Annotated in this window: 192 protein-coding genes and 5 pseudogenes (2 of these 197 running past the window's edge); 105 read left to right on the forward strand and 92 right to left on the reverse strand. The window is 64.3% G+C overall.

The annotated features are described in order from the left end of the window. From WS64_RS25500 to WS64_RS25560, 13 genes are all read left to right on the forward strand, one after another. A protein-coding gene (locus WS64_RS25500; protein ID WP_060968099.1) for an MFS transporter crosses the window boundary here: on the forward strand, positions 1 to 459 show its 3' end. The gene continues 834 nt to the left of window position 1, outside the view; the window shows 459 of its 1,293 coding nt (coding positions 835–1,293); its start codon lies beyond the left edge, outside the window; its stop codon occupies positions 457 to 459. A gap of 43 nt (positions 460 to 502) precedes the next feature. Next, complete coding sequence (locus tag WS64_RS25505) at positions 503 to 1,450, forward strand: YncE family protein (protein ID WP_060968100.1); 948 nt, start codon at positions 503 to 505, stop codon at positions 1,448 to 1,450. Between the two features lies 1 nt (position 1,451). Then, complete coding sequence (locus tag WS64_RS25510; RefSeq protein WP_060968101.1) at positions 1,452 to 2,411, forward strand: amidohydrolase family protein; 960 nt, start codon at positions 1,452 to 1,454, stop codon at positions 2,409 to 2,411. 211 nt (positions 2,412 to 2,622) lie between these two features. Next, complete coding sequence (locus WS64_RS25515) at positions 2,623 to 3,888, forward strand: ABC transporter substrate-binding protein (protein ID WP_416046087.1); 1,266 nt, start codon at positions 2,623 to 2,625, stop codon at positions 3,886 to 3,888. A 46-nt stretch (positions 3,889 to 3,934) separates the two neighbouring features. Then, positions 3,935 to 4,831, forward strand: a complete 897-nt coding sequence (locus WS64_RS25520) for a carbohydrate ABC transporter permease (RefSeq protein WP_059645127.1) — start codon at positions 3,935 to 3,937, stop codon at positions 4,829 to 4,831. Further along, positions 4,819 to 5,649 carry a carbohydrate ABC transporter permease gene (locus WS64_RS25525; protein ID WP_060968102.1) on the forward strand — a complete coding sequence of 277 codons (831 nt, stop codon included), beginning with the start codon at positions 4,819 to 4,821 and terminating at the stop codon, positions 5,647 to 5,649. Before WS64_RS25520 ends, WS64_RS25525 begins: the two co-directional genes overlap by 13 nt. A 10-nt stretch (positions 5,650 to 5,659) precedes the next feature. Next, a complete protein-coding gene (locus WS64_RS25530) occupies positions 5,660 to 6,694 on the forward strand; it encodes an NAD(P)-dependent alcohol dehydrogenase (RefSeq protein WP_060968103.1) in 1,035 nt (344 codons plus the stop codon). 3 nt (positions 6,695 to 6,697) lie between these two features. Next, entirely contained in the window at positions 6,698 to 7,891 is a 1,194-nt protein-coding gene (locus WS64_RS25535; protein ID WP_060968104.1) for an ABC transporter ATP-binding protein, read from the forward strand. Between the two features lie 29 nt (positions 7,892 to 7,920). After that, complete coding sequence (locus WS64_RS25540; protein WP_060968105.1) at positions 7,921 to 8,856, forward strand: AraC family transcriptional regulator; 936 nt, start codon at positions 7,921 to 7,923, stop codon at positions 8,854 to 8,856. Further along, entirely contained in the window at positions 8,853 to 10,319 is a 1,467-nt protein-coding gene (gene xylB, locus WS64_RS25545) for a xylulokinase (RefSeq protein WP_060968106.1), read from the forward strand. The genes WS64_RS25540 and xylB overlap by 4 nt, the downstream gene beginning before the upstream one ends. A gap of 82 nt (positions 10,320 to 10,401) precedes the next feature. Next, positions 10,402 to 11,436: a MerR family transcriptional regulator gene (locus WS64_RS25550; protein WP_060968107.1), complete on the forward strand. Its 1,035-nt coding sequence runs from the start codon at positions 10,402 to 10,404 to the stop codon at positions 11,434 to 11,436. Positions 11,437 to 11,579: 143 nt separating this feature from the next. Continuing rightward, on the forward strand, positions 11,580 to 12,371 hold the full coding sequence (locus WS64_RS25555; protein WP_244166654.1) for an LAPAL motif-containing putative phage structural protein: 792 nt from the start codon (positions 11,580 to 11,582) through the stop codon (positions 12,369 to 12,371). A gap of 42 nt (positions 12,372 to 12,413) precedes the next feature. Further along, positions 12,414 to 12,851 carry a GNAT family N-acetyltransferase gene (locus tag WS64_RS25560; RefSeq protein WP_060968108.1) on the forward strand — a complete coding sequence of 146 codons (438 nt, stop codon included), beginning with the start codon at positions 12,414 to 12,416 and terminating at the stop codon, positions 12,849 to 12,851. A 31-nt stretch (positions 12,852 to 12,882) separates the two neighbouring features. On the opposite strand, the gene WS64_RS25565 is transcribed toward WS64_RS25560, so the two are convergent. From WS64_RS25565 to WS64_RS25575, 3 genes are all read right to left on the reverse strand, one after another. After that, positions 12,883 to 13,725, reverse strand: a complete 843-nt coding sequence (locus WS64_RS25565; protein WP_081059333.1) for a peptidylprolyl isomerase — start codon at positions 13,723 to 13,725, stop codon at positions 12,883 to 12,885. A 342-nt stretch (positions 13,726 to 14,067) separates the two neighbouring features. Continuing rightward, a complete protein-coding gene (locus WS64_RS25570; protein ID WP_060968109.1) occupies positions 14,068 to 16,002 on the reverse strand; it encodes an SMP-30/gluconolactonase/LRE family protein in 1,935 nt (644 codons plus the stop codon). Positions 16,003 to 16,458: 456 nt separating this feature from the next. After that, positions 16,459 to 17,757 (reverse strand): dicarboxylate/amino acid:cation symporter, encoded by a 1,299-nt coding sequence (locus WS64_RS25575; protein WP_059645106.1) that lies wholly within the window; start codon positions 17,755 to 17,757, stop codon positions 16,459 to 16,461. A 494-nt stretch (positions 17,758 to 18,251) separates the two neighbouring features. Here WS64_RS25575 and WS64_RS25580 point away from each other — a divergent pair, with 494 nt between their 5' ends. The 3 genes from WS64_RS25580 to WS64_RS25590 are packed head-to-tail and all read left to right on the forward strand — an operon-like array spanning position 18,252 to position 20,721. Then, positions 18,252 to 19,406, forward strand: coding sequence for a glycosyltransferase (locus WS64_RS25580; RefSeq protein WP_060968110.1), 1,155 nt, complete (start codon positions 18,252 to 18,254; stop codon positions 19,404 to 19,406). Beyond that, entirely contained in the window at positions 19,403 to 19,963 is a 561-nt protein-coding gene (locus tag WS64_RS25585; protein WP_059645100.1) for a hypothetical protein, read from the forward strand. The genes WS64_RS25580 and WS64_RS25585 overlap by 4 nt, the downstream gene beginning before the upstream one ends. A 23-nt stretch (positions 19,964 to 19,986) precedes the next feature. Next, on the forward strand, positions 19,987 to 20,721 hold the full coding sequence (locus tag WS64_RS25590; protein ID WP_060968111.1) for a polysaccharide deacetylase family protein: 735 nt from the start codon (positions 19,987 to 19,989) through the stop codon (positions 20,719 to 20,721). 131 nt (positions 20,722 to 20,852) lie between these two features. Here WS64_RS25590 and WS64_RS25595 read toward each other — a convergent pair whose 3' ends face one another. From WS64_RS25595 to WS64_RS25625, 7 genes are all read right to left on the reverse strand, one after another. After that, positions 20,853 to 22,088 carry a DUF3443 domain-containing protein gene (locus WS64_RS25595; RefSeq protein WP_059645289.1) on the reverse strand — a complete coding sequence of 412 codons (1,236 nt, stop codon included), beginning with the start codon at positions 22,086 to 22,088 and terminating at the stop codon, positions 20,853 to 20,855. A 17-nt stretch (positions 22,089 to 22,105) separates the two neighbouring features. Next, positions 22,106 to 22,597, reverse strand: a complete 492-nt coding sequence (locus tag WS64_RS25600; RefSeq protein ID WP_059645094.1) for a DUF2844 domain-containing protein — start codon at positions 22,595 to 22,597, stop codon at positions 22,106 to 22,108. A gap of 429 nt (positions 22,598 to 23,026) precedes the next feature. Next, a complete protein-coding gene (locus WS64_RS25605; RefSeq protein ID WP_006480084.1) occupies positions 23,027 to 23,752 on the reverse strand; it encodes an OmpW/AlkL family protein in 726 nt (241 codons plus the stop codon). A gap of 101 nt (positions 23,753 to 23,853) precedes the next feature. Then, on the reverse strand, positions 23,854 to 25,815 hold the full coding sequence (locus WS64_RS25610; protein ID WP_060968112.1) for an acyl-CoA synthetase: 1,962 nt from the start codon (positions 25,813 to 25,815) through the stop codon (positions 23,854 to 23,856). After that, positions 25,812 to 26,768, reverse strand: a complete 957-nt coding sequence (locus tag WS64_RS25615) for a fumarylacetoacetate hydrolase family protein (RefSeq protein ID WP_060968113.1) — start codon at positions 26,766 to 26,768, stop codon at positions 25,812 to 25,814. The genes WS64_RS25610 and WS64_RS25615 overlap by 4 nt, the downstream gene beginning before the upstream one ends. A gap of 36 nt (positions 26,769 to 26,804) precedes the next feature. Next, a complete protein-coding gene (locus WS64_RS25620) occupies positions 26,805 to 27,875 on the reverse strand; it encodes a VOC family protein (protein WP_059645086.1) in 1,071 nt (356 codons plus the stop codon). Positions 27,876 to 27,882: 7 nt separating this feature from the next. Beyond that, entirely contained in the window at positions 27,883 to 29,595 is a 1,713-nt protein-coding gene (locus WS64_RS25625; RefSeq protein WP_059645083.1) for a bifunctional 3-(3-hydroxy-phenyl)propionate/3-hydroxycinnamic acid hydroxylase, read from the reverse strand. Positions 29,596 to 29,695: 100 nt separating this feature from the next. On the opposite strand from WS64_RS25625, the gene WS64_RS25630 reads away from it, so the two are divergent. Then, positions 29,696 to 30,475, forward strand: a complete 780-nt coding sequence (locus WS64_RS25630; protein ID WP_081059331.1) for a TetR/AcrR family transcriptional regulator — start codon at positions 29,696 to 29,698, stop codon at positions 30,473 to 30,475. A gap of 231 nt (positions 30,476 to 30,706) precedes the next feature. Here the strand turns inward: WS64_RS25630 and WS64_RS25635 are convergent, their stop codons facing one another. From WS64_RS25635 to WS64_RS25650, 4 genes are read right to left on the reverse strand one after another with little or no spacing between them, the layout of a single operon-like run. Beyond that, positions 30,707 to 31,966, reverse strand: coding sequence for an MFS transporter (locus WS64_RS25635; RefSeq protein ID WP_059645080.1), 1,260 nt, complete (start codon positions 31,964 to 31,966; stop codon positions 30,707 to 30,709). Between the two features lie 6 nt (positions 31,967 to 31,972). Then, positions 31,973 to 32,677: a 2OG-Fe dioxygenase family protein gene (locus WS64_RS25640; RefSeq protein ID WP_230943883.1), complete on the reverse strand. Its 705-nt coding sequence runs from the start codon at positions 32,675 to 32,677 to the stop codon at positions 31,973 to 31,975. Between the two features lie 28 nt (positions 32,678 to 32,705). Further along, positions 32,706 to 34,067: an ATP-grasp domain-containing protein gene (locus tag WS64_RS25645; RefSeq protein ID WP_060968114.1), complete on the reverse strand. Its 1,362-nt coding sequence runs from the start codon at positions 34,065 to 34,067 to the stop codon at positions 32,706 to 32,708. 47 nt (positions 34,068 to 34,114) lie between these two features. Further along, positions 34,115 to 35,080 (reverse strand): KamA family radical SAM protein, encoded by a 966-nt coding sequence (locus WS64_RS25650; RefSeq protein ID WP_230943882.1) that lies wholly within the window; start codon positions 35,078 to 35,080, stop codon positions 34,115 to 34,117. Between the two features lie 1,462 nt (positions 35,081 to 36,542). Here WS64_RS25650 and WS64_RS25655 point away from each other — a divergent pair. Further along, positions 36,543 to 36,947, forward strand: a complete 405-nt coding sequence (locus tag WS64_RS25655; RefSeq protein ID WP_060968591.1) for a hypothetical protein — start codon at positions 36,543 to 36,545, stop codon at positions 36,945 to 36,947. A gap of 6 nt (positions 36,948 to 36,953) precedes the next feature. Beyond that, positions 36,954 to 37,146, forward strand: a pseudogene (locus WS64_RS35675) (DUF2384 domain-containing protein); the annotation flags it as partial. Positions 37,147 to 37,409: 263 nt separating this feature from the next. On the opposite strand, the gene WS64_RS34580 reads toward WS64_RS35675, so the two are convergent. From WS64_RS34580 to WS64_RS34590, 7 genes are all read right to left on the reverse strand, one after another. Beyond that, the gene (locus WS64_RS34580) at positions 37,410 to 38,015 is read right to left on the reverse strand and encodes a hypothetical protein (protein ID WP_155720473.1); all 606 of its coding nucleotides are present in this window, start codon (positions 38,013 to 38,015) and stop codon (positions 37,410 to 37,412) included. A gap of 129 nt (positions 38,016 to 38,144) precedes the next feature. Then, positions 38,145 to 39,557, reverse strand: coding sequence for an RNA-binding domain-containing protein (locus tag WS64_RS33555; protein ID WP_063807593.1), 1,413 nt, complete (start codon positions 39,555 to 39,557; stop codon positions 38,145 to 38,147). A 53-nt stretch (positions 39,558 to 39,610) separates the two neighbouring features. Next, entirely contained in the window at positions 39,611 to 40,591 is a 981-nt protein-coding gene (locus tag WS64_RS25665; protein WP_060968116.1) for an HNH endonuclease signature motif containing protein, read from the reverse strand. A gap of 501 nt (positions 40,592 to 41,092) precedes the next feature. Then, a complete protein-coding gene (locus tag WS64_RS34585; protein WP_155720474.1) occupies positions 41,093 to 41,968 on the reverse strand; it encodes a hypothetical protein in 876 nt (291 codons plus the stop codon). Positions 41,969 to 41,977: 9 nt separating this feature from the next. Beyond that, complete coding sequence (locus tag WS64_RS33560) at positions 41,978 to 44,377, reverse strand: S8 family peptidase (RefSeq protein WP_167351644.1); 2,400 nt, start codon at positions 44,375 to 44,377, stop codon at positions 41,978 to 41,980. 112 nt (positions 44,378 to 44,489) lie between these two features. Then, positions 44,490 to 45,530: an AAA family ATPase gene (locus WS64_RS33565; protein WP_230961166.1), complete on the reverse strand. Its 1,041-nt coding sequence runs from the start codon at positions 45,528 to 45,530 to the stop codon at positions 44,490 to 44,492. Positions 45,531 to 45,543: 13 nt separating this feature from the next. Continuing rightward, a complete protein-coding gene (locus WS64_RS34590) occupies positions 45,544 to 45,945 on the reverse strand; it encodes a hypothetical protein (RefSeq protein ID WP_155720475.1) in 402 nt (133 codons plus the stop codon). A 681-nt stretch (positions 45,946 to 46,626) separates the two neighbouring features. On the opposite strand from WS64_RS34590, the pseudogene WS64_RS33575 reads away from it, so the two are divergent. From WS64_RS33575 to WS64_RS25705, 6 genes and pseudogenes are all read left to right on the forward strand, one after another. Continuing rightward, positions 46,627 to 47,126: pseudogene (locus tag WS64_RS33575) on the forward strand (transposase); the annotation flags it as partial. A gap of 39 nt (positions 47,127 to 47,165) precedes the next feature. Beyond that, positions 47,166 to 48,179, forward strand: a complete 1,014-nt coding sequence (locus tag WS64_RS33580) for an IS110 family RNA-guided transposase (protein WP_081103920.1) — start codon at positions 47,166 to 47,168, stop codon at positions 48,177 to 48,179. Between the two features lie 235 nt (positions 48,180 to 48,414). Then, positions 48,415 to 49,044 (forward strand): annotated as a pseudogene (locus WS64_RS25690) (IS3-like element IS407 family transposase); the annotation flags it as partial. A 416-nt stretch (positions 49,045 to 49,460) separates the two neighbouring features. Continuing rightward, on the forward strand, positions 49,461 to 50,423 hold the full coding sequence (locus WS64_RS25695) for a patatin-like phospholipase family protein (RefSeq protein WP_060968121.1): 963 nt from the start codon (positions 49,461 to 49,463) through the stop codon (positions 50,421 to 50,423). Positions 50,424 to 50,435: 12 nt separating this feature from the next. Beyond that, positions 50,436 to 51,329 (forward strand): nucleotidyltransferase domain-containing protein, encoded by an 894-nt coding sequence (locus WS64_RS25700; protein WP_060968122.1) that lies wholly within the window; start codon positions 50,436 to 50,438, stop codon positions 51,327 to 51,329. 89 nt (positions 51,330 to 51,418) lie between these two features. Next, a complete protein-coding gene (locus tag WS64_RS25705; protein ID WP_347876644.1) occupies positions 51,419 to 53,140 on the forward strand; it encodes a hypothetical protein in 1,722 nt (573 codons plus the stop codon). Between the two features lie 1,163 nt (positions 53,141 to 54,303). Here the strand turns inward: WS64_RS25705 and WS64_RS25710 are convergent. The 9 genes from WS64_RS25710 to WS64_RS33595 form a co-directional block, all read right to left on the reverse strand. Further along, positions 54,304 to 54,618, reverse strand: coding sequence for a hypothetical protein (locus WS64_RS25710; RefSeq protein WP_060968124.1), 315 nt, complete (start codon positions 54,616 to 54,618; stop codon positions 54,304 to 54,306). A gap of 104 nt (positions 54,619 to 54,722) precedes the next feature. Next, a complete protein-coding gene (locus WS64_RS25715) occupies positions 54,723 to 55,019 on the reverse strand; it encodes an H-NS histone family protein (protein ID WP_208606872.1) in 297 nt (98 codons plus the stop codon). A 518-nt stretch (positions 55,020 to 55,537) separates the two neighbouring features. Next, the gene (locus tag WS64_RS35680; protein ID WP_081103921.1) at positions 55,538 to 56,308 is read right to left on the reverse strand and encodes a TniQ family protein; all 771 of its coding nucleotides are present in this window, start codon (positions 56,306 to 56,308) and stop codon (positions 55,538 to 55,540) included. A 31-nt stretch (positions 56,309 to 56,339) separates the two neighbouring features. Beyond that, on the reverse strand, positions 56,340 to 56,615 hold the full coding sequence (locus WS64_RS33590) for an antitoxin Xre/MbcA/ParS toxin-binding domain-containing protein (RefSeq protein WP_347876645.1): 276 nt from the start codon (positions 56,613 to 56,615) through the stop codon (positions 56,340 to 56,342). A gap of 92 nt (positions 56,616 to 56,707) precedes the next feature. Continuing rightward, on the reverse strand, positions 56,708 to 57,676 hold the full coding sequence (locus tag WS64_RS25720; RefSeq protein WP_081103923.1) for a TniQ family protein: 969 nt from the start codon (positions 57,674 to 57,676) through the stop codon (positions 56,708 to 56,710). Continuing rightward, complete coding sequence (locus WS64_RS25725; protein ID WP_060968126.1) at positions 57,673 to 58,581, reverse strand: TniB family NTP-binding protein; 909 nt, start codon at positions 58,579 to 58,581, stop codon at positions 57,673 to 57,675. Before WS64_RS25725 ends, WS64_RS25720 begins: the two co-directional genes overlap by 4 nt. A gap of 10 nt (positions 58,582 to 58,591) precedes the next feature. Continuing rightward, a complete protein-coding gene (locus WS64_RS25730) occupies positions 58,592 to 60,541 on the reverse strand; it encodes a DDE-type integrase/transposase/recombinase (protein ID WP_060968127.1) in 1,950 nt (649 codons plus the stop codon). Then, complete coding sequence (locus WS64_RS35385; RefSeq protein WP_244166656.1) at positions 60,522 to 61,157, reverse strand: hypothetical protein; 636 nt, start codon at positions 61,155 to 61,157, stop codon at positions 60,522 to 60,524. The genes WS64_RS25730 and WS64_RS35385 overlap by 20 nt, the downstream gene beginning before the upstream one ends. 286 nt (positions 61,158 to 61,443) lie before the next feature. Next, complete coding sequence (locus tag WS64_RS33595) at positions 61,444 to 61,800, reverse strand: helix-turn-helix domain-containing protein (protein WP_081103924.1); 357 nt, start codon at positions 61,798 to 61,800, stop codon at positions 61,444 to 61,446. Between the two features lie 402 nt (positions 61,801 to 62,202). Here WS64_RS33595 and WS64_RS34595 point away from each other — a divergent pair, with 402 nt between their 5' ends. The 3 genes from WS64_RS34595 (at position 62,203) to WS64_RS25750 (ending at position 63,833) form a co-directional block, all read left to right on the forward strand. Continuing rightward, the gene (locus WS64_RS34595) at positions 62,203 to 62,433 is read left to right on the forward strand and encodes a hypothetical protein (RefSeq protein ID WP_155720476.1); all 231 of its coding nucleotides are present in this window, start codon (positions 62,203 to 62,205) and stop codon (positions 62,431 to 62,433) included. 423 nt (positions 62,434 to 62,856) lie between these two features. Then, positions 62,857 to 63,474 carry a LysE family translocator gene (locus tag WS64_RS25745; protein ID WP_059581272.1) on the forward strand — a complete coding sequence of 206 codons (618 nt, stop codon included), beginning with the start codon at positions 62,857 to 62,859 and terminating at the stop codon, positions 63,472 to 63,474. 110 nt (positions 63,475 to 63,584) lie between these two features. Then, the gene (locus tag WS64_RS25750) at positions 63,585 to 63,833 is read left to right on the forward strand and encodes a hypothetical protein (RefSeq protein ID WP_060968129.1); all 249 of its coding nucleotides are present in this window, start codon (positions 63,585 to 63,587) and stop codon (positions 63,831 to 63,833) included. A gap of 57 nt (positions 63,834 to 63,890) precedes the next feature. Here the strand turns inward: WS64_RS25750 and WS64_RS25755 are convergent, their stop codons facing one another. The 7 genes from WS64_RS25755 to pobA all read right to left on the reverse strand — a co-directional run bounded on the left by WS64_RS25755 (position 63,891) and on the right by pobA (position 70,885). Next, positions 63,891 to 65,249: an MFS transporter gene (locus tag WS64_RS25755; protein WP_060968130.1), complete on the reverse strand. Its 1,359-nt coding sequence runs from the start codon at positions 65,247 to 65,249 to the stop codon at positions 63,891 to 63,893. Between the two features lie 222 nt (positions 65,250 to 65,471). Beyond that, on the reverse strand, positions 65,472 to 65,858 hold the full coding sequence (gene pcaC, locus WS64_RS25760) for a 4-carboxymuconolactone decarboxylase (RefSeq protein ID WP_060968131.1): 387 nt from the start codon (positions 65,856 to 65,858) through the stop codon (positions 65,472 to 65,474). Positions 65,859 to 65,867: 9 nt separating this feature from the next. Beyond that, positions 65,868 to 66,653: a 3-oxoadipate enol-lactonase gene (pcaD, locus tag WS64_RS25765; RefSeq protein ID WP_060968132.1), complete on the reverse strand. Its 786-nt coding sequence runs from the start codon at positions 66,651 to 66,653 to the stop codon at positions 65,868 to 65,870. Further along, positions 66,653 to 68,026: a 3-carboxy-cis,cis-muconate cycloisomerase gene (locus tag WS64_RS25770; RefSeq protein ID WP_060968133.1), complete on the reverse strand. Its 1,374-nt coding sequence runs from the start codon at positions 68,024 to 68,026 to the stop codon at positions 66,653 to 66,655. Before WS64_RS25770 ends, pcaD begins: the two co-directional genes overlap by 1 nt. Positions 68,027 to 68,114: 88 nt before the next feature. After that, the gene (locus WS64_RS25775; protein ID WP_059581289.1) at positions 68,115 to 68,771 is read right to left on the reverse strand and encodes a CoA transferase subunit B; all 657 of its coding nucleotides are present in this window, start codon (positions 68,769 to 68,771) and stop codon (positions 68,115 to 68,117) included. A gap of 20 nt (positions 68,772 to 68,791) precedes the next feature. Then, positions 68,792 to 69,508, reverse strand: a complete 717-nt coding sequence (locus WS64_RS25780) for a 3-oxoacid CoA-transferase subunit A (RefSeq protein WP_034205770.1) — start codon at positions 69,506 to 69,508, stop codon at positions 68,792 to 68,794. Between the two features lie 144 nt (positions 69,509 to 69,652). After that, a complete protein-coding gene (gene pobA / locus WS64_RS25785; RefSeq protein WP_060968134.1) occupies positions 69,653 to 70,885 on the reverse strand; it encodes a 4-hydroxybenzoate 3-monooxygenase in 1,233 nt (410 codons plus the stop codon). A gap of 116 nt (positions 70,886 to 71,001) precedes the next feature. Here pobA and WS64_RS25790 point away from each other — a divergent pair, with 116 nt between their 5' ends. The 3 genes from WS64_RS25790 (at position 71,002) to WS64_RS25800 (ending at position 73,463) form a co-directional block, all read left to right on the forward strand. Continuing rightward, complete coding sequence (locus tag WS64_RS25790; protein ID WP_006482291.1) at positions 71,002 to 71,928, forward strand: LysR family transcriptional regulator; 927 nt, start codon at positions 71,002 to 71,004, stop codon at positions 71,926 to 71,928. 96 nt (positions 71,929 to 72,024) lie between these two features. After that, positions 72,025 to 72,660: a GTP cyclohydrolase I FolE gene (gene folE, locus WS64_RS25795; protein WP_059645050.1), complete on the forward strand. Its 636-nt coding sequence runs from the start codon at positions 72,025 to 72,027 to the stop codon at positions 72,658 to 72,660. Then, complete coding sequence (locus WS64_RS25800) at positions 72,660 to 73,463, forward strand: SDR family oxidoreductase (RefSeq protein ID WP_034203083.1); 804 nt, start codon at positions 72,660 to 72,662, stop codon at positions 73,461 to 73,463. Before folE ends, WS64_RS25800 begins: the two co-directional genes overlap by 1 nt. Positions 73,464 to 73,508: 45 nt before the next feature. Here the strand turns inward: WS64_RS25800 and epsC are convergent, their stop codons facing one another. Together epsC and WS64_RS25810 are read right to left on the reverse strand one after the other, a co-directional pair. Further along, complete coding sequence (gene epsC, locus WS64_RS25805) at positions 73,509 to 74,429, reverse strand: serine O-acetyltransferase EpsC (RefSeq protein WP_059581299.1); 921 nt, start codon at positions 74,427 to 74,429, stop codon at positions 73,509 to 73,511. Positions 74,430 to 74,566: 137 nt separating this feature from the next. Beyond that, positions 74,567 to 74,800 (reverse strand): hypothetical protein, encoded by a 234-nt coding sequence (locus tag WS64_RS25810; protein WP_006480138.1) that lies wholly within the window; start codon positions 74,798 to 74,800, stop codon positions 74,567 to 74,569. 278 nt (positions 74,801 to 75,078) lie between these two features. On the opposite strand from WS64_RS25810, the gene WS64_RS25815 reads away from it, so the two are divergent. From WS64_RS25815 to fnr, 3 genes are all read left to right on the forward strand, one after another. Further along, positions 75,079 to 75,486: a DUF3005 domain-containing protein gene (locus WS64_RS25815; RefSeq protein WP_060968135.1), complete on the forward strand. Its 408-nt coding sequence runs from the start codon at positions 75,079 to 75,081 to the stop codon at positions 75,484 to 75,486. Positions 75,487 to 75,962: 476 nt separating this feature from the next. Further along, positions 75,963 to 76,430 (forward strand): universal stress protein, encoded by a 468-nt coding sequence (locus WS64_RS25820; protein ID WP_059645047.1) that lies wholly within the window; start codon positions 75,963 to 75,965, stop codon positions 76,428 to 76,430. Positions 76,431 to 76,533: 103 nt separating this feature from the next. Beyond that, positions 76,534 to 77,280 carry a fumarate/nitrate reduction transcriptional regulator Fnr gene (gene fnr / locus WS64_RS25825; RefSeq protein ID WP_060968136.1) on the forward strand — a complete coding sequence of 249 codons (747 nt, stop codon included), beginning with the start codon at positions 76,534 to 76,536 and terminating at the stop codon, positions 77,278 to 77,280. Between the two features lie 60 nt (positions 77,281 to 77,340). Here the strand turns inward: fnr and WS64_RS25830 are convergent, their stop codons facing one another. Then, a complete protein-coding gene (locus WS64_RS25830) occupies positions 77,341 to 78,234 on the reverse strand; it encodes a LysR family transcriptional regulator ArgP (protein ID WP_060968137.1) in 894 nt (297 codons plus the stop codon). Positions 78,235 to 78,346: 112 nt separating this feature from the next. Between WS64_RS25830 and WS64_RS25835 the strand changes: the two genes are divergently transcribed. Together WS64_RS25835 and WS64_RS25840 are read left to right on the forward strand one after the other, a co-directional pair. Further along, entirely contained in the window at positions 78,347 to 78,967 is a 621-nt protein-coding gene (locus WS64_RS25835) for a LysE/ArgO family amino acid transporter (RefSeq protein ID WP_059581314.1), read from the forward strand. Between the two features lie 348 nt (positions 78,968 to 79,315). Further along, on the forward strand, positions 79,316 to 80,263 hold the full coding sequence (locus tag WS64_RS25840) for an aldo/keto reductase (protein ID WP_060968138.1): 948 nt from the start codon (positions 79,316 to 79,318) through the stop codon (positions 80,261 to 80,263). A 186-nt stretch (positions 80,264 to 80,449) separates the two neighbouring features. Here WS64_RS25840 and WS64_RS25845 read toward each other — a convergent pair whose 3' ends face one another. Further along, complete coding sequence (locus WS64_RS25845) at positions 80,450 to 84,499, reverse strand: TOMM system kinase/cyclase fusion protein (protein WP_060968594.1); 4,050 nt, start codon at positions 84,497 to 84,499, stop codon at positions 80,450 to 80,452. Continuing rightward, positions 84,496 to 85,497, reverse strand: a complete 1,002-nt coding sequence (locus WS64_RS25850) for an FHA domain-containing protein (RefSeq protein WP_060968139.1) — start codon at positions 85,495 to 85,497, stop codon at positions 84,496 to 84,498. The genes WS64_RS25845 and WS64_RS25850 overlap by 4 nt, the downstream gene beginning before the upstream one ends. A gap of 725 nt (positions 85,498 to 86,222) precedes the next feature. On the opposite strand from WS64_RS25850, the gene WS64_RS25855 reads away from it, so the two are divergent. The 3 genes from WS64_RS25855 to WS64_RS25865 all read left to right on the forward strand — a co-directional run bounded on the left by WS64_RS25855 (position 86,223) and on the right by WS64_RS25865 (position 89,153). Next, positions 86,223 to 86,771, forward strand: coding sequence for a TetR/AcrR family transcriptional regulator (locus tag WS64_RS25855; RefSeq protein ID WP_059645036.1), 549 nt, complete (start codon positions 86,223 to 86,225; stop codon positions 86,769 to 86,771). A 140-nt stretch (positions 86,772 to 86,911) separates the two neighbouring features. Continuing rightward, positions 86,912 to 87,772 (forward strand): N-acyl homoserine lactonase family protein, encoded by an 861-nt coding sequence (locus WS64_RS25860; RefSeq protein ID WP_060968140.1) that lies wholly within the window; start codon positions 86,912 to 86,914, stop codon positions 87,770 to 87,772. 175 nt (positions 87,773 to 87,947) lie between these two features. Further along, complete coding sequence (locus WS64_RS25865) at positions 87,948 to 89,153, forward strand: MFS transporter (RefSeq protein WP_060968141.1); 1,206 nt, start codon at positions 87,948 to 87,950, stop codon at positions 89,151 to 89,153. Positions 89,154 to 89,365: 212 nt separating this feature from the next. On the opposite strand, the gene WS64_RS25870 is transcribed toward WS64_RS25865, so the two are convergent. The 4 genes from WS64_RS25870 to WS64_RS25885 all read right to left on the reverse strand — a co-directional run bounded on the left by WS64_RS25870 (position 89,366) and on the right by WS64_RS25885 (position 92,691). After that, the gene (locus tag WS64_RS25870; protein WP_060968595.1) at positions 89,366 to 89,653 is read right to left on the reverse strand and encodes a putative quinol monooxygenase; all 288 of its coding nucleotides are present in this window, start codon (positions 89,651 to 89,653) and stop codon (positions 89,366 to 89,368) included. Positions 89,654 to 89,878: 225 nt separating this feature from the next. After that, positions 89,879 to 90,415, reverse strand: coding sequence for a carboxymuconolactone decarboxylase family protein (locus WS64_RS25875; RefSeq protein WP_060968142.1), 537 nt, complete (start codon positions 90,413 to 90,415; stop codon positions 89,879 to 89,881). Positions 90,416 to 90,920: 505 nt separating this feature from the next. Then, complete coding sequence (locus WS64_RS25880; RefSeq protein ID WP_060968143.1) at positions 90,921 to 91,289, reverse strand: BON domain-containing protein; 369 nt, start codon at positions 91,287 to 91,289, stop codon at positions 90,921 to 90,923. Positions 91,290 to 91,758: 469 nt separating this feature from the next. Next, complete coding sequence (locus WS64_RS25885; RefSeq protein WP_060968596.1) at positions 91,759 to 92,691, reverse strand: LysR family transcriptional regulator; 933 nt, start codon at positions 92,689 to 92,691, stop codon at positions 91,759 to 91,761. Positions 92,692 to 92,831: 140 nt separating this feature from the next. Between WS64_RS25885 and WS64_RS25890 the strand changes: the two genes are divergently transcribed. The 10 genes from WS64_RS25890 (at position 92,832) to WS64_RS25935 (ending at position 104,339) form a co-directional block, all read left to right on the forward strand. Next, positions 92,832 to 93,839, forward strand: coding sequence for a zinc-binding alcohol dehydrogenase family protein (locus WS64_RS25890; RefSeq protein ID WP_060317606.1), 1,008 nt, complete (start codon positions 92,832 to 92,834; stop codon positions 93,837 to 93,839). 62 nt (positions 93,840 to 93,901) lie between these two features. Continuing rightward, positions 93,902 to 95,125: an L-dopachrome tautomerase-related protein gene (locus WS64_RS25895; protein WP_060968144.1), complete on the forward strand. Its 1,224-nt coding sequence runs from the start codon at positions 93,902 to 93,904 to the stop codon at positions 95,123 to 95,125. Positions 95,126 to 95,161: 36 nt separating this feature from the next. Next, positions 95,162 to 95,815 (forward strand): oxygen-insensitive NAD(P)H nitroreductase, encoded by a 654-nt coding sequence (gene nfsB, locus WS64_RS25900; RefSeq protein ID WP_059581384.1) that lies wholly within the window; start codon positions 95,162 to 95,164, stop codon positions 95,813 to 95,815. Positions 95,816 to 95,905: 90 nt separating this feature from the next. Continuing rightward, a complete protein-coding gene (locus WS64_RS25905; protein WP_060968145.1) occupies positions 95,906 to 96,829 on the forward strand; it encodes a DMT family transporter in 924 nt (307 codons plus the stop codon). 28 nt (positions 96,830 to 96,857) lie between these two features. Continuing rightward, complete coding sequence (locus tag WS64_RS25910) at positions 96,858 to 97,619, forward strand: glycine betaine ABC transporter substrate-binding protein (protein WP_060968146.1); 762 nt, start codon at positions 96,858 to 96,860, stop codon at positions 97,617 to 97,619. Between the two features lie 295 nt (positions 97,620 to 97,914). Beyond that, positions 97,915 to 98,715 (forward strand): SDR family NAD(P)-dependent oxidoreductase, encoded by an 801-nt coding sequence (locus WS64_RS25915; RefSeq protein WP_060968147.1) that lies wholly within the window; start codon positions 97,915 to 97,917, stop codon positions 98,713 to 98,715. A 56-nt stretch (positions 98,716 to 98,771) separates the two neighbouring features. Next, the gene (locus WS64_RS25920) at positions 98,772 to 99,533 is read left to right on the forward strand and encodes an SDR family oxidoreductase (protein ID WP_050012423.1); all 762 of its coding nucleotides are present in this window, start codon (positions 98,772 to 98,774) and stop codon (positions 99,531 to 99,533) included. 103 nt (positions 99,534 to 99,636) lie between these two features. Next, complete coding sequence (locus tag WS64_RS25925) at positions 99,637 to 101,070, forward strand: catalase (protein ID WP_060968148.1); 1,434 nt, start codon at positions 99,637 to 99,639, stop codon at positions 101,068 to 101,070. Between the two features lie 76 nt (positions 101,071 to 101,146). Then, positions 101,147 to 102,511: an FAD-dependent oxidoreductase gene (locus tag WS64_RS25930; protein ID WP_060968149.1), complete on the forward strand. Its 1,365-nt coding sequence runs from the start codon at positions 101,147 to 101,149 to the stop codon at positions 102,509 to 102,511. Positions 102,512 to 103,010: 499 nt separating this feature from the next. Next, the gene (locus WS64_RS25935) at positions 103,011 to 104,339 is read left to right on the forward strand and encodes an MFS transporter (protein ID WP_060968150.1); all 1,329 of its coding nucleotides are present in this window, start codon (positions 103,011 to 103,013) and stop codon (positions 104,337 to 104,339) included. A 120-nt stretch (positions 104,340 to 104,459) separates the two neighbouring features. Here WS64_RS25935 and WS64_RS25940 read toward each other — a convergent pair whose 3' ends face one another. The 10 genes and pseudogenes from WS64_RS25940 to WS64_RS34605 all read right to left on the reverse strand — a co-directional run bounded on the left by WS64_RS25940 (position 104,460) and on the right by WS64_RS34605 (position 118,810). Further along, positions 104,460 to 105,104: a response regulator transcription factor gene (locus WS64_RS25940; RefSeq protein WP_059644999.1), complete on the reverse strand. Its 645-nt coding sequence runs from the start codon at positions 105,102 to 105,104 to the stop codon at positions 104,460 to 104,462. After that, a complete protein-coding gene (locus WS64_RS25945) occupies positions 105,101 to 106,999 on the reverse strand; it encodes a sensor histidine kinase (protein ID WP_060968151.1) in 1,899 nt (632 codons plus the stop codon). Before WS64_RS25945 ends, WS64_RS25940 begins: the two co-directional genes overlap by 4 nt. A 30-nt stretch (positions 107,000 to 107,029) precedes the next feature. Next, positions 107,030 to 107,410, reverse strand: coding sequence for a response regulator transcription factor (locus WS64_RS25950; protein ID WP_059581410.1), 381 nt, complete (start codon positions 107,408 to 107,410; stop codon positions 107,030 to 107,032). Positions 107,411 to 107,570: 160 nt separating this feature from the next. Then, entirely contained in the window at positions 107,571 to 108,605 is a 1,035-nt protein-coding gene (locus WS64_RS25955; protein WP_060968152.1) for a LysR family transcriptional regulator, read from the reverse strand. Between the two features lie 459 nt (positions 108,606 to 109,064). Continuing rightward, positions 109,065 to 110,097 (reverse strand): annotated as a pseudogene (locus tag WS64_RS25960) (IS3 family transposase); the annotation flags it as partial. Positions 110,098 to 110,457: 360 nt separating this feature from the next. Next, a complete protein-coding gene (locus WS64_RS25970; protein WP_060968153.1) occupies positions 110,458 to 111,927 on the reverse strand; it encodes a TolC family protein in 1,470 nt (489 codons plus the stop codon). Then, positions 111,917 to 113,335, reverse strand: a complete 1,419-nt coding sequence (locus tag WS64_RS25975) for an HlyD family type I secretion periplasmic adaptor subunit (RefSeq protein WP_060968154.1) — start codon at positions 113,333 to 113,335, stop codon at positions 111,917 to 111,919. The genes WS64_RS25970 and WS64_RS25975 overlap by 11 nt, the downstream gene beginning before the upstream one ends. Before the next feature lie 8 nt (positions 113,336 to 113,343). Then, positions 113,344 to 115,473 (reverse strand): type I secretion system permease/ATPase, encoded by a 2,130-nt coding sequence (locus tag WS64_RS25980; protein WP_060968155.1) that lies wholly within the window; start codon positions 115,471 to 115,473, stop codon positions 113,344 to 113,346. 72 nt (positions 115,474 to 115,545) lie between these two features. Next, positions 115,546 to 118,227 carry a toxin-antitoxin system YwqK family antitoxin gene (locus WS64_RS34600; RefSeq protein ID WP_155720477.1) on the reverse strand — a complete coding sequence of 894 codons (2,682 nt, stop codon included), beginning with the start codon at positions 118,225 to 118,227 and terminating at the stop codon, positions 115,546 to 115,548. 16 nt (positions 118,228 to 118,243) lie between these two features. Further along, positions 118,244 to 118,810: a hypothetical protein gene (locus WS64_RS34605; protein ID WP_155720478.1), complete on the reverse strand. Its 567-nt coding sequence runs from the start codon at positions 118,808 to 118,810 to the stop codon at positions 118,244 to 118,246. A gap of 1,026 nt (positions 118,811 to 119,836) precedes the next feature. Between WS64_RS34605 and WS64_RS25985 the strand changes: the two genes are divergently transcribed. The 3 genes from WS64_RS25985 to WS64_RS25995 all read left to right on the forward strand — a co-directional run bounded on the left by WS64_RS25985 (position 119,837) and on the right by WS64_RS25995 (position 121,789). Next, complete coding sequence (locus tag WS64_RS25985) at positions 119,837 to 120,547, forward strand: PadR family transcriptional regulator (RefSeq protein ID WP_060968156.1); 711 nt, start codon at positions 119,837 to 119,839, stop codon at positions 120,545 to 120,547. Between the two features lie 38 nt (positions 120,548 to 120,585). Then, entirely contained in the window at positions 120,586 to 121,407 is an 822-nt protein-coding gene (locus tag WS64_RS25990) for a siderophore-interacting protein (RefSeq protein ID WP_059581418.1), read from the forward strand. 148 nt (positions 121,408 to 121,555) lie between these two features. Next, positions 121,556 to 121,789 (forward strand): hypothetical protein, encoded by a 234-nt coding sequence (locus WS64_RS25995; RefSeq protein ID WP_060317637.1) that lies wholly within the window; start codon positions 121,556 to 121,558, stop codon positions 121,787 to 121,789. Between the two features lie 25 nt (positions 121,790 to 121,814). Here the strand turns inward: WS64_RS25995 and WS64_RS26000 are convergent, their stop codons facing one another. After that, a complete protein-coding gene (locus WS64_RS26000; RefSeq protein WP_060968157.1) occupies positions 121,815 to 122,396 on the reverse strand; it encodes a phosphatase PAP2 family protein in 582 nt (193 codons plus the stop codon). A 435-nt stretch (positions 122,397 to 122,831) separates the two neighbouring features. Here WS64_RS26000 and WS64_RS26005 point away from each other — a divergent pair, with 435 nt between their 5' ends. The 4 genes from WS64_RS26005 to WS64_RS26020 are packed head-to-tail and all read left to right on the forward strand — an operon-like array spanning position 122,832 to position 126,149. Then, positions 122,832 to 123,572 (forward strand): acetoacetate decarboxylase, encoded by a 741-nt coding sequence (locus WS64_RS26005; RefSeq protein ID WP_059581426.1) that lies wholly within the window; start codon positions 122,832 to 122,834, stop codon positions 123,570 to 123,572. Positions 123,573 to 123,624: 52 nt separating this feature from the next. Next, complete coding sequence (locus WS64_RS26010; protein ID WP_060968158.1) at positions 123,625 to 124,410, forward strand: 3-hydroxybutyrate dehydrogenase; 786 nt, start codon at positions 123,625 to 123,627, stop codon at positions 124,408 to 124,410. Continuing rightward, complete coding sequence (locus WS64_RS26015; protein WP_059644582.1) at positions 124,407 to 125,624, forward strand: patatin-like phospholipase family protein; 1,218 nt, start codon at positions 124,407 to 124,409, stop codon at positions 125,622 to 125,624. Before WS64_RS26010 ends, WS64_RS26015 begins: the two co-directional genes overlap by 4 nt. A gap of 60 nt (positions 125,625 to 125,684) precedes the next feature. Further along, positions 125,685 to 126,149 carry a hypothetical protein gene (locus WS64_RS26020; RefSeq protein ID WP_059644579.1) on the forward strand — a complete coding sequence of 155 codons (465 nt, stop codon included), beginning with the start codon at positions 125,685 to 125,687 and terminating at the stop codon, positions 126,147 to 126,149. 48 nt (positions 126,150 to 126,197) lie between these two features. Here the strand turns inward: WS64_RS26020 and WS64_RS26025 are convergent, their stop codons facing one another. Next, positions 126,198 to 127,082 (reverse strand): LysR family transcriptional regulator, encoded by an 885-nt coding sequence (locus WS64_RS26025; protein WP_059581438.1) that lies wholly within the window; start codon positions 127,080 to 127,082, stop codon positions 126,198 to 126,200. Positions 127,083 to 127,203: 121 nt separating this feature from the next. Between WS64_RS26025 and argC the strand changes: the two genes are divergently transcribed. Beyond that, the gene (gene argC / locus WS64_RS26030; protein ID WP_060968159.1) at positions 127,204 to 128,145 is read left to right on the forward strand and encodes an N-acetyl-gamma-glutamyl-phosphate reductase; all 942 of its coding nucleotides are present in this window, start codon (positions 127,204 to 127,206) and stop codon (positions 128,143 to 128,145) included. Between the two features lie 66 nt (positions 128,146 to 128,211). On the opposite strand, the gene WS64_RS26035 is transcribed toward argC, so the two are convergent. Further along, positions 128,212 to 129,135 (reverse strand): LysR substrate-binding domain-containing protein, encoded by a 924-nt coding sequence (locus WS64_RS26035; RefSeq protein WP_060968160.1) that lies wholly within the window; start codon positions 129,133 to 129,135, stop codon positions 128,212 to 128,214. 115 nt (positions 129,136 to 129,250) lie between these two features. On the opposite strand from WS64_RS26035, the gene WS64_RS26040 reads away from it, so the two are divergent. Continuing rightward, positions 129,251 to 130,336, forward strand: coding sequence for a tartrate dehydrogenase (locus WS64_RS26040; RefSeq protein ID WP_059581446.1), 1,086 nt, complete (start codon positions 129,251 to 129,253; stop codon positions 130,334 to 130,336). 465 nt (positions 130,337 to 130,801) lie between these two features. Here the strand turns inward: WS64_RS26040 and WS64_RS26045 are convergent, their stop codons facing one another. The 4 genes from WS64_RS26045 to WS64_RS26060 all read right to left on the reverse strand — a co-directional run bounded on the left by WS64_RS26045 (position 130,802) and on the right by WS64_RS26060 (position 134,740). Further along, positions 130,802 to 131,281 (reverse strand): nuclear transport factor 2 family protein, encoded by a 480-nt coding sequence (locus tag WS64_RS26045; protein ID WP_059581450.1) that lies wholly within the window; start codon positions 131,279 to 131,281, stop codon positions 130,802 to 130,804. A gap of 64 nt (positions 131,282 to 131,345) precedes the next feature. Further along, on the reverse strand, positions 131,346 to 131,951 hold the full coding sequence (locus WS64_RS26050; protein ID WP_060968161.1) for a TetR/AcrR family transcriptional regulator: 606 nt from the start codon (positions 131,949 to 131,951) through the stop codon (positions 131,346 to 131,348). 547 nt (positions 131,952 to 132,498) lie between these two features. Next, complete coding sequence (tdh, locus tag WS64_RS26055; protein WP_060317659.1) at positions 132,499 to 133,527, reverse strand: L-threonine 3-dehydrogenase; 1,029 nt, start codon at positions 133,525 to 133,527, stop codon at positions 132,499 to 132,501. A 13-nt stretch (positions 133,528 to 133,540) separates the two neighbouring features. Beyond that, on the reverse strand, positions 133,541 to 134,740 hold the full coding sequence (locus WS64_RS26060) for a glycine C-acetyltransferase (RefSeq protein WP_060968162.1): 1,200 nt from the start codon (positions 134,738 to 134,740) through the stop codon (positions 133,541 to 133,543). 158 nt (positions 134,741 to 134,898) lie between these two features. Here WS64_RS26060 and WS64_RS26065 point away from each other — a divergent pair, with 158 nt between their 5' ends. The 3 genes from WS64_RS26065 to WS64_RS26075 all read left to right on the forward strand — a co-directional run bounded on the left by WS64_RS26065 (position 134,899) and on the right by WS64_RS26075 (position 137,151). Next, on the forward strand, positions 134,899 to 135,510 hold the full coding sequence (locus tag WS64_RS26065; RefSeq protein ID WP_059644571.1) for a helix-turn-helix domain-containing protein: 612 nt from the start codon (positions 134,899 to 134,901) through the stop codon (positions 135,508 to 135,510). 141 nt (positions 135,511 to 135,651) lie between these two features. Beyond that, on the forward strand, positions 135,652 to 136,029 hold the full coding sequence (locus WS64_RS26070; protein WP_059581462.1) for a DUF2471 family protein: 378 nt from the start codon (positions 135,652 to 135,654) through the stop codon (positions 136,027 to 136,029). Between the two features lie 102 nt (positions 136,030 to 136,131). Next, positions 136,132 to 137,151: a tyrosine-type recombinase/integrase gene (locus tag WS64_RS26075; protein WP_060968163.1), complete on the forward strand. Its 1,020-nt coding sequence runs from the start codon at positions 136,132 to 136,134 to the stop codon at positions 137,149 to 137,151. A gap of 136 nt (positions 137,152 to 137,287) precedes the next feature. On the opposite strand, the gene WS64_RS26080 is transcribed toward WS64_RS26075, so the two are convergent. Next, on the reverse strand, positions 137,288 to 138,469 hold the full coding sequence (locus tag WS64_RS26080; RefSeq protein ID WP_059581468.1) for a DNA-binding protein: 1,182 nt from the start codon (positions 138,467 to 138,469) through the stop codon (positions 137,288 to 137,290). Positions 138,470 to 140,290: 1,821 nt separating this feature from the next. On the opposite strand from WS64_RS26080, the gene WS64_RS26085 reads away from it, so the two are divergent. Next, positions 140,291 to 141,658, forward strand: a complete 1,368-nt coding sequence (locus tag WS64_RS26085; protein WP_006480193.1) for a replication initiation protein — start codon at positions 140,291 to 140,293, stop codon at positions 141,656 to 141,658. 92 nt (positions 141,659 to 141,750) lie between these two features. Here WS64_RS26085 and WS64_RS26090 read toward each other — a convergent pair whose 3' ends face one another. Beyond that, entirely contained in the window at positions 141,751 to 142,812 is a 1,062-nt protein-coding gene (locus WS64_RS26090) for a ParB/RepB/Spo0J family partition protein (protein WP_060968164.1), read from the reverse strand. A gap of 23 nt (positions 142,813 to 142,835) precedes the next feature. After that, positions 142,836 to 143,498, reverse strand: coding sequence for a ParA family partition ATPase (parA, locus tag WS64_RS26095; RefSeq protein WP_060968165.1), 663 nt, complete (start codon positions 143,496 to 143,498; stop codon positions 142,836 to 142,838). Between the two features lie 1,099 nt (positions 143,499 to 144,597). On the opposite strand from parA, the gene arsC reads away from it, so the two are divergent. Further along, positions 144,598 to 144,954 carry an arsenate reductase (glutaredoxin) gene (gene arsC / locus WS64_RS26100; protein ID WP_059644600.1) on the forward strand — a complete coding sequence of 119 codons (357 nt, stop codon included), beginning with the start codon at positions 144,598 to 144,600 and terminating at the stop codon, positions 144,952 to 144,954. 153 nt (positions 144,955 to 145,107) lie between these two features. Here the strand turns inward: arsC and WS64_RS33620 are convergent, their stop codons facing one another. Both WS64_RS33620 and WS64_RS26105 read right to left on the reverse strand, forming a co-directional pair. After that, positions 145,108 to 145,323 carry a zf-HC2 domain-containing protein gene (locus WS64_RS33620; RefSeq protein WP_081103926.1) on the reverse strand — a complete coding sequence of 72 codons (216 nt, stop codon included), beginning with the start codon at positions 145,321 to 145,323 and terminating at the stop codon, positions 145,108 to 145,110. Beyond that, positions 145,301 to 145,900, reverse strand: a complete 600-nt coding sequence (locus tag WS64_RS26105; RefSeq protein ID WP_059581479.1) for an RNA polymerase factor sigma-70 — start codon at positions 145,898 to 145,900, stop codon at positions 145,301 to 145,303. Before WS64_RS26105 ends, WS64_RS33620 begins: the two co-directional genes overlap by 23 nt. Before the next feature lie 369 nt (positions 145,901 to 146,269). Between WS64_RS26105 and WS64_RS26110 the strand changes: the two genes are divergently transcribed. Further along, positions 146,270 to 146,824 carry an NADPH-dependent FMN reductase gene (locus tag WS64_RS26110; protein ID WP_059581481.1) on the forward strand — a complete coding sequence of 185 codons (555 nt, stop codon included), beginning with the start codon at positions 146,270 to 146,272 and terminating at the stop codon, positions 146,822 to 146,824. 68 nt (positions 146,825 to 146,892) lie between these two features. On the opposite strand, the gene WS64_RS26115 is transcribed toward WS64_RS26110, so the two are convergent. Then, a complete protein-coding gene (locus tag WS64_RS26115) occupies positions 146,893 to 149,142 on the reverse strand; it encodes a hybrid sensor histidine kinase/response regulator (RefSeq protein WP_059581483.1) in 2,250 nt (749 codons plus the stop codon). Between the two features lie 473 nt (positions 149,143 to 149,615). Here WS64_RS26115 and WS64_RS26120 point away from each other — a divergent pair, with 473 nt between their 5' ends. From WS64_RS26120 to WS64_RS26130, 3 genes are read left to right on the forward strand one after another with little or no spacing between them, the layout of a single operon-like run. After that, positions 149,616 to 149,984, forward strand: a complete 369-nt coding sequence (locus WS64_RS26120) for a response regulator (RefSeq protein ID WP_011548759.1) — start codon at positions 149,616 to 149,618, stop codon at positions 149,982 to 149,984. After that, positions 149,977 to 150,603, forward strand: a complete 627-nt coding sequence (locus tag WS64_RS26125; protein WP_059581485.1) for a chemotaxis protein CheC — start codon at positions 149,977 to 149,979, stop codon at positions 150,601 to 150,603. Before WS64_RS26120 ends, WS64_RS26125 begins: the two co-directional genes overlap by 8 nt. After that, positions 150,600 to 151,541 (forward strand): GGDEF domain-containing protein, encoded by a 942-nt coding sequence (locus tag WS64_RS26130; protein WP_059581488.1) that lies wholly within the window; start codon positions 150,600 to 150,602, stop codon positions 151,539 to 151,541. Before WS64_RS26125 ends, WS64_RS26130 begins: the two co-directional genes overlap by 4 nt. 15 nt (positions 151,542 to 151,556) lie before the next feature. Here the strand turns inward: WS64_RS26130 and WS64_RS26135 are convergent, their stop codons facing one another. Continuing rightward, on the reverse strand, positions 151,557 to 152,441 hold the full coding sequence (locus WS64_RS26135; RefSeq protein ID WP_060968166.1) for an alpha/beta fold hydrolase: 885 nt from the start codon (positions 152,439 to 152,441) through the stop codon (positions 151,557 to 151,559). Positions 152,442 to 152,646: 205 nt separating this feature from the next. Between WS64_RS26135 and WS64_RS26140 the strand changes: the two genes are divergently transcribed. From WS64_RS26140 to WS64_RS33630, 7 genes are all read left to right on the forward strand, one after another. Further along, positions 152,647 to 152,979: a hypothetical protein gene (locus WS64_RS26140; RefSeq protein WP_059581495.1), complete on the forward strand. Its 333-nt coding sequence runs from the start codon at positions 152,647 to 152,649 to the stop codon at positions 152,977 to 152,979. A gap of 258 nt (positions 152,980 to 153,237) precedes the next feature. Then, positions 153,238 to 154,086 carry a presqualene diphosphate synthase HpnD gene (hpnD, locus tag WS64_RS26145; protein ID WP_060968167.1) on the forward strand — a complete coding sequence of 283 codons (849 nt, stop codon included), beginning with the start codon at positions 153,238 to 153,240 and terminating at the stop codon, positions 154,084 to 154,086. A 13-nt stretch (positions 154,087 to 154,099) separates the two neighbouring features. Then, on the forward strand, positions 154,100 to 155,353 hold the full coding sequence (gene hpnE / locus WS64_RS26150) for a hydroxysqualene dehydroxylase HpnE (protein WP_060968168.1): 1,254 nt from the start codon (positions 154,100 to 154,102) through the stop codon (positions 155,351 to 155,353). 12 nt (positions 155,354 to 155,365) lie between these two features. Further along, positions 155,366 to 157,339, forward strand: coding sequence for a squalene--hopene cyclase (shc, locus tag WS64_RS26155; RefSeq protein WP_060968169.1), 1,974 nt, complete (start codon positions 155,366 to 155,368; stop codon positions 157,337 to 157,339). A 54-nt stretch (positions 157,340 to 157,393) separates the two neighbouring features. Next, entirely contained in the window at positions 157,394 to 158,050 is a 657-nt protein-coding gene (locus WS64_RS26160; protein ID WP_059581508.1) for a phosphorylase, read from the forward strand. Positions 158,051 to 158,546: 496 nt separating this feature from the next. Then, positions 158,547 to 159,029 (forward strand): Hcp family type VI secretion system effector, encoded by a 483-nt coding sequence (locus WS64_RS26165; RefSeq protein WP_059581512.1) that lies wholly within the window; start codon positions 158,547 to 158,549, stop codon positions 159,027 to 159,029. A 14-nt stretch (positions 159,030 to 159,043) separates the two neighbouring features. Further along, on the forward strand, positions 159,044 to 159,637 hold the full coding sequence (locus tag WS64_RS33630; protein ID WP_155720479.1) for a peptidoglycan recognition protein family protein: 594 nt from the start codon (positions 159,044 to 159,046) through the stop codon (positions 159,635 to 159,637). Between the two features lie 482 nt (positions 159,638 to 160,119). Here WS64_RS33630 and WS64_RS26170 read toward each other — a convergent pair whose 3' ends face one another. Together WS64_RS26170 and WS64_RS26175 are read right to left on the reverse strand one after the other, a co-directional pair. Next, on the reverse strand, positions 160,120 to 161,124 hold the full coding sequence (locus WS64_RS26170) for an MlaA family lipoprotein (protein ID WP_059644551.1): 1,005 nt from the start codon (positions 161,122 to 161,124) through the stop codon (positions 160,120 to 160,122). After that, on the reverse strand, positions 161,117 to 163,750 hold the full coding sequence (locus WS64_RS26175; protein ID WP_060968170.1) for a hopanoid transporter HpnN: 2,634 nt from the start codon (positions 163,748 to 163,750) through the stop codon (positions 161,117 to 161,119). The genes WS64_RS26170 and WS64_RS26175 overlap by 8 nt, the downstream gene beginning before the upstream one ends. A gap of 327 nt (positions 163,751 to 164,077) precedes the next feature. Between WS64_RS26175 and WS64_RS26180 the strand changes: the two genes are divergently transcribed. After that, the gene (locus tag WS64_RS26180) at positions 164,078 to 164,674 is read left to right on the forward strand and encodes an MlaC/ttg2D family ABC transporter substrate-binding protein (protein ID WP_060968171.1); all 597 of its coding nucleotides are present in this window, start codon (positions 164,078 to 164,080) and stop codon (positions 164,672 to 164,674) included. 253 nt (positions 164,675 to 164,927) lie between these two features. On the opposite strand, the gene WS64_RS33635 is transcribed toward WS64_RS26180, so the two are convergent. From WS64_RS33635 to WS64_RS33640, 7 genes and pseudogenes are all read right to left on the reverse strand, one after another. Further along, entirely contained in the window at positions 164,928 to 165,146 is a 219-nt protein-coding gene (locus WS64_RS33635; RefSeq protein WP_081075343.1) for a hypothetical protein, read from the reverse strand. A 346-nt stretch (positions 165,147 to 165,492) separates the two neighbouring features. Then, on the reverse strand, positions 165,493 to 166,137 hold the full coding sequence (locus WS64_RS26185; RefSeq protein WP_059581523.1) for a response regulator: 645 nt from the start codon (positions 166,135 to 166,137) through the stop codon (positions 165,493 to 165,495). Positions 166,138 to 166,168: 31 nt separating this feature from the next. Further along, positions 166,169 to 167,554, reverse strand: coding sequence for a cache domain-containing protein (locus tag WS64_RS26190; RefSeq protein ID WP_060968172.1), 1,386 nt, complete (start codon positions 167,552 to 167,554; stop codon positions 166,169 to 166,171). A gap of 179 nt (positions 167,555 to 167,733) precedes the next feature. Then, positions 167,734 to 169,302: a sensor domain-containing diguanylate cyclase gene (locus tag WS64_RS26195; RefSeq protein ID WP_060968173.1), complete on the reverse strand. Its 1,569-nt coding sequence runs from the start codon at positions 169,300 to 169,302 to the stop codon at positions 167,734 to 167,736. 565 nt (positions 169,303 to 169,867) lie between these two features. Continuing rightward, positions 169,868 to 172,042: a malate synthase G gene (locus tag WS64_RS26200; protein WP_060968174.1), complete on the reverse strand. Its 2,175-nt coding sequence runs from the start codon at positions 172,040 to 172,042 to the stop codon at positions 169,868 to 169,870. A 39-nt stretch (positions 172,043 to 172,081) separates the two neighbouring features. Then, positions 172,082 to 172,486, reverse strand: coding sequence for a GlcG/HbpS family heme-binding protein (locus WS64_RS26205; protein ID WP_060968175.1), 405 nt, complete (start codon positions 172,484 to 172,486; stop codon positions 172,082 to 172,084). A gap of 22 nt (positions 172,487 to 172,508) precedes the next feature. Beyond that, a pseudogene (locus WS64_RS33640) lies at positions 172,509 to 172,814 on the reverse strand (hypothetical protein); the annotation flags it as partial. Positions 172,815 to 172,865: 51 nt separating this feature from the next. Between WS64_RS33640 and WS64_RS26210 the strand changes: the two are divergent. After that, positions 172,866 to 174,317 (forward strand): DEAD/DEAH box helicase, encoded by a 1,452-nt coding sequence (locus WS64_RS26210; RefSeq protein ID WP_060968176.1) that lies wholly within the window; start codon positions 172,866 to 172,868, stop codon positions 174,315 to 174,317. Positions 174,318 to 174,489: 172 nt separating this feature from the next. Then, positions 174,490 to 174,873, forward strand: coding sequence for a hypothetical protein (locus WS64_RS26215; protein ID WP_060968177.1), 384 nt, complete (start codon positions 174,490 to 174,492; stop codon positions 174,871 to 174,873). Positions 174,874 to 175,119: 246 nt separating this feature from the next. Here the strand turns inward: WS64_RS26215 and WS64_RS26220 are convergent, their stop codons facing one another. From WS64_RS26220 to WS64_RS26240, 5 genes are all read right to left on the reverse strand, one after another. Beyond that, entirely contained in the window at positions 175,120 to 175,971 is an 852-nt protein-coding gene (locus WS64_RS26220; RefSeq protein WP_006482683.1) for a carbohydrate ABC transporter permease, read from the reverse strand. Between the two features lie 21 nt (positions 175,972 to 175,992). Next, the gene (locus tag WS64_RS26225) at positions 175,993 to 176,937 is read right to left on the reverse strand and encodes a carbohydrate ABC transporter permease (protein ID WP_060968178.1); all 945 of its coding nucleotides are present in this window, start codon (positions 176,935 to 176,937) and stop codon (positions 175,993 to 175,995) included. A gap of 54 nt (positions 176,938 to 176,991) precedes the next feature. Further along, a complete protein-coding gene (locus tag WS64_RS26230; protein ID WP_060968179.1) occupies positions 176,992 to 178,251 on the reverse strand; it encodes an ABC transporter substrate-binding protein in 1,260 nt (419 codons plus the stop codon). Positions 178,252 to 178,317: 66 nt separating this feature from the next. Beyond that, the gene (locus tag WS64_RS26235; RefSeq protein WP_060968180.1) at positions 178,318 to 180,309 is read right to left on the reverse strand and encodes a beta-galactosidase; all 1,992 of its coding nucleotides are present in this window, start codon (positions 180,307 to 180,309) and stop codon (positions 178,318 to 178,320) included. Between the two features lie 8 nt (positions 180,310 to 180,317). Next, positions 180,318 to 181,475: an ABC transporter ATP-binding protein gene (locus WS64_RS26240; protein ID WP_060968181.1), complete on the reverse strand. Its 1,158-nt coding sequence runs from the start codon at positions 181,473 to 181,475 to the stop codon at positions 180,318 to 180,320. 188 nt (positions 181,476 to 181,663) lie between these two features. Here WS64_RS26240 and WS64_RS26245 point away from each other — a divergent pair, with 188 nt between their 5' ends. After that, complete coding sequence (locus tag WS64_RS26245; protein ID WP_059581555.1) at positions 181,664 to 182,689, forward strand: LacI family DNA-binding transcriptional regulator; 1,026 nt, start codon at positions 181,664 to 181,666, stop codon at positions 182,687 to 182,689. Positions 182,690 to 182,715: 26 nt separating this feature from the next. Here the strand turns inward: WS64_RS26245 and WS64_RS26250 are convergent, their stop codons facing one another. After that, complete coding sequence (locus tag WS64_RS26250; protein ID WP_059581559.1) at positions 182,716 to 183,357, reverse strand: GntR family transcriptional regulator; 642 nt, start codon at positions 183,355 to 183,357, stop codon at positions 182,716 to 182,718. 130 nt (positions 183,358 to 183,487) lie between these two features. On the opposite strand from WS64_RS26250, the gene WS64_RS26255 reads away from it, so the two are divergent. The 4 genes from WS64_RS26255 (at position 183,488) to WS64_RS26265 (ending at position 195,715) form a co-directional block, all read left to right on the forward strand. Beyond that, positions 183,488 to 183,964: an OsmC family protein gene (locus WS64_RS26255; protein WP_060968182.1), complete on the forward strand. Its 477-nt coding sequence runs from the start codon at positions 183,488 to 183,490 to the stop codon at positions 183,962 to 183,964. Between the two features lie 438 nt (positions 183,965 to 184,402). Further along, positions 184,403 to 193,582, forward strand: a complete 9,180-nt coding sequence (locus WS64_RS26260) for a hemagglutinin repeat-containing protein (protein WP_155720480.1) — start codon at positions 184,403 to 184,405, stop codon at positions 193,580 to 193,582. Beyond that, positions 193,579 to 193,836: a hypothetical protein gene (locus WS64_RS33645; protein WP_081103927.1), complete on the forward strand. Its 258-nt coding sequence runs from the start codon at positions 193,579 to 193,581 to the stop codon at positions 193,834 to 193,836. The genes WS64_RS26260 and WS64_RS33645 overlap by 4 nt, the downstream gene beginning before the upstream one ends. A 142-nt stretch (positions 193,837 to 193,978) precedes the next feature. Next, on the forward strand, positions 193,979 to 195,715 hold the full coding sequence (locus WS64_RS26265) for a ShlB/FhaC/HecB family hemolysin secretion/activation protein (RefSeq protein ID WP_060968183.1): 1,737 nt from the start codon (positions 193,979 to 193,981) through the stop codon (positions 195,713 to 195,715). 168 nt (positions 195,716 to 195,883) lie between these two features. On the opposite strand, the gene WS64_RS26270 is transcribed toward WS64_RS26265, so the two are convergent. Beyond that, positions 195,884 to 196,834, reverse strand: a complete 951-nt coding sequence (locus tag WS64_RS26270; protein ID WP_059581569.1) for a LysR family transcriptional regulator — start codon at positions 196,832 to 196,834, stop codon at positions 195,884 to 195,886. A 114-nt stretch (positions 196,835 to 196,948) separates the two neighbouring features. On the opposite strand from WS64_RS26270, the gene WS64_RS26275 reads away from it, so the two are divergent. The 8 genes from WS64_RS26275 to WS64_RS26310 all read left to right on the forward strand — a co-directional run bounded on the left by WS64_RS26275 (position 196,949) and on the right by WS64_RS26310 (position 206,809). Next, complete coding sequence (locus WS64_RS26275) at positions 196,949 to 198,700, forward strand: IlvD/Edd family dehydratase (RefSeq protein WP_060968184.1); 1,752 nt, start codon at positions 196,949 to 196,951, stop codon at positions 198,698 to 198,700. Positions 198,701 to 198,831: 131 nt separating this feature from the next. Beyond that, entirely contained in the window at positions 198,832 to 200,190 is a 1,359-nt protein-coding gene (locus tag WS64_RS26280; protein WP_059644504.1) for an MFS transporter, read from the forward strand. A gap of 49 nt (positions 200,191 to 200,239) precedes the next feature. Further along, positions 200,240 to 201,169: a dihydrodipicolinate synthase family protein gene (locus WS64_RS26285; RefSeq protein ID WP_060968185.1), complete on the forward strand. Its 930-nt coding sequence runs from the start codon at positions 200,240 to 200,242 to the stop codon at positions 201,167 to 201,169. A 25-nt stretch (positions 201,170 to 201,194) separates the two neighbouring features. Further along, positions 201,195 to 202,124: a Gfo/Idh/MocA family protein gene (locus WS64_RS26290; protein ID WP_060968186.1), complete on the forward strand. Its 930-nt coding sequence runs from the start codon at positions 201,195 to 201,197 to the stop codon at positions 202,122 to 202,124. Between the two features lie 91 nt (positions 202,125 to 202,215). Beyond that, positions 202,216 to 203,229, forward strand: coding sequence for an arabinose ABC transporter substrate-binding protein (locus tag WS64_RS26295; protein WP_059581581.1), 1,014 nt, complete (start codon positions 202,216 to 202,218; stop codon positions 203,227 to 203,229). 20 nt (positions 203,230 to 203,249) lie between these two features. Next, positions 203,250 to 204,800 (forward strand): L-arabinose ABC transporter ATP-binding protein AraG, encoded by a 1,551-nt coding sequence (araG, locus tag WS64_RS26300; protein ID WP_059581583.1) that lies wholly within the window; start codon positions 203,250 to 203,252, stop codon positions 204,798 to 204,800. Positions 204,801 to 204,830: 30 nt separating this feature from the next. Then, positions 204,831 to 205,856 (forward strand): L-arabinose ABC transporter permease AraH, encoded by a 1,026-nt coding sequence (araH, locus tag WS64_RS26305; RefSeq protein ID WP_059581586.1) that lies wholly within the window; start codon positions 204,831 to 204,833, stop codon positions 205,854 to 205,856. Between the two features lie 50 nt (positions 205,857 to 205,906). Next, positions 205,907 to 206,809, forward strand: a complete 903-nt coding sequence (locus WS64_RS26310; RefSeq protein WP_060317729.1) for an SMP-30/gluconolactonase/LRE family protein — start codon at positions 205,907 to 205,909, stop codon at positions 206,807 to 206,809. Between the two features lie 73 nt (positions 206,810 to 206,882). Here the strand turns inward: WS64_RS26310 and WS64_RS34610 are convergent, their stop codons facing one another. Then, positions 206,883 to 207,245, reverse strand: coding sequence for a hypothetical protein (locus WS64_RS34610; protein WP_155720481.1), 363 nt, complete (start codon positions 207,243 to 207,245; stop codon positions 206,883 to 206,885). A gap of 320 nt (positions 207,246 to 207,565) precedes the next feature. Here WS64_RS34610 and WS64_RS26315 point away from each other — a divergent pair, with 320 nt between their 5' ends. From WS64_RS26315 to WS64_RS26345, 7 genes are all read left to right on the forward strand, one after another. Beyond that, positions 207,566 to 208,105 (forward strand): MarR family winged helix-turn-helix transcriptional regulator, encoded by a 540-nt coding sequence (locus WS64_RS26315; RefSeq protein ID WP_081103928.1) that lies wholly within the window; start codon positions 207,566 to 207,568, stop codon positions 208,103 to 208,105. Positions 208,106 to 208,343: 238 nt separating this feature from the next. After that, complete coding sequence (locus WS64_RS26320) at positions 208,344 to 209,174, forward strand: p-hydroxycinnamoyl CoA hydratase/lyase (RefSeq protein WP_050013424.1); 831 nt, start codon at positions 208,344 to 208,346, stop codon at positions 209,172 to 209,174. Positions 209,175 to 209,244: 70 nt separating this feature from the next. Next, entirely contained in the window at positions 209,245 to 210,693 is a 1,449-nt protein-coding gene (locus WS64_RS26325; RefSeq protein WP_060968187.1) for an aldehyde dehydrogenase, read from the forward strand. After that, complete coding sequence (locus tag WS64_RS26330; RefSeq protein ID WP_060968188.1) at positions 210,690 to 212,597, forward strand: feruloyl-CoA synthase; 1,908 nt, start codon at positions 210,690 to 210,692, stop codon at positions 212,595 to 212,597. The genes WS64_RS26325 and WS64_RS26330 overlap by 4 nt, the downstream gene beginning before the upstream one ends. 215 nt (positions 212,598 to 212,812) lie before the next feature. Next, positions 212,813 to 214,018 (forward strand): 3-(3-hydroxy-phenyl)propionate transporter MhpT, encoded by a 1,206-nt coding sequence (gene mhpT, locus WS64_RS26335; RefSeq protein WP_060011188.1) that lies wholly within the window; start codon positions 212,813 to 212,815, stop codon positions 214,016 to 214,018. Positions 214,019 to 214,086: 68 nt separating this feature from the next. After that, entirely contained in the window at positions 214,087 to 215,226 is a 1,140-nt protein-coding gene (locus tag WS64_RS26340; RefSeq protein WP_060968189.1) for a porin, read from the forward strand. Between the two features lie 33 nt (positions 215,227 to 215,259). Beyond that, positions 215,260 to 216,981 carry a tannase/feruloyl esterase family alpha/beta hydrolase gene (locus tag WS64_RS26345; RefSeq protein ID WP_060968190.1) on the forward strand — a complete coding sequence of 574 codons (1,722 nt, stop codon included), beginning with the start codon at positions 215,260 to 215,262 and terminating at the stop codon, positions 216,979 to 216,981. A 63-nt stretch (positions 216,982 to 217,044) separates the two neighbouring features. On the opposite strand, the gene WS64_RS26350 is transcribed toward WS64_RS26345, so the two are convergent. After that, complete coding sequence (locus tag WS64_RS26350) at positions 217,045 to 217,521, reverse strand: Lrp/AsnC family transcriptional regulator (protein WP_059581607.1); 477 nt, start codon at positions 217,519 to 217,521, stop codon at positions 217,045 to 217,047. A gap of 179 nt (positions 217,522 to 217,700) precedes the next feature. On the opposite strand from WS64_RS26350, the gene WS64_RS26355 reads away from it, so the two are divergent. After that, positions 217,701 to 218,933: a diaminopropionate ammonia-lyase gene (locus WS64_RS26355; protein WP_060968191.1), complete on the forward strand. Its 1,233-nt coding sequence runs from the start codon at positions 217,701 to 217,703 to the stop codon at positions 218,931 to 218,933. Between the two features lie 29 nt (positions 218,934 to 218,962). Continuing rightward, positions 218,963 to 220,147 (forward strand): M20 aminoacylase family protein, encoded by a 1,185-nt coding sequence (locus tag WS64_RS26360; RefSeq protein ID WP_059644595.1) that lies wholly within the window; start codon positions 218,963 to 218,965, stop codon positions 220,145 to 220,147. 129 nt (positions 220,148 to 220,276) lie between these two features. On the opposite strand, the gene WS64_RS26365 is transcribed toward WS64_RS26360, so the two are convergent. Next, positions 220,277 to 221,638, reverse strand: coding sequence for an aspartate aminotransferase family protein (locus WS64_RS26365; protein ID WP_059581612.1), 1,362 nt, complete (start codon positions 221,636 to 221,638; stop codon positions 220,277 to 220,279). A gap of 361 nt (positions 221,639 to 221,999) precedes the next feature. Here WS64_RS26365 and WS64_RS35390 point away from each other — a divergent pair, with 361 nt between their 5' ends. From WS64_RS35390 to WS64_RS26375, 3 genes are all read left to right on the forward strand, one after another. Continuing rightward, on the forward strand, positions 222,000 to 222,239 hold the full coding sequence (locus tag WS64_RS35390; protein ID WP_244166657.1) for a hypothetical protein: 240 nt from the start codon (positions 222,000 to 222,002) through the stop codon (positions 222,237 to 222,239). A gap of 30 nt (positions 222,240 to 222,269) precedes the next feature. After that, positions 222,270 to 222,545, forward strand: coding sequence for a hypothetical protein (locus WS64_RS35395; protein WP_244166658.1), 276 nt, complete (start codon positions 222,270 to 222,272; stop codon positions 222,543 to 222,545). Positions 222,546 to 222,806: 261 nt separating this feature from the next. Then, positions 222,807 to 224,804: a glycoside hydrolase family 28 protein gene (locus WS64_RS26375; protein WP_060968192.1), complete on the forward strand. Its 1,998-nt coding sequence runs from the start codon at positions 222,807 to 222,809 to the stop codon at positions 224,802 to 224,804. A 64-nt stretch (positions 224,805 to 224,868) separates the two neighbouring features. Here the strand turns inward: WS64_RS26375 and WS64_RS26380 are convergent, their stop codons facing one another. Both WS64_RS26380 and WS64_RS26385 read right to left on the reverse strand, forming a co-directional pair. Next, entirely contained in the window at positions 224,869 to 225,378 is a 510-nt protein-coding gene (locus tag WS64_RS26380; protein WP_060968193.1) for a GNAT family N-acetyltransferase, read from the reverse strand. Between the two features lie 269 nt (positions 225,379 to 225,647). After that, positions 225,648 to 226,295: an outer membrane lipoprotein gene (locus WS64_RS26385; protein ID WP_059581620.1), complete on the reverse strand. Its 648-nt coding sequence runs from the start codon at positions 226,293 to 226,295 to the stop codon at positions 225,648 to 225,650. 464 nt (positions 226,296 to 226,759) lie between these two features. Between WS64_RS26385 and WS64_RS26390 the strand changes: the two genes are divergently transcribed. From WS64_RS26390 to WS64_RS26400, 3 genes are all read left to right on the forward strand, one after another. After that, the gene (locus WS64_RS26390) at positions 226,760 to 227,959 is read left to right on the forward strand and encodes an amidohydrolase family protein (RefSeq protein WP_060968194.1); all 1,200 of its coding nucleotides are present in this window, start codon (positions 226,760 to 226,762) and stop codon (positions 227,957 to 227,959) included. Between the two features lie 67 nt (positions 227,960 to 228,026). Beyond that, a complete protein-coding gene (locus WS64_RS26395; protein WP_060968195.1) occupies positions 228,027 to 229,211 on the forward strand; it encodes an amidohydrolase family protein in 1,185 nt (394 codons plus the stop codon). Between the two features lie 54 nt (positions 229,212 to 229,265). Beyond that, the gene (locus WS64_RS26400; RefSeq protein WP_060968598.1) at positions 229,266 to 229,739 is read left to right on the forward strand and encodes a nuclear transport factor 2 family protein; all 474 of its coding nucleotides are present in this window, start codon (positions 229,266 to 229,268) and stop codon (positions 229,737 to 229,739) included. Between the two features lie 218 nt (positions 229,740 to 229,957). On the opposite strand, the gene WS64_RS26405 is transcribed toward WS64_RS26400, so the two are convergent. Continuing rightward, a protein-coding gene (locus WS64_RS26405; protein ID WP_059581630.1) for a LysR family transcriptional regulator crosses the window boundary here: on the reverse strand, positions 229,958 to 230,686 show its 3' portion. The gene runs 135 nt beyond the window's last position; the window shows 729 of its 864 coding nt (coding positions 136–864); its start codon lies off the right edge, out of view; it ends in the stop codon at positions 229,958 to 229,960.

Here is a 230,686-nt window from a genome sequence, read left to right on the forward strand (position 1 = left end):
CACGGCGGGATGGGCCGGGTCGGCCTGCTCGCGATGCTGCCGTACGTCGCGATGGTGATCGGGATGCTCGCCACGTCGTATTTGTCTGACCGGACCGGCAAGCGGCGCCTGTTCGTGCTGCTGCCGCTCGTCGCGTTCGCCGCCTGCCTTGCGCTGTCGGTGCTCACGCATGCGTCGATGGCCGTGTCGTTCGCGTTCCTGATCGGATGCGGCTTCTTCCTGCAGGCGGCGGCCGGCGTGTTCTGGGCGATTCCGCCGAAGCTCTGCAGCGTCGAGGCAGCCGGCAGCGCACGCGGCCTGATCAACGCGCTCGGCAATCTCGGCGGCTTCTGCGGCCCGTATGCGGTCGGCGTGCTGACGCAGCACGTGAGCGCGGCGGCCGGCGTCTACAGCCTCGCGGCCACGCTCGCGGTGGCCGGCCTGCTCGCGCTGACGCTGCCGAAGCGCTGCGAGGGCTGACCACGACGACACGAGACAGCGAACGACACACCGGAGACCCACCATGAACGACATCCTGCTGCTGGTGCAGAAATGCGCGCACACTTTCAGCTTCTACGACCTCGACACGAAAGCGCCGCTCAAGCACATCGTGCTGCCGAACTTCCCGCATGAATTCACCGTCGACGTGAACGACCGATACGCGTACGTCGGCATTTTCGGGATCGAGACCGCATGGTCGCGCGGCCATGAAGGCGATCACCGGATCGCCGAGATCGATCTCGTCGAGCGCGCCCATACGCGCATGCTCGACCTGTGGCCGTACTACCGGCCGCACGGGATGGCGAGCGACCGCGACGGTCGGCTGTATGCGATGAGCGAGGCGCACGACATGCTGCTCGTATTCGACGAGCCGACCCGGCAGACGGTACCGAACATGGCCGTGCCGTCCGGCGGCGTGAAGACGCACCTCGTGACGCTGACGCGCGACGCGAGCCGCGCGTACGGCGTGCATCTGCTGTCGAACACGGTCACGCAATTCCATCCGCGCGACGCAACGGTCGCGCCGCGCGCGGTGATGCCCGGCCCGCGCCCTGAAGGCAATGCGCTGTCGAGCGACGAGCGCACGCTGTTCGTCGCGAACCGCGGCGACGATACGCTGGTCGAGATCGACACGGAAACGATGACCTGTGGCCGTCGCGTGAAGACGCGCAGCGATCCGAATCGCATCTACCGCACCAGCACGCGGGACGGCCGCGACCTGCTGCTGCTGACCAATTCGGGCGAGCGGTCGATTTCCGTATTCGATGCGCGGCAGCTCGAGGAGATCGAGCGCATCGCGCTGCCCGCGAACCCGACCGCGCTGTCGTTCCATCCATCGAGGCGCGTCGCGTACGTGTCGTTCCAGGACGACCATGTGCGCGAACTCGACCTCGACGGGTGGCGTTTCGTCGGTGCGCTCGCGACGCTGCGCGAACCCGATGCGTCGTACGTGCTCGCCGGCGCGCTCTGACATGCGCGACGAAGGGCCGCCCGGCGGCATGCCCGATGCGCTCGTCGATGCGCATCACCATCTGTGGCGGCTCGATGCGGGCGCGCACTATCCGTGGCTGCAGACGCACTACGATCCGGCGCGCTTCATGTTCGGCGACTACGCGGCGCTGTGCCGCAACTTCGACGTCGACGATTTCCGGCGTGCGGCGCAATGCGCGCCGCTCGTCGCCAGCGTGCATGTCGAGGCCGAACGCGCGCGCGACGAGGCGCTCGCGGAAACGCGCTGGCTGCACGAGGTCGCGGCCACGCACGGGCTGCCCTCGGCGATCGTCGCGTGGGTCGACCTGCTGGCTCGCGATGCGGACGAACGGCTCGCCGAGCAGGCCGCGTGGCCCCGCGTGCGCGGCGTGCGGTTCAAGCCGCGCACCGCGGCGGCGCCGGACGCATCGATCGGCGGGCCGGGCACGCTGCGTGATCCGCGCTGGCCGGCCGCACTCGACCGCCTTGCCGCGCACGGCCTGAGTTGGGATCTGCGCGTGCCGTTCTGGCATCTCGGCGACGCGGCCGCGATGCTGACCGATGCGCCCGACGTCGACGTGGTGCTCGAACATGCGGGGCTGCCGTGGGACCGGTCCGAAGCCGGGCTCGCGCGCTGGCGCGGCGGGATGGCGGCGCTCGCCGAGTTGCCGCGCGTGACCGTGAAAATCTCCGAGCTCGGCCTGCGCGATGCGGGGTGGAACGACGCGGACAACGCGCGGATCATCCGCGACACGATCGCGATCTTCGGCTGGCAGCGCTGCCTGTTCGCGAGCAATTTCCCGGTGGCCGGGCTGCGCGTGTCCTATCCCGCGCTGCTGCGCACGTTCGCCGGCGCGATCGCGCACCTCGACGGCCCCGCGCGCCGCGCGATCTGGCATGACAACGCGCTGCGGGTGTACCGGATCGCACTCGACGCGCCGCATCAACCGGCGCGCGGGTAGCGCCGGTTTCCCGCCGTTCCGCCTCGTCGGGCCGGCACCGCGCTGCTCCCCCACCACCACATTTTGTGCATCGCACGACCCACCCTGAGCAAAAAGTATCGGTTCACGAATCCTTTTGATGTGGTGATCGCATCGCCCGCGTCACACCATTGTTCCTGCCGTCATCGGCGGCATTCGAACAAGCAGAATCAAGGAGACACGGGTGAACAAGATGCGAATCGTCGCAGCCGGCCTGCTGCTCGGCGCCTGTCTGCCGGGCGTCGCGGCCGCGCAAACCTGCAAGGTGCCGACCCTTCGGGTGCTCGCGCAGAAGAGCCTCGGCCTGTCGGTGATGGAGAAATCGCTGGCCGACTACGAGAAGAAGAGCGGCACCAAGGTCGAGATCAGCTATTTCGGCGAGAACGATCGCCGCGCGAAATCGCGGCTCGACGCGTCGACCGGCGCGGGTTCCTACCAGATCTACTACGTCGATGAAGCGAACGTCGCCGAATTCGCGTCGGCCAACTGGATCGTGCCGCTCCTCAAGTACTACCCGAAGGACTACGACTACGACGACTTCCTGCCCGGCCGCCGCGCGGTCGCGAGCTACAACGGCGTCGCGTACTTCGCGCCGCTGATCGGCGGCGGCGACTTCCTGTTCTACCGCCGCGACCTGCTCGACGCCGCGCACATCCCGGTGCCGAAGACGCTCGACCAGCTCGTCGCCGCGATCAAGAAGCTGAACGCGCCGCCGAAGGTGTACGGCTGGGTCGCGCGCGGCCAGCGCGGCTCGGGAATGAACGTGTGGCGCTGGTCGCCGTTCATGCTCGGCATGGGCGGCACGTGGACCGACAAGAGCGGCCAGCCCGCATTCGACTCGCCGGCCGCTGTGAAGGCCACGCAACTCTACAGCGACCTGTTCAAGTACGCGCCGCCCGGCTCGGCGACCTACGACTGGAGCAACGCGCTCGAAGCGTTCCGCTCGGGCAAGGTCGCGTTCATGATCGAATCGACGCCGTTCGCCGACTGGATGGAAGATGCGAGCAAGTCGAGCGTGGCCGGCAAGGTCGGCTACACGCGCCCGCCCGCGCCGCTGCCGTCGGCCGCATACGGCCACGGCTTCGCGATCTCGGCGGTCGGCGCGAAGGACGATTGCACGCGGACGGCCGCCGGCCGCTTCATCGCATGGGCGACCAGCAAGGACCAGGAACAGGCGCGGCTGCGCAACGGCGTGTTCAGCGACTACAACCGTTCGAGCACGATCGGCAGCCCGTACTTCAAGCAGCACGTCGCGCCGCAGATCCAGGCCGGACTGAACGACACGAACCCCGTCACGCAGGTGACGATCTGGCGCACGCCGCAGTGGCCGGATATCGGCGACAACCTCGGCATCGCGCTCGAACAGGTGTTCACCGGCACGCAGACGGATATCCGCGGCACGCTCGACGATGCGGACCAGTACGCGAAGGACGCGCTCGAACATGGCGCTCGCAAATGACGGCGCCGGCGGACGCGCGCTCGGCGTCCGCCCGGCCCCTTCCGCAATGTCGGCCCGGCGCGGCCGCGCGCGCCGCGACCGCACGAGCCTGCCGTGGGTGTTCCTCGCGCCGACGCTCGCGCTGCTCGCGGTCCTGAGCCTCGTCCCGACGATCGCCGCGATCAACCTCGCGCTGCGCAACCGCGTGCTGCGCTACCCGGACAGCGAATACGTCGGCCTGCGCAACTTCATCCGGCTCGCGTCGGACCGGCGCTTCCTGAACGCGATCGAGGTGTCGGTGCTGTGGGAAGTCGTCACGGTCGCCGGCGCGGTGCTCGTCGGCATCGCGCTCGCGGTGTTCCTGTTCGAGCGCGTGCACGGCCGCTGGCGCCGCTTCGCGTCGCTGGTGCTGATCATGCCGGTGCTGCTGCCGCGCGTGTCGGCCGCGTTCATCTGGAAGTTCATGTACGCGCCGCTCACCGGCATCCTGAGCTGGCTGCTCGGCACGCTCGGCGTCGAGCACACCGCGTTCCTCGCCGATCCGCATCTCGCGCTGTACGCGGTCGCACTCGTCGACGTGTGGCAATGGGGGCTGTTCTTCGCGGTCGTGATCCTGAAGCTGCTCGAGACGCTGCCGCCCGAGCCGCTCGAAGCCGCGCGGCTCGACTACGCGACGACGTGGCAGGTGCACGCGTACATCGCGCTGCCGATGCTGAAGGCGCCGCTCGTGAGCCTCGTGTTCATCAAGATGGTCGAGTCGCTGCGCTCGTTCGACCTGATCTACGTGATGACCAAGGGCGGCCCGGGCATCGCGACCGAAACGCTCGATCTCTACGCGTACCAGCAGGGCATCGGCCTCGCCGGCAAGGTGTCGTATGCGTCGGGCATGGCCGTGCTGATGATGGTCGCGACCACGCTGGTCTTCACGCTCATCTGGAAGAGGGTCAACAAATGGGACGACTGATGGCCCGCCGCGGCCCCGCCGCCACCGTGTCCACCGCCGTAATCGCCGGCGCGATCCTGCTCGTCGCCGCGTTCCCGCTGTTCTGGGCCGTGCTCAATTCGCTCAAGCACCTGCTCGACATCGTCACGCCCGCGCCGCGCTTCTTCTTCACGCCGACGCTCGCGAACTACGAACAGGTGCTGTCGAGCCCCGAAGTGCTGATCGGCCTCGGCAACAGCATCGCGATCGTCGGCGCGGCCGTGCTGATCGGTGCGGTGCTCGGCGTGCCGGCCGCGTATGCGATCGCGCGCTACCCGGTGCGCGGCAAGCGCGACATCCAGTTCTTCCTGCTGTCGCTGCGCTTTTTGCCGCCCGTCGCGGTCGCGCTGCCGCTGATCGCGATCTGGGTCGATCTCGGGCTGTACGACACCAAGCTGTCGATGATCGTCACGTACCTGCTCGTCACGCTGTCGACCATCACGTGGCTCTCGATCCCCGTGTTCCGCCGGCTGCCGCGCGAGATCGAGGAAGCCGCCGCGCTCGACGGCTACGGCCCGTACGCGGTGTTCTGGCATATCGCGTTGCCGGTGTGCGCGAGCACGCTGCTCGGCGGCATCGTGTTCAGCTTCGTGCTGGTGTGGAACGAACTGATGATCGCGCTCGCGCTCACGTCGTCGCGCAGCGCGACGCTGCCGGTGGTCGCGTCCGCGTTCACGTCGCTCGGCCAGGAAGTGCCGTGGGGCGTGATCAACGCATCGACGGTGCTGCTCGCGCTGCCGCCGCTCGTCTTCGTCGGCATGCTGAGCCGGCTGCTCAATTCGATCGTCAAGGGAAAATGAGGAGAACACGTTGAAAGCACTCGTACTCGAACGCACGCGCGAGCTCGCGCTGCGCGACATCGACCTGCCGCAACAGGTCGGCCCCGGCGACGTCCGGATCAAGGTCCATACGGTCGGCGTCTGCGGCAGCGACGTGCATTACTACGTGCACGGCGGGATCGGCCCGTTTCGCGTCGACGCGCCGATGGTGCTCGGCCACGAGGCGTCCGGCACGGTCGTCGAAACCGGCAGCGACGTCACGCACCTGCGCGTCGGCGACCGCGTGTGCATGGAGCCCGGCGTGCCTCGCTTCGATTCGCCCGCGACGCTGCGCGGGCTCTACAACCTCGATCCCGACGTGCGCTTCTGGGCGACGCCGCCCATCCACGGCTGCCTGACGCCGTTCGTCGTGCATCCGGCCGCGTTCACGTACCGGCTGCCCGACAACGTGTCGTTCGCCGAAGGCGCGATCGTCGAGCCGCTGTCGATCGGCCTGCAGGCCGCGAAGAAGGCGGCGATGAAGCCGGGCGACCTCGCGGTCGTGATCGGCGCCGGCACGATCGGCGCGATGACGGCGCTCGCCGCGCTCGCCGGCGGCGCCGCGCGCGTGATCCTCGCCGACGTCGTGCCGGAGAAGCTCGCGCTGTTCGCCGCCAACCCGGCCGTCACGACCGTCGACGTGCGCACGCGGCCGCTGGCCGACGCGGTGGCCGACGCCTCCGGCGGCTGGGGCGCGGACGTCGTGTTCGAGGCGAGCGGCAGCGCGAATGCGTATGCGGGGCTCATCGACCTGATGTGCCCGGGCGGCTGCGCGGTGCTGATCGGGATGCCGGTCGCGCCGGTGCCGCTCGACGTGGTCGCGCTGCAGGCGAAGGAAGGCCGCATCGAATCGGTGTTCCGCTACGCGAACATCTTCCCGCGCGCGCTCGCGCTGATCGCGTCCGGCGCGATCGACGTGAAGCCGTTCATCTCGCGCACGTTCCCGTTCTCCGAAGGCGTGCGCGCGTTCGAGGAAGCGGCGAGCGGGCAGCCGCGCGACGTCAAGATTCAGATCGAAATGGATTGAGCCATGGCCCAGATCACCTGCAAGGCTTTGTCGAAGCACTACGACGGCGGCCCCGCCGTGCTGCATCCGCTCGACCTCGAGATCGCCGACGGCGAATTCATCGTGCTGCTCGGCCCGTCCGGCTGCGGCAAGTCCACGATGCTGCGGATGATCGCGGGCCTCGAGGCGATCACCGGCGGCGAGCTCGTGATCGGCGATGCGGTCGTCAACGATCTGCCGTCGCGCGAGCGGAACGTCGCGATGGTGTTCCAGAACTACGCGCTGTACCCGCACATGACGGTGTACGACAACATCGCGTTCGGCCTGCGGCGGCTGAAGGTGCCCGCCGACGAGATCGACCGCCGCGTGCGCGACGTCGCGCGCATCCTGAGCCTCGATGCATTGCTCGAGCGCCGCCCGCGTGCGATGTCGGGCGGCCAGCAGCAACGCGCGGCGATCGCGCGCGCGATGATCAAGACGCCCGCCGTGTTCCTGTTCGACGAGCCGCTGTCGAACCTCGACGCGAAGCTGCGCACGCAGTTGCGCGGCGACATCAAGCGGCTGCACCGGCAACTGAAGACGACCACGCTGTACGTCACGCACGATCAGCTCGAAGCGATGACGCTCGCCGACCGCGTCGTGCTGATGCGCGGCGGCCACATCGAACAGATCGGCACGCCGGCCGAGCTGTACGGCCAGCCGCATACGGTATTCGCGGCGGGGTTCGTCGGCACGCCCGCGATGAACTTCGCGGACGGCACCATCGAGCGCGTCGGCGCGACCGTGCTGCTCGACTGCAACGGCGCGCGCTGGCCGCTCGCGTCTTCACGCTTCGCGCGGCTGCAGGACGGCCACAAGGTGAAGGCGGCGATTCGCCCGAACCACCTGCGGCTCGCCGCCGAAGGCGATCCGACCCCGGGCACGCTGTCGCTCACCGGCACGGTCGAGCTCGTCGAGCTGCTCGGCGCGGAGGCGCTCGTCACGCTGGACTGGCGCGGCCAGCCGTGCGCGGCCCTCGTGCCGGCCCCGATGGCCCCGGCGCCGGGCGCCGTGGTAGCGTTTCGCTTCGACGAAGAAGCCCTGCATCTGTTCGACGCCGGCACCGAGCGCAACGTCACGCTGCCGGACGCGAACCCGATCGCGCACGCGGCGCCGCCGGCGGCCGCGACGCGCACCACGCCGCCTGCCGCGACGGGCTGGTCGATGTCCCGCCCGTAGCACGCCGGCACGCCCCGACGGAGCACACGATGAACCCGGATCTCGAGATCGTTCCCACCCACCGCGACGAATCGTTCCGCGCGTGGGTCCACGACTATCCGCATTCGGTCGCGAAGTGGCACTTTCATCCCGAGTACGAGATTCACCTGATCCAGGCGTCGCGCGGCAAGGTGTTCGTCGGCGACCACATCGGCGATTTCGGCCCCGGCAACCTGATCGTCACCGGGCCGAACCTGCCGCACAACTGGGTCAGCGAGCTCGCCGACGGCGAACGCGTGCCGTCGCGCGACGTCGTGCTGCAGTTCTCGCGCGATGCGATCGAGAAGATGGTCGACGCGTTCAGCGAGCTGCAGCCGGTGATCGAGCTGATCGACGACGCGGCGCGCGGCGTGCAGTTTCCCGATCGCGTCGGCATCGAGGTCGCGCCGCTGATGCTCGAACTCGCGAACGCGCACGGCTGCCGGCGCGTCGAGATCCTGATGTCGCTGTTCGACCGGCTGTCGTCGTGCCGCGAGCGGCGCGTGCTCGCGGGCCCCGGCTACCGCAGCGACGCGCAGCACTACATGTCGTCGACCATCAACCAGGTGCTGTCGTACCTGCAGCAGAACCTGCCCGGCATGCTGCGCGAAGCCGACGTCGCCGCGTTCGCCGGCATGAGCGTGAGCACCTTCACGCGGTTTTTCCGGCGCCACACCGGCTCGTCGTTCGTGCGCTACCTGAACCGGCTGCGCATCAACGAGGCGTGCGAGCTGCTGATGTTTTCCGACCTGACGGTGACCGACATCTGCTACCGGGTTGGGTTCAACAACCTGTCGAACTTCAACCGTCAGTTTCTCGCGATGAAGCAGGTGCCGCCGTCGAAGTTCCGCGCGCTGCACCGGCTCAACGAACCGCACGGCCGAGACGACGCGCCGCCCCCGCGACGCGCGCCGCCGCGCGCCCCAGACAGGACGCTTCATACGTGACATATCTCGGCATCGATCTCGGCACGTCCGAGGTCAAGGTTCTGCTCACCGACTCCCGCTCGGTCCCGCTCGCGACCGGCTCGGCCACGCTGTCGATCAGCCGTCCGCATCCGCACTGGTCCGAACAAAGCCCGCAGGCGTGGTGGCACGCAATGCTCGACGCGATCGCGTCGGTGCGGGCCGCGCACCCGGCCGGCTTCGCCGCGCTGCGCGGCATCGCGCTGTCCGGGCAAATGCACGGCGCGACGCTGATCGACCGCGCGGACCAGGTACTGCGCCCCGCGATCCTGTGGAACGACACGCGCGCCGGTACCGAATGCGTCGAGCTCGAGGCGCTGGTGCCGGAATCGCGCGCGATCACCGGCAACATGGCGATGCCCGGCTTCACCGCGCCGAAGCTGCTGTGGCTCGCCAAATACGAGCCGGCCGTGTTTCGCGCAGTCCACAAGGTGCTGCTGCCGAAGGACTACCTGATCTGGCGGCTGTCCGGCGAATTCGTGTCCGACATGTCCGACGCGTCGGGCACGCTATGGCTCGACTGCGCGCGCCGCGACTGGTCCGACCGGATGCTCGCCGCGACCGAGCTGTCGCGCGCGCAGATGCCGCGCCTCGTCGAAGGCAACGCGGGCGCCGCGCAACTGCGCGACACGCTGCGGCGCGAATGGGGCATCGCCGGGCCCGTGACGATCGCCGGCGGTGCCGGCGACAATGCGGCGTCCGCGATCGGCATGGGCGTCACGGGCGCCGGCAGCGGCTTCCTGTCGCTCGGCACGTCGGGTGTGCTGTTCACCGGCACCGACCGCTTCGCGCCGAATCCGGACGCCGCCGTGCACGCGTTCTGCCACTGCGTCGAAGGGCGCTGGCACCAGATGAGCGTGATCCTGTCGGCCGCCGCGAGCCTCGACTGGCTCGCGCGCGCGTACGGCACGACGGCCGGCGCGCTCGCCCCGCGTGCGGAACGCGCCGATCCGGCCCGCGCGCCGCTGTTCCTGCCGTATCTCGGCGGCGAGCGCACGCCGCACAACGATGCACATGCGCGTGGCGTGTTCTTCGGGCTGTCGAACGAACACGGTGCGGACGACCTCGCGTATGCGGTGATGGAAGGCGTCGCGTTCGCGATGGCCGACGGCTACGATGCGCTACGCGCGGCCGGCACGACGCTCGACGCGGTGTCGTTCATCGGCGGCGGCTCGAAGAGCGCGTTCTGGGCGCGGCTGTGCGCGAATGCGACCGGGCTCGCGATGCAGCGCCACGCGGACGGCGCGGTCGGCGCGGCACTCGGCGCGGCGCGGCTCGCGCGGCTGGCTGCGACGAACGACACCCTCGCGGAAGTCTGTGTCGCGCCGCCCGTCACGGAAGCGGTCGCGCCCGATGCCGCGTCGGTCGATCTGCTGGCGGGGCGGCTTGCACGGTATCGGCGGCTGTATCGCGCGCTGCGGGACGAGTTCGCGGCCGCCGATTGAGCGTTAGAGCGATCGCGCTTGACCCGGCCCTTGGGATCGCCTTTATGCTGACCGCAACGAATCGACAGCAAAGAGGTGACGGATGGGTTCGTCCACGCCCCGTTTGAACGCATCGGCCGCCGCCGCGCGGCTCGGCGTCTCGATCAAGGCGCTGCGGCTGTACGAGCGGCACGGCCTCGTCACGCCCGAGCGCACGCCGGCCGGATACCGTGCGTACGGCCCGGACGACCTCGCGCGCGCCGCCGACATCGCGGCGCTGCGCAAGCTCGGCCTCGGTCTCGCGCAGGTGGCGAGCGTGCTCGGCGGCGATGCGCGCAGCCTCGATGCGGCGCTCGGCGCTCACGAAGCGGCGCTCGATCGCGGAATTCAGGATCTCGTGAGCAAGCTCGACCGCGTGCGTGCGATGCGCGCCGGCCTGGCTCGGGGACGGATGCCGGCCGACGGCGAACTCACGCGGCTGCTCGACGCTGGCGGCGCCGGCGTCGCGTTCAGCCTGCCGTGGCCGTGGGGCGGCGAACGGTTCGAGTGTCGCGATATCCGGCCGTTAAACTACATCATCGGTTCGCTCGGGAGCGGCAAGACGCGGCTCGCGCTTCGGCTGGCCGACGCGCTGCCCGGCGCCGTGTTCGTCGGCCTCGATCGGCTCGACGACGATGGTGCAGCCGCATCGGATGCATTGCGTGCCGATCCGGAACTGAAGTCGCGTGTCGACCGCACGTCGGCGTTGCTCATCGGCAGAGGCGCGACGCCGTCGGCGGCGCTGACCGCACTGCTCGTCGGCCTCGAAGCAGCAAGCCCGCGCGTGCGGATCGTCGACATGATCGAACAGGATCTCGATCGCGCCACGCAACTGGCGTTGATCGCGCATCTGCGCGAATGCGCGGCCGCCGGCATGCGGCCGCTGTTCTTGCTGACGCGCTCGTCGGCGATCCTCGATCTCGCGGCGGTCGGCCCCGACGAAACCATCCTGCTGTGCCCGGCCAATCACAGCCCGCCTGTGCGCGTGGCGCCTTACCCGGGCGCCCCGGGGTATGAAGCCGTGGCCACGTGCCTGGCGGCGCCGGAAGTTCGGGAGCGGGTCGCGCGGCGGCCGGAAGCGGCGCGCTGTCAGGCCTGATAGGCAGCAGAAGAGAGGATTTGCCGGCCCGCCCCGTCGGCGAACCTGACGGCACGCGTCAAGCGGGTAGGCATCGACCTGCCCGACAAGCGTGCCCGCAAGCCTGCGATCGTGACCGGAAAAGGTTCGGAAAAGTCCGGTGCTTGCCAAGCGCTATTGGACAGGTCCGCAAGCCGTCTTGTCCGGATGGCCAAAAACGCGCGCGGCCGGACGATCGCCCCTACGACTTCACGCTCGCCACCTCACTGCTCGGCCGCATGCGCGATCTGCTGAGCGGCAACGAAGGCACGGCGCTCGCCAATGCGGTCACGATCCTGACCGCGCTCGGCATTGCCGCACCCAGGGCCAGAAAGGGGCTTTTCGCCGTCCTCAAATGGCTGCGCGGGCGCGAGATCACGCACGTGCGGATGAAGGACCACACCGCGGTGCTGCACGTCGATGGCGGCACACTCGAGATCGACCTGCCCGTGCTCACACTGCTGCGCGACGTCCGCGTTCGCCGCGCAACCGCGCAAGTGCTTGCGCCGCTCGCGCGCGAAGGCATCGAGATTTTCGCGGCGGGCACCGATACCGAGGTGTACGAGACGGTCGCCCGCAACGAGATCGCGTGGTTTCGCGCGCCCGAGCCAGCCGATGCGCTGCTGCTCGACGAGCATCGCAAGATGGCGTTCTCGATCGTGTCGCTCGCGTTCAAGGACGACAACAAGTGGCGGCTGTACGACGGCACGTCGACGATTCACGCGACGATCACCGATGCCGGCTTCCTGTCGCGCGTGAACAACAGCCAGATCAGTTTCAGCAAGGGCGACGTGCTCCTGTGCAATGTCCGTATGCAGCAGTGGCAAACTTCGGACGGCGCAAAAACCGAATACGACGTCACGGATGTCCTCGAACATCGCCCGGCGGGCCTGCAGATTCCGTTGTCGGGCCTCTGATCCACGTCGCCGCCCCGCGCCCGACGCAACTTCTCACCACTCATGAAACCGGCGATCCATCTGCGTGCCGCCTCGCGGGAAGACCTCGCCTTCCTGCTGACGCTCCGTCGACTCACGATGACCGAGCACCTGCAGCGCGTCGGCGCGCCGACCGACGACGAAGCACACGACCAACGCATCCGCGCGAACTTCGACGACGCGATGATCGTCTGCGAAGGCGCCGACGCCATCGGCCTGCTGAAGGTGACGCGCGCGGCCGGCGAATGGCACGTCCATCAGATCCAGATCCTTCCCGCGTGCCAGGGTCGTGGCGTCGGCGCGGCCGTACTGAACGCATTGCTGACCGACGCGGCACGCGAGCGCGTATCCGTATCGCTGAGCGTGCTGCACGGCAACCCGGCGCGGCGGCTCTACGAACGGCTCGGCTTTCGCGTCGTATCGGAAACCGATACGAGCGCGAACATGATCCGGCACGCGTGACGCGCATCGATGCAACCGCACCGCTTTTCCATTACTGCGTGATCTTCGCGTCCTTCAGCAGGTTGCCGATCATCTGCGCACTCGCCTTCTCGACCGCGATCGCCTGCAACTGCTGCTGAAGCGTCGGCTTCGCGGTCTCGAAAGCCGGCACCTGCGTCGGCCGCTTCGCATCCAGCTTCACGATCGCGCGCACGCCATCGACGGGAATCGAATCCTTCGTCACCGCGCCGACGGGCAATTTCTCGAGCGCCTGCGCGACCGGCAGCGGCAACCCGGCCGTCTTGCCCGCCGCCGCCGGCGTGTTGAAGCTCACCCACGGCAGCTCGCCGCCGGTATCGCGGCTCGGCGCGACGCTGTACTGGCGCGCGAGCCCGTCGAACGACTTGCCCGCTTTCAACTCGCTCAGCACGGTGGCCGCCGCGACCGGATCCTTGACGACGATCACGCGCGGCTTGTATTCGTTCTTGCCGAGCGCGGCGACGAGCTCGTCGTAGCGCGCCTTGACCTGCTCGTCCGTCACGGGCTCCGGCTTCACGTTGTCGCGCAGGTACAGCTGCACCTCGGCCGTCACCTTCGCCTGCTGCATCGCCGCCTTGACCTCGGGCTTGTCCGCGTAGTTGGCCTTCTCGGCCGCCTGCTGCACCAGCACGCGCGTGATCAGCTGATTCTTGATCGCCTCGCGGATCTGCGGCGAATCGGCTTGCCCGGACGCGCGCAGCAGCGTATCGACGTCGGCCTGCGTGATCGGCGTGCCGTTGACGGTCGCGACGGTCGCCGCGCCCGCCGCCGTTTCCGCGTGGACGGGGCCCGTCAGCGCGCCGGCCAGCGCAGCGATCAGCAACAGGCGGTTCGGTGTCGTTTTCATTTTCGTCATGTCGTCACTTCGGCTCAAAAATCGCGGCATCGGGCTGCCGCGCAAGTTCACCGGCGCGGCAATGTGCCGGCGCAACCGGTCGGTCGATTCGGTTCATCGTCGTGTGCACGCGCACTCCCGCCGGTGCCGCCGCTATTGTGCCCGGATCGGGCTTTCCGCGCCGTGTGGTTGGGAACGACCGCCCGGCGGGCGGTGAGGCGCGCGTTGCGCACGCCGCTCATTACGCACGCGCGATGCGGAAATTGCGTGGAAGCACGATTGACGTCCGGCGACACGCGGTGAATCCCGTCGTTGCCGCGCGGGCATGGCCGACGGACCGCGGCCGCGCACGCGTGATCGATGTCATGGCGTCCACCGGTACACGGTGATGCTGTTCCCCTTCACGTTGTTCTTCATCACCACGTACTCGCCGTTCGACCGGCGGTACGCGCGAATGCTGTACATCGCATCGATCGCGCTGCTGGTATCAACGGTCGCGGGGCTCGCGTTCACCAGCGTCGTGTCGAGGCTTCCCGTGGTCAGGTTGAACGCGTCGACGTTCGGCCAAAGCGGCCCGCTGCTGCTGAACCAGTAGCCGACGAACAGATGGTTGCCCGCCGCGTCGATCGATTTCGCGCCGCTGTGCGGCAGCGTGATCACCGGGTCGGGCTTCGTCGTGTTGCCCGCGCGCCAGCCGTGATACACCTCGATGCGCGTGCCGATCGACGTCCAGTCGTTGCTGCCGAGCGCGCCCTGCGCGAGCACCATCGTGTCGCTGTCCGCGAGATAGACGATGCGCGTGAGCGGCTGGATGCTGGCCGGAATGCGGGTCGCGACGCCGGGCCCCCACGACGGCTTGCCGTTCGCGTCGAAGCCGGTCAGCGGGTAATGCGTGATCGCGCCGGTCTTGTCGAGGCCTGCCCATACGCCACCCTGGCTGTCGAGGCTGAAGCCGCCCGTCACGCGCTGCGTCGTGTTGAACGCAGGGCCGGGAAGCGAGCCGTCCGGAATCGCGACGTAACCGTTCGCCGCGTTGAAATGATAGAAGTAGAAGACCGGCGGGTTCTGGCCGGCCGCGACGAGAATCCGGTTCGCGCCGACCGACGTGAGCAGCCCGAAGTGTTCGTCGCGCTGCGTGTCGCTCATGTTGATGCGCGGGTCCGACGGATACGTGAACGGGTCGACGGTGTTCGCGACGAACTTGCCGCCTGCGCGGCCGCTGTAGATGTGCGTGCCGCCGTAAAACAGCGCGCCGTCCGTGACCGGGTCCGGCGCGGCGATGCCTTCGAAGTTCAGCGACTGCAGTGTCCAGCGCAGGCTGCCGGTGCTGCTGTACGCGTGAATGTCGGTCGCGCCGTTGCGGCCGAGATCCCAGCTCCCGCCCCACGGATTGTTGAGCACATAGAGATTGCCGCCGGTGTCCTTGCCGATCCCGACGATGCGCGTGAAGCGTTGCGGGCCGACCTGCCCCTTGATGCCCGTCGTCGTGTCGAGATAGCCGCCGCGCACGCCGAACGTACCGACGAGCGCCGGCCGGCCCGAGATCGAATAACGCTTGATGTTCTGGTCCGGGCCTTCGTCGCCCACCAGCAATTGCCCGGCCGCCGCGTCGACATACAGCGCCGACGGCTGCGAGCCGGCCGGCATGCGGATCGTGTTCAGCAGCGCGCCGGCCGGGCTGAAGCCGACGATCGAGCCGGCACGCTTCTGCGCGACCCACACGTTGCCCGCGCCGTCCACCGCGAGCGCGCCCGGCGCCGACACGCCGATGTCGCGCTGCCACACGCCATCGGTCGTGAACACGCGCACGCGATTGCCGTAGAAATCGCTCGCATACAACAGCGACCCGGCCGTCGCGAGCCCGGTGACGACGTCGATGCGCGGCTGGTTGGTCGCCGCGCTGATCTGGATCACGCGGTCGCGATACTTCGTCGCGCGGCTGTAGCGCCCCACCGCGCCGCTGCCGTAGGTCTTGCCGGGCTGCAGCGCGACGAACAGCGACGTCGCGTTGCCCGTGATCGCGCTGCCCTGGAATTCCGAATGCGCGCCGATCGAGCCGATGCTCTTGCCGTTCTGGTAGATCGCGACGCCACCTTCGTCCTCGTCCCACATCGACGCCGTGTAGATCACGCCTTCGGGCGCGACCCACATCGCGCGCGCCACGTTGCCGACGTGCGCCGCGAGCGTGCCGTACGTGTTCGCGATCCAGTCGGTCGTGTTGGCTGCATGCGCGGCGGATGCACATGCGGCGATCGCCGCGGCAACAAGCGCGGCCCGGATTCGTTGTCTGGCGACCATGACGGAGGCTCTCCTGAATGAGACAAACATTCACATGAAGGATCGGCCGGCCAGATGGCTTGAAGTCCGCGAGATGTAAATTCTTCCCTGAATCATCCGGCGCAGTCGGTATGACGTACGGCATGCGTTCGATAATGCGCAGGGCGAGAATAGCGTTATATAAATCGAAAAAAATTGCGAATCGCCCGCGCTTGCGGCGAGCGCGGCTTCGCGTCAGTAAATGGTCACTTACGCGCCGGATCGGAAATGGAGAAAATCAGGCATTCGCCGCCGGGAATATCGCCGGGGATTCAACGACGATAGATTGAAACGGCGAATGCCATTTCGGCAGTATCGGGAAAAATCCACTGTCCCCAAATGAAAACGCCGGCCTGAATCCGTGTCGAATCCAGGCCGGCGAATATCATTTGCTGCGGGTCAGGCAATGCAGCGTTTGCGCCACCGCATTGCCGTGCGTCAAGCCGACGTTTCCCTCACCTTCACCTCGGCGACGCGCGCGCCGTCCGGATCGTCGCCATCGCGCGGCGCGTCGAGCTGCCCTTCCCATTTCGCGACCACGGCCGCGGCGATCGAGTTGCCGACGGCGTTGGTGGCCGAGCGCCCCATGTCGAGGAACATGTCGACGCCCATGATCAGCAGCAAGCCGGCTTCGGGCAGGTTGAACTGATTGAGCGTCGCCGCGATCACGACGAGCGACGCGCGCGGCACGCCGGCCATCCCCTTCGACGTCACCATCAGCATCAGCAGCATCGTGATCTGCGTGCCGAGCGGCAGATGGATGCCGTACACCTGCGCGATGAACAGCACCGCGAACGTGCAATACATCATCGAGCCGTCGAGGTTGAACGAATAGCCGATCGGCAGCACGAAGCTCGAGATCTTGCGGTTCACGCCGAAGCGGTCGAGCGCGTCCAGCAGCTTCGGATATGCGGCCTCGGAGCTGGCCGTCGCGAACGACAGCAGGAACGGCTCGCGGATCAGCCGGAGCAGCGTGAACGCGCGCTTGCCGAGGAACGTCACGCCGGCGAGCGTCAGCACGGCCCACAGCAGCGCGAGCGCCAGATAGAAGCTCGCCATGAACTTCGCGAACGTGAGCAGGATGCCGAGCCCTTCGGTCGTGATCGTCGACGCGAGCGCCGCGAACACCGCAACGGGCGCGAACCACATCACCGTGCCCGTCACCTTCAGCATCACCTGCGCGAGATCGTCGATCACGGCGGTCAGGCGCTTGCCCGCCTCGCCGAGCGCGGACAGCGCGGAGCCGAAGAAGATCGAGAACACGACGATCTGCAGGATTTCGTTGTTCGCCATCGCCTCGGCAATCGACTTCGGCACCAGGTGCACGACGAAATCCTTCAGCGTGAACGCGCCCGTCTTCAGGTTGAGCGCCGCATCGGATGCCGGAAGCGGCAGGCTCAGGTGGCTGCCGGGCTGCAGGATCGTCGCGGTCAGCAGGCCGAGCAGCAGCGACGTGAACGACGCGATGAAGAACCAGCCGAACGCCTTGACGCCCACGCGGCCCACCGCGCTGCCGTCGCCCATCTGCGCGATGCCGACGGTCAGCGTCGCGAACACCAGCGGCGCGATGATCATCTTGATCAGGCGCAGGAACACATCGGACAGCAACGACACGTACCCGGCGACCTCCTTCGCCATCTTCGGGTCGGGAAACGCGCTATGGCAGGCGTAACCCACGGCGATACCCAGCATCATCGCGACGACGATGTACCTGGTGATGTTGTGCTTCTTCTTCATTAGTAATCCAAATCACAAAGCGTATGTTGCTAACGGCTGGCACAGCTTCCGCGTCCGGCTGCGAATCGAAACCCACGTCTCACTGGGTGCGACCTGCCCGCCATCGGCGCTCGCCATGGCGGACAGGGGGGGCATTCTAACGCAAATGGCTCGCCGGCTTTCAAATCTGAAAGCGGCACGGGTTGATCTGCGTCCTGAACCCGCCGGGAAAGGGACGCCTGCCACGCCCGGCCCGCCGGAAATCGTCACGCAGGCAGCGACACGATCAAGCGATCGCGACACATTCTCACAAACCTGCGCAGACCTCGACACTACGGCACGTAAACGGTCTGTAATATTTGGAAATGATTCGCGTTGACAATGTGCATCGACGTCAACGCGCAATTCCGAGCCGGAAATGCGGCACCGCGTTCGCGCCATGGTTTCCATCAGGCCGAGTTATTCATTTCGTCAGTATTCCTTGAAATGAAGGATCGGGAAAAAGCGGCATCGTGATGAACATTCTTTACACTAATTTCCACGGCGACTATGGCGGCGGACAGGACACCTACGTCCGCGATCTCGCCGTCGCGATGAGCCGTCATCACCGCGTGACCGTCGCGTCGCCGGAAGGCAGCCGCTTGTCGCGACTGCTGAAGGACACTCCCGACGTGGCCATCTTCGACATGGAATTCAAGCCGCGCTGGAACCGGCTGTGCCGGGAGATTCTCCGGCTGCGCCAGCGGATCGCCGCCGAACGCTTCGATGTCATCCACGTGAACGGGTCCGCCGATCACCGGCAGGTCATGCTCGCGCTGCTCGGTTGCCGATATCGGCCCGCGGTCGTGCTGACCAAGCACAACACCTATCGCGCCGACAGCTTCGGCAACCTGCTGCGCGCGCGGCTGGCCACCGACCACACGATCGCGGTCAGCGACTACGTCGCGAGCATGCTCGCGCTGCGCTCGCCATACGGAAACGTCACGGTCGTCAAGCACGGCGTGCGCCGGCCCGCTGCCGAACGACTCGCGGCCGACGAGATCCGCCGCCGCAAGATCGCGCTGTTCGGCGCGTCCGGCGCGGATGCGATCGTGCTGGGCAGCAGCGCCGGCACCGCGCCAGAAAAAGGCTGGATGGACCTGATCGCCGCACTCGGCCGCCTGCCCGAAACCGAACGCGAGCGGTTTCGCGTGCTGCTGGTCGGCGCGGAGCCATCCGGCGAACAGCGCGAGCAGCTCGCGCGGCACGGCATGGCGTCGCGTACTGCGTTCACCGGGCGACTCGACGATGTGCGGGCGCCGTTCTCGATCATCGACGTGTCGTTCGTGCTGTCGTATCACGAGAGCCTGTCGTATGCGTGCCGCGAAGCGATGTCGCTCGGCTGCCCCGCGATCGTGACGCGTGTGGGCGGGCTGCCCGAGAACGTCGAGCCGGGCGTGGACGGCTGGGTCGTCCCGCCACGCGAGCCCGCGGCGATCGAAGCGATCCTGCGCACGATCGCGGAGGATCCGGGCCGCGTCCGCGCGATGGGACGCAGCGCGCGGCTGAAAGGCAAGCGAGAGTTCTCGTTCGACGCGTTCGTCGACGCGACCTTGTCCATTTATCAGCAATCGGTTCGACACAACTCCTCCCGCCGGGTGACCTCGTTGAGATCCGCGAAATGGCAATGAATATCTGGAAGAAGTACTGGGACCTGCGCACGCAGGAGTGTCCGTGCGACGTGCACTTCGTCGAGTGGCTGGAATCCGTGCGCCTCAAGGGCATCCGCATCTATCACTTCGGTACCGGCGGCCACCACCATGTCGGCGTCGAATGCGCGCGGCCGCATCTGAACAACACCGTCTTCGGCGTGACGGCATCGCCGAAGGAATACAAGTCGTACGTCGATCTCGTCACGCGGCAGCCCGAGGTGAGCAAGACCTACCTCGCGTATTTCGGCGACATCTATACGAGCAATTCGAGCCTGCTGCCGACGTTCGACGCCGTCACGCTGTTTCATCTGTGCGAGTTCCGCGACGAAGCGAACAGCCGCTACGGCGCGAAGACCGACGAGGAGGTGCTCGATCTGTTCGCGCGCCATACCGCGCCCAATGGCCATCTGCTGTTCTACAAGGGCTCGTCGGCCTACCGGAAGGCCGAGCCGATCATCACGCGGTGGGCCGCGCATGCCGATTTCGCCGAGATCGGCGACTTCAAGACCCTGCGGATTTTCCGCAAGGCCGCGTAATCCCGCTTTCCTGCGATCCGCCGATGCTTGCGCGCACCCCACGCTATCCGATCCTGATGTATCACCAGATCCGCCCGCTCCCGCCGCCGACCGACCGGCTGCGCAGCCTGAGCGTCGCGCCCGACGCGTTCCGCCGCCAGATGACCTTGTTCAGGCGGCTCGGCTACCGCGGGTTGAGCGTGCGCGAACTGCAGCCGTACCTGCGCGGCGAACGGCAGGGCAAGGTCTTCGGCATCTCGTTCGACGACGGCTTTCTCAACGTGCTGACGCATGCGATGCCCGTGCTCGACGCGCTCGGGTTCACCGCGACCTGCTATTTCGTCGCCGGCCGGTTCGGCGGCGCGAACGACTGGGACGCGGGCGCGCCGACCACGCGCTCGCCGCTGATGACCTGCGAGGACATGCTCGCGTGGCGCGATCACGGCCATGAAATCGGCTCGCATACGCTCGATCACGTCGCGCTGTCGTATGTGCCGGCGCCTGTCTCGGCGTTTCAATTGACCGAATCGAAGCGGCAACTCGAAATGCTGAGCGGGCAATGCGTCGAATCGTTCTGTTATCCGTACGGCGATCTCGATGCACGCGTGCGCGATCAGGTCATCTCTGCCGGGTACGGCAACGCGACGACGACCCGGCGCGGATGCGCCGGTGCGGCCGACGATCCGTTTCTGTTGCCGCGCATCCCGGTGGCGGGCGGGGTCGGGGCCGTGAGGCTGTGGTTCAAGTGCATGAAGGGGCGAATGGCGGGTTGCCGATAAGCGCTTGAGCAGATCGACTGGACGGGCCGGTCTCACCCCGATCCAATCCCGTCTCCTTCGGTGACTCAATTTCCGACCGATTGCAGATCAATGACAAGTATCTTGATCGGTTGCCGGCCCTGCTCGAGGCATCAGTATGCGACGTAAGGCGCAGACCCGCCTTCCGCCGAACGATCCAGACCAAAATAGATTGTCCGACCGTAAAAATAGGGCAGCCCGAGATCTAGCCAGGAGGACGATCCGAAGTGACCCGCGACGTCATTGAATGCATATGTCGAACTCCTCGAGAACAACGTATCTGCGTTTTCCACGGACAGGGAAATCATGCTCACCGTGCCGTCGAGCCCAACCAGGGTCGCGGCATAAGTGGTCGTCGTTGACGGGCAATAGAATTGCGTGTTCCTGGTACACGTAATCTGCGACGAGTCATCGAAGAAATTCGCATTTGATCCGGTATCGAAGAACGCTGTGACTTTCCTGGAAAGGAATGCTCCCGGCACATCACCCGTCGTCGTCGACATCAGCTTCGTGGTGGCACCGAATGCATTGTTGCTTTGCGTGCCGATGCCAAAAATCAACGAACCCGTCGCGCTTTCCCGACCGTCTTCCGAAATCTGCGGCATTTGTACAATCACGCCGTTGTTGTCTACGGCAAATTGACCGACAGGATTGCTGATCTGTTGCGATAGCGGCACGGTGACTTGTTCGCAACTCGAGTTTCCGTCCGCGCACGCGTAGTAGTTGCTCAACGACGCGACCTTTACACAGGTTGCGCCGCAATCATAGGGCGCCGGGCCAATTCCAAGAATGCCGTTTGCACCAAGAACCGTGGCCGAGTTCGCCGATTCATTCCCGTTTGTACAGGAACTTGGCACGTTGTCCGTTCCGAGATCGCCGATGATCTGCACCGGCAAGGAACTCGCACGTTCATCGCCAATGGCAAGATCAATCGTTCGAACCGTGCCCCACGTATAACTCGAAACGAACTTGCCGCACTCGGAAAGCGTCGCTCCGTCGCTCGTGGTTGTTTTAGGCAGACTGTCGATAACGCTCGGAATGGCATCACGTACGATCCGCAAGCCATACGATGCCGTGTCGACGAGCACATTGGACACCACCTGGCAACTTGACGTTCCGGGCGCACAAATCTTGATGTTGACGGTCGGAATGTTGACGACGCGTGCAACGCCTCGCGCAACCGTAATGATGGCGGTATTCCCAGTGTTGCCGTCCGATGTGCCAGAACTATTGGCGCCCGTTTCGCCGGAACCGGAATCGCCGCCGCCGCACGCGACGAGGAAAGCCGCCGAAACGGTCATCAAGCTGAATATGCCGAACCACCGGACGACCGTACGAAAAATGCTCATGATCATTTTCATCGGAGTTACAGGATATCGTTGCCGGTCAGGCCGGACGGAAGCGCGGGCGGCAACCAGGCTTGCCCGGAAAATGCCCCCATGTGCCCTCCTGTCTTGATCACGAGATTGCGCGTCGAAACGGATACCGGCGTACGCCAGCCACGACTTGCATGCGCGGCTTCCACGCCCGCCCTGTAATCGCGAAGATAATTGCCGAACACCGACGCGAGATCGGGAACCGTCGGCCCTTGCCACGCGACGCCGAAGACGATTCCGTCGCCCGATGTGTATTCGCGGATCACGGTTCCAGATTCGAGCGTGGATTCACGGACGATGTACACGGCGGGATTCGTCGTCAGGCCATCGGCCGCCCGATTCGCAGGCCGCATCACACGCACTTTCGCCGCATGATCGGCGGCGGACAGCGATAGCGGTGCGCCGCCCAGTTCGGCGTACGCATGGGGCGTTGCCCATCCCGCGATGAGCGCGGCGGCGTAAACACAGTTAATCGACCTCACATCTCCCTCCCCGGGTAACAGCCGCGTAAGACGGTTCGGGGCGCCCCTGCTGCGAGTTCGCTCCCTTGGGATCAAGTCACCCCCAACGCCGTCGTCGCCGAGAGCGGTAACCAGGCGCCCCGTGGGGGCCGGGCACAACATTTGGTGACATTAAACTCAATACTGATACGTTTGTCACTTATGCCGATAGAGCGCGTGCTCGAACATTTCCTAACGTCGGTGTCACATTCATCATCGGCACCACGTGGGTCATATCCATCACTCGGGTTAGTCATCCTCAATGTTCCGGTCGCACTCGACGCATGTCGCGAGCAAGGATCACGAAACGTCCGCGGTCAGGTCATGCGCCGCTGAAACTCGACGGCGATCGTCACGTCGCTCGCAGGGCAGCACTGCAACATGCGTGCGACGTGTCCTGGCCAATGCGGTTCAGAAGCGGTATCCGACCGACAGGAACGTCACGATCGGATTGACCCGGAATTTGCTGGTGCTCGTGACCGTGCCGACGGATGAGCGGGTAGTGAGCGTGGCGCGCGTCGATACCCACGAATACGCCACCGACGCGTTGATCGACCAGTGAGAATCGATGTTGTAGGTCAGGCCGCCGTTGACGACGGGCGCGAAGGAATTGCTGAGTGATACGGATGTCGGCCCCTCGAGCGCTGTCCCGACGGTCGGCGAGAAATAGATCTGGCCGGTGGAAACGGGGTTGCTGAGCTTGATGTTGCTGAACCACGTGTAGGTGACGCCGGCGCCCAGATACGGCCTGAACCGTGCATTCGGCTGACCGAAGTAGTAGTTGAAGATGATCGCCGGACTCCAGGCCCGCGCGGTCCCCAGCTCGCCGAAACCGCTGAGCGTACCTGCGCCGTTCAAGTGCCATGTCGGCGGAAAACCCATGACCGTCGTCGCCGCGATATGGTCGGTCAGGAAGTACGTTGCGGTCAGTCCGAACGTATCGCCGCTTGCGATCTCCCCACCGCTGCCGGTCATCACTTGTGACTGGCCGAGCGCATTGACGGTCAGCGGATCAGCCGACCCCTGCGGTGCAAAATGGGACCAGCCGGCATTGACTACCCACTGACCGGCTGATTGAGCATGCGCGCCAGAGATGGCGGCGACCAGTACGACGGTTCCTGCGCTGATTCGCTTCACGATTGTCTCCAGATTTTGGACAAGAAAAATCCCGTTTTTATTCACTTCGTATTCCGAATTTATTTGCTTACGTCAACCCCAAACATTCCGAGCATCGACAATCACTGATGTTCGGGTTCGACAGAAGTCGAAAAGGCAAACGGGAAGCGGCCCAGCACCGTATTGGTCTTCGCTATCTGCGCGCGATCGCTCAGCGCCACATGCAACGCGAGCCCGCGCGCCGGGTCGTCCACCATGCTCACCCGCGCACCCTCGACGCCGGCATCTTTCAGCGCGGAGATCAGTGCGTCGAACGTCTCCCATCGTTTGAGTTCGGGCTTGAAGATCTTGCCGACCGCCGTGAGCGGCATCGCATCGACGATATGAATCCGCTTCGGAATCGCGGCACGCTCGCCGATCGAGCTGCGTATGAACGTGTCGAGCTCCGTCTCGGTTGCCATTGCGCCGGCTTTCAACTGCACGTAGGCGACCGGCAGCTCGCCTGCATGCACGTCGGGACGTCCGACTGCCGCGGCGATCTGCACTGCCGGGTGGCGGTGCAGCGGTTCCTCGATCGTCGCCGGATCGATGTTGTGCCCGCCCCGGATGATGAGCTCCTTGCGGCGCCCCGTGAGCCAGAAGTAGCCCTGCGCATCGCGCCGCGCGAGATCCCCGGTGTTGAGCCACTGCCGGCCGTCGCCGAGATCGAGCCACAGGCTCTTGTTCTGATCTTCCTGAAGGTAGCCCGCGAACACGTTCGGCCCTGAAATCGTCAGCACACCGACTTCGTTCTCGACGCAATCGCGCACGTAGCGGCCGGCGTCGTCGAGTATCACCGCCTTCATCATCTGGCCGGGGATGCGCAAACCGATCGAACCGAGACGCCGTTCACCGCCTGGCGGATTGACGCTGCTCACGCATGCGCCCTCGGTGAGCCCGTAACCTTCGAGAATCCGGACCCCGGTGCGATCCTGGAACGTACGGAATACTTCCACGGGCATCGGCGCGGCGCCGCAGAGCCCATACTCGAGCGAGTCGATATTCCGGCCGTCGACGGGCACGTCGAGCAATGCCGAATACAAGGTCGGCACCGCGCTGAAGAAGTTGATCCTGTGGTGCTCGACGATTTCCCAGAACCGTTTGACAACGCCGTCGCCGCGATAGCCCTGTGGCGTACCCAGCACCACATGTGCGCCGCGCGAGAACGGCACCAGGCCCGTTGCCAGCACGGCATTGACATGGAACAGCGGCAGTCCGCAGAAAACGGTCTTGCCCGGGCCCATCCCGGCGCCGACGACCTGCCCGACGCTCCACGCATTGGCCACCTCGTTGCCGTGCCGGCGAATCGCGATTTTCGGCAACCCCGTCGTGCCGCCCGTGCAGAAGTAGGACGATATGTCGTCGGCTTCGAAACGCCGGGGGATCAGCAGCGAATCGCCGGATTCACGCGACATCGCACGGTCGAAATCGTGGATCTCGATGTGGCGAGGAACGGCGCCGCGCACGCCCGCGCGCCCGTGCAACTGCTTGCATTCGCGACGCTGCATCGCGCGTGCGGCCATTCGGCGCCACCCCTGCACGCGCTCGGCCAGATCGATCAGGACGAGGCTTTGCAGCGACGGCACCTGGCTCAGGACGGGATGGATCTTCGACCAGATATCCGTTCCCGGAAAGGGCGCCAGCGTCACCAGCACTTTTGCGTTTGCGGCCTTGAGCAGCGATGCGATCGCCGGCCCCTCCAGCAACGGATTGATTGCGCATACGATCCCGGCCGCTTCGCCGCCCCAGATGACGAAATGCGTCTCCGGCAAGTTCGGCAGCACGTAGGCGACCACCGAGTGGCGATCGATGCCCAGGCGCGAAAACAGGTTCGCGGCGCGGGTGATATCCCGCAGAAGCGCCGAATAGGTCCAGCGCAATGGCTTGCGATGATCGTCGGCGCGCAGGAAAAACGACAAGGCCGGCGCACTCGGGTCGATCGCCGCACCACGGCCGATCATCTCGTAAGTGCTGGCCGGGAGGTCGTCGGGCGGCCCCTGGTTTTCGATCCGAAGCACGTCCGCTTCGGTTGCGATGGCGTTCATGCGCGCTCGTCCACGATTCGGTTGCGTTGCACACCGAGGTCGATCGCCCCGTCCGTGCTCCGGATCCGTGCTTCGACCAGATCCCCGGCCTTCAGGTACTGCGGGCGAGCGGCCTGAACCTTCGCGAACATCCGCCACTTCATGTGCTCGGGCAGCAACGCGGCAATCCGTTGCTTCGCCGGCGACGGAATGCTGAGCGCGCATCCGGACGGCGTGCCCGTTGCAAGCAAGTCACCGGCGTTCAGATCCTGAACACCCGAAAGCTCCGTGAGCGTTTCGGCCGGACCGTACACGAGGTTCCCGGTCGAATCGCTCTGCCGCACTTCCCCGTTCACGGTCAGTGTCAGTGTCAGCGCGCGCAGCCGCGCGATATCGCCGGCCTCCAGCAGGCACAGATACGGCCCGACCGGCCCGAACGTTCGATAGCTTTTCCCCTTGTAAAACTGCATTTGGGGAATCTGGATATCGCGTGCGGAATAGTCGTTGACGATCACGAGGCCAGCCACGTACTCGTGCAGGTTCTTGTCCGTGATGGCTTGCCGAGACGTGATATCGCGGCGAAGCACGAGCCCCAGTTCGATCTCGTAGTCGAGAAACCGCACATGTTGCGGCCGGATGACGTCGGAATCGGCGGCGACGATGCAACTGGTCGCCTTCGTGAAGATCATGTTGAACGACTTCGCGTCCGGGTTCATGCCGGACTCGATCATGTGCTGGCGATAGTTCGCGCCCTGGCAAACGAACCGTTGATTGCGCGTGACCGGCGACAGCCACTCGACGTCCGACTCGGAAATCGTTTCTCCATCGAGCGCGGCGAGTTCATCGATCCGATGGGCTCGCACGAATTCGCCGGTCGTCGGGTAGTCGCCCGGTATCGGCGTGATCCGGTGATGCCTCACCACGCCCCATTGGGCGCGCCCCTGATGCCGGTAGTGCAAGACGTGCAATGCCATGAAGATGCCTCGAACAGGTCTGAGTGAAGATGAAGGTCACGCAAACAGCTTCGCGAGCGTGCGCAGCTTCGCGAACGTGACGTCCGGACTGGTCCGGAGGTTTCGGATGAGCGACGCGATGCTCGCGGCAGTGATCTTCGGTTTGGTGAAGCTGCGCGGCATCCGGGGGCCCCATTGCGACATCGCTTCACGGCTGACTTCGTGGATGCCCGTCGCCACGTCCGCCGTGAACATGTCCCCATCGCAATAGTGTTCGTGCTTGTCGCCCCACGGGTCCTGCCAATAGTCGAAGACCTGGCTGCCGAGAATGTGGCGCCCCATTCCCCATGCGTGCGTCCATCCTCTTTCGCTCAGCACACGCTGCCCGACCCCCACGGCATCCGCGTCAACCAGCTCGAATGCCGAGTGGCTGTACAGCGCTGCGAACCCCTGTGCCAATGCCAGGGTATGGTGATCGGCGGGCGTCGCCCCGCGATCGAGTCGCAGGAACGCGACGGCGGGCGAGCCATCCGGCAACACCTGAACGTCGCTCGGGATGAAGCCGAAGTGAGACGTGTACCACGCGCAGGTCGCCTGGAAATCGGCGAGTTCGAGCACGACATGACCGAGGCGAATCACTTCCGGCACTTCCAGCGGCGGACGCTGGGTATCGTTCACGCGAACGATGGAATCGGGCGAGTTGAACGGTAACGCCGACCGGTGCGGCAGGGCGCCGGCCCGCGCTTGTCCCGCGACTGCGTCGACACGAAAACCCGACGGATCGACGAGCGTGACGCGATGCCCGCCACCGGGCCACGGCGACGGCTCCACGTCCGACGCGCCCGGCACGTCGGCAAGCTTTCGCAGTGCGTCGATGCCGTCGACTTCGAGCCCGAAGCCGACGAAGCGGTTTTTTTCAGCCCGCCGGACGACGTAGCAGAACGGTGTGGCGGCCGTGCTCCGAAGGAACAGATGGTCGCCGTCACGGGATACCGTCCGCAGGCCGAAATCGTTGAGAAATCGTTCGGCCCGCTCGAGATCGGGACGCTCGAACATCAGATAGGAAAGCGCCCGGGCCTTCGTCGTCGGCTGGGGGCTCCGTGCGGGTTGTGCAGTAGTGAGCTTCATGGGGGCCTCAGGAAATCGGCTGGGCAATGTGATCGGTCAGCGACGACAACGACGTGCGCGCACCAAGCAACCGCAGGGATTCGAGAACGAGACGGGTCGAGTCGGCTACCGGGCCTTCGTGCAGGACCGTTTTGTCCGGCCGAATCACGGCCGCCCAGCCGAACCGCACGACACCCGGCATGAACGTACCGTCCAGGTCTTCCCATCCGTCGTTGTCGATGCGATGAAGGCGCTGCCCGCGGTGCACGACCCGCACCACGACGCCACCCGCCGCAATGAACGCGGCTCGTGCGCCGGCGTCGAGCTCGACGCCTGGGTCCCGTCCGAATCCGATCAACGCGAGACCGCTACCGAACACGTCGTCGCTCAGGCGGATCGCGCCATCGTGCTTGCGCAGCCATCCCTGCGGCAGCGCCGCGCCGCGTACGAGCCGCGTGGATGAATGGCCGGGGACGAACAGACCGCTCCGGAACGCATTCTTCGGCTTGATTCCGAGCTCGTCGAAGTGATTCCGCAGCGGCGGAACGAGCCGTGTCAATCGCATCAGACCATGCGTGAACAACGCGATCCCGGCATTTCGCGGCATCACGAGCTTCCCCATGAATTTCGCGACGCCGATCATCGCCTTCGCGTGCGGCCGGCGTTCCAGATCGTAGGAGTCCAGAATTTTCTGGGTTGCGTGGCCTTTGACGACCCACGCCAGTTTCCAGCCGAGATTTGCGGCATCGCGCAGACCGGCGACGAGCCCCTGGCCGACGAACGGCGGAGTGATATGGGCGGCGTCGCCCGCGAGAAAAACGCGCCCTTTGCTGAACGTCGTGACGGTTCGGGCATGAAAACGGTACACGGCCTTGCGTTCGATCACCATGTCCTCGATGCCGCCCCACGGCGCGAGCAGTTCGCGGATGCGTTCGTCGGATTCCATCTCCTCTCGCGTCTCGCCGGGATGGAGCATGAATTCCCAACGCTCACGCCCGCCGGGAGCGGTCATATGCGGCGTCGGCCGCCGGTGGTCACAGATGAACTCGACATGGTCGATGGGTCGACGCACGTTTCGCGCGTCGACAATCAACCAGTCTTCCGCGAACGTCTTGCCTTTGAAATCCTGTCCGATCAACTGGCGCACGATCGAACTGGCACCATCGGCACCGACGACGTAGCGAGCGCGCACGACGTGCCGCGCGCCCTGCCCGCCGTCGAGCGTGGCGGCGACGTGATCGGCGTGCTCGTCGAGCGAGACGAGCGTCACACCCAGCGCCATTCGGGCGGTGCGGTGCGCGGCCAGTCGGGCACGCAAGCATCGCTCCAGGTCCGGTTGATAGAACGTCACGAGCTTCGGATGGCCATCGACGCTCCCCAGCGTATTGATGCGTCCGAACTCGCCGAACCAGGGAGAGCGCATCCGGACGTACGGGATCGCCACCGTATCGAGGTCGGCTTCGTTCACCCCGATGTACTGCAGGATGCGAAGCGCGTCGTTGTCGAGCGCGATCGCACGCGGCGCCATGAAGATCTCCGCCGCCCGGTCGACGACAAGCACACGCACGCCATCCCGGCCAAGAAGCGCGCCGATCGCCGCGCCGACGGGGCCGCAGCCCACCACCAGCACGTCTACATCCGATGGCAAGTCGCGGCCGCCGGCACAGCTCGCGTTGTCGTTGCCTTCATGGACGCCCGGCTCGCACGTCAGTTTTGTCTCCACCACCGTTCCGTCTCCCATTCTCGGGACTGGCCACTGCCGGCCGTCCTGATGACATTAAAGTCATAATTGATAACTTTGTCAATTTTGACGTTCGAACGTATACTCGAACACCGAAACCATGCGCACGCCGATGCCCAACACTTCTTCCCGTCGCACCAGAACACCGTCGCCGGCCGTCTCGAACGGGCACGCGCCGTCGAGCCCCGAGGTTCGCGAGCCGCGGGGCGCGCGCCGCAAGCGCGAGACGCGCGCGCGCTTGCTGGATGCCGCCTTTGTACTCATGGCGCAAAAGGGGATGGAAGGCGTCGCGATCAATGAAATTACGGAAGCCGCGGACGTGGGCTTCGGGTCGTTCTATAACCACTTCGAATCGAAAGAAGCGATTCATGCCGCGGTTCTGGAAATCGTGTTCGAGGAGTTCGCGGATACCCTGGACCGCATCGCAGGCAGCCTCACCGACCCGGCCGAGATCATTTCCGTGTCGCTGCGCCATACATTGCTGCGAGCCAGAAGCGAGCCGGTCTGGGGACAATTTCTCCTGCGCGAAGGGTTGTCCATGCGAGCGCTCAGCCGCGGCCTCGGACCGCGGTTGTTGAGGGATATTCAGAAAGGCATCCTCGCGGGAAGATTCTCGGCAAGCGACCCGCTGATGAGCGTGATTACGGTCGGGGGCGCGGTACTGACCGCCATTGCGATCGAGCTCCGATTCGATGCGGACGAGAAGCCGGTTACCGACATGTTGAACATGATCGGGTACAGTCAGAACGGCTTTGCCGAGCGTGCAGCTTCATCCCTTTTGCAGACGTTGGGTGTGCCGCGAACTGAAGCGACAGAGATTGCGAATCGCCCGTTGCCGCCCGCTGTGACGTCTGCGCCCGAGGAGTCGCCGGAGCGCTAGCGATCTATCGTTCGTCTGGGATAGGTAGAACCCTGCCGGGTACCTGCGTAGCGCTGACGGCCGTCGTCACCCTATGCCGGCCGCGCAGCGCGGGGCATGCAGGCTCATGACCTCACCGACGGCAGGGCAGTGGCGGAAGCCTCTTTGATTGTTCGACGTTCGTCGGCCCGTCGTGGGCGCTCGGAGAAGATGTCTCGGGTCGCCTTAACGAACCAGGGAACACATCCGGAATCAGTCGACCTGCCCGACCGCTGCCCCCTGCGCCAGCCGTCTTTTGACGCCCACGAACGCCAGGCCGGCCAGCGCGATGGAGCCACCATAGAACAGCAGCGCCGTCACGTCCGTTCCGAGCCGGGAGAACACGAACCCGACCGCCAGCATGCCCAATCCGAGGCCGGTGCGCTCGGCAACGTACGAGATACCGATCACGCGATCGCGCGACGCGGCCGGCGTCGACTGCAGGAGCGAATAGTAGATCGTCTCCGTGGCGGCGTCGAAAATGCCCGCCAGCAAGACGAAGCCCAACATGCCCGGCATGCCACGCACCTCGAAGACGCCGAGGAAGCACGCGAAGGTCAGGATCAGCAACGCGATGAAATACGGCTCGAGCGGCTGGTGACGCGATTCGAGACGCTCCAGCAAGCGCGGCGTCACTGCCGCGGAAACGAGCCGTCCGACACCCCACACAGCCATCAGCCAGCCGTATAGAAACGCGGGCTGATTCGGGTCGAACAGCTGCGACCTGATCGGGAAGCCGACATTGTGCGTACCCGAGCCGAACGCTTCGACGAAGCGCGCGCCGATCACCAGCATCACGATGACCGACAGATAGCGCGCCGCGCGCGGCAGTGCGCCGGCCTCGGCCGCAGCGCGCGTCTCCTCGGCCGGTCGATGCCGGCGCGGCATGTTGCCCACCAGCATCAGAAATGCGATGGCGGAGATCGCGAACGTGATCGAATCGATCAGGAATACGCTCTTGTAGGCCAGGTACTGCGTGATCACCGATGCGAGCAGGCTACCGCCGACCACCGACACCCCATCGGTCGCACTGAGGATCGCATTGAAACGATGCCGGCCCTCCTGCCCGACCATTTCCGGCACCTCGGACATGATGGACACCCGGTAGATCCCCTGGAAAAGCCCGATGAAGAACGGCACGAAATAGATGAGCGACGCGTCGGCGGCACGCGACGACGTGGCCAGCACGCCGATCGCCAGTGCACTGCCCGCTTCCGCGGCGAAGATCAGGGTACGGCGGGAGAACCGGCTCAGCCGCGGCACCGCGGCGCCGCCCGCGACCGCACCCAGCAGGCGCGACGCCATCGTCAGGCCGAGCAGCGCGGCGGAGCCCGTGACCTCCAGCGCGTAGGTCGCCAGAACGATGCTGATCATCGTCGAACTGATGTCCGAGATCGTCTTGAACGACAACCAGACGTACAACTGCGCCAACGAAGACGAAGCGCGTTTTTCTAGAACCAGCTCGGATTTCATGGCAGCTCATCTCGCTGAGGAAAAGGAAATCAGCAACATGTCCCGGAACGCGAGTTCGTCCGGGTTGGCTTGCTGAACGGCATTGGCACTGTGGTACAGCACGGCATCGTTCACGATCACGGTATCGAGGAAATCCGTCAGCGGCCGTGCGAACAAGGGAACGGTGGAGACCTTCGACGCGTGGATCTCCGATACGACCGGCCGGATATTGCGACTGTCGATGAAATGCATGAAGACCCATTCCAACCCGTCCTGGTGAATCCCCGATGTGGTCGGACTGACCTCACCTTGTTCCGCAATGATCCGGAACAGATGGACATCGATCTTGTACTCCCGCCCCGCAACCAGCCGCTCCCCGAGGATGGCGATGTCGACGTCCAGCAACTGGCGGAGAATCGCACTTTCTATGAAGGAGTCCTCGGCATAGGTCAAGCGATTGACGCCCGGCACGTAGTCCACATCGTAGGTCGCGGTTGGCTCGAAATTCGTGTTCCGGTCAATTTGCAACGGTTGACCCGGCTTGAAGCGATACAGCAGGAAGCGCCGTTCGCGTCGCGTGTAGCGCTTATAGTTCTCGTCGACGACAAGGCGCTCCCAGTGGCGCTTGAACGCAACAACCTCGTCGCCATCGCAGCGGATCACGCCGTGGAAGCGTGGTGCATGGCAATAGCCGTTGCGATTCAACTCGTCAATGACGGTATCGATGGACATCGTGTCTCCCGTGAGTCGGGCCATTCGTTCAGGAAACGATTTCCGGCTCGATATCGCGAACGATCCGGTCATAGAGATCGATCGCATGATCGCGCCCATTCACTGCCGCCCAGCCCTTCAGCAGATAATTTTCCTCGATGTCCGCCCGGACCTCGCTACCGACCGGGCAGGCGACCTTGCATTCGATGATCGCCGGATCGCCGACGACGGAATCGAGCCCGCGGATTCCGTTGAATGTTCCGCTCGCCTCTGGAAACAGCGCGAACATCGAGTAATGCTGGCGCCCGTCCGCCGCGCGTTCGCAGGCGCTTCGCAAGCGTTCGTGCAGCCCGGAAGCCCGTGTCAGCATCAGCAGATAGAGCTCGTACGGGTCGAGGCCCGCGATGTCCTTGAGCGCCGCGTTCACATAAAGGCCGCCGAGCCGCGGATTGATCTCGATGACGATCGGGCCGGTCGGCGACAGACGGAATTCGAGGTGCACGATCGCGTTGCGCAGGCCGATCGCTTCGAGACAATCGATCGCATACCGATTGATCTCGGCAATCGCGGGCGCCGGAAAGGACACCGGCGGCGAGATCAGCAGGTTTTCCAGCACCGTGCCGCGCTTCTCCGTCAGGATCAGCTTTTCGTTGATCAGCACCGGATAAACCTGATCGTCGACGATCACGCATTCGACGCTGCCTTCGACGCCGTCGATGTACTGTTCAAGCAGAATGCTCTTGCCCGGCTCATAGTGAACCGGGGCGCCGTCACGGGCGTGGACGTCGTGCGCCATGCCGTAGTAGTCCGAAACCACTGCCTGACCATGTTGCGCGGTGAATCGCTGATAGTGATCGCGCAATTCGTTCCAGTCGCGACACTTCGCGGTAAAGGCCGAGCCCGCGCCGTAAGGCGGTTTCGCGATCAGCGGATAGCCCACTGTGTCGGCGGCTTCTCGCAATGCGTCGACATCGCTGCACATTGCGTGTCGAATCGACCGTACCCCCCGTTCCTCCAGCGCCGCACGCATCAGGAATTTGTTGTTGCAGGCGGCGACGGCCGCCGACGGAGAATGGACTCGGCCGGTCATCCGGCAAACCTCGGCGACCACCGCGCCCACTTCCCCATAGGCCGACGCCTGCCCCGCATAGCAAAAGACGGCCTTCACGTCATAGTGCGCGTCCAGATACTCGAGCAATCTCAGCAGCGACTCGACGGAAAGCGAATCGAGCCACCACGTGTCGTCGCGCGCCGCGCGTGCATCGCCGTCCGTCGGCACGTGCCGGCGCACGACGGCCGTCAGGCACGCGAGACCCATCTTGCGAGCGACCTCGAAGTGATAATCCCGATAGCTGGTCAACGACAGCAAGGAGCCCTCGATTTGCACAAACAAAACCGCGTCTTGTCGCATGTTTTCACCTGGATGAGAAATCAGTCCGCACACCGCTCAGCGCCCGTTCAGTTGTCGATCCAGTCGCACGTTTCGCCCTGCCAGTTGACGAACCGGTAGATGCGTTGTTCGCCGGTTTCTACAAACTGCGGGATGTCGCCCTGGCCTTCGAACAGCGGCACCGTAAACTTTCCTTTCGCATGAGGCAGCACATACTCGGGCATCGCAACGTTCGAAACGCGCCGCTTCAGTCGGTTCATGATGCGGATGGCGTCGCGGATCGAGGCCTTGTAGACCGACGCGCCCGGCGAGAACGGCATGAAGTGATACAGGTAGTACGGTTTGACGCCGCGGCGATACAGTTCGATGAAGAGCCGATGCAGCGTCTCCTCGTCGTCGTTGATGCCGCGCAGGAATGGCATGTTGGAAAATACGATCGGCACCGCCGACCGAATCCGCTTCACTGCGTCCGTGAAGGCCGGACTGAGTTCGTCCGGATGGCAAACGTGAACGCCGAATGCGTTCACCCGATGCCGCTCGAGCATTGCGACCAACTGATCGGTGACCCTGTACGGATTGAAGGTGAGCGATCTGGAGTGAATCCGGATCAGGAGATCGCGTCCGACGTCACGCAGGGCGGACAGATGCTCGTCGAGCTTGGCGTCGGAGAGCATCAACGGGTCGCCGCCGCTCAGAATAACTTCCTCGATTGCCGGATTCTGCTTGATATAGGCCACGCTTTCGCCGAACGTGTCCCGGCTGGCGTTGGTCTTTTCGCTATTGACTTCAAGCGTGCGGAGCGCCTCGAAGCAGAACTGGCAATACGAATTGCACGTGTTGACCATGCGCAAAATGACGCGATTGTCGTACTTGTGCTGACAGATCGGCGTCTTCATTTCATGCGCCAGCTCCCAGTTTTCCGATTCGCCATCGTATCCTCCGACGATTTCGTCACTCCAGAACGGAACGACCTGACGCCATAGCGGATTCCGGACGATGTCGGCGTCGGTGTCGCCCTGCGATTCGCGAATCAAGCGGAGATAATAGGGCGTGATCTGTAGCTTGCGGCCGTTCAGGTTGCTTTGAATGTGCGAACTCAGTTCGTCGGACCAGCCCCCGCAGGCCTCGCGTAGCGATGCTTCCTCCCGGATGGTGTTCCGTTGCTGCCAGCGCCAGTCGCGCCATTCGGCCGACGCGACATCAAAACTCCGATAGTTGTCCGAATATTTTTTTCGCCACCAGAATTTCCAATCAACATTTTACTCAGCCCTCTCTAGACCAACGAAATGCAATCAACGTATCGTTACGCTCATGAATTCAACACGACCCATGATCCGAGCGCCGGATAGAAAACCATCGACACCACACTCAACCGGAATACGGCCTATACAACACTGCAAACTGCAAATCCATCAACCCATGAAAGCATCGATCACGGGATATACACAAACTGACACCTGAAATATCCCATCGAGCCATATCGTCGATATAGTTACGCGATGCAGAAAGCCCAAGCCACAGTACAGCCCAACAAAGAAATATGGACGCAACTCTGCTCAGCCTACTCACAAACATGGAGAGGCATCGATTAAATATTTCGCAGAAATTTATTTACTTTCGCTTCAGCATGCGAAAACGACAGTTCCCGCTCCCCGTCCGATCGCGATTCATGCGAGCTATTACGTCCGTGCAAGATCATTTCGCGCGGCGGCCAAGCCAAAGGAATTTGAAAGATTTCCCGTTCTGGATATAAGCATTCCCGATTCGACGAGTCTCAATCCTAAGTTAACAAATTTAAGTAGCGCAAGAAGAATTTCACTAGCCATCCATAACAGTCCCTCCCACACGTCTACTTTGCCGGACGCCTCTGTCGTGCTTTCAATTGGGAAACGCACATACAGCTCGCATTTTTACAATTACCAATCGACATCATTCGATACTCAAGGAATTGCGCACCTCGCAAAAACATCAGGTTTAACGCCCGCCTAGAAAATAGAATATTCAGCTTCTCCCAAATTTTGAAAATACCCCTCGTCGATGCGGCTTTGAATAAGCCCAATATCGAGCTCATCCGGGCATCATTTCTTACAATTTGATAGGCAAGTTGCCCACCTTTCTGAATGCGGGTGTGCGGGGATAGGCCGGACGCGTGTCGCAACGCGCCGGAAATGTAGAGACGTCCGTCCCAAATGAAGAGGAAGTATCCCTGCTGCGCGAGCCCCTTGTGGGCTCGCAGAAAAGGTGTCTTGGGGCCCCTATACAGATCAAGGACTTGGACATCTTTTTTGAGAACACCGCATGCTTCTTGTCTCAGAAAAGATGTCCTTGGCCACGAAAATTCTCAGAAAAGTTGTCCTTCGGAATGTCACGCCCCTACCTAGGCGCCTCGGCGGAATTCGGCGACCGGTAGCACAATGGATGAGCGTTTCAGCGGCCAGCGATGTCGGCACTTCTTGTGCTATAAATGTGCATATAGTGTGCGCCGAGAAAGCTTCCATGAACCCCGGTCTGGCCCGAGATTCAACGCCCCCCCTCGATTTCGATCACTTCCTGGCGTCTTTGAAGGACTCGGAGAGCGCTGCGCCGATCGTCTCGGCGCGACGCTTCGCGGCCGCCCTGCATATCGATATGCAGACACTCGCACGGCTGGCCCATGTCCATCGCAATACCATCAGTCGTCTTCCCGGCGCCGAAAGCGTGCAAAAGTATCTTCGAGACGCGCTGCGGGTCATCCGAGCTGCAACCGATATCTCCGGAGATATACGGAGCACGCTGTTTTGGTATCGCAATGAACCACTGCCGACCTTTGGCTACAAGACTGCCGAAGAGCTGATATCGGAGGGACGCACTGAAGACTTGCTGCGCTACATCACATCGCTCGAGGCCAGTGCGTCCGGATAGGGTCACCTTCGGGCAGCACTCGGAATTATTCGCGCCACGACCGACATCTCCGGCGACCTGCAGAGCGCGCTCTTCTGGTATCGCGATGAGCCTTTGCCGGTCTTCGCCTACAAAACTGCGGAACAATTCGTATTCGAAGGACGCATCGATGGACCTACTGCGCTACGTCACATCGCTCGACGCCGGGGCAGCCGGGTGAGGCCATAAGGCACGCATTGCAGGCCACCAGAACTCCAGCTACTCTTGCAATGTACCCGGTCAGGTTCGACGAAAGAAAACAGGGAGCGGGGCTTATCGGACTGGACGTTGTTCCGCGGTTTGTTCCCGCCCCACCTCTTCACGAGCCCGCTCAACGAGCGCGCATTGTCGTTTCTGCGACATTCGACTTGAGGGCTCCCAATTCTCACGGGTCGTGGCCGATATTGCGTCAATGAAATATTTCTCGGACGGTGCGGTGCTACGTCATTGCGGACCGTCAAGTGATTTGAACAGCTGATCGAAAGTCGCGTCCAGCTTCTTTCCCGCTGCCGATAGCTCCGTCAATCTCGGTGAATACATGTGAGCGCTGCCGTCGTACGTGTATGGTTTTTCGTACGATGACTGATACGCTACATGAATGCGCAGATCGTCGCTCAGAACGGTTGCAAGTTTAGCCTGACAGAGAGCATTTGCATTCTCGCCTATTACAAACAACGGGGTTTCCTCACCCGCTTTGAGTACATCATATGGGCGAGGCCAAGCGGTCTTGAAGCACGTATCCGGGAATCCCATATCGCGCTCGAATTTTTGCCAAATATCGGGACCAAGTCCAGAATATATACGCCCGTGAATTGTCACGGTCATATCGGTTAGGATCGCGGGTCCGAGGCCTGCGTTATTGAGGTAGATGCCGGGGAGCTTGTTCGATTTGTCCCACATTGGAACTACCGTCACATACGGGCGATTAGTATTCCACGTATTTTTATTAGCCGCGCTTGCAGCCCAAAGAGATGTGGCCAGTGAAAAAATCGAGACTGCGATTGCGACAATATCTAATTTAAATGAACTAGCAGAATTATTTTTCGGCATCACCTAACTCGCAATGCGAAATATCGCAACATACAGGACATTTCGGCGCATATTTAATGACTTTCAAATGACTGAAATAGACTCCATATCTTCACCATACGAAGCGCAGAGATCCGGTCATAGCAGGAACTACTGTCGCCGAGAAGCTGGACCCAGAATCCATCGAACCCGGATACCTGTCTGAGCTTCATCCTCCCGTGCGATGACTCCTTGATCCCGCATCTTCGCGAACATGCTCGTGATCTGCTCCGCCGAATCGAGAGCGAGAAGATCCAGAGCCTGTCGATTGTTGATGGCCCCATGCCGTCCAATAAAGGTTGTGATGATACCCGCCGCGTCGACCTTCGGTTCTCGCCGCAGCGTTACATAGAGATTGGCGCCGTCTTCTATAAAGATTGGATCAACAAACCCTGCCCGTCGCATTCGGCCGACGACAGTGTTGATGCCTTCGCCGAGATCCTTATTTGGAGCATCTGGATATTTTGAAAGCAGCCGAACAAGCTTCGGATTCCGAGAAAAACGAGCGTCGGCGATGTTTTGAGTAGTTACATAACCAGGTAAGCGGCCTGGGCTCCGAAACTCTACACGATTTCTGTAAACGCTAATGAGCACGTTGTCCGAAACCCCGTAGTCGCGATGCAGAACAGCATTCACAAGCAGCTCATATAGTGCCTCATCCGGGTACGCCGGGGCAAGCAGTCCGTCCAACGTCCAGCAGACGCTCCGGCCGATTACCTCTTTCAGAATGCGGAATGCCTCTTCGATTTGATCGCGAAGCGAACCTTCAATCGAGTGCGTGTCGTTAGTCAGACTATCTCGTTCAATTTCATCGTGAGAAGAATCGTAACGAACGATTTTTACTGCACACTGGCGAGGCATAGTCGAACTCGGATTCTCGGCAAAGAGAAGCACACTTGCGACTGAGGGTGCAAAGGAATCGGGATGAATCAGCCGCTCCTGCAGCGCGAACGAAATCGGATCCTTGTGGGTAATACGAAGCGACTGAAGAAATGTCCTGATGGGCGCTCCATCCACAATTAATTCAGGATGAACCTCAGTCAGCCACATGTCCTCCTCCGAAATCATCCCCTTGGCACGCATTAGGTCCTGGACCTTCGAAGCGGTTAGCTTCAGGTTCTGAGCACCTTTGCGTATGAGCACTTCTCCACTGGACGTCTCATGGACCTTCAGACTCCTCCGAATCTCAAGCTCCAAGACGAAAGCAGGAGTTAGCTGTCCTTTTCGATAAAGAAATCGATGACTAAAGTCAATGCCTGGATTCAAGGTGGCAAGCGCTGAAATGAAGCTATTGTAGTCTTCGATCGACGGTTTACCTACCCAACGATCAAGTGGAACTGGAGTCTTACGACTGTCTTCGACACCGATCACCAGCGTCCCACCTTCTGCATTCGCAAAAGCTACTGCCGGATCCTGAATATCTTTAGCCTTGAGGCGCGCCGACTTTCGATCAAAATAGTCACTTTCTTCCCGTTGACAGAGGTCAAGGGCCTCCGTTTCATCAATTTCAACAATCTTGGTCATCGTGTCTTTTTTTATTACAGTGGTCTCTTGTTCCCATAGCGCCGCCCCTATCCTCATTGGGGCGAGGGGTTAAACCGCTTTGCATAATCTAGAAACTCGCGATTCAACGTATCTGCATCAGTCGAATAGTGGGCGTCTCGATGACAATTTGGACACAAGGCGACGCAATTCCACACTCGATCGCCTTTTTCCGCTCCGAGTATGTGATGCACATCCAAAAAACCTCGATAGCGCTGCCGATGGCCACATCCAACGCGCTCACATGCGTCTGTCCGGGCAAGCACCGCGCATCGAACCTTCGGGTCGCGCTTGACCTCCGAACGTACTGCTAGACGACGTTCGGCGCCGTCGCTGCCAATAAGCCACGAATCCACAACGGGACAGTCGTCGTAGGTGTCATCGACATAGTCTTCGGTAGCCGTCGAATCGATAGGAATCTTAGCCAAATCGACAACACCCGGCCAATTCCACAGCACATCTGCAACCTCATGTCCGCGTGGCCAACGGTCATCCTGCAACCAAACAGTTGGACTGGTGCCGTTCATGGCATGGTTCTTCGACATTCGACCCAAAGCCCCCTTGGCTATCAGGTGGCTGCTCACATCGCGCTGTCCACGCCAAATTGGCGCGAGTTCCTCACGGGGGATTAGTGCGGCAAACACGATCTCTGCACCTTCACGCTGCACCAAAAGGTGATGCGTGTTGCCCTCAGTAAGGTCGCGCTCAACGATAGCGGCAAGCGTACCGTCCCAGTTGCCCTTGATCAGCCGCGCACGCAATTGAGCCGCCGCATACTTCCCCTTGGTAGCTCGCTCACCTGACCATCTCCAGCACAACCGGACGCGCATTTGCAGTTCTAGGCCGTCGTCACCGCGCACACGAACGAACTGCGAGATTGCGGTACCCATCTGCTTTCGCTTGTCATGCAAGACTTGATACCCCCGCGCTGCAAGGAACGGTGCGATGGCATCACGCGTCACCGCCTCCTCAGCAAGGCTTTCTGTGCTGCGAAATACGCGTTGCCCTTTGCTCATAGCCTATCTATCTCTTGCTTGACCTGAACTTCATGTGCTCTTGAAAAAGGCACCGATGGTAATCGATGCTCCGCCGCAATTCTGGCATTTCGGGCGCATATCATCTGCGCCAACGCGCTTGCGTCCGACAGCGTAAGAATCAGGCGCTACATTCTCGAACCCCTCGAACCGCGTTGCCGACCGCCCCCAATCGTCAGAAGACTTGATACAGACGCCTTCGTGCCCACAGGCATCACAGGTCGCCGTATAGTGATTGTGCTCCCATGACATAAATGCTCCGTTTCCTGACTCTCGTTGGACAGAACGCCCAGTGGACCTCATCTAGGCTGACCAAGGGCGGTGAAAAGCAATGATGGCGACGCAGAAAATTAAGGGGCGCAGCAGTCCGCGCGCCTACGTTCCGGTATCGTCAATGAAACTGACAATGCCACAAAACAGGCTGCGCAAGGTTCAAATCATGTTGCGCAGCCTTACCACCACGTCACCACTTCACAAAGCTACTCATACAAACGGAGAAACTCCCAAAACGATATAATTCGCCCTTGGAGCAACGCCAAGAGTGCTTTTCATCGCTTGAGAATTAATATCCCAATAAACACTTCCCCAATTCCAATTAGCCTCAGAAATCTGAACAATCACATATGACCCGAGTCTCAACCTGGCAGATGTATTGTTTTGCGAAAAATCAAGACCAACATTAAAAGAGTGAACCTGCCTATTTGCACTTCTCGATAGTGCAACCTTAACCACCGACCCCGCCAAATCAGCAAACGGCTTCAGCGCAGGTTGTGCCATTGTGATCAGCGACAATCCGCTCTTAAAAGTCGAACTATCGAGAGCTGACAAAAGAGTGCTATCCGATCTACTCCTGATGTTTATTGTTCTACCCTCGAATGAGATGCCATTAGCACCAACAGTGAGCCCCTTGAATATAGGATGCCCATTCACGCTGGCACTCTCCCCGTCATTTGCAAACGCTCGCAATGCAAATCGCAACTCCTCCGTTTCCGTGGCAATTTGATTCTTTCCTGCAAATTCGCAGAGAATTTCATGCTGACCCGTGCCAGGATATGAATCGACATAAAATTTATCGAGAGTGATTTTTATTCTCTCATTGATAAGCGATGCATCCGGATCAATGTTATTTGCACCTTCTATTGAAATTTTTCCATTCTGCGCCGTACTTCCAGCGGGAATAAAGCCAATCGCGAGCCCCGTGTACCCGTAGCTTGGATGGAAAGGCGAAAACCCTTGCCCTGCCACGCCTGGTGTCAAGAAATGATTTGCCCCATCGATATCATCAATTGACAGCAGATAGTTCGCAATATCAGCCGGGGGCAACGCCCCCAAAGAATCGTTCAGATTGAAATTTGACATATACAATTTTTACTTGGTTCGAGTTCTGACGCCAGCTCGCGTCCGCGCTTTCCCATGAACTTCCGTATAAATATCGGCTTTCGCGGATTGTGCCAATTCAAGCGTAACTGCCAGAGCATACGGAATCTGTTCGGACTGGCATGACTGATGGACCGCCCGGCATTGGACACCAACAAAAATTCCCTTCGGATCAGCAGCTATTCGCGTGAGCGTATGCCCTTCGAATACATGATGAATCACTGTCCCGCGTTCGGCATTCGATGATGTCGGCTGTTTCTGATGGCGTTTGACGCCCTTCCAGAAATGTCTCTTCCCGCCCTCGTCAATCAACCCGAGAGTGACGCCTCGATAGTCAAGCGTCGAGGTCAGCACAGGTGTAGTCCATGCCAAGGTGATAGTGATTCGACGCACATCACGACTGGCGAGCATCGCCGAAGGGACGGGAATTCGGTACTCGTGTAAGACGTCGTGCTTGATCAAATCGTCCGCAAGCAACGTGATTTGCTTATCGTTACCTGAGATAACTCGACCGCCTCGCACCTGGCCGAACCCCAAAAACCGAGTGATTGTGCCCCTGCGACGCTGTCCTAACTTGGAATCCCGCGGCGGATAAGAGTCGTAGAGCACATCGCCAATGCCTTCCCAAGCGGCGCTATGAACAATGAGAGCCTTCAGAATCGCTGCACGCGTGCGAAGCGCCACCCAATCCGAACCAGTCGCGCGGAAGATAGGCGCAATTGACTCTGCAACTCGTATTCCCAGGCGCGTGACAAGCGCAGCGGCGTTGCTCGTTCCGGAAATGCGATTCACATGGCGGAGGTCTCCTCCATGTGGATCAGGCGCCGCAACGAGTTGTCCAAGATGCTGCGAAGGCGAACCATGGATCTCTAATCCGTTTTGCGCGGTGAATGTCGCAGCAAGACGCCCGCCCTTATGGAGCACATCTGGCTTGATACTTCGATTCACGCCCAAGCCTAGGGCGGACCCCAAGTTGGTCATACCCGCTTGCGGATAAGGATCAATGACATTGGGCGGGCACGCCGGACCGTCGTCCGCATGTAGTGCCCCGACCGTCAGAGAGTTGGTGGACTCCGCCGGACTCAGCAAGCCACGTGTTCCTTTTGCCTGCTCCAATGCCAACAGGATAAGTGCCTCTCGTTCGAGCGGATCAAGTGCTGCAATTGTTTGTGGTGTGTGTCCGTACTGCGACATAGGGAATGCGCTGCGGATATTACCGGCGCTCACTACGAACATCAGGCCGTGCTCGTGACTGAAGTAATCGAGCAGCGCGGCCCAAGGAGATGGCCTCTTTACAAAGGGCGCGTATTCGTCGCAAATGGAATGATTGACGAGTACGACATTGGGAAAAGCAGCCGATGCACCGTCCAATCCCGATACTAGCGAGATGATTGCTCGATAGATCATCTTGATCGGAAGCTTATCGGAAGGGGTACTTTCAACCGCACTTGCGCCATTGGAAGTGAGGACTGGTACAACAACGACCTTTTGCTCTAGTGGTTGCTGCGGCACATGTAAGTCGTCACGAACGACTAGTGAGGCCATCGCCGTGCCGTGATAGCGGGCATTCACCGGCACCTGCGCGCCCGTTAGATCAACCTCATGTACGATAATTTTCCCATCAAGGGCAGCATGGGATGCGATCGGATATCCGTCAATAATCGCAGCAATCGGGGTGTCACCAGCGGCCTGAGGTGTTCCGAGGTCGGGAAGGCTGGGAGCGGTCGACGTCGGCGCGACCGTCGAAAAATAGGATTGCGGCCGAATTGTCATTACGCTATCGGCATTTGCGAGCGCGCCTTGGTATCTGGTCAAGCTGACCGCGACATGGGCAGGCACACTTACGAGAGCAGCTTGATAGCGAATCTCCTCGATCGTGACGACATCCAGCATTGCCCCGCCAACTTCGACAAGAAGGGCATTCAATGTTTCAAGCGCGTTATCGCGCAGCTGCTTTTCGGATCGATACCAAAGGTCCACCTCGACCTTTACGTGACGCTCCGGATCGTGACGAACAAGCGCTTCCACGTAGCGCTTGATTAATGGATCGATTCGGTCTTCGGCCGAGAATACGCGAACGTCCTGCAAATAGCCAAACAACGCCCACAGAGCCTTCGCTTCGGCCGGCGGCGACTCGCCCTTGATGAAAGAGCGCCACCGCGCTAAGAAGTTTCGCAGCCCCTCCACACTGGGCATAGTGAGATAGAGACGAGCGGGAGAAGATTCCTCAGGGGCTGCGTTTTCACGCCGCACTCCTTCGGCACCGTCTTCATCTTCCTCATCATCATCGGACGGCACAATTGGTGTAGCACTACGGCTGGTGAGCCACTCGAATCCCAATGCTGCAGCTGCAGCTTCGAACTCGTCGACAGGCCCGATCAGATCGAACACTAAAGCTCGCTCTGGCGTTACGGCTCTGGGATCCTGCGAAACATCAATGCCGCCGTCGGCGGCGGCTAAGGACTGGGAAATCCTCTCAAATCCCGTCCTCAGCAATACACTCTTACTCTGCTCCTGAAAGGAGATCCGGCCCGGGACGTACTTCCGCCTTCCGGGAATTCGACTTTTTGGTTGAGGCTCGCGCTGCAGACGTACGAGCGGGTAGTTCTGTGCCATTCGAGTCCGATGTTTGTCGAGTTAAGCGAGATTGCCAACGGGACAAAACCTCTCGGACAGCCTTGGCAGGCGTCAGCGCGCCTTTCGACAAGACCAACTTACGCCGAATATCGAGTGTAAATGCCTCGACTTCCGACATGCTTTCCCCCGTCATGCACGCCACGAAATCTTTGGCACTAATGCCAGCAGAAGTGCCAAGCGATTGCTCAAACTTCTTGAACCATTTCCCAAGCTCTATCGGGCCCGGCAACGGCAATTCAAGCTTGACTTCAAAACGACGCCAAACTGCCCGATCCAATAGTTCAGGGTGATTCGTAGCACATACTACAATCGAATGACTGGGGAGTCTATCGAGTTGCGTGAGCAATGAACTTACTACTCGCTTGATTTCACCGGTCTCTTGGGAATCGCCACGCTCTTTACCCACCGCATCGAACTCATCGAAGAATAAAATGCACGGACTCAACGCCGCGTAGTCAATTAATTTTCTCAGGCGATTAGAGGTTTCACCAAGAAAACTGTCCACAACGGCGTCATAGCGCACCGCGAGCAACGGCAACGAGAGTTCCGTCGCTATCGACTCAGCAAGACTGGTTTTCCCGTTTCCCGGAGCTCCCACCAATAGAATCGTGTGACGAGGCTCAAGGGAATGCTCACGCAGCAATCCTGCGTTCACATACTCATGGAGAAATTCATCAATTTGGTCCCGTACTCCCTGAGGCAGGACCAGATCGTCCAAGCGCCGCCGAGCGGGCATGTCATATACCAGCTCCGCGACACGCTCCGGCAATGTCGACGAATCGGATGCCTTCACATTTTGCGGCGCTGCAGCCGTTTGAGCGCGGCCTCGCGACCTCGCATCAGCAAGAATTGCTTCCATAGTTCGTTGCACGGCGCTGCGGTCGCCGCGGAGATTCGGCTGGGCCATAGCTCTAGCATCGTTAGTTACGTTTGATCGACTCGCCCGGTTGCTCGTCTGCAACCTTGGCGGCGTATTGCGGTGTTGCTGCGGCCAACTGCGGGGCGAACGCATCAACAAGCATGATCATGGTTTGAAAAAACGCCCGTAGTCGGGCCAAATCATCGAAAGAAATACTAGTCGGGAGCGGATTCGTCGTTTCGATGGTTGCACTTTCTGCGGCTTCTGTCGCACTTTCCTGCTCAGACAGCCCCGCGATCAATCGAGCCCGCGTTCGCGGAATTGCTCGCCCCGATTGGCAGAACCGCCACAAACTTGCGCGATTCACACCCAGCCTACGTGCGGCCGAACCGCATCCACCACAAATGTCGACGAATGTCCTTACCTGCTCCGCCAGTTGGTCATCTGGCACGACTTTAGGCATTCGTTTCCCCTTCCTATTTAGGACTAGCTTAGCGCGCCAAACCTAAAAGTGCAACGGCAATCTCTAAAACGCAACCTTCTAACGCAACACTTTCGTTTCATTTCGTTTCACATTCCGGCAAAACTGCAACGCTTGCCGCCAGAAAGTGAACATCTTGGGTCGCGAGAGGGCGCTGATCCGCACAGGTGAAGCTCTAGGTTCAATCGCGTCAGCAAGCTGCCTCATGACGACCGCCCGCACCACTGCGGCCGCGTGAGGCAAGATTGGAGATCTGACTACCTGGGCGTTACTGGCTAGCAATCAAGCGATAGATGCCGAAAGGTCAGTCTGCCGAGGCACTTGCTGACGCAATTGACCCCGACCCACGTCGTAACGCAAAGACCGGATCAGGACCATGAGAGGTAAGTCCTCTAACTGGGAGCCGATACTACCTCGACAACCTTTAGGCGGGAGGGATCATGCGCGGCCTTGATCTGTGCCGCGAATAAGCTGCGTAAGTCAAGACATGAAACTCTCAGTCAGCATCAGATCGGGTCTGAGATTGCTTTGCCGTCACTTCATCAAGAGCCGTGGTCGACCCTGAGCGGACGGCTGCCTGTGCGCAAAGCAGCCGTGATCTGCCCCCTGCAAACAGGGCCAGCCGGAGTCTAGTAAAGTTCGTTTTCGGAGAAGAAGACGAACATGAAGAAGCGTTTTACGGAACAGCAAATCATCGGGTTTCTGAAGGAAGCCGAGGCCGCCATGCCGGTCAAGGAACTGTGCAGGAAGCACGGGTTCAGTGACGCGTCGTTCTACACCTGGCGCGCGAAGTTCGGCGGCATGGAAGTCTCGGAAGCCCGCCGGCTTAAGGACCTTGAGGTGGAGAATGCCCGGCTGAAGAAACTGTTGGCCGAAGCAATGCTCGATATCGAAGCGTTGAAGGTCGTGGTCAAGGGAAAGCCCTGAGCCCGCAAGCCAAACGCGAAGCAGTGTCGGCGATTCGGGAGAAGGTCAACATCTCCGAGCGCCGCGCCTGCCGGCTTGTTGGGCTTTCTCGCAGCGTGCTGCATTACGACGCGAAGCCGGACCACGAGAATGAGATGCTAGCGGCGCGTCTGGTGGAGTTGGCGCACGAACGTCGTCGATTCGGATACCGCCGGCTGCACGCCTTGGTGGAACGCGAAGGCACGCACGCCAATCACATGCTGTAATTGCGTCTCCGGCTAACGACGGAGGCTGCCATGGAAACGTATGTGGGTCTCGATGTATCGCAGAGGTCAACGGCGGTTTGCGTAATCGATGGGGACGGTAATCCCGTCTGGCGCGGAACAGTAGCATCGGATCCGCAGGCTATTGATAGCATCATCCGACAGCAAGCCCCCGAGGTCCGGCGCGTCGGAATGGAAACTGGCCCTCTCGCAGTATGGTTCTATCACGCACTGCGAAATCGAGGTGTTCCTGTTGATTGCATTCATGCCCGCCACGTGCACGCAGCGCTCGCGACGCAACTGAACAAGACTGACAGCAATGACGCGCGCGGCATCGCTCAACTCACGCGCAGTGGCTGGTATCGTGCCGTCGAAGTCAAAAGTATCGCGAGCCACGAAGTCCGGCTGCTTCTTGGAGCGCGCAGTCAATTGGTCAGTATGCGTACCGGCCTGTACAACCAGATCCGCGGGGTGCTCAAAACCTTTGGTGTTGTGCTGCCTCCTGGTACGCGTAGCGCATTCGAGAAACTCGTCGAGCAACATACGCCATCGACATCGCTAATCCGTGGCGTAGTTGACATCCTGCTCGACAGTTGGAGGCATATAGACAGGCAAGTCCGTGAGACCGATAAGGCGCTTGAACGGATTGCGCGCGCCAGCGATGTGTGTCGTCGTCTGATGACGGTCCCCGGTGTCGGCGTGAAGACGGCAGTGGCATTCGCTGCTGCAGTCGACAATCCGGATCGATTTCGCCGTGTCGGCGATATTGGTCCGTATCTTGGTCTAACGCCAAGGAAGTACCAATCAGGGGACGTCGACCATAACGGTGGAATATCCAAGACCGGCTGCCGGCTGACCAGACACATGCTGTTCGAGGCGGCGTCGGCTTTGCTCCTGCGTCATAAGCGCGACTGCGCACTCCGACGTTGGGCGCAGGCACTGATTCCCCGGATTGGCCTGCGCAAAGCACTGGTTGCAACCGCTCGCAAACTCTCGACGCTGCTGCTCTCAATGTGGAGAAGCGGCAAGGAGTTCATCCCGGGATAGCCACACGCTCGCCGTCGCAAGTCGCTTTACCTGCAACAACTGCGGTACCGGTTCATCCAGGCTGATTACGTCGCCTCAACGATTCCTTGACGCGCTTTGCGGGAAAACCGCGGCAATCACATCGGAACGTTGTAGCGACTCTCTGACGGCATGTTGTGGCGTGAACACGACCACGAAGACGACAAGGAAACGGCTGGTCTGAACCCTTTCCAGGAGGATGATCTATTGACAGCAATTAGACGACAAGCGCATCTATCGCCTGTACCGTGAGGCAGGGCTGGCTGTGCGGCGCCGTCGCAAGCGCCACGGCGTAATGATCGAGCGCGAGCAACTGGCATTGCCGAGCGCGCCCAACGAGGTGTGGTCAATCGATTTCGTGATGGATGCGCTTTCCAACGGCCGGCGCGTGAAGTGCCTGACCGTCGTCGACGACTTCACGAAAGAGGCTGTCGACATCGTCGTCGACCATGGCATCTCAGGTTTGTATGTCGCTCGGGCATTGGACCGTGCAGCTCGCTTCCGTGGCTATCCCAAGGCGGTGCGAACAGACCAGGGCCCCGAATTTACGAGCCGGGCGCTTGACCAGTGGGCGTATGCGAACGGCGTCACTCTGAAGTTGATTCAGGCGGGCAAGCCGACGCAGAATGCGTACATCGAATCGTTCAACGGCAAATTCCGCGACGAATGCCTTAACGAGCACTGGTTCACGACGCTCGCGCACGCTCGGGCTGTCATCGCGGCATGGCGTCAGGACTACAACGAGCAAAGGCCGCACAGCGCACTGAACTACCTTGCGCCGTCAGAGTTTGCGGCGAAACATCGGGCAACCGCGGATGCTCCTGCCGCTTTCCAGGAGCTGGTTTAAAGGGACTTTGCTAGAAGCCCATTGGCCCTATTGAAGGGGGCAGGTCAGCCGTCCAGATATTCCATATCTGGACTCTTTGCTAACAAAAATGCCAGCGGGATTCCCGGCGCTATAATCAGGCGACCACATGCACGGTTGATTCAAGCCTTCGCGCGACGATACGCCGTCGCAACGGCCGCGTGCTACGGGACAAACGCGACTGCTTCGTATTAGCGTGTTGCGGTAACGCCGACGGCAGTAAGCATCACAAGAATGGGTGTTGTGAGCAACAAACTCGCCGAACTATGTGACGTGATGAAAATCCACGCGCTCATCCTGATCAGTTTGGCCTATCCGGGGGGACGAACGTCGAGCAGCCCCGAATCGGGTCCCGCTTGAGCTGGATGCCATTGCAGAGCACAACGAGAAAAAGGTCGATGACTGACACTATTCACCCGTCCAAGTTAGTTACCGAGTACGCCAGTGACAACGTATGCCGGATTCTCGCCCTTGATGGTGGTGGCGCGAAAGGCTTTTACACGCTGGGTGTTCTCAAAGAAATTGAAGCGATGCTTGGGTGTCCGCTATACAAGAGGTTTGATCTTGTATTCGGCACGAGCACCGGGGCGATCATTGCCGCGCTCGTCGCGCTGGGCTATGAAATAGACCAGATACACGCGCTCTATACCGAGCACGTACCGCGCGTCATGTCCAGTCGGTCTGCTGCCGCAAGAACAGCGGCACTCCATGAATTGGCAAAGGAAGTCTTTCAGGAAAGAACCTTTGAAGATGTCAAAACGGGGATCGGCATTGTCGCGACCCGTTGGATGACGGAACGTCCGATGATCTTCAAGGGCAACATTACGCAGGCACACGGCCGTAAGGGGACCTTTCGTCCAGGGTTCGGGGTAAGCATGGCCGACGCCGTGCAAGCGTCGTGTTCGGCATACCCGTTCTTCGAAAGAAAAGTGGTCGTTACCGCGACTGGCGACAAGATCGAATTGATCGATGGCGGCTACTGTGCAAACAATCCCACTCTTTTTGCCCTAGCAGACGCCACAGTTGCCTTGAAAAAAGATCGCAAGGATATCCGTGTCGTGAATGTGGGTGTCGGCATTTACCCTGAACCCAAACCGAAATTATTGATGCGTATTGCTAAGAAATGGCTTGCCGTACAGTTACTCCAGAAGACCCTCGAGATCAACACGCAATCAATGGATCAGCTACGTGACGTCCTGTTCAAGGACATTCCAACGATTCGCATCAGCGATACGTTCGAGCGGCCGGAAATGGCGACGGACTTGCTGGAGCATGACCTGGACAAACTGAACATCCTTCGGCAACGCGGGAGCGAATCGTTCGCTGCCCGCGAGGTACAACTCAGGGAGTTTCTGACGTAAGCGAGGCATAAAGTGGGAATACCGGAATCGCAGCTTGAAACATGGTCCCACCAGGGATCAATTACCCAATCCGCTAAAACATATCAAACCATAAAGGACGCCCTGGAGAGCGCCAATTCAGCGTATTACGGGAAGAATTTCCATGTCTTCCTGCAGGGTTCCTATGGAAATGATACAAACATCTACTCGGAAAGCGACGTCGATGTGGTCATACGGCTTGATGATGTCTACTACAGCGACCTGACATCGCTATCGCCGGAAGACCGAGTCGCGTACGAACGCGCGCTGATTCCCGCGACCTACTCGTACGACCAATACAAGAAGGATGTCGTCAAAGCGCTTGTCGACCGCTTTGGATCCGACGTCACGATTGGCGACAAAGCCATTGCCATAACGGCGAATGGCAGCCGGCGGAAAGCCGACGTGATTGCCGCCATGCAGTTCCGCCGATACTGGAAGTTCAAGAGCACTTACGACACGCAATATGTCGAGGGCATCTGTTTTTTCAACGGAGCCGGCAAACTCATTGCGAACTACCCCAGACAGCATTCTGAGAACCTGACCAGCAAACATCAGGGCAGCAACGGGTGGCTCAAACCCACGATACGAATCCTGAAAAATCTTCGAAGCAACCTTATTGACGACGGCCAATTGCAGCCCGGTATTGCGCCGTCGTACTACCTGGAGGGCCTGCTTTACAACGTGCCCAACGAGAGCTTCGGTTCCAGCTATGCGGATTCCTTCGTGAACGCCATCAACTGGATTCAGCGAGAGGCGGACAAGAGCAAGCTAGTCTGTGCCAATGAGCAGTATTACCTGCTCCGGAGTGGTACGCCCACCTCGTGGGAATCTGCAAATGCCGATGCATTTATCAGCGCCGCCATCAGCCTCTGGAATGCCTGGTAAGGGTAACCACCGTTAATCAAACTGCCGCAAGCGCGGCACCGTCAACAAGTTCGGGAGTCGCAATGGCCGGTCGGGGCATCAACCTTTTCATGTGGAGATACCAGGTCAGCTACCGAATACACATTCGGTGGTTGGCGCGCGAGGTGCTGAAGCGCCTCGGAGCGCCAGCGGAGGCTGAGGTGCTTCTTGTCGGCGCCCGCAAGCCCGGAAGCAAGAATCGGAATCCGGTGTGCGTGGAGCCGGAGGATGGAAAGTGGCCCCTGGCGCTTTTCGACGGCCTACTCGATGCAGTGGAATCGACCTATAACAAACACGACCTGCAGAACATAATTTACGGCGATGAAGCGAGCATGCGCGACAAGCCGGAATGGATGCGTCGCGACTCAGTGCGGACGTCGGTCCGCAAAGCACTCAAGGTCTTCGACACCGCGCACGATGTGACTTCGTTCTGCGGCGAGGTCAGGTGCGTCGATGAATACTACGTCACACCCGTCGTGCAGATTCCCAACGCCACCTTCACGCAATTTCCGCCCTTACCTGATAGACCCGTCGAGGGACGGCGACAGGGATACGGATATCGTAGTCTGATCCATGCTGCGATGTACGCCGTCCTTCACGAAGCGACGGGAGAATTGCACAGCCCAGATCCCGGTCGCTTCACTCGTGACAGCATGAGAAACGCTGAGGAAGTCGTTCGCGTTGGGGCGCAGGAGTTTCTGCACACGCCAGGGCTTTCGATCGAACGGCAGTACTTTCATACCACTCTTTTTGACTCGCTGAACCTCGTGGCGTCGCTGATGTACGAAGGCGCAAAAGGTGTCGGCAACCTTATCCTCGTCAACCCCGAGAACGAATGTGTCGAGTTCCTAGCCAGGTTTTCCGACCCCGTGCCGTTTCGCGAGCCGAGATGGGTTCGGAAAGTTCTGCAGATGGCCACCACCGGCGTTGGCATCATCGCCGACAGCCGACAGATCTACGGCCTTGGGAAACTGAAGGATTCGCACGACGCTTACGCAGCACAGGATGCATTTACGGCCGCCTTCATCGACCACTACCACTGGGAGTTGCGATGTGGTGATCAGGTACTTCTCCGTAGCCACTACGGAGTGCCCAAACTCGCACAGGAACCCTTCGACAAGGTTGCCTTTCTCGCAAACTACGCCCGACTCTTTCCCGGAACCTCGCCGGAAGACGGATTGCATCTATGGAACCTGCTGCTGGTCCAAATACGTCAAGAACACGGCAGCATGATCGTCGTTGCGGCAGATGCGCTCAGTGAGGCACGCCGGCTTGGCAAACAAGGCACGCGCATCGAACCAACCCGGCTGACGGAGTCATTGCTTGAAAGTTTCAGCGGTATCGACGGGACCATACTGCTCGCACCGGATGGGATGTGTCACGCTGTCGGAATCATTCTTGACGGCGAGGCCACCGATCAATGCACTCCCTCACGAGGATCCCGATACAACTCAGGGATGCGCTACGTACAGACAGGGTTAGCTCGCAGGCTGGCAATTGTTGTTTCAGATGATCGCACCGTCGATGTCATTCCTCGAATCCGACGATTGGTCAGTCGTTCGAGGGTCGAGCAGTACGTCGCCGCGTTTGAAACGGCGACACTCGATAACTACCATGACGCTCGAAACTGGCTCGACGAGCATCGCTTCTATGTCAATGCAGAGCAATGTAGCCGGATTAACAAAGCGATCGATAGGCTAGATGCGGCCCCAAAGGAAGTGGGGCTGATTTACCTTGGAACTGAGCGCTTCGGGGCTCATCCCGAGATGGATGACAGTTATCTCACGAACTAGCCGCCTAGCGCTCGACGGCTTCATAAGGCCCCCGCTGCAAGGGGCGCAGCGGCAATTAGTTCGCCAGCTGTGGCTTGCTGAGCGACCAATCAGGTCGAGCGTGCTGTCCCCGCCTCGATCCGGGAGACACTCTTTTCGGCTTCGATCATTCGCTCGCAGGGCGAAAATATCGGCGCCAATTGTCAACGATCTGTACGCATCGATCGGTTGAATCCACCACCGTTCTGAGTCAGATGGCGACTACACAAGCAAAAAGAGCCCGACATCGCGGGCTCTTTTTGCTTTTTCGTCTTACCGTCAATCGGCATAGGGTCGGAGGTGGACTACACCAACAGTACCCAGCAAAACGGACATTACGACGCCGCCTACCCACTTCGCAAATTTGGTTGACATGACTTGATTACTTTTTGCCATGGTGTGCCTCCTTATGTGAAGATTGTTTACGCTGCGACGAACTGCATTCCCTTTTGGGGGGATTCGAACCCCCACGACGGCCCTTACGGGCTGAGACGATATTTCCCTCGTGATGAATATGAAGATGAGCATTCATATGCAAAGTGAAGTCAACCGCGTCGTGTCCTCCGCTCCTATGCCGACTTAGCGAAACGCATTTTACATGGTTTCAAGCTCAACAACTAGCGGAGACTCCCCCACCGCGCGGTGCCGTATCGACGAGGTTCGGACCGCATATTCCATGGACGGGAGTGATATAGTTGAGCACCCAAATCTTTGGAAGCAGGCTCGCCAATCTGTCACACGGGCAGTCAGGCCGACGCGCGTTTCCGCCGGTAGGCCAATCACAGTGCCGACCGTAGCGTCGCGAGTACGGGCCCGGGCTCACCCAGATCGAGTGGACAGTCGACGCGAATCCGAACGGCATTCCATTCGACGATGAGGCTTGATGCCACTTGAGTCGCCCCTAAGGCAAACGACCCGCCGGATGGCATGTCCTATCGATCGGCCGCTGTGATCGGTCAAACTGACGCTCCAACGTCCGCGTGGCCGCATGGATGAACGGCCGGAGCTGGTCAAACTGAGTCAGCCGATCTGGCGCTGTCTGTTTGGTCTAGTCCAGCCTTATACAAATGAGCATTCACGGGCAACGCACTGTAAGCAAAATGGGAGCTTAGAGCTTCCATTTCGTTTTACTGAACTACGCCGAGTTACTTGTACTCGACCTTCATCGTCATTGCTCCGGTCTTTCCGACCTTGAAAATCTTCACGTCGACATCTTTGTCAAATTTCGCGCCAAGCTCTGCGCCAGCATCGACGTCCATCGTGATCTCGACCGATTTTACGCCTTCTTCTCGCACGGCCTTGATAATCGCGGTTACCGCCTCACACTGTTCTTTGATCGTTATCGTAGTATCAGTGGCGCTGCGCACGAGCTCAATGCTCTTGTCGAACATGGACTTCGCAAAATCGGAGACGGGTCCGTAGAGCCGCTCGAAGAAATCCCGCTCTTTGATGGCGAGCATCGCACATTGAAAGTCCGCCCGTGTCGTCACATGGAATACTACTACTGCATTTTTTGTTCTTCGCTCATGCCAGATCCTCGCTCACGGTCGATGTTTGCTCGTCGTTACTGGATCAAGAAACGATCACGATTCTTCACGTCCTTGATCCATTCAGGAGCTCGACCACGCCCGCTCCATGTTTCACCGGTCTTCGGATTCTGATACTTGGCAGTGGTGGGCGCCGCAGCCTTCTTGCCGCTGCTTGCGCGCTTACGACCGAAGACCTGTTCGGACGTAATACCGTACTCGGCCACCTTTTCGCGGATGTCCGCAAGCACCGCCTCCAGTTCAGCGACGCGCGCGGCTTCTGTTTCCGCTTGAAGCTTCGCGAGTTCCTCCTTTAGGGTCTTGTAATTCTTCATTGCCATATAGTCACCTTCGGTAGTTGTTGGATGCTCTAAGACCGGATGATTATGCCATCTAGTTACGTCAGCCGACTTGATATATTTTTACGTACTCCTCACGCGAGCCATGTCGACATGGCTCCCCCGCCACCGATATATAAAATTCATCGAAGTGTCTTATGACCGCCCTGGTTGAGGACACTGGTGAAGGATTTTCAGCCGAAGCAAAGAACCCGAAACATATAGCGCTTCGCTCTCTTGTAGGGAGCCAATACAGCAGCCACATACATACACCGACGCCCGACAGATACGAATTGAGCGCCGAGCGCCAGCGCCCTTGAGCGCCCACCACGCAGTATTCCGGCCGTCCATCACGACAACCTTCTTGTCATAAACCGAATCGCAGGTCCGATGCGGAGTGAGCCGGCCGAGCCATCTCATGCTGACCAGAACTCATTGCGCACCACGCCGCCTTAACCTTGAATTCCTTCGTTTGCCACCATCTTGGTACCGCGCTCTTCGCCACGCTCGTCGAGTCAGCTAAAACCCAATACGTTCCGTATCTGATGCAACGGAACTGCCCGCCGATCGACAGTACCGCTCCTATTCTTGACTCCTGCGGCACGCCGAAAGTCGATTAGTTTCTCTACCGCAGCCAGCCCTTCCGAAACTCCGGATCCCGTGGTCGTCGGCAAACACCAGCGTTGATACAGATAGCGCGCATTCTCAGCCTCATCCAGCGTACAAGTAATCGGTGAAATGCGACAAAGATCTAGACCACATCGACATTGCACCATGCTCGGTCGAGTCACCATAATCGGTTTCTCGCACTGTGGGCAAACGTCGAGCAGTTGAACAGAATGGACACGACATGCGGTCATCCAGGTAAGGCGATGTGAAGCAAGCATGATCCCACCGTCGAGCAGGCACAGCGGACAAATCCGCTCGCGCTCTCGAACAAGCAAGTGCCGGGCCTCAATCACATGAGGCCCCACCGCGTAACTGAAGGCAGTCCCTCGTGCTCGCCCACCAACTTCGACCGGGCACATCGATCTCATCGTCGATTGATCGATCCGGCAAACACGAGACAATTCCGCAATCTCGGCGGAAACCAACGGACCGAACGCAACACAACCGGCTTCACGCAGCAATGCCCCAACGCTTCTCAGGCCGTTGGCATCCACCAAGCGCATAAGCACCGACGACAACGACTCGTCAGGATAGGGTTCGACGCGAAGCGCAAGCGGTAGCCGTAACATCGAATTCGCCGGTCTGACGGAATACGATGCCCAACTGCGATTTTCCATATCGAACTCCAGATCGATGCAGTGCTCGTTCCTAGCGATAGGCGCCTGTCTGCATGCTCAGTAGCGTCCGGGCCACCAGTTCCTCTCCGTCGGCGGTATCTAGATACGTGACGGGCTTCCTCCACCCGAGTGATGGAACCTCTTCGTGCAGCCAAGTACACAACCACCGTTTCGCGTCAAAACCCTCCGGTTCGCCTGACTCATTGACTATTTTCTGCACAAGATCCAAGAGCCTGTTCCAAACCGGTTCAGGCATGTGCTCGACCATGCATTCGGATCGCCATGTGCCGCAACGACACGTTTTCATGATGTTCACCTCACCCAGATTCGAAGTCCCACGTCGGAACCCATGGCGATCCGATTCGAATCGGATCGCCACGGCTTATTGAGAACACCGCGTCACACGGTCTGCACCACTTGGCCGCCTATTGCGTCGACCAGTGCACGATGGAGGAACGCGAACGGTGGCTCCGGCAACTCCGTGAACAAACGCATAGAGACGTGCTCAACGCTTCGGGCCGAGCTCAGGATCGACCCCGACCGAGGTCGGTATTGCCGTTCCGCGTTGACCAGTTCCTTGAATCCCCGAGGCCAGTCCGACATGATCCGTCCGATTTTTTGCATGCGCGGCGTCAGTTCGGAAATGGCCTTCGAGCGCAGCCCCTTGTCTGTCGATCCGCTTGTTGCGCCACTGACGCGATACAGGAACGAAAGCACACGCAGCAACTCCCCAAGGTCAAGCGCGGCGAAATCCGGTGGAACGCCTGGCGGACAGTCTGGCACATCATGCTCAAAGCTCATACGCCAGCGTCGATCGATGAGCCGAGTGATCATCAGATCGTCCGTCTTCGCGGGTTGACATGCAGCCGACCCGAGATCCGTCCCGCACTGACAACGCGCCACGCCCGGCCGCATGGACGACACTTCGCGTCGACAGCCCGGACAGCGATCGAATAGCTGGACGCTGTGGACAACACAGCACGTCGCGAATACGTAAGCATTCACACCCAGCACGTGTTGATGCTCCGCGATACACAGCGGACATATGCGCTCCTTGGCGCCGACAAGGATTGCATCGGGTTCGACCCAGTGGCCATACAAGCTGATCTTCGCGTGCTTCGTCCCGCTACGGTCAATAGCGCCCACGGTCAACGGTGTCATCGCCCGAACCAATTTCGGGGAGAGCCGGCAAACACGGGCAAGCGCATCGACCTCCGAGGCAAAGCGCGGCCGAGCAGCAGCCACGCCGGCGCGGCGCAGGACCATCCCAGGTCCACTCAACCCGTTGACCTCGGCAACGCGATGCAGCACCGACGAAAGCGACTCTCCGCGATGCGGAGCAACGCCGAGAAGAAGAGGGGTCGTCATTGCACGTCCTCCGCAAACGGTTCACCCGGTTGGTCAAGCGGAACGCCATTAAACTTCGAATCGAAGGGATCGCGAGAAGGCGGTACATCCTTCCAGATATGAACGCGAAACGCCGCGGCAAAATCGTTCAGCGTGACACTTTTCCCACCGCGTCGCTCGGCAACCTGGTAAGCACCGTTCAACAGCTTGCACATGTAGTCCACCAGTCCTGCAGTTGCGTAGTACAACTTCATCACGACACGCTTGTCGACAATATCCGTCATCGGCAATGGCATATCTTTGGCGAGTGCCTGCATCACGCCAATGAACGTTTTGGCGCCTTCGTTGGTGTTCACATTGAACGGACGCATCTCCGTCACGCGAGAAAACCGGCGCCGCAATTGCCCATTGACTCGCAGCACACCCAGCAGCGACGGCAGCCCCGCGAGCACAACAGCAGCTGGGAGCCGGTCCAGCAGCACCTTCAACCAGTTCGCAACCTGTCTCAGCGAACGGCGATCGCCCTCGACGAAGTGCTGAAACTCGTCGAGCATGATGATCTCCACGCCACAGCCGTGTACCAGTTTGACAATCTGCTCTGTCAGGCGCGCACTCGATTGACCAGCTTGCGCAATTTCACCCAAGGCAATCAACATAGCTTCGGCCAACGATCTGACAGTCGGTACTGCAGGCACGATGACATAGAGAACCGGCACGTGCCGGCGCAACACCTCCTCTCGCACCGGGAATTGGGCACGATAGCATTCGAGCACGGTCGATTTTCCGGCTCCGGACGCCCCGATCGTCGCCAGACACCCTGCTTCACCAGATTCCCGCAGCCATTGATGGATCTCCTCGATGCTCTTGAGCGCAACAACGAAATCGGGATGCTCGACGATGCTTTTACGGACATTAAATCGTTTCATGATGATCTCCTTACCGTTCGGTACGCTTCGTAACAGAAAATTCAGGAACGCTATCGAATCTGACGATCATGGGATCGACTTGATCCAGCTGGACGGAGTCGTCACCTGCGTTCCCGCCGGCGGTTCCCAGCAAAAGATCCTTGCTCGACTTCCCCTTGATCTGCGCAACCCATTTGCGCTTCTTGAGTTTCTGATCAAGCTCCGCCTTGGCAATGTCGTCTGCGAGACGGATACGCGCTTTTCGAAGCGAGACAGGGTTGATATCGATGCTGCTGTCTCGCATGGCGCTGGTGACTTCGTTGTGCATCCATCTGGTCAGATCCTTCGTGTAATCTGGATCGGTGCAATCAACGCGAAGGTATTCTTTCTGCCTTGGGTCGTAGACGTAGACAAAGCTGGTCTGCTCGTTGAAATACCGAACCTTGATTTTTTCGTCGCCCGAGATGCTGTGACGAAGCAGTTGCAACGCACTAGAGTTGTACGACAGGTGATCAAACGTCACGCCACTGTTCGTAATCGGACGCATGATGGTGTCCGAAAACGCGACGGAAAGCTGATTGGGATCGGCCGGCATGTAGATAGGAGTCAGCCGTGCACTTTCCTGCCATGCCTGAAACGGTGTCTTGCCCTTCAAACCACGATGTGGCGCGTGCTGGTAACACTCCACAATCCAGCGCACGACAAACACCGTTAGCTGTTCGAGGGTCACGCACGCAAGCTTCTCGGACGGGTACTGTCCACGATCCTTGGTATTCGACCAAGTCGTCCCCGGAATCAAATGGAAGAGTTGTTCCGCTATCGTGCGCATGAACCGCTCCACACGGCCTTTGAACCACGGTGCACGGCTCGGGCAGTACACGAGTGAAATCCCCAACTCGTCGCAGCCAGCTCGTGTGGCGCCGCCGTGGAATTCCCACGCGTTGTCACCGAAGATCATCTCGGCTACACCTCGCGCCAACCATTCAAGATGCCCCAGGCCTAATCGGTTCAGTAGATCGCGCTTGCTGAGCATGGCCATTTGCATTGCCCATCCGACCTCCTCCTGGCCAGGTGAGCGCGCCCCGATATGAAACCCCATCACCATGCGAGTGTGCGCGTCAATGATGAGCGTCAGTACGGGACGAACGATGACCATACGGGTGCGCTCACAGACGCACAGCAAGTTCACCGGCGTGTGGTCAATCTCCCACCGCTCGTTGAGTCGTTTTGTTTTGAGCCGACGGAACACCGGTCGATACTGCTTCAGTGCTTCGGTGCGGCCCTCCCGGGCCGCGGTGACGAGATAGCTGTTCAGTTTCCCAACATGGCGATAAAGCGTCGCTCTACTAATCGTGGGTAGCGGATTTTCCAGGTCACGTTCGTTATGAGCGTCAATGGCCTCCTCTACTTGATCGTACAATCTCGCGACGTTTAGTTTCTGGCCGTTGAGATAGTGCGTTTCGATGACATCTTCGACCAGCGTGAGCAGTGAACCATCGAGGATTTCGCGTCGTCCCTTGTTTTCATGGCGCGGCACCACGTCCATGACATCTCGTGACGGCTGGTAGCGTTTTCTCCACCGACAGAAGGATCGATAGGTTGGCGGTATCGATGCGCCAACCTCACACGCCACCCGTTTGATGACGGTCTCGACTTCGTGGACGCGCGAGCACTTCGCCTCCTCGACGGCTCTTAGGTAGACGAGTCGCGCACGCATCACGACAAGATCTTCTTCTTTGAAGGTGGTGACATCACGTCGAGCAACAACAATCGGTGACGCAGCCGTCTCACGTAGCGATTCGATACTGACGGACCATGTCCCATTACCGTGGCGTGCCCATATTTCAGTTTCGTGCAGGCGTATTGGCGAGCTGTAGTCGGAGCTGAGCTCGATTCGACCATCGGGCAGCGCAGTCTGAACGCGCCAGACATACTCGCCCTCACGGAACTCGACGCCACGCTTAAGCAAAAATTTTTGCATGACGCACCTCCGAAGGAGCGACGTAAATGGCTGCGTCGGAGGTCAGCGGCACATCGAGATCGATACCCGCGGCGCCATTGGCGATCCAGGTCAACGCAATGTCGCGCGAACGGGCCAAATGCACGAGGTTTCGGAAAGTTTTCGGATACTTCTTTTCAACGAGCCACTGTGCTTCCCGGATCCGTTCGGACGAAATTCGCCCCAGCCACGGCCGCAAGAGCCGCAGAGTCTCGTGACGGGTGCCGGAGATGTAGGTACGTTCATCCCAAATGAAAAGGGCGTGTCCATGCTCCGCAAGGACGGCTCTCGCACGCGCCATGCGGGCCTGCACTGAAGGCTTCTGCAGATCCTTTGCTGGCTTGGCTTCGACGAAGACAGTCGAACTGTCGCGCCGCACAATCTCGTAATCCGGCGTGTACCGAAAAAGCTGGCCGGCCTCACGAAGAACAAATGTTCTATCTTGAGCGCTACGAAAGCGCAGTACCTCAGGGCTGAACTCGAGCAAGAGGGTCGTCGCCTCTTCCGCCAGCGAATACCAAGGCATCGAGCAAGCGTTTTTGACAGAGGGCGTGAAACCTAGAAAATTTCCGCCACTGCGGGTATCGTACGAAGGCATGATGATGTCTCCTGCGCCCTTTCGGGCGCGTGGATGTGGGGGGCGCCAGTCCGAATGGACAAGCGCCGGCCGCGCGGATGTCATTTCCACGCAACGAGGAGACGAGTTGGGCCTTGACGCCGATGAGGGGGGAGCTATACTGAAGTCGCTTAGGTTTCAGTTGTGCTCCCGCTCAGTCGGGTCGAAAGAACCAATCCGTCGTAAAGGGTTGGTTTTTTCTTTTCTGTCGAATAGGCAGTACTCCTAATTCAATAGGTTGATGGGGAAGGGCATTTTCAGGATGACGTTACCGATCCAGCCTCGCCACCAGCTCATCAAGCAAGGTGACTTCGTCACCGCTTAGACGCGTCGACGCTCGCACCAGGCGATTGATCAGGCGCAACGTATCTGAGTGCAGGTCGTCAGGTAACCGCAATTTCCTTTGCGAGTCCAGAGCGGCTTCAAGCAATGAAGCGACATCGGCGTTGCTCATGCCGAGTACCGCAGCAATCCGCTCGATTTGTTCGGTCGATGGTGGCGGCTTAACCGCGCGTTCCAACTTCCAGACATATTGAATCGCGACCCCAAGCTGCCTGGCCACATTCGTCTGACTGAGGCCGGCTCGCTTTCGGTAGTGCACCAATGCGTTTGAGAATGGAGTCATCGCCTTCCACCTGCACGTGTCCTATCTCCCAATGTATGTGGTGACCCAGCCGGCGGACAAGTAAATTTTTTCTTCTTCTCCGCGACAGCAAAGGCGGAACAACCCTCGTTCGAATCAAAAAATAGAGTCAGGCGTTATGGAAACGCTGAAAAGGAGAAGAAAATAGTTTCCCTTTTTGTACAAGTGTCGGCTCGTATGTTTCTCGAATAGGGTCGATTCGTTCGTCAAACTTCTGAACGGCATACGCAAGGAAATCGACGAAAATTAATCTATAGGTGTTCAAACGACGCGCAGATTTGCGGTGACGGATGAACGGTGCCGGCCGGCCGATAAGCATCCGTTGCGTGAAAGTTACACTCCCAGGACAAGTGTGGGCCGGGTTGCAAAGCGACACAAATAGCCATGGCTCACATCGCCGCGATTGGTATGCCAATGTGTGTGCCGCAGAAAGGCTGCACAGAGCCTCTAGGTCTACTTCGTCAGGTCATCAAGACGATCGACAAAGCCATCCACGGCGATTCGATCAAGTTCTCGCTAAAGCAAGATCACGACAACCTCCGACTCGGAGCGGCCGTAGAAGCCAATCTTTGCGATGCGCTCAAGTGCCACATCGACCTGCACGGGGAGGGTTAGCCGAACGAGCCGAGTAGCTTCGGCAGATGGCTTGCGCCCTGAACTAAGCATCGACCTCCCCATTGGCTTGTGGAGACACACCCCGGACGTGAAACGGCGATTGAGCGTCGTTAATGCGGCGACATCGATCTGACACCATCGGCTAAACATTGCGTCGTAGGCCGTCACTGCCAAATATTCTCCGATCGTTTTCTGCCTATCCATACGGGTTACATGCCCAACGCATAGAAGGTAGCCAATTATTCAAAGACAACATATCGAGACTGCGGACATCTTTTCTGAGAGACAACACCCCTTTCGTACGCACAAAGTGATTCAACATCCCCGTACCGGCAATCGACAACACAACTGTACCGGTACTGTACAGAAAACCGTCGCTACACTGATCCCCATCCCAGCCTCGAACCGAATGGAGAATCCGCGATGGAATTCCTCACCCTCAGCGCACTGCCTGCCGGCATGCTGTTCGCGCTCGTCACGTCGATCACACCCGGCCCCAATAACACGATGCTGCTCGCGTCCGGCGTCAACTTCGGGTTCCGCCGCACGATGCCGCACCTGTTCGGCATCAGCATCGGCGTCGCGATCCTGATGCTCTGCGTCGGCTTCGGTCTCGGCGAAGCGTTCCGTCGCGTGCCGGTCCTGTACACCGTCCTCGAAGCCGCGAGCGTCGCCTATCTGCTGTACCTCGCATGGCGCATCGGCACCTCCGGCGAAGTGAAGGCTCACGGCGCCAAGCCGCGGCCGATGACGTTCATCGAAGCCGCCGCGTTCCAGTGGGTCAACCCGAAGGCGTGGATGATGGTGCTGACCGCCGCGACGACGGTCCGCCTGTCCGCCGACTACGGGATGAACGCCGCGTGGATGTCCGTCGTGTTCATCCTGATCGGCTTCCCGTGCATCTGCCTGTGGGCCGCGTTCGGCCAGGGCCTGCGCCGCTTCCTGTCGAATCCCCGCGCGCTGCGCGTCTTCAACGTGACGATGGCCGTGCTGCTGATCCTGTCGCTGTATCCGCTCGTCGCGCATCTGCTGCCGCAGTAAGCGCTCACAAGCGCGCCCGTTGAGCTCCACGCGATGCAGGCGTACCCTTTCGGTACGGGCGCGTGCAACCGCTTCGGCGGTTGCACCGCTGCTCTGCATGGAGGTTGCCGATGAAGCCACTGCTGAAAGCCGGCGAGCACATCGAAGGCATGCACTGGATCGCCGAGTACCGTCCGCTGACGCACGAGATCCGCGTGTTGCGGGAAGACGTCGAAATCGGCACCTACTGCGCGCCACCGACGATGTTCGGTGAAGAGGAAGACATGGGCGCCGCGAACCACGACGATCATCGCAGCCGGGAAGCCGCGCTGCGCGCGTATCTGCGCAACTTCGTCAAGGAACACGACGCGGAAGAATAGCGGCCCGGGCGGTGCCGCTTCACGCGGGCCGGCGCAACGCACCGGCCCGCACGCCGCTCAATGCCCGAGCGACTCGATCTTGCCTGCCGGCTGCGCCACGCCATGCGGCCGCGCCATCTGCTTGATCAGCAGCGCGACACACGCGAGCACGCCCGCGACGGCGATCGTCGCGAACACGCCCGCGAACGAGAAATGCCGACGCGTCAGCTCGGCGACGAGGAACGACCCCGCGATCCCGCCAAAGCGGCCGACGCCGAGCATCCAGGCGACGCCCGTGCCGCGCCCTTCGGTCGGATAGAACGCGGCGGCCAGCGCCGGCATCGACGATTGCGCGGTGTTCATCAGCACGCCGGCCACGAACACCACCAGCACCAGCAGCCCCACGTTGCCGGCCGCCTGCCCGATCGCATACACGCTCACCGCCGTCAGCGCGTAGCACACGGCGATCACGCGGTTTGCGTTGAAGCGGTCCATCAGCACGCCGCACAGCACGGCACCCACGCCGCCGAGCGGGAACAGCGCCGAGATCAGCGTCGCGCTCTTCGGCGTCAGGCCGGCATCCTTCAGCAGGATCGGCATCCAGTTGATCGACGCGTAGAAGATCACGAGGCCCATGAAGTACGCGAGCCACAGCATCACCGAGCCGACGATGTACGAGCGCGACAACACGACGCCGAGGCCCTTGCCGCCGGTCTGCGGCGCGGCTTCGGTCAGCGCGAACGAGCCGGCGTTCAGCGCGTCGCGCGAGATGCGAGCGAGCGTGGCGCGGATCTTGTCGATGCCCTGGCCGCTCGCGACCATGAAGCGTACCGATTCCGGCATCTTCAGCAGCAACAGCACGCCGAGCAGCAGCGGCGTCACGCCGCCGAGCACCAGCACGCTGCGCCAGCCGAAATGCGGAATCATCCACGCGGCGAGGAAACCGCCGAACGCGGCGCCGAGCGGAAAGCCGCAGAACATCAGGTTGATCACGGTCGCGCGGCGCTTGTCCGGGCAGAATTCGCCCATCATCGTGACCGCGTTCGGCATCGCGGCGCCGAGCCCGACGCCGGTGATGAAGCGCAGGATGGTCAGGTGTCCGATCGTGTTCGAGAACGCGGACATCAGGCATGCGACGCCGAACAGGAACACCGAGCCGAGCAGCAGCGAGCGGCGGCCGAGCCGGTCGGACAGCGGGCCCGACACGAGCGCGCCGCATGCAAGGCCGAACAGCGCGGCGCTCAACACGGGCGCGAGATCGGGTTTGGTGAGGTTCCATTCGCCGAGCAGCGACGGTGCGATGAAGCCGATCGCGGCCGTATCGAAGCCGTCGAGCAGCACGATCACGAAACACATGAGGAATACGAGCCATTGAAAGCCGCCGAACGGCTGCTCGTTGATGAAGGTCTGGACATCGACCACGGGTGTGCGGTTCATCGCTTGTCTCCTTGTCGGCCGGTGTGGGCGCGTCAGCGCTCGAACCGGTCGCATCCAACATTGATATATATGCAACAAGCGCGGCCTCGTGGCCGCGCCTTTCCTTCGTTCACGCGCCGATTCGCTGCCGGTGCGCTCGTTGATCGTCACGGCTCGCCAGCATCAGCGGCCATGCGATCGGATCGCCGCCGGCACTCGGCCGGCCGTCTTGCGCGGCCCCACCTAGGCGGCCCCATCCTGTTCTTTAAAGATCTTGTCCGCGAGATGGAACGCGGAATTCGCGGCCGGCACGCCGCAATAGATCGCGGTCTGCAGCAGCACTTCCTTGATCTCGTCGCGCGTCACGCCGTTGTTCCGCGCGGCGCGCAGGTGCAGCGCCAGTTCCTCGCCGCGGTTCAGCGCGACCATCATCGCGATGGTCAGCAGGCTGCGCGTATGGCGCGGCAGCCCGTCGCGGGTCCAGATCTCGCCCCATGCGTAGCGCGTGATCAGGTTCTGGAATTCCTCCGTCACCTCGGTGCGGTTCTCGATCGAGCGGTCGACGTGCGCATCGCCGAGCACCGCGCGGCGCACCTCCATCCCTGCTTCATAACGTTGCTGGTCGTCCATCGCAGAGCCTCACGCAGTCAGGAATTCGACGAGCGCACGGTTGAAACCGTCGGTGCACTCGATGTTCGAAATGTGCGCGGCGTCGAATTCGACATGCAGCGCGCCGGGAATCGCGGCAGCCAGCGCGCGGCCCTGGTCGGGCGGCGTCGACATGTCCTTGTCGCCGGTCACGACGAGCACCGGCAGCGCGATGCCCTTCACTTCCTCGCGCAGGTCGGCCGCGTTCAGCGCGTCGCAGTTCGCCGCATAGCCGTCCTTGTCGGTATGCACGAAGGTGTCGCGGATCGCGTCGAACAGGCGCGGCTCGCGCTCGACGAATGCGTCGGTGAACCAGCGCGGCAGCACGGCGCCGGCGAGCGCGGCCATGCCTTCGGCGCGCGCCTTCTGCGCACGCGGCGCCCACACTTCCGGCGAGCCGATCTTGGCCGAGGTATTCGACAGCACCGCGCGCACGATGCGCGACGGGTAGCGCGCGGCGAGCGCGGCGCCCGTCAGCCCACCCATCGAGATCCCGCAGAAATGCGCGCGTTCGATGCCGACATGGTCGAACAACCCGATCACGTCGCCCGCCAGTTGGTCGATCGTGTACGAGCCGGCCGGCGCGTCGGAATGGCCGTGGCCGCGCGTGTCGTAGCGCAGGATGTTGAAGTGCTGCGTGAGCGGGCGGATCTGCGGCGCCCACATCTGCAGATCGGCGCCGAGCGAGTTCGAGAAGACGAGCCACGGCGCGTCGTCGCGCGCGGCACGGTCGATCCGGTAATGCAGTTTCACGCCGTTGACAGTGGCGAAAGGCATCAATGTTCTCCTGGTTGTTTCGCGCCCGCGTGCAGCGCGAGCACGGCGTCGACGTAAGCCTGCGCCTCGCCGACGTAATGTGCGGGATCGAGCAGCCGCGCGAGCGCGTCGCGCGACAGGTGGGCCGATACGGTTGCGTCGGCCGCGAGCACGTCGAACAGCGTCGCGCCGGTGCGCACGGCTTCCTTCGACGCATGTTCGACGACGTGGTGCGCATCGAGCCGGCCGATCTTGTCGCCGAGCGCGAGCATCACCGCTTCGCCGAGAATCAGCCCGTGCGTGAGGTCGAGGTTCGCGGCGAGGCGTTCGGTGTTGACGTCGAGGCCCGCGACGATCTGCGCGACCTGCGCGAGCGCGCCGCCCGTCAGGCGGGCGAGATCGGGCAACGCGTCCCATTCGGCCTGCCAGCCGCCGAGCGCGCGCTCGTGCTCCTGCACCATCCCCGCGAACACGGTCGCAACGAGGTTCGGCGCACGCACGGCAGCCGTCAGCACGGCCGCGCAGCCGACCGGGTTGCGCTTGTGCGGCATCGTCGACGAGCCGCCCTTGCCGGCGGCCGCCGGTTCGCCGAGTTCGCCCACTTCGGTCTGCATCTGCAGCGACACGTCGCGCGCGATCTTGCCGAGCGTGCCGGTCAGCATCCCGAAGCACGCCGCAGCCTCCGCGATGCGGTCGCGCTGCGTATGCCACGGCATGGCCGGCAGCGCGAGATTCAGGTCGGACGCGAGCGCGGCGCTCACGCCGGCCGCATGCTCGCGCAAGCTCGCGAGCGTGCCGGCCGCGCCGCCGAACTGCAGCACGAGCAAACGCTCGCGCAACTCGGCGAAACGCGTGCGATGGCGCAGCAGCGCGTCGAGCCACTGCGCGAATTTGAGGCCGAGCGTGATCGGCAGCGCCTGCTGCAGCCACGTGCGGCCGATCATCGGCGTCGCGCGATGCGTGCGCGCGAGCGCCGCGAGCGACGCACAGGCTTCGTCGAGCATCGGCTCGAGCACGTCCAGCGTGTCGCGCAACTGCAGCACGGTCGCGGTATCGATGATGTCCTGGCTGGTCGCGCCCCAGTGCACGAATTTCGCGGCCTCGGGGTCGTCGGCCTTCACTTGCGCGGTGAGCTGCTTGACGAGCGGAATCGCGAGATTGCCGCCGAGCGCCGCGCCGTGCGCGAGCGCATCGGCGTCGAGCCGGCCGGCGTCGCACGCGCGTTCGATCGGCGCGACCGCGGTGGCGGGAATCACCTGCTGCGCCGCGAGCGCGCGCGCAAGCGCGGCCTCGACGTCGAGCATGCGCTGGATCGTCGCGCGGGGCGACCAGATCCGGTTGAGCGGCTCGGTGCCGCAGATCAGGGAGGTCAGGCGGGCGCTGTCTTCGAGCATGGCATCAAGATGGGGAAACGGCGTGCGCCTATTGTCTACCGAAGCGCGCCGGCGTGCGCTCGAATGCGCGCACCGGCACGCTTGCCGTTCAGGCGGCGGCCTTCTGCGTCGCGTCGATCAGCGGCACGCCGGTCAGCTTCTGCAGTTCGTCGAACGACAGGTCGGTGAAGATCTCGCTCACCGCGAGGCCGTCGGCCGTCACGTCGAGCACGGCCAGATCCGTATAGATGCGGCTCACGCATTGCACGCCGGTGACCGGATACGAGCACTGTGCGACGATCTTGCTCTCGCCCTGCTTCGTCAGGTGCTCCATCATCACGAACACCTGCTTCGCGCCGATCGCGAGATCCATCGCGCCGCCGACGGCCGGGATCGCATCGGGCGCGCCCGTATGCCAGTTCGCGAGGTCGCCGCTCGCCGACACCTGGAACGCGCCGAGCACGCAGTAGTCGAGATGGCCGCCGCGCATCATCGCGAACGAATCCGAGTGGTGGAAATACGCGCCGCCGGTGAGCAGCGTCACGTGCTGCTTGCCGGCGTTGATCAGTTCGTCGTCTTCCTCGCCGGGCGCGGGCGCCGGGCCCATGCCGAGCAGGCCGTTCTCGCTGTGCAGGAAGATCTCCTTGCTCGGGTCGAGATGGTTCGCCACCAGCGTCGGCACGCCGATGCCGAGGTTCACGTACGCGCCTTCGGGGATGTCCTGGGCGACGCGCTTGGCCATTTCATCGCGGGTCAGTCGTTTCATGTCGATTTTCTCCAGGCGGGTCAGGCGGCTTGCGATGCAGCGTGTTCGGCGGCCAGCTCGGCCGCATGCGCGGCCTGCGGCACCTCGACGACGCGCTGGACGAAAATGCCCGGCGTCACGATGTGTTCCGGGTTCAGCGCGCCGAGCGGCACGACTTCCGACACCTGGACGATCGCGACCTTCGCGGCGCTGGCCATGATCGGTCCGAAATTGCGCGCGGTCTTGCGATAGACGAGATTGCCCCAGCGGTCGCCCTTGTACGCCTTCACCAGCGCGAAATCGGCGTGAATCGGCGTCTCGAACACGTACGGCTTGCCGTCGATCACGCGCGTTTCCTTGCCTTCCGCGAGCTTGGTGCCGTAGCCCGTCGGCGTGAAGAAACCGCCGATGCCGGCGCCCGCCGCGCGAATGCGCTCGGCGAGGTTGCCTTGCGGCACGAGCTCCAGCTCGATCTCGCCCGCGCGGTACAGCGCGTCGAACACCTGCGAGTCGCTCTGGCGCGGGAACGAACAGATGATCTTGCGCACCTTTTTCGCCTTCAGCAGCGCCGCGAGGCCCGTCTCGCCATTGCCCGCGTTGTTGTTGACGATCGTCAGGTCGCGCGCGCCCTGTTCGATCAACGCGTCGATCAGCTCGGACGGCATGCCGGCCGTGCCGAAACCGCCGATCATGATTGTCGCGCCATCGTGGACGTCGGCGACCGCCGACTGAAGCGATTCGAAAATCTTGTTGACCATGTATCTTCCTGATGCGAACCCGCGGCTCGTGCGCGGCCTGTCGAGGGGACACGCGCGTGTCGCGTGCCGCGCCGGAGGCCTTCGTCGACCCTCGGCATTTGTTCGCCAATCGAACCTAGATTCGATTAGCGAACGATGGGCCGATCATAGGGGCGCGCACAGCGCATTGTCAAGGCGGGTTCCCTCGGGGGCCGTCGCGTCTTCGAACGGCAGGCCGACGTAGTTTTCGGCGAGCGACTGCGCGGCGGCTCGCGAGCGCGTCACGTACTTCAGCTCGGCAAACTTCAGGCGATTGACGAACGGCGAATCGTCCGGCGACGCGTGCAACATGTTCGTCATGAAGTACGAGAAGTGCTCGGCGCGCCACACGCGTTCGAGACAGGTCGCCGAATAGCGCTCGAGCGGCGTCGCGTCGCCCGTCCGGTAGCGCGCGCCCAGCGCGCGGGACAGCGCGCGGACGTCGGCCACCGCGAGGTTCATCCCCTTCGCGCCGGTCGGCGGCACGATGTGCGCGGCGTCGCCGGCGAGGAACAGACGCCCGTGCTGCATCGTCTCCGACACGAAGCTGCGCATCGGCGTCACGCTCTTCTGCGTGATCCGGCCCTCGGTCGGCGTCCAGCCGGTGTCGTTCGAGAAGCGCGTGTGCAGCTCGTCCCAGATCCGCGCGTCGGACCATTGAGCGAGATCCTCGTCGGGCTTGCACTGCAGGTACAGGCGCGTGACCGTCGGCGAGCGCATCGAGAACAGCGCGAAACCGTTGTCGTGATGTGCGTAGACGAGCTCGTCGAGCGACGGCGCCGCGTCGGCGAGGATGCCGAGCCACGCGAACGGATAGACGCGCTCGAACGTCTTCAGCCGCTCGGCGGGAATCGTCTGGCGCGCGATGCCGTGGAAGCCGTCGCAGCCGGCGATGTAATCGCAATCGATGCGGTCCGCACGGCCGTCCGCGTGCTTGAACGTGACGAACGGGTGCTCGCTTTCGACATCGTGCAGCGCGACGTCGCTGACTTCGAAGTGCATCTGATGGCCGTGCTCGACGCCGGCCGCGATCAGGTCGCGCACGACTTCGTGCTGGCTGTAGACGGTGATCGCACGCCCGCCGGTCAGTTCGGACAGGTCGATGCGGTGCCGCTGGCCGTCGAACAGGAGCTCGATGCCGTGATGTTCGAGCCCTTCGCGGCGCATCCGGTCGCCGAGGCCGGCTTCGTTCAGCGTGTCGACCGTGCCCTGCTCCAGCACGCCGGCGCGGATGCGGTTCTCGCAGTATTCGCGCGAACGCGCTTCGACGAGGATCGAATCGACGCCTTGCAGGCGCAGCAGATGGGAAAGCAGAAGGCCGGACGGACCGGCGCCGATGATCGCGACTTGGGTGCGCATTGTTCGTCTCCAGAACATTGGTTCGAGTAATGAAACACATTTCAGCGCTTTCCCGACTATGCGGCAACGCGATTCAGGAGATATGTTGTATACGTTCTGGAGATACCGGCCCGGCGATGGATGCGCTCGATCTGAACCTGATTCCCTACCTCGTCGCCCTCGACGACGCGCGCAACGTGAGCCGCGCGGGCGACCTGCTCGGCGTGAGCCAGCCGCGGGTGAGCACCGCGCTCGGCCGGCTGCGCGAGTACTTCGGCGATCCGCTGTTCGTGCGCACGTCGCGCGGGATGGAGCCGACGCCGCGCGCGCTCGCGTTGCTGCCGGCCGCCCGCGACGCGCTCGCGCAGATCGAGCGCGGCCTCGTCGCGCCGCACGATTTCGACCCGGCCGCGAGCACGCATACGTTCTCGATCGCGCTGTCGGACGTCGGCGAGATCGTGTTCCTGCCGAAGCTGCTGCAGGCGTTCGCGACGCATGCGCCGCACGCGAACCTGCGTTCGGTCTCGCTCGCGCACGACGAAGTCGGACGCGGCCTCGAGGCCGGGTCGATCGATCTCGCGGTCGGCTACTTCCCCGATCTCGACGGCAACAACTTCTTCCAGCAGCGGCTGTTCACGCACCGGTTCGTCTGCCTGATGCGACGCGGCCATCCGTTCGAGCAGACGCCGCCGTTCACGGTCGAGCAGTTCCTTGCGTGCGGACACGCGGTGGTGCGCGCCGAGGGCCGCAGCCAGGAGGTGCTCGAGAAATACCTGGCGAAGCAGCGCATGCAGCGCCGCGCGGTGCTCGAGACGCCGCACTTCATGAGCCTGCCGTTCATCCTGAGCCGCACCGACCTGATCGCGACGGTGCCGCACGCGATCGGCTATGCGTACGCGGCCGAGCACGCGTTCATCGTGCCCGTCGAGCCGCCGCTCGCGCTGCCGCGCTTCGACCTGAAGCAGCACTGGCACCGCAAGTACCACAACGACCCGCGCACCGCGTGGCTGCGCGGCGTCGTCGCGTCGCTGTTCAACGACGAGCAGGACGAATGGCCGAAGTGAAGAAGCACGCGCGGCGGCCCGCACGCACGACCGGCGAAAGCATGAAACAATGCCCGGATATCGGCCGCCGCAGGCGGCCTTCGATGGAGCCACTAGATGGGTAAGGGAAAGAAATCCGCGCAGCCCGAGGCGGTCGCCTCCCGGCCGAGCCGTGAAGAAGCCGAAGACGCCGTGCGCGTGCTGTTGCGCTGGGCCGGCGACGATCCCGCGCGCGAAGGCCTGCTCGACACGCCCGCACGCGTCGTGCGCGCATACGAGCAGTTCTTCGCCGGTTATGCGCTGGAGCCGCGCGACATCCTCGCGCGCACGTTCAGCGAGGTCGACGGCTACGACGAAATGATCGTGCTGAAGGACATCCGCTTCGAGAGCTACTGCGAGCATCACATGGTGCCGATCATCGGCCGCGCGCACGTCGCGTATCTGCCGAACCATCGCGTCGTCGGCATCTCGAAGCTCGCGCGCCTCGTCGACGCATTCGCGAAGCGTCTGCAGATCCAGGAAAAGATGACCGTGCAGATCGCCGACACGCTGTTCGACGTGCTGCAGCCGAAGGGCGTCGGCGTGATCCTCGAAGCCGCGCACCAGTGCATCTCGACGCGCGGCGTGCACAAGCCGGGCGTCGAGATGGTCACGTCGCGCATGCTCGGCACGTTCCGCACCGATCCGTCGACGCGTCGCGAATTCCTGTCGATCGTCGCGAATCCTTCCTCGGTCAACCTGACGAATACCTGATGGAGCAGACGAAGCAAACGGCGCACGCGCCCGTCGTGCTCGTGACCGGCGCCGCGCGCCGGGCCGGGCGCGCGTTCGCCGAGTATTTCGCCGCGCACGGCTATCGCACCGCGGTGCACTACGACCGTTCGGCCGATGCCGCGCAGGCCGCCGCCCGCGCGATTGCCGAACGCGGGCACGATTCGGCGGCGCTGCAGGCCGACCTGTCCGATGCCGCGCAGATCACCGCGCTGATCGATCAGGTCTACGCGCGCTTCGGGCGCCTCGACGTGCTGGTCAACAACGCGTCGGTGTTCTGGCAGGACCATTTCCCGAGCTTCGATCTCGCGGCGTTCGACCAGGCATGGGCCGTCAACTGCCGCGCGCCGATCCTGCTCACGCGCGCGTTCTACGAACGGGCCCGCGCGGCCGGCACGCAGGGCGTCGTCGTGAACGTGGTCGACCAGAAGATCAAGGAAAACTTCCACCGCGACCATTTCAGCTACACGGTCGCGAAAGCCGCGCTCGGTAACCTGACGCAGATGCTCGCGCTGTCGTCCGCGCCGGTGCTGCGCGTGAATGCGGTGTTCCCGGGGCTGATGCTGCCGAGCGACGACCAGACGCAGGCCGACTTCGAACACGCGAGCCGCGCCTCGACACCGCTCGCGCGCATCGCGGGCCCCGACGACGTCGCAAGCGCGATCCTGCTGCTGACGGGCAATGCGTACAACGGCGTGGATTTCGTCGTCGATGCGGGCCAGAACCTGATCCGCGTGGATCAGGACGTGCTGTACAAGCACCGCTCGCCGGACGGCAAGCACTGACGCATGCGGCGCGCGCCGGACGAACCGGGCGCGCCGCCCGCCGCGTTACGGCTTCTCGGCGCTCCCGCCTTCGCGGACCTTGCCCTGCGCGACGCTCGTGCCGGGCGGCACGCTGTGCGTGAGCCACACGTTGCCGCCGATCACCGAGCCGCGCCCGATCGTCACGCGGCCGAGAATCGTCGCGCCCGCATAGATCACCACGTCGTCCTCGACGATCGGATGCCGCGCATTGCCCTTCACCAGCGCGCCTTCGCCATCGGCCGGGAAGCTCTTCGCGCCGAGCGTGACGGCCTGGTACACGCGCACGCGCTCGCCGATGATCGCGGTTTCGCCGATCACGACACCGGTGCCGTGGTCGATGAAGAAGCTCGGGCCGATCTGCGCACCCGGATGGATGTCGATACCGGTGGCCGAGTGCGCGATTTCATTGATGAACCGCGCGAGCAACGGCACACCGAGTTGGTGCAGCGCGTGCGCGAGCCGATGGTGCATCATCGCGAACACGCCGGGGTAGCACAGCAGGATCTCGGTGATGTGCTGCGCGGCCGGATCGCCCGCGTACGCGGCCTGGATGTCGCTGACGAGCAGCGCGCGGATCGCCGGCAACTGCCGGCCGAATTCGCGCGCGATCTCGAACGCGCGTTCGTCGAGCTCGGCGAACGGCGTATCGACGTGCTCGGGCAGGAACGGCAGCGCGCGGCGGATCTGCTCGGACAGGATGCGAAGCGTGCTTTCGAGCGTATGGCCGACGTAGTAGTCGACGCTTTCGTCGGTCAGGTCGGGCGCGCCGTAGTGCGTCGGAAACATCGACGCGCGCAGGCCGGTCACAATCTTGCAGATTGCATCGCGCGACGGCAGTTCGCGGATGCCACGCGGATGGCGCGTGCGATGGAGTTCCTCGCGCGACTCGCGCAAGCCGGCGACGATTTCTTCGAGGCCCCACTGACGGGCGGCTGATGTCGACATAGGCCAATGCGGGCAGCCGCGCTCGGTCGCGCGGCCGCTAATAAAGTGACGGGTTCCGCAAGATTACCGCGTTTTTTGTCCGGCAGCGGCCCCTGGGGGATCGGCCGGACGGCCGACGCCGTACGAGCGCGACGACATCACATCGAGATGCTGCTCGCGTCGATCCAGCGCACGGCCCAGTCGCGCGCGTGCGCGATCGCGTCGCCTTCGTCGTTGAACTGGAGCTCGATCGGAAAAAAACGGTTCGCCACGAGTTCCCCGTCGCTCGATCGGGAGATCACGACGTAGGGTTTGAACGAACCGTCACTGGCGCGTGCGGGCGCGCAATTCAACAGATAACCGCGGTGCGTGAAGGCAGTAGTCGCTTGCATGAGTCCGCCACCTCTAGTCCCTTGCTTTGTTGTTCGCTACCCGTCTTTAAGGGTGCTGCGGCGCCCCGGCGCGGGCAGAGGCGGCGAGACTTCATCCCCTGTCGCCGCTTCGCAGGAAAAGAATCATACTCTGTAGAAAACGCGTCTTCTAGCTGAAATAAATCATGACAAATCAGTGCGCGCCGCGCGACCGCGGCGATCGCCCGCGCGCCTTTTCCCGTCGTGCCCGGAACGGGATTTGCTTCGATCCGGAGCGTGTCGCCGCCAGGAGAGCCGCGATGGAATCCTCCGCTCAAACAGGCCGTGCGCATCCGCGCAGCATCGAACTCGACAACGACGCCACCCACGACAGCACGGTCGATACCGACGGCAAGAACCGCGAAGCCGCGCGCCTCGCCGGGGCCGGGCCGATCTCGCCCGACCAGGTCACGCGCAGCAATGCGTCGCTCGTCAATGCGATGCCGGAAGCCGGCGACGGCCTCGCGGGTTTCGACAGCCGCCCCGACGGCAACCATCCGGCGTTCGCGTTGCGCGCCGGCTACGTGGTGATCGAGAAAGGCTTCGACACGCCGCCCGCGGGCGACGCGCCGTTCGGTCCCGTGCACCGGATGTACGGCAGCGCGTACTGGCCCGGCCACGGCCGCCGGCCGGAGCGTGTCATCGAGCTGACGGCCGTGCCGAAATAGCCGGCGCGGCGTTTGAATCGATCGTTCGTTTGGGAATCGCCGTCGGCCGCCGACGGCGATCGACGGCGGTGCATCGGCGCGTGCGACCGGACCGCGCGCCGATACTCGCTCGCACGATGCCGAAGTGAACGATGCCGCGCATTGGCATCGGCCTTCGCAATTCATGCATGCTGCGCATCGCATCGACGCACATGCATTGACCGAAGTCATGGCGCCCCGGCGCGATTGCGATTGAATGGCGATACGTGCGGCGCATCGGCGTGATCGCCGTGCCGGTCGATGCGCGCGCATGCGTTTTCGCCAATGAGGCGGCCACCGCATGTCCGTTCACGAGCTGAACAGGGACAGCGCGGCACGCGCGGACACCTCGCTGCACGATCGTGCCCGTTGGTTTACTCTGCCTCGCAGCATCGCGCATTGCCCGGCCCGACCGGCCATCCGGCCGACTTCGTTCCAACCCGCCACTCGGAGACACTATGTACAAGCGTATTCTGGTTGCCGTCGACGGCAGCGACACGTCCCGCCACGCGTTCGACGCCGCGCTGGCGCTCGCGAAAGCGCACGGCGCGGAGCTGCAGCCGTTCTACGTCGTCGAGAACGCCGCGATCTACTACAACGTGCCCGGCTACGATCCGTCCGTGCTGCGCGATCAGCTCGTCGCGCAGGGCAACGCGCTCGCGCAGGATTTCGCGAAGCGGATGCAGGCCGCCGGCGTGAAAGGCGAAACGCGGCTGAACGAGGCGACGTCGCTCAACGACGTATCGTCGCTGATCCTCGACGGCGCGAAAGCGTTCGGCGCCGATCTGCTCGTGCTCGGCACGCACGGCCGCCGCGGCTTCCGCCGCCTCGTGCTCGGCAGCATCGCCGAACAATGCGTGCGCCACGCGACGCTTCCCGTGCTGCTGATCCCGGCCGCCGCCAACACGGACGAGCCGGCCGCGTAAGCGGCGTTCGGCACGCGCAGCCGGTCGCGACGTTTTGTCACCCGACAGCGGCAACTTGCGGTGGGACAATGATTTCGTCGATTCAACGCCGGAGTAAACGATCATGCTGACGCCCGTCGCCACCCGCCCCGCCGCCACGCCCCATGCCGGTAGCTGGGCTCCCCGCCAGGCCGCACACTGCTCGTCGTGCGCGATGCGGCACCTCTGCATGCCGCAGGGCCTGGCGCCCGAAGCGCTCAGCCGCCTCGAGTCGGTCATCTGCGCGGCTCGCCCGGTCAAGCGCGGCGAAGCGCTGTTTCGCGAAGGCGACGCATTCGACAACCTGTACGCGGTGCGCTCGGGTTCGCTGAAAACCGTCGCGACGCGCCACGACGGCCGCGAACAGGTCACGGGCCTGCACCTCGCCGGCGAAGCGCTCGGCCTCGACGGCATCTGCGACGATACGCACCCGCGCACCGCGGTCGCGCTGGAAGACAGCTCGGTGTGCGTGATTCCGTACAGCGCGCTCAAGGCGCTGTGCTCGGAAGCCGGCTCGATGCAGTTGCGCATGCACAAGCTGATGAGCGAACAGATCGTGCGCGAAACGTCGCAAACGATGCTGCTCGGTTCGCTGAACGCCGAGGAGCGCGTCGCCGCTTTCCTGCTCGACGTCTCGTCGCGCTACCTGAAGCGCGGCTACTCGCCGTCGGAATTCAACCTGCGGATGACGCGCGAGGACATCGGCAGCTATCTCGGCATGACGCTCGAAACGGTCAGCCGCACGCTGTCGAAATTCCAGAAGCGCGGCCTGATCGAAATGCAGGGCCGCCACGTGCAGATCGTCGACTTCGACGGCCTGCAGCACGTCTGACGCCGCACGGCGCGCGCAGGCGCCACGCGCGCCGCCTGCGTGGCGCCCTGACGCCGCCGGTCAATCGAGAAACAGCGCGGCACGCGCCTTCAGCGCCGCGCTGAAATCGTCGAGCCAGCCGATCGACAGACGCCAGCTCTGCCAGTACAGATCGATGTCGATGGTTCGCCCGCGCGACATGTCGATCAACTCGCCCGCCGCCAGTTGGCGGTCGACCATCCGGTCGGGGCACATCCCCCATCCCAATCCCGTTTCGCACGCGCGCAGGTAACCCGCGACGTGCGGTATCCAGTGCTGCGGCGGATCGAGATCCGCGCGCGTCACGCGCCTGATGAAACGCGCCTGCAACCCGTCCTTCGGATTGAACATCACGCACGGCGCGCGGCGCAGCGCATCGCGCGTGATCCCCGCGTCGAAATAACGTGCGTAAAACGCCGGCGAGCACACCGCGCGATAGCGGATCCGCCCGAGCCGCTCCGACCGGCACCCCTGGATCGGCTCGGCCTGTGCGGTCACCGCCCCCTGCACGCTACCGTCGCGAATGCGCGACGCCGTGTAATCCTGATCGTCGATCACGAGGTCGAGCAGCGTCTCGCGCGCCGTGCAGAACGGCCCGACCGCGTCGATGAACCACGTCGCCACGCTGTCGTCGTTGACGGCCACGCGCAACGTCGGCCACGCGCCGGCGATCTGGCCCGGCAATGCCGGCATCCGGCCGCCCAGTTCGGCTTCCAGCAACTGCACGCGTTCGGTATGCCGGCACAGCAGCGCGCCCGACGTGGTCGCGACACACGGCTGCCCGCGCTTGACGAGCACGCTGCCGACCCGCTCCTCCAGCAGCTTCACGCGCTGCGACACGGCCGACGGCGTGACGTTCAGCTCCTTGGCCGCCCGCTCGAACGAGCCGTGCCGGATCACGGCCGCGAGGGCATCGAGCAACGCGTAGTCGAGCATTAGATTTCCTTAATCCGCATTAGGTGATTTAGCTTCTCTTATTTCCTTGCCGATCGCAGACTAGCGCTACCCGATTCGTTCGTCTACTGCTTCCACGGCTTTCCCCCCAATCATGAACTGGCTCGCTTTTTCCCACGGCGCCGCACTGTGCGCGTCGCTCATCGTCACCATCGGCGCGCAGAACGCATTCGTGCTGCGCCAGGGCATCATGCGCTCGCACGTCGGCAAGATCGTGCTGCTGTGCGCGGTGTCCGACATGATCCTGATCGGCGCGGGCGTCGGCGGCGCATCGGCGCTCGTCGAGCGGTATCCGACCTTCGTCCATGCGGTGCTGTACGTCGGCCTCGCGTATCTCGCGTGGTTCGGCATCAACGCGCTGCGCCGGGCGTTCAAGCCGGGCCACGACACGCTCGACGTGCGCGGCGACGCGGTCGCGCCGCCGCCGCAGGGCGCGCTCGCGATCGTGCTGATGACGCTCGCGTTCACGTGGCTCAACCCGCACGTGTATCTCGACACGTTCCTGCTGATCGGTACGGCCGGCGCGCGCGAGCCGGAAGGCGCGCGGCTCGCGTTCGCGATCGGCGCGATGACGGTCAGCGTCGTGTGGTTCCTCGGGCTCGGCTACGGTGCGCGATTGCTGGCGCCGTGGTTCCGCAAGGCGGTCGCGTGGCGCGTGCTGGATGGCGCGATCGGCGGCATGGTGCTGTTTCTCGCGGCCGTGCAGTTGCGCTGACCGAACCGCCCCGCGCACGGGCGGCGGTCTGCCGCCCGTCTTTCCCCCGCTCCGCCGTAATACCGGGGCAGTCCGCCCTCTTCCGTCGCGCACCCCTCGCAAAAAAATTCGCTCCCGATCGAACGCAGCCGCACGGAGCGCTCACGCAGCGGACACGGTATCCGCCATCTGCCGCAAACCGTCCACCATCGCGGCGGCGCGCCGCCTGCACGAATCGAAGCGATCGGCGAGAATGTCCGGTGTCCCGCGACCATGGCGGAACCGCACCGCGCACCCTGCCGTCCCGCCGCGATCGCCTCGACCCATCCCGCAGTTCAATCCCGTTACCCGCAGTTATCGGAGAGGAACATGGCACATCGCACCCTCGGCACATCCAGCATCCAGGTTTCGCCGCTCGCGTTCGGCGGCAACGTCTTCGGCTGGACCGTCGATGAAAACGCATCGTTCGCGCTGCTCGACGCGCTCGCCGACACCGGCATCAACTTCATCGACACGGCCGACGTCTATTCGGCGTGGGTTCCCGGCAACCACGGCGGCGAATCGGAAACGATCATCGGCAAGTGGCTGAAGCGCTCCGGCAAGCGCGAGCAGGTCGTGATCGCGACCAAGGTCGGCATGCTCGGCGCGCGTGCCGGGCTGTCGAAAGACAACATCCTGAAGGCCGCCGACGATTCGCTGCGCCGCCTGCAGACCGACTACATCGACCTGTATTTCTCGCACCGCGATCTCGCCGACACGGCCCCGCTCGAAGAAACGCTCGGCGCGTATCAGACGCTGATCGAAGCGGGCAAGGTGCGCATCATCGGCGCGTCGAACTACAGCGGCGCACGCCTGCGCGAAGCCGCCGCCATCAGCGCGCGCGACGGGCTGCCCGCGTATCAGGTCATCCAGCCGGAATACAACCTGCTCAACCGCGCCGACTACGAACGCGATCTCGAACCGGTCGTGCGCGACCTGAAGCTCGGCGTCGTCAACTACTACGCACTCGCGAGCGGGTTCCTGTCGGGCAAGTACCGCAGCGAGGCCGACCTGAAGAAGAGCGTGCGCGGCGATCGCGTCGCCGGCTATCTGAACGAACGCGGCCTGCGCATCCTCGCGGCGCTCGACGCCGTGTCGGCGAAGCACGGCACGCAGCCGGCCGCGATCGCGCTCGCATGGCAGATCGCGCGGCCGACGATCACCGCGCCGATCGCGAGCGCGACGTCGCTCGAGCAGCTCGAACTGCTCGGCGAAGCGATCCGCGTCAAGCTCGATCAGGACGACATCCGCCAGATCGACGAAGCCAGCGCGCCGTGAAGTCATCGGCGGCGGCAGGCCGAAGGAATCGCACGGGCAGGCGGTTCCGCGGCCCGCCTGCGATCCGCGCAAAGTGGATGGATACAATCGCGGGCGTCCGATGGCCTCGCGGCGCGACCGGGCTGCTTCGCGCCGCGTTCAAACCGCACATAAAAACCGTCGATGATGAATGTCGGTTTGAACGGCTTACGGCAACGACTGCAACGTCGCCTCGGCGAGCCTCGCGATCCGGCCCATGCCCGCCGTCGTTGCAATTTCGGCTGCGCGCCGGCACGCATCTAGCGCGGCCACGCCGCCGCAGCGCGGATCGGCCCGGCGCAAGAACTCGGCCTGCTTGAGCAACAGCTGGGCTTCGTAATACCGTTCTCCGCTCGATTCGCAGCAGGCGAGACACTGTCCGATCTGCGCGAGCGCCGCGCCGTAGTCACCGCGTTCGGCATCCAGCTCGGCAAGCAGCGACGCGTAGTAGGTCATGCCGAGCAGGCCGCCCGACTGCCGCTGCGCATCGAGGTGCGCGACGACGCCCGCGCGATCGCGTTGCGCCCACGCATGAATGATCGCGGCGTAATGCCCGACTGCCCGCAGCCGGTGCGTGCCCGCGAGGCGGAGAATCGCTTCCGACACCGCTCGCGCCGCGTCGCGGTCTCCGGCGAGCTGATGCGTGCGCGCGAGGTATAGCATCGTGACGCCGAGCGTCGGCAGATGATCGAGACAGGTCGCGCAATAGACGGCTTCGCGCGCCATCGCGAACGACGGCTGCGGATCGTCGTCCATGCACCAGCGCACGCTGGCGAGCGATGCCATCGCCCACGCGCGCGTATCGAGCGCCAGGACACGCCGGTGCCCCGCGTCGCGTCGCACGTCGTAGCCAGCCAGCACCGCGTCGAACGCGGCACGGGCGCGCGCATAGTCGCCGTCGATCCACAGGCTCATACCGCGCATCGCGTCCGCCGCGACCTGCACGCCCGCATCGCCGCGCTCGGTCGCCAGCGTGTCGAGCCGCTTGCCGATCCGGCGCACGGTCGAACGGTCGCCGGCGACGTGGTAATAGGTCGCCAGCGTCCACAACGCGCTGATCTCCAACTCCGGATCGTCGAGCGTCTGCGTCTGCCGCAGCAACTGCTCCGCATGCTCGCGCACCCGCGGGTCGGCCCAGCCGAATCGCGCCATCGTCGCGTGCATCAACGTGGCGCGGATGCGCGCACTGTCGTGCTCGCGCCGCGCGTGATCGGCAGTAGCGAGCCAGTCGGACACGGCCTGCCCGTAGCGGATCGCGTCGTCGTATCGAGAACGCTCGAGCGCGCGATGCGCCGCATCGATGCCGTGCGCGATCGCGTCTGCGTACGCGCCTGCGCGCGCGAAGTGCGCGGCGACGCCGAACGCATGCGCACCGGCGCCGCGATCGGCCTGCGCGAGCAGCGCGCGGCCGACGCGCGCATGGTTGCCGCGCCGTACGGCAGGCGGCATCGATTCGTACGCGGCGTCGCGAATCAGCGCATGGCGGAACGCATAGAACACGCGATCGCGCCGATGTTGCGCGTACACGATCCGCTCTTCGAGCAGCAGCCGCAGATGTGCGTCGAGCGTGGCGCGATCGTGCGGCGACGCGTCGGCGAGCACTTGCGCATCCACTTCGAGCCCGATGGTCGCGGCCAGCTGCGCGGTGTCGCGCGCGTCGTCGATCCGGTCCAAGGCGAGACCGAGCATGCCGCCGAGACTGAGCGGCAGCGGGTACGGGTCCGTTGCCGCTGGCTCGGCAATCGGACCGTCCGCGCCGCTCACCGTCAGTTCGCGCGCGACGGCCTCGATGAACAGCGGGATGCCGGCCGTGCGATCGGCGAGCCGGTCGAGCCACGCCGGATCGAACGCGCCCGGGCCCAGATGCGCCGACATCAGGCGCTGCGCGTCGTCGCGCGGCAGGCGGCGCAGCACCAGGCGGTCGGTCGCGCCGCGCCAGCGCGCGAGTTTGTCGGGGCGCGACGTGAGCACGATGCACAGTGCCGCCGCGCGCGGCGAGTGCTGCAGATACGCGAGAAAATCCTCGGTCGAGCGATCGAGCCACTGAACGTCCTCGATCACGAGCAGCACCGGCGCGCCGTTGCCGAGCGACACGATCAGTTGCTCGAGGACGTCGAACAGCGCGTGCTGTTCGCGCGCGCTCGACCACAGGAGCCCGTTCGCATCGCAGGGCAGCCCGAGCCAGGCCGCGAGCGCGACACGCGCCGCCGCATGGTCGCAATCGAGCGGTGCGATCATCGCGTCGATCGCCGCGAGCGCGGCGCCGGGCGCGTGATCGGCGTCGACGTGCCAGTGCGAGGCGATGAATCTCAGGACCGGAAACAACGCATGATTCTCGCGTTCGGGCAGGCACCCGCAATGCGCAAAGGCATGGCCGCAGGTCCGCACGGCCTCGCACAGTTCGTGCACGAGCCGCGACTTGCCGAAGCCCACATCGCCGACGACGAGCCGCGGCACGCCGCGCGGCGGCGGTTCGCCACGCATCGCGCGACGATGCCGCTCGTGTGTGTCCTGCCACGCGCGCAACAGCACGTCGAATTCGCGCGCGCGGCCGACCATGGGCGTCCGCCTGCCCGCGTCGAGCGAATCGAACGGCGTATCGGCGTGCCGCTCGCCGAGCAATTCATGAACCGGCTGTGACACGAGGCCCGCGCGCGGCAGCCGCAACGCGGTCGGACGCGAATCGGCATGCCGTTCGAGCACGAGCCGCGCATCGTCGCTGATCAGGATCTGTCCGGGCCTGGCCAGCCGCAGCAGCCGCGACGCCGCGGCCGGCGTCGACGCGCCCGACATGTGCGACCCATGCGCGAGCATCTGCCCGACGTGAATCGCGGCGGCCACTTCGACTCGCCAGCCTTCTTCCGCGCCGCCGACACTGCCGCCGGCGGCCGACGGCACCGGCAGCCGCGCACGCTCGGCGACGCGCACGATGTCGAGCGCCGCCCGCGCCGCGCGACGCGCGGGCCAGTCGATGTCCCCTTGCACGCCGAAATGGAACAGCAGCGTGTCGCCGAGCCGTCCACCCGCGTGCGCGCCGTGACCGATCGCGATATCGGCGCACTTCGTCAGCCACTGCGCCTCGTAGCCGTCGAGCGCCATCCCCTGCTCGGTTCCGGCACGACGTTGGCGGCCCTCTCCGGCGATCGTCACGCAGCAGCACAGCGTGGTGATCTGCCGGTACTCGCCCCCCTCCGCGATCGTCTCGCTACGCGGCGCAAGCGAGCGCGCACGCGCGCGGCGGCCGGTGCGACCGGTGTCGAACCGGCCGACGAGCGCGGCGAAGTTGAGCGCACGAAACTGCGCCGCGAGCGCGTCGGCCGACGCGGCGCGCTGCCGCGGATTCTTGTTCAGCGCATGCCGCAGGACCGCGCCGAGCGGCAGCGCCGCGATCGGCGGCGGAAGCGCGACATCCACGGGGCTCAGCTGCTGATGGAGGATCTCGGCCACGCTCGCGCCCTGCATGACGACCTCGCCGGTCAGGCATTCGAGCACGATCAGGCCCCACGCATACAGGTCGCTGGCGGGCGTCGGCGGCTCGTTGCGCAATTGCTCGGGCGCACAGTAGGGCGGCGAGCCGAGCACCTCGGTCGCGAGCGTCGCGGTCCGACGCGTGATGTCTTCGGTACCGGGCAGCAACGCGCCGATGCCGAAATCGAGCAGCTTCGCGTGCGGCCCGTCGTCGGCCATCGCGATCACGACGTTCTGCGGCTTCAGATCGCGATGCACGATGCCGCGCCGATGGGCGGCCGCGAGCGCGTCGAGCACTTCCGTCATCAGCCGCCCGGTGTCGATGGCCGACAGCGGCCCGTCCGCGGCGAGCCGGTCGCGCAGCGTCCGGCCCTCGACCAGTTCGAATACCGCGAACAGCCGCCCGTCGGGCGCCTGCCCCTGGTCCAGCAGCGCCACGATGTTCGGGTGCCGCAGCGCCTCGCACAGGCTCGTCTCGCGCCGGAAGCGCGCACGCCGGCGCATGCGCTCCGGCGCGATCGGCGCGGCGTCGTCGCGCATCAGCTTGATCGCGACCGCGAGCCCCGTCTCGTCGCAGGTCGCCCGAAACACCACACCGTTGCCGCCTTCGCCGAGCAGCGCGCCGAGCCGGTAATGCCATCTGCCGGCGAGCGTCGCGAAAGGCGCCGCATGCCTCGGCGGTTCAGGCGCATCCGGCCGGGCGGGCGCGCGGGACACGATCGGCAACACGGCCGGTCCTCCAGCGTTCACGGACAATGGACGACTGGGCCCGGCACCGCGCGCGGCGCGCCGGAACGCGGCCCGCCGCTCGGCACCCACTCGCATTCGAGATGCTCGCCGCGCACGATCCGGAACGGAACATCGCCGAAGCGGACGCTGCCGCGCCGACGCTCGACGAGCTGGCTCGCGCCCAGCCCGGGCAGCGCCGCGAACTGGCTCCGGGCGCGATGAATCTGCACATTGACGTGGGATGTGTCGATGCCGAGCATGCGCGCGAGCCGGCCGAGCTCGATCCATCGCTGCGTGGCGGCGTCGTGGCCGGCCTGCCAGTCGGCCGAGCGCGCGCGGGCGAGCGTGACGAGGCTGTAGTGATGGGCGCGCTCGCCGAGGTCGACCACGCCGCCGCGGACATGCAGCAGCATGCGCACGTGCTCCTCGTTCCGGCTGACGAAGAATTCGAGCAGTTGCGCCGGCGCGGCCGGATCGGCGCGGGCGGCGAGCGTCACCGTCGAGCCTTGGCGCGCGAGGGCGAGGCGCCATGCGAAGTCGCCGGTCGACACTTCGTCGCCGTCATGGAGCGCGCGCGGCGGCAGCGTGTCGTCGCACAGCCATTCGCCGGCCGGCGATCGGACGATCGTGACCGGCTGCGCGGCAGGGGCCGGCAGGATCTGGCGCGGCGCGAGCACGATCGGCGCGACGGCGCCACGGATCGGCCACAGCGTATCGGCCGGATCGTCGAGCGATTCGACGCGCCAGGGCGCGATGCCGGCCCGGCCGAAGCGGATCACGTCGCCTTGCCGCAGCACCGCATGCTCGCCGTCGCGTAGCGATACGCCCGATACCGACGTGCCGTTGCTGCTGTGATCGTGGAGTTCCCAGAGCCCGCCGGCCCAGCGGACATGGGCATGGACGCGGGACACCGAGCCGTCCCGGATGACCGTGTCGCAGCGCGCGTCATCGCGGCCGAACACGTGATACGCGCGGAGCAGGCATGCTTCTCCGGAAGCGTCGTTCTTGAGTATCGCCATGGCCGCCCCGTGTCGGATTCGCCCGGATCGTTCGAGTGCCGCATCGACGTTGCCGGACAAGCGATTGATTCAATGATCGCGAACGGTCGCACGTTCGCCGCCTCGTTACCTGTTTTTCTGATCAGCTGTCTTGCAAGGGGTCGCCCCGGCATCGCACGTTATTTCAGCAAATTGAACTGTCGATCGCTTTGTTGTTTTAAAATCGGGCGCCCGATGAAATCCTGCCAAATAAAATCATGCCCCGCAACCGGAATACACGGATAACGGCTTCATATTGCAATCCTTTACGTTTCCGATAAATTTCCGGACTGCCAATAAGGGGGCGAAATTATTCATCGTCTCGCAAACGGCCGCCTGGCATACATCCGACCGGTATGGCGACATTGAATGACAGAGCGGGATTAATGACCTTTGCCAACGCGGAAATTTTGTTTGCCCGAGCGAAAATAAAACCACACCGTTTCGATTGTTTAAATAATTTTCCCTGGCGTTTTTATAATCGATGCCGTTTAACCCGTTCGTAAATCAAGCCGCGCCGCTCATGCCTTTCGGGATAGCCGGCTAATGCGGGTATGTCGGCGCGACGATGCACATGGGGTAGTCGATCGAACGGCCGCGACACCGGATACAGCCCCGCCCCCCCGTCGTCGTATCGATTCGCCCGGCCCCCCCAAAAAAACCGTTCGGTTTAAAATGTTTGCAAATCATCTCATGGTGTGACGGGCATGGGCAGACCCAAAAAATTCAGTCGAGAAGGCGTGTTGCAAAAGGTGCTCCCGCTCTTTTGGAAGTACGGCTTCGCCGGAACGTCGCTCCAGCAGCTGGAACGGGCGTCGGGCGTCAACAAGTCCGGGCTCTATGCGGAGTTCGGGGACAAGGAAGACTTGTTCCTGCATACCCTCCTCTACTACTACGAACATCGCGGGGCGCTGCAGATCCTTACCGCGGAGCCGAAAAGTTACGGCAACATCGAGCGCTTCCTGCGGCTGGGCGATCCGCAAGACGACGGCTGCGTAGGTTGTTTCTCCGTCAACTCGCTGCGTGAATTCCCGTCGTTGTCCGACCGCGTGCGCGAAGTCGTCGGCGCGTATCACCATCGGCTGATCCCGCAGATCATCGAAAATATCGAGGCCGAGCCTCATCACCTGCCTGCCGCGACCATCGCCACGATCGTGACGGTGTTCTTTGCCGGCTATTGCATCGAGCGCAATTTGCCCGCCGAGGCCGAAGGCGACGCCGTCGGCGCATTCATGCAAGCGCTACGCCTCCTTTGACGCTCGTCCGCAGTCGGCCCGCTTCGCGATAGACCAATCGTTTTGAACCGATTGGTTTTTTTAATTGGCCCCGCCTCGCCCGCTTGATCATACTGAACCGATCGGTTCAATAAAGTACCGATCTACAGCGGAGAGCAGCCATGAGCTTGAAGATTCACCCGATCAACTTCGGCAACATGTCGCTCGATTCGAGCGGCCTCGTCCTGTTTCGCGAACCCGGCAAGCAGGTGACGATACCGGTGCTCGGGTTTCTGATCACGGGTGGCGCGCATCCCGTGCTCGTCGATACGGGTTCGCGCAGCGTCGAGCAGTACGCTGAATTCGGTCTGCCCTACGAAGTCACGCCAGAGATGACGATCGAGTATCACCTCGCTCAACACGGCCTGGAGATGAGCGACATCCGTCACATCGTCCATACGCACGCACATATCGATCACGTCGGCATGACCGACCGATTTCCCATGACGACAACCGTCGGTATCTCGCGTCGCGAGCTGGAATTCGCGGCATCCGGGATCATGGGCCCGCTGATGTACACCGCGGCCGATACGAAGCATCTGATCGACCGCCTGCATACGCGCGGCGCAATCCGGCTGTTCGACGTGGACGGCACGTTCGAGGAAGAGGTCATTCCGGGCGTCGCGGTCCGTCTCTCCGGTGGCCATACGCCGGGTTCGCTGTCGGTGCTCGTCGAAACCGACGAAGGCATTGCCAACATCTGCGGCGACATCGCCTACAACCTGAAGGATCAGTTGATCGACCCGATCCTCGACCAGGCCGCGCACGAACCCACCATTACCGCGAACCGCGCGATGTCGACGCTCGACGAGAAGCGCGCGATCAAGCGCGCGCTTGCAACGAGCCGCTTCCTGCTGCCAAGCCACGACGTGCCCGCGCTGGTGAGCGGCGGGAAGGTGGTCGGCCTGATGGAAAACGCCATCTCGAACCCGCGGGCCGATGTCACGAAGGCGTCGAATTACACGCCATTGACGCAGGGTTGAACCCAGATGCCCGGCCTTCTGCGTCGAACGTTCGGACTGTTGATTGTCGCCGCGGGCGCATTCCACGCCGCGGCCACGCTGGTTCTGCACGCGCTCGGCAGGTAGTCGGTTGATCGGTGCGCGCCCGTCTCGTCTGCCGCGCCGCGTGCTTCTCAAGCCTCGAAAGGACTCTCTCATGACTACGCCCTTTTCCGCGCGGACGGCGCGCGCACTCCACACCCTCAGCCTCGCGTACTTCGTACAGGCGACGGGCGCGCTCTCCGTCGTCGGCAGCCTCGACTCGATATCGCGTCAATGGGGGCTCGCCGATTCGCAAAGCGTTTACCTCGTTACCGTGTTCGGTGTGACGTTCGCTTTCGCCGCTCCGCTGCTGCAAGTCGGTTTTGGACATCTGCGACGCCGTCGCCAGGTCCTGCTCGGTTTGGCGCTGTTCAGTACGGCTGCCCTCCTGCTGGCGGCCGCGCCGAATTATCCCGTGCTGCTGCTGTCGCGCGTGCTGATGGGGCTCGGCGCGGGTTTCATCGGCCCCGTGCTGGGCGCCTTGGGTTCGAGCCTCGTCGAGCGCGACCAGCAGGGCAGCGCGATTGCCACCGTGCTGCTCGGCTTGAGCGTCGCCGGCCTGGTCGGCATGCCGCTGTCCGCATGGATCGCGCACGCATGGGGCGCACGCTCGCTCTTCGTCGCCGTCGGACTCGCCGGCGCCGTGACCGCCGCGCTCATCGTATGGGCCGTACCCGACACCAGCAGGGGCGAGAACATCGAATTCGCAACGATGGTCTCTCTTCTGACGCGCACCGCTACGCTCAGTGCATTTCTGGTCGTGTTCTTCATCGCGGCCGGCGTCTATTCGACGTACGCTTTTATCGCACCCATCATTCGCGACGTATTCCACGCAGGCGCCGACATGGTGTCGACCTCGCTCGTGGTGCTCGGCGTAGCCGGCGTCGCGGGCAACCTGTTCGTGACGCGCGCCGCGCGGCGCTATAGCGCGGAAACGATGCTGCTCGCCGGCCTCGCCCTGCTTGCAGCGGACCTGGTGTTTCTCTGGTTCACGCCCCCGAGCCTGCACCTGCTTTTTGTCGCACTGACGGCGTGGGCGTTCGCGACCGACCTGCTGTGGCCTTCACAGCAACGGCGCATCGTCGAACTCGTACCGCAATGGCGGGGCATTGCGTTGGCCTTGACCGCATCCTTCGTGTTTTGCGGCATCGGCGTCGGCTCCGCCGTCGCGGGGTGGGTGTATCCCGCGTTCGGTTTGACAGGGTCGATCGGCAGTTCACTGGTGTTTCTCGCGCTGGCGACCGGCAGCCTGCTCGTGTCCCGTGCGTCGGTCAACGCGAAGGCCTGCGCGGCCGGGTGTCGGGAATCGCTTCAATCATGACGCGATCGAGACAAGGCACCGGCCCGCGGATACGCCAGCAGGCCATCGGAATGAACGGCATCCTGACCGCACTCGCCGCGCCCGTACTCGCGCTGCTCGTTCGATGATCGACGTCGCGCACGCGACGTCCGGCCTCGATCGAACGAACGAAAAATAACGGCGGCCGGGAATCGATCCGGCCGCCGGCTTGTTCCAGAGTGATTTCGGTTCGCCTAGATCAGTTTCTCGAGCAGCACGACATCGAGCGTCGCCTTGCCCGCGAGTTCGCGCGCCAGGTTCTGGAACGCCGGTGCTTCGCCGTGGACCTTCAGCGCACGTTCGTCCCGCCATCGCTCGATCATCGTAAAGCGATGAGAAGCCTCGCGGTCGCGATGCAGCTCATATTGCTCGCACCCATCCTCGGTCCGGACGGCCGGTACGGCCGCCAACAACGCCGCTTCCATCGCCTTCGCGTGTTGCGGATCCGCGGTAATCGTGGCAACGACAAACTGCTTTGACATTTTCATTCTCCATCGTAAAGGGATCTTTCGAGCATCTGCTTTCGTTTGACACGCCAGTACGACGACACGATCGGACGGATCGGTTCGTCCGCATGGCGCCCCGTCGCTCATTCAGTCTTCCAACTGCTTCGCGAGCGTCAATGCACACAGCGCCCGGCGGGCGCTGTGTGGCGTTCCGAAACGACACCGGGTATTGGCCGTCAGTCGAGCCGGCGCCCGACACGTTCAGTCGACTGCCGGAAAGTCCAGCGTCGTGTCGTTCACGCGGTTCACCAGGTTGGTGAAGGTGATCGATGTCATGACCAGGATGATCTCGATGACCTGCCGCTCGGTATACCCCGCGTCCAGCACCGCCTCCAGCACGCCCGGGGGCACGGTATCGCGCGTCGTCGCGATCGATCGCACGAACGAGAGCAGCGCATCACGCCGGGCCTCCCCCGACGCGCGACCGGCGCGGATATTCTTCATCACTTCCGGCGTGAGACCCGACATCCTGCCGAGCATCGTATGAGCGGCCAGGCAATAGTCGCAACCGGACAGCGCGCTTACCGCAAGGCGCACCGTTTCAATATCGGCCTGATCCAGAGAACTTGCCGCGATCGCCGCATCGACGTTCAACATGGCCGAAAGACCGGCCGGGCTGTGCGTGCCGATGGTCGCGTAGGCGTTCGGGACCTTCCCAAGTGCGGCCTTGATCTGACCGAACACAGCTGCGGTTTCGCCGGTAGCTTCCGACGGCTTAAGGGTAGTCAAGCGTGTCATATATCTCTCAACGAGTTGGATAACGAAGTGCCGACCGGAAACGGCCGGCAGGATAGCGACGATGACGAGTCGGAGCTCGCGCCCCTGGTTTTACTGCCAGATAACCGCGCCAAATGCCGAATAGGTCGCGTCACGCAACGCGCACGACAATTATCGACATCGAAAACCCACGACCCGATTTAATCGCAGCAGTTGTCATCATAAAAATTCGCCGCTTGAATTTGAATGCGATTTACCGAAAAACTGACTTTGCTCGTCAACATCGGGGCCGGCCCGTTTCGCCTTCAGATCATTCATTTTCAGGCACGTCATGAACGTGTCGGCGCGATATCGACCCACCGATTACCCGGCAAAAAGGACGTTATTTCGGCGCGGCGAAAGCACCCGTTTTCCGTGCACAGCGCCATGCAACATTCAAAATCGGATCTCGGCCTTCGAACCGCCGCGAACACCGGGCGACGCGCGAACGCATCGGTACGCGCACGTCGGCCTCCGGTGACGGCAATCAACGGCCCGGTTCGCCCGGCACCACATTGTTGGCGACGGACGTCACGCCCGCGACCCGCGCGGCGCTATCGCCGGCAAGCTGGACTTGCTCGCTGTCGGGCACGTATCCGGTCAGGGTCACGGCTCCCCGGCGAGCGAGCACCCTCACGTTGATTGCATTCAATCGTTTCGTTTTCGACAGCGCCCATACGATTTTCCGCGACAGCGCGCGATCGGCCGCGCGTTGCGCCTTCTTTTCACTCTTCGTCACTTCTTTCTGGCTGACGACCTGCTCCGGCGGCGGAGCGGTATTCTGCTCCGCCGCATGGGCTGAAATACCGAAGGCCAAATAGCTGACATACAGCATCGACGCGATCGTTTTCTTCATCACACTCTCCTTAACCAACGTGAACGTAAAGTTATCAAGGGATAAAACCCGAGTGAATGGTAGGAAGACAATTGGCCGACCTCAATGGCCTCTCCCTGAAAACAGCTTTCAACGCGCGTTCTTCGCCTTCCCGCACCGATGCTCGCAAGCCACCTATACCTGCGCATAGGTGCGTTGACTATTTTCGACTAGCTCGAATACACGGCGAGACGATTTTCCGTGCAGCTCCGAAACGCCAAACTGGCTGCATGTGTTGCCCGATGAGCCGAAAGGCGCCTGAACGACGCTCGAACGTGGGCGATCCGCCAGCGGGAACCCGGTTGCCGTGGACTATCGCGACTGGACGTTAACGAAACCTGGGGACCAGACAGCGTCCCGAATTGGAGCCGAGAAGCTGATGAATACTCCGTTGCGCGTCGTTCTGCATTCACCTCCGCACGTCACGGCTCGCGCGGCTAAAAAGACCGTGCTACTCCATCGCGTCGCCAACGTAGTCGCGCATCGCGGCGATCATCGGCGAAATTCGTTCGCGGAGGTGCGCATGAAGGTATCTGACCGCCGGCGAGAACTGGCGACGATGCGGACACACGAGGCTCAGCGGAGCCGCCTCGCCTCGCTGATCGGGCAGCAATACTGTCAGGCGCCCCGCTCTGACGTCGTCATGGACATCGAGCCAGGATTTGTAGGCAATGCCCCTGCCCTCGACAGCCCAGCGCCGCGCGATTTCGGCATCGTCGCACAGCAGCACACCCTTCACCGTGACCTGCCGCCTCACGCCGCTTGCGGGAAACAGCCAGCGATCGTAGACACGCCCACCGAGCACGTAGGGCAAACAGTCGTGCAAAACCAGCTCGTCGAGCGACGCAGGCGCGCCGTGCCGCTTCACGTATTCCGGAGAGGCGACGAGCACTCTTCGGTTGCTTTCGGCGAGCGGAAGCGCGACGTAGCTTGCGGCCTCCGGCGCGCCATAGCGGATAGCCACGTCCACCGGATCGCGAAATACGTCGGTCACGTGGTCGGACAACGAAAGCTTCAGCACCAGCTTCGGATGCGCATCGCGGAACACGCCGAGCCAGGAAAGCAGTGCATTGCGTCCGATATCCGACGGTGCGGCGATTCGCAACGTACCTTGCAACGCGTGCTTTCCACCGTGCAACCGCTCACGCCCCTCGTGAACCATGGAGAGCACTTCCTCCGCATAGGGCAGGTACTGCTCGCCTTCCGCGGTGAGTTTCAGGCTTCGGGTGGAGCGTGCAAAGAGACGGGTATCCAGCTCGCGCTCGAGCCTTTGAATCGCGGCGCTCACCTGCCCTGGCAGCAGATCGGCTTCCCTCGCCGCATTCGAGAAGCTGCCGAGCGCCGCGGCTCTCACGAATAGTTGAAGGTCCTCGAGCCGCACCATTTTCATTCCTGGAGTGAAAGTCCTCCCTAATGTAACGCGTTTTTCCCGCAGTCGAGGTCGAGCAGTATTTCACTCACACGTTGGCGCCCGGTCTGCAGCGAGCAGCCCAGCGCCACTCAACCATCATTCGGAGTTCAACCATGAAAGCGGTTGTCTATACACAGCATGGCCTGCCCGCGGACCATCCCGAGTCCCTTTTCGATGCCGAGGTGTCCAAGCCCGAAGCCGAGCCGCGCGACTTGCTGGTCAAGGTCGACGCGATCGCCGTCAATCCCGTCGACACGAAGGTTCGTATGGGGTCGCCCACCGAGCAGCCGCGGATCCTGGGATGGGACGCCGTCGGAACCGTCGAGGCAATCGGAAGCAACGTTTCCATGTTCGCTCCGGGAGACAAGGTTTTCTTCGCGGGCTCGATCGCCCGGCCCGGCGCGTATGCGCAATATGTTCTGGTCGACGAGCGTATTGCAGGCCGCAAGCCCGCGACGCTCTCCGATGCTCAAGCGGCAGCGTTGCCGCTTACGTCGCTGACGGCGTGGGAACTGCTCTTTGATCGCCTCGGGATCGCCGAGGGCGCCGGTGCCGGCGATGCATTGCTGATCGTCGGTGCGGCCGGCGGCGTCGGCTCCATGCTGACGCAACTGGCGCGTCAACTGACGGGGCTGCGTGTAATCGGGACGGCGTCTCGCCCCGAAACGCGCGCATGGGCGCAAGCGCTCGGTGCACACGACGTCATCGACCATACGCAGCCGCTACTCGAAGGGCTGCGCCGCATCGGCGCCCCGCAAGTGCGCTACGTCGCCAGCCTCACTCAGACGGACGTCCATTATGCGCAGCTCGTCGAGGCGCTGGCGCCGCAGGGCCGACTTGCCGTGATCGACGACCCCGACACGCTGGACGCGATGCCGCTCAAACGCAAGTCGATTTCGCTTCATTGGGAACTCATGTTCACACGATCGCTGTTCGAAACCGCGGACATGGTCAGGCAGCACGAAATCCTCGATCGCGTCTCCACCCTGATCGACGACGGTACGTTGCGCACGACCATGGCCGATCACTTCGGAACCGTCAATGCCGAAAATCTCCGGCGCGCCCATGCCCTCATCGAGAGCGGTCGCGCGCGAGGAAAGATCGTGCTGGAAGGCTTCTGACGCACGCCGACGACGCCCTGTATCGCCATTCCGAACATGCTGGACAAGACCGGAGAACAAACATGCACTTCCCGCATCGACGCATCACGAGATTCACTTCCCTCCGCCGGACCGCAACCGCACTGGCAGCCGGCTTGAGTTTCACGCTGCTGGTCAACCCCGTGTTGGCGCAACCGTCCGCGCCGGCAACGGCGCCGGCGGTTCAGGCGACCGACCGCACCATCGGCGCGATGGACACGGTGGCCACCTTTTCCGGCCCGATGCCCACCGGCGTGACGGTTGCCGAGAACGGCCGGATTTTCGTTAATTTCCCGCGCTGGGGCGACGCCGTGCCTTTCACCGTTGGCGAGTTGCGTGACGGCCGCGTCGTCGCCTATCCAAACGCCGAGATCAACCATGCCGATGCGGCGCACCCGTCCACGCACTTCCTGAGTGTCCAAAGCGTCGTTGCCGACGGTCACGGCAAGCTCTGGGTTCTGGATACCGCCGCACCGAACTTTTCGGAGCCGGTCGCGGGCGGCGCGAAGCTCGTCGCCATCGATCTCGCGACCAACCGCGTCGTCAAGACGATCGTGTTCCCCGCGAACGTGATGCGCGCCCAGACCTATGTGAACGACATGCGCTTCGATTTTCGCATCGGAAAGGCCGGGGTCGCTTACGTGACCGACTCCTCGCTGTCGGGCATCGGCGGCCTGATCGTGATCGACCTCGACAGCGGAAAGGCGATACGCCGCCTGACCGGCGACGTGTCGACGTCGGCGGATCCTCGCTTCGTCCCGGTCGTCGAAGGCCAGTCGTTGAAAGTCCGCGACCCGAACGGGACCACCAAGCCCTTTTCCGTGGCGTCCGACGGCATCGCGCTCTCCGCGGACGGCCAGACCCTCTACTACTGCCCGCTGTCGAGCCGCCATCTCTACTCGATTCCGACCGCGATGCTGCGCGATCCGTCGATCAGCGACGCGCAACTGGCGGCCGCCGTGAAGGATCTCGGGGAGAAAGGGGCGTCCGACGGTCTTGCCAGCGACGCGAACGGCAATGTCTATGCCGGCGATTACGAGCACAACTCGATTCGCAAGCTCGAGCCGGGCGGCGAATGGCAGACGATCCTGCACGATCCGCGCGTGCTGTGGCCCGACACGCTGTCGGTCGGCCCGGACGGTTACCTCTACTTCACCGCGAACCAGCTTCACCGCCAACCGGTATTCCACGGCGGCAAGGACGAGCGCCAGAAGCCGTACGCATTGTTCCGCGTACGCATCGGCGCAGGTCCCGCACCGACCCGTTAATCCCTTTCGCCATCGCCGACAACCGGAGTCCCGCACATGAATCTCGCCGACGCCATTCATGCCCGCCATACCGTCAAAGCCTTCGAGGGCGGCAAGTCGCTTCCCGCCGCGCAGGTCGAAACATTGCTGTCGCTGCTTCACCAGTCGCCGTCCTCGGTGAATTCCCAACCGTGGCATTTCGTGGTGGCCGCGACACCGGAAGGCCGCGCGCGCATCGCGGCCGCCACAACGGGCGCCTACGCGTACAACGAGGCCAAGGTCGTCAATGCATCGCACGTCATCGCGATGTGCATGCGGACCGACATGGACGACGAACACCTTCAGGCCATTCTGGAGCGCGAATCGGTGGATGGTCGATTCAAGACCGCCGAAATGCGCGCCGCGCAGAACAAGAGCCGCCGCTCGTACGTCGACATGCACAAATACGAGCTGCGCGATACGCCGCAATGGATGGAAAAGCAGGTCTATCTGGCGCTGGGCGGCCTGCTGCTCGGCGCGGCCGTCCTCGGCGTCGATGCAACGCCGATGGAAGGGTTCGACAGCCGCGCGCTCGATGCAAGCCTCGGCCTGCGCGAACGAGGCCTGACGAGCGTCGTCATCGTGTCCCTGGGTTTTCGCAGCGGCGACGACTTCAACGCGGATCTGCCCAAATCGCGGCTGCCGCGCGAACGGATATTCACATTCATCTGATCACCCGAAGCAGGCTTGCCGCCCGCGCGGCAAGCGTTCCGAGCTACCGTTTCGCGCACGCTCGGCTGCACGACTTCGAGGAGCGTCATCATGTCCGAGTTGATTCGGATGGACACGCACGGCCGCACCGCGACCGTGCCCTCGTCCAGATATGGCGGTGCGCTGTTATTGGGCGCGGCGATTTTGTTGTGGGGTGCGAACTGGCCGGCGATGAAGCTCGGCCTGGCGCACGTCACACCGCTGTGGCTGTCGGCAGCAAGGTTCGCATCCGGGGCGCTGTGCCTGTTCGTCGTGCAAGCTGCGACCGGGACGCTGCGCTTGCCGAAGCGCGCCGACCTGCCGTTTCTCGCCAGCGTCGGCTTGCTTCAGATGTTGGCGTTCACCGCGATGAGCGCCGTCGCGCTGCACCACGTGAGCGCCGGCCGTTCCGCCGTGCTCGCCTATACGACGCCGATCTGGGTGACGCCCGTGTCGGTGCTGGCATTTCGCGAGCACCTGTCCGTGCGTAAAGCATTCGGCACGGCACTTGGCGTGGCCGGGGTCCTGCTGCTCTTCAATCCGCTCGATGTCGACTGGCACGATCGTCAGGCCGTTGTCGCACACGTCATGCTGCTCGGCGCGTCGCTGTGCTGGGCGGTCTGCATTCTTCATCTCCGGCATTTCCGCAGCGCGTCGAGCGCCTACGTGCTCGCGCCCTGGCAAATGCTCGTTGCCGCCGTACCGCTCGCCGTGCTCGCCAGAGTGCTCGAGGGACCCTACACGGGCGACGGCAGCCTCAGCCTGACGTCGGCACTGATCTACATCGGTCCCATTGCAACGGCATTTTGCTTCTGCGCGGTGAATGCCGCCAACACGCGCATGTCGAGCACGAGCATGGCGACGGCGATGTTAGGCGTTCCCGTCTTCGGCCTCATGACGTCGGTCCTCTTTCTTCACGAGCATCTCACGATGGGACTCGCGGCAAGCGTCGTTCTCATCGTGGCCGGCATCGCGCTCTCTATCGCATCACGCTGACCTTGATTGTCTGAACCAGGAGAATGCCATGGTCGATCTCGACCCGACTCAACCCAGACTCACGCTCGTTACCATCGACCTGTCGTTCCATCGCGCGGCCTCCGGCGTCGTGCGGCGGATACTGAACGAGCATGGCGTAACGGTCGACGAAATATTCGCACCGCACGAAGAAGCCTTCCGGATTCTGCGGGAAGGGCAAGCCGACATGCTGAGCAGCGCATGGCTCCCGAGCAGTCATAGTCTCTACCTCGCTCCGTTCGAGCAGGACGTGCACAAGATCACCGTCCTTTATCGGCCATATGCATTGTGGGGCGTACCCGACTATGTGCCCGAAAGCGCGGTGAGCTCCATCTCCGATCTGAAACGGGCGGATGTCGCGTCACGGATGGTGAAGCGGATTCAGGGCATCAATCCCGGTGCGGGCATCAGCAGATTTTCCCGCGAAATCGTCGCGCAGTACGGCCTGGCGGACGCAGGGTATCACTTCGAAAACGGCACGCTCGACGATTGCGTACGCGCCTTCGAGGAGGCCGTCGCCGCACGCCGGTGGGTGGTGGTTCCGCTTTGGACTCCACAGTACCTTCACGAGCAATACACCATCCGCGAACTCAAGGACCCGAAGGGTCTGCTCGGCGGCACGGACGACGCCACGTTGATCGTCAGAAACGCGTCGCTTGACGCGATCCCGTTGGCCGCATTGTCCGAACTGCGCACTCTCAGCCTCGGCAATCGGGAAACGAGCCGTCTGGACCATGTCCTTTCACGCACCGGCTCGCCGCGAACGACCTGAGGCGCCACGGGCGAGCACCGTCGGTGACGAACGCGTAGACGACGCGTATCGACCGAAACCGCCGCGACCGTCGACGGCCGTTATGCAGTTCGCGCGAACGAATATTCGGAGTAAGTGAAATGACTTTATGGGCGGAGCGCGTTGATCGACACGTCGCCTCGCCAATAAACTGCATCGCACTACATCGCAATCGCCGAGAAACAGAAGACTGAAACGAGCCGGCCGAGATGACGCAACCGGCTCGGCGTTTCCCGGCAGATGTCATTCACTTCGTAACCATCGACGGAACAACATCATGACGCAAGCACACAAAGGCACCGCACTGATCACGGGCGCATCGTCGGGTATCGGTGCGGTCTATGCCGAACGACTCGCACGCCGCGGGTTCGATCTGATTCTCGTTGCACGCAACAAGGATCGGCTCGACGCATTTGCGAAGCGCATTACCGACGACACGCAGCGCAGTGTCGAAGTGATCGCCGCGGACCTCGGCGATTCGCGCGCGCTGGCCGCCATCGAAGCGAAGCTGCGCACGGACGCGAGCATCACGCTGCTGGTGAACAATGCCGGTGTCGGCGCGCATAAGCCGCTGCTCGAAAGCGACGTCGACGCAATGACGCGCATGATCGATCTCAACGTCACGGCGCTGACGCGCCTCACCTATGCAGCAGCACCCGGCTTCGTCGCTCGCGGCCACGGCGCGATCATCAACATCTCGTCCATCGTTGCGATCGGGCCCGAGCTGCTGAACGGCGTGTATGGCGGAAGCAAGGCATTCACGCTCGCGTTCACGCAGTCCCTTCATCACGAACTGGCAGACAAGGGCGTGCAGGTTCAGGCCGTTCTCCCGGGCGCGACGGCGACGGAGTTCTGGGAGATTGGCGGGCTCCCGCTGGACAACCTCCCGAAGGAGATCGTCATGTCGGCTTCCGACATGGTCGACGCAGCGCTGACCGGCTTTGACCGTCAGGAACTCGTCACGATTCCATCCCTGCACGCAGGAGAAGAATGGGCCGCATACGACGCCGCCCGCCGCGTCATGATTCCCCATCTCTCGAGCAATACCCCCGCGGCGCGTTACGCCGTCGCGCATTAAACGCAGCAAACCTTTTTCGCAACCGCTCCAGTCGTCCATTCAAAGGAACTCCGATCATGAAACTCACCGGAAACACTGTCTTCATCACCGGCGGCACGTCGGGTATCGGCCGCGCTTTCGCAGAAAACCTTCACAAGCGTGGCAACAAGGTCATTGTCGCGGGGCGTCGCAAGGCGTTGCTGGACGAGATCGCTCGGGCCAATCCGGGTATCGACACCGTGGAGCTGGACGTCGGCGACCCCACGCAGATCGAGCGTGTCGCGCGACAGCTGATCGCGGACTATCCGACGCTGAACGTCGTGATCAACAACGCGGGCATCATGCCGTTCGATGACGCCGGCGGTGCGCTGGACGACGCGCAAGCCGTCCGGCTCGTGAACACGAACCTGCTCGGGCCGGTGCGTGTCAGCGCCGCGCTCGTCGAACATCTGAAGGCGCAACCCGAGTCGTTCATCATCAACAACAGCTCCGTACTGGCATTCGTCCCGCTTGCCGCCACGGCGCTCTACTCCGCGACGAAGGCGGCCATTCACTCGTACACGATGTCGCAACGCTTTGCGTTGCGCAATACGAGTGTCCGCGTGCTGGAAATCGCCCCGCCGTGGGTCGACACGGATCTGATCCACAAGAGCGGTGATCCGCGAGCAATGCCGCTGGACGCCTTCATCGCCGAGACGATCCAGCGTCTCGAAACCGCGACGACGGAAGTCGTGGTCGAGATGGCGCAGCCGCTGCGGAACAACGTCGGCCCCGACGAGTATGCGTTCGTCGATCAGTTCAATCAGGCGCTCGTCGAGAACCCCATTCCGGTAGCCTGAGCCGCCGCGAAGAAGGACTCCGGAAGGCGGCCCTGCGACGCCGCCTTCCGCCCCCCGCAATTCGATCACTCACCGAACGACAAACGACTTGAGGCTGACAACAATGTCCGACAAGAGCCTGACGACCGCCGCCGGCGCCCCCGTATCCGACAACCAGAACTCGATGACCGCCGGCGCGCGTGGCCCGGTCGTATTGCAGGACATGTGGCTCGTTGAAAAGCTGGCCCATTTCGACCGCGAGGTAATTCCCGAGCGTCGCGTACACGCAAAGGGGTCGGGCGCCTTCGGAACGCTGAAGGTCACGCACGACATCTCGCGCTACACGAAAGCCAAGGTCTTCGACCGGGTTGGCAAGGAAACGCCGATTTTCATGCGATTCTCGACGGTCGCGGGCGAGCGCGGCGCCGCCGACGCGGAGCGCGACGTGCGCGGTTTCTCGATCAAGTTCTACACGGAGGAAGGGAACTGGGACATCGTCGGCAACAACACGCCCGTGTTCTTCGTGCGGGATCCGCTCAAGTTTCCGGATTTCATCCACACGCAAAAGCGCGATCCGCGGACGAACATGCGCAACAACGTCGCGGTGTGGGATTTCTGGTCGCGCCATCCCGAGTCGCTGCATCAGGTCACGATCCTGATGAGCGATCGCGGCATCCCGAAGAACTACCGGCAAATGCACGGCTTCGGCTCGCACACGTTCTCATTCGTCAACGCGGCGAACGAACGCTTCTACGTGAAGTTCCATTTCAAGTCCGCACAAGGCATCGAAAACTATACGGATGCGGAAGCCGCTCGCGTGGTCGGTCAGGATCGCGAGTCCGCGCAGCGCGATCTCTACGAGGCGATCGAACACGGTAACTTCCCGAGATGGCATTTCCGCATCCAGGTGATGCCGGAAGCGGACGCATCGAAGGTGCCGTACAACCCGTTCGACATCACCAAAGTCTGGCCGCACAACGATTACCCGCTGATCGACGTCGGGACGATCGAGCTGAACCGGAACCCCGAGAACTATTTCGCGGACGTCGAGCAGGCCGCGTTCACGCCGGCGAACGTCGTACCCGGAATCGGGTTTTCGCCGGACCGCTTGCTTCAGGGGCGCCTGTTTTCGTACGGCGACGCGCAGCGCTACCGGCTCGGCATCAATCATCACCAGATTCCCGTCAATGCGCCGCGCTGCCCGTTTCACTCGTTCCATCGCGATGGCGCGATGCGTGTCGACGGCAACCTCGGCAGCACCGTGAACTACGAACCCAGCCGTCAAGGCGACTTCGCCGCGAATCCAGCAGCGGCCGAACCGCCGGTGCAGGCAGGCACGGTCGACCGTTACGACCATCGTGACGATGACGACTATTACAGCCAGCCCCGCGCGCTGTTCCGTCTGTTCAGCGCCGACCAGAAGGAGAGACTGTTCGCCAACATCGGGCGGGCGATCAGCGGCGTCCCGCAGGACGTGGTCGACAGAGTGCTCGCCCATCTCGAGCGCATCGATCCGGCGTATGCCGCCGGCGTCCGTACTGCGATCTGGGCCGAGTAAGCCGGCGTGCGCGCGCCGAGCGGACGTCGCGCGTCGATCTCGCGGATTCGTCTGTCTTTAATCAAGGAGTAACGTTATGGAAAGCGCGAAGCAATACGAATATCTGTTCCTCGGCGGCGGCAAGGGCGGAAAATCCCTGGCGATGGACCTCGCCCGAAGCGGCAAGCGCGTCGCCATCATCGAACGCGGCATGATCGGCGGTTCATGCATCAACGTCGCGTGCATCCCCAGCAAGACGTTGATTCAGAACGCGCGCAACATGCATGCGTGGCGAGCGGCGTCCGCCGACGCGCACCATCTTGCAGACATGGCGGGCGTGCATGCGAACGTCCGCGCAGTCGTCGACGGCATGGTGGATATCAACCGCCGCGCTTTCGAACAGTCGGGCCTCGATCTCGTGATCGGTTCCGGTCGGTTCGTCGCGCCGCGACGCATCCTCGTTCGGGCCGGCGACGGCTCCGAACAGCTGTTCGAAGGCGAGAACGTCTATATCAACACGGGCACCGTGGCGGCGGTTCCGGACGTGCCCGGCCTGCGTGATTCGAGCCCGCTCACACACGTTGAAGCGCTGAACCTCGACGTGCTGCCGAAAAAGCTCATCGTGATCGGCGGCGGCTACATCGGCCTGGAGATGGCCCAGGCGTTTCGGCGCCTCGGCAGCGAGGTCGCACTCATTCACGACGCACCGCGGGTCGCCATTCGCGAGGACGAGGACGTCAGCGTCGAAATCCAGCGCGCGTTCGAGGACGACGGCATCTCGCTGCATCTGTCTGCCCGGATTACCGGCGTAACCGGGCGGTCGGGTACGGGCGTCACGGTCAAGCTCGACGACGGCACATCGATCGACGGCAGTCATCTGCTCGTCGCGGCAGGCCGGCGGCCGGTCACCGACGACATCGGCCTGGATCTGGCAGGCGTCGATCGCGACGAGCGGGGCTTCATCAAGGTCGACGACGCGCTCGCGACCACCGCTGAACGAACGTGGGCGATCGGCGAGGTCGCCGGCACGCCGATGTTCACGCACGCGTCGTTCGACGACTATCGCGTACTGAAGGCCGGTATCGAACGGCGGGCAGGCAGCACGGCAGCGCGCATCATTCCGTACGCGTTGTTCACCGATCCGGAACTGGGGCGCATCGGCCTGAACGAAGCGGACGCCAAGGCGCGCAACACGCCCGTCATCGTCGCGAAATTGCCGATGGCGGCCGTGCCGAGAGCCCGCACCAACGGAACGACGCGAGGCTTCATGAAGGCACTCGTGGCGCCCGAAACCGGACAGATCCTGGGCTTCACGATGGTCGGCTCGGGGGCGGGCGAAGTGATGTCGGTCGTGCAAATGGCAATGATCGGCAACCTGCCGTACACGTCCGTGCGCGACGCCATCATCGCCCACCCGCTTCTCGCCGAGGGCCTCAATCTGCTCTTCGCCACCATTAAATAAGCGAGTGCCTTTGCCGTTTGCCTGGCTTGCCCCACCGAACGCGGGGCCAGCCCGATGCTCGTGCCGCCACGACGCGCTTTGCGTCGCGGCGGCTTTCGCGCTTCCAATTCAGTCGTCGCCGCCACGATAAAAATGCTGACAGCCGCTCTCCTGCGATCGACACTATCCGGTAAAATCTCCGGACGAGTTCGAATCGCGCAACGCCAGCCCGTCATGTGCCGCACGGGCAGCTCCGCGATCGCGGGCCCTGAGAAAAATATGCCTTCGTCAACACCGGCGTCCCGGTCCGAACGCCTCGAGTGAACGATGGGCAAAGTCGCCGTTCTTCCACCTCATCCAGCATTGCCTGCGCCTCGTTACCGACGCGAACGAAGTGCGGGCACGGCCGTGCGTCGTGGAGTGGATACATGAATTGCTGCTGGCATCCGATATCGACGATCACTGGCGTCGATGTCGACACATTTGTGCGGCCTTGCTCGCCGAGCAACGGGGGAACCTCTTGGATCTGAACGCGACGCGCGCAGCCGGTCGTCCGGTCGATAGCAACGACCCGAACGACGAAGCGCGGGAAAATCGTATTTCGCGGCATCTCGCGCTGCGAATCCTGCCCATTTTCATGTTTGCGTATGTTGCCGCATACGTCGACCGCATCAACGTCAGCTTCGCGAAACTCCAGATGGGGGTCGACCTGGGTTTCACCGATGCGGTGTTCGGATTCGGCGCGGGTACTTTCGCGCTGGGCTACGTGGTGTTCGAAGTTCCAAGCAACATGATCCTGCAGCGGGTGGGCGCCAAGCGATGGCTCACGCGAATCATCCTGTCGTGGGCAATCGTTTCGGCATTGACCACCTTCATCGCGACGCCCAAGCAGTTCTATGTCATGCGTTATCTGCTCGGGGTGGCGGAGGCCGGGCTCGTGCCCGGCATCGTCTATTACATCTCCCAGTCGTTCCCGCGATACCACCGCGCGCGGGTGCTGTCCACCTTCTACGCGGCGCTGCCGCTGTCCGGTCTGATCGGCTCGCCGCTGAGCGGCTTCATCATGGAGTACTTCGACGGAATCGGCGGGCTTTCCGGCTGGAAATGGATGTTGATGGTCGAGGCGCTGCCGGCGTTCGTCGCCGCGCTTCTCTGCTGGAAGTATCTCGAGGACGATGTCACCCAAAGCCGCCACGAGACGGAGGCCGACCGAGCCTACCTCACCCGAACGCTTGCCGAAGATCGTGCTCTCGCCGCTTCGGCGAACAACAACGCGATGTTCGGCAGCTGGATCTTTTGGGTATTCGGGCTGATCTATTTCCTCGACGTCGTCGGCATTTACGGCTACACGCTATGGGCGCCCACGATGATCAAGTCGCTCGGCGTGGGCAGGGATCTCTTCATCGGATTGATTGCGGCGCTGCCCAACGCGTTCGCGATGATCGTGATGATCACGGCCGGACAAAGCGCGGATCGCCGCCGAGAGCGGCGCGTCCACACCGCCGCCCTATTCTTGCTGGCAGCGTTGGGGCTGACACTCGCCCTCGTCTGGCACGGCAATCTGTGGCTTACCGTGATGGCACTGTGCATCGCGAATGCGGGATTGCTTTCTCTTCCCCCGGTGTTTTGGGGAATGCCCACGGCGGTTCTCGGCCCCGGCAACGCCGCCAGCGGCATCGCATGGATCAGCGCGATCGGCAACATCGGCGGCTTTTTCGGCCCCTATGTAGTCGGCGTTCTCAAACAGTCGTCCGGGAGCTTCGCGCTTCCCGTCTCGTGCATGATCGCGTGCCTGTTGCTGGGCTTCTGCCTGACGCTGTCGCTGCCGAAACACATCGTCAACAGATAGCCCCCGGGCCGCGATTCCGGTTCGCTCCGGATCGACAGGGCGATGCGGCCGAATCGCCCCACCGGCGTGTTCCGTTGCGCTGACGCGGCGCGGCGCCGACGCGCGTCGAGATCGGTACTGCTACTCCGCGGCAGGATCCAGCCCCAGCGATTGCGCGCCCAGCACGAACTCGGGCAGGGTTCGCGCGCCCATCTTCCGCATTGCGTGGCCGCGATGGATCTTCACGGTGATTTCGCTCAATCCGAGCTCTGCGGCAATCTGCTTGTTCAGGAGGCCGCTCACGACGTATTTCATCACCTCGCGCTCGCGCGGCGTCAGCGTCTGGTAGCGGCGGCGCACGTCGGCGACACGGCTCTCCGACTTGCGCCGCTTCTCATCCTTCAGCAATGCATTCTGGACGACATCGAGCATGTCCTGGTCGCGAAAGGGCTTGGACAGGAAATCCAGCGCCCCGTTCTTCATCGCCTTCACCGACATCTCGACATCGCCATGAGCCGTAATGAAGATGATCGGCAGCTGCACGTCGCCCGCGACGATCTGCTCCTGCAACGCCAGTCCGCTCTGTCCTTTGAGCCGGACGTCGAGAATCAGACAGCTCGGCACATCGGGCTTGTCGAAATCCAGAAACTCCTGCGCGGAGCCAAAGAGCTCGACACTCAAGCCAACCGAGCGAAACAGCCGGCCGAGCGCCTTGCGCATGGAATCGTCATCGTCGACAACGTACACGACGGAGTTTGTTGCGATGAGATCGGGACCGTGGCTCATGACTGCGTGATTCCTTCAAGCGGTAGAACGAACTGCATCGATGCCCCCTTGTTTTCTTGCGACTCGGCCCAGATGCGGCCGCCATGCCCCTCAACGATCGAACGGCAAATCGAGAGCCCCATGCCCATGCCCTCCTTCTTGGTGGTGAAGAACGGCGTAAACAACGAATTGACGTCTTCGCTGCGAATGCCGGGGCCGGAATCCTCCACGCGTACCTGCACGTTCGCGCCATCGACCAGCCCGGTCGACACGACCAGGGTCCGCTTGCGGTCCGCGACGTCGCTCATCGCCTGAACGGCATTCATCAGGAGGTTGATGATGACCTGCTGCAACTGGACACGATCTCCGCGGACCCAGAGCGACGGCTCACAGCTTTGCGCGACCTCGACGCCGTGAATCTGAAGCTCGCGGCGCACGAGATCGATCGATTGTTCGACGATGGACGTCACGTCGACGAGCGCGTCGTCCCTGTCTCTGCGCTTGGCCATCGCACGGATCTGCCGGATGATATCCGTCGCCCGTCTCGCGTCGTCTGTCATCTGCTCGACGGAATCCCGCACCTCGACGAGATCCGGCACGTCGTGGTCCAGCCAGCGCAGCCCTGCCTCACCCGACGTGACTATCGCAGCCAGCGGTTGGGTGACTTCATGCGCGATCGAAGCCGCCAGCTCGCCGAGCATCGTTACCCGCGTGACATGCGCCAGCTCCGCGCGCGATCGCTCGAGCGCCTGCTCGGCTTGCCGGCGCGCCTCGATGTCCGTGTTGACGCCGTACCAGCGCAGGATCCGGCCGTCTCCGCCGCGCAACGGCGCGGCACCGACGATCATGCAACGATACTCGCCGCTGCCGAGCTGCACGCGCGCCGTCACCTCGAACGGGCTTCCCGTGGAAATCGCCTGGCGCCACGCGGCGCGCAACGTCTCGATGTCGTCGGCATGAACGATATCGCGCCATACATCCGTGCCGTCACTGGTCCGCACACCGTAATCCGTCCAGCGCCGATTGAGGTACAGCAAGCGCCCGTCTTCGTCCGTGCTCCAGACCATCGCGGGAATCGCGTCGACGGTGGCCACGAGCTCTTCCTTCTGGCGGCGCAATTCGGCTTCCAGCGATTTCGCCTGGGTAACGTCGCTATCGGTGGAAAGAATGGCGACGGGCAGGCCCGACTTGTCTCGCGACACGATCCATCGGCTGGAAATCACGACGCGCTCGCCGTTCTTGCGAATGCGCGTGAGCTCTCCCTGCCAGTTGCCGTGCGTCACCGTCTTCTCGATCAGGTCGGCAATCGGCAGCGCGGCGCCGGTACGCGTCAGCTCATGGAATGCTTTCCCGAACGCTTCTTGCGCGCTCCATCCGTATAGGCGCTCCGCGCCTTTGCTCCAGAAGCGGATACGCCCGTCGAGCCCGTACACCACGATCGCGTCGTGGGTCAGATTGAGCAAGTCGACCTGGTTCTGCAGCGTCGCCCTGCTGCTCTGATTGCGCAACGCCAATGCCGAGACCGTCACGATCGCAATGACGCTCACGATACAGCGCGCGAGCGAACTGACGGCTATCTGGTCGCTCTGAGCCAGAAGAAATCCGAGGACCGTCAGGGATACGCAGGCCCAGGCCACGCCGACGGTGACCGTTTGGGACGCGACCGACGCGACCAGCAGCACCACGACGACATACAGGACCGCGACGGCGACGTCGACGGGCGCAAACGCGTCGACAAGGAATACCGCGAGGCCCAACGCGATCGCGACCGCGTACACCGCGGGCTGACTGTTTCGGAGTTGCGCCTGGAGATTGGGCCCGAGCTCGGACGCACGCGCCGCCGCGAGTTCGGCCGGAGCGATGACCGGATCCGCGTATGCGCCGTGGCCGTCACCCGCCTGGCGGTCGTTATTCATAGAGTCACTCGGTAAAGACGGATTTCCGGATCAGGTCCGATTGCTCTCCGAGCCGATCTCCTCCAGGCGCTGCTTGATCTGCGCCGGATCCACCGGTTTGCTGAATACGCAGATCGCGCCAAGCTTCATCGCTTGCTCGCGGGTGGTTTCGGATGGAAAAGCCGTGATGAAGATCACGGGCGGAGCCGGTCCGCGCTCGAGAAGCGCTTCATACATCTCCAGCCCTGTGATGCCCTTCATCTGGACGTCCGAAATGATACACGCGACGTCCATTATCAAGTCGGCGTCAAGGAACTCCTCGCCGGACTCGTAGACCCTGACCTCCCAGCCGAGCGAGCGAACGAGGCTTCGCGTGGCCCTGCGGATGGACCGGTCATCATCGACGATGGAAACAATACCTTGGTTCGGCATACGAGCGGTCCTTGACCTTCAATTCAGTAAAAATATCGAGAACGCGAGCATTTCAGGTCGGCGGCTCGACCGCATCCTATGCCGCGGGCAATCGGCGCGCAAACTATACTTCGGTATGAGTGCCGTCTCGGCCAACACCGTCGTGCGTTGCCCGCGTGTGTCATGCAGTTGCGGCAGTCGCTGCCAGTTGCTGCAGCCCCTTGGGCATGAACCGCGAGTCGTGTCGGCCACTGCCCGCCATCCAGTATGGCGCTGCGTCGCGCCCGCCGTTGATCGCGGGCGTGCCGTCGAAGCTGGCAGTCTCCAGATCGCGAAGCTGGGCTTGAATCCAGTCGATGAACGCCCGTATCGACATCGGCACCTGCCGGCGGTCCGGATAGAGGACAGAAATCGGTAGCGGCGGCGGACCATACTCGTCGAGCACGGTGACGAGCCGCCCTTTTGCGAGCTCTTCCGTCACCATACGCTCGCTGACCTGGGCAATACCGACACCCTCCACCGCATAACGAACCGCCGAACGTGCGTCATTGACGGAAATGCGCTCCGCCAGCTTGAGCCGTGTCTCTGCTCCGTCCACCGTGTAGCGGAATTCCCGGGCTGGGCCGAAGCGCCTCGGGGTGTAATGGATGACATCGTGGCAATGAAGGCTATCCGGGTCGGCCGGCGTGCCCCGAACGCGCAGATAGTCCGGACTGGCGACGGTCACCACGTGAAAATTCCCGACGCGCCGGCTACGCAGCGACGAATCCGCGAGTTGTCCGACGACGACGGCGCAGTCCACGCCGTTGGCGATCAGGCCGTCCGCATCCCCGCCGACGTCCACGCGCAAGCCCACCTCGGGGTAACTGGCGTGGAAAGCCGGCACGAGCGGCAAAACCGAATGCGCGACCTCCTGGTCGAGGTCCACCGCCAGCCGCCCACGCGCGATCTTCCCCGCCCCGCTGAGTTGCTGCTGCATATGCTCGATCTCGCCGAGAATGCGCTGGCAGTGCTCCTGATACTGCTCCCCCTCCGTGGTGAGGCGAACACAACGGGTGGACCGCTGAAGCAGCGTGACGCCGAGATGCTCCTCCAATCGACGGACCAGCGTGCTGGCCGACGCTGCACTGATACCGAGCATCTCAGCCGCTGCTGTGAAACTGCCCAGTCGGGCGACGTGACTAAACACTGACATCGCATGCAGAGTACGGTCCATGCTGTTCTCCGGAAATCGTTGCGGTAGAAGGATTAACCGGAAGTCTAGAGAACAGTCGGCCGCGGCAATATCACCTCGTGGGAGTTTGGACCTTATACGATGGTGTTAATAGTCGCACCGCGGGCGCAGCGCGATCGAAGCGTGCGGCTCGCCGTATTGGACGGAATCGCCCGCCTACCCGCCGGTACATAGCGTGACACCGACCCGGACTCTCTGGACGACAGACTGGCGCAGTACCATTACGCTCCGTTGAGCAATGTGCCGATCTGAAATAGCGCCGTTACCAGGCACGCACCTGCCCCGCATTAGTACGCGGTCCGAATTACTTGCGGCCATCGAACATTCATTGGCGGCACTTTGAAAACGCCAATCTCATGCCGCCCTCCTCGATGATGGTCCGGACAACACCTCCGAGAAAAATCCATCACCGGATCCGGGTTCTCAAAGCTACGGCCACGATCGTGTCTTATTGTAGTCGCGGCGCCAAGCCTCGATCTCACGTTTGACTTCCGCCAACGATTCGAACCAGTGCAGGTTCAGGCATTCGTCCCTGAACGAGCCGTTGAATGTCTCGATGAAGCTGTTGTCGGTGCGCCTGCCTGGTCGGCTGAAGTCGATGTGCATCTTGTGGTGATAGGCCCACATGTCCAGCAGGAGACCCGAAAACTCACTGCCGTTATCGGCAAACAGGAACCTCGGTACGCGGCGCTGAGCCACCAAACGATTCAGCACTGACACGACGTCCTCGGCACGCAAGCGCTTGCCTACTTCAATGGCCAGCGCCTCGCGACTAAAGATGTCCACGACCGTCAGGGCTCGCAGGCGGGTACCGTCGGCCAATTGGTCCGCTACAAAGTCCAAGCTCCAGACTTCGTTGGGGCGAACCGGCACGCAACGCTCGCAGCGCGACACCACCATCTTGCGGCGCTTGGGCAGCTTCAAGCGTAACTGAAGCTGTTCTTCGGCATAGAGTCGATAGACCCGATTCCGGCTCACACGCCAACCTTCACGCTTGAGCAGCACGTGCACGCGCCGGTAGCCACATCGAACGCGCGTCTGTGCGATCTCGCGCATGCGTTGACGCAGTGCTGTCTGCGGGTCCTTGACGCTGCGATAGTAGTGGATGCTGTGAGCTTGCTTGACAAGCCGGCACGCCCGCTGCATCGGAAGATCGTAGTGATCCACGATGTAGCTCACTACCTGTCTCTTCAGCGCGGGCGCGGCCACTTTTTTGTGGCGATATCCTGCAGGATGGCCTTGTCCGGACTCAGTTCCGCGACCAGCTTCTTGAGCCGCTCGTTCTCGTCCTGGAGTGGCTTCAGTTCGCGAACCTGGTTCGATTCCAGGCCCGCGTACTGCTTCTTCCATCGGTAATACATCTGCTCCGATATCCGAGCTGCCGAACCAGATCCGCCACCGGCATGCCCAGCTCAGCTTGTTTGAGCGCGGCCACGATCTGCTCAACCGAGTATTGCTTGCGCTTCGTCGCCAACCTCTCGTTTCTATCGGGAAAATTGCCACCGAAACACTAACACCCATTTGTGTTCAGGATTTCTAGAGCAGATCAACCTGGATCAGGCAACAAATCTGGTCGAAATCACCGCGCCTGGCGCGAACCGCCGCTCGGCGAGATGGTTTTCCAGCCGGAGCGAGCGTACCTTTGCGGCCGTGGCACAACATCTCTTTCGTTCGCGCCTGCTGCGCGGCACCGGATGATGCTTGCATTCTCATTGATCAAAACTGTACGTTTGCTCAGCCCGCCAGGCGTTGCCGGGCAACCAGCATTCATGCGCTACGACCGCCCTTATGGATGATCGGAAAGACCCCGCCGATTTCAGCGTAATGCCTTGCTTTATCTTGGGGAAACGACACCTAATTTTTGTGAGATCGCCCTTTCACTGATGCTCCACATTCCCAATCGTCCCAGTTTGGATGCCAGCTGCAGACGAGCCGATCGCCAGTCCGTCAGCGCTTGAATACGCTGCTTCTTCGCGTTCGCCAGCGCCGATTGCGCATTGAGCAGCTCCAGAATGCTGCCCACGCCGACCTGATACCGACGCCGAGCTGCGTCATACGAGTGGTGCGCAAGTGTCAGCAGGTTCGCGCTGTTGTCCAGATTCTTTGTCGCACCTTGCAGCGATTGATACGCGTTCCACACATCGAGCCCGACCTGCTGCCGCGCTTCGGCCAGCAGGTCGACTTGTAGCTCGGTCTGAGCCTCTGCCTGCCGCACCTGGTAGGTTCGCGCAAAGCCCTCGAAGAACGGAATCGTCACCTGGAACCCGAGATACCACTCCCGATGCGTCGCCGGAAACACAGGGAAGCCTAATTGCAGGCTCGTCGGCTGATTGTTGAAGTTGTACTGGGCGACCAGGTTCAGGCGCGGCAACCCTTCGGCTCGCGTCTGCGCCGCTTTGGCCTTCGCTGCTTCTACTTGCGCCACGGCCGCCGCGACGCCGGGATAGTTGCGCTGCGCGTCCTCAATGAGCGCGGCCACCGAGTCGTCGAATTCATGGTCGGGTTTCACACCATCGCCGACATCCGGCAGCATGATTGGCGTCGCGGGCGCGAGATTCATGTCCGACGCGAGCGTGCCAATGGCGCTGGCCCAATCGCTCTCGGCCTTCGTGCGGCTCACGACCGCTTCGGCATACGCCGTCTGCGCCTGCAACTGATCGCTGATCGCTGCCACGCCCCGATCGGTGCGTGCGGTCGCCGCGTCGGCGCTGGTCTTAGCGGTTTGCTCAACCTCGCGAGCCGCCGCAAGTGTCCCCTGCGCCGCCTGCGCCGCATAAAAGTCCCTAGCGACCGTGCCGAACACCGTCTGCAGCGTTGCGAGCTGATTGGCCTGCGCAGCGGCTAGCAGTTCGTTTGCGTTGCGCAGCGCGGCCGAGCGGCCGCCGAAGTCGTACAGGACCCAACTGAGCGACACGCTGGCGTTTTGCAAATTCTTGCCGTAGTTCGAATCGTATTGCGGGAAACCTGTTACGTGGTTGCGCACGATGTCACGCGTACCCTGCCAGTTGCCGTTGATGGTCGGCAGGAAGCCGGCCCGACCGACGCCGACCGCTGCTGCCTGGATCTTGACATTCGCCCAGGCCTGCCGGGTTTTCGGATGATTGCAGAGGGCGCGCTCGACCGCATCCTGCAAGCGTAGTGGCGTCGGGAGATCACCAACTGCGCATACACTTTCACTGGCTCCAAGGAGGTCGACGGCGGGCGTCGCCGGCACGGCGCTGTTCGTCAGCAGCGGATCGAACGCCCACGCCGTCGCATTCGCAATGCCGAACGCGAGCGCCGCGATGGTTCGTTTAACGTTCACGCAAGCTCTCCTGGCCGGTCTGGATCACCGGATCGAGGAAATAATGCGCAACGCTGCGTTTTCCCGTCTTGATCTCGGCCGATACCGACATGCCCGGCGTCAGGTTGATCCACGTGTCGTTGGCACGAATGCGATTTGTCGTCAGGCGAATGCGGACCGGGAATGTCAGGCCGCGTTTGCGATCCGGTACCGCGTCGTTGGAGACGGTCTCGACGGTACCGTGCAGGAAGCCGTAGCGCGTATACGGAAACGCCTCGATCTTGACGACAGCCGGCTGCCCGACCTTCACGAACCCGATGTCCTTGTTCTCAATGTCGGCCTCAACCTCCAGCGTGTCGTCCGGCACAATTTCCATGACCGGCGCCGCAGCGGTCGCGACGCCGCCCAGCGTATGGATCTTGAGTTGCTGCACGGTGCCGGCGACGGGTGCGGTCAGGCTTAGCAGCTTCTGGCGCGTGTCGGCCTTGGTTTCGTCATTGCGGCTCTGGGCCAGTTGCTGGTTTGCCTTGTCCAGTGCATCAAGTTGTTGCCGGCGGTATTCGGACGTCAGCGCCGCGACCTCGGCGCGCTGTTGCGCGATCGCAGCCGTCAGTTCCTGCGCATGGCTGCGCTGCGCAGCCAGCTCATGCTCCTGATTCAGTGCGGTTTGCTCCTTGTCCAGGTAGTCTGTGCGCGAGACGTATTTCTCATTGAGCAGCGACGCATAGTCGTTCGCCTGCCGACGGGCCAACGGGGCAGTCGCCTCCAGTTTCGCGATTTGCTGTCGGGTGGTCCCGAGTTCGGCCCCGCGCTTCATCAGTTCGGCCTGTGCGCTGTTCAGCTTATCGCGGTATGCAAAATAGATGCCGTTGGCGAAGTGCTGCGCTTCGAGTTGCTGCGCGTCGCTCGCGCCGTCGACCTTAGCCAGTACGGGCGAGGTGCCTGCACCCTGGGCCTGCAGCAGCGCGCGACTGCGCTCGGCCGCGAGTGCGGCATCCAGCCGGCTCTGGCGTGCCTTGTCGGCGTCGGCCGCCGCCTGTGTCGTGTCGAGTTCCATCAGCAACTGGCCGGCCTGGACCCGCTGCCCATCGCGCACGAGAATGCGACGTACCACGCCCGTCAGCGCGGGCTGGATCGTTTTGACCTGCTGCCTCGGGATCAGCTTGCCGGGGGCGACCGCGACGATATCGAGCTTGCCGATCAGTGCGATCAGTACCACCAATAGGGCCAACGCAACGACGATCCGCATCGTCCACATCGGCAGTGGGTGAACGGGTGTCTCCGCCAGTTCGAGGTGAGCCGGCAGGAAGGCGCGTTCGTGGGCAAGGCGCGGCTTTGTATCATTCTCCAGCCGCACCCGCCAGGCCTCGCGAAACACGACACCATACCGACTCATCAGCGCGGCGAGCGCCTGCAATTTCGTGATCATGGACAGTATCAGGCGTTTTGAAGCGCGATCAGGTGCGCATAGTAGCCGCCCAGCTCGAGCAGCGTTTCATGCGTGCCCCGTTCGACGATGCGGCCGCGGTCCATCGCGATGATGTGATTGGCGTGACGCACAGAGCTGAGCCGGTGCGCGATGATGATCACCGTGCGGCCCGCGCACATCGCTTTCATGTTGTTCTGGATGATGTGTTCTGTCTCGAAGTCGAGTGCGCTGGTGGCTTCGTCGAAGATCAGGATGCGCGGATTCGTCACCAGCGCGCGTGCAATGGCGATTCGCTGACGCTGGCCGCCCGACAGATTCGCGCCTTGCTCGCCGACGATCGTGTCGTAGCCCTCCGGCATCTCCGAAATGAACTCGTGCGCCCCGGCGAGTTGCGCAGCGCGAATCACCAGGTCGAGCGACGCGCCCGGATCCGTGACCGCAATGTTCTCGCGAATCGAGCGGTTGAAGAGGCGATTTTCCTGCAGTACGACGCCGATCTGCCGCCGCAGCCAGGCCGGCTCAGCCAGCGCCAGATCGATGCCGTCGATCCGCACCCGCCCCTGCTCGGGCAGGTACAGGCGCTGCAGCAACTTAGTGAGTGTGCTTTTACCCGAGCCGGAGCGGCCAACGATACCGACGACTTCGCCGGCCGCGATGTCGAGCGACACGTCATCGAGAATCGTCGGCCCGTCCGGCCGGTAGCGGAAGCGGATCGACTGGAAACTGATATTGCCGCGCACGGCCGGCAGTGTCTGGCGGCTCTGCGCCAGTTCGGTGCGTGTATTGAGGATGTCGCCGAGCCGGCTCATCGAGATGCCGACTTGCTGAAAGTCCTGCCAGAGCTGCGCGAGACGCAGCACGGGCGCAGCCACGTGCTGGGACATCATGTTGAATGCGACCAACTGGCCGACCGAGAGCTTGCCCTCGATCACGAAGCGGGCGCCCAGATACAATGTCACCAGCGACACCAGCTTGCCGACCAGCTGAATCAACTGCTGACCGACGTTGCCGAGCGCCGTGACGCGGAAACCGGCCGCGACATAGCCCGCAAGTTGATTGTCCCAGCGACGCGTGAATTGCGGCTCGATCGCCATCGCCTTGACGGTTTCGACGCCGGATACCGTTTCGACCAGGAACGACTGGTTATCAGCTGTGCGGGCGAATTTCTCGTCGAGCCGCTTGCGCAGGATCGGCGTTATGAGAATCGAAATCGCCGCATAGACCGGCAACGACACGACCACGACCAGCGTCAGCCAGACGCTGTACACGCACATGACGCCCAGAAAGATGATCGAAAAGAACAGGTCGATGACGGCCGTGAGCGCCTGTCCGGTAAGGAAGCTGCGGATGTTCTCCAACTCCCGGACGCGTGCGACGGTGTCACCCACGCGGCGCGCGCCGAAGTAGGCCAGCGGTAACGTCAGCAGGTGCCGGAACAGCCGCGCACCGAGTTCGACATCGATTCGGCTCGCCGTATGGGCGAACACGTAGTTGCGCACGCCCGACAACAGAATCTCGAACAGGCCACTGACCAGCAACGCGACACAGACGACGTTCAGCGTGTCGAATGCGCGGTTGACCAGCACCTTGTCCATCACCACCTGAAACATCAGCGGCGAGACGAGTGCGAAGATCTGTAGCGCGGCCGACACGATCAGCACTTCGAGCAGGATGCGGCGGTACTTGACGACCGCCGGCACGAACCAAGAGAAATCGAAATGGGCGAGCGCGCCAGCGAGTGAGGCCCGAGACGCTATCAACAGGGCCCGTCCATTTGTCCGCACCATCACCTCGGACGGAGAAATAATCTTTGGCCCTGCACCGGCGGCCTCGACGATCAGTGCCTTTTCGCCGTCGCATGACGCCAATACAAAATGCCGACCGGATTCATCGAGCATCAACGCAGGTAGGGGTGTTTCCACCAATCGCTCGGCAGACACCCGAACACGCTGGATTTTGAGACCAAGCGACCGCCCAGCGATCTGCAGATCGTCAACTTCGAGTTGCTCACCTCGCGTTGCGGCTGCGTGGTGAAGCTGTTCGGCGTTTGCCGCAATACCATGATATTGAGCAATGACCATCAATGCGATCAACCCAGGATCGCTCATCTGCCCGCTTTTGGGCGCTGCGTCGCTCATCGAAACACCATGCCAGCATGTAAGAAAACCGCCCACTACTGCATTGTGGGCGGCGAATTAAAACATTAATCGTCAACGCAAATTGGCGGCCACCAATGTTTGCGACGCCGCTTGTACTTCGGGAGACAAGTTTGTCACTCCAGACGCTGGTGGCGAAAATGCCGCCATCGCTTGCACCAATATCTCGGCATTTGGTACAGAAATGGTGGGAGCGGTACTCAAAATAGTCGGCACGGAGGTAACGTCGCTATTTGTCGCAACATTTTGACTGAAAGCGCTTGCCCCACCGCCCGGAATAACCGAAATAGGTGGGGTGAATGTTATGCCGTCCGGACGAACACCATAGGGTAGTTGAATACTAATATCCGGCGCGTCGCTGCCACTCGGATAATGTGTCCACGAAACCGGATCACCAGGATTCATCCCAACGGATGCCCATTGGCCTCCGCCTCCGCCGGGAGGGATATTCAAACCAGTCGGAATTCCCGGCACTCCCGGCACCGACCCGGCCCCAGGGTTTCCTGGCAATGTCCCGCCTACGATGGCCACTTTTGAAAAATCAAAATTAGGATACTCTGCTTCCGCCGGTAGCGGATAAACTACACCCGGGAGCGAAGCAGGAGCTATAAACAATTGCCCCTTTATTTTCAGAACATCGACGGAACCAAGAGACGGGTGATAAAATTGCTCAGTGAATTTATCGCCATTCCAAACACGATTGTGCTTCTCACCATTTGTGCCAATCCAATGTTCCTCCGCCAAAGGTGAGTTTGGATCACTGGAAGTATGAGTCGCTTCGTACCATTTCCCGTCGGGAAGGTCAATCCGTACATGAAGACGTTGTTTGTCGTCTATATTTGATCCAACCGTCGACTGAAGATTTCCCGCCGAATCATATTGTCGCTGCGTGGATAAACGCCCCTGAGCGTCGTAACTCGATTCTGTACGCCCCCCATCTGCCCTCGTTTCCGTGATGGTCGCCAGCTTGTGACTAGGATTATTCAGTAAAGTGCCACTATTGTCGTAAGTGGTTCGCACGACAAGCCTACCGCTCGCATCATATTTTTCATAGCTATCCGGTTGTCCCAGGTACGGGTTTTTCACCGTAATTTCTTTAGAGCCATCCGTATTGAAATGCGTGGTCGTGTAGGGTTGAAGGTACCCAGGAACCACCGTCTCATCTGTTAGGCGTCCACCTTGATCGTAGTTTCGCTTTACGGACGTCGCAACATCATTGTAAATATTTCCGGTCGACGTTGCGGATACATCTATTGCAAGCACTCCATCTGGGTAAAAATCTTGCACCGCATAGACAAAGAATTTAGAGTCTATGTTTTCAATTCTCGATTTAACGCCGGTTTCATAAAAAAATTCTTTCTTTGCGACGTATCCGCTGGCATCCCAATATCGAATTTCTTTCTGATTGCCATTTTCATACCAAAATTTATCCTGCAAAACACTCTTGCCATCCGCAAGAAACGTTTTCAGCTCCTTTCGATTTCCATTAAGGAAGAATTCCTCATACGTCACCACGCGGCCATCCGTAAAGCCACGTTGTCGCTGTGTCATCTGCCCGGTCTGAGGGTCAAAATTTGCCCACTCGCTCGAACCATCTGCATATGCACGCGCATATCCCTTCTGCCGTCCCGTAGAATCAAATGAATCTATTCCCAGAACTTTTCCATTTTCATCATAAATTACCTCGAATATCCCATTGCTATTGTACAGCCAATCAGAGCGCCCAATTTTCGCTCCATCTTTCGTGTAATTCTGCGTTGCAATCTTATGACCGGTTGCCGCATCATAATTCGTAACGGAATAACTTCCATCCGTATCGTAGATTACTTCCTCTTTCTTCGCGCCGGACGAATCAATATAGCTCGACGCACGGACCTTAGCCCCGGAAAAAACGAGGTTCCTCGAATCTCCGCCAGATAGATTAATTTTTATTGACCGAAGCGATGAGTCATCATAGAAAAATATTATCTTATTTGCGCCTATAGCTTGAGCGCCCTGCAACCCAGAATCAACGGCCCGGGGATTGGTCGGATTAAAGTTATTATAGAGCTCATTCGGATGGGAGCTGTAATAGTCAAAAAAATCTATGAATCCACGATCACTCGGTAAGGCAGGGAATGTACCGGCTATATCTAGGGCAGCCGTCTTAAGTTTTTCAAAAAGATTTTCGATGGGAGTACCATTATTCTGCGCATACGCCGCATCCAGGGTTTTTTGTATCAAGCCGTTTGCATTCTCTGCACCATCCCCATTTAGCAATATTTTTATTCCGGTGTTGGCAAAAATTTGCTGCTGTACAATATAATTGTTTGCCTGAGATTCCGCCTCGGTTATTGTTCCAACTGCGCCCGCCATTAGCCTATAAACCGGATCACCAGGATTAATATTTTCTACGACACCGTTAAATAGATTTCGATTGCTGGCATAGTTTACGTAATGGCCCAATTCGTAACTCAAACCGCCAACGAATTTGGTCGCCTCACTTCCGATAATATTTGATCCCATATCAATTCGCAACCCGCCATTGACGCCGTTCGATGTCCGCATGCCCTCCGGGTGTCCGTCAAAACGCGCCATTGGGGAGGCCTTATTGTCGTCAATATCCTTTTGGTATTGAAGTAATTGATTTACGAGAACGGGGCTTGAATTGATTAAATCCAACTCCTCTTTGGTTGGAGATTGCACGTCACCCCAAAGCGTCTCGAGACCAGTAATTTTTTTATCGAAATCAGACATGATCAATGACCCTCACTTATTCTTGGGAAAAATGTGCCGAGCGAACGCAAATCGGACCCGCATATGTGGAAATCAATTCGACGACGACGCCTGCTTGACTGCCATTTGTACGCCTGGCATTAAATCCACCTCGCGCACTATCAAGATGGAATTCTTTTAAAACACTTTCTACATCAGCCTTGGATATGCAAATTTTTTTGACATCGAACACTACAACGGCGTATGTCTTCACAATGCGATCACCCATGAATTCTCTCACATAGTTGAATTCACAGGGAGGCTTACCGATGTATCTTCGGTCAAGATAATCGGGGTATTTTTCATAATAAAAACGCTGAACAACTTTATTGTCGATTTGTGGCGGGTATTCTAATCCGCAGACGGACAAGCCACTTTTCCCTTCAATTTTTTGCCCAGCGCTCATAACCACCCCAAGCTTCTGCGAGAAGTATTCGACATCCGAGAGATCGTTATGAGTCGCGATGTCTCGAATGCCGTTTAGAACTTCACTTGAACTTATTGGCGAGTTGACTCTTGACCCCGCACATCCGGCGATCGGCGCAATCAGGAGCAACGTTAACATTAATAATTTCATTAATGTCCTTTCGGAATGTAATGTTTAATTTGGATCATTCGGCTACATCTTTCAGTACCGACTCGGTCGGACATGCAACGTTGATTCTTTTTCGATCGGCGTTGACGGATCGCTGAGTTGCCACACCTGAGCGCTTACCGACTTATAGTCGAACTAAGTGAGGCATCGATGTTTTTCACGAGTGCGTCTCCCGTAAGTTCCAAATTGGATGCTCGTCGCCACAAGTGACGAGCTTTGAATTTTTTCCTAAGCCGCGAGGCATTGACACGCCAAAAAATCCGTTATAACTCACATAAATTTATCAACATGAATATTAGATTCACTATTCTAAGCCGATGTGCAATGCGTCACGGTTAGCTGGGCAACAATGTCGCTTACGGCACAAGATGATACATACGACGACATTACATACTATTACTTGACTGTAGGGAAGTGCCTGCGCTGTTCGGAAATATTGATCTCGCATTTCGACAACAATCCGTCGACTATCATTGGAGCAAAAGTTCAGCGGTTCGCGGCATTGCATTATGAGGGCGAATCGCAGCCCGCACCATGCCGCATGGCTAGGCGCTGCTGGATCGGCGCTATATGGCCAGAGGATGGTGGGATCGTATTGAATCTATGCGAGCAGGCGAAGCAGATCGTGTGAACCGGTGCAACATATATTGACCGTAGCCATCGCTCGCAGCGCCGCGCATTCGCGAAGGGCGACGCAAACGGGTTTTCGCGAAACTGAAAGGCCCACGTGATCCAATCTGAAACGCTCTGAGTGCCACCGTCTTAACGGACGGTCGAAACGCGACAACGGCTGCCCACGTGAGGGAAGAACCGCGACCACCATAGAGCATATCTATCGATTTTTCCCTTCAATATGTGAGAAAAAGCTCACAATCATTGAGACCCTACACCCTCCACTCCCGCCCAACGCCACCATCCCGCCCCCAATAATCCCCTTGACGCCCTATCTTTCGATATATATCTTTAGATATGTTTTGCGACACATAGGACACAATCATGCGGCACAACCCCTTCCGCGGCCATCCCCGCTGCGACAGTCATGGTACGTATGCCCGCCCCGACGGGTTCGCCGGTCTCTGGTACGCGATCGGCCGCCACCGTCGCGGCGGCCCCGATGCATTCGGCAGCGGTCCGTTCGGCGGCCGCGGCGGGCGCGGCTTCGGCGATTTCGGCGACGACGGCATGCCGCGCGGCCGCCAGTTCAGCTCCGACGATCTCCAACTGCTGCTGCTCGCGCTGCTCGCCGAGCAACCGAGCCACGGCTACGAGCTGATCAAGGCGCTCGACACGCGTTCGAACGGCTTCTACAGCCCAAGCCCCGGCATGGTGTATCCGGCGCTCACGTACCTCGAAGAAGTCGGCTTCGTCGCGTCGCAGGCGGAAGGCAACCGCAAGCGCTATGCGCTGACCGACGCGGGCCGCGCGCACCTCGATACCCAGCGTGAACGCGTCGATACGCTGTTCGCGCGTCTCACGCACCTTGCCCGCAAGATGGAATTCATGCGCCGCGCGTTCGCCGGGGAATCGGCGGCCAACGAAGCGCAGGAGGAATCGCAAGCCGGCTGGCTGCCGGAATTCGTCGAGGCGCGTCTCGCGCTCAAGCGCGCGCTGCTGCACAAGAGCGCCGCCGATACCGACGAACAGCGCCGCATCGCCGCCATCCTGCGCCGCGCGACGGCCGAAATCGAAGGCGGCGCCGGCGCGTGAGCCGCGCCGCCCCGTCACCACCCAAGGAGAACGGATTGATGCAGAACACGTCCGAACGCACCGTCACCCGTGTGCGCCACACCCTCAAGTTCCGCCTGCTGCAGGTGCTGCGCGTGCATGCCGTGACGCCGCACCTGCTGCGTGTCACGCTCGGCGGCCCCGATCTCGCGGACTTCGAATCCGCGTCGTTCGACGATCACGTGAAGGTATTTTTCCCGCCGCCCGGCGCGGAGCGGCCCGCGCTGCCGACGCTCGGCGCGAACGGCCCCGAGTTTCCGGAAGGCGAACCGAAGCCGGTCGCGCGCGACTTCACGCCGCGCCGCTTCGACCGCGCCGCCTGCGAGCTCGATCTGGAATTCGTGCTGAACCATCCGGGCCCGGCATCGCAGTGGGCCGCGCAGGCACGCGTCGGCCAATGGCTCGGCATCGGCGGCCCGCGCGGTTCGTTCGTGGTCCCGACCGATTTCGACTGGCATCTGCTGATCGGCGACGATACGGCGTTGCCCGCCGTCGCGCGGCGTCTCGAGGAATTGCCGGCCGGCGCGCGCGCGGCGGTCGTGCTGGAAGTGGCCGATCGCACCGCGCAGATCTCGTTCGACACGCGCGCCGACGTGCACGAAATCTGGCGCTTCCGCGCCGAAACCGCCGCGGCGAACGGCGACGTGCTGCTCAATGCCGTCCGCGGCCTGCCGCTGCCGTCGTCCGGCGACGGCTACGTATGGGCGGCCGGCGAAGCGTTGTCGATGCGCGCGGTACGCCAGCATCTGACCGGCGAGCGCGGCATCGACAAGTCGCGCATCCGCGCGGCGGCCTACTGGAAGCGCGGCGCGGCGGCCGTGCACGAAACGCTGGAAGACTGACCGGAAACACCGGGTTCGCCGGCGGCCGAAACAATCGTTGCGCCGGCGCAGCGGCGGGCTTGGCACCGGCATCGCGGCTGGTATATATCTGTGTCTGCGCGCCGCTGTCGGGCGACAGCCGCCGCAGCCCGCCCAGGAGCGCCCGGTCATGACAAAAGAAAGCCACGCTTCGCCTTTCCTTCGCCACCTGAAGATCGCCGGTTATTGCGGCCTCGCCGCGGTAGTCCTCGCGTTGTTCGTCGCGATGTGCGCGATCCTGAAGGAAAGCGCCCTCGACCGCGATGCCGCCCGGCATCCGGCCGATACGCCCGAACTGCGCGACGGCGGCGGCGGCCCGTCCGCGTCGGCCGAATCGGCCCGCACGTCCGGCTCGCCCGGCTGACGGCAGCCCGGTCGTTTCCTTCCGCTTACGGTGCCTGCCGGCGCCCCATCACGACGGCATGCACCGAATCGCCGAGCCGTTCGAGCAGCGCGGTCACACGTTGCCCGTACAGGTGCGCGGCCAGTGCGCCGGCCGTGCCGACCAGCACGCCGCCCGCCATGTCGAACGGCCAGTGCACGCCCGCATAGACGCGCCCCCATGCGATCGCCACGGCCATCGCGGCCATCACGAAGCCGGTCACCCGCGTCGTACCGCCGAGCAGCAGGCCAACCGCCATGCTCCACGCGAACGTCATGTGATCGCTCGGGAACGAGCTGTCCGGCGCGTGCGGAATCAGCTGCGTGCCGACGCCGGCCATGAACGGGCGCGGCGAGAACCAGACATGCCCGAGTACCTGCGCGAGCGCAAGCGCCACGCAAACGCCGACCCCGGCCTCGATCGCCTGACGCCGCGCGGGGCGCGCGCCGAAGATCCAGGTCAGCAGCAGCATCGCGGGCAGCGCATAAACGAGCCAGTCGGCGGCGAAGATCGCGAGGCGGGCAATGCCCGGGTGCGGTGCACTCCCGGCGTTGATGGCGGAAAAGAGGGCGAGATTGACGTTCTGCATGAATCGGGTTGCGTGGGGCGTAAAAAGATCGGCCGGTTGCCCGGTCGAATACGAACGATGCCAGGGCGTGGCCGCTCGAGCGGTACCTGATGCGGCCGCCGCCCGGACAAGGCCCGCGCGGCGAACGCACTTAGAGCCTGCACTGCAACACAAGTTCACACAATTGTCATATTCTGGCGCCACCGTCTCCCGTAAAAGCTCACCGCGATTCCCGTAAAGGCTCACCTTTTCACGTCACGGCGTCATCGACGCGTGCGACCATCGCCCCGGCCGGCGTGCCGCCCCGGCCGTTTGCATCGTTCATCTCAATATTGACGCCGCAAATTATTCGAAATCGGCAACAATTAATTCCAGATGCGGCATCGCACAACGGCAACGCACAGGCATACGATTACGACCACTCATCCACGAAGCGATCAACAACAAGGAGTCCGCATGAAACCCAGCGATGTCCGATCGAAAGCGTTTGCGATGCCGTTGACCAGCCCTGCGTTCCCGATGGGCCCGTACCGTTTCGTCGATCGTGAGTTTCTGATCATCACGTACCGCACCGATCCGGACCGCCTCCGTGAAATCGTCCCCGAGCCGCTGCAGGTCACCGAGCCGCTCGTGCAGTACGAATTCATCCGCATGGCCGATTCCACCGGTTTCGGCGATTACACCGAGAGCGGCCAGGTGATTCCGGTCGAGTACAACGGCCAGCGGGGCGGCTATACGTTGGCGATGTATCTCGACGATCATCCGCCGATCGCCGGCGGCCGCGAGCTGTGGGGCTTCCCGAAGAAGCTCGCGTCGCCCACGCTGCACGTGAACACCGATCACCTCCTCGGCACACTCGATTACGGCAAGGTGCGCGTCGCGACCGGCACGATGGGCTACAAGCACAAGGAACTCGACATCGACGAGCAGGCAAAGCGGCTCGCCGGCCCCAATTTCCTGCTGAAGATCATTCCGCACGTCGACGGCACCGCGCGCGTGTGCGAACTGGTGCGCTATTACATGCAGGACATCAAGATGAAGGGCGCATGGACGGGCCCCGCATCGCTGGAGCTGGCGCCGCACGCGCTCGCGCCGGTGGCCGATCTGCCCGTGCTCGAGATCGTCGAGGCCCGCCACATCGTCGCGGATTTGACGCTGGGCCTCGGCGAAGTCGTCTACGATTACCTGGGCCAGTAACGCGTCCGCAGTCCCTTCTCCCTGTCAATCCTTTCACCACGGGAATTCGAACATGAGCAACCTGAATGGCAAGACCGCAGTCGTCACGGGCGCCGCGAGCGGCATCGGCAAGGAAATCGCGCTCGAGCTCGCCAAGGCGGGCGCGGCCGTCGCGATCGCCGACCTGAACCAGGACGGCGCGAACGCGGTCGCCGACGAGATCGTCAAGGCAGGCGGCAAGGCGATCGGCGTCGCGATGGACGTCACCAACGAGGAAGCCGTGAACGCCGGCATCGACAAGGTCGCCGCAACGTTCGGCTCGGTCGACATCCTCGTGTCGAACGCGGGCATCCAGATCGTCAACCCGATCGAGAACTACTCGTTCGCCGACTGGAAGAAGATGCAGGCGATCCACGTGGACGGCGCGTTCCTGACGACGAAGGCCGCGCTCAAGCACATGTACAAGGACGATCGCGGCGGCGTCGTGATCTACATGGGTTCGGTGCACTCGCACGAGGCGTCGCCGCTGAAGTCCGCGTACGTGACGGCCAAGCATGGCCTGCTCGGCCTGGCCCGCGTGCTGGCGAAGGAAGGCGCGAAGCACAACGTGCGTTCGCACGTCGTGTGTCCGGGCTTCGTGCGCACGCCGCTGGTCGACAAGCAGATTCCGGAGCAGGCGAAGGAGCTCGGCATCAGCGAAGAGGACGTGATCAAGAGGGTGATGCTCGGCAACACGGTCGACGGCGTGTTCACGACGGTACAGGACGTCGCACAGACAGTGCTGTTCCTGTCGGCGTTCCCGAGCGCCGCGCTCACGGGCCAGTCGTTCATCGTCAGCCACGGCTGGTTCATGCAATGAAGCCGCACGCCCGCACCGAAAAGCAGGCCGTGGATGCGGCGGACCTGCACCACGAAGCCGGCGCGCCGGCCGCCGCGCGGTCGCTGCCGTACGAAACGATCGCGCTCGTCCTGCAGGGCGGCGGCGCGCTGGGCGCGTATCAGGCCGGCGTATTCGAAGGACTGCACGAGGCGGGCATCCCGCTCGACTGGATCGCGGGCATCTCGATCGGCGCGCTCAACACCGCGCTGATCGCCGGCAATGCGCCCGAGCACCGCGTCGAGCGCCTGCGTGAATTCTGGGAAACGATCTGCCAGCCGGCGTTCTTTCCGACGATTCCGGCCGCGTTCGAATTCGCGCTGTTCAACAGCATCGACCAGATCCGCACGTTCTTCACCGCGTCGCAGGCCGCCAGCGCGATGATGCAGGGCCAGCAGGGCTTCTTCGTGCCGCGCTTTCCGCCGCCGCTGCCGGGCGTGTCCGACCATCCTGAAAAAATCAGCTGGTACGACACGTCGGCGCTGCGCACGACGCTGTTGAAACTGTGCGATTTCGACCGGATCAATTCGGGCGAGACGCGCGTGTCGGTCGGCGCGGTCAACGTCGGCACCGGCAACTTCGTGTACTTCGACAACTCGCGCATCCGTCTCGCGCCCGAACATTTCATGGCGTCCGGTGCGTTGCCGCCCGCGTTCCCGCCCGTCGAGATCGACGGCGAGTATTACTGGGACGGCGGTGTCGTGTCGAACACGCCGCTGATGGAAGTGCTCCGCGCGCATCCGCGCCGCGACACGCTCGCGTTCCAGGTCGATCTGTGGAGCGCGCGCGGGCCGCTGCCGCGCACGATGGCCGACGTCGCCGAGCGCACGAAGGACGTGCAGTATTCGAGCCGCACGCGTTTCGTCACCGACACGCTGCAGCGCGAACAGCGCTACCGCAACGTGCTGCGCCACGTGCTCGAACAGGTGCCGGAAGCGCAGCGCAAGAACGACCCGTGGTGCGTCGAGGCCGAAGCGATGTCGAGCGGGAAGAAGTACAACATCCAGCACCTGATCTATCAGCAGAAGGCGTACGAGCATCACTACAAGGACTATCAGTTCGGTCTGTCGACGATGCGCGACCACTGGTCCGCGGGTCTCGACGACATCCGCAAGACGCTCGCGGTGAAGGACGGCCTCGCGCTGCCCGTCAACGATGCGGGCTTCGTCACGCACGACATTCACCGCCGCCGGTAATGCCGTGTACGACGGGCCGGTGCGCCGCGTGCGCCGGCCCGTCCTCCTTTCCGATTCGACATGCCGATTTTCATTGCGCTATTCGCGCTCATCGCCCTGGGCTGGGGCGCCGTTCATCTGTTTCACGTCATCGCCGCGCAGTTCGGCCAGCCGGTCGCGATCGCGGCCGCCGTGCTGGCCGCCGCGCTCCTGATCGCGCTGATCGCGTGGTGGCTCAAGCGCCGCCGCGACATCGCACCGAACACGAAGGAAGAAGGCTGGACGCACGTCGTGCATCGCGCGTGGGGCGAGTTGCGCGTGTCCGCGACGCAAGGGCTGCTGTGGCTGTCGCGTGACGGCGCGGACGGCCGCTATACGCTGTCGCAACTCGACGGTTGCGAGGCCGCGCCGATCGACGGCCGCTGGCATCTCGTCGTGCGCGTGCGCGACGCCGTGCACGGCGAATGGAAGCTGCCGATGATGGACAAGCGCGATGCGCGGCGCTGGGCGCGCGTGCTCACGCTGGCGAAAGACAACCGGCTCTGAACGCGTGCGGGCCGCGCGGCCGGCACGGGCCAGCCGCACGACGGCCCGCTATCGCGCACCGAGCGCCCACAGCGCATCGAGCACGTGCTGCGTCGCCCGTTCGACCGAGCCCGCCCGATGCGCAATGCCCAACTCGCGCCACAACGCCGGCCGTAGCGGCCGCATGACGATGCGCGCATCCGGCAGCGGGGCCCCGGCCTCGTGCGGCAGCAGCGTCGCGCCGTACCCTGCGGCGACCAGGCTCTTGATCGCATCGTTGTAGTTGAGTTCGATCCGCGGCTCGGGCCGGTGGCCGGCGAGCGCGAACCATTCGGCCGTGAGCCGCGACAGGCGCGTCGTCGCATCGTTGAGAATCAGCGGCCGCGCGGCCAGATACGCGGGCGTCACACGGGCCGGAAGCGGCCAGTCCGCGGGCAGGAAGGCCATCACCGGATCGCGACGCCACGGGCGGATCGACAGTCCCGCGACCGGCGCCTGCGGCAGCGCGACCAGCCCGACATCGAGCGTGCCTTGTGCAATGCGCGCCAGCGTGTCCTGCGACGTGAGCACCGCGATCTGCACGTCGATATCCGGATGCCGCGCGCGCAATCCGGCCACCGCCTGCGGCAACAGATGCGCGATCGCGCCCGTCGATGCGCCGAGGCGGACACGCCCCGTCAACCCCTGCACCTGTCGCTGCACGTCGTCCAGCGTGGCTTCGACTTCCGCCAGCAGACGCCGCGCCCGCTCCACCAGCACTTCGCCGATCGCCGACGGGCGCACGTTGCCGCGCGTGCGCGACAGCAGCGGCGCGCCGACGCGGCTTTCCAGTTCGGCGACATGCAGGCTGACGGTCGGCGGCGCGAGATGAAGCCATTGCGCCGCCGCCACGAACGATCCGTGGTCCGCGATCGCGACCAGCGTACGCAGACGGTCCAGACTGATCTCGCGCATCACACACCTCTCGTTCAGGAAAGCTGAATCGGACGATCAGTAAATTCAACTTTTCCTATTCTAGGCGTTCGGTGGACGATACGGCTTCCCCCGACGATCGAACGCGACGCACACGACCATCATGAGCCTCCCCATTGTCTTCATCGACGGCGACCAGGGCACGACCGGGTTGCAGATCCACGCGCGGCTGCGCGACCGCACCGACGTGCAACTGCTCACGCTTCCCGCCGCCGAACGCAAGGACGCGGCGCGGCGTGCCGACGCGCTCAACGCGTGCGATATCGCGATCCTGTGCCTGCCCGACGCGGCCGCGCGCGAAGCGGTCGGCTTCATCCGCAACCCGGCGGTACGCGTGATCGATGCGAGTTCGGCCCATCGCACGCAGCCCGACTGGGTCTACGGCTTTCCCGAGATGGCCGACGGACATGCATGGCACATCGCTCATGCGAAGCGCGTGACCAATCCCGGCTGTTACCCGACCGGCGCGATCGGCCTGCTTCGCCCGCTGTTGCAGGCAGGCCTGCTGCCGCGCGACTACCCGGTGAGCATCCACGCGGTGTCCGGTTACTCGGGCGGAGGGAGGGCCGCCGTCGACGCATTCGAATCGGGCGATGCCACCGCAAACGCGTTGCCGCTGCAGGTCTACGGCCTCGCGCTCGAGCACAAGCACGTGCCCGAGATCCGTCAGCATGCGGGGCTCGCGCACCGCCCGTTCTTCGTGCCGGCCTACGGTGCCTATCGGCAAGGCATCGTGCTCACCATCCCGATCGAGCTGCGCCTGCTTCCGGCCGGCGTGACGGGCGAGCGCCTGCATGCGTGTCTCGCGCATCACTACGCGGATGCGCATCACGTCGACGTGATGCCGCTCGCGGACGCACGCGCGGCAACGCATCTCGACCCGCAAGCGCTGAACGGCACCAACGACCTGCGGCTCGGCGTGTTCGTCAACGAAGATCGTGGCCAGGTGCTGCTGTCCGCCGTGTTCGACAATCTCGGCAAAGGGGCATCCGGTGCCGCCGTGCAGAATCTCGACTTGATGCTCGGTGCGCGACACGCGGCGTGACGCTCCCGCGGGCATCGTCGACGGTGCCTGCGCACGTCTCCCGCAAAAGCTCACCTTTAGCCGGTTTCAGGCCGCATCGTCACCCGCGGCCGCATTCAGGCCGGCCAGCGTCTCCACCAGAAAATCCACGCACACGCGCACCTTCGCCGATGCCGCGACGCGTTCCGGATACACGGCCCAAATGTTCGCGGGCTGGATCGCCTCCGGCAGCACGCGGCACAACGCGCCGCGTTCGATCAGCGGCCCGGCTTCCCAGATCGAGCGCAGCACGATGCCGCGCCCGGCCAGCGCCCACTGCACGGCCACCTCGCCATGGTTCGTCGACAGCGCACCGCCGACCTTCACCGTGGCCGTCTCGCCGCGCACGTTCAGCCGCCATACGCCGAACGGATGGTCGCGCTCCTTGATCGCGAGACAGTCGTGCGACGCGAGATCCGCGAGCGAGCGCGGCATCCCCCGGCGCGCGAGATAGTCGGGCGACGCGCACAGCACGCGGTAATTCGCGGCGAGTCGGCGCGCGATCAGATGATCGGCGATGTCGTCGCCGATGCGCACGTCGAGGTCGTAGCCTTCGCCGGCCACATCGACGAGCCGGTCGAACAGATCGAGCCGCACGTTCAGTTGCGGATAGCGCGCGCTGAAGTCGAGCAGCGCCGGCGCGACGACGTGCCGGCCGAAGCCGAAGCTGCTCGACATGCGCAGCGTGCCGCGCGGCACCGTGCGCGTGGTCGACACGTCCTCGACGAGATGATCGACGTCGTCGAGAATTTTTTCCGCACGCGCGAACACGCGCTCGCCGGCCTCGGTCACCGTCATGCGGCGCGTCGAGCGGTGCAGCAGACGCGTGCCGAGCTGCGCCTCGAGCATCGCGATGCGCTTGCTGACATACGCGGGCGACACCGCGAGCTGCTCGGCGGCCGCGCTGAAGCTCATCAGTCGGACAACCAGGCTGAACACGCGCAGGTCGTCGAGGTTCGGCGATTTATTCACGATTCGTGGAAAGTCGATTAACTTTTGCGTGATTTTAATCCAGATTGAAACAAATAGAATGACGTGACGGGCCGCTGCCTTCCCGGTAGCCGGCCGAACAGCCAAGGAGATTTGCATGACCGACAGGACTTACAGGATCGCCGTGATCCCCGGCGACGGCATCGGCCGCGAAGTGATGCCCGAGGGCCGGCGCGTGCTCGACGCCGTGACCGCGCGCTTCGGCATCCGCTTCGACTTCGTCGAGATCGACTGGGCGAGCTGCGACTACTACGCGCAGCACGGCACGATGATGCCGGACGACTGGAAGGCCCAACTGTCGGGCGTCGACGCGATCCTGTTCGGCGCGGTCGGCTGGCCCGCGACCGTGCCCGATCACATTTCGCTGTGGGGCTCGCTGCTGAAGTTCCGCCGCGAATTCGACCAGTACATCAACCTGCGGCCCGCGCGCCTGTTCGACGGCGTGCCGTCGCCGCTCGCCGGCCGCCGCGCGGGCGACATCGATTTCATGATCGTGCGCGAGAACACCGAGGGCGAATATTCGTCGGTCGGCGGCACGATGTTCGAAGGCACCGAGCGCGAAGTCGTGATGCAGCAGTCGATCTTCACGCGGCACGGCACCGAGCGCGTGCTGAAATTCGCGTTCGAGCTCGCGCAGCGGCGCGCGAAGCGCGTCACCGTCGCGACGAAAAGCAACGGCATCGCGATCAGCATGCCGTGGTGGGATGCGCGCGCGGCCGAGATGGCCGAACGCTATCCGGAGATCGCGGTCGACAAGCAGCACATCGACATCCTGTGCGCGCGCTTCGTGCTGCAGCCGGACCGCTTCGACGTCGTCGTCGCGTCGAACCTGTTCGGCGACATCCTGTCGGATCTCGGGCCGGCCTGTACGGGCACGATCGGCATCGCGCCGTCGGCGAACCTGAACCCGGACCGCACGTTCCCGTCGCTGTTCGAGCCGGTGCACGGCTCGGCGCCCGACATCGCGGGGCAATACATCGCGAATCCGGTCGCGATGATCTGGTCGGCGGCGATGATGCTCGACTTCCTCGGCAACGGCACGGGCCGCGAACGCGACGCGCACGATGCGATCGTCGCCGCGATCGAGGACGTGCTGCGCACGGGGCCGCATACGCGCGATCTCGGCGGCAAAGCCGGCACGCAGGAAGTGGGCGAGGCAATCGCCGCGCGGGTTGCGGGTTGACGGTCATGCCCGGCGCTCGCGCCGGGCGGCGTCGCGTGAATCCGGCTGCGGTGAGCGACACGCGATACGGTTGCGCACTTGTGCGGACTCCGTCGATGCGTCGGCAGTCAAATCGAGCGGTGAGCAACGACGCATCGGAACGCGCACTGCTTACACAGTTTGTCGTTGAAAATCGAAGTCGATCCGACCGGTGAGTTGCACGCCGCACTCGCACACACCGATCATCAACACACGATCGCATCGACGCGATCGGTGAGATGCCTCACGCGGTGAAGCACACCGCTGCACGTCGCCACATACGCCGCCTCACCGGGCGCAACGCCGCGTCGACCTGTTCGAAGCACACAGCTCGACGCGACATTTCACCTCGTCCCGAAAAATCTCACCTTCAGCGGACGGCTCCCGAATTTCCTCACCATAGAACCCCGGTGATGCGCTCGCCGGTCCGTTGAACGCGTGCTCGCATCACAGCCCGAGGTCGGACAACCCCGGATGATCGTCGGGGCGACGGCCGAGCGGCCAGTGATAAAGACGGTCCGCCTCGCGAATCGGCAGATCGTTGATGCTCGCGTGACGATGCGCCATCAGGCCGTTTTCATCGAACTCCCAGTTCTCGTTGCCGTACGAACGGAACCAGTTGCCTGCATCGTCATGCCACTCGTACGCGAAGCGCACCGCGATGCGATTGCCGTCGAACGCCCACAGCTCCTTGATCAGCCGATAGTCGAGTTCGCGCGCCCACTTGCGCTGCAGCAGCCCGACGATCTCGTCGCGGCCCGTCACGAATTCCGCGCGATTGCGCCAGCGGCTTTGCGGCGTATAGGCGAGCGACACGCGTTGCGGGTCGCGCGTGTTCCATGCGTCCTCGGCGGCGCGCACTTTCTGGCGCGCCGTTTCGAGCGTGAAGGGCGGAACGGGCGGACGAACTTCGGGGGAAGCGGACATGGGTTGCTCCTGTTCAGGGTGACGGCCGCGAACGCACGCGGCCGGTTCGGATTCGCTGCGTCGGCTACCGCGATACGGTATCGAGCAGCACTTCAGCCGTCGCGCGCGCATCGCGCGCGGCGTTTGCATCGCCACTGACGAGCGCCACGCCAATCGCGCCGTCGATCAACACGAGCCACTGACGCGCGATGCGCGCGAGCCCGCGGCGCTCGATGCCGGTTTCGTCGGCATAGGCGTCGAAGCGCTCGCGCACGAACGCCAGCAGGCGTGCCTTGTGCATACGGGCGACGACGCGCACGGGATCCTCGGCGTCGGGTATCTCGCCCGACGCATTCAGGAACGCGCAGCCGTGAAAGTCGGGCTGCCCGAACCAGTCGCGCAGCACGTCGAACATGCCGAGCAGTTGCGCGCGCGGCGTCTTGCCCCGCGCCAGCGTGGCGTCGACGAACCAGCGCATCCAGCGCTCGTCGCGACGTTCGAGCGCGGCGATCACCAGCGCCTCTTTCGATTCGAAATGCGAATAAAAGCTCTTTCGCGCCGCGCCGGATCGCTTGACGATCGCATCGACACCGGTTGCGTGGATGCCGCCCGAATAGATCAGCGCTTCGGCCGCGTCCAGCAGCCGCTCGCGAACGCCCGGTTCGCCGGAGGAGTCGAGAAGTGGGTTCATGGGTTTACGGTAGAACGATCGTTCTACCTTGTCAATATCCGGATGAAAAAGCCCTGTCGGCGGGAGGGCTGAGTCGTGCCCGAAGCGCTGGCTCGTCGGGGTGAGCCTTCCGTTCGAGCCGTGCGGATGGGAAGGTGAACGAATCGGGTAGGGGTCGGCGCACCGATCGGTGTCGAGGACGCCTCGTATCAGTGAGTCGCAACGCAGCGTGCGGCTCACGGTGGATGTGCCGGGTCGGTACGATCTCGCATACGGTCGCGAGCGAACCCTCGCACGCCAGGCGAAGCGGGGAAGCGCGCGGAAGAGGAGAAACGGGCGCCGAATGCTATGACGAGGAGAAGCGAAGCAGTTGCCGACAGGTGACGCGAGCCTGCTATTGCGCATCACCTATGCGCGATCGTGTGATGATTCGGCGCACGACCACGGCTCCCGAAAAATCTCACCTCAAGCGTTCAATCGTGCGTCCGCGGCGCGACGGTGCGTGTGTGCAAACGAAAACGGGGCAGCCGGCAAACGTGCCACGCCGCCCCGTCTCTCGACACCCGACTCAGACCGTCCAGTCGAGAATCACCTTGCCGCTTTCGCCGGACAGCATCGCGGCGAAGCCTTGCTCGTAATCGTCGGCCGCGAAGCGATGCGTGATGATCGGCGACAGGTCGAGACCGCTCTGCAGCATCGCGACCATCTTGTACCAGGTCTCGAACATCTCGCGGCCGTAGATGCCCTTGATCTCGAGCCCCTTGAAGATCACCTGGTTCCAGTCGATCGCCGTCTGCGCGGGCGGGATGCCGAGCAGCGCGACCTTGCCGCCGTGGTTCATCGCCTCGAGCAGGCTCGTGAACGCGCTTGGCACACCGGACATCTCGAGACCGACGTCGAAGCCTTCGGTCATGTGCAGGTCGGCCATCACGTCGCGCAGCGACTCGCGCGCGACGTTGACTGCGCGCGTCGCGCCCATCTTGCGCGCGAGCTCCAGCCGATAGTCGTTGATGTCGGTGATGACGACGTTGCGCGCGCCGACGTGCTTCGCGATCGCGACGGCCATGATGCCGATCGGGCCCGCGCCGGTGATCAGCACGTCTTCGCCGACCAGGTTGAACGACAGCGCCGTGTGCGTCGCGTTGCCGAACGGATCGAAGATCGACGCGAGATCGTCGGAGATTTCCGGCGGAATCTTGAACGCGTTGAACGCCGGAATCGCCAGGTATTCGGCGAAGGCGCCTTCGCGGTTCACGCCGACGCCCACCGTGTTGCGGCATAGGTGCCGACGCCCGGCGCGACAGTTGCGGCAGAAACCGCACGTGATGTGGCCTTCGCCGGACACGCGATCGCCGATCGCGAAGCCGCGCACTTCCTGCCCCATCTCGACGATCTCGCCGACGTATTCGTGGCCGACGTGCATCGGCACCGGAATCGTCTTCTGCGCCCAGTCGTCCCACTTCCAGATATGGATGTCGGTGCCGCAGATCGCCGTGCGGCGGATCTTGATCAGCACGTCGTTGTGGCCGACGTCGGGACGCTTCACGCGCGTGAGCGTGAGGCCGGGGCCGCGTTCGAGCTTTGCCAGTGCTTTCATGGTCGCGCCTCCGTCAGATGATGCCGAGCGACTTGCCGACGCGCACGAACGCGGCGACCGTCCGGTCGATCTGCTCGGGCGTATGCGCGGCGCTCATCTGCGTGCGGATGCGCGCACGGCCGCGCGGCACGACGGGAAACGAGAAGCCGATCACGTAGACGCCTTCGCCGAGCAGCCTGTCGGCCATGTTCGTCGCGAGCTGCGCGTCGCCGAGCATCACCGGGATGATCGGATGCGCGCCGGGCACGAGCGTGAAGCCGGCTTCGGTCATCTGCTTGCGGAACCGCGCGCCGTTCTCGCGCACGCGCTCGCGCAGCTTCGCGCCTTCGTCGCTGCCGAGCAGTTCCAGCACCTTCAGCGACGCCGCGGCGATGCTCGGCGTGAGCGTGTTCGAGAACAGATACGGACGCGAGCGCTGGCGCAGCAGCTCGATCACCTCGCGACGCGCGGCGACATAGCCGCCCGACGCCCCGCCGAGCGCCTTGCCGAGCGTGCCCGTGATGATGTCGACGCGGCCTTCGACGCCGCAGTGCTCGGGCGTGCCGCGGCCATGCGTGCCGATGAAGCCGACCGCATGCGAATCGTCGACCATCACGAGCGCGCCGTAGCGATCGGCGAGATCGCAGATGCCCTTCAGGTCGGCGATGATGCCGTCCATCGAGAACACGCCGTCGGTCGCGATCAGCTTGTGGCGGGCGCCCGTGGCGTCGGCTTCCTTCAGCTTCGCCTCGAGGTCGGAAAGATCGTTGTTCTTGTAGCGAAAACGCTTCGCCTTGCAGAGGCGGATACCGTCGATGATGCTCGCGTGGTTCAGCTCGTCGCTGATCACCGCGTCGTTCTCGTCGAGCAGCGTCTCGAACAGCCCGCCATTCGCGTCGAAGCAGCTCGAATAGAGGATGCTGTCCTCGGTGCCGAGAAACGCGGCCAGCGCGCTTTCCAGTTGCTTGTGGACGGTTTGCGTGCCGCAGATGAAGCGCACCGATGCCATGCCGAAACCGTCCTGGTCGAGGCCGGCCTTCGCCGCGTCGACCAGGCGCGGATCGTTCGCCAGGCCCAGATAGTTGTTCGCGCAGAAATTGAGCACGCCGGCACCGCCGGCGAGCCGCACGGCTGCCGCCTGGGGACTCGCGATCTCGCGCTCGGTCTTGTAAAAACCGTCCACGCGGATCTGGTCGAGCGTCCCGCGCACCTGGGCGAGAAAGGCATCACGCATCGCAAAGCTCCTGACAGGGTTTCGCATTCCGCAGCACACCGCTCGTGGCGGCGCAACGGCCTGCTACTGTTATAGTCGGTCGTTCGGTTGACCGCATTTATCCGATATTCCGAACTAGAATTCGAAATATCGAACAACTCTAAGCGAACGGAATCCAAATGGCAAGTTCCCCCGGATCGCGGCGCACGCCTGCCGGCGCCGCCCCGCAACCGCCTGCCGCGACCCCGCCGCGCGTGGGCGAGCAGATCCAGCGGCTGCGCAACGAGCGCAAGCTGACGCTCGACGACCTCTCGCGCGCAGCCGGCGTATCGAAATCGATGCTCTCCGAGATCGAACGCGACAAGGCCAACCCGACGATCGCGGTCGCGTGGCGGCTAACGAACGCGCTCGGCATCACGCTCGATGAACTGTTCTCGCAGCCGAAGGCGCCCGACACGATTCGCGTGGACGGCCCGCACGACATTCCGACGCTCGCCGGCCACGACGGCCGGTACCAGTTGCGCGTATGGGGCCCGATCGATCTCGCCGGCAAGTTCGAGTGGTACGAGCTGACGCTGCCGGGCGGCGGCGCACTGGTATCGAACGCGCACGAACCCGGCACGCGCGAGCATCTCACCGTGCTGCACGGCGCGATGGAAATCGAAGCCGCCGCGGCCAGCCGACGCCTGAAGGCGGGCGACACCGCGCGCTATCCGGCCGACGAGCCGCATGCGATCCGCAACCCCGGCAAGACCGAAGCGCGGGCCTTGTTGATCGTGATCCATCGCTGACGGCGCGGATAGTCGGCCAAAAGGCAGATCGCAGGCCAGTTGCGGAAAATACTGTATGTTTGTACAGTATACGGACATTCCGCCATGCATGGGCCGGAGCCGGCGCACCGAGGCGCCCGCCCCGGTCGACAGGAGCCTGCAATGACAGAAGAACAAGATTTGGCCGCGCTCAGCTTCAAGGCTGCCGCGCACGACCTCGAACTGATCGTTCGCCATATCGCCGCGCGCTACATCCGTCAGCGCGTGCCGCTGACGTGGCGCCTGCTGCACGCGATCGAAGCCGAAGCGCTCGCCGATCTCGGCTTTGCCAGCCGGCACGACGCCGGCATGCGCCAACTGTTCGAACGACCGTCCGACATGACGTTTCCCGAAACCGACGATCCGATCGACTTCGGGCGCTCGAACGCGCTGCCCGCGGTCTTTTCATTCGCCGTTCTCGCGTACGAAGCCGCAGCAACCACGCACGACACCGCACGGCCCGTGCGCGCTCACCGCCCGTCCAAGGCGTGGGGCGACTGATGGCCGAGCCCCGGCCGCGATGCATGGCGGCCGGTTCACCCGCGTGCTGCCCGATACGTTGCGAAAAGGGCTACGATATACGCAACTAACGGAATTAACACCATGTCCCTTCCCACCTCTCCCGACACCGCCGCGCGTGTGGAAGAAAAGGATCTGTTCGACCGTGACGCATCCGACTGGGTCGTCTCGCCCGAAGCCGCGTTCGACGCGTGGCTCGCAATGCAGGACTATCGCCGCTCGTCGGCCGATGTCTATCGCGCGCAATGGGGCGCGTTTCTCGCGTGGATGCGTGCGCATCAAAAGAATCTGGCGACGGTCGATACGCCGGCCATCGCGAACTTCGTCGGCGAGTTGCCGATCAAGAAGACACAGCGGATGCGCTATTTAAGGCTGATCGAGCGTGTGCTCGACCATATCCGCCGCACCGAATACGCATCGACCAATCCCGCCCGTTTCATTGCTCAGGATGGCGAAGCGAACTGGCGCAAGGCCCGCGACAACGAACCGACCGGCTTCCTCACGCCGGCGGAACGCGCGACGTTGCTCGCGTATCTGTTTTCGCCGATCGGCGTATCGGGCGCCGCGTACTGGAAGGAGCGTCGCGACCGCGCGCTCGTTGCCGCGTTTCTCGGCGCCGGCATCAAAACCGGGGAAGCGCGCGCGCTTACGATTAGTTGCATCAATACGAGCGGCACGTCGCTGCGGATCGAGTCGACGCATCCGGATTACGCGCGCGAAACCCATCTCGCCTCGTTCGCGATCGCATTGCTCGAAGCCTGGCTCACCGAACGCAAACGCCAGGAGATTCCGGGAGAACTCGTGTTCCCCGCGTCGCATGCCGGGCGGCCGATGCACAAGGCAACGATGCTGCGCGCGATCGACGCGATCGTCGAATCGGCCGGGCTCACGTCGTCACGCACCGCGCGCGCAAGCCCGCAAACATTGCGCAATACGTACGCGGCCGAACTGTTCGAGCACGACGTCCCGCCCGAGCGGGTCGGCAAATGGCTGGGCTTCATGCGGCCGATCTCGTCGAATCGCCTGCATCGCGCATGGAAAAACTGGCGCGACGGGCTGGCCGACGACAACGGTGACGCGTCCGAGCGTGACGAAACTCACTGATCGGGAAACGGCTGCTCACGCAAAACGATCCGTGAGCAGCCTTGCGCGGCGCAGCCTCACCATTTCACAGCTCCCGAAAAACCTCACCTCAAGTCTCCCGGATATTCTCACCTGTGCGGTGTGGCCGGCTTCCGGGTCAAGTCTGCGCGAAACGCGCGGCGGCTTCGAAACGAGACGGCCATGGGCCCGAAGCGTGCTCGCATTCGGGGCACGCGACTTCAAAGCCGTCGTCACCGTGTGACAGTTCCGGCTCGCCGTCGCAATGCGGGCACCGGGCCGGCGCCGGAATCTCGTGATCCAGCGAGGTGCCGATCGCGGCATACGCGTTCGCATCGAGTTGTCCGGCATCGGCCAGGCGCCGGAGCAGCGCCGCGATTTCCGGATTCATCCCGCGGTTCGCGCGCAACGCGTTCGCGTCGCGCATCGCGCGGTCCAGTTCGTCGCTCTGGGTACGCAACTGTTCTTCGAGCCGGTCGGCGCGCGCCTTGGCCGAGCTCAATTGCTGCAGGAAATCGAACTCCTTGCGCTGAACGTCGCGCAACCCGCTCTGGTAGGTCGACGCCATGCTGCGCAACGCGTCCAGTTCGACCAGCATCGGCTTGACGCGGCGTTCGGCTTCGGCCACCGCATCCTTGATTTGCTGCGCATAGTGCTCGGTGCGCTGCTGCAATTCCGCTTGCAACGCATCGATGCGGTCGCGCAACGCGGCATTCTGGGCCTGTTCGGCATCGAGGCGGCCGGCAGCCGCGGCCAGTTCCTTTTCCAGTCGGGCGACTGTGGTGAGCAACGTTGCTTCGCTTGCCGAACCGTGCGTGGTCTGCGACGCAAGCTGGACCTCGAGTTCGGTCACCCGCGCCTGCAATTGCTCGTTTCTCGCTTCGCCGCGCGCAAGCGCTTCTTCAAGCGTTTCCTGGCGGACGGTTGCGTCACGCAACCGTTGTTCGGCCGCGGCCACGTCGGCGCGAACCTGCTCGCGGTCGCCGTCGAGGCTGTCGCGCGCCGCTTTCAACGCCTCTTCATAAAGTGCGCCCAGCAATGCGCCGGCCTTTTCCTCGACGGCCTTCGGGATCGCCGCGCCGTCGAGCCTGATCTTGGAGGCGGAACGGATGCGCTCCCAAAAGTGGTCGATGTCTTTCGGGATGTCGCTGGCGCTGCCGGTCTGGGTGAGATCGCGCACGTTGGCGGCCGACGGCCGGATGCCGAGATCGAAAAACAGGCGCTTGCACGCATGCAGCGACAATTCCTGACGCCGTGCACCGCTTGCGCGCAGCGATTCCAGTTCTTCCCGAATGACTTGACGCATTTCGTCCAGGGTCATGACAACACTCGCAGGCAATGAAGTGTTGCAATCATAACGAAACACGTATCCCTTGATACTTGTTTCGACGGTCCGTTGTGAATTTACGTCGTTTTGCACCGAAATCAGCGCTGCGAACGTGTTCGGCCGAAGGTGGCCTTGGATTCCGTGAAACAAAGCGAAGAAAATCATCCAAGTCTTTGTTCAGCAAGCGTTTTTCAGCGGATCCCGAATTTTGGCATTTGTTTCACATCACATCGGATCCGATAGCCCGTGGGTGTTCAGGGGTTGGGGTATCTGTGGAAAACTCGTCAACCGAGGTCTTGAGAGTATTAGAAGTAAACACCCTTGAACCCTTAGTTAAAAACGTTAACGCCACGGCACAGCCTTGTGGCACAAGGCTTTCCGGCCGACAAGGTGAAGTTTTACGGGAGCCAAGGTGATCTTCTGCGGGAGCTGACGTGATGGGGTTCGGGGAGCTGCGTGAGCCGTTGCAGGAAGGGTCGTGAGCGGATTCGGGATCACAGTAAAACACGAGTTTTCCCAAAGGTGAGGGTTTTCGGGGCCGTGCAGCCATGGAACCCGCGCCGCGCCTGACCGCACAGTTTTCTGCCTGTGCAGACATAGGTGAGAATTTGCGGGACCTGTTTCGCGCCCCGATTCTGCCCATCTTTTGGGCAGATTAGGTGAAAGGTGAGGTTTCACGGGACTCCACGGGAATTTGCTGTGAGGATTTCCGGGAAGCGGACGCCATTTTGCACAGCAAAAGTGCTCTCCGGCGGCTGTGATGCCCCAAAGGTGAGGTTTTTCGGGAGGGAAATCCGGGTCTTCCTGCCCCTTTGGGCGCAAGGTGAGCTTTTTCGGGGCATGGATCACAGGCTGTGGCTTGGCTTACAGGTGAGATTTTCCGGGAGAGAGATCTGCTCGAAAAATGGGCAAAGGTGAGGTTTTTCAGGAGCCGGCACCGGTCGAATTCGCCGAAAAGCCCGCCAGGACTGGAAGAAATCTCGTTTTTGCTGTGCCACTTTTTGGCACAGGTGAGATTTTTCGGGGGCGGTCCTACGGTCGTCTGATGAAGGATTTCGGCCTAAAGGTGAGGTTTTGCGGGAGACCGCGACGATGCACAGCCAAATGCCTTCTGGGCATAAGTATCGGAAGAGATTGGAGTTTTTGATACCGCGCCGGTTACGGTGAGGTTTTTCGGGAGCCATTTCCGTGCCCACCGCCGTGCCGCATTTGATAGGTAAGGTGAGCGTTTTCGGGAGTCGTTGGCGCTCGGTCCCGCGTCCGTCGGGCATTTATCGGTGTCCGGACGAATCGACCTGCTGTGCTCGAGGTGAGTATTTTCGGGACCGGATACGATTTGCGCGCTGTACAATGCGCGCCCGGGCCAGCCAATCAGCGTTGTTCGGGCCGCGTGTGCCGGTTTCCGGGGTGCTTTGGCCTATGTCGGAGCCGAATCGACTTCCTCGCGAGCCGTGCCTGTACATGCATACAGGCCGGTGTGCTTCAGTCGCGGACGGGCGGTGAGGTGCAGTCGCAAGCCTGTGTCGAACTCGCGGCTGCGCAGTCGCAAAATTACGACAAATCGAAAGGTGAGCCGATACGGGAGCCAATTCCGCACGTGTCGCGCACAGGGGAAATTCTGTGAATCGGCGCATGCCGCGGCACGTCTGGAAGAGTCCGGAACGCCGCCCTGGCCGACCGGTGAGCGTTTTCGGGAGGGGTTCGGGTGAGTGCCGTTTTGCCGGCGCGCTTCACCGGCTATGGTGAGCATGTCGTTCTGGACGCACATCACCGCAGGCGCTATCCTTCTGGGAAACTTCTCCTCCGACCCGACGTATGGCCACGACGAAGCGCGCCAAGAAAACCGATGTGGATGTGGTGAGTGCCAGTTCAGCCGAATTGCGAAAGGCCGTCGAGGCGATCGCCATTCAGCCGAAGAGCGGCAAGATCACGCTCCTCACTCGCAAGCTGTTCAATGTCCTGCTGGCCGTCGCGCAGCAGGCCGACGATTCGGGCGATACGTATCGCGCGCTGCTGTCGGACATCGTTGCCAACTCCGCTTTCGATTCGAACGACACCGCGTTGGTGAAGGAACACCTGCGCCGCATGGTGTCGGTGCAGGTCGAATGGAGCACGGGGACGTCGAGCCAGAAGCCGGGCCGCAAGTGGGGGATCTCCACGCTGATTGCCGATGCGGAAATTCTCGAGGATCCGACCACCCGCCGCGTATGGGTCGAATTCTCGTTCGCGCCGAAGATCAAGAAAAAGCTGCTCGACCCGGTCCAGTATGCGCGCCTGAGCCTGCAGTTCCAGAGCCAGCTGCGCAGCAGCGCGGGGCTCGCGCTGTACGAGATCTGCGTGCGCTACCTGACGAACCCGAGTCACCTGACGATGCGCGAGCCGTGGGAATGGTGGCGGCCGATTCTGTCGGGCACGCCCGACACGGAAGCCGGCGACGAAGCGAAGCGCGAGTACAAGTACTTCAAGCGCGACTACCTGCGTCCCGCGATCGCGGAAGTCAATGCGGTCACCAACATCTTCGTCGAACTGATCGAGCACCGCGAAGGGCGTCGGGTGGCCGAGATCCAGTTTCGCGTGACCGAACGCAAGCAGCCGATGCTCGCGCTCGACGAACACCCGAACGTGTTCGACAGCACGCTGGTCGACCGGATGGTGAAACTCGGGATCCCGCTGAAGGAAGCACAAACACTCTATGCGGACAGCGAGGAAAACCGGATTCGCGCCGCATTGCAGATGACCGAGCAGCGGATGCGCAGCACGACGCTGCCGCCGGTGCGCAGCGCGCCGGCGCTGTTCAAGGACGCGCTGAAGAAGGGTTATGCGCCGCCGGTCGAGTCGGTCGACGCGCTGCCTGCCGGCACGCCGTCCGCGAAGGTTGCGGCTGCGCAGCCGGACGACCTGAAGGCTCGCCTGCTGAGCGAGTTCGCGGCGTTCCGCCGCAAGGAAGCGAAGGTGCTGTACGAGGAGCAGGGCGACGCGGAGCGCGAAGTGGCGCGTGAGTCGTTCGAGTCCGAGGCATTGCCGACAATGGGCTCGCATCTGCGCGACGACTGGCGCAAGCGCGGCCTCGATTCCAAGCTGGCCGAGACGGCCTTTTTCGACTGGCTGGCCCAGAAGACCTGGGGCGAGCCGACGGACGGCGATCTGCTGTCGTTCACGCTGAACCAGTCGCGGGCCGCTTGAGGCCCGCTCAGGCCCGCTGACGGGCCGCCGCCGGTCCCATCCGTTGGTCGGGCGGGGCCGGCGCCCGTGTCAGGCTCTGCCGGCCGCTTCCATTACTCCGACAACAGCATCCGCTCGAGTTGCTCGAGGATCGCATCGCGCTTATCCTTCGGGAGGCCGCGCAGGCGCAGTTCGATGCGGTCTTCGCCATACGATTTCAGATCGCCGACCGACTTGCCGCCGAGCTTGATCTCGAGACGCTGCGCGTAGCGCTGACGGCCCGCAGCCTTCGGCGTCTCCTGCGCCGCGACGCGGCCCTTGACGATGTCCGAGACCTGGCGCGTGCTGAGGTCGTCCGACACGATCTTGTTGATCAGCCGCAGCGTCGCCTCGGTGCCGCGCGCGTTGTGATAGCGGCCGACCTGATACGCCATGTTCGATCCGAAGCGATCGGGGCGCGCGACCATTTCCTGCATGATCGCTTCCGGCAACTTGCCAATCGACAGCGCAACGGCCACCGTCGACTCGTCGAGGCCGAGATGCTCGGCGAGTTCTTTCTGGCTCTGGAAATGCTTGTCGTCGAGGAAGCGGCGCCACACGACGGCATTGTCGAACACCGTCTGCGAATCGCGCTGAACGTTGAGGTCATAGCCGAGCTTGTAGCTCTGGATGCCGATCGGCACGTCGATCACGATCGCCTTGACCGACTCCTTGTTTGCTTCCTTCAGCGCCCGCACGCGGCGGCCACCATCGCTGACGAAATACGTGCCCGGGTTGTCGTAATCCGGAATCACGTGGATCGCTTGCTGCTGCCCTTGCTTCGCAAGGTTCACCGCGAGTTCGGCAATCGACGATTTCAGATAGAAGTGCCGCGGGTTGAACGGGCTATGTTTGATCGCCTTCAGCGGCAACTCGATCACCTGCCCGGGGGCATAGCGATTCTCGAGACGCCACGCGCGGTATTGCTGCGATTCGTCAATCGACGGGTCGATCGTGAATTCCGGAGCAGGAGGCGGTGCGATGTCCTTCTTCGCGGATTTGGTCGACGCCGGGGTCGGCGTCTCGGACTTGACGATGCCGTCGATCGCATTGAGCCGATCGAGCGCCGTGCGCTTCTCGCTCGTCGTGATATCCGGGCGCGCTTGGAATCCTTTGGCAAATTGGGAGGGTTTCATGTGACTCCTTTGTGCGCATAAAGTCAGGGCAGCATGGCGACGATTTCGTCGGCACATGCGCGAATTTCGGAGGCGGCCAGCTTGCCGCCACGATCGTTCATTTGCAGCACGGTCTGACCGAGCGCCATCGCCTGCTTGTACGCTTCCCGAGTCGGGATCTGCGTCTTCAGCAACGGAAAGCCAAGTTCCTCGAGTGCACGCTTGAGCTCGCGGGTCAGCATGCGTTTCTCTTCGGTCTTGTTCAGCAGGAAGACCGCGCGGAGGTCTTCGTTCATCACCTGCGCTTGCTGAATCAGTTTGACCAGCCCGACGCTCGACCAATAATCGGCCGGCGACGACGATGTCGGGATCACGGCAATCGATGCGGCCAGCAGGACGACACCCGAGACTTTCTCGGTGATCGACGGCGGGCAGTCCACGACGATGATGTCGTAGTCGTTGATGAACTTCTTGATCTCGCGATGGATCTGGCCGTCGGCTTCGGCAAGATTGATGACCGGAAACGGGATGCCGTTTTCGCTGTCGCCGGATGCGCTCGACCAGTGAACCAGCGTGTTTTGACGGTCAGCATCGATGACGAGGACGCGCTTCCCTTTTTCATGGAACGCGGCGCCGAGATGCATGGCAATCGTGCTTTTGCCGACGCCACCTTTTTGTTGAGTGACTGCAATGATTTCCGCGGCCAATTTTCACTCCTGTTTTGGTCGTTGGAATTCTACAGGACGATATTTGAATTTCAATGAAATTGTCGGTCGACAACGACGCATTGGCCATTCGGACGATCGGTTTATGCGCATAAACGAAGTGGCGACGATGGGGAGTTCGTTGGGGCGGTGTGTTGGAGGTGGCGAAGCTAAGATAGAGGGGTGATGGGCTGCGTGGTGGGATGGTCTTCACGCGCTACATCGCCGGGCACCTGTTCGTCACGGGGATATCGCGGGTGCTCTGCCCTTTCCGGGGCGGATAGGACTGTCGGCGAGTCGGGGAGTTTGTGCGCATAAACTCCGCAGCGGACGAAGCGATGAACTCGGCTGGGGAGCGTGCGTGCCGGGCATCTGCGAGCTCCAAGGCGAATGCGCGTCCCTGAGTTGCGTCCGTGAACGGGCATTCAGGGGACATTCTGTCGGCCCCGCAGCGTTTATGCGCATAAACCAGACGCAACGATGATCCGCGATGAAGGGCCGCAGCCGACACCTCACCAAATCAGGCGACCCATGATGTCGTGTCGGGACGGTCTGTCGTTTGCAGCGATTGCGCGGTGCCGTCTCGTGTCGGCATCGCCCAAGGCCCGAGTCAAGCCGTGCGCCGCCCGACAATCGCCGGCATTATGCGCATAAACCTGCCCAAGGCAGGCCGCCGATGATGTCGCGCTGAGTGGCTGATCGATACAGCGATCGCCCTCTGCCGCCTTGTGCCGCATACGTCCACGCCCGGAGTCGCGCCTCGCCTCGGCCAAAAATCGCTGGCTTTATGCGCATAAACCACTCGACGCGCCGGGCCATCACGCCCCCACCATCGGAGATAACCTGTGCGACACATTGCTGGGCAAATTGCAGTCCGCGAATCCTGCGCACCAGATGTTCTAGCTTTATGCGCATAAACAACGGCTCTTTGAAGCGTTTTCGAACACCGGAGACACGCTCTCCCATCACAGCGCGTCGCTAAACCGAACCGTCTCAGCCACTTGTCGAAAGGAACGCCACCCCGGTCTCGGCTGAACCACGCCAGCAAGCCCCTCAATGCAGAGTGGCTACAATATAGGGCTCCCCCACCCAGGCTTGAATGATGATCACGATCTACCACAACCCCCGATGCTCGAAGTCCCGCGAGACGCTTGCGTTGGTCGAGTCGCTGAATACCGCCGGCACGCCGTTGACCGTCGTCGAGTATCTGAAGACGCCGCCGACCGTCGAGGAACTGGAAACGCTGCATCAGCAGCTCGGCCGGCCGGTCCGCGACATGCTGCGCGACGGCGAGGAGCCGTACAAGACGCTGAATCTGGCCCGCGCGGATCTGACCGACGCCGAAGCCTACGCGGCGATCGTCGCTCATCCGATCCTGCTGCAGCGCCCCATCGTCGTGTATCGCGGCAAGGCGGCTATCGGTCGACCGCCCGAGTCCGTGAAGGCGTTGTTCGAATAATTCTTGTCCGGCGTATTTTTCTTATTGCATCGATGCGGCCCAGCCCGGCCCGGCACGCGCAACGGCATCCAGGCCGACGCAACCTCCAGGCCGCCTGCTAGCCGTCACCGGAACGATACGCCGACATCGCGGCGCCTCGGGCGTGAACACGCCCTAGCCGCCACCGGACGACCCGTCATCATCATCCGGCTCCCGCCCCGCGGCCGCTTTCGCGGCCGTCCGCAACAGCGCGATCTGCCCGCGATAGGCGCGGCATCCGCTGCAGGTCGGCAGATGCACACGCACCTGCAGGCGCTCGTGCAGTGTCAGAGGCCGGTCGAGCGCATCCGACAGCAGTCGTGTCACGTCAGTACATTTCCCCGGCAGCATCTTCGGTCGTCAGTCCTTTTTCGCTCAGGCAGGTTCGCAGGCGCGTGCGTGCCCGGTACAGCAGCACGCTGCAATGATTCGTCGTCAGCGTCAATTCGCTGCAGATGTCCGGAATCTCGACGTCGAGAAATTCGCGCATCATGAACACGCGTCCGATCTGCTCCGGCAGATGGTCGAGGCACACCTGGAACAGCATCCAGAACTGCTGTTGCTGCAACAGCGTCTCGGGTTTCGGCCACGGTCGCGGTTTCGCATGCGCGGCCCAGTGCCCGTTGTCCTTGAACAGTTCGCGATCGAGCACGGATTCGCCGTCGAGCTCCGCATCGAGCGCGGTCAGGCTCACCATCCGCTGCCGCGCGCGCAGCACGTCGATCAGCTTGTTGCGCAGGATGGCGAACACCCACGTCTTGTGGGCCGATAGCCCCGCGAACTCGCCGGCATGCGACCACGCGGCGGCCAGCGCCTCCTGCACGGCGTCTTCGGCCGCGTCGGCATCGCGAAGCTGGAGTCGTGCGAAGCGCAGCAGATCGTGCCGCAGTTGTGCGAGATAGGCGGGGTCGTCGTATGCGGACGGCATGTGTGGGTCGTCGTGTTTCGAAGCGATCGCGCATGCGTCACGGAACGGGCGCATCGCGGTGCGAGCAGCTTACTGGTTGCGGTGCCGCCCTGCAACGCCATGTTCCGTCGCGATTTCATGAAGCCGGCCGCCGCGCTGCGCTATGCTTGCCGAACCCTCGTCTCGCACGTCGAAGGCGCCGCGCGGCGGGCAAACTGTAACGTCGGAACATAACGGTCGAGTTATCCACAATTTCTGTGGAAAACCTTGTGGAAAGTCGGCCGGACGGCCCCGTCGGACGGCTCGCGGGCTGGCTTGCCTATAAACAGACCTTTGTCGCCCATTCGGAAGCAATCGCTCCGATTCCTCACTTACCGGAAGGAGAATGCCATGTCCTATCGAATTGCGGTCGTCGTCGGCAGCCTGCGCAGCGCTTCGACGAACCGTGCGCTCGCGCACGCCGTGATCTCGCTCGCCCCCGCCGATTTTTCGTTCGAGTTCGTCGAGATCGGCGAGCTGCCGCTGTACAGCCAGGACTACGACGCGAATTTCCCGGAAGTCGCGAAGCGCTTCAAGCAGTCGATCGAAGCCGCCGACGCGTTGCTGTTCGTCACGCCCGAGTACAACCGGTCGATTCCGGGCGTGCTGAAGAATGCGCTCGACTGGGGCTCGCGCCCGTGGGGTTCCAATTCGTGGTCGGGCAAGCCGGGCGCGGTGCTCGGCACGTCGCCGGGCGCGACGGGCACCGCACTCGCGCAGCAGCACCTGCGCAACGTGCTCGCGTACCTCGACGTGAAGACGCTCGGTCAGCCCGAGATGTTCATCAAGCACGACCCGGCGCGCATCGACGACCAGGGGCAGATCGTCAGCGAGGACACGCGCAAGTTCCTGCAGGGCTTCGTCGATCGCTACGCGGGCTGGGTGCGCCTGCTGAAATCGGCGTGATGTCGTTGGCCTGATCGCCGCCGCGCCGGTTCACGCAGTCGCGCCGGCGCCGGCCCGCACGTGGCCGGTCACGCGCCGGCGTGTCGTGCGTCGCGCGCTTCGCGGATGCCCAGCAGGATCTCGTCGAGCAGCGCGATATCGAACGGCTTCGACAGCACGCGGACGTTGACGGTGCGCGTGCGGTCGAGCTCCTCCGCATAGCCCGTGACGAGAATCACGGGTAGCTTCCCCGGCCGCTTCTCGACCGCTTCGGCCAGATCGATGCCGTTCATGCGGCCCGGCATGTGGATGTCCGAAATCACGAGATCGAACGCGTCGTTCGCCGCGGCGCCCTCGATCAGGCGCAACGCGTCGTCGGCGGTGGGCGCATAGGTCACGCGATGACCGAGCAGCGACAGCAGCGCTTCGGTGCCGGCCGCGACTTCGCCGTTGTCCTCGACGAGCAGCACGTGCAGGCCGGCGAGCGTGCCGTTCCCCGCATCGTGCGCGCCGGCCGCCGGCCGTGCGACGACGTCCTCGGCGCGCGCGCGCGGCAGGTACAGACGCACCGACGTACCGGCGCCGACCGCGCTGTCGATCGTCGCGAGGCCGCCCGAGCGTTCGCAGAACGCGAATACCTGCGGCAGGCCGAGCCCCGTCCCCATCCCCTGCGCCTTCGTCGTGAACAGCGGTTCGAATGCACGGGCGAGCACGTCGGGCGCCATGCCCGAACCCGTGTCGTCGAGCGAGATCTGCACGAACTCGCCCGTCAGCGGGAAGCCGTCCTCGCGGCGCAGCGTGACGTTGCGCGCACCGACCGTGAAGCGTCCGCCGGTCGCCATCGCATCGCGCGCGTTGACCGCGAGGTTGATCACCGCGAGCTCGAGCTCCGCGACGTCGACGCGAATCGGCCAGACGCCCGGCTCGATCGCGACGACCAGCGACGACTTCGACCCGAGCGACGTCTTCAGCAGTTCGCGGCACGTGCCGAGCCATTGCCCGATGTCGATCGTCTCGTTGTGCAGCGGCTGCTTGCGCGCGACGCCGAGCAGCTGGCGCGTGAGCGACTGCCCGTTCTTCAGCGCGCGTTCGATCGCGCCGAGCTCCTTGTCGAGATGCTGGACGCCGCGCCGCCGCGCGATCTGCACGTTGCTGGAGATGATCATCAGCAGGTTGTTGAAGTCGTGCGCGACGCTGCCGACGAGATTGCCGAGCGCCTGCATCTTGCGCGACTGCCGGTACGCCGATTCGATCGAGCGCCGCATCGACGCTTCGGCCTGCCAGCGGTCCCACGCCTCCTCTTCCGCCTTCAGCCGCTTGAGCGACAGCCAGATCACGGACCACAGCGCGACCGACGGCGCGAACATCGAGATGAACAGCACGCTCAGGTGTTCGTACCATTCATGCCAGATCGCCGACGTGCGGTATGCGCAGGTCACGAAGACCGGGTAGCTGCCGACCTGGCGATACGCGACGATCTCGCTGCTCGCGCCGTCGTGGCGCACGCGCACGACGCCCGCGCGCGGATCGTTGTGCGCATTGCCGAACGTGACCGAGCGATCGGTGTGCGCGAGCGACGGCGGCGGCGGATACGACGCGATCACCGCGCCGTCCGAGCGCGCGAGCGCCATCGTCATCGGCGTGCTCGCGCCGCCGAGCAGGTCGCGGTAGAACGCGTTGAAATACGACGACTTCAGCGCGATCGACACCATGCCGGCGAACGAGCCGTCGCTATGGCGTCGCGCGACGCCTGTGTTGAATACGGGAATGTTCTCGAGCTTGAGCGGCCCCATCATCAGCCGCGAGATGTGTTCGATGACCTTGCCGTCGCGGATGCCGGCGAAGTCGTCGCGGTTCGCGATCGACGCGTACGGCGCCGGATAGTAGAGGCTGTTGGCGAGCAGCATTCCGCTCGCGCCGAAGATCGACACGGCGGCCACCTGCGGATAGCCGCCGCCGATGGTGTTCAGCGCTTCGTGGATGTCCGATTCCCTGCTGCGCACGGCTGCGTCGTCCATGTCTTGCACGAGATCGACGATGCGCGCATCGAGCGTTTCGCTCAGGTCGAACACCTTGAGCGCATGCTCCTCGGCGACGCGCACGGTGCGCATCGTGACGTCGCTCGCCGCGGCCTCGCGCGCCTTCAGGTCGTTGTACGCCATCACCGCCACGTAGATGCACGGCAGCACGATCGCGGCGACGAGCAGCACGATCAGCGTCACGCGGCGTACCGCGAAATCGTGCTCGGGCGCGCCGGACGCGTAGCTGCCGTCGTCCTGCCAGTCATCGGCGGGAGCGGGGGCGGGAGCGCGGGAGTCGGCAGGCCGTTCGGACGTCATCGAGGAAAGCGGGTGAAGCGGAGGTGTCTGCCATCATAAACGAGTTGCGGCGGCCCGCCGCGCGGCGCCGTACGGGCGCAATCCTGTCGTATGTGACAGAGGTAAACCGTCAGATTGAAAACGCGACGAATCCGGCAGCGCAAACGTACACAAGGAAAAATTTTGCGTGCTTATCTCGAAAATGGTCGCGCCTGTTTTCGGAATGGCGCGCGATCGGATCGATTCTGTTCGAAATGGTGAATATGGCGAGTTGCATCGCCTCCGGTTTACTCCGAGAATCGCGCCTTGCTTTCCCTATGACAGATACATGCGCCCGCCGGCGATTGCCGCGCGGTGCGTCGCGCGCACCTGCGTCGCGGCGCCCCGTGCGCGGCCGCAAGGCGGTTGCCCGCGCCCGAAACGCATGGCACCTAAAGAAGTGCGCCGCGCGGTCGTTAACGCGAGAGAGACCATTCCGTATACCGCATCGCCCCATGCCTTTGCCGATTGTAATTGCCGACGATTCGCTGCTCGCTCGCAAACTGCTGACAAAGGCGCTGCCGGGGGATTGGGACGTTGACGTCGCGTATGCAGCGAATGGTCGCGAGGCCTTGGCGCTCTATCGTGACGGCAAAGCTTCCGTGATGTTTCTGGACCTGACGATGCCCGACATGAGCGGATATCAGGTCCTGGAAACACTGCGCCACGAAGATCTGAACACGTTCGTGATCGTGGTATCCGCCGATATCCAGCCGCAGGCGCAAGCACGCGTGCGTGAATTGGGCGCGATCGCATTCGTTGCCAAGCCCGTGACGTCGGAGGCATTGCTGCCCATTCTCAAGGAGTATGGGTTGTATGCCTGAATCGGTGTTCACGGCGGAGCAACGCGACGCGTTGCAGGAGATCGCCAACCTTGCAATGGGCCGCGCCGCCGCGCGGCTGGCGTTGCTGCTCGGACATTTCATCGAGCTGTCGGTGCCGCGCGTGCGCGTCGTGAAAGCGGCCGACGCGAGCGACGCGCTGCGCGAGATGACAGGCATTCACGACAACGTGACCGCCGTGCGCCAGGGCTTCCGTTCCGACATCAAGGGCGAGGCGATCGTGCTGTGCCGCACGGCGGGTGTCGCGCGGCTCATGTCGGTCGTCGACCGCACGTTCGGCGACGGCGTGTACGGCGGGATGGCGACGCCGGACGAGCTCGTGTTCGACGTCGCGAACGTGCTGATGGGCGCCTGCGTCGCGTCGATCCTGGACGAACTCGGCCGCAAGCCCGTGTTCTTTCCGCCGGGGCTGCTCGGCGCGAACGTGTCGTTCGACGACGTCTTCCAGCCGAACGAACTGGGGTGGAGCGTCGCGCTGCTGCTGGAGGTGAACTTCGGGCTCGAGGACCACACGTTCCGCGCGCATTTCGTGATGCTGATGGCCGAGGATTCGATCCGGCTGATGGGCGACGCGCTCGACGCGTTGCTGTCCGCGCTATGACGGCCGCCGCCCCTTCGCTGAGCGACCTCGTGATCGAGCGGGTCGGCTTCGGCCTGTTCGTGCTCGACCGTTCGATGACCGTCCTGATGTGGAATCGCTTCATGCAGGACCACAGCGGCATTCCCGCCGCCGACGTGATCGGCCGCAACCTGTTCGACCGCTTTCCGGATCTGCCGCGCGCATGGCTGTCGCGCAAGCTCGAGAGCGTGTTCCAGCTCGGCAGCTTCGCGTTCAGCTCGTGGGAGCAGCGGCCCTACCTGTTCCGCTTCGAGCACGACCGGCCGATCACGGGCGGCGTCGACTACATGCAGCAGGACTGCACGTTCATGCCGCTCACGCGCGGCCGCGACGTCGAGGCCGTATGCGTGACGATCTCGGACGTCACGCATGTGAGCGTGATGCAACGGGAGCGCGAGGAAGCGGTCGCGAAGCTGCGCGAACACGCGAATCTCGACGGGCTGACCGGCATCGCGAACCGGCGCTTTTTCGAGGTGCGGCTCGGTGACGAATTCGCGCGCTGGCAGCGCTACGGCGGCGACCTGTCGGTGCTGCTGTTCGACCTCGATCACTTCAAGACGATCAACGACCGCTTCGGGCATGCGGTGGGCGACGCCGTGCTGCGCGAGACGGCGCGCCGCGTCGCGTCGATCGTGCGCGCGCAGGATACGTTCGGCCGCTTCGGCGGCGAGGAATTCGCGCTGCTGCTGCCGTGCACGAATCTCGACGAGGCGATGCGGGTGGCCGACAAGGTGCGCGAGGCGATCGGCAGCGTGCCGGTCGACGCCGAGGGCGTCAGCGTGCCGGTCACGGCGAGCGTCGGCGGCGCGTGCGCGAAAGCCGGCGCGTCGACCTGCGACGTGCTCGTCAACGAGGCCGACGCCGCGCTCTATCGCGCGAAGCGGCTCGGGCGCGATCGGTCGGTCGCGTACGCCGACTGACCGCGCCCGCCGCGCTCAGCTTTTCGCGATGTCGGCGAGCACGCCGGCCAGCACGGCCGGCTGCGACACGAACGGCGAGTGGCTGCTGTCGAGCTGGTGCACGTGGGTCGGGTTGCCGGGCGCGAACGCGTCGGCTTCGTCGATGAAGCGCTGCTGCAGCGCGGGCAGGATCACGCGATCGGCCAGGCACTTGACGTAGTGGCGGTCGATCGCGCCCCAGCGCGCGGCAGTCGTCGGGATCGCGGTCGCGAACGGCGCGGCCGGCACGTCGCAACTCATCAGGTTCGCGACCGCATCGAAGTCGGCCTGCGGCACGTCTTCGTACAGCGCGCGCTTCATCAATTCGCGATACGCGGCATCGCCGCTGTGCGGATCGATGCGCAGCGCGCCGGCCACGCGCGGGCTCGCGAGCATCAGCGGGCCGAGCAGCTCCCCGTTGTTTTCCGGCGCGCGCACGTAGTCGAGTCCCGGTACGCCCGACGCGGGCATGAAGGCCGCGAGATAGGCGATCTTCGCGATCTTTTCCGGCGCGCGTTCGGCGGCCGCCGTGATCGCGAGGCCGCCCATGCTGTGCCCGACCAGCACGACCTTGCCGCGGCCGAGCGCGTACGCGTCGTCGACGGCCTGCATCACCTGCGTCGCGTAGTCGTCGAGCGTCGTGTTCGCGACCGGCGACGGCTCGGCGCCGAACGCGTCCTTGTCGAGCGGACGCGCGAGATACGACGCGGGAAAGCGTGCATGGATGCCGTGCGCGGGCAGGTCGCGCGCGATCGACAGGTAGCCGCGCGCGGCGAGCGCGGCCGCCACGTGGGCATAGCACCACGCGCCATGCCATGCGCCGTGCACGAGCACGAAAACGGGATGATCGGACTGCGGGGTGGCGGTGTCGTTCGTCTCCATGGTGTCCGTGTTTTTTCGAGAAAGGTGTTCATCTTAGACGAAGCCGCGCGCCGCCCGGCATGAACGCCGGGCCCGAGCCAGCGCCGGTTCGCACCGGCCGTCGCGATACAGGCCATTTGTCTCGTACAGGCCACATTTCGTCCTGATCTGATTTGAATTTGCGCCGAAGCGCGCTAATTTGTCGGTTTGCCTGCGATTGCACCCCATGAACGTCGACTATCTCTTCTATCGGAAGCCGGACAAACCCGGCCCCTATTCGCTCGACGACCTGGGCGACATCGCGCCGCCGATCGGCCCAGGTGAACTCGTGCGCGCGGGCATCGCACGCGTGTTCGAGCAGATCGACTGGCAGGAATCGCCCGACGTGCCCGGCGCGTGGTTCGGCACGGGCGGCGCGGTGTTCCAGTTCACCGCCGAGCCCGACGGGCGCGTGACGAGCTTCATGGGCTCGCGCCTCGAGCGCCGCTCGATGCTGCAGCTCACGCGTGAAATGGGGCTCATCGCGCTCGACCTGCAGCGCGACATCGTCTACGGCTGACGCGCCGCGCGGCATCCCTTCGCGAAGGCCGGCCGCACCGCCTTCGCGGCGGCGCTCGACACCCCGCCAGACCTGGCGCGTGTCCGCCATCGACCTTCAAAGATTGCTATACTTTCGGCCAATTCCGGCTTCCGGCCGGTAATTTGTGCCTGTCTGCGTCGATCGTTCGCATATCTCGCTCGCATTCGACGCCCTGACCATCCCAGCCGGGCATGGCTTCTTCAATCGCCCCGCGTGGGTGTCTCCGTGGAGCTCGTCTTGGCCGTTTCCCATTCCGTCGTGGACGAACAAGAAACCGACGCCGCTGCCGTCACATCGGGCAGTTCTTTCTATCTGGCGATGCGCATCCTGCCGGCCGCGCAGCGCGATGCGATGTTCCAGGTCTACGCGTTTTGCCGCGCGGTCGACGATATCGCCGACAGCGACCTGCCGCGCGCCGAGCGCAACGCGGGCCTCGATCGCTGGCGCGCGGACATCGACGCATGCTTCGCCGGCCGCCCGCCGCGCCACCTGGCCGCGCTCGATCGCGAGATCCGCGCGTTCAACCTGCAGCGCGCCGATTTCCACGCGATGATCGACGGGATGGCGATGGACGCGGTGGAAGACATCTGCGCGCCCGACGAGCCGACGCTCGACCTCTTCTGCGATCGCGTGGCGAGCGCGGCCGGCCGGCTGTCGGTGAGGATTTTCGGGATGCCGGAAACCGAAGGGATCACGCTGTCGCACCACCTCGGCCGTGCGCTGCAACTGACGAACATCCTGCGCGACATCGACGACGACGCGGCGATCAACCGCTGCTACCTGCCGCGCGAGCTGCTCGCGCGCGAAGGCATCGCGATCACCGATCCGGCGACGATCGTGCGCGATCCGGCGTTGCCGCGCGTATGTGCAACGCTCGTCGAGCGCGCGCTCGAGCACTTCCGCCAGGCCGACGCGGTGATGGACACCTGCCCGCGTGCACAGGTGAAGGCGCCGCGGATCATGTCGGGCGCGTATCGCTGCATTCTCGACGCCGCGATCGCACGCGGCTTTGCCGCGCCGCGCGCACCGCTGCGCAAGCCGAAGGCGCGCATGCTGATGATCGCCGCGCGCTACGCGCTGTTCTGAGTCGACCGACGCAATGCCCAGAACCGTCCACGTGATCGGCGCAGGACTCGCGGGCCTGTCGGCCGCGGTCGAGCTGCAACGTCGCGGGCGGCGCATCGTGCTGCACGACGCGCATGCGCACGCGGGCGGCCGCTGCCGCTCGTGGTTCGACGGGACGTTGAACACGACGCTCGACAGCGGGCTGCACACGGTTTTCGCGGGGCAGCCGGCGACGCAGCGCTACCTGCGTGCGATCGGCGCGGCCGATCAGCTCGCGGGGCCCGCGCTGGCGGAATTCCCGGGGATGGACATCGCGTCGCAGCAGCGCTGGACGCTACGCTTCGGCAACGGCCGTTGGCCGTCGTGGCTGTTCGATGCCGCGTCGCGCGCGCCGGGCACGACGCCGCTCGACTACCTCGCGCTGGCTCCGCTCGCGTTCGCCCGCACGGGCCGATCGCTTGCGCAGACGATGCGATGCGACGGCGTGCTGTGGGATCGCTGGCTGCGACCGTTTTTCCTCGGGGTGCTGAATATCGAGCCGCGCCACGCGAGCGCCGAGCTCGCGCGCGCCGCGCTGTGCGGCACGTTCGCCGCGGGCGGCCCCGGCTGCCGTCCGCTCGTCGCGCGCCGCGGGCTCGGCAGCGCGTTCGTCGAACCGGCGCTGCGGATGCTGCAGTACGGCGGCGCGCAGATCCGCCTGAATTCGCGGCTCGATGCGTTCGAATTCGGCGCGCACGGCAATGCGGTCGACGCGGTGTCGGTCGGCGGCGAGCGCATCGATCTCGCGCCGGGCGACGCGGTCGTGCTGGCCGTGCCGCCCGAGGTCGCGCGGCCGCTCGTGCCCGAACTCACCGCGCCCGACGCGTTCAGCGCGGCCGTGACCGCGTATTTCGCGGTCGAATCGTCGGCCGGCAATCCGTTGCAGACGACCGTCGTCAACGGCGTCGTCGACGCGGTGCGCACCGGCGACGGCCAGCTCGCGGCGACGATCCGCGATGCGGGGCGCTGGCTCGACATGCCGCGCGACACGCTCGCGCGGCGCATCTGGGAAGACGTCGCGCGCGTGACCGGCGCGAACCCGCAAGCCATTCCCGCGTGGCAGCTCGTCGTCGAGCCGCGCGCGGGCTTTGCGGCGGTGCCGTCGCAGGAAATGAAACGTCCGGCCGTGCGTACGCGCTGGACCAATCTTGTACTCGCGGGCGACTGGATTGCCACCGGCTTGCCCGCCACGATCGAGGGCGCGATCCGTTCCGGCCAGCTGGCCGCGGACGTGCTCCAGACGCAATAAACAGAGGGACCGATGAACGATCTCACCGAAATGGCTACCTTGTCCGCCGGCGCCGTGCCGGCCGGCGTCGACGCGGCTGTCGCGCGTGCGACCGACGCGCTGCTCGCCGCGCAGCAACCGGACGGACACTGGGTCTACGAACTCGAAGCGGATTCGACGATTCCCGCCGAATACGTGCTGCTCGTCCACTATCTGGGCGAGACGCCGAACCTCGAGCTCGAACAGAAGATCGGCAAGTATCTGCGCCGCATCCAGCAGGCCGACGGCGGCTGGCCGCTGTTCACCGACGGCGCGCCGAACATCAGCGCGAGCGTGAAGGCGTATTTCGCGCTGAAGGTGATCGGCGACGACGAGAATGCCGAGCACATGCAGCGCGCGCGCCGCGCGATCCACGCGATGGGCGGCGCCGAGATGTCGAACGTGTTCACGCGCATCCAGCTAGCGCTGTACGGTGCGATCCCGTGGCGCGCGGTGCCGATGATGCCGGTCGAGATCATGCTGCTGCCGCAGTGGTTCCCGTTCCACCTGTCGAAGGTGTCGTACTGGGCGCGCACCGTGATCGTGCCGCTGCTCGTGCTGAACGCGAAGCGTCCGCTCGCGAAGAACCCGCGCGGCGTGCGCATCGACGAGCTGTTCATCGACCCGCCCGTCAACGCCGGGCTGCTGCCGCGCCAGGGCCACCAGAGCCCGGGCTGGTTCGCGTTCTTCCGCGTGGTCGACCATGTACTGCGCGCGGTCGACGGCCTGTTCCCGAGCTATACGCGCGAACGCGCGATCCGTCAGGCCGTGTCGTTCGTCGACGAGCGCCTGAACGGCGAGGACGGCCTGGGCGCGATCTATCCCGCGATGGCCAACGCGGTGATGATGTACGACGTGCTCGGTTACGCGGAAGATCATCCGAACCGCGCGCTCGCGCGCAAGTCGGTCGAGAAGCTGCTGGTCGTGCACGACGACGAAGCGTATTGCCAGCCGTGCCTGTCGCCCGTATGGGACACGTCGCTCGTCGCGCATGCGTTGCTCGAGACCGGCGACGCGCGTGCGCAGGCAGCCGTGCTGCGCGGCCTCGAATGGCTGCGTCCGCTGCAGATCCTCGACGTGCGCGGCGACTGGATCTCGCGCCGCCCGAACGTGCGGCCCGGCGGCTGGGCGTTCCAGTACGCGAACGCGCACTACCCGGACGTCGACGATACGGCCGTGGTCGTGATGGCTATGGATCGCGCGCAGAAGCTCACGCAGTCGGACACGTATCGCGAATCGATGGCGCGTGCGCGCGAATGGGTCGTCGGCATGCAAAGCAGCGACGGCGGCTGGGGCGCGTTCGAACCGGAAAACACGCAGTACTACCTGAACAACATCCCGTTCTCCGATCACGGCGCGCTGCTCGATCCGCCGACGGCCGACGTGTCGGGCCGCTGCCTGTCGATGCTGTCGCAGCTCGGCGAGACGCCGCTGAACAGCGAGCCGGCCCGCCGCGCGCTCGACTACATGCTCAAGGAGCAGGAGCCGGACGGGAGCTGGTACGGCCGCTGGGGGATGAACTACGTGTACGGTACGTGGACGGCCCTGTGCTCGCTGAACGCGGCCGGCCTGACGCCGGACGATCCGCGCATGAAGCGCGGGGCGCAGTGGCTGCTGTCGATCCAGAACAAGGACGGCGGCTGGGGCGAGGACGGCGACAGCTACAAGCTGAACTACCGCGGCTACGAGCAGGCGCCGAGCACGGCGTCGCAGACGGCCTGGGCGCTGCTCGGCCTGATGGCGGCCGGCGAAGTGAACAACCCGGCCGTTGCGCGCGGCGTCGACTACCTGGTCGCTCAGCAGAACGAAGAAGGTCTGTGGGACGAGACGCGCTTCACGGCGACGGGCTTCCCGCGCGTGTTCTACCTGCGCTACCACGGCTATCGCAAGTTCTTCCCGCTGTGGGCGCTCGCGCGCTACCGCAACCTGAAGCGCGCCAATGCGACGCGCGTGACGGTCGGGATGTAACGCGTGCCGACGACGCAGCACAATGGCACGTTGCCCGTCATCGCGGTCACCGGGATGGCGTTCGAGGCGCGCATCGCGCGCGGTGAAGGCGTCGAGGCCGTGTTCGCCGCGCGGGCCGACCGGCTCGAGCGCGCGCTGACCGAAGCGACCGCGCGCGGTTGCGCGGGCATCGTGAGCTTCGGCACGGCGGGCGGGCTCGCGCCCGACCTGACGCCCGGCGCGCTCGTGATCGCGAACGCGATCGACGGGCCGTTCGGCCGCGTGGAGACCGATGCGGGCTGGAGCACGCGGCTCGTCGCCGCGCTGCACGACACGCCGGTGTGGGCGCGCGTCACGCGCGGCACGATCGCGGCCGTCGGTGCGCCGGTCGTCAGCGAACAGGACAAGGCGTCGCTGCATCATGCGAAGGGCGCACTGGCCGTCGACATGGAGTCGCACATCGCCGCCGCGTTCGCGGCCGCGCGCGGCGTCCCGTTCGCGGTGTGCCGCGCGATCGTCGATCCGGCGTGGCGCACGCTGCCGCGTGCGGCGACGGCCGGCCTGCGCGACGACGGCAGCACGGCGATCCTGCCGATCCTGCGCGAACTGCTGAAGCAGCCGTCGCAGCTCGGCCCCTTGCTGCAGGTCGCCAGCGACGCGCGCGCGGCGCGCACGACGCTGATCCAGGCGCGCCACGCGTTCGAGCGGGCAGGCGCGATGCGGATCGTCTGAGCGGCGTTCGCCGCGCTTTACTTCTTTCTTCCCCATTCGATCGCGCGGAACCGACGCACTGTCGTTGCCGCGCCGTAGCCGCGAGCGCACGAAGTCGGCGCGCGCCTGCACCGGCATGGCAGCCGCAGCGGAGTGGGTGTCTCCGGAACAGCCGTCCGTATGAGATTCCCGAATCTCGAACGGGAATCGCGCGGGCATCGTACGCAGAGTGTGTTCGCGCTTGTGCGTCGGTATGGTGAGCACTATTTGCCATTGTGTAACCCGTCGGCGCTCAACCATCCGATATCCCGTCGCTCATCGGCAGTCAATACCCCGGTGAGCTTCCTTTGCTCCAGGTTCATCCCGGTATAAGCGCGTGCCCACGGACTCATTCCGGCGGGCTGTGCGTCGACGCAATTGGATTCTGCTTTTCGATTTTGTCTGATTGACGCGTCGGGCCCCATCTTTCATCGTTCGAGTTGATTTGGTTTTCTTATTTACCGAGCGAGAGAGGCGAATGGCGCAAGACATTTTCTTGAAGCTGGCGGGCATAGCGGGCGAATCGCTCGATGCAGATCACTCGAATGAAATTGAAGTGCTGACGTGGGATTGGTCGGTGAGTCAGCAATCCAATATGCATATGGGAAGTGGTGGCGGAGCAGGCAGAAGTATCGTCGACGACCTGACTTTCGAGCACTACATCGACCGTGCCACACCGAATCTTATCCAGTGCTGCCTGACAGGAAGGCATATTGAGCGTGCGGTGCTGGTTATGCGCAAAGCTGGCGGTACGCCGCTCGAATACCTCAGGGTCACGATGGAGGACGTACTTGTTACCAAGGTTAGTCAGGTTAGCACCACCAATATGAGAATTCCGCGCGAGGAGGTTCGACTATCCTTCTCCCAAGTGAGACAGGAATATCTGGTTCAGAACTCGCGGGGAGGAAATGGCGGAACGGTGAGCATGGGCTACGACATCAAGGCCAACATGACTATTTAGCGACAGGGGGCGCAATGCTGTTTATTTCAAAACAAGGCCATGTCGATGCGGAGCGCATCGAGGTCAGGATTTTTTCGACAATTGAGCGAAGCGCGATGGCAAAGGTGAATGGAATCGTTGTTCACCAAACTGACGGGACCACGGCTGATAGTACGTTTAATAGCTATGCAGCAAGTGGGGCAAATGGAGCGCACTTCCTGATAGACAAGAGTGGAGCCATATATCAAACCGCTTCAGTGTACAAGAGAACCAACCATGTCGGGTTGCTCAAATCTCGGTGTCTTATGGAAAGAAAGTGTAGTCCATCCGAATTTAAAAGGGTGTCTGGCATGGCGGGGAAATATGCAAAATTATCGGGGGTGGAGTATGGGAAGGGTTTTCCGGATAGGTATCCGGGAAATACGGACTCTATTGGGATAGAAATCGTCGGTCGAATGGATAGAGAAACGAAAATATACGAAGTGGTAAATGACAGGCAAAATGATTCATTGAGGTGGCTCGTAAAGGAGCTTTGCGAAACATTGGGAATATCTTTTTCCGAGATATACAGGCATCCTGAGGTGTCGTACAAGAGGGAAACAGAAGCGGGAACTGCAAAATGGGATTGATGTGTAGGTATTTTTTTCTTGTGTGTATTTTCTTGTTCTGTTCCTCGTCGCAGGCGAGAGGGGTGAGGGATATCGAGATTCTCGAATCCGGGAAGAGCAGAGAGGCTGATGCGTTGGAGGTCTGTAAGAGATTTCGACCCACGGTCAAGCAGATCAGGAATTTCTTCACGAGGGCATATCCGGTCGAGGGATATATGTTTTCTCACGAACGGTATTCTTCGTGTTATGCGGCGGGAACTTTGAAATTCGATGACGGCAGTTCGGGGAAGTGGGATCTATCTTCAAGTGGCGTTGCTACATTTATCTTCACGAGAGGCGATGCAGTAACGCTTTTTTATAAAAACAATAAATGGTACGACCCGTTTGCTTGTACTTATGGGCTGGGCGACGTTGGGGAATGCTAGGTTGCCAGGCCTGGTGTGAAAAAAAAGAGCGCTGCATCATGCAGCGCTCTTCGTTTGTGCGCGTCCGCCGTTGCGGCGTTACTGCGCGGCCGGACCGCTCGCGGGCAGCGTCGGCATCGCCGGCGCGATCGGCGCGCCGTTGGCGGCCGGCGCCGTGGTCGCGCCCGACGATGCTGCCGCCGGTGCCGCAGCAGGCGTACTCGCCGGCATCGCACTGTCCGCGCCGGGATCGTCGTACTGCGGCAATCCAGGTGCCGCTGGCGCGTTGTTCGGCGTGGCGCCCGATGTGCCGCCCGCATCGCCCGGATCCTCGTAGTTCGGCAGCCCCGGCACGGCCGGCGTCGCGGCCGGCACGGCGCCCGCTTCGCCCGGCTCGTTGTAGTTCGGCGCCGCGGCCGATGCCGACTGGCCGCGATACGTGAGCGACTTGCGCTGCTGCAGGTACGCGTCGCGCACGAACGAATACGGATCGAGCGCGGCCTGCTTCAGCAGGTCAGTCGCGCCGAGCAGGTCCGAGCGCGCGCTGATGAACTGCGCGATGTACATCGGATTGCGCGCGGCCGGCTCGATGTAGTTCAGCAGGTTGAAGCGCACGTCCACCGCGCGGCCGACGCCGTCGCGGATCGTGCTCGGCCCGAACACCGGCAGCACGAGGTACGGGCCGGACGGCATGCCCCAGCGCGCCATCGTCAGCCCGAAATCCTGGTGATGCTTCGGCAGCCCGGCCGGCGTCGCGATGTCGATCAGGCCGGCGACGCCGAACAGCGAGTTCATCGCCACGCGCATCAGATCCTGCGTCGCATCGGTGATGCGCAACTGCAGCAGGTTGTTCGCCATGTTGCCGAGATCGCCGAGGTTCGAGAAGAAGTTGCTGATCGCGGTGCGCACCGGCGTCGGCGTGACTTTCTGGTAACCCTTCGCGATCGGCTGGGCGATGTTCGTGTCGACCGTGTCGTTGAACTTGTACATCGCCCGGTTCATCGGCTCGAGCGGGTCGTTGGGATTGCGGTTCGGTCCCGTCGCGCAGCCGGTCAGCATCGCGCTGGCGGCGACGGTCGCCGCAATGATTCGCACCTTATTCATTGATTCCTTGCGATTGGTTCTTGGCGCGCTTGACGCGCGGTTTGCCCATCAGGACGGGCTGGAACACCACGGCACCGATCAGCGTGCAGGTCAGGGCCAGCGCGAGCAGCTTGCCCATGCTCGACGTGCCCGGATGGTGCGACAGCCACAGGCTGCCGAAGGCGGTCGCCGTCGTCGCGGCGCTGAACAGCACGGCGTGCGTGAGGCTCGAATGCAGCAGCCCCGTCTGCCCCGCGCGCCACGCCATCACGAAATACACCTTGAACGCGACGCCGACGCCGAGCATCAGCGGCAGCGCGATGATGTTCGCGAAGTTCAGCGACATGCCGAGCACGACGCACATCTCGAGTGTCACGATGCCCGACACGAGCAGCGGCACCAGCGTGCGCAGCACGTCGCCGAAGCGGCGCAGCGTGACCCACAGCAGGATCGTGATCGAGATGATCGACCACAGCGCTGCATGCAGGAACGCGTTGATGATCGTGTCGGCCGAATGCAGGATCGAGATCGGCCCGCCGGTCGCGCCCGGCTCCGCGGCCTTCACGGCCTTCGCGAAACGGCGCAGCATCGTGTCGTCGTTCGGGTCGACGCCCTTCGGCACCTTCGGCGAGATCTGCACGAGCGCATGGCCGTCCGGCGCGACCCAGTCGCGCACGACCTGCGGCGGCAGCGATTCGCGCGTGATGTCCTGCGGCTGCAGCAGCGCGGCGAGCTGGTTCAGCGCGATGCGCAGCGTATCGGAGAACGCGCGTTCGGCACGGTCGCGCGTGGCGCTGTCGGCGGCGGCGAGCTTCGCGAGCGACGCGGACAGGTGCTGCGCGGCGGCCGCGCCCGGGCCCGGGTGATCTTCGGCCGCATAGCTCAACAGGTCCGACACGCGCTTGAGCGCGGCCACGCGCTGCGCGTCGGTCGCGGGCGGCGCGGCCGGCTGCGTCAGTGCGGGCAGCAGCTCGCTCGCGGCCGCGGCGATCGCCGCGCGCTTGGCCGGCTGGTCGGCGGGGATGAAGGTCGACAGCGTGGTCGTGCGGCCCACTTCGGGCAGCGCATCGAGGCGCTTCGCGGCCGCATCGGCTTCGGCAAGCGACGGCGCGAGCAGCGTGACGTCGTTGACGGCGGCTTCCGGCGAATCCTTCAGCGCGAGCAGCGTCGCCATCGATTCGCTGTTCGGATCCTTCAGGTGCAGCGGGTTGAAGTCGAAATGCAAGAACGCGAGCAGCGGCAGCGCGCCGATCACGACCGCCAGCGTGCCGATCAGGATCGGCTTGCGATGGCGATCGAGGTAATCGTCGACCGGCGCGAGCCACGGGAAGCCCGGCGTCTTCGATTCGCCCGGCGGCGCGAACAGGCGCAGCAGCGCGGGCAGCAGCGTGAGCGTGGTCAGCAGCGCGACGAACATCCCGACGCCCGCGATCAGGCCGAGCTCGGACACGCCGCGATAGGCCGTGGGAATGAACGAGAAGAAGCTCGCCGCGACCGCTGTGGTGGCCAGCGCGAGCGGCATGCCCATCGAGTGCGCGGCGCCGATCAGCGCGTGATCGATGCGTTGATCGCGGAAGCGTTCCTCGCGGTACTTCACGCCGTACTGGATCGAGAAATCGACGCCGAGGCCGACGAACAGCACCATGAACGCGACCGAGATCATGTTCAGCGAGCCGACCATCGCGAGGCCGAGCGCGGCCGTCACGACGAGGCCGACGAACAGCGTAACGAGCACCGAGCCGATCATCCGCTTCGAGCGCAGCGCGAGCCACAGGATCACGAGTACGGCGAGCAGCGTGAGCACGCCGTTGAGCGCGGCGCCGTCTTCGACCGACGCGAATTCGTCGTCGGCGAGCGGCTGTTCGCCGGTCAGGCGCACGGCCGCGCCGTAGCGCTTGTCGAGATCGAGCGACCGGGCCGCGTCGCGGATCACCTGGCTCGTTGCCGCGCCGGCCTTCAGCGCGCCGTAGTTGACCACCGGCTGCACGGTGACGAACGCGCGCGCGGGCTGCCGCGCAGCATCGTTGTCGACCAGCGCGCGCCACGAGAACGCGGCCGGCTTGCCGGCCAGCACGTCGTCGACCGTCGCGGCGCTGCGCGCGAGCAGCTTCGCCATCGCGGGCAGCTTCACCTGGCCGGTCAGGAGCGGCTGGCCGAGCGTGGTGGACAGCGTGGTGGCGAGCCCGGTGAGGCTCGGGTTCTTCGCGAGTTCGTTGACGAGCGGGCGCGCGCTCGCGAGCTGGGCGGTCGTATCGGAGACTTCCTGCGGCGACAGGAACAGCAGCCCGTTGTGCTCGAAGAACGGCCCGCCGCCCGGTTCCGCGACCGGGCCGATGCGGCCGGCGGCGGCATCCTTCTGCAGCGCTTCGGCCAGCGCATGGGCGGCGGCAGTCGCGAATTCCGGCGCGGGCGCCTCGACGACCGCGAGGATCGTGCCGTTGCGTTGCGGGAACGCCTTGTCGACGGCCTTGCCGAGCGCGGCCCATTGCGGTTCCGCATCGACGAGCTTGCTGATGTCGGTGTTGATCTTGAAATGCTGCGCGACGTAGACGCCGCTGAAGGCGGCGATGACGAGCGACAGGACGACGACCCAGACGGGGCGGCGCACCGACCACGCAACGAGTCGGACGATGAGAGAGGTCACCATGTGGCGGTGGGGAGCGGCTGGCTAGGGCAAAGTAGCCAAGTATACCGGCGCGGCGCGGTGACGGTCGTGACGGTGGGGAGATTCGGGGCGGGAAGGATATTTGCTTCCGGCGTGGCAATCGGAGTGCGCGGTCGGTTCATTTGTATGGGGATACTTACATAAGGGGGCGCGGCGACGCGCCGACATGCGACCGAGCGCCTGTGACAAACGGCGCTGAAAGGTAACAGTCGGTCACCGGGCGGCACCGGGGCGTCGGGCCCGGTATACTTTGCTCCACCGGCCGATGCAAAGAGCCGGCCGTCTTTTTCCATCGAGTGCGAAATTCGTATGAAACGTCATCTGTTTGCTTTCGTCGCGGCGGCCGCCGTGTCGGTTTCCGCTTTCGCGCAGAGCGCGCCGGTCGATGTCGTCCGCACGGCGGTCGAGGGCACCGTCAATGCGATGAAGGCCGATCCGGCCGCGCGCGGCGGTGACATGGCGAAAATCACGCAAGTCGTCGAGCAGCGCTTCCTGCCCGTGACGAACTTCGAGCGCACGACCCGCATCGCGGTCGGCGACGCGTGGAAGCAGGCCACGCCGCAACAGCAGCAGGAGCTGTACAAGCAGTTCAGGCTGCTGATGACGCGCACCTACGCCGCGTCGCTCGCGCAGCTCGGCAACCAGGACGCGAAGTTCTCGTTCAAGGCGGGCGGCGCATCGGGCGCCGACGCGCTCGTGCAGTCGACGGTGACGACGCCGGGCGACAGCCAGTCGGTCGGCTATCGTCTCGGCAAGGTCGGCAACGACTGGAAGATCTACGACATCGACATGTCGGGTGCGTGGCTGATCCAGGTCTACCAGGGCCAGTTCAAGAGCCAGCTCGCGGCGGGCGGGATCGACGGCCTGATCGCGTATCTGCAGAAGCACAATTCGCGGACGAATTGACGGCTGCCGCGCGATGCGCGACTGAAATGCGGCTCGCAAAACATGACGCCCCGGTCGCGGATGCTGCCGGGGCGTTTCACATTGCGCCGTGGCCGGGCAATATCCGCCCGCCTCGGCGCAAGCCAATCGATGCCGGGCCGGACGCTGCGAGTCTGCGGTGACAATCCGTTCGGCAAAGCGCCGGACGGCAGGTTCCGTCATCCGGCAGACTGCCTCGCCATGGCATGAATGACCGCCGTGCGGCATGCCCCGCTCACGGCTCGCGTCGTCGATTTTCGTCGGTGATTTGCCGCAGCGCCTTGCGAAGCCTGCGGTTATCGATAAGCAGTGCGAAGACGGTAATTGCCAGGATGATCGTCGGTGCATTCTTTCCCGACATTCGGGCAAACGCGCTCGCCAGCCCGGCGCACAAAAACGCAACCAGCAAAAGCAGTAACCGGTCCTTCCACCACGCGTACGAACCCAGTTTCACGTTGCGACCTCAGCTATATCGGCGGCGAGTACATGCGAGCCCTTTGCGCGCATACGTTGCACGCGCCGGATTTTCCGCGTCGAATATTTCGGGATGCATTTTCAAATGCAATTGAAGGCGGTAGGGCACGTAGATGGCCGTTTGCGTGCCACCAGCATTCGATTCGAACGTCGTGGCCACCGGAATAGTGTCATCTATCCAGCGAGGGGGCGATTGGACAAGTATGAAATCGGACGGGCGAATTGCGCGTGGCGCAAGGCAGACGCGCTGGCGTATTGCCCGCTGCGGGTTTGTCGCCGTTCGCGCGACGGTCTTGGCGCGGGGGGCAAGCCGCCCCGGTGTCACCCTACCGCCGCCGATGCTCGACCGCGAACTTGATCAGCTCGGCCTGCCCTTCGATCTCCAGCTTGCGCTTCAGGTTGAGCCGATGCGTCTCGACCGTGCGCACCGACAGCCCCGTCTGCTGCGCGATCTGCTTGCTCGACAGCCCTTCGGCCAGCATGTCGAGGATGTCGCGTTCGCGCGGCGTCAACCGGTCCAGCGGCGACGCCGTCGCGCTGGCCTGGATCATCCGCGCGGCCAGCCCTTCGCTGAAGAAGGTCTGCCCGGCCAGCACCGCACCGATCGCACGGACGATCTCGCTCGCGGGCGAATCCTTCAGCAGATAGCCGCTCGCGCCGGCGCGCACCGCCTGCGTCACGTATTCGATGTTGTCGTGCATCGACAGCATTAGCACGCGAATGCCCGGAAAGCGCTCGTGGAACACGCCCGCGAGCGTGATGCCGTTCATTCCGTTCATGCCGACGTCCATCAGCGCGAGATCGGGTTCGAGCGACGCGGCGAGCGCGAGCGCCTCGTCCGCGTTGCCGGCCTCGCCGACCACCGACAGGTCGGCGGCTTCGAGCCGCATCCGCAAGCCGTCGCGCACGAGCGGGTGATCGTCGACGAGCAGCAGTCGCGCGGCGGGCCGGGCGGTATCGGGGGCGCTCATGGGCAAAAGTCTCCGGTTAGGGTGCGCGTGCTCAGGCGGCGGCACGCCGCAGCGGCACGCGCGCGGCCACGACGGTGTGGCCGACCTGCGACGTGATCGTCAGCGTGCCGCCGAGCGCGTCGAGGCGTTCGCGCATGTTGCGCAGGCCGATGCCGCGGCTCGCGTCGGCCTGCGAGCGTTCGGCGTCGAAGCCGCAGCCGTTGTCGGCGATGGTCAGCGTGACGGATTGCGCGCCGACGTCCAGCGTGACGGCCGCGCGCGACGCCCGCGCATGATGCACGATGTTGCTCAGCGCTTCCTGCGCGATCCGGAACAGCGCGGTATTGACGGCTTCGGGCAGCGGCCGCGTGCCGCTGTGCGCGACCTGCGTATAGCCGATGTCGATGCCGCTTTCTGCGCCGAGCTCGCGCACGAGTTGTTCGAGCGCGGCCGCGAGGCCGAGATCGTCCAGCATCGACGGCCGCAGCGCATGCGAGATGCGCCGGACTTCGCGCAGCGTGTCGCCGAGCCGCCCGACGCCCGACGCGAGCGCCTGCTCGGCTTCGGGCACGCGCGACGTGCCGCGCTCGAAGCGCGCGAGCGCGGATTCGAGCATCAGCTTCGCGGACACCATCATCTGGCTGATCCCGTCGTGCAGCTCGCGCGACAGCCGCGCGCGTTCCTGCTCCTGCGATTCGACGACGCGCTGCGCGAGCAGCTTCAGCTTCGCGTCGGCGCTGCGCGATTCGCTGACGTTCAGCACCAGCGCACACACGGCGATCGCCGCCGCGCCGGTGAGCGCGATCGCGGTCAGCCAGCTCATCGTGCGCTCGATGTTCGCGGACGCGCGCGCGTCGATGCGCTGCAGCGCGGTGTCGACGTCGTCGAGATAGATGCCGGTGCCGACCATCCAGCCCCAGCGCTCGAGCGCGACGACGTAGCCGAGCTTCGGCGCGACGCGGCCCGTCGACGGCCGCTGCCATGCGTAGCGCACGTAGCCGCCGCCCTGCGACGCCGCGCCGATCAGCTTCTGGATGGTGAGCGCGCCCTGCGGGTCGCGCATCGACCAGAAGTTGTGGCCGACGCGCTCCGGCTCGCGCGGATGCATCAGCGAATTGCCGTGCAGGTCGTAGACGAAGAAATAGCCGTCGGGGCCGAAATCCATCTTCTGCAGCATCGCGAGCGCCTGCGTGCGCAGCAGCGCGTCGTCGCGCGCATTGCGGCCGCTCGCGTCGTAGAGCGGCATGATCGCGCTCGTCGCGAGCTCGACGTAGTGTTTCAGCTCGACTTCCTTGCTCGACAGGTACGCGGCCTGGATCGTCGCGTGCTGCGTGCGCGCGAGCGACGTCGCCTGGTGGCGCACGCCGAAGCCGATGCCGGCGATCGTGAGCAGGAACGGCACGATGGCCAGAAGGAAGATCTTTGCCTTGAGTCTCATGGTGGTGCGAAGCGGCCGTGAAGCGGCGCGGCCGGCCAGGTGCGGCCGGCCAGGCGCGGCCGGGGCGCTGCCGACAGGCGCGGGCCGGCCGGGCGCATCGGCCGCGCGGCGGCGTATCGAGCCGATATTGTCGGCGATTTTGCAGGCGGACGGCGGCTGCCCCGCCGCTGCTCGTACGCTCAGGCCCGCCGCGATTCGAGATCGACGGGCGGCGTGGCCGCCGTCTGCACGACGACGCGGTTGCGCCCGCCTTCCTTCGCCCGATACAGCGCATCGTCGGCGAGCTTCAGCGCGGCCTGGATGTTGTCGTCGCGTTCGGGATAGCTCGTCGTCACGCCGATGCTCACGGTCAGCCGGCCGACCGTGCCGGCGTCGTGCCGGATGCCGAGATCGAGGATGCCCGTGCGGATCGTTTCGGCGATCGTCGCCGCGCCGTCGCTATCGATATCCGGCAGCACCACGACGAATTCCTCGCCGCCGTAGCGCGCTGCATAGTCGGCCGGGCGGCGCAGGCAGCCGGCGATGCAGTGGCCGACCGCGGCGAGCGCGTCGTCGCCGGCCTGGTGGCCCTGCGTGTCGTTGTAGTGCTTGAAGTAATCGACGTCGATGAACAGCAGCGACAGCGGATGTTGCGAGCGCGCGGCGCGCCGCCATTCGCGCGCGAGCGTGACGTCGAGCATCCGGCGGTTGTCGAGACCCGTCAGGCCATCGGTGCGCGCGAGCGCCTGCAGCTCGGTTTCGGCGCGGTGGCGCTTGCGCAGTTGCACGTCGAGCAGCAGCGACAGGCCGACGAAGCCGATCGCAAGCGCCACCATCGCGGAGCCGATCGGGATCGCACGGTCGTACCACGCGGCGTAGGTGTCCGCTTCCGAGCGCGCGACCATGACGATGAGCGGCAGGTGATCGAGGTGCCGGAACACGTACAGGCGCCGCACGCCGTCGATCGACGCGGTGTCGGCGAAGCTGCCTTCGCTGGCGGTCATGAATTGCCGGAACGTACTCGCGCGGCTGATGTCGCGGCCGACGATCCTGGGGTCGTACGGCTCGCGCGCGACCATCCTGCCGTCCGTGTTGATCAGTGCGACCGAGCCGCGATCGCCGAGCGACAGGCGCGAGAACAGGTTCTGGAAATATTCGAGCCGGATCGACATCACCGCGACGCCGCCGAACGACCCGTCGGGCCGCGTGATCCGCCGGCTGAGCGCGATGCTCGGCGAGCCGCCGCGCAGCCGCGAATGATACGGGGGGCTGACGTACAGGCCGACGTCGGGGCGGTCGCGGTGCACGGCGAAGTACGGCTCGCTGCCGAAGTTGGCCTTGCGCGGCACGTCGCTCATGCCGTCGACCGCGATGTCGCCTTTCGCGTCGAGCACGTAGATGCCGCCGAGGTACTTGGCCGTCGTCGAGCGGTCGAACAGCACCTGGCGGCGCAACGGCATCGGCAGCCTGGCGACCTCGGGGTCGTTCGCGCCGTCGACGACCGCCTGCAGCGACAGCGAATAGATCTCGATGTTGCGTTCGATGTCCCACGCCGCCATCAGCGCGAGGTTCTGCTGCATGCTGCGCGAGCGGTCGCGCGCGTCGATACGGCCTTCGTACAGCACGATCGCGCACAGGAGCAGCAGGATCAGCGCGATCAGCAGCCCCGTGTAGAAGATCAGGTGCGGCAGCAACAACCGGCGCAGATGAGCGGCGATACGGCTCGTCACGCCGGATTCGCTGGGCATTGCGTAGTTGGTTTCGGCCATGGTCCGTGGATCGGGGGCATCGTCGCCGGGCGGCGTGCCGATGCGATTGTTCGTATGGCTACCGGTGGCGACCCGGTGCGCAGCCCTGCCCGTGCATGCCTTCCGTCCAGCGGAGAAAACGGGCACCGATTATCGACAATCGCGGCCAGATAAACCCGATATTCACAGGTAACATCGGCTGCAATTCGACGATCTGATAAATCGCGCGATGCGAATGCCACGGAGTATAACGCGCGTGTTTGCGTGCGCGGGAAATGTTGCGGCTGCTTGATCGGGGTCAAATTATGGGGTAATCCCGCGCTTGCAAATATCGGGCGGATCGTTGCTGAGCAAGGCATTGCGGTGCGGCGGGAAAGTTCGCGCGGCTTCCGGCCGCGGATACCGGCGGATTAACGGCGGGCGGGCGTCGCACGCGAAAGCGCGCGATATGCGCCGATTATCGGTTTCAACGATCGGGTGAATACCCATGCGAAAACGGGCAGCCGCGAGGGCCGCCCGTTTCGCAAGGCCGGAGTACCACCGGCATGCGGCGCCCGGCATGCGGGACGAGCCCGCATGCGCAGGTTCATGCGCCGTGCTGCTGCGCCTTGAACGCGAGCCGGAACCGGTGCAGCAGCGGCTCGGTATAGCCGCTCGGCTGCGACGTGCCTTGCAGCGCGAGCGCGCACGCGGCCTTGAACGCGGTCGACCGGTCGTAATCGGGCGCCATCGGGCGATAGTTCGGATCGCCGGCGTTCTGCTGGTCGACGACGCGAGCCATCCGCTTGAACACGTCGAGCACGAACGCCTCGGTGATCACGCCGTGGCGCAGCCAGTTCGCGATGTGCTGGCTCGAGATGCGCAGCGTCGCGCGATCTTCCATCAGGCCGACGTCGTGGATGTCCGGCACCTTCGAGCAGCCCACGCCCTGTTCGACCCAGCGCACGACGTAGCCGAGGATGCCCTGCGCGTTGTTCTCGACCTCGCTCAGGATCTCGGCCTCGCTCCACGCGGCGCGCTCGACGACCGGCACGGTCAGCAGCCCTTCGAGCAGCGCGTCGCGCTCGCTCGCGTACGGCGTTTTCTCGAGTGCCTGCTGGACGGCCTGCACGTCGACGAGGTGGTAGTGCAGCGCGTGCAGCGTCGCCGCGGTCGGCGACGGCACCCATGCGGTGTTCGCGCCGGCACGCGGATGCGCGATCTTCTGCTCGAGCATCGCGTGCATCAGGTCCGGCATCGCCCACATGCCCTTGCCGATCTGCGCGCGGCCGCGCAGGCCGGCCGACAAGCCCGCGAGCACGTTGTTGCGCTCGTACGACTGGATCCACGCCGACGATTTCATGTCGCCCTTGCGGATCATCGGGCCCGCTTCCATCGCGGTGTGCATCTCGTCGCCGGTGCGATCGAGGAAGCCGGTGTTGATGAACGCGACGCGCGCGGCGGCGGCGGCGATACACGCGGCGAGGTTCACGCTGGTGCGGCGCTCCTCGTCCATGATGCCCATCTTCAGCGTGTTGCGCGGCAGGCCGTACAGATCCTCGATGCGCGCGAACAGCGTATCGGCGAACGCGACTTCGGCCGGGCCGTGCATCTTCGGCTTCACGATGTAGATCGAGCCCGTGCGCGAATTGCGCTTCGCCTTCAGGTCGTGCAGCGCGCACAGCGTCGTGACGACGCCGTCGAGGATGCCTTCCGGAATCTCGTTGCCGTCGCGGTCGAGCACCGCGCCGTTGGTCATCAGGTGGCCGACGTTGCGCACGAACAGCAGCGAGCGGCCGTGCAGCGACAGCGTGCCGCCGGCGGGCGTCGTGTACTCGCGATCGGCGTTCAGCCGGCGCGTGAAGGTCTTGCCGCCCTTCGCGACTTCCTCGACCAGCGTGCCCTGCATCAGGCCGAGCCAGTTGCGGTAGAGCTGGACCTTGTCGTCCGCGTCGACCGCCGCGACCGAATCCTCGCAGTCGATGATCGTGCTGACCGCGGCTTCGAGCACGACGTCCTTCACGTTCGCGAGATCGGCGCGGCCGATCGGCGTGGATGCATCGATCTGGATCTCGAGGTGCAGGCCGTTGTGCTTGAGCAGGATCGCGGACGGCGCACCGGCCGCGCCCTGGTAGCCGACGAACTGCGCCGGCTGCGCGAGCCCGACGTCACCCTTCGCGGTTTCCACCGCGAGCTGGCCGTCCTGCACACGGTAGCGCAGCGCGTCGCGGTGCGAGCCGCTCGCGAGCGGCGCGGCGTTGTCGAGCACGTCGCGCGCGTAGTCGATCACGCGCTGGCCGCGCGTCGGGTTGTAGGCCGCGGTGCGTTCGGCGCCGCCGTCTTCCGGCAGCGCGTCGGTGCCGTACAGCGCGTCGTACAGGCTGCCCCAGCGCGCGTTCGCGGCGTTCAGCGCATAGCGCGCGTTCGACAGCGGCACGACGAGCTGCGGGCCGGCCTGCGTGGCGATCTCGCTGTCGACGTTCGCGGTGGTTGCGGCGACGTTCGACGGGACCGGCACGAGGTAGCCGATTTGTTCGAGGAATGCACGATACGCGGCATGGTCGCGTACCGGGCCGGGGTGCGCGCGATGCCACGCGTCGAGTTCCTGCTGCAGGCGGTCGCGTTCGGCGAGCAGCTCGCGGTTGCGCGGCGCGAGGTCGTGCACCAGGGCCGAGAAACCGCTCCAGAACGCGGCCTTGTCGATGCCGGTGCCCGGCAGCGCTTCGTTTTCAATGAACTGGCTCAGCGCTGGCGCGACTTGCAGTCCTGCTTGGTCGATCATCGTGAATCCTCCCGGGGAAAATGCGCGCGGTTTGGCTGGTTATTCCGCGACGCTCTGTGTGCCGGCGCGGGCGATCTGCGCGTCCTGTTCGGACTTTACGCCAGACACGCCGATCGCGCCCGCGATCCGGCCGCCGACCGTGACCGGCACGCCGCCTTCGAGCAACCCCGTCAGCGGCGCGCTCAGAAACGCGGTGCGGCCACCGTTGATCATATCCTCATACGCCTTCGTCTCGCGACGGCCGAGCGCCGCCGCGCGCGCCTTGTCCTGCGCGATGCAGCCGCTGGCCGGCGATGCGCCGTTCAGCCGCGCGAACGCGAGCAGGTGGCCGCCGTCGTCGACGACGGCGATCGACACGGCCCAGCCGTGGCGTTCCGCTTCCGCGCGGGCCGCGGCGAGCATGCACTCGGCATCGGCCAGTTCGAGTTCGGGTTTCGTTTGCATGGCTTTCCTCCGGAATAGGCGGTCAGTCGACCAGCCGGTTGTCGACGCGCTCGATCCAGTGGCGCATGGGCGTGCGGCTCGCGCCATTCGGATGAGTCTGGCAGCCGACGTTGGCGGTGACAATCAGGTCCGGCCGCGCGCGCGAGCGCGCCGACGCCCGCGCGCCTTCTCCGCACGGACGGGGTCGGAGCACGACAGGTCGCCGTATTCCTTCATGAACTTGCCGCAGCCGCTTGCGGTCGGCGCGATCGCTTCCGCGCCCGGCGTCGATCGCGGGCCACCACGCGTCGACGTTGCGGCTCGACGGCCGGACGTGAGCGGGCGCGGCTTGGCCGGCGCGGTAACCGCTAGAATTGCGGTTTTAGCCCGGAACATGTCCATGTCTTTTGCCTCGCTTGGCCTGATCGAGCCGTTGCTGCGTAATCTGCAGGGCCTCAATTACCAGACACCCACGCCGGTGCAGGCCAAGGCGATTCCCGCCGTGCTCGGCGGCAAGGACGTCATGGCCGCCGCACAGACCGGCACCGGCAAGACGGCCGGTTTCGCGCTGCCGCTGTTGCAACGGCTGGCGCAACACGGCCCGGCGGTATCCAGCAACCGTGCGCGCGTGCTGGTGCTGGTGCCGACACGTGAACTGGCCGAGCAGGTGCTGCAAAGCTTCGTCGAGTACGGCAAAGGCCTCGATCTGCGATTTCTGGCCGCCTACGGCGGCGTGAGCATCAATCCGCAGATGATGAAGCTGCGCAAGGGCGTCGACGTGCTCGTGGCGACGCCCGGCCGTTTGCTCGACCTCAATCGCCAGAACGCCGTGCAGTTCGATCAGGTGCAGACGCTCGTGCTCGATGAAGCCGACCGCATGCTCGATCTCGGCTTCGCGCGCGAACTCGACGCGGTCTTTGCCGCGTTGCCCGCCAGGCGCCAGACGCTGCTGTTCTCGGCCACGTTTTCGGACGAAATCCGCAAGATGGCCGCGAGCATTCTGCGCAGCCCGGTCGATATCAGCGTCAGCCCGCCCAACGCCACGGCCAGCAAGATCAAGCAGTGGGTGGTGACGGTCGACAAGCGGAACAAGCCCGACCTCTTCATGCACCTGGTGGCCCAAAACAAGTGGGAACAAGCGCTGGTGTTCGTCAAGACCCGCAATGGCGTCGATTATCTGGCGCTCATGCTGGAGAAAGCCGGCTATGCGGTCGATACGATCCACGGCGACAAGCCGCAACCCGCGCGTTTGCGTGCGCTGGAGCGCTTCAAGACGGGTGAAGTGCAGATGCTGGTCGCCACCGATGTGGCGGCGCGCGGGCTGGATATCGACGATTTGCCGCTGGTGATCAACGTCGATCTGCCGATCGTCGCGCAAGACTACGTGCACCGTATCGGCCGTACCGGCCGAGCGGGCGCGAGCGGCGTGGCCGTGTCGCTCGTGTGCGCCGATGAAGCGCCGCAACTGGCCGCGATCGAAGCGCTGATCCGGCAGACGCTGCGTCGGGAAGAAGAGCCGGGTTTCGAAGCCGAACACCGCGTGCCGGAAACCAGCGCGACGGGTCAGATCATCAAGAAACCCAAAAAGCCGAAGAAGCCCAAAGTGCCGCAAGCCGTGCCGGTCGCCAGGCAGGCGCCGGGCAAGAAGCCGCCAGCGCAACGGAGCGAAGGCAAGCGCAAGCCAGCTGCGCAGCAGGCGAAACCAGCCGTCGGCACGGGAACGGACTACACCATCGGCAGCCCGTTCAGCGTGCACAAGCCGCGCGGCAAACCGGCGGGCAAGCTAGCGGCGGGAAAGGCTGCGGGCAAATCCGCGAGTGGTCGCGGCAAACCTGGCAAACCGTCCAGATAGCCCGATCCTTCGCTTTCGACGTGCCCGATACGATCGAGCCGTCCGATGCCGTGGATGCATACGGGTGGTTCGGAACAGCGCTGCCGGGTTTCTCGTGAGCGACCTGAAACCGCCCGCGATAGAAGCTTCGCGGCGTGACCGATGATGTGCGATGACTGAAGTGAGAGATGGAATGACGACGATATTCGACGAGGCGACAACGGCGGCGATCGCCGCGTTTGCCCAACTGGATTTCTACACGGCCGTGCAAGCGATGCGCGCCGAAGCCGATTACGACCACGAACGAGACCAGTGGATCTCGCGCTATATCGACGAGCACGGCGGCGGCGTGGACGATGCGGAATACGATGCCCTGCACGCGCGGGCGCAGGCCACGCCGGAATACGCGCAGTTCATCGATGGGGTTCGGCGGGAAATTCTGGAGTACTTCGGCGTGACCGACGATCAACTGGACTGGATGGTCGTGCTGCGCGACGACGACAGCGATGAACTGTGGGCGGAAGTCAACCGGCAGCGGAACGCGCTGGGAACGGGTGAAGTGCGCGGAGATCTCTGACCGGGTTTGTCATTCGCCGGTACGTTGGGCGCGCCGTTTTGAGGTTCGGCTCCGCGCCACGTATCGGACACTCGCCGTTCACATCAGTCTTCTCGCTCATCCGATTCGTGGACGGTGTTGAAGCTGAACGGCGGGCCAGGGTTGCCAAACGAGATCCACCGAACCCGCGACGCATGAAAAAAGCCCGCCGAAGCGGGCAACCTCACGATGCGGAGGGGGAGATCCGAAAACGCGATCGGCGCGCGCTCAGCCTTTCGTCGCGCCGAACGTGAGCCCCGCGACGAAATGCTTCTGCATCGCGAAGAACATCGCGACCGACGGCAGCGCGGCGAGAATCGACCCGGCCGATACGAGATTCCACGACGTCGTCCATTGCCCCTTCAGCGCCGCGACGCCCGCCGTGATCGGCGCCGCCTCGTCGCCCTGGGTGAGACACAGCGCCCAGAAGTAATCGTTCCACACGAACGTGAACACCAGAATCGCGAGCGCGGCCAGCGCCGGCCGGATCAGCGGCAGCACGATGCGCCAGAACACCGTCCATTCGCCCGCGCCCTCGATGCGCGCCGCCTCGATCAGCTCGAACGGCAACTGCTTGATGAAGTTGCGCAGGAACAGCGTGCAGAACCCCGTCTGAAACGCGACATGAAACAGGATCAGCGCTTCGACGGTATTGAACACGCCGAGCCGCAGCGACAGGTCGCGCACCGGAATCATCAGCACCTGCACCGGCACGAAGTTGCCGGCGACGAACGTGCCGAACAGCGCGGTATTGCCGCGAAACCGGTAGGTCGCGAGCGCGAAGCCGGCCATCGCCGCGAGCGCGATCGAGCCGATGACCGACGGCACGGTGATCTGCACGCTGTTCCAGAAGTAATGGAGCATCGGCGACGTCGTCAGCGCGTCGCGATAGTTCTCGATCATCGCGAAGCGGCGCGGCCAGCCCCAGTAGTGGCCTTCGACGAGCTCCTCGGTCGAGCGCACCGACGTGACGAACACCGCGATCATCGGCAGCAGCCAGATCACGAGCGCGACGGGCAGCGACAGCTTGTACAGCCGGCGCGATACCGGCTTCCAGTGGGCAACGGGTGTCGGAAACATGATGAGTGAACTCCCGAAAGGTCACTGTTCGTTGCGCAGCATGCGGCGCAACTGGAACACGATGTAGACGAGCATGATCGCGAACAGCACGACCGCGATCGACGCGGAATAGCCGAGCCGGTAGTACTTGATCGCCTGGTCGTACATGTAATACGCGAGCACGGTCGAGCTTTCGAACGGGCCGCCGCCCGTCATCACCGAGATCAGGTCGAAGCTGCGCAGCGCGCCGATCACGGTGACGACGATCGCCATGAACGTGGTCGGCCGCAGTTGCGGCAGCACGACGTGCCACAACAGCGCGAAGCCGCGCGCGCCTTCCATCCGCGCGGCTTCGATCTGTTCCGGGTTGACCGACGTGAGGCCGGTCAGGTACAGGATCATGCAGTACGCCGTTTGCGGCCACAGCGCGGCGAACACGATGCCGAACGTCGCGTAGCGCGCGTCGCCGAGCACCGGGATCCCATGCCCGGCGAGCAGCGCGAGCAGGCCGAAGGTCGGATCGTAGAACCACGAGAAGATCAGGCCGACCACCACGCCCGACAGCACGAACGGCGCGAAGAACAGCGACTTCACGAGCCGGATGCCGCCGACCGCCTGGTTCAGGTACAGCGCGAGCGCGAGGCCGAGCGGCGGCGCGAGCATGAACAGCAGGAGCCAGATCACGTTGTTGCGCAGCGCCGTGTAGAACGTCGGCGCATGCAGCAGCTCCGCGTAGTTCGCGAGGCCGACGAAGGTGCGCTCGGTCATCCCGTCCCAGTTGTACAGGCTCAGCGACAGCGTCGACAGGATCGGCCAGATCACATAGACGGCAACCATCGCGCAGGCCGGCGCGAGAAAGAGCCACGCGGCGCGCCGTTGCCGCCGCACGGCGGGCGACGGGCGGCGCGCGCGCCATGCACTGGCGGACGAGCCGCGCGGCGGCGGCGCGGTGCCGTCGCGCGGGGTGGACGTGGTCGGACTGGACACGGCAAGCCTCCTGAACGGACACGGCGGCGCGCGGCCGCCGGTTGGGTCACGCGGTCACTTCTTGTAGATCCGCTTGCGGGTCTGTTCGAGTTGCGCGAGCACCGTATCGAGCTGCGCGGGATTCGCGACGAACTGCTGCATGCCCTTCATCCCCTCGTCGGCCATTTCCTTGGTCATGTCGCGGTCGTAGAACTGCGCGACGCCGCCCTTCGTGTCGGCGAGGATCCGGAAGCCGATGCGCGAGATCGGATCGGCCGGCTCGGGCGACTTGCTGTTGGCCGACAGCGAGCCGAGCCCTTCGGCGAGCTTCGCGCCGATCTCGGGCGTTTCGACGAATGCGAGGAACGTATGCGCGTCGGCCTTGTTCTTCGCCTTGGTCGGGATGTGCAGCGATTCGACCGGGCCGTCCTCGGCGGTCGGCACCTTCGGGTCGATGATCGGGAAGCGGTAGTAGCCCATTTCCGGTTTCACGTTGGGCGGGAAACCCGCCGCGATGAAGGTGCCCATCAGCATCATCGCGGCCTTGCCCTGGAACAGGAACGGCTGCGCGCCGTCGAGATCGTAGGACAGCGCGTTGTCGATGAAGTAGCCGGCATCGATCAGCGATTTCCACGTCGTGTAGACCTTCTTCACGCGCGGGTCGGTGTACGGCACGTCGCCGGCCATCAGCTGCTGGTGGAGCGCGTTGCCGTTCAGGCGCAGGTCGAGATAGTCGAACCAGCCGGCGAGCGTCCATGCGTCGCGGCCGCCGATCGCGATCGGCGTGATGCCGGCCGCCTTCAGCTTCCTGCACGCATCGAGAAACTGGTCCCACGTCTTCGGCTCGTCGGCGATGCCGACCTTGCGGAACAGGTCCTTGCGGTAGAACAGCCCCCACGAGTAGTAGACGGTCGGCGCCGCGTACTGCTTGCCGTTGTACGACGAGGCGCTGCGCGTCGACGCGTACATCGCGTCCCAGCCGTTTTTCGTCCAGTCGCCGCTCAGGTCCTCGAACAGCCCGCGCTTCGCGTAGTACGCCATCCGCTCGCCCGCGTGCCAGTTCACGACGTCCGGCGCGACGGTCGTGAGCCACGCGGGGAGCTGCACCTTGTACGCTTCCTCGTCGACGAAGGTCGGTTTCACGTCGATGTCGGGATGGGCCTTGTGGAACGCTTCGATCGTCGACTGCCACACGGCGCGCTGGCTCGCGCCCTTGAACGCGATGTTGATCGTCAGCGTGCCGGCATCGGCGGGCGCCGCGGCGCCGAACGACGCGGATGCGATGGCGGCGGCGGTCGCCAGGCGGGCAGCGACGCGAAGGGGGCGATGGGTCATGAGTGTCTCCAGTCCTGTGTGTCGTTGTTTGTGCGTGACCGGCGCGTCATCGCGCCGGGGCGGTTGCTACGAACGGCTTCGATACACGGCGACGCCTTGCGGCTCGACCTGCGCGGCGCCGAGCACGAACGCCGACGGCGGTACCGCGTCGATCGCATGCGGTGTGTCGCCGTAGTTGAAGACGTAGGTCAGGCCGCCGCGGCGGCTCACGCGTACGGCGTCGCCGAGCGGCGTCGGGGCCAGGCCGGCTTCGGCCGCGATATCGGCGAACAGGCGCACGGTGGTCGCATCGTCGAACAGCGCGGCCCAGTAATGCAGCGTACCGTGCGATAGGCAGGCCGGATGGCCGTCGGCGAAGCGCGCGTGCACGACGCTGCGCGTGTCGTCGTGCAGCTCGACGAAGTCGCGCCAGTGGCGCGCCGCGCCCGTGAGCGGCGACCCGTCGCGCAGCGTGCCGTCGATCCGTTCGGTCAGGTTCGGCCGCAGCGATTCGACGCGCCACACACGCACCGGCAGGATCGACGCGAGCGGGCCGGGCGGCAGCGCCGGCGGAATCTGCAGGTCGGCGGTTTTCGAGCCGGTGCGCGGGCCGAACACCGCGTGCGCACCCGATGCGGCGAGCCGCGACGCGAAATCGTCCGGCACGATCGGCAGCGGCGGCACGACGACGAGCCGATAGCCGTCGAGCGGTGCATGCGCGGAAACGATGTCGACGTCGAGGCCGAGCGAGCGCAGCGCCGAGTAGTACTCGAACGCGAAGCGCGGGTAGTGGAAATCGGCGCCTTGCGGCTGCACTTCGAACAGCCACTTCGCTTCATAGTCGAACACGAGCGCGACGGGCGCACGCACCGCACCGTTCGCGTCGGCATCCGCGCCGGCGTCGAGCACGGCGGCGATTTCCCGCGCGACGCGCTGCGCTTCGCGCCCGCCTTCGTCGAGCCTGTCGTCGGGCGTGTGCAGGCCCGCATGCATCTGCTCCTGCGCGAACGGCGCCTGCCGCCAGCGGAAGTACGACACGCAGCCGGCGCCGTGCGCGAACGCTTCCCAGCTCCACAGCCGCACCATGCCCGGCAGCGGCGCGGGGTTCCAGTGCGCCCAGTTCACGGGGCCCGGTTGCTGTTCCATCACCCAGAATGGCCGCTTCGACATGCCGCGGTAGAGGTCGTGATTGAACGATGCGAAATCCGGATGGCCGGTGCGCAGCCAGCGCGCCTTCACGTCGGGCGCGAACCATTGTTCCTCGAGCGCGCCGAGCGGGTAGCTGTCCCACGTCGCGATGTCGAGGTCGCGCGCGACCTCGTAGTGATCGAACTCGGTGAACAGCTGCATGAAGTTGTGCGCGACCGGCCGGCCCGGCGAATGCGCGCGGATCACGTCGACCTGCATCCGGTGATAGCGCGCGAGCTCGTCGGACGCGAAGCGCCGGTAGTCGAGGCGATGCGACGGATGGGCTTCGGTCACGGTGCCCACGGGCGCGTCCACTTCGTCGAAATGGCGATACTCCATGCTCCAGAACACGGTGCCCCACGCGCGGTTCAGCGCATCGATCGTGCCGTAGCGGGCCTTCAGCCATGCACGGAAGCGCACGAGCGCGGCCGGCGAATAGCCGACGACCGTCTGGTGGCAGCCCAGCTCGTTGTCGGTCTGCCAGTAGCGCACGGCCGGGTGGCGGCCGTAGCGTTCGGCAACCGCCGTGCAGATCTGGCGCGACGCTTCGAGATAGGTCGGCGACGAGAAATCGTAGTGGCGGCGCGAGCCGAACGCGCGCGGCCGGCCGTCGGCGCCGATCGCGAGAATGTCGGGATGGCGGTCGACCAGCCATTTCGGCGGCGTGGCGGTCGGCGTGCACATCACGATCTCGAGGCCGGCCGCGCCGAGCACGTCGACCGCACGGTCGAGCCAGCCCCAGTCGTATTCGCCGGGAGACGGCTCGATGCGGCTCCACGCGAATTCGGCGATCCGCACCTGCTCGATGCCGAGCGCTTTCATTCGGCGGGCATCGTCGGCCCACATCGATTCCGGCCAGTGTTCCGGGTAGTAGCAGACTCCGAGGCGCATGCCGATCCTTATGCGTAGTGGTGAACGTGAACGTCGGCGCGCGCGGGCACCGCGCGGCCGTCTTCGGTGAACAAATGACAGGCCGCGGCCGGCGCGTGCACGTGCACGCGTTCGCCAGTGCGCACCTGCGCGTCGCCGGGCACCTTCGCGATCAGCGGCGTGGCGTCGGGCTGGCCGGGCTGGTCGAGGTGCACGTAGGTCTGCTCGCCCAGGCGTTCGACGAGCGCGACGTCGCGCGCGAGCGTCGTCGCGTCGGGCGCGGCGCCGAGCGTCAGGTGTTCGGGGCGGATGCCGAGCGTGACGGCGGCGCCGGCGCCCAGCGCCGAGCCGTCTCGCGGCAGCACGAAGGTTTCGCCGGACGGCACGAGCGTAACGGTCGTGCGATGCGCGTCGCACGCGGCCACGACGGCCGGCAGGAAATTCATGCGCGGCGAGCCGATGAAGCCGGCGACGAAGCGGCTGGCAGGGTGGTGATAGAGGTCGAGCGGCGCGCCCACTTGCGCGATGCTGCCGTGCCGCGCGGTATCCGCGCCGGCGTGCAGCAGCACGATCTTGTCGGCGAGCGTCATCGCCTCGGTCTGGTCGTGCGTCACGTAGACGACGCTCGCGCGCTCGAACTGCCGGTGCAGCCGCGCGATCTCGATGCGGGTCTGGCCGCGCAGCGCCGCGTCGAGGTTCGACAGCGGCTCGTCGAACAGGAACACGCCGGGCTCGCGCACGATCGCGCGGCCGATCGCGACGCGTTGCCGCTGGCCGCCCGACAGCGCCTTCGGCTTGCGCTCGAGCAGCGTGTCGAGCTGCAGGATGCGCGCGGCGTCGCGCACCTTCCGGTCGATCTCGGCCTTCGGCACGCGCGCGAGCTTCAGTCCGAACGCCATGTTCTCGTACACCGTCATGTGCGGAAACAGCGCGTAGCTCTGGAACACCATCGCGACGCCGCGCTCGGCGGCCGGCACGTCGTCGACGCGGCGGCCGTCGATCGACAGCTCGCCCGCGCTCAGATCCTCGAGCCCGGCGATCATGCGCAGCAGCGTCGATTTCCCGCACCCGGACGGCCCGAGAAACACGCAGAACTCGTGCGCGCCGATCTCCAGATCGACGTCGCGAATGACCGGCGCGTGCTCGCCATAGGCTTTCTGCACGCGCCGCATCGAGATGCTCGCCATTGTCTCCGCTCCATGTTTTAATGCGCCATCCTGCTTGATTAAGCGCTTAATCATCGCGATCAAAAAAGAGGCGATGCGATCGCGGCCGAGTCGCGCCCGTCGGTCGGGCGGCAAGGTGTGCGGCGATAGTGCGCCGCTTCGGTGAGCGAAGCAAATACTGGATCGACGTCTCATATAGTGGGCAAACGATGGCAACACTGGAAGAAGTGGCGCGCCGCGCCGGCGTGACGGCCGCGACGGTATCGAACGTGCTGCGCGGCCGCGGCCGGGTCGGCGACGCGACGCGGGCGCGCGTGCTCGAAGCGGTCGACGCGCTCGGCTACCGGCCGCATCTCGCCGCGCGGGCGCTGGCCGAAGGCCGTGCGCCGACGGTCGCGCTGATGGTATCGAGTATCGCGAACCCGTTCTATCCGGAGTTCGCACTGGCGGTCGAGCGCGCGGTGCGCCGCAACGGGCAGTTCCTGATCGTCTGCAATACGAATGAAGACCCGTTGCAGGGGCGCGCGTATCTCGACCAGATCGCCGGCACGATCTCCGAGGGGATTCTCGTGACCAATGCGAACCTGCACCTGCCGGATCTGCTCGACGTCGCGCGGCGCGGCGTGCCGGTCGTGCTGTGCCTGTGGGAGCGGCCCGACGCGCCGCCCGACGGCCTGCCGTGCGTGGCGATCGATTTCCGCGAGGCCGGACGGATCGCGACGCGGCATCTGCTCGAGCTCGGTCACGAGAAGATCGGCGTGATCGTCGGCGGCGCGGCGAGCGGCGTGCAGGCGGCGCGCTACGACGGCTTCGTCGACGTGATGCGCGACGCGGGGCTCGACGCATCGATCGTCGCGGCCGAGCACGATTCGATCGAAGGCGGACTGCGTGCGGCGGGCCGGCTGCTCGATGCGCACCCGCGGTTGACCGCCCTCGTCGCGACCAACGACCTGCCGGCGATCGGCGCGATGCATGCGGCCGCCGATCGCGGCCGGCGCGTGCCCGACGATCTGTCGATCGTCGGCATCACCGACATCCATCTCGCCCGCGACACGCGGCCCACGCTGACGACCGTCGCGATCCCGACCGCCGAGGCGGCCGGCCTCGCGGTCGAATTGCTCAATACGCTGCGCGAGGCGGGCGGGCAGGGCGGAGACGCATCGCGCGTGCGGGTCGCGTCACCGCCGACGCTGGCGGTGCGCGGGACGACCGGGCCGGTACCGCACGCGGCATAGCGAGGCGCGGGCGGTGGTGTGCCGCCTCAGCCGCCTTCGACGAGCCGCAGCACGATGTTTCTTGCCGACTCGAGATGCGCGACCGTCATCGCGCGTGCCGCGCGTGCATTGCGTTCGCGACATGCCTGCAGAATCGCTTCGTGCTCGACCTGGAACGACGGTGTGTCCGCGAGCAGCGTGGCCTGCAGGCGCTCGTAACGTTCGACCTGGCCGCGCAGTTCGGCGATCGACTTCAACTGCCGCGCGTTGCCGCAGCACGAATACAGCAATGCGTGGAATTCACGGTTCAGCTCGCCCTGCCGGCGCGGCGCGGTTGCATCGCCGAGCAGCCGATGCACGAGTTCGGCGCGCGCGAGCGTTTCGTCGTCGAGCCGCTTCACGCTGCGGTAGATTGCATCGCCTTCGAGCAGCACGCGCAGATCATAGATTTCCTGCACGTCCGATGCGCTCAGCATCCGCACGACGGCGCCGCGATTCCGGAAGATATCGAGCAAGCCTTCGCGCTCCAGCCGCTGGATTGCCTCGCGCATCGGGATTCGGCTGATGCCGAACCGCTCGGCCAGGTCGCGCTCGACGAGCCGCTCGCCGGCCGCCAGTTCGCCGTTGATGATCATGTCGCGCAGCGACGCGGCGATCGCGTCCGCCGTGGAGTCGAGTTTGGCTTCCATGCGTGCCTGTTCGTTGATTTTGGAATAATGGTATACCAAACGACCATCCAGTGCCACAATGGCGACCATCGACGGGCTGCACGCAACGGCGTTCGGCCCGGTGGGGCAACCAACATCAATGGAGAGCGAAATGGCATCTGGCGAACACCGGTATCGCGTCGCGGTGGAGTGGACGGGCAATCGCGGCACCGGCACGTCCGGCTATCGCGAGTACGGCCGCGATCATGTGATCCGGGCCGGTTCGAAGCCGGATATCCCCGGTTCGTCGGACCCGGCGTTCCGCGGCGACGCCGCGCGCTGGAACCCCGAAGATCTGCTGCTCGCGTCGGCATCGGCATGCCACAAGCTCTGGTATCTGCATCTGTGCGCCGAGGCCGGCATCCGCGTGCTGGCCTATGTCGACCACGCGGAAGGCACGATGGTCGACAGCGCCGAAGCGGGGCGCTTCACCGAAATCGTGCTGCGCCCGCGGGTGATGATCCGGGCGGGCGACGATCGCGCGCTCGCCGAGCGGCTGCATCACGATGCGCATGCGAAGTGCTACGTGGCGAACTCGGTGAACTTCCCTATTCGGTGCGAGCCGGTGATCGAGGTCGAGGCAGCCTAGCTCGGAGCAATCAGTCCTCGTTCGTAGGCGGACATTTTCGAGCAGATCAATGCGCCTGCATGGACGCTCGGGATAGCGACGCGAGTCGTGCTTCCGATATACGCCCGTTTATTGTGACCGAGTGGGCTACGGGCGCGCCATCGATGTCGAATGCCTCTTGTTTAATTGACTGCATACGATAACGATTATTTTCGGACGGGAGTCGTGCGAGAGAAATCGGAAAACAAAATTTATGCGAAAAGTCAGTCCGATTGTCCGTCAGTATGCCTTACGTATCTGACAGGAAATGTCCACGGCGCATGTCAATCAGACGCATCCGAAATTCACAATTTGTGGTGTTTCTTCAACGGCTTAGCAATTGTTGACAGTGATTTACCAGTGCTTTGGTACGCTCACGCTCGATAATCCAACGAATGGACGCGGGCCGCGTCAACGAGAGTGAACAAAAATACGCATCGCCTGGTGTATTCCAGGCTTCGGGGTATCGTGGTGGCCGTCGCGGAGACGGCGACCGCCGAGGGCAAATCCGCAACAGCCGAGGTGCGCGCACGTCGACGCTCGTCGATATCCGGTGTGCACGTCGTAGCAGCGGGCGTTGCTGCGCTTGGCATGTTCCCCACCTTATCCGGTGCGCAGATCGTGCCGACGCCGGGCACCAGCACGCACGTGATCCAGACGCCGAACGGCTTGCCTCAAGTCAACGTGGCGCGACCGTCGAATGCGGGCGTCTCGGTCAACACCTACAACCAGTTCGACGTACAAAAGGCTGGCGCGATCCTGAACAACTCGGCCACGATGGTTCAGACGCAGCAGGCGGGCTGGATCAACGGCAACCCGAACTTCGGCGCCGGGCAGGCCGCGCGGATCATCGTCAATCAGGTCAACAGTCCGAATCCTTCCCAAATTCGTGGCGCTTTGGAGATCGCCGGCTCCCGGGCGGAACTCGTCCTCGCGAATCCGTCGGGCATTTATCTTGATGGCGCGTCCTTCATCAACACCAGTCGCGCAACCCTCACAACGGGCGCGCCGTACTACGGCGCCGATGGTTCGCTCGCCGGTTACAACGTCAACCGCGGGCTCGTGACCGTCTCGGGTGCCGGTTTGAATGCAACCGGTACCGATCAGGTGGATCTTATTGCTCGCGCGGTACAGGTGAACGCGGCGGTCTACGCGAAGAACATGAACGTGATCGCCGGTACGAATCAGGTCAATCACGACACGCTTGCCGCGACGCCGATCGCTGGCGATGGCCCCGCTCCGTCAGTCGCGATCGACGTGAGCCAGTTAGGCGGTATGTATAGTAATCGGATCTTCCTGGCGTCCAACGAGTTCGGTGTCGGGGTGGCCAACGCTGGCACGATCGCGGCGCAGGCCGGTGACCTGACGCTGCAATCGAACGGCCGGCTCGTGCTGACCGGCAAGACCACGGCGAGCGGCAATCTCGCACTGTCGGCCGCCGGTGGCCTTCAGAACAGCGGCACGACGTACGCGCAACAGTCGGCGTCGGTGAATACCGTCGCCGATCTGACGAACACCGGCACACTCGCGGCGCAACAGAATACGACTGTGAACGCCGGCACCGTCAATTCGACGGGTACGCTCGGCGCGGGTGTGAACAACGATGGCTCCGTCGGCCGCGGTGGCGACCTGAACGTCTCGACGTCGGGCCAATTGAGCGCAACCGGCCAGAATGTGGCCGGCGGCAACGCGTCGCTGACGGGCGGCAGCGTGAATCTTGCCGGCGGCCAGACGGCAGCGAACGGCAATCTGTCGCTGAACGCGACGGCCGGCGACATGAACCTGTCGAACGCAACGACGAGCGCGCAAGGCGACGTCCACGCGAATGCTTCGGGCACGATGATCAACGATCACGGCAACCTGTCGAGCGGCGGCAGCACGACGCTGACCGGCGGTGCCCTCTCGAACCAGAGCGGCAAGGTTTCGTCACAGAGCGCGTTGTCGGTGAATGTCGCCGGCCAGATCGCCAACCAATCGGGCGAACTCGTATCCGAAAGCACGGCCGACCTGCGTGGCGGTGATATCGCGAACAACCAGGGCACTATTCAAAGCGCGGCCGGCATGACGGTGGCCGGCGCGTCACTGGACAACACGGCGGGGCGGATCACGTCGCTCAACGCAGACGGCCTCTCGGTCACGACGAGCGGCCAATTGATCAATGCGGCGGGCACTACCGCGAACGGCGCGCAAGGCGGTGTGATCGGCGGCAATGGCGATGTGTCGGTCCAAGGCGCAAACGTTGTCAATCGCGGCGCGATCACGTCCAACACGAATCTGCGGGTATCGGGCCAGTCGGTCGACAACGGTAGCGGCACGCTGCAGGCTGCGCAAAAGATAGCGGTCGATGCGGGCGCGCGCTTGATCAACAACGGCGGCTCGATCGTTGGTCAGACGGCCACGGTCAGCGCGACGACGCTCGACAACAGCGCCGGCACCGTGCAGGCCGACCAGATGTCGCTGACCGCGACCGACCTCGTGAATCACAGCGGCACCATCACGCAGACCGGCGCCGGCGCGATGAACGTGAACGTGTCGGGCACGCTCGACAATTCGAGTGGCGGTACGCTGCAAACGAACAGTACCGACCTGACGCTCGCGCCGACGGCACTCGTGAACGACGGCGGCACGATCACGCATGCTGGAACCGGCACGCTGACGCTCGGCAATGGTTCGGGCTCGGTATCGAACGTCGGCGGCGCAATCGCGAGCAACGGGCGCGTGGTCGCGCAAGCCGGTACGCTGAACAACACGTCGGGCTCGTTCAACGCGCAGAACGGACTGACGGCAACCGTCGGCGGTACGCTGAATAATGCGAGCGGCAAGCTGCTGTCGAATACGGATCTCGGCGTCACCAGCGGTACGCTCGCGAACGACGGCGGCCAGATCGGTGCCGGCACGAATGCGACGCTCCGCACGGGCTCCATGACGAATCAGGGCGGCTCAGTCGTCGCACCGAACCTGTCGGTCCTCACCGATTCCACGCTCGACAACAGCGGTGGCAAGCTGGAAGCCAATCAGCTCGCACTGACGGCCGCGAACCTCGTGAATCACGGCGGTACGATCACGCAGTATGGATCGTCGGCGATGGGGATGAACGTCAGCGGCACGCTCGACAACTCGGCCGCCGGCGTGATCCAGACCAATGCCACGGATCTGACGCTTGAGCCGGCCGAGTTGAACAACGCGGGCGGCACCATTACGCATGCCGGCACCGGCACGCTGACGATCGCACCGGGCAATGGCGCCCGCGCGCTGAACAACGCGTCGGGCACCATCGTGACGAAGGGACAAGCTATCGTCAACGCGGCTTCCTGGAACAACGCGAGCGGTATTCTTGCCGCGCAGCGCGGTATCAACGCCACGATTGCGGGTGACGTGAACAACGCACAGGGCCTGCTGCAATCGGACGCGTCGCTGTCGTTGAAGAACGGTGGCGCTCTGTCAAACCGCGGCGGGCACATCCAGGCGGGGCAATCGACTCCGAGCGACACCAGCACGCTCGCCATTCAATCCGCGTCGATCGACAACGCGGACGGCGCCATTGTCGACCTCGGCGTCGGCAAGATGACGGTGCAAGGCGGCAGCCAGATCGCGAACAGCCATGCCGGAGGTGTATCAGGCATGGGCGCTATTACCGGCAACGGCGACGTGACGGTCAGCGCGGCATCGATCAGCAACACGCAGGGCGGGCAGCTCAGCGGCGCGTCGCTGCACGTACAAGGCAACACCCTCGACAACAGCGGCGGCACCATCGGCAACGTCACGAATTCGAACGGCGACGTGGACGTCACGACGACCGGCGCGATCACGAATACGAACGGACAGATCAGCTCGACGCACGATCTGTCGGTGTCGGCGGCCACGCTGCTGGACGGCGGCACGTACAGCGCAACGCACGACGCCAACGTGAACCTGCAGGGCGACTACACGGCGGCGTCCGATACGCAGTTCAACGTTGGGCACGATCTCGCCTTCACGCTGCCCGGCACCTTCACGAACATTGCGAACCTGCAATCGGTCAACAACCTGAGCGTCAACGCGGGCAACATCGTCAACGTGGGCGCGTTGACTGCCGGCGGCCTGCTGCACACGCAATCGATCAATCTGACGAACACGGGTGCGCTCGTGGGCGCCAGCGCGTCGCTTAACGCCGTCAATACGATCTCGAACCTCGGCCCGACCGCGCTGATCGGCGCATCCGACAGCAACGGCACGCTCGAAATCCTCGCACGCGACATCGAAAACCGCGACGACACGACTGCGACCGATTCAATGGCGACGACCGCCATCTTCGGGATGGGCAAAGTCGTACTGGGAGGCGGCAAGGACGCGAGCGGCAACTACACGAACGCGGGGCTCGTCAACAATGTGTCGGCGCTGATCCAGTCCAGCGGCGACATGGAACTGCACGCGGACAAGGTGACGAGCACGCGCCGCGTGATGAAGACGTCCACCAGCCAGATCGATCCGGCACTGCTCGCGCAGTTCGGCATCAGCATGTCCGGATGCGTGGCGGTGTACATGGATGCCTGTGCCGGCCGAGACGTGCACTGGGTCGACCTGAGCAAGCCCGAACAGCGAGAGCTCTTTCTGGATTTCGTGGGCGGGGTTCCGACCGATCCACCTCACGGTGGGCAGTGGAATAGCGGCTACCAGAAGACGACGTACTATGCCGACAGCGCAACGGCGACGACCGTGACCGACATCAGTCCGGCCGCGCAGATCGTGTCGGGCGGCAAGATCGACGCATCTTCGGTCGGCACGCTGCAAAACTACTGGAGCAATATCGCGGCGGTCGGCGACATCAAGGTGCCGGGGCACTACGACGCCGACGGCTGGGCGGCGACCGGGCAGAAACTGCCGGGCGTGACGGTGTCCTACTCGGGGCAATACCACTACAACAACTACGACAACACTGAACACGACTGGCAACTGCCGTTCGGCAATGCGCCGTTCGTGACGGGGCGCCCGGGTGGCTATACGCAGGCGGCGCCGGCGTCGATCAAGGATTACACGCTGCCGGGCTATTTTTCGACGCTGAGTTCCAACGGCACGATCTCGGGTACGGGTGTGAGCGTCAACAACTCGGCGGCCAACACATCGATTCCGTCGCTCGGCTTGTTGCCGGGACAGTCGGTGCCGGGCCTCACGCCCGCCAATTTGAGCGGTAACGCGAGCGGCGCGAAATCGGGGGCGTCGTCGGTGCACGGCGGTCCGCCGGCGCCGGTCGATCCGATCATCGCCAGTGCAACGGCGCTGAACGTCCTGAATAACCTCACCATTCCGCAAGGAGGCTTGTTCAAGCCGACCACCGCGCCGAACGCGAGCTACGTGATCGAGACGAACCCGGCGTTCACGAACCAGAAGAACTTCATTTCGAGCGACTACTTCTTCGGACAGCTCGGCGTCGACCTCACGCATATCCCGAAGCGGCTCGGCGACGGCTTCTATGAACAGCAGCTCGTACGCAACCAGCTGACGGCGCTGACCGGCAAGGCGGTGCTCGGCCCGTACGCGGACCTGCAGACGATGTATCAGTCGTTGATGACGGCAGGCGCGGATCTGTCGAGGTGGCTCGATCTTCCCATGGGCGCGAGCCTGTCGGCCGGGCAGGTGTCGAAGCTGACCGGCAACGTGATCATGATGGAGACGCGCGTGGTCGACGGCCAGTCGGTGCTGGTGCCGGTCGTATATCTCGCGCAGGCGAATCAGCAGAATATCAACGGCCCGCTGATCAGCGCGACGAACATCGATTTCCAGAATGCGCAGTCGTTCACGAACAGCGGCACGATCAAGGCCGACAACACGCTGGAGATCCAGGGCAAGCAGATCGACAACGCGTTCGGCGCATTGCAAAGCGGTGGGCTGATGTCGCTGAAGACCGACAACAACATCGATCTGACGTCGGCCAACGTGAAGGCTGGCAGCCTGCAGCTGGATGCCGGGAAAGACCTGGTTCTCGATACGGCGACGAAGACGAACACGCGCGTGAGCCGGGACGGCGCGACGAGCGTGGTGACGACGCTCGGGCCGACCGCCAAACTCGACGTGGTGGGCAATGCGTCGATCACGACGGGCGGCAACTTCCAGCAGAACGCGGGCAACGTGTCGGTCGGCGGCAATCTCGGGATGAATGTCGGCGGCAACTGGGATCTCGGCGCGGTCCAGACCGGCGAGCACAAGATCGTGCAGCGCGCGAACGGCGTGTCGAATACCGACATCAACAAGGTCACCGGCAGCACTGTGCAGGTTGGCGGTGCTTCACTGATTGGCGTCGGCGGAGATCTAACGGCCAAGGGTGCGCAGATCGACCTCGGCCAAGGCGGGGCGATCGCAGCCAAGGGCAACGTCACGCTCGGCGCAGCGAGCGCGACGTCGACCGTGAACAGCAACAGTTCGGGCAGCGATAGTCACGGCAGTTACGCGGAGACGCTGCACACGTCGGATCAGGCGCTGACCGGGACGACGCTTAAAGGCAGCGACACGGTCACGATTGCGTCGGGCAAGGATCTCACGATCAGTGGCAGCACGGTTAGCCTCGACAAGGGGAATGCGAACCTGATGGCGGCCGGCGACGTGAATATCGGCGCAGCGACCGAAACGCATGAGCTGAACTCACACGAGACGCATAGCCACAGCAACGTCGTGAGCGGCGTGAAGGTCGCGAGCGGGATCGACCAGACGATGACGCTGAATCAGGGTAGTCTGGTATCAGCGGACGGTGCGAACATCGTCAGTGGAAAGGACGTCAATGTTCAGGGCAGCACCATCGTCGGAACGAATGACGTGACGCTCACGGCAGCGCGTAACGTAACGGTAACGACGTCGCAGGATACCTTGCAGTCGTCGAGCTACTACAACAAGAAGGAATCCGGGCTGATGTCGGGCGGCGGACTGTCGGTGTCGGTGGGCAGCAGTTCGCTGAAGACAACCAACCAGAGCGCCGAGGTGTCGAACAACGCCAGCACGATCGGCTCACTGAACGGCAACCTGAGCATCGCGGCTGGCAACGATCTGCACGTGACCGGCAGCGACCTGATCGCGGCGAAGAATCTCAGCGGGACAGGCGCGAACGTTACGATCGACGCCGCGCAGGACAAGAACCACCACGGCGAGACGCAGGAAGTGTCGAAGAGCGGCCTGACGCTGGCGCTGAAGGCGCCGGTGATCGACGCGGTATCGAACGCCGTTGGTCAATCGCGTGCGTCCAGCAATAGCCAGGATGGTCGCGCGGCAGCGTTGCATGGGATGACCGCGGCGAGCGCGGCGTGGGATGCGAACATGGCTGCGGGCGATGTGGTCCGGGCGCTGGGGGCGGGCGAAACGCCTCAGTTCAAGGTCGAACTCAGCGTCGGCAGCAGCCATAGCAAGAGCGCGTTTACCGAGAACAGCGTGACGAATCGCGGCTCGAATGTGAACGCCGGCGGAACGGTGGCATTTGCGGCAACCGGCAACGGTCAGCCGGGCAGCGGCAATGTGACGATCGCCGGCTCGAACGTGAACGCGAGCGATGTGATTCTGGCGGCGAAGAATCAGGTCAATATCGTCAATACGACGGACACCGATTCGACGCGCAGTACGAACGACTCGAAGAGTGCGAGCGTGGGCGTGTCGGTCGGCACGGGCGGCTTTGGTATCTCGGCGGCGATGTCGAAAGCCAATGGCGACGGCAACAGCGATCTGGCCACGCAGAACAACAGTCACGTGAATGCGGCAAACGGCGTGACGATCATTTCGGGCGGCGATACGAATATCATCGGCTCGAACGTGAACGGCAACCAGGTGAATGCCGATGTGGGCGGGAACCTGAACATTGTGAGCGTCCAGGACACGTTGTCGAGCGCGGCGCATCAGTCGAGTTCGGGTGGCGGTTTCAGCATCAGTCAGGGTGGCGCCAGCGCGAGCTTCAGCCAGAGCAAGGGGAATGCGTCGGGCAGCTATGCGGGCGTCAACGAGCAAGCCGGTATTCGCGCGGGCGACGGCGGCTTCAATATCAACGTCACCGGCAATACCGACCTGAAAGGCGGGCTGATCGCGAGTAGCGCGGATGCGTCGAAGAATTCGCTGACGACGGGTTCCCTCTCGTTCTCGGACATCCAGAACCAGTCGCACTACGACGCGAGCTCGAGCGGCTTCAGTGCGAGCGCGACGGCCGGCGACGGCGGGATGAACTACAGCACGCACGGCAGCACGTCGGGCAAGAATGCAGGCGGCGCTGCGCCGATGCTTGGCCAAAACGACAGCGGTAGCGACAGCGCGACGACGAAGAGCGGCGTGAGTGCGGGGACCATTACGATTACGGATTCGGCAAACCAGAAGCAGGATGTGGCGGGCTTGAACCGCGACACGACGAATACGAACGGTACGGTCGCCAAACTCCCCGACATGCAGAACCTGCTGGCCAATCAGTCGGACATGATGGCGGCAGCCAGCGCGGCCGGCGAAGCGGTGTCGCGCCGGATTGGGGATTACGCGGACAAGATGATGAAAGACGCCGCCGCGAACGGTGACCAGGCCGGCGTCGAAGCGTGGAAGGAAGGTGGAGCGAACCGCTCACTGATGCAAGGTGCCGGCGCGGCGCTGGTGACGGGACTGGCTGGCGGCAACGCGGTCGGTGGCGCTGCCGGCGCGGCGATTGCATCGATCGCGTCGGGCAAGCTGAACGAGCTGAGCAGCGCGATCGCCGGCAGCGATCCGACCGGCAATGCCAATATGAATCAGGCGCTGGGCAACATCGTGGCGAACGCGCTTGCGACAGGTGCGGGCGCCGCTGTAGGAGGTGAGGCGGGAGCGTTCTCGGGGTACAACGTTGATCGGTTCAACCGTCAACTGCATGCCGAAGACAAGACGCTCGCGAAGCAGCTCGCCGATAAAAGCAAGGGGAAATACACGCAAGCGCAGATCGAAGACCAGATGCGTATTATGGGCGCCAACGTGAACGGGACGAACGAGTCGGGTGCGCCAGCGACGCTGATTGGTCAGTTGCCCACCGATTCGGGGGCGCGATGGGTGTCGGGCGGCACGACCAGTGATGGGAAAACGATTCTCACGCAGCTTACAGCACAGCCTAATCCGGAATTGCAGACATACATCGCGACGAATGCGGGATCGGTCCCGGCGGGTGACGTGCCGCGCGTTATTTATGCTCCCAACGGAAGCGGTGGAAGCTGGAACATAACGGGACCGTTTACGAAGTTCGACCAGTCGGATGCGAACTATGTGAAGGGCACGACTGCGGATATGGCGTCGATGGTGTCGAACACCGCAGGGTGGATTTCGTCAACTGCGGCAACTGGGGCTGCCGTGCCGTCACCCTTTGCTCCAGCGTTTGGAACAATTGCATACGGAGCGACGGTTGTAGGTATCGGTGCTGACGCCGTGTCCCAACTGGTAAGTCCCAATGCAGGTCAATACACTTACGAGGGTGCTTTGGCACTGGGTGGTCAAGTGGTTGGGGATAAAATGCCTATCGCGTCGCTGGTCATCAATGGCACATCCGAAGTCATAAAAAAGCAACCATTCTCAACAACGATCAGCAACTGGGTTGGACAGCAGCTGAATTCTATTTTCGGTCCGAGCGCTGACAAGGGAAAGAAATGAGACTAATCGAAGATGGTAATTTCGCAGGGTGGCTGAGGGTTGTACTTTTCTTGATTGGCTTAGCCGTGGCTGTGGGGGGGCTTGGATTTGACCAAATGCCCCGATGGATCAGAGCCGGGGCATTCATCCTTGGCTTTGCGACAATGGCGCTTGGCGGTATTTCTAGTCGAGCGCATATGCTTAAGATTAAACCATTTGGCGGTTCGGCGTGGCGTAAAGCAAAGAAGACATACCGGGAAGATAGCCATAAATGAGGATTGTATAAATGACTATCTTGACAGTGTTGGGCCGGGCACTTTTTGCTTTAGTCTCGATTGAGATTATTAGGTGAGTAGCGGTGACTTTTGAGCGATTCCGCTAAGAAATCGAAGTCCGCGAGTACATGTCTAGAAAAATATGAGAACTATTCGCCGGGGGAACTCTGCAGCAGCACTGCTGCTGATAGCGGCAAGTGTGTCGGCGCAGGAAGCGCCGCGCTTGGCTGCTCAGGGGAACGACCAGCAAATCCGTCAGCAGGAAGAGGCGCGCGAGCGCGAACGAACGATCTCCGCGCCCGGGGTGCGTTCGGGCGTGACGGCGAGCGCCGGTTATCCGACGCTGTCGTCGGAGTCGCCGTGCTTTCGCATCGATCGTTTTTCGCTCGACGTGCCGAACGCGCTGCCCGCTTCCGTGAAAGCGCAAGGTGCTTCCGCCTTGCCGATGGACCGCTTCGCCTTCGCGCGCGAATGGCTCGACCATTACGCTGGCCAGTGCGTCGGCAAGCAAGGCCTCGACGTCCTCGTCAAGGGCCTGTCGCAAGCGATCCTGGCGCGCGGCTACGTCACGACGCGCGTGCTGTTGCCCGAACAGGATCTGTCGACCGGCACCCTGAAGTTGTCGCTGATTCCCGGCGTGATCCGCCACGTACGCTTTGCCGACGAGAAGCTGCGCGGCACCTGGAAAACCGCCTTCCCGGCCGGTGACGGCGAACTGCTAAACCTGCGCGACCTCGAACAGGGCCTCGAGCAGATGAAGCGCGTGTCGAGCCAGGACGTGTCGATGCAGATTGTCCCCGCCGATGTGCCGGGCGAGAGCGACGTCGTGCTCGACGTGAAGCGCGGCAAACCCTGGACCGTCGTCGCGTCGATCGACAACTCGGGCACGCGCGCGACCGGCCGGCTACAGGGCAACCTGTCGCTCGGCATCGACAATCCGCTTGGCCTGAACGACATCTTCAACATCGGCGTGAGCCAAGATCTCGAGCTAGGCGACAAGCGGCTTGGCTCGCACGGCTGGAACGGCTTTTATTCGATCCCGTGGGGCTACTGGACCGCGACGCTGTCGGCGTACACGAACACGTACTACCAGCAGATCGCCGGCGTGAACCAGACGTTCGTCGCGAGCGGCAACTCGAAGACGGTCGACTTCAAGCTGAACCGTGTGCTGTCGCGCAGTCAGAACGACGTGTTCGGCGTGCAGTTCCGGCTGTCACGCCGGTTCGGGCAAAGCTTCATCGAAGACACCGAAATCCCGCAGCAGCGCCGCAACAACACGTTCGTCGAGTTCGGCCTGACCGATCGGCACTACTTCGGCAACGCGCAGTTCGACGGCACGCTCGCGTACCGGCAGGGCGTCGGTGCGTTCGGCGCACAGGACGACAGCGTGGCGGCCGACGGCGGCCCGACCTACCGCTACAAGATGGCGGTGCTCGATGCGAACCTGTCGGTGCCGTTCGCGATCGCGCAGCAGCCGTTTCGTTACGTGACGACCCTCCACGGCCAATTCACGGGCAACACGCTGTACTACATCGACGACATGACGATCGGCAGCCGCTACACGGTGCGCGGCTTCGACGGGGAGACGATGCTGGCCGCCTCCCGTGGTTTTTACTGGCGCAATGAACTGCAGGCGCCGATCGATCAAACCGGGCAGGCGGTGTATGCGGGCATCGACTACGGCCGCGTGTGGGGCCCGCAGCCGGTCACACTCGTGGGCACGCAACTGGCAGGGGCCGTGATCGGCGTGAAGGGGAGCGTCGCGACTCGCTTGGGTGCCTACGGTTACGACCTGTTTGCCGGCACGCCGATCTACAAGCCGTCCGGGTTTCCTACGGCACGCGTGACCGTTGGCTTTCAGCTCACCGCACAGTTCTGACGAAGTGGGCGCAATCCGCTACTTTGCCCGCCGTCGTTTGAGACGACGGCGGCGAGGATCGAGAACTGACGGCTTTTTCGATCGTATAGTGCATGGCTCTCTTGTCGGAGGGCCACGTGTGGCGACCCTGCTATCCGCGCTGCGGCGGCAAAGCCCGAAATCGCCGCCTCACAACCCCACTCCGTAAACCTCCCCCGCCGCCGCCCGAATCGCCTCGACCATCACCGCCACCGCCGGCGAATGCAGCCGGTCGGTGCGCGTGATGATCCCGAAATCGTCCATCCGGCAATCCATCTCCAGCGGCAGCACCGTGACGATCCCGTGCCGCGCGTAGTAGTGCGCGACGTCCTCGGCGAGCACCGCGATCATGTCGCTCTGTTCGAGCAGTTGCGTGATGAACAGCAGCGCCGAGGTTTCGACGAGGTTCGCCGGCGGCGCGAGGCTCGCGCGCTGGAACACGAGCTCGAAGCGGTGGCGCAGCACGCTGCCGGCCGGCGGCACGACCCACGCGGCGCGCTGCACGTCGGCGAGCGCCAGCGGCGCGTGCGCGAGCAGCGGGTGGCCGGGCCGCACGACGGCGGCCACCGACTCGCCGGTCAGCGGCTCGTAGCGCAGGCGCAGCTTGTCGTGTTCGGCGGACAGCCGGCCGAGCACGATGTCGATCTTTTCCTGCGCGAGGTGTTCGAGCAGCACGTTGCTGGTATCGATCTCGACCGACACGTGCAGGCCCGCATGCGTGCCCTTTACCGCCGCCACGGCCGGCGGCACGAGCCGCAGGCCCGGCGACGTGATCGCGCCCACCGCCACGTGGCCCAGATGGCCGGCCTTCAGCGCGGCCAGTTCCTCGCGCGCCTGGTCGAGGCTGCCGAGCGCCGCGCGCGCGTGGCGGATCAGCGCGTCGCCGTACAGCGTCGGCCGCATCCCGCGCGGCAGGCGCTCGAACAGCACCGCGCCGATCGATTCCTCGAGCTCGCGCAGCAGCTTCGACGCGGCCGGCTGCGTCATGTTCAGCGCGGCCGCCGCGCGGTGAATGCTGCCTTCGTCGGCGAGCGCGACGAGCAGCAGCAACTGGCGCGTCTTCAGGCGGGCGCGGTTGCCCCACGGGCTGGCTTCGGTCATCGTACGGGTTTATATCGATATCGGAATCGATATCGTAATCGCCTAAATCGTCATTAGCCAGTTATCAAAATTCTGCCTAGACTGCGCCGGTATCCCGTCACCACAGGACTGACGATGTCGGCAACAAAACCCAGGCTGCGCTCCGCTCAATGGTTCGGCACGAACGACAAGAACGGCTTCATGTACCGAAGCTGGATGAAGAACCAGGGCATTCCCGATCACGAATTCGACGGCCGGCCGATCATCGGCATCTGCAACACGTGGTCCGAATTGACGCCATGCAACGCGCACTTCCGCAAGCTCGCCGAGCACGTGAAGCGCGGGATCTCGGAAGCGGGCGGCTTCCCGGTCGAGTTCCCGGTGTTCTCGAACGGTGAATCGAACCTGCGGCCGTCGGCGATGCTCACGCGCAATCTTGCATCGATGGACGTCGAGGAAGCGATCCGCGGCAACCCGATCGACGCGGTCGTGCTGCTCGCCGGCTGCGACAAGACGACACCCGCGCTGCTGATGGGCGCGGCGAGCTGCGACGTGCCGGCGATCGTCGTGTCGGGCGGCCCGATGCTGAACGGCAAGCTCGAAGGCAAGAACATCGGTTCGGGCACGGCCGTGTGGCAGTTGCACGAAGCGCTGAAGGCCGGCGAGATCGACGTGCATCACTTCCTGTCGGCCGAAGCCGGCATGTCGCGCTCGGCCGGCACCTGCAACACGATGGGCACCGCATCGACGATGGCGTGCATGGCGGAGGCGCTCGGCGTCGCGCTGCCGCACAACGCGGCGATTCCGGCCGTCGATTCGCGCCGCTACGTGCTCGCGCACATGTCGGGCATCCGGATCGTCGAGATGGCGCTCGAAGGGCTCGTGCTGTCGAAGATCCTGACGCGCGCGGCGTTCGAGAACGCGATCCGCACGAACGCGGCGATCGGCGGCTCGACCAACGCCGTGATCCACCTGAAGGCGATCGCCGGCCGCATCGGCGTGCCGCTCGAGCTGGAAGACTGGATGCGCATCGGCCGCGACACGCCGACGATCGTCGACCTGATGCCGTCGGGGCGCTTCCTGATGGAGGAGTTCTATTACGCGGGCGGGCTGCCGGCCGTGCTGCGCCGGCTCGGCGAAGGCGGGCTGCTGCCGCACCCGGCCGCGCTGACGGTCAACGGCAAGTCGCTGTGGGACAACGTGCGCGAAGCGCCGAACTACGACGAAGAAGTGATCCGCCCGCTCGACCGGCCGCTGATCGAGGACGGCGGCATCCGCATCCTGCGCGGCAATCTCGCGCCGCGCGGCGCGGTGCTGAAGCCGTCGGCGGCGAGCCCCGAACTGCTCAAGCATCGCGGCCGCGCGGTGGTGTTCGAGAACCTCGACCACTACAAGGCGACGATCAACGACGAAGCGCTCGACATCGACGCGAGCTCGGTGATGGTGCTGAAGAACTGCGGGCCGCGCGGGTATCCGGGCATGGCCGAGGTCGGCAACATGGGGCTGCCGCCGAAGCTGCTGCGCCAGGGCGTGAAGGACATGGTGCGGATCTCGGATGCGCGGATGAGCGGCACCGCGTACGGCACGGTCGTGCTGCACGTCGCGCCGGAAGCGGCGGCCGGCGGCCCGCTCGCGGCCGTGCGCAACGGCGACTGGATCGAGCTCGACTGCGAGGCCGGCACGCTGCATCTCGACATCACGGATGAAGAACTGCAGCGCCGCCTGTCGGACGTCGATCCGACCGCGGCGCCGGGCGTGGCCGGCCAGCTCGGCAAGGGCGGCTATGCGCGGCTGTATATCGATCACGTGCTGCAGGCCGACGAGGGGTGCGACCTCGACTTCCTGGTCGGCACGCGCGGCGCGGACGTGCCGAGCCATTCGCATTGAGCGGCGGGCGGTAATCGCCGGTTGTGCAGAGACACGGGCCACGCCGGCGCTGAAGCGCCAACGTGGATCGACCGCGAAGCATGGGACGTACGTAAGCGCTAAAGCGCTACCGTACGTCGACAGGAGACAAGATGACGACGCAGTACACGCCCGTGCAGGCCGCGGCGGAACAGTCCGATTCGCCGGCAGCCGTCGACGAACGCAAACTGACCCGCCTGCTCACGCGCAAGCTGGTGCCGTTCCTCGCGCTGATCTATGTGGTCGCGTACGTCGACCGTACCGTCGTCGGCTTCGCGAAGCTTCACATGAACGCGGCGATCGGCCTTGGCGACGCCGCGTACGGGCTCGGCGCGGGACTGTTCTTCATCGGCTACTTCCTGTGCGAGGTGCCGAGCAACCTCGCGCTCGGCCGCTTCGGCGCACGCGTGTGGTTCGCGCGCATCCTCGCGACCTGGGGCGCGATCACGATGGCCATGGCGCTCGTGCAGGGGCCGACCAGCTTCTACGCGCTGCGCTTCCTGCTCGGTGCGGCTGAAGCCGGCCTCTATCCCGGCATCCTGTACTTCCTCACGCAATGGTTCCCGCTGCGCGATCGCGCCCGCGTGATCGGCCTGCTCGTGCTCGCGCAACCGCTCGCCGGTATCGTGACCGGGCCGCTCGCCGGATGGCTGCTGTCGACGCACGGGTGGTTCGGCCTGTCGGACTGGCAGACGCTGTTCGTCGTCAGCGGCTTGCCGGCCGTGCTGCTCGCGTGGCCGACGCTGCGGCTGTTGCCCGAATCGCCCGCGCATGCGCGCTGGCTGAACGACGACGAACGCCGCTGGATCGCCCGGCAGCTCGCCGCCGATCGCGACGCCTATCGCCCCGATTCGCACGGCAATCCGCTCGCCGCGTTGCGCGACCGCCGCGTGCTGCTGCTCGCCGCGCTGTTCCTGCCGTTCCCGCTGTGCATCTACGGGTTGTCGCTGTGGCTGCCGACGATCATCCATGCGTTCGGCGCCGGCGATGCGATGACTGGTCTACTGTCCGCCGTGCCCTACCTGTTCGCGGTGGTCGGCCTGGTCGTCGTGCCGCGCCATTCGGACCGCAAGCGCGAGCGCTACTGGCACATCGTCGTCGTGTCGGCGGCGGCCGCCGTGACGATGGCCGCGAGCGCGTGGGTGCGGCAACCGGCGCTGCAATTCATGTTCATATGCCTGACCGCGTTTTCGCTCTATTCGATCCAGGCCGTCGTGTGGGCGCTGCCGGGCGAATTCCTGGCCGGCACGAGCGCCGCGGTCGGCATCGCCGCGATCAATTCGCTCGCGAATCTCGGCGGCTACGTCGGGCCGTACGGGATCGGGCTGATCAAGGCGTCGACCGGCAGCCTCGCGGCCGGCCTGTATTTTCTCGCGGCGACGCTGCTTTTCGCGGTGCTGATGACGTTCGTGGTTCGGGCCGCGCTGCGCGCGCCGGAGCCGGCCGCGGGCGCATTCGCCCGTGAATCCTGAACGCCTTGTTTTCCGACTGAACGCCGATTCGACTGACGCAGGACCCACCATGACATCGAGCAGCACGCCGCGCTATCGCGGCATCTTTCCCGTCGTCCCGACGACGTTTACCGACACCGGCGAGCTCGACCTCGCGAGCCAGAAGCGCGCGGTCGACTTCATGATCGATGCGGGGTCGGACGGCCTGTGCATCCTCGCGAACTTCTCCGAGCAGTTCGCGATCACCGACGACGAACGCGACGTGCTCACGCGCACGATCCTCGAACACGTCGCCGGCCGCGTGCCGGTGATCGTCACGACGTCGCACTACGGCACGCAGGTGTGCGCGGCGCGCAGCCTGCGCGCGCAGCAGCTCGGCGCGGCGATGGTGATGGCGATGCCGCCGTATCACGGCGCGACGTTCCGTGTGCCGGAGGCGCAGATCTTCGAGTTCTATGCGCGCGTGTCGGATGCGATCGACATCCCGATCATGATCCAGGACGCGCCCGCGAGCGGCACGCCGCTGTCCGCGCCGTTCCTCGCGCGGATGGCGCGCGAGATCGAACAGGTCGCGTACTTCAAGATCGAGACGCCGGGCGCCGCGAACAAGCTGCGCGAGCTGATCCGGCTCGGCGGCGACGCGATCGAGGGGCCGTGGGACGGCGAGGAAGCGATCACGCTGCTCGCCGATCTCCATGCGGGCGCGACCGGCGCGATGACGGGCGGCGGCTTTCCGGACGGTATCCGGCCGATCCTCGAAGCGTTCCGCGAAGGCCGGCACGACGATGCGTTCACGCATTACCAGACGTGGCTGCCGCTGATCAATCACGAGAACCGCCAGTCCGGGATCCTCACCGCGAAGGCGCTGATGCGCGCCGGCGGCGTGATCGCGTGCGAGCGGCCGCGGCATCCGATGCCGGAACTGCACCCGGACACGCGCGCGGAACTGCTCGCGATCGCGCGCCGGCTCGATCCGCTCGTGCTGCGCTGGGCGCGCTGAGTGATTCGCGAAGGAGAGACGCACGATGAGCAATCCAATTTCGCTGGGTGTGATCGGGATCGGCAAGATCGCCCGCGACCAGCATTTGCCGGCGATCGCCGCCGAACCGGGCTTCGCGTTGACTGCCTGCGCGAGCCGTCACGCGGAAGTCAACGGCGTGCGCAATTATCCGGATCTGAACGCGCTGCTCGCCGCCGAGCCCGAGCTCGACGCCGTGTCGCTGTGCGCGCCGCCGCAGGTGCGCTACGCGCAGGCGCGCGCCGCGCTCGAGGCCGGCAAGCACGTGATGCTCGAGAAGCCGCCGGGTGCGACGCTCGGCGAAGTGGCCGCGCTGGACGCGCTGGCGCGCGAGCGTGGCCTCACGCTGTTCGCGACCTGGCATTCGCGCTGCGCGAGCGCGGTGGAACCGGCGCGTGCGTGGCTTGCGTCACGCACGATCCGCGCGGTGCAGGTGCGCTGGAAGGAAGACGTGCGGCGCTGGCATCCGGGGCAGCAGTGGATCTGGGAACCGGGCGGCCTCGGCGTGTTCGATCCGGGCATCAACGCGCTGTCGATCGTCACGCGGATCCTGCCGCGCGAGCTCGTGCTGCGCGAGGCGACGCTCATCGTGCCGAGCGACGTGCAGACGCCGATCGCGGCCGAACTCGATTGCGCGGATACCGACGGCGTGCCGGTGCGCGCGGAATTCGACTGGCGGCACGGCCCGGTCGAGCAATGGGAAATCGCGGTCGACACGGCTGACGGCGTGCTCGCGATCAGCCGCGGCGGCGCGCAATTGTCGATCGCGGGCGAGCCGGTCGAGATCGGGCCCGAACGCGAGTATCCGGCGCTGTATGCGCACTTTCGTGCGCTGATCGCGCGTGGCGAAAGCGACGTCGACGTGCGGCCGCTGCGGCTCGTCGCCGACGCCTTCCTGTTCGGCCGACGCGTGCAGACCGACGCGTTCGGCCGCTGAACCTGCGTGCGCGCACCGCCTGGGGCGCGCACGACGAACGATTGATTACGGACACACATCACGGCATCGGCCGACACAAAGGAGACACCACATGAACCGCACGACTCACACGATCCGTCGACATACGCTGCGCGCGCTGCTGGCCGCGCTGTGCATCGCGCCGCTCGGCATGCAGGGCGCCGCGCACGCCGACGCGCCGCTGAAGATCGGCTTCCTCGTGAAGATGCCCGAGCAGGCGTGGTTCATCAACGAGCAGAACGCGGCGTCCGCGCTCGGCCAGAAGGAGAACTTCTCGGTCGTGAAGATCGGCACGCCGGACGGCGAGAAGGTGCTGGCCGCGATCGACAACCTCGGTTCGCAAGGCGCCCAGGGCTTCGTGATCTGCGCGCCGGACGTGCGCCTCGGGCCGGCGATCGCGTCGCGCGCGAAGCGCTACAACATGAAGTTCGTGACCGTCGACGACCAGCTCGTCGATTCGAGCGGCAAGCCGCTGCCGAACGTGCCGCACCTCGGGATGTCGGCGACCAAGATCGGCAACCAGGTCGGCCAGGCAATCTCCGACGAAATGAAGCGGCGCGGCTGGAAGCCCGAGGAAGTCGGCGCGCTGCGGATCACCAATTACGAGTTGCCGACCGCGAAGCTGCGCACCGACGGCGCGACGCAGGCGCTGCTCGCGAACGGCTTCCGCAAGGAGAACATCTTCGACGCGCCGCAGAAGACGACCGACGACGAAGGCGGCTTCAGCGCGGCGGCACCCGTGCTCGCCCGCCATCCGAACGTGAAGAAATGGGTGATCTACGCGCTGAACGAGGAAACCGTGCTCGGCGCGGTGCGCGCGACGGAACAGCTGCACATCCCGGCGGCCGACGTGATCGGCGTCGGCATCAACGGTGCGGGCGAGGCGTTCGCCGAATTCCAGAAGAAGGAGCCGACCGGCTTCTACGGGACGATCGCGGTCAGCTCGACGAACCACGGCAAGGACAGCACGCAGAACCTCGTCGACTGGATCCGCAACGGCAAGGTGCCGCCGGCCGACACGCAGACGAGCGGCAAGCTGATGACGCGCACGAACTGGCAGGCCGTGCGCGCCGAGCTCGGCATCTGAGCGGGCGAGGCGAGAACGCGATGACGATGCAGACGATGACGGCCGCGTCCGCCGGCCACGGTGCCGAAGCGGGCACGCCGCCGAGCGGCGCGCTGCTCGCGCTCGACGGCATCACCGTGACGTTTCCGGGCGTGCGTGCGCTCGACACGGTGTCGCTGTCGGTGCGCGCGGGCGAAGTGCACGGGCTGATGGGCGAGAACGGCGCGGGGAAATCGACGCTGCTGAAGGTGCTGTCCGGCGTGAACCAGCCGCAGGCCGGCACGCTGACGCTGAACGGCACGGTGCAGCGCTTCGCGTCGACCCGCGCGGCGCTCGAGGCCGGCATTGCGATCATCTACCAGGAACTGCATCTGGTGCCCGAACTGACGGTCGCGGAGAACCTGATGCTCGGACAATTGCCGAGCCGGGCCGGCGTGGTCGACGAGCGCGCGCTCGCCGCGCGGGCGCTCGATGCGCTGGAGCGGCTGGGCGAGCATATCGATCCGGGTATTCCGGTGAAGTATCTGTCGATCGGCCAGCGCCAGATGATCGAGATCGGCAAGGCGCTGATGCGCGACGCACGCGTGATCGCGTTCGACGAGCCGACGAGCTCGCTGTCCGCGCGCGAGACCACGCAACTGTTCCGGATCATCCGCGCGCTGCGCGCGGAAGGCCGCGCGATCATCTACGTCACGCACCGGATGGAGGAAGTGTACGAACTGTGCGACCGCGTGACCGTGTTTCGCGACGGCCGCCGCATCGACACGTTCGATTCCGTCGCCGATCTCGACCGCGACCGGCTGATCGGCTGCATGGTCGGCCGCTCGATCGAGGACGTGTACGGCTACCGGCCGCGCACGGCCGGCGACGTGCTGATCGAGGCGAAAGGGTTGACGGGGCCGGGGCTCGCCGAGCCCGTGTCGTTCACCGCGCGGCGCGGCGAGATCGTCGGCTTCTTCGGGCTCGTCGGCGCGGGCCGCTCGGAACTGATGAAGCTGCTGTACGGCGCCGCGCGCCCGAGCGCGGGGCACGTCGAGCTGAACGGCAAGCGGGTCGCGTTCGGCAGCCCGCGCGACGCGGTGCGCGCCGGCATCGCGCTGTGCCCGGAAGACCGGAAACAGGAGGGCATCGTCGCGATCGCGTCGGTGGCCGACAACCTGAACATCAGCGTGCGCCGTCATTTCAGCCCGGCGCGCGTGCTGCTCGACGGGCGGCGGGAACGCGAGCTCGCGCAGAAATACATCGAGCGCCTCGCGATCAAGACCCGCGACGGCGACACGCCGATCGGCGCGCTGTCGGGCGGCAACCAGCAGAAGGTCGTGATCGCGCGCTGGCTGGCCGAGCGCATCGACGTGTTCCTGATGGACGAGCCGACGCGCGGCATCGACGTCGGCGCGCGCGCGGAAATCTACAACCTGTTCTACGAACTCGCGGAAGCGGGCCGCACGGTGATCCTCGTGTCGAGCGATCTGGCCGAGGTGATCGGCGTGTCGGACCGCATCATCGTGATGAAGGAAGGGCGGATCGCGGGCGAGGTCGACAAGGCGCACGCGACGCCCGACGCGCTGATCAAGCTCGCGCTGCCGCGCTAGCGGCGAGCAGTCAACCGGAAAGCAACTGATATGAGCCAGGCAATGCAACCCCAACGTACCTCCCCATCCCCGGATGCCGCCGCCGCGGCCACGCCCGCGCGTCCGCGCGGCGGCGTGTGGCAGCTGATCAACCGTTCCGGCATCGTGATGGTGTTTCTCGTGCTGTTCGCGGTGCTGTCGCTGACCGTGCCGGACTTTCTCACGCCGCGCAACATCCAGGGCCTGCTGCTGTCGGTCACGCTGATCGGCTCGATCGCGGTGACGATGATGTTCGTGCTCGCGTTAGGCGAGGTCGATCTGTCGGTCGCGTCGATCGTCGCGTTTTCCGGCGTCGTCGCGTCGACGCTGATCACCGCGACGCACAGCGTCGTGCTCGGCATCGCGGCCGGCGTGCTCGCCGGCGGCGCGGTCGGGCTCGTGAACGGCGTGCTGATCGCGCGCTGGCGGATCAACTCGCTGATCGTCACGCTCGCGATGATGGAAGTCGTGCGCGGCCTCGCATTCATCACGTCGAACGGCGACGCGGTGATGATCTCCGAGGAGCGCTTCTTCGATCTCGGCGGTGGGTCGTTCCTCGGCATCTCGTTTCCGATCTGGAGCAACATCGTCGGCTTCGTCGTGTTCGGCTTCCTGCTGCGCAAGACGGTGTTCGGCAAGAACGTGCTGGCCGTCGGCGGCAACGGCGAGGCCGCGCTGCTCGCGGGGCTGCCGGTGATGCGCATCAAGATCACGGTGTTCGTGCTGCAGGGGCTCGTGACCGGCTTCGCGGGCGTGATGCTTGCGTCGCGGATGAGCCTCGGCGATCCGAAGACGTCGGTCGGCCTCGAGCTCGGCGTGATCTCCGCGTGCGTGCTCGGCGGCGTGTCGCTGACGGGCGGCGTCGCGACGATCTCCGGCGTGCTGGTCGGCGTGCTGATCATGGGCTCGGTGCAGGACGCGATGAGCCTGTTGAACGTGCCGACCTTTTACCAATATCTGATACGCGGCGGAATTCTGTTGCTCGCGGTGCTGTTCGACCAGTATCGTCGCAACCAGCGGCGCGCGATGAAGATCTGATGTCGACCACGCGCGGCCGCCTGCAAATACGACGAATATCGGGAGACGGCATGCAACAGACTCATCCGGCCGCGTCGGCGACGCTGCTGGCCGACAGCCGCAACACGCTCGGCGAAGGCGCGACGTGGTGCGACAGGACGCACGCGCTGTACTGGGTGGACATCGAAGGCGCGCAGCTGTGGCGCTGCCGCGCGGACGGTTCGGACCTCGTGCAATGGGCGATGCCCGAACGGCTCGCGTGCTTCGCGCTGACCGACGATCCGGATGTGCTGCTCGTCGGGCTCGCGACGCATCTTGCGTTCTTCGATCTGCGCAGCGGCACGTTCACGCGGATCGTCGACGTCGAGCCCGAGCTGCCGACGCGGCTGAACGACGGGCGCTGCGATCCGTTCGGCGCGTTCGTGTTCGGGATGAAGGATGAGGGGGGCGATCCGCCGCGCGCGGTCGGCGGGTTTTATCGGCTCAATGCCGATCTCACGCTGGAGCGGCTTGCGCTGCCGCCGGCCGCGATCGCGAACAGCATCGGGTTCTCGCCGGACGGCACGAAGATGTATTTCTGCGATTCGCTGGTGCGCGAGATTTTCGTGTGCGATTACCGGGCGGGCGGCGATGTCGCGAACGTGAGACCGTTCGCGCGGCTGACCGATGCCGATGGCGATCCGGACGGGTCGATCGTCGATCGCGACGGCGGGCTTTGGAATGCGCAGTGGGGCGGGCGAAGGGTGGTGCGTTATGGGGCCGACGGTGTCGAGACGGACCGCGTGGCGGTGCCGACCGCGCAGCCGAGCTGCGTGGCGATCGATGGCGAAGGCAGGCTGTATGTGACGAGTGCGCGTGTTGACCTGAGCGATGACGCGCTGGCCGGCGATGCGCACGCGGGTGGTGTGTTCGTCGCGCAGACGCGCTATGCGGGGTTGCCGACGGCGCGGTTTGCGGGCACGCGTACCGGATGAAGTGACGCAGAAAAACGAAAGCCCCTGGCTTGTGAAGGTTCGGGGGCTTTTCTTTCACGCACAATCACCACAATTAAAATAAAGGTAATCGGGCGCGAATCCAATCCCATTTGGTGGGCGGAATCGCAAGCAACTGCATCACATCACTGCTTGAGCTATCGTAATATACGATCCCGCCCACCCCATCTACCAATTCTCGCTCGGTTGCCGAATTTACGTAGTATGAAAAATAGCGTTGAGCGCGCAATTCTCCACTCCCATCGAAAAGCTGAAATCTCACTTCATATCCATTCCGAATATTCGCGCCGCACAATTTTGCATAATATTCCACGCCTCCAAATTCCTTCTTGCCTCCATGTAGTTCTTTTTCAAAAAAATCGCATCGGCCATAATTTGGCCTGGTCATGTGAATGGAAAGGCCAATCAGAAAAAACACGAGAATGGCTAGCGCAATGATTCGAGGGGTGCAAATCTGAATATCTCATCCTATATTAGCCATTGTTGAATCCAGTATCACGGGCACTTCGCCCAGTGAAGATTGAAATGATGCTCTTCTTATACCTTATCGCGAAATGACGAACCATTTTAAATATGGTAATCGATTCTTTTTGGTAATTTAATTGGTGTGTTGATCGATAATTTCGTACTAGTACGAGGAAACGGATAACATGGAGGCACGCTGAGAGTGATGTCGCGACTATGCGTTCGCCCCCGACCTGCTGGTAAGATGGCCCGCAATTCCATCCAGCACGCGCCATGAGTCCCACCTCGACCAAGCCCGCGAATCCGAAAAACGCCGCGACGAGCGCCGCGGCAGGCGCCGTAAAGAACGCCGCGAAAAGCGCCGCCCGCGCCCCGGGCGACAAGCCGAAGCCGCGTGTGCAGCAGCGCCTGACCTACGTGATCGGCGGCCTCGACCGGCTGCTGCGCCGTCACATGACCGACGCGCTCGCACCGCTCGGCATCACGCTCGCGCAATACACGGCGCTGTCGGTGCTCGAGGCGCGCGGCGCATCGTCGAACGCGCAACTGGCCGAACGCTCGTGGATCACGCCGCAATCGGCGAACGAGGTGATGAGCGTGATGGCCGCGCGCGGTTTCGTCACGCGCGAAGCCGACCCGTCGCACGGCCGCATCATCCTGCTGAAGCTGACCGACGCAGGCGCGGCGATGCTGCGTGAATGCGAAGCCGTGCTGCGCCCGCTCGAAATGCGCATGCTCGGCGACATTTCGGCCGACGACGCCGCGCACGTGCAGCGCGCGCTCGAACTGTTCTCGCGCAACCTGCGCGGCTGATCGGCTCCGACCCTTCACGACGCGCGGCCCGGGCGGCGCGCGTCCGCTTCGCTTCCCCGCCTCCCGGCGGCTGACCGTTCCCCGATTCCCCCGATTTCTCCGTTTTCCCGCTTTCCGCTCCGGGTTTACACCGGCGCTCGTGCCGCTTGCAATATCAGGTAGCCTGATATTAAATGAAGTCGTCCGCAGCAGGAATGCTGCGCACCGAATCGCACAGGAACGAACGACAGGAACAGACATGAGCAAGTACGACAACCGCTGGCAGACCGTTGAAGTGAAAGTGGAGGCCGGCATCGCGTGGGTGACGCTGAATCGCCCGGAGAAGCGCAACGCCATGAGCCCGACGTTGAACCGGGAGATGCTGGAAGTGCTCGACGCGGTCGAATTCGACGACGAAGCGAAGGTGCTGGTGCTGACCGGCGCGGGCGCCGCGTGGACGGCCGGCATGGATCTGAAGGAATACTTCCGCGAGATCGACGGCGGCTCCGACGCGCTGCAGGAAAAAGTGCGCCGCGACGCGTCGGAATGGCAGTGGCGCCGCCTGCGGATGTACAACAAGCCGACGATCGCGATGGTGAACGGCTGGTGTTTCGGCGGCGGATTCTCGCCGCTCGTCGCGTGCGATCTCGCGATCGCGGCCGACGAAGCGGTGTTCGGGCTGTCGGAGATCAACTGGGGCATCCCGCCGGGCAACCTCGTCAGCAAGGCGATGGCGGACACCGTCGGGCATCGCCGCGCGCTGCACTACATCATGACCGGCGACACGTTCACGGGCGCGGAAGCGGCCGAGATGGGCCTCGTGAACAGCAGCGTGCCGCTCGCCGGGCTGCGCGACGCGACGATCGCGCTCGCCGCGCGGCTGATGGACAAGAACCCGGTCGTGCTGCGCGCGGCGAAACACGGCTTCAAGCGTTCGCGCGAGCTCACGTGGGAGCAGTGCGAGGATTACCTGTATGCGAAGCTCGACCAGGCGCAGTTGCGCGACCCGGAGCGCGGCCGCGAACAGGGGCTGAAGCAGTTCCTCGACGACAAGACGATCAAGCCGGGCCTGCAGGCATACAAGCGCTGATACGGCGCGAACGCAGCCGCCGATATAACCGCGGACGTAACCGCAAGAGACAGGCAGGGCAGGAGACGACATGACCGACAGACGGATGCTGATCGGCGGCGAGTGGTGCAACGCTCGCGACGGCCGCACCTTCGACCGCTTCAACCCCGCGACGGGCGCGCTCGCATCGCGCGCACCGGCGGCCGGCCTGGCCGATGCCGACGCGGCGATCGACGCCGCGCACCGCGCGTTCCCCGCATGGGCGGCGCTCGCGCCGACCGAGCGCCGCCGGCTGCTGCTGAAGGCGGCCGATCTAATGGACGCGCGCATCGACGCGTTCGTCGCGGCGGGCGTGGCCGAAACCGGCGCGACGCCCGGCTGGATCGGCTTCAACGTGACACTCGCGGCGAACATGCTGCGCGAGGCCGCGTCGATGACGACGCAGATCGCCGGCGACGTGATCCCGTCCGACGTACCGGGCAATCTCGCGCTCGCGATGCGCGTGCCGTGCGGCGTGGTGCTCGGCATCGCGCCGTGGAACGCGCCGGTGATCCTCGGCACGCGAGCGCTCGCGATGCCGCTCGCGTGCGGCAACACGGTCGTGCTGAAGGCGTCCGAGGCGTGCCCGGGCGTGCACGCGCTGATCGGCGCGGTGCTGGACGAAGCGGGGCTCGGCGCGGGCGTGGTGAACGTGATCACGCACGCGGCGGCCGACGCGCCCGAGCTCGTCGAGCGGATGATCGCGCATCCGCATGTGAAGCGGATCAACTTCACCGGATCGACGCACGTCGGCCGGATCATCGCGCGCCACGCGGCCGCGCACCTGAAACCGGTGCTGCTCGAACTCGGCGGCAAGGCGCCGGTGCTGGTGCTCGACGATGCCGATCTCGATGCGGCGGTCGACGCGATCGCATTCGGCGCATTCTTCAACCAGGGGCAGATCTGCATGTCGACGGAGCGCGTGATCGCCGCGCGGCCGATCGCCGATGCACTCGTCGAGCGGCTCGCCGCGAAGGCGCGCACGCTGGTTGCCGGCGATCCGCTGGCCGGCCATCCGCTCGGCACGATGGTCGATGCGTCGGCCGCCGCGCGCGCGGCGTCGCTGGTCGAGGATGCGCGCGCACTGGGCGCGCAATTGCCGCTCGGCTGCCGCGTGGAAGGCGCGACGATGCAGCCCGCGATCGTCGACGGCGTCACGCGCGACATGCGCCTGTATCGCGAGGAATCGTTCGCGCCGGTGGTGGCGATCCTGCGCGCGGACAGCGACGACGAAGCGGTCGAGCTCGCGAACGACAGCGAGTTCGGCTTGTCGGCGAGCGTGTTCAGCCGCGATATCGCCCGCGCGATGGCGGTCGCGCGCCGGATCGAATCGGGAATCTGCCACGTCAACGGGCCGACCGTGCACGACGAGGCGCAGATGCCGTTCGGCGGCACGAAGGCGAGCGGCTACGGCCGCTTCGGCAGCCGCGCGTCGATCGCCGAATTCACCGAGCTGCGCTGGATCACCGTGCAGACCACGCCGCGCCACTATCCGATATGAGCGAGCCGACGATGAATGCAGAGAAGGCGCCGCTTCAGGCCGGCCAACACGCTGGCGGCGTACGCTATCGCGCGGCCGCCGTCGCGGTCGGCGCGGCCGAGATTCGCCGCGCCGACGACGGCACCTGGTACCTGCGCTCGCGCGAGCCGCTCGGCGATTACCCGACGCGCATCACCGACTGCCTCGTGCTCGGCGCGCAGGCGCACCCCGACCGCGTGCTGGCCGCGCGGCGCGGCGCCGACGGGCACTGGATCGAGATCACGTACGCGCAGATGCTCGAACGCGCGCGCGCGCTCGGCCAGGGCCTCGTCGATCTCGGGCTGTCGGCCGAGCGTCCGCTCGCGGTGCTGTCCGGCAACGATCTCGAGCATCTGCAACTGATGTTCGCGGCGATGCTGGCCGGCGTGCCGTACTCGCCGATCTCGCCCGCGTATTCGCTGGTGTCGACCGATTACGGCAAGCTGCGTCACACGCTCGGCGTGCTGAAGCCGGGCGCCGTGTTCGTCGCCGAACGCGCGCCGTTCGCGCGTGCGCTCGACGCGACGTTGCCGGCCGATGCGGTGCTGATCGTCGCGCGCGATGCCGATGCCGATGCGGACGGAAAGGCCCGCGCGGTGCCGCTGTCGCGCCTGCTCGCCACCGTCCCGCGCACGATCGACGCGATCCACGAGGCGGTCGGCCCGGACCATCTCGCGAAGATCCTGTTCACGTCCGGCTCGACGAAGCTGCCGAAGGCCGTGCCGACCACGCACCGGATGCTGTGCAGCAACCAGCAGATGCTGCGCCAGACGATGCCCGAGCTCACGCGCGAGCCGCCGGTGCTGGTCGACTGGCTGCCGTGGAATCACACGTTCGGCGGCAGTCACAACCTCGGCATCGCGCTGTACAACGGCGGCTCGCTCTACATCGACGATGGCCGCCCGATGCCCGGCCGCTTCGACGAAACCGTGCGCAACCTGCGCGAGATCGCGCCGACGATCTACTTCAACGTGCCGAAGGGCTGGGAGGAGCTGACCACCGCGCTCGAACGCGACGCCGAACTGCGCGACACGTTCTTCTCGCGCGTGAAGCTGTATTTCTTCGGCGGCGCGGGGCTGTCGCAGGCCGCGTGGGACCGGCTCGACCGCGTGACCGAAACGCATTGCGGCGAGCGCATCCGGATCATGGCCGGCCTCGGGATGACGGAGGCGTCGCCGTCGTGCCTGTTCACGACCGGGCCGCTGATGCGCGCGGGCTATATCGGGCTGCCCGCGCCCGGCTGCGACGCGAAGCTCGTGCCGTGCGGCGGCAAGCACGAACTGCGCTTCAAGGGGCCGAACGTGATGCCCGGCTACTGGCATGCCGATGTCGATCCGCGCGACGTGTTCGACGAAGAAGGCTACTACCGCAGCGGCGACGCGGGCGTGTTTGTCGATCCGGAGCGGCCGGAGCTCGGGCTGATGTTCGACGGGCGGCTGACCGAGGATTTCAAGCTGAGCAGCGGCACGTTCGTCAGCGTCGGGCCGCTGCGCGCGAACGCGGTGTCGAGCGGCGCGCCGTACGTGCAGGACGTGGTCGTGACGGGAATCAATCGCGACGACATCGGCTTGCTGGTGTTTCCGCGCGTCGATGCATGCCGTGCGCTGGCGGGGCTCGCCGCCGATGCGTCCGTGACCGACGTGCTGCGCGCGCCGGCCGTGCGTGCGGCGTTCGCGGCGTGGCTGGCCGCGCTGAACCGGAACGCGAGCGGCGGTTCGACGTTCGTCGCGAGGATTCGGTTGATCGACACGCCGCCGTCGCTCGATCTCGGCGAAGTGACCGACAAGGGATCGCTGAACCAGGCGGCCGTGCAGAAGCATCGCGCGGCGACGATCGACGCGCTGTACGACCCGGCGCGGCGCGATCCCGACGTGATTTACGCGTAAGCAGCACGCGCGAGCAGTTACAGCGGTAAGCAGCACGCAGGCACAACGACCGGCCGGCCACGACACCGGCAGGCACTTTCGCGGCCAGTGAATCAGGCTGCCTGATAAAGGCGTCCGTTCATACGACACCTCGCGCGCCGAACCGCCACTGGCCGGCGGCGGCGCGCGGCGGCCGTTGCAGGGCCGACCGACTACAAAGACATGGGAATGGAGACATGAACACTTACGTTGCCGAAAAATCCACGGTCGCGACCACGCTCGCGCTGTGTTTCGCGATCGCCCTTCTCGAAGGGCTCGACCTGCAGTCGGTCGGCGTCGCCGCGCCGCGGATGGCGCGCGAATTCGGGTTGAGCGTGTCGCAGATGGGCATCGCGTTCAGCGCGGGCACCTTCGGGCTGCTGCCGGGCGCGATGCTCGGCGGGCGGCTCGCCGACCGGATCGGCCGCAAGCGCGTGCTGATCGCATCGGTCGTGCTGTTCGGGCTGCTGTCGATCGCGACCGCCCAGGTCTCGACGTTCGCGATGCTCGTCGTCGTGCGCGTGCTGACCGGCATCGGCCTCGGCGGCGCGATGCCGAACCTGATCGCGCTGTCGTCCGAAGCGGTCGAGCCGCGCTCGCGCAGCAGCGCGGTCGCGACGATGTACTGCGGGATTCCGTTCGGCGGCGTGATCGCATCGCTGATCGGCGTGCTGCTCGCCGGCGACACCGAATGGCGGCACATCTTCTACGTCGGCGGGGTGGGGCCGCTGCTGCTCGTGCCGCTGCTCGTGTGGTGCCTGCCGGAATCGCGCGCGTATCTCGACGTCGCCGGCACGCAGGCCGCGCGCATCAGCGTCGCACGCACGCTGTTCGGCGACGGCCGCACGACGTCGACGGTCGCGCTGTGGGTCAGCTACTTCTGCACGCTGATCGTCCTGTACTTCCTGCTGAACTGGCTGCCGTCGCTGATGGCGTCGCGCGGGCTCGATCGCGCGCACGTCGGCCTCGTGCAGATCGCGTTCAACGTCGGCGCGGGGCTCGGCGCGCTCGGCATCGGCGCGGCGCTCGACCGGATGCGCGCGTCGCGCGTGGTCGGCGGCATGTACGTCGGGATCGTGCTGTCGCTCGCCGCGCTCGCGGCCGCGCCCGGCTTCGCGTCGCTCGCGGCGGCCGCGTTCGCCGCCGGGATGTTCGTCGTCGGCGGGCAGTCGGTGCTGTACGCGCTTGCCGCGATGTACTACCCGACCGCGATGCGCGGCACCGGCGTCGGGTCCGCGGTCGCCGTCGGCCGGCTCGGCTCCGTCGTCGGGCCGCTCGCGGCCGCGACGCTGCTGGCCGCGGGCCGCAGCGCGCCCGTCGTGATCGGCGCGAGCATCCCCGTCACGCTGGTCGCCGCCGTCGCCGCGCTGGTGCTGATCCGGCGGCCGCAGGCGCACGACTGAGTTCCGTTGCATTCAACCCACCAGCGCCGACAGAGCGCGATATCGACACAGGTCTGGAGACATTCATCATGAAGCACACCAAAGCCTTGCTGGCAGCCGGCGCATGCGCGCTGGCCGCGACCGGCGCGCACGCCCAGTCGAGCGTGACGCTGTACGGGATCATCGACACGGGCGTCGAGTTCGTATCGCACGCGAACGCGGCCGGCGATCACGTGGTGCGGATGCCGGGCGTGACGGGCGAACTGCCGTCGCGCTGGGGGCTGCGCGGCACCGAGGATCTCGGCGGCGGCTACCAGGCGGTGTTCACGCTCGAAAGCGGCTTCAACGTGCGCGGCGGCGATCTCGGGCAGGGCGGCCGGCTGTTCGGGCGGCAGGCGTTCGTCGGGCTGAAGAGCGGCTTCGGCACGCTCGCGTTCGGCCGCCAGTACACGATGACCTATCTCGCGCTGCAGGGTGCGGACATCATCGGCCCCGACATCTACGGGCTCGGCTCGTTCGACGCATACGTGCCGAACGGCCGCGCCGACAACGCGGTGACCTACGTCGGCACGTATCGCGGCGTGACGCTCGGCGCCGCGTATTCGTTCGGCCGCGACGGCGCGGGCACCGGCAATTCGCCGGGGCAGGGCACGTGCGCGGGGCAGGTGCCCGGCGACGCGGTGCAGTGCCGCAACTGGTCGGTGATGCTCAAGTACGACAGCGCGTATTTCGGCGCGGCGGCCTCGTACGAGGAACAGCGTGGCGGCACCGGCGCGGCCGCCAACTTCTTCGACGGCGTGGCGCCCGTCCCGTTCACGAGCAGCGGCGGCAAGGATGCGCGCACGCACGTGAGCGCGTATGCGCAAGCGGCCGGCGCGAAGATCGGCGCGGGCTGGATCGGGCGGCGCGTGTCGACCGGTTCGCCGGCCGCGCCCGGCGCGCATTCGGACCTGTTCTTCGTGGGCGCGTCGTATGCGGTGAAGCCCGATTTCATCGTCGACGGCGAAGGCTACCGGATCGTCAACACCGCGCACGACACGCGCGCGACGATGGCCACGCTGCGCGCGACTTATCTGTTCACCAAGCGCACGGCCGTCTACGCGCAGTCGTCGTATCTGTGGAACAGCGCGCATGCGCGCTACTCGGTCAGCGGCGGCGGGCCCGGCACGACGCCCGGCGCGGGGATGGGGCAGCTCGGCGCGATGGTCGGCGTGCGGCACATGTTCTGATTCACCGGCGTGACGAACCGAACGGGAGTTATCTTGAACACGAAATCTGCATTCCTCTGTATTGCGCCGCTGTCCGCCGCCGCGATGCTCGCCGGGTGCGGCGGCGACGATTCGATCGGCGCCGCGCCCACGCACCTGAGCGCCGCGACGCCGGCCGCGATGACGCAAACGTGCGACGCGCTGGCCGCGAAGCTCGCGTATGCAAACACGTCGTTTACGTCGGTGACGACCGCGGCGGCCGGCGCGCTGACGGTGGCCGGCAAGCCGGTCGCCGAGCACTGCGTGATCGCCGGCAAGATGAATCAGCGCGTGAGCGCGGTGGACGGCAACACCTATGCGATCGGCTTCGAGATGCGTTTGCCGAAAGCATGGAACGGCCGCATCTTCTACCAGGCGAACGGCGGGCTCGACGGCAACGTCGTGACCGCGACCGGCGCAATCGGCGGCGGGCCGCTGACCAATGCGCTGAACCAGGGTTTCGCGGTGATCAGCTCGGACTCCGGGCACAGCGCCGCCCAGAATCCGCTGTTTGGCCTCGATCCGCAGGCGCGGATCGACTACGGCTACGGCGCCGTCGATGCGCTCACGCCGATGGCGAAGCAGGTGATCCGGCTCGCGTACGGCAAGGCGCCCGATCGCAGCTATTTCGGCGGCTGCTCGAACGGCGGCCGCCACGCGATGGTCACGGCGGTGCGCAACCCGGCCGACTACGACGGCATCATCGCGGGCGACCCGGGCTTCCATCTGCCGAAGGCGGCGATCGGCGAAATGTACGGCGCGCAGCAGTTCGCGAAGATCGCATCGGCGACGGGCTCGAACGGGTTGCCGGATATCCGCAGCGGTTTCAACGATGCGGAGCGCCAGTTCGTCGGCGCGAAGATCCTCGACAAATGCGACGCGCTCGACGGCGCGGCCGACGGGATGGTGCAGGACGTCGCCGCGTGCCAGGCGCACTTCAGCATCGATGCCGATATCCCGACCTGCGCGAACGGCACGCGCACGGGCGCCTGCCTGACGCCCGCGCAGAAAACCGCGCTGGCGAACGTGTTCGCCGGCGCGCGCAACAGCGCGGGCACGGCGCTGTACGCGAGCTTTCCGTACGATCCGGGCGTGGCCGGCAGCGGCTGGGCCGCGTGGAAGCAGTCGAATTCGATCGTGCTCGATCCGGCCGCGATGGCGTTCACGTTCATGACGCCGCCGAAAACCGCCGCGACGCTCGCGAACCTCGCCGGCTTCGCGCTCGGTTTCGACATGGACAACGACGCGCCGGCGATCTTCGCGACGAACGGCACGTACACGCAATCGTCATGGTCGTTCATGACGCCGCCCGACGAGACGAACCTGTCCGCGCTGAAGGCGCGCGGCGCGAAGTTGCTCGTCTATCACGGCACGGGCGACCCGGTGTTCTCGTTCAACGACACGCGCGACTGGTACACGCAGGTCGCGCAGGCGAACGGCGGCGATGCGTCGAGCTTTGCACGCTTCTATCCGGTGCCGGGGATGAACCACTGCTCGGGCGGGCCGGCGGCCGACCAGTTCGACATGCTGACCCCGCTCGTCGCATGGGTCGAGCAAGGGCAGGCGCCGGCGGCGATCGTGGCAGCCGCGCGCGACGCGACGAACGCGGTGCCGAACGCGGAAGTGCCCGCATCGTGGGGCGCGGGGCGCACGCGGCCGCTGTGTCCGTATCCGCAGGTCGCGCGCTACAACGGCGCGGGCGACGTGAATTCGGCGGCGAGCTTCAGTTGTCGTTGACGTAGCCGTCGACGGGAAGCGGCCGGCGCATGCAGTCGCGCGCCGGCCGCTTCATCGTTGCGTTCACTCGCCGGCATCGACCGGCACGTCGAGCCCGACCTTCACGCGGCTCATGCTCACGAGCGTCTTGAACCGCTTCACGTTGTTGTTCGCGAAGAACAGCTCGCGCGTGAGCGCGTTGTACTGATCCATGTTGCGCACCGCGAGGATCAGCACGAAATCCCATTCCCCCGTCACGTAGTAGCACTGCTGGATCTGCGGGCAGCGCTCGAACGCGCGCTTCATCGCGTCGAGCTGGTCGATCTGCTCGCTTTCGACCTCCACGTTCACGACGATCGTCAGCGGATGATCGACCTTGTCCGGCGCGACGACGGCCGTATAGCGCTCGATCACGCCGGCTTCCGCGAGGCGCCGCAGCCGCCGGTTCACGGCGGCGGTCGACAGGTTGACGCGCGCGCCGAGCTCGGCCTGCGGCGTCTGCGCGTCGCGCTGGACTTCCATCAGCAGCTTGCGATCGAACGCATCGAGAGGGGTCGTCATGATGGCGCGTGAAGCCTCGAAAGAATGAGAAATTTTTGCGTCGACGCCGTCGATTTGGCGATTTTGTTGACCGGCATGCGCAATATTATTTTCCCAACCGACCGCAAGCGCAACTCGCGCCTGCCCGATCCGACCCACCCGACCGCCCGCCCGGCGGTCCCGATCCGGAGCCTTCCGTCATGCTCATCGCCAACCCGCGCGCGTCGCGCACCGCCTACCCGAACGCGCTGCGCCGCGTGATGAACATCGCGTCGGCCGACGAAAGCGGTGCGTGGCTCGCGCACTGGCCGCTCGTCGGCAATGCGCGCACGCCGTTGCGTGCGCTGCCCGATCTCGCCGCGCGGCTCGGCGTCGCGAGCGTCAGCGTGAAGGACGAGTCGTGCCGTTCGCCGCTCGGCAGCTTCAAGGCGCTCGGTGCGCCGATCGCGCTGGTGCGGCTCGTGAAGCGGCTGCGGCGCACGCAGGCGCTCGATCCGCAGGGGCTCGTCACGGGCCGCTACGCGTCCGAGCTGGCCGACCTGACGGTGATCAGCGCGACCGACGGCAATCACGGCCGCGCGCTGGCCGCCGCCGCGCGCGCGATCGGCTGCGGCTGCGTGATCGTGCTGCACGCGAACGTCGACGCCGAGCGCGAACGCGCGATCTCGGCCTACGGCGCGCGGATCGTGCGCATCGCCGGGAACTACGACGAATCGGTCGTTTGCGCGGCGCAGCTCGCGCAGGCGAACGGCTGGTACGTCGTGTCGGATACGTCGTACGACGGCTACGAAGCGATTCCGCGCGACGTGATGCAGGGCTACGGCGTGATCGCCGCCGAAGCCGCCGCGCAGGCGGCGGAGGACGACGGGCGGCCGTTCACGCACGTGTTCCTGCAGGGCGGCGTGGGCGGCCTCGCCGCGGGCGTCGCGAGCTACCTGTGGGAGCGCGACGGCGTGCAGCGGCCGCGCTTCGTCGTCGTCGAGCCGCGCCAGGCCGATTGCCTGTACCAGAGCGCGCTGGCCGGGCGCGCGACGAAGGCGACCGGCAGCGTCGATTCGGTGATGGCAGGGCTCGCGTGCGGCGAGGCATCGCCGCTCGCGTGGGATTTCCTCGAGATGTGCATCGACCACTTCATGCTGATCGACGACGAAGACGCGGTGCAGGCGATGCGCGGCCTCGCGGCCGGCAGCGAACGCGACGTGCCGCTCGTCGCCGGCGAGTCGGGCGCGGCCGGCATCGCGGGGCTGGCCGTGCTGATGCGCGACCCGGCGCGCGCGCGGCAGGTCGGGCTCGATGCGAGCGCGCGCGTGCTGGCGATCAACACGGAAGGGGCGACCGCGCCGTCCGTGTACCGGCATTGCGTCGGCGAGACGGCCGACGCGGTGCTCGCGCGCCAGCGCGACTGGCTGAGCCGCGCGGCGGTGGCGGCCTGAACGACATGACGACCGACGAGGCGAACGCAATGGACACGATCGACACAATCGACGAAAGCACGCTGCAGGGCCAATTGAAGACGTGGCGCCGCCATCTGCACCAGTATCCCGAGACGGGGTTCGAGGAAGTGAACACGTCGGACTACGTCGCGCGGATCCTGACGACGCTCGGGCTCGACGTGCATCGCGGAATCGGCGGCACGGGGCTCGTCGCGAACCTGACGGCCGGCACGGGCCGGCGCGCGATCGGCATCCGCGCGGACATGGACGCACTGAACATCGCCGAGCACGCGCCGGGCCGCGAACACGTATCGCGCACGCCGGGCAAGATGCATGCGTGCGGGCACGACGGCCACATGTCGATGGTGCTCGGCGCCGCGCGGCTGCTGGCCGAGCGCAAGGATTTCGACGGCACGGTGCGCTTCATTTTCCAGCCGGCGGAAGAGCATGGCCGCGGCGCGAAGGCGATGATGGCCGACGGGCTGTTCGAACGCTTTCCGGTCGACGCGATCTTCGGCGCACACAACATGCCGGGCATGCGCGCGGGCACGTTCTCGACGCGCGCGGGCGGCATCATGGCGAGCGAAGACAATTTCGTGATCCGGATCGACGGGCGCGGCACGCATGCGGCGCGGCCGCACATGGGCATAGATCCGATCGTGATCGGCTCGCAGATCGTGCTCGCGCTGCAGACGATCGTGTCGCGCAATCTCGACCCGGGTCAGCAGGCGGTGGTGTCGTGCACGGAATTCATCACCGATGGGCTGCGTAACGTGCTGCCGTCGACCGTGACGATCAAGGGCGACACGCGCAGCTATTCGCGCGACGTGCAGGCGCTGCTGGAGACGCGGATGGCCGAGATCGCCGAAGGGATCTGCCGCACGCACGGCGCGACCTGCACGTTCGAGTACACGCACGAGTTCGCGCCGACGGTGAACTCGCCGGAATGGGTCGACACGGCCGTGCAGGCCGCGGCGCACGTCGCGGGCGCCGACGCGGTGAACGCCAACGTGCAGCCGATGACGATCTCGGAGGATTTCGGCGCGTTCCTGCAGGCGGTGCCGGGCAACTTCGTGTTCATCGGCAACGGCGAGGCGGCCGGGCAGGGCGGCGTGCCGCTGCACAACGCGGCGTACGATTTCAACGACGAGATCCTGCCGGTTGGCGCGCGGTATTTCGCGGAGGTGGCGCGGCGCGCGTTGCGGGCCGCGTAGCGGGGCGGGTGCGGGTCGCCGCGTATCCGGTTCGCTGCGCGCGCGGCGCCACTTCGTCATCGACGCCGCATCGATGCGCGAGCGCACCGGCTTGCCGGCGCGCCGAGAATCCTCCGTCGTCGTATTCGATCAACCGGCCAGTTCGCCCAGGCACGCATCGAATTGCGCGACGAGCCGGTCGACATCGTCCGCCGTCGTTTGCGGGCACACGAGCATCATGTTGTGGAACGGCGTGATCAGCACGCCGCGATTGAGCAGGTACAGGTGCACGATGTGCTCGAGTTCGCTGTCGAGCTGCGCGCCGGCCAGCGTGCCGTTGCGCGGCGGCACGGGCGCGAACTGAAACTCGGTGCGCGCGCCGATGCGCGTCACGCACCACGGCAGCCCGTGTTTCGCGATCGCCTGTTCGAGGCCCGTCGCGAGCCGCGCGGCGAGTGCGAACATGTGCGCGTACGCGGCGTCGGTCGCCACTTCGGCGAGCGTCGCGCGCATCGCGTGCATCGCGAGCATGTTCGCGGTGAGCGTCGTGCCAATGCCCGAATGGCCGGGCGGCGCGTTCAGCTTCGCCGCTTTCGCGCGCTCCGCGAATTCCGCGCTGAACCCGTACACCGCGCACGGCACGCCGCCCGCGATCGGCTTGCCGACCACCAGCATGTCCGGTTCGAGACCGTGCGCGACCGCGTAGCCGCCGGGGCCGCTGCTGATCGTGTGCGTCTCGTCGATCACGAGCAGCGTGCCGTGGCGGCGCGTCAGTTCGCGCGCGGCCTCCCAGAAGCCCGCGTCGGGCAACACCATGCCGATGTTCGTCATCGCGGGCTCGGCGAGCACGCATGCGACGTCGCCGTCCTTCAGCGCCGCCTCGAGCGCGGCCAGATCGTTGAATTCGACGACGCGCGTGTTCGCGAGCAGATCGTACGATTGCCCGAGCAGGCTGTCGCGCTGCACCGGGCGGCCGTCGACGAGATCGACGAACACGTCGTCGACCGTGCCGTGATAGCAGCCGTTGAACACGACGATCGTGTTGCGGCCGGTGGCCGCGCGCGCCCAGCGCAGCACGAAGCGGTTCGCGTCGCTCGCGCTCAACGCGAATTGCCACACCGGCAGCTTGAAGCGGCGCGCGAGTTCGCGCGACACCCAGGCGGCGTCCTCGCTCGGCAGCATCGTCGTGTAGCCGCGTGTGGCCTGCTCGACGAGCGCGCGGGCGACGGGTTCGGGCGCATGGCCGAACATCGCGCCCGTATCGCCGAGGCAGAAATCGACGTAGCGATGGCCGTCGACGTCGGTGAACGTCGCGCCGCGCGCTTCCTTCACGTATAGCGAGAACGGGGTCGACCAGTCCTGCATCCAGTGCAGCGGCACGCCGAACAGCAGATGCTCGGACGCTTCCGCGGACAGCGCGCGGGAAACCGGCATGGCTTCGATGAACGCGCGGCGCTCGCGATCGAACAGCGCGCGGGCGCGGATGAGGTCGACTCCGTGGCGGGTAGGCAAAGGCAGCTCCTGGGCTGTGGGGATGGGAAACGATAGCGCGGGCGGTGGGGGGCTGAACAGAGGCGGAATTACCGAGGCGGGTTGGCGGCGCGCGCGACGCGGCCCGCGCGGCAGCGCGATTTTCGGGCGATTTCCATTTGATTTGGAGATAGCGCTGGTGAACGGAAACGGATACGGGTTGTGAAGGTTTGCATGGATTTTTATCCGCCTGCGCCCGACCTATCGTTGTTGCAGGCCGAGTGCGGCATCGACGTCATTCAGGCGTGGGGCCCGGCGACGCGGCCTCGGCGCGGTCGGGATCGGCACCGGCCGGCCCGTTCGATTGCACGGACGGTTGGGTGCATTGAATTCCGCAGCAATCTTGCCGGCTAATTTCGAGATCGAGGTCGCCCATGCGGGCCAGACGTCGCCGCAAGCGGTCGTCAAGACGATCCGCCTGACCGCGCACATCGGCGACATCCTGTTCGTTTCGCAGCCGGACGATGCCGCATACGGCCTGGTCGAATTGAACGACACGGACGGCAAGCAGCAGACGTTCGCCGCGGCGCTGCCGATCCGCGTACGCACGACCAATCCCGATATCAACGTCACGTTGTTGTAGCCGCTGCGGTTCTCGAACGGTCGCGACGACATGGCCCATGCGAAGGTCGTGCTGACGGGCAAGGCGAGCAGCGCGGAAATCGCGCCCGGTGCCGCCCACGCGCTCGTGGCGACGACGCGGGGGCGCGACGCCTTTGACGGCTATGACGAAACCCGCATGCTGAAGGTCAGCGCGCAAGCGCCGGCCGCGAGCGCGGCGCCGCCGGCCCACGGAAGTTATCGCGGCGATCTGATGCTGGTGTTCGAGCCGGCTGCGTCGGCGGGACGCGAGCCGGCGACGGCGCCGACTGCGGTAGCGGGCGAGTAGGAAAATCGCCTCGGAGCACATCGTCGGCCGGGCGATCCAGTTGAAGTTGTTGCGCATAAACATACGACAACATATCTCTAAGGGCCGGTTGGGAGAAGTGAGTGTGCGCACACATACCGCACACAATGTCAGAGAAAACAGGGTAAACGACAAATACATGTCTTCCATCGATCGCATCTAGACTGCGCAATGTAGTACGACGACGTATAAATCATGATCCGCCGCCCGGCGCATCGATACCCTTACCCTGAAGGAGTGCCCATGGCCGCCCCTCGCCGCCGTTCGTCTTCGCCCGTCCGATCATCCGCCCCGAAACGGGTATCGCGTCGCGCTTTCATCGGCTGGACCGGCGCTCTCGCAGGCGGCGCGATGGTCGGCGGACCGTTCGCCGCCTCGCGCGCGCTGGCAGCCGGCGTGACGCTCGGTGCGTCGGCGATCGACCGCGTGTGGGGCGAGCACGGCGCGGCGGCGCGCATCGCCGCGTCGCTCGCGCACGTGTCGCGCCTCGCGCGGCACGGTCGCGACTTCGACGTGACGCACTACGGCGCGCGCCCGTGCGCGACGGTCGCGCAGACGTCGCCGTGGCCGGTCGCGAAATCGCCCGTCAGCCCCGGTTCCGAACTGACGACCGCGCCCGGCGCATTCGATTCGCGCCCGGCGTTTCTCGCGGCGATCGACGCGTGCCGGCGCGAAGGCGGCGGCCGGGTCGTCGTGCCGGCGGGCACCTGGTATTGCGCGGGGCCGATCGTGCTGCAGAGCAACGTCACGTTCCACCTCAGCGCGAATTGCACGATCTATTTCAGCCCGAACCCGGCCGACTACGCGAAGGACGGCCCGGTCGATTGCGGCGCGAACGGCCGGCTGTATTACAGCCGCTGGCAGGCGAACGATTGCCTGAACTACGGCGCGCCCGTCTACGCACGCAACGCGACGAACATCGCGCTGACCGGCGAAGGTCCGACGTCGGTGCTCAACGGGCAGGCAATGACGCCGTTCTCCGGCAGCGGCGCGAACAGCGTCTGCTGGTGGACCTACAAGGGTACGTCCGGCGCATACGGCGCGAGCGCGGCGGTGCCGGCCCAGAACGGCGCGAACCCGAACAACGTCGACCTGCGGATCGTCGCGCCCGCGATTCCCGACGCGCTCTATGCGATGCTGACGTCGCCCGTCACGCCGTGGCAGCAGGACCAGAACTACCTGCCCGCGCTGTCCGAGGCCGGCGTGCCGGTGGAGAAGCGGATTTTCGGACTGGGCCACTACCTGCGGCCGTGCATGGTCGAATTCATCGGCTGCACGAACGTGCTGATGGCGAACTACCAGACGCAGAACACGCCGTTCTGGCAGCATCATCCGACCGCGAGCCGCAACGTCGTGATCCGCGGCGTGACGACCAACAGCATCGGCCCGAACAACGACGGCTTCGATCCGGATGCATGCACCGACGTGCTCTGCGAGGACTGCACGTTCAACACCGGCGACGACTGCATCGCGATCAAGTCGGGCAAGGACCGCGACACCGAATACGGGCCCGCAAAGCGGCACCTGATCCGCAACTGCACGATGAACAGCGGACACGGCGGGATCACGCTCGGCAGCGAGATGGGCGGCGGCGTCGAGCAGATCTATGCGACCAACCTGTCGATGCTGAACGCAAACTGGCAGACCAATCCGCTGAACATCGCGATTCGCGTGAAGACCAACATGAACCGCGGCGGCAACGTGAAGGATTTCCACGTGAAGGGCGTCACGCTGCCGAACGGCGTGACGCTGAAGGGCGGCGGCTACGGCAGTGCGCTGCTCGCCGGCAGTCCGATCAACGCGAGCGTGCCGCTCGGCGTGGTCACGCCGTCGGCCGGCAACCCGTCGGCCGCGCAGGGCGGCATCGTCACGTTCGACTGCGACTACCAGCCGGCGAACGACGCGGTGCGCACGCGGCCGCCGGTCGTACAGAACGTGACGATCGCCGACGTGAGGGCGAGCAACGTGACGCTGAACGGCGTGACCGCATCGTGCTTCCAGGCGATCGTCGCGCAGGGGCCGGTCGCGTTCGACTACAACGGTACGCCGCCGGCGCCGGCCGCCCAGCCGATCTCCGGCGTGACGATCAGCAACTGCGACTTCGGCACGCCGGTGGCGTCAGGCACGCCGACGGTCACGTCGCCGGGGCCGATCTACGCGTTCAACGTGAGCGCCATGGCGCTGACGAACGTGACGATCGCCGGGCAAGTCGTCGACACGACGATCACCGACAAGCGGTGAGAAAGGCAACGCGCCGCGGCGTTCGCGTGCAACCGGCCGGTGCCCGCACGCGAACGCCATCAGGTTACGCCAGCGTCTTGATCATGTAGTGCTCGTCGTAGAAGCGTCCATCGACGAACATCGAGCGCGGCTCCGTGCCGAACCGCACGAACCCCTGCGACGCATACAGTCGCTCCGCGGTACGGTTGACCTCGTTCACGCACAGCATCAACTGGCTGCATCCCCACGCCTGAGCCGCATGCGCGGTCGCGCTGTCGAGCAGCGCGTGCGCGATGCGTTGCCCGCGATACGCGGCGTCGACGTACACGCCCCAGATCGTCGCCTTGTGCGCGATCTTCGTGCGTGCGTCGCGGCGTACGCCGGTGATGCCGACGAGCGTGTCGCCGTCGAGCGCGCCGAACACGGCCTGAACCTGCGTCGGCGTGAGGCGCTTCGCGAATTCGTCGACCGGCACCTGCGATTCCTCGTCGAGCGTCGGCAGGAAGGACGTGGGCGCGGTGTCGACCGCACGCAGGCGGACGGTCTGGAACTGCGCCGCGTCGGCGGCGTCAAGCAGGCGGATCGTGATCGTCATCGGGGGGTATTCCGGTCGAGGGCGTGCATGCCGGCGCGCCGCTGCCGCGGTCGCGGGATGCATCGTGCTTATCCTAATAGGAATCCGGATGCCGCGTGGCGATGTGCGGCGCGGCGCGCGCGATCGTGAACGGACAAGACAGTGACGGCGGTACGTCGTACCGCCATCAACGACGGAGCGCGTCAAGCGCATGCGCCGTCGCGCCGGTCAGGCGCACGACGTCAAACAAACGACGTGCGCGCGATCGGCTCACGCGCCCGCCGGCGGCATCAATAGCGCGACAGCTGATTGCCGTTGATCTGCACGCGGTCGCCCGGACGCAGGTTGCCCGGCGACTGCACGTCGAACGAGCGCATCGAGCCGTCGCTGACCCGCACGTCGATCCGGTAGCTGCTCGGGCCTTGCGCGGCGCCCATCTGCTGGCCGATCTGGTTGCCCGCCACCGCCCCGCCGAGCGCGCCGATCACGGTTGCCGCATCGCGGCCGTGACCGCGGCCGAACTGGTTGCCCACGAGGCCGCCGACCAGCGCACCGACGACGGTGCCGGCCACGCCCGACGGGCCGACCGAGCTGCTGACCGGCTGGATGTTCGACACGGTGCCGTACTGCGTGCCGTACGGGTTCGCGTATTGCTGTTGCTGATTGCCGTACTGGTCGTAAGGCTGCGATCCGTACTGCGACGGGTTGCCGTATTGATCGTACGGTTGCGGCGCCTGATTCGGATACGCCGGTTGCTGCTGCACGTAACCCGGTTGCGAATACGCGGGCTGCGCATAGCCGGGCGTCGCGTATTGCTGCTGCGGATAGCCGGGCTGCGCGCCGTAGTAGCCCGGCGCGACACAGGCGGTGAGCGGAAGCGCCGCCACGGCGACGAGCGAGGCGAACAGAACGGTCTTCGTGGAAGGCATGCGCATCATGATGGTTCCTGCATCGGCAACGTGTCCGCCGATGGATTCCCGTCATGGGTGGCGAACTCGGCGTGAGTATAAGGAATGGGCGGATGCGCGTCCGGTGCGGCCGGGTAACAACGTGTAAAGTCTGTTGCCGCGTAAATCGCCGGCTGGGCGGCGCGTCGAAGCCCCCGCGCGCAACGGCGCGACGCGGCTTCCCGGCACCCGCGGGTGGGCGATGCGGCCCATGCGCGGCCGCCGACATTCCAGCCGTTTCCACGGCCGGCGAAACCCGTCCCGCGCCCGGCCCGGCGGGCCTGCGCGCCGCGCATCGGGAAATCGAATGCGCGGCATCGCGACATTTAATTGGCCTCGCGCAGCGGCGTCCGATATCGTGGCCGGGTCCCCGGCCAACGGTCGCGCCGCGCCGGTTGCGGTTCCTCCGCCTGTCCGCGCCGGTGTCGCGCCGCGACCGCCCCACCTATCAAGCCATGACCGAACGACTCTTCCTCAACGCCGTCGACGCCGACGGCCAGCCCGTCAACCTCGTCGTCCGTGACGGCCGCTTCGCGGCGATCGGCGCCGATTGCGCCGCCGCGCCCGGCGCGCAGACGATCGACCTCGACGGCCGCGTCGTGCTGCCCGGTTTCGTCGACGGCCATATCCATCTCGACAAGAGCTTCGTCGGCGATCGCTGGGTGCCGCACGAACCGGTCGGCTCGCTGCGCGAGCGGCTCGCGGTCGAGAAGCGCCAGCTCGCGGCCGCGCCGCCGATCGTCGACCGTGCGAACGCGCTGATCGCGCAGGCCGCCGCGTTCGGCACGATCGCGATGCGCAGCCACGTCGACGTCGACGCGACGACCGGCCTGTCGAACCTGCACGCCGTGATGGCCGCGCGCGAACGATGGCGCGGCATCGTCGACATCGAACTGGTCGCGTTTCCGCAGGCCGGCGTGATCACGTGCCCGGGCACCGCCGAGATACTCGACGCAGCCGTGCGCGAAGGCGCGGACGTGGTCGGCGGGATCGACCCGACGACGCTCGACGGCGACGCGGACGGCCAGCTCGACATCGTGTTCGGCATCGCCGAGAAGCGCGGCGCGAAGATCGACATCCATCTGCACGAGCCGGGCGAAACGGGCATCGCGCAACTGCTGCGGATCGCGGCGCGCACGCGCGCGGCCGGGCTCGGCGGGCGCGTGAACGTGAGCCATGCGTACGCGCTCGGCCAGGTGAGCGACGACGACGTGCAGCGCACCGCCGCGGCACTGGCCGAAGCCGGCGTGTCGATCCTGACGAATGCGCCGGGCGACTGCGCGTTCCCGCCGGTGCGACGGCTGCGCGACGCGGGCGTGCACGTGTTCGCAGGCAACGACAACATCCGCGACGCGTGGTGGCCGTACGGCAACGGCGACATGCTGCAGCGCGCGATGATGGTCGGCTACCGGTCGGGTTTCTACACCGACGAAGCGCTCGGCATCGCGCTCGACATGGCGACGCACGCCGGCGCTCGCGTGATCGGCAAGGAGAACTATGGAATCGCGGTCGGCTGCGACGCGAGCTTCGTCGCGGTGCGCGCGCCGAACGCGGCGGCGGCCGTCGCGGGCGTGCCGGCCGAACGCTGGGTATTCCGCCGCGGCGAAAGCGATACGGGCGCACCGCTCACGCCGTCGCTGCGCTTCGCGCATTGACCCGCCCGACCGGCGGCGCGGCACCCGCCGTGTCCGCCTTGCACCGACCGACCCGACCGGAGCCGACATGACGAGCCTGCTGATCCGCAATGTGCGCATGGGCGCCGACGCCGCGGTCGATATCCTGATCGAAGGCGATCGCATCGCGCGCGTCGGTCCGTCGCTCGACGCGCCCGCCGGCTGCGCGATCGAGGACGGCGCGCTCGCGTTGGCGCTGCCCGGCCTCGTCGAAGGCCACACGCACCTCGACAAGACCCACTGGGGGATGCCGTGGTATCGCAACCAGGTCGGGCCGCGCCTCGTCGATCGCATCGAGAACGAGCGCCACTATCGCGCGACGAGCGGCCACGACGCGGGCGCCGCCTCGCTGGCGCTGGCGCGCGCGTTTCTCGCGGCCGGCACGACGCGCATCCGCACGCACGTCGACGTCGATACCGAAGCCGGGCTGCGCCATCTGCACGGCGTGCTCGCGACGCGCGAGACGCTGCGCGGGCAGGTCGAGATCCAGATCGTCGCGTTTCCGCAATCGGGCGTGCTCCAGCGGCCGGGCACCGATGCGCTGCTGTCCGACGCGCTCGACGCCGGCGCGGACCTGCTCGGCGGGCTCGATCCGTGCGCGATCGAAGGCGATCCGGTCGAGGCGGTGGACGTGCTGTTCGCGATGGCCGCGCGCCACGGCCGCGGGCTCGATATCCATCTGCACGAGCGCGGCTCGATGGGCGCGTACTCGCTCGACCTGATCCTGCAGCGCACGGCCGCGCACGGGATGCACGGGAAGGTCGCGATCAGCCATGGCTTTTGCCTTGGCGATATCGCCGAACGCGAGCGCGATGCGCTGCTCGCGCGGATGGCGGCGCTCGGCGTCGCGATCGTCACGACCGCGCCGGCGGCGGTGCCGGTGCCGCCGGTGGCCGCGTGCCGTGCGGCGGGCGTGACCGTGATCGGCGGCAACGACGGCGTGCGCGATACGTGGACGCCGTACGGTTCGCCCGACATGCTCGAACGCGCGATGCTGATCGGCATGCGCAACGATTTCCGCCGCGACGATGCGCTCGAAGTCGCGCTCGACTGCGTGACGCACGGCGCGGCACGCGGCTGCGGCTTCGCGGATTACGGCCTGCAGCCGGGCAATCGCGCGGACGTCGTGCTCGTCGATGCACTGACGTTCGCCGAGGCCGTCGTCGCGCGGCCGGTGCGGCGCCTCGTCGTATCGTCCGGGAAGATCGTCGCGCGCGACGGCGCGCTGGTCTGAGCGCCGCGTCGCGCCGGTATGATCGGGCTTTCGGCCGGATTTCGGGAGACGACGATGCGACGCACGACCGCGGCACGGGCCGCACGATGGATGGCGGCGGCCCTGTTCGCCGCGAGCGCCGCGCATGCGGTGGCGGCCGGCCCGGCCGACGCGCAGCAGGAAGCCAACCGGCGCGCGGTGCTCGCGTTCTACGAAAAAGGGCTGAACGAGAAGGACGCGGACGCCGCGCTCGCGTACGTCGGCGATCGCTACGTGCAGCACAATCCGAACGCGGCCGACGGCCGCGACGGTTTCCGCAAGTTCGTCGCGTTTCTGCGCGACACATATCCGCAGTCGCACAGCGAGATCAAGCGCGCGTTCGTCGACGGCGACTACGTGATCCTGCACGTGCACGCGGTGCGCGAACCCGGCACCTGCGGCAGCGCGATCATCGACATCTTCCGGCTCGAGCACGGCAAGATCGTCGAACACTGGGACGTCAACCAGCCGGTGCCCGAGCAGGCGGCGAACGGCAACACGATGTTCTGACGCGATCCGCGTTGCCCAGGGGCCATTCTCGTGGCCACCCCAAATTAAAAAATCATTCCAGGGGAATGCCCGAAATCGCCCGCATGGCGGCGTCGCGCGTCACTTGTTTGGCTCGCCAAACGGCGCTCCTTCCTCCTTGCCTGCGCCCCGCAAGGAAGTCCCCTTGGGGGACGAGCGATTTCGGGCATTCGCATGTGCGTTCCGTATGTAAACAGACCCTAGCGTCCTTCGAGTTCCAGCATCTTCGCGAGCGTCTTCGTCAGCGCGCCGACCATCGGGTCGGCCGTCGGCCGGTGCAGGATCGCGATGTCCATGTGCTCGATCGGCGCGAAGCCCTGCTTCGCGGTCAGCACCACATGCTCGTCCGTCACGACGCGCGCGGGCAGCACGCTGATGCCGAGCCCGTCCGCGACGGCCGCCTGGATGCCGCTCAGGCTCGACGTCGTGAAGCTGATCCGCCAGCGGCGGCCGCGCTCCTCGATCGCCTTGATCATGTCGTCGCGATAGAGCCCGCGCGGCGGGAACACGACGAGCGGTACCGGGTCGAGATCGATCGACGGATGCTTCGCGCTGTCGATCCAGCGCAGCTTCTCCGGCCAGCGCACGACGGCCTCGCGGCTGTCGCGCCGCTGCTTGATCAGCACGAGATCGAGTTCGCCGCGATCGTACGCGGCGCTGATGTCGCGGCTCAGCCCGCACGTCACTTCGAGCTTGACCTGCGGATGCTCGCGCTTGAACGCCGCGAGCGCGTGCGTCGTGCGGCCCGCCGCGAAATCGTCGGGTACGCCGAGCCGGATCGTCAGCGCGACCGTCGCGCCGGACAGCGCTTCCAGCATCTCGTCGTTCAGCGCGAGCATGCGCCGCGCGTAGCTGAGCACCGTCACGCCCGCGTCGGTCGGCCGCACGTCGCGCGTGCCGCGGTCGAGCAGGCGGTGGCCGGCGATCTC

It is taken from the genome of Burkholderia anthina (genome assembly GCF_001547525.1).
Lineage (GTDB): Bacteria > Pseudomonadota > Gammaproteobacteria > Burkholderiales > Burkholderiaceae > Burkholderia > Burkholderia semiarida.

Bases quoted from the DNA above. Each gene is read 5' to 3' on its own strand.
- WS64_RS33645 (WP_081103927.1), top strand. From the start codon at position 193,579: ATGAGACTAATCGAAGATGGTAATTTCGCAGGGTGGCTGAGGGTTGTA.
- WS64_RS26230 (WP_060968179.1), bottom strand. From the start codon at position 178,251: ATGACCCATCGCCCCCTTCGCGTCGCTGCCCGCCTGGCGACCGCCGCC.
- argC (WP_060968159.1), top strand. From the start codon at position 127,204: ATGAGCCTCCCCATTGTCTTCATCGACGGCGACCAGGGCACGACCGGG.
- WS64_RS25560 (WP_060968108.1), top strand. From the start codon at position 12,414: ATGAAACCGGCGATCCATCTGCGTGCCGCCTCGCGGGAAGACCTCGCC.
- WS64_RS26175 (WP_060968170.1), bottom strand. From the start codon at position 163,750: ATGGTGACCTCTCTCATCGTCCGACTCGTTGCGTGGTCGGTGCGCCGC.
- WS64_RS34585 (WP_155720474.1), bottom strand. From the start codon at position 41,968: ATGTCAAATTTCAATCTGAACGATTCTTTGGGGGCGTTGCCCCCGGCT.
- WS64_RS26020 (WP_059644579.1), top strand. From the start codon at position 125,685: ATGCCGATTTTCATTGCGCTATTCGCGCTCATCGCCCTGGGCTGGGGC.
- tdh (WP_060317659.1), bottom strand. From the start codon at position 133,527: ATGAAAGCACTGGCAAAGCTCGAACGCGGCCCCGGCCTCACGCTCACG.
- WS64_RS25990 (WP_059581418.1), top strand. From the start codon at position 120,586: ATGCAGAACACGTCCGAACGCACCGTCACCCGTGTGCGCCACACCCTC.
- WS64_RS25725 (WP_060968126.1), bottom strand. From the start codon at position 58,581: ATGAAACGATTTAATGTCCGTAAAAGCATCGTCGAGCATCCCGATTTC.
- WS64_RS26075 (WP_060968163.1), top strand. From the start codon at position 136,132: ATGTCCCTTCCCACCTCTCCCGACACCGCCGCGCGTGTGGAAGAAAAG.
- WS64_RS26050 (WP_060968161.1), bottom strand. From the start codon at position 131,951: ATGAACCCACTTCTCGACTCCTCCGGCGAACCGGGCGTTCGCGAGCGG.
- fnr (WP_060968136.1), top strand. From the start codon at position 76,534: ATGCTGACGCCCGTCGCCACCCGCCCCGCCGCCACGCCCCATGCCGGT.
- WS64_RS26015 (WP_059644582.1), top strand. From the start codon at position 124,407: ATGAAGCCGCACGCCCGCACCGAAAAGCAGGCCGTGGATGCGGCGGAC.
- WS64_RS25895 (WP_060968144.1), top strand. From the start codon at position 93,902: ATGCACTTCCCGCATCGACGCATCACGAGATTCACTTCCCTCCGCCGG.
- WS64_RS25615 (WP_060968113.1), bottom strand. From the start codon at position 26,768: ATGGCATTGCACGTCTTGCACTACCGGCATCAGGGGCGCGCCCAATGG.
- WS64_RS25550 (WP_060968107.1), top strand. From the start codon at position 10,402: ATGGGTTCGTCCACGCCCCGTTTGAACGCATCGGCCGCCGCCGCGCGG.
- WS64_RS25955 (WP_060968152.1), bottom strand. From the start codon at position 108,605: ATGGACCGTACTCTGCATGCGATGTCAGTGTTTAGTCACGTCGCCCGA.
- WS64_RS25985 (WP_060968156.1), top strand. From the start codon at position 119,837: ATGCGGCACAACCCCTTCCGCGGCCATCCCCGCTGCGACAGTCATGGT.
- WS64_RS26280 (WP_059644504.1), top strand. From the start codon at position 198,832: ATGACGACGCAGTACACGCCCGTGCAGGCCGCGGCGGAACAGTCCGAT.
- WS64_RS25905 (WP_060968145.1), top strand. From the start codon at position 95,906: ATGTCCGAGTTGATTCGGATGGACACGCACGGCCGCACCGCGACCGTG.
- WS64_RS26330 (WP_060968188.1), top strand. From the start codon at position 210,690: ATGAGCGAGCCGACGATGAATGCAGAGAAGGCGCCGCTTCAGGCCGGC.
- WS64_RS34605 (WP_155720478.1), bottom strand. From the start codon at position 118,810: ATGTTAACGTTGCTCCTGATTGCGCCGATCGCCGGATGTGCGGGGTCA.
- shc (WP_060968169.1), top strand. From the start codon at position 155,366: ATGAACGATCTCACCGAAATGGCTACCTTGTCCGCCGGCGCCGTGCCG.
- WS64_RS33620 (WP_081103926.1), bottom strand. From the start codon at position 145,323: ATGCTGCCGGGGAAATGTACTGACGTGACACGACTGCTGTCGGATGCG.
- WS64_RS25945 (WP_060968151.1), bottom strand. From the start codon at position 106,999: ATGAATAACGACCGCCAGGCGGGTGACGGCCACGGCGCATACGCGGAT.
- WS64_RS25625 (WP_059645083.1), bottom strand. From the start codon at position 29,595: ATGGGAGACGGAACGGTGGTGGAGACAAAACTGACGTGCGAGCCGGGC.
- WS64_RS26250 (WP_059581559.1), bottom strand. From the start codon at position 183,357: ATGGAAGCCAAACTCGACTCCACGGCGGACGCGATCGCCGCGTCGCTG.
- WS64_RS26110 (WP_059581481.1), top strand. From the start codon at position 146,270: ATGTCCTATCGAATTGCGGTCGTCGTCGGCAGCCTGCGCAGCGCTTCG.
- WS64_RS35395 (WP_244166658.1), top strand. From the start codon at position 222,270: ATGGCCCATGCGAAGGTCGTGCTGACGGGCAAGGCGAGCAGCGCGGAA.
- WS64_RS26310 (WP_060317729.1), top strand. From the start codon at position 205,907: ATGCAACAGACTCATCCGGCCGCGTCGGCGACGCTGCTGGCCGACAGC.
- WS64_RS26210 (WP_060968176.1), top strand. From the start codon at position 172,866: ATGTCTTTTGCCTCGCTTGGCCTGATCGAGCCGTTGCTGCGTAATCTG.
- WS64_RS26385 (WP_059581620.1), bottom strand. From the start codon at position 226,295: ATGATGCGCATGCCTTCCACGAAGACCGTTCTGTTCGCCTCGCTCGTC.
- WS64_RS34600 (WP_155720477.1), bottom strand. From the start codon at position 118,227: ATGTCTGATTTCGATAAAAAAATTACTGGTCTCGAGACGCTTTGGGGT.
- WS64_RS25790 (WP_006482291.1), top strand. From the start codon at position 71,002: ATGGATGCGCTCGATCTGAACCTGATTCCCTACCTCGTCGCCCTCGAC.
- WS64_RS25980 (WP_060968155.1), bottom strand. From the start codon at position 115,473: ATGAGCGACGCAGCGCCCAAAAGCGGGCAGATGAGCGATCCTGGGTTG.
- WS64_RS25915 (WP_060968147.1), top strand. From the start codon at position 97,915: ATGACGCAAGCACACAAAGGCACCGCACTGATCACGGGCGCATCGTCG.
- WS64_RS25855 (WP_059645036.1), top strand. From the start codon at position 86,223: ATGGGCAGACCCAAAAAATTCAGTCGAGAAGGCGTGTTGCAAAAGGTG.
- WS64_RS25705 (WP_347876644.1), top strand. From the start codon at position 51,419: ATGTGGAGATACCAGGTCAGCTACCGAATACACATTCGGTGGTTGGCG.
- WS64_RS25995 (WP_060317637.1), top strand. From the start codon at position 121,556: ATGACAAAAGAAAGCCACGCTTCGCCTTTCCTTCGCCACCTGAAGATC.
- WS64_RS26165 (WP_059581512.1), top strand. From the start codon at position 158,547: ATGGCGCAAGACATTTTCTTGAAGCTGGCGGGCATAGCGGGCGAATCG.
- WS64_RS25810 (WP_006480138.1), bottom strand. From the start codon at position 74,800: ATGCAAGCGACTACTGCCTTCACGCACCGCGGTTATCTGTTGAATTGC.
- WS64_RS25910 (WP_060968146.1), top strand. From the start codon at position 96,858: ATGGTCGATCTCGACCCGACTCAACCCAGACTCACGCTCGTTACCATC.
- WS64_RS25800 (WP_034203083.1), top strand. From the start codon at position 72,660: ATGGAGCAGACGAAGCAAACGGCGCACGCGCCCGTCGTGCTCGTGACC.
- WS64_RS25950 (WP_059581410.1), bottom strand. From the start codon at position 107,410: ATGCCGAACCAAGGTATTGTTTCCATCGTCGATGATGACCGGTCCATC.
- WS64_RS26275 (WP_060968184.1), top strand. From the start codon at position 196,949: ATGTCGGCAACAAAACCCAGGCTGCGCTCCGCTCAATGGTTCGGCACG.
- WS64_RS26265 (WP_060968183.1), top strand. From the start codon at position 193,979: ATGAGAACTATTCGCCGGGGGAACTCTGCAGCAGCACTGCTGCTGATA.
- WS64_RS33630 (WP_155720479.1), top strand. From the start codon at position 159,044: ATGCTGTTTATTTCAAAACAAGGCCATGTCGATGCGGAGCGCATCGAG.
- WS64_RS26190 (WP_060968172.1), bottom strand. From the start codon at position 167,554: ATGAGACTCAAGGCAAAGATCTTCCTTCTGGCCATCGTGCCGTTCCTG.
- WS64_RS25535 (WP_060968104.1), top strand. From the start codon at position 6,698: ATGGCCCAGATCACCTGCAAGGCTTTGTCGAAGCACTACGACGGCGGC.
- WS64_RS25610 (WP_060968112.1), bottom strand. From the start codon at position 25,815: ATGAACGCCATCGCAACCGAAGCGGACGTGCTTCGGATCGAAAACCAG.
- WS64_RS25830 (WP_060968137.1), bottom strand. From the start codon at position 78,234: ATGCTCGACTACGCGTTGCTCGATGCCCTCGCGGCCGTGATCCGGCAC.
- WS64_RS25920 (WP_050012423.1), top strand. From the start codon at position 98,772: ATGAAACTCACCGGAAACACTGTCTTCATCACCGGCGGCACGTCGGGT.
- WS64_RS33580 (WP_081103920.1), top strand. From the start codon at position 47,166: ATGGAAACGTATGTGGGTCTCGATGTATCGCAGAGGTCAACGGCGGTT.
- WS64_RS26255 (WP_060968182.1), top strand. From the start codon at position 183,488: ATGGCATCTGGCGAACACCGGTATCGCGTCGCGGTGGAGTGGACGGGC.
- WS64_RS33595 (WP_081103924.1), bottom strand. From the start codon at position 61,800: ATGACTCCATTCTCAAACGCATTGGTGCACTACCGAAAGCGAGCCGGC.
- WS64_RS26085 (WP_006480193.1), top strand. From the start codon at position 140,291: ATGGCCACGACGAAGCGCGCCAAGAAAACCGATGTGGATGTGGTGAGT.
- WS64_RS26350 (WP_059581607.1), bottom strand. From the start codon at position 217,521: ATGACGACCCCTCTCGATGCGTTCGATCGCAAGCTGCTGATGGAAGTC.
- WS64_RS26320 (WP_050013424.1), top strand. From the start codon at position 208,344: ATGAGCAAGTACGACAACCGCTGGCAGACCGTTGAAGTGAAAGTGGAG.
- WS64_RS25520 (WP_059645127.1), top strand. From the start codon at position 3,935: ATGTCGGCCCGGCGCGGCCGCGCGCGCCGCGACCGCACGAGCCTGCCG.
- WS64_RS26135 (WP_060968166.1), bottom strand. From the start codon at position 152,441: ATGGAGACGAACGACACCGCCACCCCGCAGTCCGATCATCCCGTTTTC.
- WS64_RS26115 (WP_059581483.1), bottom strand. From the start codon at position 149,142: ATGACGTCCGAACGGCCTGCCGACTCCCGCGCTCCCGCCCCCGCTCCC.
- WS64_RS35385 (WP_244166656.1), bottom strand. From the start codon at position 61,157: ATGCCTTCGTACGATACCCGCAGTGGCGGAAATTTTCTAGGTTTCACG.
- WS64_RS25835 (WP_059581314.1), top strand. From the start codon at position 78,347: ATGAACTGGCTCGCTTTTTCCCACGGCGCCGCACTGTGCGCGTCGCTC.
- WS64_RS25940 (WP_059644999.1), bottom strand. From the start codon at position 105,104: ATGAGCCACGGTCCCGATCTCATCGCAACAAACTCCGTCGTGTACGTT.
- WS64_RS25870 (WP_060968595.1), bottom strand. From the start codon at position 89,653: ATGTCAAAGCAGTTTGTCGTTGCCACGATTACCGCGGATCCGCAACAC.
- WS64_RS25880 (WP_060968143.1), bottom strand. From the start codon at position 91,289: ATGAAGAAAACGATCGCGTCGATGCTGTATGTCAGCTATTTGGCCTTC.
- WS64_RS25525 (WP_060968102.1), top strand. From the start codon at position 4,819: ATGGGACGACTGATGGCCCGCCGCGGCCCCGCCGCCACCGTGTCCACC.
- folE (WP_059645050.1), top strand. From the start codon at position 72,025: ATGGGTAAGGGAAAGAAATCCGCGCAGCCCGAGGCGGTCGCCTCCCGG.
- WS64_RS34595 (WP_155720476.1), top strand. From the start codon at position 62,203: ATGGCTCACATCGCCGCGATTGGTATGCCAATGTGTGTGCCGCAGAAA.
- WS64_RS25630 (WP_081059331.1), top strand. From the start codon at position 29,696: ATGCGCACGCCGATGCCCAACACTTCTTCCCGTCGCACCAGAACACCG.
- WS64_RS26105 (WP_059581479.1), bottom strand. From the start codon at position 145,900: ATGCCGTCCGCATACGACGACCCCGCCTATCTCGCACAACTGCGGCAC.
- WS64_RS33555 (WP_063807593.1), bottom strand. From the start codon at position 39,557: ATGACCAAGATTGTTGAAATTGATGAAACGGAGGCCCTTGACCTCTGT.
- WS64_RS26240 (WP_060968181.1), bottom strand. From the start codon at position 181,475: ATGGCGAGCATCTCGATGCGGCGCGTGCAGAAAGCCTATGGCGAGCAC.
- WS64_RS26290 (WP_060968186.1), top strand. From the start codon at position 201,195: ATGAGCAATCCAATTTCGCTGGGTGTGATCGGGATCGGCAAGATCGCC.
- WS64_RS33565 (WP_230961166.1), bottom strand. From the start codon at position 45,530: ATGGCCCAGCCGAATCTCCGCGGCGACCGCAGCGCCGTGCAACGAACT.
- WS64_RS26375 (WP_060968192.1), top strand. From the start codon at position 222,807: ATGGCCGCCCCTCGCCGCCGTTCGTCTTCGCCCGTCCGATCATCCGCC.
- WS64_RS26390 (WP_060968194.1), top strand. From the start codon at position 226,760: ATGACCGAACGACTCTTCCTCAACGCCGTCGACGCCGACGGCCAGCCC.
- WS64_RS25505 (WP_060968100.1), top strand. From the start codon at position 503: ATGAACGACATCCTGCTGCTGGTGCAGAAATGCGCGCACACTTTCAGC.
- WS64_RS25850 (WP_060968139.1), bottom strand. From the start codon at position 85,497: ATGGCGATACTCAAGAACGACGCTTCCGGAGAAGCATGCCTGCTCCGC.
- WS64_RS25640 (WP_230943883.1), bottom strand. From the start codon at position 32,677: ATGTCCATCGATACCGTCATTGACGAGTTGAATCGCAACGGCTATTGC.
- WS64_RS25565 (WP_081059333.1), bottom strand. From the start codon at position 13,725: ATGACGAAAATGAAAACGACACCGAACCGCCTGTTGCTGATCGCTGCG.
- WS64_RS25695 (WP_060968121.1), top strand. From the start codon at position 49,461: ATGACTGACACTATTCACCCGTCCAAGTTAGTTACCGAGTACGCCAGT.
- WS64_RS26080 (WP_059581468.1), bottom strand. From the start codon at position 138,469: ATGACCCTGGACGAAATGCGTCAAGTCATTCGGGAAGAACTGGAATCG.
- WS64_RS26355 (WP_060968191.1), top strand. From the start codon at position 217,701: ATGCTCATCGCCAACCCGCGCGCGTCGCGCACCGCCTACCCGAACGCG.
- WS64_RS25875 (WP_060968142.1), bottom strand. From the start codon at position 90,415: ATGACACGCTTGACTACCCTTAAGCCGTCGGAAGCTACCGGCGAAACC.
- WS64_RS26160 (WP_059581508.1), top strand. From the start codon at position 157,394: ATGGCGTTCGAGGCGCGCATCGCGCGCGGTGAAGGCGTCGAGGCCGTG.
- WS64_RS25930 (WP_060968149.1), top strand. From the start codon at position 101,147: ATGGAAAGCGCGAAGCAATACGAATATCTGTTCCTCGGCGGCGGCAAG.
- WS64_RS25540 (WP_060968105.1), top strand. From the start codon at position 7,921: ATGAACCCGGATCTCGAGATCGTTCCCACCCACCGCGACGAATCGTTC.
- WS64_RS25635 (WP_059645080.1), bottom strand. From the start codon at position 31,966: ATGAAATCCGAGCTGGTTCTAGAAAAACGCGCTTCGTCTTCGTTGGCG.
- WS64_RS26245 (WP_059581555.1), top strand. From the start codon at position 181,664: ATGGCAACACTGGAAGAAGTGGCGCGCCGCGCCGGCGTGACGGCCGCG.
- WS64_RS26400 (WP_060968598.1), top strand. From the start codon at position 229,266: ATGCGACGCACGACCGCGGCACGGGCCGCACGATGGATGGCGGCGGCC.
- WS64_RS25665 (WP_060968116.1), bottom strand. From the start codon at position 40,591: ATGAGCAAAGGGCAACGCGTATTTCGCAGCACAGAAAGCCTTGCTGAG.
- WS64_RS25975 (WP_060968154.1), bottom strand. From the start codon at position 113,335: ATGATCACGAAATTGCAGGCGCTCGCCGCGCTGATGAGTCGGTATGGT.
- WS64_RS26090 (WP_060968164.1), bottom strand. From the start codon at position 142,812: ATGAAACCCTCCCAATTTGCCAAAGGATTCCAAGCGCGCCCGGATATC.
- WS64_RS25775 (WP_059581289.1), bottom strand. From the start codon at position 68,771: ATGAAACGACTGACCCGCGATGAAATGGCCAAGCGCGTCGCCCAGGAC.
- WS64_RS26270 (WP_059581569.1), bottom strand. From the start codon at position 196,834: ATGACCGAAGCCAGCCCGTGGGGCAACCGCGCCCGCCTGAAGACGCGC.
- WS64_RS25585 (WP_059645100.1), top strand. From the start codon at position 19,403: ATGAATATCTGGAAGAAGTACTGGGACCTGCGCACGCAGGAGTGTCCG.
- WS64_RS26235 (WP_060968180.1), bottom strand. From the start codon at position 180,309: ATGCGCCTCGGAGTCTGCTACTACCCGGAACACTGGCCGGAATCGATG.
- WS64_RS26040 (WP_059581446.1), top strand. From the start codon at position 129,251: ATGACCGACAGGACTTACAGGATCGCCGTGATCCCCGGCGACGGCATC.
- WS64_RS25645 (WP_060968114.1), bottom strand. From the start codon at position 34,067: ATGCGACAAGACGCGGTTTTGTTTGTGCAAATCGAGGGCTCCTTGCTG.
- WS64_RS25720 (WP_081103923.1), bottom strand. From the start codon at position 57,676: ATGACGACCCCTCTTCTTCTCGGCGTTGCTCCGCATCGCGGAGAGTCG.
- WS64_RS26010 (WP_060968158.1), top strand. From the start codon at position 123,625: ATGAGCAACCTGAATGGCAAGACCGCAGTCGTCACGGGCGCCGCGAGC.
- WS64_RS35680 (WP_081103921.1), bottom strand. From the start codon at position 56,308: ATGGAAAATCGCAGTTGGGCATCGTATTCCGTCAGACCGGCGAATTCG.
- pcaD (WP_060968132.1), bottom strand. From the start codon at position 66,653: ATGCCTTTCGCCACTGTCAACGGCGTGAAACTGCATTACCGGATCGAC.
- WS64_RS25885 (WP_060968596.1), bottom strand. From the start codon at position 92,691: ATGGTGCGGCTCGAGGACCTTCAACTATTCGTGAGAGCCGCGGCGCTC.
- WS64_RS25575 (WP_059645106.1), bottom strand. From the start codon at position 17,757: ATGAAGAAGAAGCACAACATCACCAGGTACATCGTCGTCGCGATGATG.
- WS64_RS26045 (WP_059581450.1), bottom strand. From the start codon at position 131,281: ATGTCCGCTTCCCCCGAAGTTCGTCCGCCCGTTCCGCCCTTCACGCTC.
- WS64_RS26285 (WP_060968185.1), top strand. From the start codon at position 200,240: ATGACATCGAGCAGCACGCCGCGCTATCGCGGCATCTTTCCCGTCGTC.
- WS64_RS26215 (WP_060968177.1), top strand. From the start codon at position 174,490: ATGACGACGATATTCGACGAGGCGACAACGGCGGCGATCGCCGCGTTT.
- WS64_RS25715 (WP_208606872.1), bottom strand. From the start codon at position 55,019: ATGAAGAATTACAAGACCCTAAAGGAGGAACTCGCGAAGCTTCAAGCG.
- WS64_RS26125 (WP_059581485.1), top strand. From the start codon at position 149,977: ATGCCTGAATCGGTGTTCACGGCGGAGCAACGCGACGCGTTGCAGGAG.
- pcaC (WP_060968131.1), bottom strand. From the start codon at position 65,858: ATGGACGACCAGCAACGTTATGAAGCAGGGATGGAGGTGCGCCGCGCG.
- arsC (WP_059644600.1), top strand. From the start codon at position 144,598: ATGATCACGATCTACCACAACCCCCGATGCTCGAAGTCCCGCGAGACG.
- WS64_RS26140 (WP_059581495.1), top strand. From the start codon at position 152,647: ATGAACGTCGACTATCTCTTCTATCGGAAGCCGGACAAACCCGGCCCC.
- WS64_RS26005 (WP_059581426.1), top strand. From the start codon at position 122,832: ATGAAACCCAGCGATGTCCGATCGAAAGCGTTTGCGATGCCGTTGACC.
- WS64_RS26060 (WP_060968162.1), bottom strand. From the start codon at position 134,740: ATGCGTGATGCCTTTCTCGCCCAGGTGCGCGGGACGCTCGACCAGATC.
- WS64_RS26120 (WP_011548759.1), top strand. From the start codon at position 149,616: ATGCCTTTGCCGATTGTAATTGCCGACGATTCGCTGCTCGCTCGCAAA.
- nfsB (WP_059581384.1), top strand. From the start codon at position 95,162: ATGAATCTCGCCGACGCCATTCATGCCCGCCATACCGTCAAAGCCTTC.
- WS64_RS26315 (WP_081103928.1), top strand. From the start codon at position 207,566: ATGAGTCCCACCTCGACCAAGCCCGCGAATCCGAAAAACGCCGCGACG.
- WS64_RS25595 (WP_059645289.1), bottom strand. From the start codon at position 22,088: ATGAGCATTTTTCGTACGGTCGTCCGGTGGTTCGGCATATTCAGCTTG.
- WS64_RS26130 (WP_059581488.1), top strand. From the start codon at position 150,600: ATGACGGCCGCCGCCCCTTCGCTGAGCGACCTCGTGATCGAGCGGGTC.
- WS64_RS25820 (WP_059645047.1), top strand. From the start codon at position 75,963: ATGTACAAGCGTATTCTGGTTGCCGTCGACGGCAGCGACACGTCCCGC.
- WS64_RS25840 (WP_060968138.1), top strand. From the start codon at position 79,316: ATGGCACATCGCACCCTCGGCACATCCAGCATCCAGGTTTCGCCGCTC.
- WS64_RS26340 (WP_060968189.1), top strand. From the start codon at position 214,087: ATGAAGCACACCAAAGCCTTGCTGGCAGCCGGCGCATGCGCGCTGGCC.
- WS64_RS25815 (WP_060968135.1), top strand. From the start codon at position 75,079: ATGGAATCCTCCGCTCAAACAGGCCGTGCGCATCCGCGCAGCATCGAA.
- WS64_RS26380 (WP_060968193.1), bottom strand. From the start codon at position 225,378: ATGACGATCACGATCCGCCTGCTTGACGCCGCCGACGCGGCGCAGTTC.
- WS64_RS25780 (WP_034205770.1), bottom strand. From the start codon at position 69,508: ATGGTCAACAAGATTTTCGAATCGCTTCAGTCGGCGGTCGCCGACGTC.
- hpnE (WP_060968168.1), top strand. From the start codon at position 154,100: ATGCCCAGAACCGTCCACGTGATCGGCGCAGGACTCGCGGGCCTGTCG.
- WS64_RS34580 (WP_155720473.1), bottom strand. From the start codon at position 38,015: ATGCCGAAAAATAATTCTGCTAGTTCATTTAAATTAGATATTGTCGCA.
- WS64_RS25570 (WP_060968109.1), bottom strand. From the start codon at position 16,002: ATGGTCGCCAGACAACGAATCCGGGCCGCGCTTGTTGCCGCGGCGATC.
- WS64_RS25865 (WP_060968141.1), top strand. From the start codon at position 87,948: ATGACTACGCCCTTTTCCGCGCGGACGGCGCGCGCACTCCACACCCTC.
- WS64_RS25745 (WP_059581272.1), top strand. From the start codon at position 62,857: ATGGAATTCCTCACCCTCAGCGCACTGCCTGCCGGCATGCTGTTCGCG.
- WS64_RS26170 (WP_059644551.1), bottom strand. From the start codon at position 161,124: ATGAATAAGGTGCGAATCATTGCGGCGACCGTCGCCGCCAGCGCGATG.
- WS64_RS25925 (WP_060968148.1), top strand. From the start codon at position 99,637: ATGTCCGACAAGAGCCTGACGACCGCCGCCGGCGCCCCCGTATCCGAC.
- WS64_RS25770 (WP_060968133.1), bottom strand. From the start codon at position 68,026: ATGCTCGAAGACAGCGCCCGCCTGACCTCCCTGATCTGCGGCACCGAG.
- WS64_RS26360 (WP_059644595.1), top strand. From the start codon at position 218,963: ATGGACACGATCGACACAATCGACGAAAGCACGCTGCAGGGCCAATTG.
- WS64_RS26065 (WP_059644571.1), top strand. From the start codon at position 134,899: ATGGCAAGTTCCCCCGGATCGCGGCGCACGCCTGCCGGCGCCGCCCCG.
- WS64_RS25890 (WP_060317606.1), top strand. From the start codon at position 92,832: ATGAAAGCGGTTGTCTATACACAGCATGGCCTGCCCGCGGACCATCCC.
- WS64_RS26195 (WP_060968173.1), bottom strand. From the start codon at position 169,302: ATGGCCGAAACCAACTACGCAATGCCCAGCGAATCCGGCGTGACGAGC.
- WS64_RS34590 (WP_155720475.1), bottom strand. From the start codon at position 45,945: ATGCCTAAAGTCGTGCCAGATGACCAACTGGCGGAGCAGGTAAGGACA.
- WS64_RS25750 (WP_060968129.1), top strand. From the start codon at position 63,585: ATGAAGCCACTGCTGAAAGCCGGCGAGCACATCGAAGGCATGCACTGG.
- araH (WP_059581586.1), top strand. From the start codon at position 204,831: ATGAGCCAGGCAATGCAACCCCAACGTACCTCCCCATCCCCGGATGCC.
- pobA (WP_060968134.1), bottom strand. From the start codon at position 70,885: ATGCGCACCCAAGTCGCGATCATCGGCGCCGGTCCGTCCGGCCTTCTG.
- WS64_RS33590 (WP_347876645.1), bottom strand. From the start codon at position 56,615: ATGAAAACGTGTCGTTGCGGCACATGGCGATCCGAATGCATGGTCGAG.
- WS64_RS26070 (WP_059581462.1), top strand. From the start codon at position 135,652: ATGACAGAAGAACAAGATTTGGCCGCGCTCAGCTTCAAGGCTGCCGCG.
- WS64_RS26325 (WP_060968187.1), top strand. From the start codon at position 209,245: ATGACCGACAGACGGATGCTGATCGGCGGCGAGTGGTGCAACGCTCGC.
- WS64_RS25580 (WP_060968110.1), top strand. From the start codon at position 18,252: ATGAACATTCTTTACACTAATTTCCACGGCGACTATGGCGGCGGACAG.
- WS64_RS26025 (WP_059581438.1), bottom strand. From the start codon at position 127,082: ATGCGCGAGATCAGTCTGGACCGTCTGCGTACGCTGGTCGCGATCGCG.
- mhpT (WP_060011188.1), top strand. From the start codon at position 212,813: ATGAACACTTACGTTGCCGAAAAATCCACGGTCGCGACCACGCTCGCG.
- WS64_RS26220 (WP_006482683.1), bottom strand. From the start codon at position 175,971: ATGTTTCCGACACCCGTTGCCCACTGGAAGCCGGTATCGCGCCGGCTG.
- WS64_RS26180 (WP_060968171.1), top strand. From the start codon at position 164,078: ATGAAACGTCATCTGTTTGCTTTCGTCGCGGCGGCCGCCGTGTCGGTT.
- WS64_RS25515 (WP_416046087.1), top strand. From the start codon at position 2,623: ATGCGAATCGTCGCAGCCGGCCTGCTGCTCGGCGCCTGTCTGCCGGGC.
- WS64_RS26205 (WP_060968175.1), bottom strand. From the start codon at position 172,486: ATGCAAACGAAACCCGAACTCGAACTGGCCGATGCCGAGTGCATGCTC.
- WS64_RS25710 (WP_060968124.1), bottom strand. From the start codon at position 54,618: ATGCTCGCCATCAAAGAGCGGGATTTCTTCGAGCGGCTCTACGGACCC.
- WS64_RS25620 (WP_059645086.1), bottom strand. From the start codon at position 27,875: ATGAAGCTCACTACTGCACAACCCGCACGGAGCCCCCAGCCGACGACG.
- WS64_RS25510 (WP_060968101.1), top strand. From the start codon at position 1,452: ATGCGCGACGAAGGGCCGCCCGGCGGCATGCCCGATGCGCTCGTCGAT.
- WS64_RS25730 (WP_060968127.1), bottom strand. From the start codon at position 60,541: ATGCAAAAATTTTTGCTTAAGCGTGGCGTCGAGTTCCGTGAGGGCGAG.
- WS64_RS25755 (WP_060968130.1), bottom strand. From the start codon at position 65,249: ATGAACCGCACACCCGTGGTCGATGTCCAGACCTTCATCAACGAGCAG.
- WS64_RS26395 (WP_060968195.1), top strand. From the start codon at position 228,027: ATGACGAGCCTGCTGATCCGCAATGTGCGCATGGGCGCCGACGCCGCG.
- WS64_RS25655 (WP_060968591.1), top strand. From the start codon at position 36,543: ATGAACCCCGGTCTGGCCCGAGATTCAACGCCCCCCCTCGATTTCGAT.
- WS64_RS26000 (WP_060968157.1), bottom strand. From the start codon at position 122,396: ATGCAGAACGTCAATCTCGCCCTCTTTTCCGCCATCAACGCCGGGAGT.
- WS64_RS25860 (WP_060968140.1), top strand. From the start codon at position 86,912: ATGAGCTTGAAGATTCACCCGATCAACTTCGGCAACATGTCGCTCGAT.
- araG (WP_059581583.1), top strand. From the start codon at position 203,250: ATGACGATGCAGACGATGACGGCCGCGTCCGCCGGCCACGGTGCCGAA.
- WS64_RS26200 (WP_060968174.1), bottom strand. From the start codon at position 172,042: ATGATCGACCAAGCAGGACTGCAAGTCGCGCCAGCGCTGAGCCAGTTC.
- epsC (WP_059581299.1), bottom strand. From the start codon at position 74,429: ATGTCGACATCAGCCGCCCGTCAGTGGGGCCTCGAAGAAATCGTCGCC.
- WS64_RS26185 (WP_059581523.1), bottom strand. From the start codon at position 166,137: ATGAGCGCCCCCGATACCGCCCGGCCCGCCGCGCGACTGCTGCTCGTC.
- WS64_RS26295 (WP_059581581.1), top strand. From the start codon at position 202,216: ATGAACCGCACGACTCACACGATCCGTCGACATACGCTGCGCGCGCTG.
- WS64_RS25590 (WP_060968111.1), top strand. From the start codon at position 19,987: ATGCTTGCGCGCACCCCACGCTATCCGATCCTGATGTATCACCAGATC.